Origin of the sequence: Microbacterium tenebrionis (assembly GCF_020682665.1) — a bacterium.
GTDB classification, from domain to species: domain Bacteria; phylum Actinomycetota; class Actinomycetes; order Actinomycetales; family Microbacteriaceae; genus Microbacterium; species Microbacterium tenebrionis.
The window spans coordinates 114,152-337,717 of sequence record NZ_JAGTTM010000002.1 but is presented as its reverse complement, the minus strand read 5'-3'; the positions used below and the strand labels follow the sequence as shown (position 1 = coordinate 337,717).

Annotated in this window: 221 protein-coding genes, 4 tRNA genes and 1 other RNA gene (2 of these 226 only partly in view); 152 read left to right on the top strand and 74 right to left on the bottom strand. The window is 68.8% G+C overall.

Annotated features, from left to right (window positions below; all coding sequences use genetic code 11):
• A protein-coding gene (locus KEC56_RS06950) for an LmeA family phospholipid-binding protein (RefSeq protein ID WP_227530354.1) crosses the window boundary here: on the top strand, positions 1-93 show its final stretch. It extends 741 nt beyond the left edge of the window; the window shows 93 of its 834 coding nt (coding positions 742-834); its start codon lies off the left edge, out of view; it ends in the stop codon at positions 91-93.
• Here KEC56_RS06950 and KEC56_RS06945 read toward each other — a convergent pair.
• Complete coding sequence (locus tag KEC56_RS06945) at positions 90-1,103, bottom strand: YhjD/YihY/BrkB family envelope integrity protein (RefSeq protein ID WP_227530353.1); 1,014 nt, start codon at positions 1,101-1,103, stop codon at positions 90-92. The two genes, KEC56_RS06950 and KEC56_RS06945, sit on opposite strands and share 4 nt — an antisense overlap.
• Positions 1,104-1,239: 136 nt before the next feature.
• Here KEC56_RS06945 and lysA point away from each other — a divergent pair, with 136 nt between their 5' ends.
• The 5 genes from lysA (at position 1,240) to prfA (ending at position 8,190) form a co-directional block, all read left to right on the top strand.
• Complete coding sequence (gene lysA, locus KEC56_RS06940) at positions 1,240-2,649, top strand: diaminopimelate decarboxylase (protein WP_227530352.1); 1,410 nt, start codon at positions 1,240-1,242, stop codon at positions 2,647-2,649.
• Positions 2,646-3,968 carry a homoserine dehydrogenase gene (locus KEC56_RS06935; protein ID WP_227530351.1) on the top strand — a complete coding sequence of 441 codons (1,323 nt, stop codon included), beginning with the start codon at positions 2,646-2,648 and terminating at the stop codon, positions 3,966-3,968. The genes lysA and KEC56_RS06935 overlap by 4 nt, the downstream gene beginning before the upstream one ends.
• Complete coding sequence (thrB, locus tag KEC56_RS06930; protein ID WP_227530350.1) at positions 3,968-4,897, top strand: homoserine kinase; 930 nt, start codon at positions 3,968-3,970, stop codon at positions 4,895-4,897. The genes KEC56_RS06935 and thrB overlap by 1 nt, the downstream gene beginning before the upstream one ends.
• Positions 4,898-5,064: 167 nt before the next feature.
• Positions 5,065-7,098, top strand: a complete 2,034-nt coding sequence (gene rho, locus KEC56_RS06925) for a transcription termination factor Rho (RefSeq protein WP_227530349.1) — start codon at positions 5,065-5,067, stop codon at positions 7,096-7,098.
• 12 nt (positions 7,099-7,110) lie between these two features.
• Positions 7,111-8,190 carry a peptide chain release factor 1 gene (prfA, locus tag KEC56_RS06920; RefSeq protein ID WP_175986009.1) on the top strand — a complete coding sequence of 360 codons (1,080 nt, stop codon included), beginning with the start codon at positions 7,111-7,113 and terminating at the stop codon, positions 8,188-8,190.
• A 124-nt stretch (positions 8,191-8,314) separates the two neighbouring features.
• Here the strand turns inward: prfA and epsC are convergent, their stop codons facing one another.
• Together epsC and cysK are read right to left on the bottom strand one after the other, a co-directional pair.
• Positions 8,315-8,887 (bottom strand): serine O-acetyltransferase EpsC, encoded by a 573-nt coding sequence (epsC, locus tag KEC56_RS06915; RefSeq protein ID WP_175986010.1) that lies wholly within the window; start codon positions 8,885-8,887, stop codon positions 8,315-8,317.
• Positions 8,888-8,895: 8 nt separating this feature from the next.
• Positions 8,896-9,834 carry a cysteine synthase A gene (cysK, locus tag KEC56_RS06910; RefSeq protein WP_175986011.1) on the bottom strand — a complete coding sequence of 313 codons (939 nt, stop codon included), beginning with the start codon at positions 9,832-9,834 and terminating at the stop codon, positions 8,896-8,898.
• A 106-nt stretch (positions 9,835-9,940) separates the two neighbouring features.
• On the opposite strand from cysK, the gene prmC reads away from it, so the two are divergent.
• The 16 genes from prmC to KEC56_RS06830 all read left to right on the top strand — a co-directional run bounded on the left by prmC (position 9,941) and on the right by KEC56_RS06830 (position 25,654).
• Positions 9,941-10,801: a peptide chain release factor N(5)-glutamine methyltransferase gene (gene prmC / locus KEC56_RS06905; protein ID WP_227530348.1), complete on the top strand. Its 861-nt coding sequence runs from the start codon at positions 9,941-9,943 to the stop codon at positions 10,799-10,801.
• A gap of 47 nt (positions 10,802-10,848) precedes the next feature.
• Positions 10,849-11,562, top strand: a complete 714-nt coding sequence (locus tag KEC56_RS06900; RefSeq protein ID WP_175986013.1) for an L-threonylcarbamoyladenylate synthase — start codon at positions 10,849-10,851, stop codon at positions 11,560-11,562.
• Positions 11,559-12,746 carry an MraY family glycosyltransferase gene (locus KEC56_RS06895; RefSeq protein ID WP_175986014.1) on the top strand — a complete coding sequence of 396 codons (1,188 nt, stop codon included), beginning with the start codon at positions 11,559-11,561 and terminating at the stop codon, positions 12,744-12,746. The genes KEC56_RS06900 and KEC56_RS06895 overlap by 4 nt, the downstream gene beginning before the upstream one ends.
• Positions 12,743-13,228 (top strand): Cg1360 family ATP-synthase-associated protein, encoded by a 486-nt coding sequence (locus KEC56_RS06890; protein ID WP_175986015.1) that lies wholly within the window; start codon positions 12,743-12,745, stop codon positions 13,226-13,228. The genes KEC56_RS06895 and KEC56_RS06890 overlap by 4 nt, the downstream gene beginning before the upstream one ends.
• A gap of 137 nt (positions 13,229-13,365) precedes the next feature.
• The gene (gene atpB, locus KEC56_RS06885; protein ID WP_175986016.1) at positions 13,366-14,166 is read left to right on the top strand and encodes a F0F1 ATP synthase subunit A; all 801 of its coding nucleotides are present in this window, start codon (positions 13,366-13,368) and stop codon (positions 14,164-14,166) included.
• A 49-nt stretch (positions 14,167-14,215) separates the two neighbouring features.
• Positions 14,216-14,464 (top strand): F0F1 ATP synthase subunit C, encoded by a 249-nt coding sequence (gene atpE, locus KEC56_RS06880; protein ID WP_147037730.1) that lies wholly within the window; start codon positions 14,216-14,218, stop codon positions 14,462-14,464.
• A gap of 28 nt (positions 14,465-14,492) precedes the next feature.
• Positions 14,493-15,044 (top strand): F0F1 ATP synthase subunit B, encoded by a 552-nt coding sequence (locus tag KEC56_RS06875; RefSeq protein ID WP_227530347.1) that lies wholly within the window; start codon positions 14,493-14,495, stop codon positions 15,042-15,044.
• Positions 15,044-15,832 (top strand): F0F1 ATP synthase subunit delta, encoded by a 789-nt coding sequence (locus KEC56_RS06870; protein WP_175986018.1) that lies wholly within the window; start codon positions 15,044-15,046, stop codon positions 15,830-15,832. Before KEC56_RS06875 ends, KEC56_RS06870 begins: the two co-directional genes overlap by 1 nt.
• Positions 15,833-15,879: 47 nt before the next feature.
• On the top strand, positions 15,880-17,520 hold the full coding sequence (atpA, locus tag KEC56_RS06865) for a F0F1 ATP synthase subunit alpha (protein ID WP_175986019.1): 1,641 nt from the start codon (positions 15,880-15,882) through the stop codon (positions 17,518-17,520).
• 19 nt (positions 17,521-17,539) lie between these two features.
• Positions 17,540-18,442, top strand: a complete 903-nt coding sequence (locus KEC56_RS06860) for a F0F1 ATP synthase subunit gamma (RefSeq protein ID WP_175986020.1) — start codon at positions 17,540-17,542, stop codon at positions 18,440-18,442.
• 23 nt (positions 18,443-18,465) lie between these two features.
• Complete coding sequence (gene atpD, locus KEC56_RS06855; RefSeq protein WP_175986021.1) at positions 18,466-19,917, top strand: F0F1 ATP synthase subunit beta; 1,452 nt, start codon at positions 18,466-18,468, stop codon at positions 19,915-19,917.
• A gap of 2 nt (positions 19,918-19,919) precedes the next feature.
• Complete coding sequence (locus KEC56_RS06850; RefSeq protein WP_175986022.1) at positions 19,920-20,180, top strand: F0F1 ATP synthase subunit epsilon; 261 nt, start codon at positions 19,920-19,922, stop codon at positions 20,178-20,180.
• Between the two features lie 67 nt (positions 20,181-20,247).
• A complete protein-coding gene (locus KEC56_RS06845; protein WP_227530346.1) occupies positions 20,248-20,994 on the top strand; it encodes a YaaA family protein in 747 nt (248 codons plus the stop codon).
• Between the two features lie 89 nt (positions 20,995-21,083).
• Positions 21,084-21,872 carry a DUF5684 domain-containing protein gene (locus KEC56_RS06840; protein WP_227530345.1) on the top strand — a complete coding sequence of 263 codons (789 nt, stop codon included), beginning with the start codon at positions 21,084-21,086 and terminating at the stop codon, positions 21,870-21,872.
• Positions 21,873-21,983: 111 nt separating this feature from the next.
• A complete protein-coding gene (locus tag KEC56_RS06835; protein WP_227530344.1) occupies positions 21,984-22,835 on the top strand; it encodes a PP2C family protein-serine/threonine phosphatase in 852 nt (283 codons plus the stop codon).
• A gap of 56 nt (positions 22,836-22,891) precedes the next feature.
• Positions 22,892-25,654, top strand: a complete 2,763-nt coding sequence (locus KEC56_RS06830) for an FtsK/SpoIIIE domain-containing protein (protein WP_227530343.1) — start codon at positions 22,892-22,894, stop codon at positions 25,652-25,654.
• A gap of 11 nt (positions 25,655-25,665) precedes the next feature.
• On the opposite strand, the gene ald is transcribed toward KEC56_RS06830, so the two are convergent.
• Both ald and KEC56_RS06820 read right to left on the bottom strand, forming a co-directional pair.
• Complete coding sequence (gene ald, locus KEC56_RS06825) at positions 25,666-26,778, bottom strand: alanine dehydrogenase (protein ID WP_227530342.1); 1,113 nt, start codon at positions 26,776-26,778, stop codon at positions 25,666-25,668.
• A gap of 59 nt (positions 26,779-26,837) precedes the next feature.
• Entirely contained in the window at positions 26,838-27,833 is a 996-nt protein-coding gene (locus KEC56_RS06820) for an asparaginase (protein WP_227530341.1), read from the bottom strand.
• Positions 27,834-27,892: 59 nt separating this feature from the next.
• Between KEC56_RS06820 and KEC56_RS06815 the strand changes: the two genes are divergently transcribed.
• A complete protein-coding gene (locus tag KEC56_RS06815; protein WP_227530340.1) occupies positions 27,893-28,366 on the top strand; it encodes an OsmC family protein in 474 nt (157 codons plus the stop codon).
• Between the two features lie 20 nt (positions 28,367-28,386).
• Here the strand turns inward: KEC56_RS06815 and KEC56_RS06810 are convergent, their stop codons facing one another.
• Complete coding sequence (locus tag KEC56_RS06810) at positions 28,387-29,190, bottom strand: lysophospholipid acyltransferase family protein (RefSeq protein WP_227530339.1); 804 nt, start codon at positions 29,188-29,190, stop codon at positions 28,387-28,389.
• A 124-nt stretch (positions 29,191-29,314) separates the two neighbouring features.
• Between KEC56_RS06810 and KEC56_RS06805 the strand changes: the two genes are divergently transcribed.
• Positions 29,315-30,262 (top strand): FKBP-type peptidyl-prolyl cis-trans isomerase, encoded by a 948-nt coding sequence (locus tag KEC56_RS06805; protein ID WP_175986158.1) that lies wholly within the window; start codon positions 29,315-29,317, stop codon positions 30,260-30,262.
• Positions 30,263-30,290: 28 nt separating this feature from the next.
• Positions 30,291-31,373, top strand: coding sequence for a 1-deoxy-D-xylulose-5-phosphate reductoisomerase (gene dxr / locus KEC56_RS06800; protein ID WP_227530338.1), 1,083 nt, complete (start codon positions 30,291-30,293; stop codon positions 31,371-31,373).
• Positions 31,374-31,389: 16 nt separating this feature from the next.
• Here the strand turns inward: dxr and KEC56_RS06795 are convergent, their stop codons facing one another.
• The 3 genes from KEC56_RS06795 to KEC56_RS06785 all read right to left on the bottom strand — a co-directional run bounded on the left by KEC56_RS06795 (position 31,390) and on the right by KEC56_RS06785 (position 34,499).
• Positions 31,390-33,003, bottom strand: a complete 1,614-nt coding sequence (locus KEC56_RS06795; RefSeq protein ID WP_227530337.1) for a Mur ligase family protein — start codon at positions 33,001-33,003, stop codon at positions 31,390-31,392.
• An 84-nt stretch (positions 33,004-33,087) separates the two neighbouring features.
• On the bottom strand, positions 33,088-33,801 hold the full coding sequence (locus tag KEC56_RS06790; protein ID WP_227530336.1) for a YcnI family copper-binding membrane protein: 714 nt from the start codon (positions 33,799-33,801) through the stop codon (positions 33,088-33,090).
• 113 nt (positions 33,802-33,914) lie between these two features.
• Positions 33,915-34,499 (bottom strand): hypothetical protein, encoded by a 585-nt coding sequence (locus KEC56_RS06785; RefSeq protein WP_227530335.1) that lies wholly within the window; start codon positions 34,497-34,499, stop codon positions 33,915-33,917.
• Positions 34,500-34,550: 51 nt separating this feature from the next.
• Between KEC56_RS06785 and KEC56_RS06780 the strand changes: the two genes are divergently transcribed.
• A complete protein-coding gene (locus KEC56_RS06780) occupies positions 34,551-35,861 on the top strand; it encodes a M50 family metallopeptidase (protein WP_227530334.1) in 1,311 nt (436 codons plus the stop codon).
• 90 nt (positions 35,862-35,951) lie between these two features.
• Here the strand turns inward: KEC56_RS06780 and KEC56_RS06775 are convergent, their stop codons facing one another.
• Positions 35,952-37,838, bottom strand: coding sequence for an anthranilate synthase family protein (locus KEC56_RS06775; RefSeq protein ID WP_227530333.1), 1,887 nt, complete (start codon positions 37,836-37,838; stop codon positions 35,952-35,954).
• Positions 37,839-38,016: 178 nt separating this feature from the next.
• Between KEC56_RS06775 and ispG the strand changes: the two genes are divergently transcribed.
• Both ispG and KEC56_RS06765 read left to right on the top strand, forming a co-directional pair.
• Positions 38,017-39,168 carry a flavodoxin-dependent (E)-4-hydroxy-3-methylbut-2-enyl-diphosphate synthase gene (gene ispG / locus KEC56_RS06770; RefSeq protein ID WP_227530332.1) on the top strand — a complete coding sequence of 384 codons (1,152 nt, stop codon included), beginning with the start codon at positions 38,017-38,019 and terminating at the stop codon, positions 39,166-39,168.
• Positions 39,168-40,028 carry an alanyl-tRNA editing protein gene (locus KEC56_RS06765; RefSeq protein ID WP_227530331.1) on the top strand — a complete coding sequence of 287 codons (861 nt, stop codon included), beginning with the start codon at positions 39,168-39,170 and terminating at the stop codon, positions 40,026-40,028. Before ispG ends, KEC56_RS06765 begins: the two co-directional genes overlap by 1 nt.
• A gap of 15 nt (positions 40,029-40,043) precedes the next feature.
• Here the strand turns inward: KEC56_RS06765 and KEC56_RS06760 are convergent, their stop codons facing one another.
• The gene (locus tag KEC56_RS06760) at positions 40,044-41,309 is read right to left on the bottom strand and encodes an HNH endonuclease signature motif containing protein (protein WP_227530330.1); all 1,266 of its coding nucleotides are present in this window, start codon (positions 41,307-41,309) and stop codon (positions 40,044-40,046) included.
• 108 nt (positions 41,310-41,417) lie between these two features.
• Between KEC56_RS06760 and KEC56_RS06755 the strand changes: the two genes are divergently transcribed.
• Positions 41,418-42,032 (top strand): HAD-IA family hydrolase, encoded by a 615-nt coding sequence (locus tag KEC56_RS06755; RefSeq protein ID WP_227530329.1) that lies wholly within the window; start codon positions 41,418-41,420, stop codon positions 42,030-42,032.
• A gap of 20 nt (positions 42,033-42,052) precedes the next feature.
• On the opposite strand, the gene KEC56_RS06750 is transcribed toward KEC56_RS06755, so the two are convergent.
• Both KEC56_RS06750 and KEC56_RS06745 read right to left on the bottom strand, forming a co-directional pair.
• Positions 42,053-42,817: an aminoglycoside phosphotransferase family protein gene (locus tag KEC56_RS06750; protein ID WP_227530705.1), complete on the bottom strand. Its 765-nt coding sequence runs from the start codon at positions 42,815-42,817 to the stop codon at positions 42,053-42,055.
• A 77-nt stretch (positions 42,818-42,894) separates the two neighbouring features.
• Complete coding sequence (locus KEC56_RS06745) at positions 42,895-44,316, bottom strand: RNB domain-containing ribonuclease (RefSeq protein WP_227530328.1); 1,422 nt, start codon at positions 44,314-44,316, stop codon at positions 42,895-42,897.
• Positions 44,317-44,369: 53 nt separating this feature from the next.
• Here KEC56_RS06745 and KEC56_RS06740 point away from each other — a divergent pair, with 53 nt between their 5' ends.
• From KEC56_RS06740 to KEC56_RS06705, 8 genes are all read left to right on the top strand, one after another.
• Positions 44,370-45,140: an isocitrate lyase/PEP mutase family protein gene (locus KEC56_RS06740; RefSeq protein WP_227530327.1), complete on the top strand. Its 771-nt coding sequence runs from the start codon at positions 44,370-44,372 to the stop codon at positions 45,138-45,140.
• A 40-nt stretch (positions 45,141-45,180) separates the two neighbouring features.
• Positions 45,181-46,935: a proline--tRNA ligase gene (locus KEC56_RS06735; RefSeq protein ID WP_227530326.1), complete on the top strand. Its 1,755-nt coding sequence runs from the start codon at positions 45,181-45,183 to the stop codon at positions 46,933-46,935.
• Between the two features lie 34 nt (positions 46,936-46,969).
• The gene (locus KEC56_RS06730; RefSeq protein WP_227530325.1) at positions 46,970-47,989 is read left to right on the top strand and encodes an LOG family protein; all 1,020 of its coding nucleotides are present in this window, start codon (positions 46,970-46,972) and stop codon (positions 47,987-47,989) included.
• A gap of 83 nt (positions 47,990-48,072) precedes the next feature.
• Positions 48,073-49,056, top strand: coding sequence for a transcription termination factor NusA (nusA, locus tag KEC56_RS06725; protein WP_175986044.1), 984 nt, complete (start codon positions 48,073-48,075; stop codon positions 49,054-49,056).
• 40 nt (positions 49,057-49,096) lie between these two features.
• Positions 49,097-49,369 (top strand): YlxR family protein, encoded by a 273-nt coding sequence (locus KEC56_RS06720; protein WP_175986045.1) that lies wholly within the window; start codon positions 49,097-49,099, stop codon positions 49,367-49,369.
• A gap of 94 nt (positions 49,370-49,463) precedes the next feature.
• Positions 49,464-52,178 (top strand): translation initiation factor IF-2, encoded by a 2,715-nt coding sequence (gene infB / locus KEC56_RS06715; RefSeq protein WP_227530324.1) that lies wholly within the window; start codon positions 49,464-49,466, stop codon positions 52,176-52,178.
• 60 nt (positions 52,179-52,238) lie between these two features.
• Entirely contained in the window at positions 52,239-52,670 is a 432-nt protein-coding gene (rbfA, locus tag KEC56_RS06710; protein WP_227530323.1) for a 30S ribosome-binding factor RbfA, read from the top strand.
• A 106-nt stretch (positions 52,671-52,776) separates the two neighbouring features.
• Positions 52,777-55,020 (top strand): helix-turn-helix domain-containing protein, encoded by a 2,244-nt coding sequence (locus KEC56_RS06705; protein WP_227530322.1) that lies wholly within the window; start codon positions 52,777-52,779, stop codon positions 55,018-55,020.
• A 2-nt stretch (positions 55,021-55,022) separates the two neighbouring features.
• Here the strand turns inward: KEC56_RS06705 and KEC56_RS06700 are convergent, their stop codons facing one another.
• Positions 55,023-55,922, bottom strand: a complete 900-nt coding sequence (locus tag KEC56_RS06700) for an iron-sulfur binding domain-containing protein (protein ID WP_227530321.1) — start codon at positions 55,920-55,922, stop codon at positions 55,023-55,025.
• Positions 55,923-55,979: 57 nt separating this feature from the next.
• On the opposite strand from KEC56_RS06700, the gene KEC56_RS06695 reads away from it, so the two are divergent.
• The 7 genes from KEC56_RS06695 (at position 55,980) to KEC56_RS06665 (ending at position 62,439) form a co-directional block, all read left to right on the top strand.
• Entirely contained in the window at positions 55,980-56,174 is a 195-nt protein-coding gene (locus tag KEC56_RS06695) for a hypothetical protein (RefSeq protein ID WP_227530320.1), read from the top strand.
• 45 nt (positions 56,175-56,219) lie between these two features.
• Positions 56,220-57,113 carry a tRNA pseudouridine(55) synthase TruB gene (truB, locus tag KEC56_RS06690; protein WP_227530319.1) on the top strand — a complete coding sequence of 298 codons (894 nt, stop codon included), beginning with the start codon at positions 56,220-56,222 and terminating at the stop codon, positions 57,111-57,113.
• Positions 57,110-57,478 carry a hypothetical protein gene (locus KEC56_RS06685; protein ID WP_227530318.1) on the top strand — a complete coding sequence of 123 codons (369 nt, stop codon included), beginning with the start codon at positions 57,110-57,112 and terminating at the stop codon, positions 57,476-57,478. Before truB ends, KEC56_RS06685 begins: the two co-directional genes overlap by 4 nt.
• Before the next feature lie 45 nt (positions 57,479-57,523).
• On the top strand, positions 57,524-57,961 hold the full coding sequence (locus tag KEC56_RS06680; RefSeq protein ID WP_372456247.1) for a hypothetical protein: 438 nt from the start codon (positions 57,524-57,526) through the stop codon (positions 57,959-57,961).
• Positions 57,958-58,914: a bifunctional riboflavin kinase/FAD synthetase gene (locus KEC56_RS06675; RefSeq protein WP_175986052.1), complete on the top strand. Its 957-nt coding sequence runs from the start codon at positions 57,958-57,960 to the stop codon at positions 58,912-58,914. Before KEC56_RS06680 ends, KEC56_RS06675 begins: the two co-directional genes overlap by 4 nt.
• Before the next feature lie 142 nt (positions 58,915-59,056).
• The gene (locus KEC56_RS06670; RefSeq protein ID WP_227530317.1) at positions 59,057-61,192 is read left to right on the top strand and encodes a DEAD/DEAH box helicase; all 2,136 of its coding nucleotides are present in this window, start codon (positions 59,057-59,059) and stop codon (positions 61,190-61,192) included.
• A gap of 218 nt (positions 61,193-61,410) precedes the next feature.
• The gene (locus KEC56_RS06665; protein ID WP_175986054.1) at positions 61,411-62,439 is read left to right on the top strand and encodes an ATP-dependent 6-phosphofructokinase; all 1,029 of its coding nucleotides are present in this window, start codon (positions 61,411-61,413) and stop codon (positions 62,437-62,439) included.
• A 108-nt stretch (positions 62,440-62,547) separates the two neighbouring features.
• Here KEC56_RS06665 and KEC56_RS06660 read toward each other — a convergent pair whose 3' ends face one another.
• Both KEC56_RS06660 and KEC56_RS06655 read right to left on the bottom strand, forming a co-directional pair.
• Positions 62,548-63,381 (bottom strand): type IV toxin-antitoxin system AbiEi family antitoxin domain-containing protein, encoded by an 834-nt coding sequence (locus KEC56_RS06660; protein ID WP_175986055.1) that lies wholly within the window; start codon positions 63,379-63,381, stop codon positions 62,548-62,550.
• 200 nt (positions 63,382-63,581) lie between these two features.
• Positions 63,582-65,675: a S9 family peptidase gene (locus KEC56_RS06655; protein ID WP_175986056.1), complete on the bottom strand. Its 2,094-nt coding sequence runs from the start codon at positions 65,673-65,675 to the stop codon at positions 63,582-63,584.
• A 154-nt stretch (positions 65,676-65,829) separates the two neighbouring features.
• On the opposite strand from KEC56_RS06655, the gene KEC56_RS06650 reads away from it, so the two are divergent.
• The 3 genes from KEC56_RS06650 (at position 65,830) to KEC56_RS06640 (ending at position 69,178) form a co-directional block, all read left to right on the top strand.
• Complete coding sequence (locus tag KEC56_RS06650; RefSeq protein WP_175986057.1) at positions 65,830-67,290, top strand: inorganic phosphate transporter; 1,461 nt, start codon at positions 65,830-65,832, stop codon at positions 67,288-67,290.
• Positions 67,287-67,622: a peptidase gene (locus KEC56_RS06645; RefSeq protein ID WP_175986058.1), complete on the top strand. Its 336-nt coding sequence runs from the start codon at positions 67,287-67,289 to the stop codon at positions 67,620-67,622. The genes KEC56_RS06650 and KEC56_RS06645 overlap by 4 nt, the downstream gene beginning before the upstream one ends.
• A gap of 95 nt (positions 67,623-67,717) precedes the next feature.
• Positions 67,718-69,178, top strand: a complete 1,461-nt coding sequence (locus KEC56_RS06640) for an aspartate ammonia-lyase (protein ID WP_227530316.1) — start codon at positions 67,718-67,720, stop codon at positions 69,176-69,178.
• A gap of 52 nt (positions 69,179-69,230) precedes the next feature.
• Here KEC56_RS06640 and KEC56_RS06635 read toward each other — a convergent pair whose 3' ends face one another.
• Positions 69,231-70,100, bottom strand: a complete 870-nt coding sequence (locus KEC56_RS06635; RefSeq protein ID WP_227530315.1) for a fumarylacetoacetate hydrolase family protein — start codon at positions 70,098-70,100, stop codon at positions 69,231-69,233.
• Between the two features lie 60 nt (positions 70,101-70,160).
• On the opposite strand from KEC56_RS06635, the gene KEC56_RS06630 reads away from it, so the two are divergent.
• The 3 genes from KEC56_RS06630 (at position 70,161) to KEC56_RS06620 (ending at position 72,615) form a co-directional block, all read left to right on the top strand.
• Positions 70,161-71,363, top strand: coding sequence for a PrsW family intramembrane metalloprotease (locus KEC56_RS06630; RefSeq protein ID WP_227530314.1), 1,203 nt, complete (start codon positions 70,161-70,163; stop codon positions 71,361-71,363).
• Between the two features lie 178 nt (positions 71,364-71,541).
• Complete coding sequence (locus KEC56_RS06625; RefSeq protein ID WP_175986063.1) at positions 71,542-71,910, top strand: FKBP-type peptidyl-prolyl cis-trans isomerase; 369 nt, start codon at positions 71,542-71,544, stop codon at positions 71,908-71,910.
• A gap of 153 nt (positions 71,911-72,063) precedes the next feature.
• A complete protein-coding gene (locus KEC56_RS06620) occupies positions 72,064-72,615 on the top strand; it encodes a YceI family protein (RefSeq protein ID WP_227530313.1) in 552 nt (183 codons plus the stop codon).
• Between the two features lie 30 nt (positions 72,616-72,645).
• Here the strand turns inward: KEC56_RS06620 and KEC56_RS06615 are convergent, their stop codons facing one another.
• Positions 72,646-73,929, bottom strand: coding sequence for an MFS transporter (locus KEC56_RS06615; protein ID WP_227530312.1), 1,284 nt, complete (start codon positions 73,927-73,929; stop codon positions 72,646-72,648).
• Between the two features lie 128 nt (positions 73,930-74,057).
• Between KEC56_RS06615 and rpsO the strand changes: the two genes are divergently transcribed.
• A complete protein-coding gene (rpsO, locus tag KEC56_RS06610) occupies positions 74,058-74,327 on the top strand; it encodes a 30S ribosomal protein S15 (RefSeq protein WP_144795440.1) in 270 nt (89 codons plus the stop codon).
• A gap of 146 nt (positions 74,328-74,473) precedes the next feature.
• On the opposite strand, the gene KEC56_RS06605 is transcribed toward rpsO, so the two are convergent.
• A complete protein-coding gene (locus KEC56_RS06605; RefSeq protein WP_227530311.1) occupies positions 74,474-75,478 on the bottom strand; it encodes an isopenicillin N synthase family dioxygenase in 1,005 nt (334 codons plus the stop codon).
• Between the two features lie 246 nt (positions 75,479-75,724).
• Positions 75,725-76,891, bottom strand: a complete 1,167-nt coding sequence (locus KEC56_RS06600; protein ID WP_227530310.1) for an acyltransferase family protein — start codon at positions 76,889-76,891, stop codon at positions 75,725-75,727.
• Between the two features lie 113 nt (positions 76,892-77,004).
• Here KEC56_RS06600 and KEC56_RS06595 point away from each other — a divergent pair, with 113 nt between their 5' ends.
• Positions 77,005-78,231 carry an LLM class flavin-dependent oxidoreductase gene (locus tag KEC56_RS06595; RefSeq protein ID WP_227530309.1) on the top strand — a complete coding sequence of 409 codons (1,227 nt, stop codon included), beginning with the start codon at positions 77,005-77,007 and terminating at the stop codon, positions 78,229-78,231.
• Positions 78,232-78,233: 2 nt separating this feature from the next.
• Positions 78,234-78,878: an FMN reductase gene (locus KEC56_RS06590; RefSeq protein WP_227530308.1), complete on the top strand. Its 645-nt coding sequence runs from the start codon at positions 78,234-78,236 to the stop codon at positions 78,876-78,878.
• A gap of 53 nt (positions 78,879-78,931) precedes the next feature.
• Here the strand turns inward: KEC56_RS06590 and KEC56_RS06585 are convergent, their stop codons facing one another.
• Both KEC56_RS06585 and KEC56_RS06580 read right to left on the bottom strand, forming a co-directional pair.
• Entirely contained in the window at positions 78,932-79,111 is a 180-nt protein-coding gene (locus KEC56_RS06585) for a DUF5302 domain-containing protein (protein ID WP_147037786.1), read from the bottom strand.
• Positions 79,112-79,120: 9 nt separating this feature from the next.
• The gene (locus KEC56_RS06580) at positions 79,121-79,741 is read right to left on the bottom strand and encodes a DedA family protein (RefSeq protein WP_227530307.1); all 621 of its coding nucleotides are present in this window, start codon (positions 79,739-79,741) and stop codon (positions 79,121-79,123) included.
• 154 nt (positions 79,742-79,895) lie between these two features.
• Here KEC56_RS06580 and KEC56_RS06575 point away from each other — a divergent pair, with 154 nt between their 5' ends.
• Positions 79,896-81,818: a GDSL-type esterase/lipase family protein gene (locus tag KEC56_RS06575; RefSeq protein ID WP_227530306.1), complete on the top strand. Its 1,923-nt coding sequence runs from the start codon at positions 79,896-79,898 to the stop codon at positions 81,816-81,818.
• 7 nt (positions 81,819-81,825) lie between these two features.
• On the opposite strand, the gene KEC56_RS06570 is transcribed toward KEC56_RS06575, so the two are convergent.
• Entirely contained in the window at positions 81,826-82,152 is a 327-nt protein-coding gene (locus KEC56_RS06570; RefSeq protein WP_227530305.1) for a hypothetical protein, read from the bottom strand.
• Between the two features lie 306 nt (positions 82,153-82,458).
• On the opposite strand from KEC56_RS06570, the gene KEC56_RS06565 reads away from it, so the two are divergent.
• The 5 genes from KEC56_RS06565 to KEC56_RS06545 all read left to right on the top strand — a co-directional run bounded on the left by KEC56_RS06565 (position 82,459) and on the right by KEC56_RS06545 (position 87,833).
• Positions 82,459-84,729 carry a polyribonucleotide nucleotidyltransferase gene (locus KEC56_RS06565; protein WP_175986072.1) on the top strand — a complete coding sequence of 757 codons (2,271 nt, stop codon included), beginning with the start codon at positions 82,459-82,461 and terminating at the stop codon, positions 84,727-84,729.
• 184 nt (positions 84,730-84,913) lie between these two features.
• Positions 84,914-85,942, top strand: coding sequence for an aldo/keto reductase (locus KEC56_RS06560; protein ID WP_227530304.1), 1,029 nt, complete (start codon positions 84,914-84,916; stop codon positions 85,940-85,942).
• 82 nt (positions 85,943-86,024) lie between these two features.
• A complete protein-coding gene (locus KEC56_RS06555) occupies positions 86,025-86,627 on the top strand; it encodes a histidine phosphatase family protein (protein WP_175986074.1) in 603 nt (200 codons plus the stop codon).
• Positions 86,628-86,646: 19 nt separating this feature from the next.
• Complete coding sequence (dapB, locus tag KEC56_RS06550) at positions 86,647-87,393, top strand: 4-hydroxy-tetrahydrodipicolinate reductase (RefSeq protein WP_175986075.1); 747 nt, start codon at positions 86,647-86,649, stop codon at positions 87,391-87,393.
• On the top strand, positions 87,390-87,833 hold the full coding sequence (locus KEC56_RS06545; protein ID WP_175986076.1) for a hypothetical protein: 444 nt from the start codon (positions 87,390-87,392) through the stop codon (positions 87,831-87,833). The genes dapB and KEC56_RS06545 overlap by 4 nt, the downstream gene beginning before the upstream one ends.
• 30 nt (positions 87,834-87,863) lie before the next feature.
• On the opposite strand, the gene KEC56_RS06540 is transcribed toward KEC56_RS06545, so the two are convergent.
• From KEC56_RS06540 to KEC56_RS06530, 3 genes are all read right to left on the bottom strand, one after another.
• Positions 87,864-88,289 carry an OsmC family peroxiredoxin gene (locus KEC56_RS06540; RefSeq protein ID WP_175986077.1) on the bottom strand — a complete coding sequence of 142 codons (426 nt, stop codon included), beginning with the start codon at positions 88,287-88,289 and terminating at the stop codon, positions 87,864-87,866.
• 71 nt (positions 88,290-88,360) lie between these two features.
• A complete protein-coding gene (locus KEC56_RS06535) occupies positions 88,361-88,942 on the bottom strand; it encodes a DUF4395 domain-containing protein (protein WP_227530303.1) in 582 nt (193 codons plus the stop codon).
• Positions 88,943-88,961: 19 nt separating this feature from the next.
• Positions 88,962-89,387, bottom strand: a complete 426-nt coding sequence (locus tag KEC56_RS06530; RefSeq protein ID WP_175986079.1) for a thioredoxin family protein — start codon at positions 89,385-89,387, stop codon at positions 88,962-88,964.
• Positions 89,388-89,480: 93 nt separating this feature from the next.
• Between KEC56_RS06530 and KEC56_RS06525 the strand changes: the two genes are divergently transcribed.
• Genes KEC56_RS06525 through KEC56_RS06515 form a run of 3 tightly spaced genes read left to right on the top strand, consistent with a single transcriptional unit; the run spans position 89,481 to position 91,545 of the window.
• Positions 89,481-90,290, top strand: coding sequence for a thymidylate synthase (locus KEC56_RS06525; protein WP_175986080.1), 810 nt, complete (start codon positions 89,481-89,483; stop codon positions 90,288-90,290).
• A gap of 23 nt (positions 90,291-90,313) precedes the next feature.
• Positions 90,314-90,784: a dihydrofolate reductase gene (locus tag KEC56_RS06520; RefSeq protein WP_175986081.1), complete on the top strand. Its 471-nt coding sequence runs from the start codon at positions 90,314-90,316 to the stop codon at positions 90,782-90,784.
• The gene (locus KEC56_RS06515) at positions 90,784-91,545 is read left to right on the top strand and encodes an SDR family NAD(P)-dependent oxidoreductase (RefSeq protein WP_175986082.1); all 762 of its coding nucleotides are present in this window, start codon (positions 90,784-90,786) and stop codon (positions 91,543-91,545) included. Before KEC56_RS06520 ends, KEC56_RS06515 begins: the two co-directional genes overlap by 1 nt.
• Positions 91,546-91,555: 10 nt before the next feature.
• Here KEC56_RS06515 and KEC56_RS06510 read toward each other — a convergent pair whose 3' ends face one another.
• Positions 91,556-92,092, bottom strand: a complete 537-nt coding sequence (locus tag KEC56_RS06510) for an NUDIX domain-containing protein (RefSeq protein ID WP_227530302.1) — start codon at positions 92,090-92,092, stop codon at positions 91,556-91,558.
• A gap of 55 nt (positions 92,093-92,147) precedes the next feature.
• Between KEC56_RS06510 and dapA the strand changes: the two genes are divergently transcribed.
• The 14 genes from dapA (at position 92,148) to KEC56_RS06440 (ending at position 106,714) form a co-directional block, all read left to right on the top strand.
• Positions 92,148-93,125: a 4-hydroxy-tetrahydrodipicolinate synthase gene (gene dapA / locus KEC56_RS06505; protein WP_175986084.1), complete on the top strand. Its 978-nt coding sequence runs from the start codon at positions 92,148-92,150 to the stop codon at positions 93,123-93,125.
• Between the two features lie 79 nt (positions 93,126-93,204).
• The gene (locus KEC56_RS06500) at positions 93,205-94,881 is read left to right on the top strand and encodes a ribonuclease J (protein ID WP_175986085.1); all 1,677 of its coding nucleotides are present in this window, start codon (positions 93,205-93,207) and stop codon (positions 94,879-94,881) included.
• Positions 94,882-94,940: 59 nt separating this feature from the next.
• Positions 94,941-97,658 (top strand): FtsK/SpoIIIE family DNA translocase, encoded by a 2,718-nt coding sequence (locus KEC56_RS06495; RefSeq protein ID WP_227530301.1) that lies wholly within the window; start codon positions 94,941-94,943, stop codon positions 97,656-97,658.
• Positions 97,658-98,236 (top strand): CDP-diacylglycerol--glycerol-3-phosphate 3-phosphatidyltransferase, encoded by a 579-nt coding sequence (gene pgsA, locus KEC56_RS06490; RefSeq protein WP_227530300.1) that lies wholly within the window; start codon positions 97,658-97,660, stop codon positions 98,234-98,236. The genes KEC56_RS06495 and pgsA overlap by 1 nt, the downstream gene beginning before the upstream one ends.
• Complete coding sequence (locus tag KEC56_RS06485; protein WP_227530299.1) at positions 98,233-98,715, top strand: CinA family protein; 483 nt, start codon at positions 98,233-98,235, stop codon at positions 98,713-98,715. Before pgsA ends, KEC56_RS06485 begins: the two co-directional genes overlap by 4 nt.
• Positions 98,716-98,859: 144 nt before the next feature.
• Complete coding sequence (locus tag KEC56_RS06480) at positions 98,860-99,168, top strand: helix-turn-helix domain-containing protein (protein WP_175986089.1); 309 nt, start codon at positions 98,860-98,862, stop codon at positions 99,166-99,168.
• A 24-nt stretch (positions 99,169-99,192) separates the two neighbouring features.
• Positions 99,193-99,417 carry a DUF3046 domain-containing protein gene (locus tag KEC56_RS06475; RefSeq protein WP_227530298.1) on the top strand — a complete coding sequence of 75 codons (225 nt, stop codon included), beginning with the start codon at positions 99,193-99,195 and terminating at the stop codon, positions 99,415-99,417.
• Positions 99,418-99,672: 255 nt separating this feature from the next.
• Positions 99,673-100,734 (top strand): recombinase RecA, encoded by a 1,062-nt coding sequence (gene recA / locus KEC56_RS06470; RefSeq protein WP_227530297.1) that lies wholly within the window; start codon positions 99,673-99,675, stop codon positions 100,732-100,734.
• Positions 100,734-101,429: a regulatory protein RecX gene (locus KEC56_RS06465; RefSeq protein ID WP_227530296.1), complete on the top strand. Its 696-nt coding sequence runs from the start codon at positions 100,734-100,736 to the stop codon at positions 101,427-101,429. Before recA ends, KEC56_RS06465 begins: the two co-directional genes overlap by 1 nt.
• 46 nt (positions 101,430-101,475) lie before the next feature.
• Positions 101,476-103,026 (top strand): tRNA (N6-isopentenyl adenosine(37)-C2)-methylthiotransferase MiaB, encoded by a 1,551-nt coding sequence (miaB, locus tag KEC56_RS06460; protein WP_227530295.1) that lies wholly within the window; start codon positions 101,476-101,478, stop codon positions 103,024-103,026.
• Positions 103,027-103,125: 99 nt separating this feature from the next.
• Positions 103,126-104,043, top strand: coding sequence for a tRNA (adenosine(37)-N6)-dimethylallyltransferase MiaA (miaA, locus tag KEC56_RS06455; RefSeq protein WP_227530294.1), 918 nt, complete (start codon positions 103,126-103,128; stop codon positions 104,041-104,043).
• 99 nt (positions 104,044-104,142) lie between these two features.
• Positions 104,143-104,370 (top strand): dihydrofolate reductase family protein, encoded by a 228-nt coding sequence (locus KEC56_RS06450; protein ID WP_227530293.1) that lies wholly within the window; start codon positions 104,143-104,145, stop codon positions 104,368-104,370.
• A gap of 9 nt (positions 104,371-104,379) precedes the next feature.
• Positions 104,380-105,252 carry a diaminopimelate epimerase gene (gene dapF, locus KEC56_RS06445; RefSeq protein ID WP_227530292.1) on the top strand — a complete coding sequence of 291 codons (873 nt, stop codon included), beginning with the start codon at positions 104,380-104,382 and terminating at the stop codon, positions 105,250-105,252.
• Between the two features lie 79 nt (positions 105,253-105,331).
• Positions 105,332-106,714: an LLM class flavin-dependent oxidoreductase gene (locus KEC56_RS06440; RefSeq protein ID WP_227530291.1), complete on the top strand. Its 1,383-nt coding sequence runs from the start codon at positions 105,332-105,334 to the stop codon at positions 106,712-106,714.
• On the opposite strand, the gene KEC56_RS06435 is transcribed toward KEC56_RS06440, so the two are convergent.
• Positions 106,715-107,356 (bottom strand): class I SAM-dependent methyltransferase, encoded by a 642-nt coding sequence (locus tag KEC56_RS06435; protein WP_227530290.1) that lies wholly within the window; start codon positions 107,354-107,356, stop codon positions 106,715-106,717.
• Positions 107,357-107,415: 59 nt separating this feature from the next.
• On the opposite strand from KEC56_RS06435, the gene hflX reads away from it, so the two are divergent.
• Positions 107,416-108,918, top strand: coding sequence for a GTPase HflX (hflX, locus tag KEC56_RS06430; protein ID WP_227530289.1), 1,503 nt, complete (start codon positions 107,416-107,418; stop codon positions 108,916-108,918).
• Between the two features lie 6 nt (positions 108,919-108,924).
• Here the strand turns inward: hflX and KEC56_RS06425 are convergent, their stop codons facing one another.
• Positions 108,925-109,590: an SIMPL domain-containing protein gene (locus tag KEC56_RS06425; protein WP_227530288.1), complete on the bottom strand. Its 666-nt coding sequence runs from the start codon at positions 109,588-109,590 to the stop codon at positions 108,925-108,927.
• Between the two features lie 85 nt (positions 109,591-109,675).
• Between KEC56_RS06425 and ssrA the strand changes: the two genes are divergently transcribed.
• Together ssrA and KEC56_RS06415 are read left to right on the top strand one after the other, a co-directional pair.
• Positions 109,676-110,045: a transfer-messenger RNA gene (ssrA, locus tag KEC56_RS06420) on the top strand.
• A gap of 355 nt (positions 110,046-110,400) precedes the next feature.
• Complete coding sequence (locus KEC56_RS06415; RefSeq protein WP_227530287.1) at positions 110,401-110,577, top strand: hypothetical protein; 177 nt, start codon at positions 110,401-110,403, stop codon at positions 110,575-110,577.
• A 254-nt stretch (positions 110,578-110,831) separates the two neighbouring features.
• On the opposite strand, the gene KEC56_RS06410 is transcribed toward KEC56_RS06415, so the two are convergent.
• The 6 genes from KEC56_RS06410 to KEC56_RS06385 form a co-directional block, all read right to left on the bottom strand.
• The gene (locus KEC56_RS06410; protein WP_227530286.1) at positions 110,832-111,404 is read right to left on the bottom strand and encodes an RAD23 family protein; all 573 of its coding nucleotides are present in this window, start codon (positions 111,402-111,404) and stop codon (positions 110,832-110,834) included.
• Position 111,405: 1 nt separating this feature from the next.
• On the bottom strand, positions 111,406-112,209 hold the full coding sequence (locus tag KEC56_RS06405) for an inositol monophosphatase family protein (protein ID WP_227530285.1): 804 nt from the start codon (positions 112,207-112,209) through the stop codon (positions 111,406-111,408).
• 82 nt (positions 112,210-112,291) lie between these two features.
• Positions 112,292-112,364, bottom strand: a tRNA-Lys gene (locus KEC56_RS06400).
• 75 nt (positions 112,365-112,439) lie between these two features.
• Positions 112,440-112,916, bottom strand: coding sequence for a YbaK/EbsC family protein (locus KEC56_RS06395; RefSeq protein WP_175986102.1), 477 nt, complete (start codon positions 112,914-112,916; stop codon positions 112,440-112,442).
• Between the two features lie 23 nt (positions 112,917-112,939).
• Positions 112,940-114,187 carry an MFS transporter gene (locus KEC56_RS06390; protein WP_217702951.1) on the bottom strand — a complete coding sequence of 416 codons (1,248 nt, stop codon included), beginning with the start codon at positions 114,185-114,187 and terminating at the stop codon, positions 112,940-112,942.
• A complete protein-coding gene (locus tag KEC56_RS06385; RefSeq protein WP_175986103.1) occupies positions 114,184-114,627 on the bottom strand; it encodes a MarR family winged helix-turn-helix transcriptional regulator in 444 nt (147 codons plus the stop codon). The genes KEC56_RS06390 and KEC56_RS06385 overlap by 4 nt, the downstream gene beginning before the upstream one ends.
• 19 nt (positions 114,628-114,646) lie before the next feature.
• Here KEC56_RS06385 and KEC56_RS06380 point away from each other — a divergent pair, with 19 nt between their 5' ends.
• Positions 114,647-114,988, top strand: coding sequence for a hypothetical protein (locus KEC56_RS06380; RefSeq protein WP_175986104.1), 342 nt, complete (start codon positions 114,647-114,649; stop codon positions 114,986-114,988).
• 10 nt (positions 114,989-114,998) lie between these two features.
• Here the strand turns inward: KEC56_RS06380 and KEC56_RS06375 are convergent, their stop codons facing one another.
• Positions 114,999-115,787, bottom strand: a complete 789-nt coding sequence (locus KEC56_RS06375) for an IclR family transcriptional regulator (RefSeq protein ID WP_175986105.1) — start codon at positions 115,785-115,787, stop codon at positions 114,999-115,001.
• 104 nt (positions 115,788-115,891) lie between these two features.
• Here KEC56_RS06375 and KEC56_RS06370 point away from each other — a divergent pair, with 104 nt between their 5' ends.
• From KEC56_RS06370 to KEC56_RS06360, 3 genes are read left to right on the top strand one after another with little or no spacing between them, the layout of a single operon-like run.
• The gene (locus KEC56_RS06370; RefSeq protein ID WP_175986106.1) at positions 115,892-116,695 is read left to right on the top strand and encodes a CoA transferase subunit A; all 804 of its coding nucleotides are present in this window, start codon (positions 115,892-115,894) and stop codon (positions 116,693-116,695) included.
• Between the two features lies 1 nt (position 116,696).
• Complete coding sequence (locus tag KEC56_RS06365) at positions 116,697-117,350, top strand: 3-oxoacid CoA-transferase subunit B (RefSeq protein WP_175986107.1); 654 nt, start codon at positions 116,697-116,699, stop codon at positions 117,348-117,350.
• Entirely contained in the window at positions 117,347-118,525 is a 1,179-nt protein-coding gene (locus KEC56_RS06360; protein WP_175986108.1) for an acetyl-CoA C-acetyltransferase, read from the top strand. Before KEC56_RS06365 ends, KEC56_RS06360 begins: the two co-directional genes overlap by 4 nt.
• Positions 118,526-118,534: 9 nt before the next feature.
• Here KEC56_RS06360 and KEC56_RS06355 read toward each other — a convergent pair whose 3' ends face one another.
• The gene (locus KEC56_RS06355) at positions 118,535-118,831 is read right to left on the bottom strand and encodes a hypothetical protein (RefSeq protein ID WP_175986109.1); all 297 of its coding nucleotides are present in this window, start codon (positions 118,829-118,831) and stop codon (positions 118,535-118,537) included.
• 175 nt (positions 118,832-119,006) lie between these two features.
• On the opposite strand from KEC56_RS06355, the gene KEC56_RS06350 reads away from it, so the two are divergent.
• The 7 genes from KEC56_RS06350 to ilvC all read left to right on the top strand — a co-directional run bounded on the left by KEC56_RS06350 (position 119,007) and on the right by ilvC (position 127,715).
• Positions 119,007-120,260, top strand: coding sequence for an MFS transporter (locus KEC56_RS06350; protein ID WP_175986110.1), 1,254 nt, complete (start codon positions 119,007-119,009; stop codon positions 120,258-120,260).
• A 32-nt stretch (positions 120,261-120,292) separates the two neighbouring features.
• Entirely contained in the window at positions 120,293-121,705 is a 1,413-nt protein-coding gene (locus KEC56_RS06345) for an alpha,alpha-trehalose-phosphate synthase (UDP-forming) (protein WP_227530284.1), read from the top strand.
• 77 nt (positions 121,706-121,782) lie between these two features.
• Positions 121,783-122,580, top strand: coding sequence for a trehalose-phosphatase (gene otsB, locus KEC56_RS06340; RefSeq protein ID WP_227530283.1), 798 nt, complete (start codon positions 121,783-121,785; stop codon positions 122,578-122,580).
• Between the two features lie 9 nt (positions 122,581-122,589).
• On the top strand, positions 122,590-124,308 hold the full coding sequence (gene ilvD, locus KEC56_RS06335; RefSeq protein ID WP_227530282.1) for a dihydroxy-acid dehydratase: 1,719 nt from the start codon (positions 122,590-122,592) through the stop codon (positions 124,306-124,308).
• A 24-nt stretch (positions 124,309-124,332) separates the two neighbouring features.
• Positions 124,333-126,135: an acetolactate synthase large subunit gene (locus tag KEC56_RS06330; protein ID WP_227530281.1), complete on the top strand. Its 1,803-nt coding sequence runs from the start codon at positions 124,333-124,335 to the stop codon at positions 126,133-126,135.
• A gap of 3 nt (positions 126,136-126,138) precedes the next feature.
• Entirely contained in the window at positions 126,139-126,648 is a 510-nt protein-coding gene (gene ilvN / locus KEC56_RS06325; RefSeq protein WP_175986115.1) for an acetolactate synthase small subunit, read from the top strand.
• The gene (gene ilvC, locus KEC56_RS06320) at positions 126,645-127,715 is read left to right on the top strand and encodes a ketol-acid reductoisomerase (RefSeq protein ID WP_264675159.1); all 1,071 of its coding nucleotides are present in this window, start codon (positions 126,645-126,647) and stop codon (positions 127,713-127,715) included. Before ilvN ends, ilvC begins: the two co-directional genes overlap by 4 nt.
• Positions 127,716-127,827: 112 nt before the next feature.
• On the opposite strand, the gene KEC56_RS06315 is transcribed toward ilvC, so the two are convergent.
• The gene (locus tag KEC56_RS06315) at positions 127,828-128,742 is read right to left on the bottom strand and encodes a hypothetical protein (protein ID WP_227530280.1); all 915 of its coding nucleotides are present in this window, start codon (positions 128,740-128,742) and stop codon (positions 127,828-127,830) included.
• A 73-nt stretch (positions 128,743-128,815) separates the two neighbouring features.
• Here KEC56_RS06315 and KEC56_RS06310 point away from each other — a divergent pair, with 73 nt between their 5' ends.
• The 3 genes from KEC56_RS06310 (at position 128,816) to serA (ending at position 131,370) form a co-directional block, all read left to right on the top strand.
• Positions 128,816-129,307: a hypothetical protein gene (locus KEC56_RS06310; protein WP_227530279.1), complete on the top strand. Its 492-nt coding sequence runs from the start codon at positions 128,816-128,818 to the stop codon at positions 129,305-129,307.
• Positions 129,304-129,639: a hypothetical protein gene (locus KEC56_RS06305; protein WP_227530278.1), complete on the top strand. Its 336-nt coding sequence runs from the start codon at positions 129,304-129,306 to the stop codon at positions 129,637-129,639. The genes KEC56_RS06310 and KEC56_RS06305 overlap by 4 nt, the downstream gene beginning before the upstream one ends.
• Before the next feature lie 126 nt (positions 129,640-129,765).
• Entirely contained in the window at positions 129,766-131,370 is a 1,605-nt protein-coding gene (gene serA, locus KEC56_RS06300) for a phosphoglycerate dehydrogenase (protein ID WP_227530277.1), read from the top strand.
• A gap of 45 nt (positions 131,371-131,415) precedes the next feature.
• On the opposite strand, the gene KEC56_RS06295 is transcribed toward serA, so the two are convergent.
• Entirely contained in the window at positions 131,416-131,973 is a 558-nt protein-coding gene (locus tag KEC56_RS06295; RefSeq protein ID WP_227530276.1) for a TetR/AcrR family transcriptional regulator, read from the bottom strand.
• Between the two features lie 57 nt (positions 131,974-132,030).
• Here KEC56_RS06295 and KEC56_RS06290 point away from each other — a divergent pair, with 57 nt between their 5' ends.
• The 9 genes from KEC56_RS06290 to KEC56_RS06250 all read left to right on the top strand — a co-directional run bounded on the left by KEC56_RS06290 (position 132,031) and on the right by KEC56_RS06250 (position 141,625).
• Positions 132,031-133,566 (top strand): MFS transporter, encoded by a 1,536-nt coding sequence (locus KEC56_RS06290; protein ID WP_227530275.1) that lies wholly within the window; start codon positions 132,031-132,033, stop codon positions 133,564-133,566.
• 64 nt (positions 133,567-133,630) lie between these two features.
• Positions 133,631-134,680, top strand: a complete 1,050-nt coding sequence (locus KEC56_RS06285; protein ID WP_227530274.1) for a 3-isopropylmalate dehydrogenase — start codon at positions 133,631-133,633, stop codon at positions 134,678-134,680.
• A gap of 43 nt (positions 134,681-134,723) precedes the next feature.
• On the top strand, positions 134,724-135,818 hold the full coding sequence (locus tag KEC56_RS06280) for a branched-chain amino acid aminotransferase (protein ID WP_227530273.1): 1,095 nt from the start codon (positions 134,724-134,726) through the stop codon (positions 135,816-135,818).
• A gap of 186 nt (positions 135,819-136,004) precedes the next feature.
• A complete protein-coding gene (locus KEC56_RS06275) occupies positions 136,005-136,979 on the top strand; it encodes a hypothetical protein (protein WP_227530272.1) in 975 nt (324 codons plus the stop codon).
• A gap of 146 nt (positions 136,980-137,125) precedes the next feature.
• The gene (locus tag KEC56_RS06270) at positions 137,126-137,902 is read left to right on the top strand and encodes a fumarylacetoacetate hydrolase family protein (RefSeq protein ID WP_175986562.1); all 777 of its coding nucleotides are present in this window, start codon (positions 137,126-137,128) and stop codon (positions 137,900-137,902) included.
• Positions 137,899-139,155 carry an MFS transporter gene (locus KEC56_RS06265; protein ID WP_227530271.1) on the top strand — a complete coding sequence of 419 codons (1,257 nt, stop codon included), beginning with the start codon at positions 137,899-137,901 and terminating at the stop codon, positions 139,153-139,155. Before KEC56_RS06270 ends, KEC56_RS06265 begins: the two co-directional genes overlap by 4 nt.
• Positions 139,152-139,922: a class I SAM-dependent methyltransferase gene (locus KEC56_RS06260; protein ID WP_227530270.1), complete on the top strand. Its 771-nt coding sequence runs from the start codon at positions 139,152-139,154 to the stop codon at positions 139,920-139,922. The genes KEC56_RS06265 and KEC56_RS06260 overlap by 4 nt, the downstream gene beginning before the upstream one ends.
• Positions 139,923-139,953: 31 nt before the next feature.
• Positions 139,954-141,459 (top strand): glutamate--tRNA ligase, encoded by a 1,506-nt coding sequence (gene gltX / locus KEC56_RS06255; protein ID WP_227530269.1) that lies wholly within the window; start codon positions 139,954-139,956, stop codon positions 141,457-141,459.
• Positions 141,460-141,553: 94 nt separating this feature from the next.
• A tRNA-Gln gene (locus KEC56_RS06250) sits at positions 141,554-141,625 on the top strand.
• A 210-nt stretch (positions 141,626-141,835) separates the two neighbouring features.
• Here KEC56_RS06250 and KEC56_RS06245 read toward each other — a convergent pair.
• Both KEC56_RS06245 and KEC56_RS06240 read right to left on the bottom strand, forming a co-directional pair.
• Positions 141,836-142,693, bottom strand: coding sequence for a 3-hydroxyacyl-CoA dehydrogenase (locus KEC56_RS06245; RefSeq protein WP_175986550.1), 858 nt, complete (start codon positions 142,691-142,693; stop codon positions 141,836-141,838).
• Positions 142,690-143,139 (bottom strand): MarR family winged helix-turn-helix transcriptional regulator, encoded by a 450-nt coding sequence (locus KEC56_RS06240; protein WP_175986548.1) that lies wholly within the window; start codon positions 143,137-143,139, stop codon positions 142,690-142,692. The genes KEC56_RS06245 and KEC56_RS06240 overlap by 4 nt, the downstream gene beginning before the upstream one ends.
• A gap of 96 nt (positions 143,140-143,235) precedes the next feature.
• Here KEC56_RS06240 and KEC56_RS06235 point away from each other — a divergent pair, with 96 nt between their 5' ends.
• Positions 143,236-144,219: a DNA topoisomerase IB gene (locus KEC56_RS06235; protein WP_227530268.1), complete on the top strand. Its 984-nt coding sequence runs from the start codon at positions 143,236-143,238 to the stop codon at positions 144,217-144,219.
• 3 nt (positions 144,220-144,222) lie between these two features.
• Here KEC56_RS06235 and KEC56_RS06230 read toward each other — a convergent pair whose 3' ends face one another.
• Entirely contained in the window at positions 144,223-145,224 is a 1,002-nt protein-coding gene (locus tag KEC56_RS06230) for a M23 family metallopeptidase (RefSeq protein WP_227530267.1), read from the bottom strand.
• 260 nt (positions 145,225-145,484) lie between these two features.
• Positions 145,485-145,688, bottom strand: a complete 204-nt coding sequence (locus KEC56_RS06225; protein ID WP_175986543.1) for a cold-shock protein — start codon at positions 145,686-145,688, stop codon at positions 145,485-145,487.
• A gap of 218 nt (positions 145,689-145,906) precedes the next feature.
• On the opposite strand from KEC56_RS06225, the gene pepN reads away from it, so the two are divergent.
• On the top strand, positions 145,907-148,390 hold the full coding sequence (gene pepN, locus KEC56_RS06220; RefSeq protein ID WP_227530266.1) for an aminopeptidase N: 2,484 nt from the start codon (positions 145,907-145,909) through the stop codon (positions 148,388-148,390).
• Here pepN and KEC56_RS06215 read toward each other — a convergent pair.
• The gene (locus KEC56_RS06215) at positions 148,378-148,905 is read right to left on the bottom strand and encodes a GNAT family N-acetyltransferase (protein WP_308013003.1); all 528 of its coding nucleotides are present in this window, start codon (positions 148,903-148,905) and stop codon (positions 148,378-148,380) included. The genes pepN and KEC56_RS06215 overlap by 13 nt on opposite strands.
• Entirely contained in the window at positions 148,902-149,540 is a 639-nt protein-coding gene (locus KEC56_RS06210; protein WP_227530265.1) for an MBL fold metallo-hydrolase, read from the bottom strand. Before KEC56_RS06210 ends, KEC56_RS06215 begins: the two co-directional genes overlap by 4 nt.
• 155 nt (positions 149,541-149,695) lie before the next feature.
• Here KEC56_RS06210 and KEC56_RS06205 point away from each other — a divergent pair.
• Positions 149,696-149,768: transfer RNA gene (locus tag KEC56_RS06205), tRNA-Glu, on the top strand.
• A 55-nt stretch (positions 149,769-149,823) separates the two neighbouring features.
• Here the strand turns inward: KEC56_RS06205 and KEC56_RS06200 are convergent.
• The 4 genes from KEC56_RS06200 to KEC56_RS06185 form a co-directional block, all read right to left on the bottom strand.
• Complete coding sequence (locus tag KEC56_RS06200) at positions 149,824-150,402, bottom strand: MFS transporter (protein ID WP_227530264.1); 579 nt, start codon at positions 150,400-150,402, stop codon at positions 149,824-149,826.
• Positions 150,403-150,462: 60 nt separating this feature from the next.
• A complete protein-coding gene (locus KEC56_RS06195) occupies positions 150,463-151,572 on the bottom strand; it encodes a DUF4349 domain-containing protein (RefSeq protein ID WP_227530263.1) in 1,110 nt (369 codons plus the stop codon).
• Positions 151,569-152,126: an RNA polymerase sigma factor gene (locus tag KEC56_RS06190; RefSeq protein WP_227530262.1), complete on the bottom strand. Its 558-nt coding sequence runs from the start codon at positions 152,124-152,126 to the stop codon at positions 151,569-151,571. The genes KEC56_RS06195 and KEC56_RS06190 overlap by 4 nt, the downstream gene beginning before the upstream one ends.
• Positions 152,127-152,241: 115 nt before the next feature.
• Complete coding sequence (locus KEC56_RS06185) at positions 152,242-153,231, bottom strand: TerC family protein (RefSeq protein ID WP_227530261.1); 990 nt, start codon at positions 153,229-153,231, stop codon at positions 152,242-152,244.
• Between the two features lie 340 nt (positions 153,232-153,571).
• Between KEC56_RS06185 and KEC56_RS06180 the strand changes: the two genes are divergently transcribed.
• From KEC56_RS06180 to KEC56_RS06150, 7 genes are all read left to right on the top strand, one after another.
• Positions 153,572-154,561: a TerC/Alx family metal homeostasis membrane protein gene (locus KEC56_RS06180; protein ID WP_227530260.1), complete on the top strand. Its 990-nt coding sequence runs from the start codon at positions 153,572-153,574 to the stop codon at positions 154,559-154,561.
• A gap of 148 nt (positions 154,562-154,709) precedes the next feature.
• Complete coding sequence (gene leuC / locus KEC56_RS06175) at positions 154,710-156,170, top strand: 3-isopropylmalate dehydratase large subunit (protein ID WP_227530259.1); 1,461 nt, start codon at positions 154,710-154,712, stop codon at positions 156,168-156,170.
• Between the two features lie 2 nt (positions 156,171-156,172).
• Positions 156,173-156,769 (top strand): 3-isopropylmalate dehydratase small subunit, encoded by a 597-nt coding sequence (leuD, locus tag KEC56_RS06170; protein ID WP_227530258.1) that lies wholly within the window; start codon positions 156,173-156,175, stop codon positions 156,767-156,769.
• Between the two features lie 94 nt (positions 156,770-156,863).
• Positions 156,864-158,231 carry a UDP-N-acetylglucosamine 1-carboxyvinyltransferase gene (murA, locus tag KEC56_RS06165; RefSeq protein ID WP_175986517.1) on the top strand — a complete coding sequence of 456 codons (1,368 nt, stop codon included), beginning with the start codon at positions 156,864-156,866 and terminating at the stop codon, positions 158,229-158,231.
• A 5-nt stretch (positions 158,232-158,236) separates the two neighbouring features.
• A complete protein-coding gene (locus tag KEC56_RS06160) occupies positions 158,237-158,992 on the top strand; it encodes a lysophospholipid acyltransferase family protein (RefSeq protein WP_227530257.1) in 756 nt (251 codons plus the stop codon).
• Complete coding sequence (locus KEC56_RS06155; protein WP_175986512.1) at positions 158,982-160,115, top strand: NAD(P)H-dependent glycerol-3-phosphate dehydrogenase; 1,134 nt, start codon at positions 158,982-158,984, stop codon at positions 160,113-160,115. The genes KEC56_RS06160 and KEC56_RS06155 overlap by 11 nt, the downstream gene beginning before the upstream one ends.
• Positions 160,021-161,103 (top strand): D-alanine--D-alanine ligase family protein, encoded by a 1,083-nt coding sequence (locus KEC56_RS06150; RefSeq protein ID WP_227530256.1) that lies wholly within the window; start codon positions 160,021-160,023, stop codon positions 161,101-161,103. The genes KEC56_RS06155 and KEC56_RS06150 overlap by 95 nt, the downstream gene beginning before the upstream one ends.
• A 7-nt stretch (positions 161,104-161,110) precedes the next feature.
• Here KEC56_RS06150 and KEC56_RS06145 read toward each other — a convergent pair whose 3' ends face one another.
• The gene (locus KEC56_RS06145) at positions 161,111-161,638 is read right to left on the bottom strand and encodes a DUF3515 family protein (protein WP_227530255.1); all 528 of its coding nucleotides are present in this window, start codon (positions 161,636-161,638) and stop codon (positions 161,111-161,113) included.
• Between the two features lie 23 nt (positions 161,639-161,661).
• Here KEC56_RS06145 and thiL point away from each other — a divergent pair, with 23 nt between their 5' ends.
• Complete coding sequence (gene thiL / locus KEC56_RS06140) at positions 161,662-162,657, top strand: thiamine-phosphate kinase (RefSeq protein WP_227530254.1); 996 nt, start codon at positions 161,662-161,664, stop codon at positions 162,655-162,657.
• Here thiL and rsmD read toward each other — a convergent pair.
• Positions 162,627-163,205, bottom strand: coding sequence for a 16S rRNA (guanine(966)-N(2))-methyltransferase RsmD (rsmD, locus tag KEC56_RS06135; protein WP_227530253.1), 579 nt, complete (start codon positions 163,203-163,205; stop codon positions 162,627-162,629). The genes thiL and rsmD overlap by 31 nt on opposite strands.
• Positions 163,206-163,249: 44 nt before the next feature.
• Between rsmD and KEC56_RS06130 the strand changes: the two genes are divergently transcribed.
• The 6 genes from KEC56_RS06130 to mutM all read left to right on the top strand — a co-directional run bounded on the left by KEC56_RS06130 (position 163,250) and on the right by mutM (position 168,386).
• Positions 163,250-165,433 carry an ATP-dependent DNA helicase RecG gene (locus KEC56_RS06130; protein WP_227530252.1) on the top strand — a complete coding sequence of 728 codons (2,184 nt, stop codon included), beginning with the start codon at positions 163,250-163,252 and terminating at the stop codon, positions 165,431-165,433.
• A gap of 59 nt (positions 165,434-165,492) precedes the next feature.
• Entirely contained in the window at positions 165,493-165,990 is a 498-nt protein-coding gene (coaD, locus tag KEC56_RS06125; RefSeq protein WP_227530251.1) for a pantetheine-phosphate adenylyltransferase, read from the top strand.
• A 105-nt stretch (positions 165,991-166,095) separates the two neighbouring features.
• A complete protein-coding gene (locus KEC56_RS06120) occupies positions 166,096-166,593 on the top strand; it encodes a YceD family protein (protein WP_227530702.1) in 498 nt (165 codons plus the stop codon).
• A gap of 2 nt (positions 166,594-166,595) precedes the next feature.
• Positions 166,596-166,805, top strand: coding sequence for a 50S ribosomal protein L32 (gene rpmF, locus KEC56_RS06115; protein ID WP_175986491.1), 210 nt, complete (start codon positions 166,596-166,598; stop codon positions 166,803-166,805).
• A 16-nt stretch (positions 166,806-166,821) separates the two neighbouring features.
• Positions 166,822-167,514 (top strand): ribonuclease III, encoded by a 693-nt coding sequence (rnc, locus tag KEC56_RS06110; protein WP_227530250.1) that lies wholly within the window; start codon positions 166,822-166,824, stop codon positions 167,512-167,514.
• A gap of 8 nt (positions 167,515-167,522) precedes the next feature.
• On the top strand, positions 167,523-168,386 hold the full coding sequence (gene mutM, locus KEC56_RS06105; RefSeq protein WP_227530249.1) for a bifunctional DNA-formamidopyrimidine glycosylase/DNA-(apurinic or apyrimidinic site) lyase: 864 nt from the start codon (positions 167,523-167,525) through the stop codon (positions 168,384-168,386).
• 6 nt (positions 168,387-168,392) lie between these two features.
• On the opposite strand, the gene KEC56_RS06100 is transcribed toward mutM, so the two are convergent.
• The 4 genes from KEC56_RS06100 to KEC56_RS06085 all read right to left on the bottom strand — a co-directional run bounded on the left by KEC56_RS06100 (position 168,393) and on the right by KEC56_RS06085 (position 171,503).
• Positions 168,393-168,914 carry an ATP-binding cassette domain-containing protein gene (locus KEC56_RS06100; RefSeq protein ID WP_308013002.1) on the bottom strand — a complete coding sequence of 174 codons (522 nt, stop codon included), beginning with the start codon at positions 168,912-168,914 and terminating at the stop codon, positions 168,393-168,395.
• 107 nt (positions 168,915-169,021) lie between these two features.
• Positions 169,022-170,101 carry a GNAT family N-acetyltransferase gene (locus KEC56_RS06095; RefSeq protein WP_227530248.1) on the bottom strand — a complete coding sequence of 360 codons (1,080 nt, stop codon included), beginning with the start codon at positions 170,099-170,101 and terminating at the stop codon, positions 169,022-169,024.
• The gene (locus KEC56_RS06090; RefSeq protein WP_227530247.1) at positions 170,098-171,186 is read right to left on the bottom strand and encodes a GNAT family N-acetyltransferase; all 1,089 of its coding nucleotides are present in this window, start codon (positions 171,184-171,186) and stop codon (positions 170,098-170,100) included. The genes KEC56_RS06095 and KEC56_RS06090 overlap by 4 nt, the downstream gene beginning before the upstream one ends.
• A 17-nt stretch (positions 171,187-171,203) precedes the next feature.
• The gene (locus tag KEC56_RS06085) at positions 171,204-171,503 is read right to left on the bottom strand and encodes a hypothetical protein (RefSeq protein WP_227530246.1); all 300 of its coding nucleotides are present in this window, start codon (positions 171,501-171,503) and stop codon (positions 171,204-171,206) included.
• Positions 171,504-172,003: 500 nt separating this feature from the next.
• On the opposite strand from KEC56_RS06085, the gene smc reads away from it, so the two are divergent.
• Genes smc through KEC56_RS06070 form a run of 3 tightly spaced genes read left to right on the top strand, consistent with a single transcriptional unit; the run spans position 172,004 to position 177,005 of the window.
• A complete protein-coding gene (gene smc / locus KEC56_RS06080) occupies positions 172,004-175,555 on the top strand; it encodes a chromosome segregation protein SMC (RefSeq protein ID WP_227530245.1) in 3,552 nt (1,183 codons plus the stop codon).
• Between the two features lie 52 nt (positions 175,556-175,607).
• Positions 175,608-176,483, top strand: coding sequence for a signal recognition particle-docking protein FtsY (gene ftsY, locus KEC56_RS06075; protein WP_175986474.1), 876 nt, complete (start codon positions 175,608-175,610; stop codon positions 176,481-176,483).
• A gap of 21 nt (positions 176,484-176,504) precedes the next feature.
• The gene (locus KEC56_RS06070; protein ID WP_227530244.1) at positions 176,505-177,005 is read left to right on the top strand and encodes a DUF2004 domain-containing protein; all 501 of its coding nucleotides are present in this window, start codon (positions 176,505-176,507) and stop codon (positions 177,003-177,005) included.
• Positions 177,006-177,081: 76 nt separating this feature from the next.
• Here KEC56_RS06070 and lipA read toward each other — a convergent pair whose 3' ends face one another.
• Positions 177,082-178,071, bottom strand: a complete 990-nt coding sequence (lipA, locus tag KEC56_RS06065) for a lipoyl synthase (RefSeq protein WP_227530243.1) — start codon at positions 178,069-178,071, stop codon at positions 177,082-177,084.
• Positions 178,068-178,721 (bottom strand): lipoyl(octanoyl) transferase LipB, encoded by a 654-nt coding sequence (gene lipB / locus KEC56_RS06060; protein WP_227530701.1) that lies wholly within the window; start codon positions 178,719-178,721, stop codon positions 178,068-178,070. Before lipB ends, lipA begins: the two co-directional genes overlap by 4 nt.
• Positions 178,722-178,798: 77 nt before the next feature.
• On the opposite strand from lipB, the gene KEC56_RS06055 reads away from it, so the two are divergent.
• Both KEC56_RS06055 and ffh read left to right on the top strand, forming a co-directional pair.
• The gene (locus KEC56_RS06055; RefSeq protein WP_227530242.1) at positions 178,799-179,398 is read left to right on the top strand and encodes a TetR/AcrR family transcriptional regulator; all 600 of its coding nucleotides are present in this window, start codon (positions 178,799-178,801) and stop codon (positions 179,396-179,398) included.
• Between the two features lie 36 nt (positions 179,399-179,434).
• Positions 179,435-180,991: a signal recognition particle protein gene (gene ffh / locus KEC56_RS06050; RefSeq protein ID WP_227530241.1), complete on the top strand. Its 1,557-nt coding sequence runs from the start codon at positions 179,435-179,437 to the stop codon at positions 180,989-180,991.
• A 70-nt stretch (positions 180,992-181,061) separates the two neighbouring features.
• Here ffh and KEC56_RS06045 read toward each other — a convergent pair whose 3' ends face one another.
• Both KEC56_RS06045 and KEC56_RS06040 read right to left on the bottom strand, forming a co-directional pair.
• Positions 181,062-182,903 (bottom strand): alpha/beta hydrolase, encoded by a 1,842-nt coding sequence (locus KEC56_RS06045; protein WP_227530240.1) that lies wholly within the window; start codon positions 182,901-182,903, stop codon positions 181,062-181,064.
• 150 nt (positions 182,904-183,053) lie between these two features.
• Positions 183,054-184,760, bottom strand: coding sequence for a glycerol-3-phosphate dehydrogenase/oxidase (locus KEC56_RS06040; RefSeq protein ID WP_227530239.1), 1,707 nt, complete (start codon positions 184,758-184,760; stop codon positions 183,054-183,056).
• Between the two features lie 90 nt (positions 184,761-184,850).
• On the opposite strand from KEC56_RS06040, the gene KEC56_RS06035 reads away from it, so the two are divergent.
• Entirely contained in the window at positions 184,851-185,816 is a 966-nt protein-coding gene (locus KEC56_RS06035) for a sugar-binding transcriptional regulator (RefSeq protein WP_175986448.1), read from the top strand.
• A 106-nt stretch (positions 185,817-185,922) separates the two neighbouring features.
• The gene (gene glpK, locus KEC56_RS06030) at positions 185,923-187,422 is read left to right on the top strand and encodes a glycerol kinase GlpK (RefSeq protein WP_227530238.1); all 1,500 of its coding nucleotides are present in this window, start codon (positions 185,923-185,925) and stop codon (positions 187,420-187,422) included.
• 7 nt (positions 187,423-187,429) lie between these two features.
• Here the strand turns inward: glpK and KEC56_RS06025 are convergent, their stop codons facing one another.
• Positions 187,430-188,575 carry a glutamate--cysteine ligase gene (locus tag KEC56_RS06025; protein WP_227530237.1) on the bottom strand — a complete coding sequence of 382 codons (1,146 nt, stop codon included), beginning with the start codon at positions 188,573-188,575 and terminating at the stop codon, positions 187,430-187,432.
• Positions 188,576-188,780: 205 nt separating this feature from the next.
• On the opposite strand from KEC56_RS06025, the gene rpsP reads away from it, so the two are divergent.
• From rpsP to trmD, 4 genes are read left to right on the top strand one after another with little or no spacing between them, the layout of a single operon-like run.
• Positions 188,781-189,212, top strand: coding sequence for a 30S ribosomal protein S16 (rpsP, locus tag KEC56_RS06020; protein ID WP_227530236.1), 432 nt, complete (start codon positions 188,781-188,783; stop codon positions 189,210-189,212).
• A gap of 5 nt (positions 189,213-189,217) precedes the next feature.
• Positions 189,218-189,448 carry an RNA-binding protein gene (locus tag KEC56_RS06015; protein WP_227530235.1) on the top strand — a complete coding sequence of 77 codons (231 nt, stop codon included), beginning with the start codon at positions 189,218-189,220 and terminating at the stop codon, positions 189,446-189,448.
• On the top strand, positions 189,411-190,052 hold the full coding sequence (gene rimM / locus KEC56_RS06010; protein ID WP_264675124.1) for a ribosome maturation factor RimM: 642 nt from the start codon (positions 189,411-189,413) through the stop codon (positions 190,050-190,052). The genes KEC56_RS06015 and rimM overlap by 38 nt, the downstream gene beginning before the upstream one ends.
• A gap of 20 nt (positions 190,053-190,072) precedes the next feature.
• A complete protein-coding gene (trmD, locus tag KEC56_RS06005; RefSeq protein ID WP_227530233.1) occupies positions 190,073-190,765 on the top strand; it encodes a tRNA (guanosine(37)-N1)-methyltransferase TrmD in 693 nt (230 codons plus the stop codon).
• A gap of 12 nt (positions 190,766-190,777) precedes the next feature.
• On the opposite strand, the gene KEC56_RS06000 is transcribed toward trmD, so the two are convergent.
• The 4 genes from KEC56_RS06000 to KEC56_RS05985 form a co-directional block, all read right to left on the bottom strand.
• Positions 190,778-191,602: an SURF1 family cytochrome oxidase biogenesis protein gene (locus tag KEC56_RS06000; RefSeq protein ID WP_227530232.1), complete on the bottom strand. Its 825-nt coding sequence runs from the start codon at positions 191,600-191,602 to the stop codon at positions 190,778-190,780.
• Positions 191,599-191,790 (bottom strand): hypothetical protein, encoded by a 192-nt coding sequence (locus tag KEC56_RS05995; RefSeq protein WP_227530231.1) that lies wholly within the window; start codon positions 191,788-191,790, stop codon positions 191,599-191,601. The genes KEC56_RS06000 and KEC56_RS05995 overlap by 4 nt, the downstream gene beginning before the upstream one ends.
• On the bottom strand, positions 191,787-192,152 hold the full coding sequence (locus KEC56_RS05990; RefSeq protein WP_227530230.1) for a DUF3099 domain-containing protein: 366 nt from the start codon (positions 192,150-192,152) through the stop codon (positions 191,787-191,789). The genes KEC56_RS05995 and KEC56_RS05990 overlap by 4 nt, the downstream gene beginning before the upstream one ends.
• A 61-nt stretch (positions 192,153-192,213) precedes the next feature.
• A complete protein-coding gene (locus KEC56_RS05985) occupies positions 192,214-192,795 on the bottom strand; it encodes a DUF4190 domain-containing protein (RefSeq protein ID WP_227530229.1) in 582 nt (193 codons plus the stop codon).
• Positions 192,796-192,918: 123 nt separating this feature from the next.
• Here KEC56_RS05985 and fabG point away from each other — a divergent pair, with 123 nt between their 5' ends.
• Positions 192,919-193,629 (top strand): 3-oxoacyl-ACP reductase FabG, encoded by a 711-nt coding sequence (gene fabG, locus KEC56_RS05980; RefSeq protein ID WP_227530228.1) that lies wholly within the window; start codon positions 192,919-192,921, stop codon positions 193,627-193,629.
• A gap of 210 nt (positions 193,630-193,839) precedes the next feature.
• On the opposite strand, the gene serB is transcribed toward fabG, so the two are convergent.
• Positions 193,840-194,475, bottom strand: coding sequence for a phosphoserine phosphatase SerB (gene serB / locus KEC56_RS05975; protein WP_227530227.1), 636 nt, complete (start codon positions 194,473-194,475; stop codon positions 193,840-193,842).
• Positions 194,476-194,505: 30 nt separating this feature from the next.
• Positions 194,506-195,750: a glucose-1-phosphate adenylyltransferase gene (locus tag KEC56_RS05970; RefSeq protein ID WP_175986421.1), complete on the bottom strand. Its 1,245-nt coding sequence runs from the start codon at positions 195,748-195,750 to the stop codon at positions 194,506-194,508.
• A gap of 46 nt (positions 195,751-195,796) precedes the next feature.
• Between KEC56_RS05970 and glgA the strand changes: the two genes are divergently transcribed.
• The 3 genes from glgA (at position 195,797) to KEC56_RS05955 (ending at position 198,132) form a co-directional block, all read left to right on the top strand.
• Positions 195,797-196,981: a glycogen synthase gene (gene glgA, locus KEC56_RS05965; RefSeq protein ID WP_227530226.1), complete on the top strand. Its 1,185-nt coding sequence runs from the start codon at positions 195,797-195,799 to the stop codon at positions 196,979-196,981.
• 18 nt (positions 196,982-196,999) lie between these two features.
• Complete coding sequence (locus tag KEC56_RS05960) at positions 197,000-197,785, top strand: ABC transporter ATP-binding protein (RefSeq protein WP_175986415.1); 786 nt, start codon at positions 197,000-197,002, stop codon at positions 197,783-197,785.
• 92 nt (positions 197,786-197,877) lie between these two features.
• On the top strand, positions 197,878-198,132 hold the full coding sequence (locus tag KEC56_RS05955; protein WP_147038595.1) for a type B 50S ribosomal protein L31: 255 nt from the start codon (positions 197,878-197,880) through the stop codon (positions 198,130-198,132).
• 64 nt (positions 198,133-198,196) lie between these two features.
• Here KEC56_RS05955 and KEC56_RS05950 read toward each other — a convergent pair whose 3' ends face one another.
• Complete coding sequence (locus KEC56_RS05950; RefSeq protein WP_227530225.1) at positions 198,197-198,907, bottom strand: 3'-5' exonuclease; 711 nt, start codon at positions 198,905-198,907, stop codon at positions 198,197-198,199.
• A gap of 76 nt (positions 198,908-198,983) precedes the next feature.
• Between KEC56_RS05950 and KEC56_RS05945 the strand changes: the two genes are divergently transcribed.
• Positions 198,984-199,901, top strand: a complete 918-nt coding sequence (locus KEC56_RS05945) for an alpha/beta fold hydrolase (RefSeq protein ID WP_175986407.1) — start codon at positions 198,984-198,986, stop codon at positions 199,899-199,901.
• On the opposite strand, the gene KEC56_RS05940 is transcribed toward KEC56_RS05945, so the two are convergent.
• Positions 199,873-200,346 (bottom strand): Lrp/AsnC family transcriptional regulator, encoded by a 474-nt coding sequence (locus KEC56_RS05940; RefSeq protein ID WP_227530224.1) that lies wholly within the window; start codon positions 200,344-200,346, stop codon positions 199,873-199,875. The genes KEC56_RS05945 and KEC56_RS05940 overlap by 29 nt on opposite strands.
• Before the next feature lie 169 nt (positions 200,347-200,515).
• Between KEC56_RS05940 and pdhA the strand changes: the two genes are divergently transcribed.
• Genes pdhA through KEC56_RS05925 form a run of 3 tightly spaced genes read left to right on the top strand, consistent with a single transcriptional unit; the run spans position 200,516 to position 204,013 of the window.
• On the top strand, positions 200,516-201,628 hold the full coding sequence (pdhA, locus tag KEC56_RS05935; protein WP_227530223.1) for a pyruvate dehydrogenase (acetyl-transferring) E1 component subunit alpha: 1,113 nt from the start codon (positions 200,516-200,518) through the stop codon (positions 201,626-201,628).
• 1 nt (position 201,629) lies between these two features.
• The gene (locus KEC56_RS05930) at positions 201,630-202,640 is read left to right on the top strand and encodes an alpha-ketoacid dehydrogenase subunit beta (protein ID WP_227530222.1); all 1,011 of its coding nucleotides are present in this window, start codon (positions 201,630-201,632) and stop codon (positions 202,638-202,640) included.
• Positions 202,637-204,013 (top strand): dihydrolipoamide acetyltransferase family protein, encoded by a 1,377-nt coding sequence (locus KEC56_RS05925; protein WP_227530221.1) that lies wholly within the window; start codon positions 202,637-202,639, stop codon positions 204,011-204,013. Before KEC56_RS05930 ends, KEC56_RS05925 begins: the two co-directional genes overlap by 4 nt.
• Positions 204,014-204,049: 36 nt before the next feature.
• Here KEC56_RS05925 and KEC56_RS05920 read toward each other — a convergent pair whose 3' ends face one another.
• Positions 204,050-204,637, bottom strand: coding sequence for a TetR/AcrR family transcriptional regulator (locus KEC56_RS05920; RefSeq protein WP_227530220.1), 588 nt, complete (start codon positions 204,635-204,637; stop codon positions 204,050-204,052).
• Between the two features lie 111 nt (positions 204,638-204,748).
• On the opposite strand from KEC56_RS05920, the gene KEC56_RS05915 reads away from it, so the two are divergent.
• The 5 genes from KEC56_RS05915 to KEC56_RS05895 are packed head-to-tail and all read left to right on the top strand — an operon-like array spanning position 204,749 to position 210,687.
• A complete protein-coding gene (locus KEC56_RS05915; RefSeq protein ID WP_227530219.1) occupies positions 204,749-206,302 on the top strand; it encodes a carboxyl transferase domain-containing protein in 1,554 nt (517 codons plus the stop codon).
• Positions 206,303-206,308: 6 nt separating this feature from the next.
• Positions 206,309-208,252 carry an acetyl/propionyl/methylcrotonyl-CoA carboxylase subunit alpha gene (locus tag KEC56_RS05910; RefSeq protein WP_227530218.1) on the top strand — a complete coding sequence of 648 codons (1,944 nt, stop codon included), beginning with the start codon at positions 206,309-206,311 and terminating at the stop codon, positions 208,250-208,252.
• A complete protein-coding gene (locus KEC56_RS05905; protein ID WP_227530217.1) occupies positions 208,249-209,397 on the top strand; it encodes an acyl-CoA dehydrogenase family protein in 1,149 nt (382 codons plus the stop codon). Before KEC56_RS05910 ends, KEC56_RS05905 begins: the two co-directional genes overlap by 4 nt.
• Entirely contained in the window at positions 209,394-209,882 is a 489-nt protein-coding gene (locus KEC56_RS05900) for a MaoC family dehydratase (protein ID WP_175986385.1), read from the top strand. Before KEC56_RS05905 ends, KEC56_RS05900 begins: the two co-directional genes overlap by 4 nt.
• Entirely contained in the window at positions 209,878-210,687 is an 810-nt protein-coding gene (locus tag KEC56_RS05895; RefSeq protein WP_175986634.1) for an HpcH/HpaI aldolase/citrate lyase family protein, read from the top strand. The genes KEC56_RS05900 and KEC56_RS05895 overlap by 5 nt, the downstream gene beginning before the upstream one ends.
• On the opposite strand, the gene KEC56_RS05890 is transcribed toward KEC56_RS05895, so the two are convergent.
• Entirely contained in the window at positions 210,684-211,268 is a 585-nt protein-coding gene (locus KEC56_RS05890) for a histidine phosphatase family protein (protein WP_175986380.1), read from the bottom strand. The two genes, KEC56_RS05895 and KEC56_RS05890, sit on opposite strands and share 4 nt — an antisense overlap.
• A complete protein-coding gene (locus KEC56_RS05885; protein ID WP_227530700.1) occupies positions 211,265-212,092 on the bottom strand; it encodes a Sir2 family NAD-dependent protein deacetylase in 828 nt (275 codons plus the stop codon). Before KEC56_RS05885 ends, KEC56_RS05890 begins: the two co-directional genes overlap by 4 nt.
• 43 nt (positions 212,093-212,135) lie before the next feature.
• Between KEC56_RS05885 and KEC56_RS05880 the strand changes: the two genes are divergently transcribed.
• Positions 212,136-212,945, top strand: coding sequence for a TrmH family RNA methyltransferase (locus KEC56_RS05880; protein ID WP_227530216.1), 810 nt, complete (start codon positions 212,136-212,138; stop codon positions 212,943-212,945).
• Between the two features lie 5 nt (positions 212,946-212,950).
• Here the strand turns inward: KEC56_RS05880 and KEC56_RS05875 are convergent, their stop codons facing one another.
• Positions 212,951-213,781: an SGNH/GDSL hydrolase family protein gene (locus tag KEC56_RS05875; protein ID WP_175986375.1), complete on the bottom strand. Its 831-nt coding sequence runs from the start codon at positions 213,779-213,781 to the stop codon at positions 212,951-212,953.
• 69 nt (positions 213,782-213,850) lie between these two features.
• Here KEC56_RS05875 and KEC56_RS05870 point away from each other — a divergent pair, with 69 nt between their 5' ends.
• Together KEC56_RS05870 and KEC56_RS05865 are read left to right on the top strand one after the other, a co-directional pair.
• Positions 213,851-215,593, top strand: a complete 1,743-nt coding sequence (locus KEC56_RS05870) for a DEAD/DEAH box helicase (protein WP_175986373.1) — start codon at positions 213,851-213,853, stop codon at positions 215,591-215,593.
• A 136-nt stretch (positions 215,594-215,729) separates the two neighbouring features.
• Positions 215,730-216,827: a VIT1/CCC1 transporter family protein gene (locus KEC56_RS05865; RefSeq protein ID WP_175986371.1), complete on the top strand. Its 1,098-nt coding sequence runs from the start codon at positions 215,730-215,732 to the stop codon at positions 216,825-216,827.
• A gap of 55 nt (positions 216,828-216,882) precedes the next feature.
• On the opposite strand, the gene KEC56_RS05860 is transcribed toward KEC56_RS05865, so the two are convergent.
• Positions 216,883-216,966 (bottom strand) — tRNA-Leu (locus tag KEC56_RS05860).
• Between the two features lie 110 nt (positions 216,967-217,076).
• Here KEC56_RS05860 and KEC56_RS05855 point away from each other — a divergent pair.
• Both KEC56_RS05855 and KEC56_RS05850 read left to right on the top strand, forming a co-directional pair.
• Complete coding sequence (locus tag KEC56_RS05855) at positions 217,077-218,372, top strand: M20/M25/M40 family metallo-hydrolase (protein WP_227530215.1); 1,296 nt, start codon at positions 217,077-217,079, stop codon at positions 218,370-218,372.
• A 45-nt stretch (positions 218,373-218,417) separates the two neighbouring features.
• A complete protein-coding gene (locus KEC56_RS05850) occupies positions 218,418-219,245 on the top strand; it encodes an undecaprenyl-diphosphate phosphatase (protein WP_175986366.1) in 828 nt (275 codons plus the stop codon).
• Positions 219,246-219,263: 18 nt separating this feature from the next.
• On the opposite strand, the gene KEC56_RS05845 is transcribed toward KEC56_RS05850, so the two are convergent.
• Positions 219,264-220,118: a PAC2 family protein gene (locus tag KEC56_RS05845; RefSeq protein WP_175986363.1), complete on the bottom strand. Its 855-nt coding sequence runs from the start codon at positions 220,116-220,118 to the stop codon at positions 219,264-219,266.
• A 118-nt stretch (positions 220,119-220,236) separates the two neighbouring features.
• Between KEC56_RS05845 and KEC56_RS05840 the strand changes: the two genes are divergently transcribed.
• The 4 genes in view from KEC56_RS05840 to KEC56_RS05825 are tightly spaced (at most 10 nt apart) and all read left to right on the top strand, a layout consistent with a single transcriptional unit that may run on beyond the window.
• Positions 220,237-220,917 carry an HAD family hydrolase gene (locus KEC56_RS05840; RefSeq protein WP_308013001.1) on the top strand — a complete coding sequence of 227 codons (681 nt, stop codon included), beginning with the start codon at positions 220,237-220,239 and terminating at the stop codon, positions 220,915-220,917.
• Entirely contained in the window at positions 220,914-221,927 is a 1,014-nt protein-coding gene (locus tag KEC56_RS05835; RefSeq protein ID WP_227530214.1) for a tRNA (adenine-N1)-methyltransferase, read from the top strand. Before KEC56_RS05840 ends, KEC56_RS05835 begins: the two co-directional genes overlap by 4 nt.
• Before the next feature lie 10 nt (positions 221,928-221,937).
• Positions 221,938-222,912, top strand: coding sequence for an FKBP-type peptidyl-prolyl cis-trans isomerase (locus KEC56_RS14015; RefSeq protein WP_227530213.1), 975 nt, complete (start codon positions 221,938-221,940; stop codon positions 222,910-222,912).
• Positions 222,912-223,566: the 5' portion of a helix-turn-helix transcriptional regulator gene (locus tag KEC56_RS05825; RefSeq protein ID WP_227530212.1), read on the top strand. Its footprint extends 332 nt past the window's final position; 655 of the gene's 987 nt are visible here — the first part of the coding sequence; the start codon lies at positions 222,912-222,914; its stop codon lies beyond the right edge, outside the window. Before KEC56_RS14015 ends, KEC56_RS05825 begins: the two co-directional genes overlap by 1 nt.

Below are 223,566 nucleotides of genomic sequence, written 5' to 3'. Positions count from 1 at the left end.
GAGATCGACGGCACCGAGGCGGTCATCGACCTCGACGTGGATGGCGCCATCGCGACGGACGAGAGCCTCCAGCAGAACGGTTCCTGCGACTAGGACTTCTGCGTCTCAGCGGCGTTCCGCTCCGCGGATTCCGCTTCCTCCGCTGCACGCAACGCCCGAGTCGCGATCATTACCTCCTGCTGGGCGCGCCGCACGCGGCGCTGGGCGAGCGTCTGCGCGCTCTCCGCTGATGAGACCCGGTCGTGCGCTTCCTCGGCCCCCGTGGTGATGTAGGCGCACGCGATGAGGATCACCTGCGTGGACAGGTTCATCCAGATCAGCAGCGCCACGAGAGAGGCGAACGTCGCCAGCAGCGGGTTCGAGGTCGCGCCGCCGACGAACAAGCTCGACAGCTCCTGGAGGATCAGCAGCCCGAGGCCGCCCAGCAGCGCTCCCGACCACACGGCCGGAGCGGGAGCACGCAGACCGGACAGCAGCAGGAAGACGCCCAGGATCAGAACGACGTCGAGGGCGTACACGACCAGCAGTGAGACGACGCGGATGCTCCACTCCGCGATGACCGAGTCGCCCGGCAGCCCGAACAGATCGGTGATGAAGCTCAGGCCGATGCGGGCGAGGAATGTCACGGCCGCCGCGGCGACGAAGGCGACGGCGATCCCTGCAGCCAGGGCGAGGTTGCGCAGGATCACCCAGATGAAGAGCACATCATCCTGGACGGTGCCTGCGATGCTGCGCACCGCCGTTCGCAGCGATCCGATCGCACCCAGCGCGGCGCCGACGAGCGCGACGAGCGAGAAGATCCCGGTGACCGTGAAGCCGACCGGTTCGATCGACGTCGGATCCTTCACGATGCCGTCCTCTCCGACGAGTCCCGGGATAGCGGAGTCGATCGCCGCGACGATCGGCTTCCACGCCTCCGGGTTCCCGGCGAGCCAGATCGAGGCGACGGAGAATCCCAGCAGCAGACCCGCGAACACGCTGAACAGGGCGCGGTAGGTGACACTGTCGGCGAGCATGGCGCCGCGCCGCTCCGAGTAGAGCAGATAGGCGCGTACGACCTTCAGACGCAGGACCCAGGCGATCACCGACTTCACGAATGTCATGTCCCCACCGTAATCAATCGTCTTCCCGGTCCGCAGGGGACGTGCCGAGTGCCGGACAGTCCGAGCCGGTGCCATAGAATCGGGGCAGCCTCGCGTGGCCCGTTCCGCTGAGGTCCCCTCCCACGATTGGTGCTGTGTGCTTTCCCCTGCAGACTCGCTCGCCCCGGACTGGCTCGTCATCCCCGACGACGCGAACGCTCTCGCCGACGGCGTGTGGCCGGCATCCGCTCGGCGCGATGAGCAGGGAGGCCTCGTCCTCGGTGGAATGACCGCCACCGACATCGTGCGGGAGCACGGCACGCCGGTGCTCGTGCTCGACGAGGACGAGGTGCGCGCCCGCGCCCGTGCGTTCCACGAGGCGTTCGCCGCGGCGACCGCCTCCCACGGCGGCACAGCGCGCGTGTACTACGCCGGCAAGGCCTTCCTCTCCACGACGGTCGCCGGGTGGGTGACCGAGGAGGGCCTCAACATCGACGTCTGCACGCGGGGCGAACTCGAGGTCGCGCTCGCGGCGGGCGTGGATGCCGCACGCATCGGGTTCCACGGCAACAACAAGCTGCCCGCCGAGATCGAGCGCGCGGTGTCCGTCGGCGTCGGCACGATCATCATCGACAGCGCCATCGAGGTCGAGCGCACGGCCGAGATCGCCGCGCGCGCGGGCGTCGTCCAGCGGGTGCTCGTCCGCGTCAACAGCGGCGTGCACGCCGAGACGCACGACTTCCTCGCCACCGCCCACGAGGACCAGAAGTTCGGCATGACCTTCGCGGATGCCGAGATCGCCGTCGCGCGCATCCGCGAGCTCCCGTCGCTCGAGTTCGTGGGCCTCCACTGCCACATCGGCTCCCAGATCTTCGGCGTCGCGGGGTTCCGCGAATCCGCCGCCCGCGTGCTCGAGCTGCACGAGAGGCTGCGGGCCGGCGGCGAGGTGCCGGTTCTCAACCTCGGCGGCGGCTTCGGCATCGCCTACACGAGCGTCGACGACCCGACGCCGATCGAGCAGCTGGCGACCGAGATCGTCGACGCGGTCGCCGCCGGATGCGCAGAGCGCGGCATCCCGTTGCCGATCCTGTCCTTCGAGCCCGGCCGTGCGATCGTCGGCACAGCCGGCGTCACGCTCTACGAGGTCGGCACGACGAAGCCGGTGCGCCTGGACTCCGGAGCGACCCGACTGTACGTCAGCGTCGACGGCGGCATGAGCGACAACGCGCGGCCGGCGCTGTACGGCGCCGAGTTCTCGGCCCGGATCGCGTCGAGGACGACCGATGCCGAGCCCGCCCTCGCCCGGGTGGTCGGTCGCCACTGCGAGTCCGGCGACATCGTCGTCGACCACGAGTATCTGCCCGGCGACGTCGCCCCCGGCGACCTGCTGGCGGTGCCGGCGACAGGGGCGTACTGCGCGTCGCTGGCCAGCAACTACAACCACGTACCCCGCCCCGCGGTCGTCGCGGTCTCCGCCGGCGCCTCCCGCGTGATCGTCCGGGGCGAGACCATCGAGGATCTTCTGGCGCGGGACGCCGGAATCGGCATGAACGAAGGAGCACGATGACCCAGCCCGAATCGAGCGATCAGTACCGACGACTCCGCGTGGCGCTTCTGGGCGCCGGCGCGGTGGGTTCGCAGGTCGCCGACCTCCTGCTGCGCCACGGCGACGAACTGGCCGACCGTGCCGGCGCATCGCTCGAGCTCGCCGGGATCGCCGTGCGGGACGTGGACGCTCCGCGCGACGTCGAGCTCCCGAAGGAGCTGTTCACCACGGACGCCGAGAGCCTCATCGTCGGCAGCGACATCGTGATCGAGCTCATGGGAGGCATCGAACCGGCTCGCGGCAACCTGCTGCTCGCTCTGAACTCGGGCGCGGATGTCGTCACCGCGAACAAGGCGCTGCTGGCGACGCACGGCACGGAGCTGTTCGAGGCGGCCGATCAGGTCGGCGCATCGGTGTACTACGAGGCTGCGGCCGCTGGCGCCATCCCGATCATCCGTCCGCTGCGCGACTCGCTCGCCGGCGACCGGGTGGTGCGCATCATGGGCATCGTCAACGGCACGACCAACTACATCCTCGACCGGATGGACTCCGAGGGTGCGGACTTCGCCGATGTGCTCGCGGATGCTCAGCGGCTCGGCTACGCCGAGGCGGATCCGACCGCTGATGTCGAGGGCCACGACGCCGCGCAGAAGGCCGCGATTCTCGCGTCCCTCGCCTTCCACACCACGGTTCCGCTGGATGCCGTCCACTGCGAGGGCATCACCGGCATCACCGCGTCGATGATCGACGAGGCGCGCGCCGCCGGGTTCGTCATCAAGCTGCTCGCGGTGTGCGAGCGCATCACGGTCGACGGCGCCGAGTCCATCTCGGTGCGCGTCTACCCGGCGCTGGTGGCCCGATCGCACCCGCTCGCCTCCGTGCACGGCGCGAACAACGCCGTCTTCGTCGAGGCGGAGGCCGCCGGCTCCCTGATGTTCTACGGCGCCGGCGCCGGCGGCGTTCAGACGGCATCGGCCGTGCTCGGCGACGTCGTCTCCGCCGCACGCCGGCACATCGCCGGTGGCGTCGGAGTGGGGGAGTCCACCAGAGCGAACCTGCCGATCGTGCCGATCGGCCACGTCATCACGCGCTATCAGATCACCCTCGAGGTGAACGACCAGCCCGGAGTCCTCGCGACGATCGCGGGCATCCTGTCGGAGGGCGGCGTCTCGGTCGCCACGGTCGTGCAGACCGTCGAGGGCGAGGACGACACGACCGCCCGGCTCGTGATCGGCACCCACCGGGCGGCCGAGCAGGCTCTCAGCGACACGGTCGAGAACCTCGCCGCGAGCGAAGTCGTCGAGCGGGTCGTGTCCGTGCTGCGCGTGGAAGGCGAGTGATGCCCGAGGTGCGCACGGTTCAGGTGCGGGTTCCGGCGACGAGCGCCAACCTCGGGCCAGGGTTCGACACGCTCGGGCTCGCGCTCAGCGTGTACGACGAGCTCACCGTCACCGCTCTCGACGACGATCGCCTCGAGATCGAGGTGGCAGGCTCCGGTGCGGCGGAGATCCCGCGGGACGAGTCGAATCTCGTCGTCCGCTCGATCGAGCACGTGTACGCCGACGCCGGGCGCGAGATGCCGGGTCTGCGCATCGAGGCGCGCAACGGCGTGCCGCACGGGCGGGGCCTCGGCTCCTCCGGCGCGGCCGTGACAGCCGGAGTCCTCGCCGCCAAGGGACTGCTCGCCGGTGACGTCGACTTCAGCGACGCCGAGCTGCTGCGCCTGGCGACCGAGCTCGAGGGCCACCCCGACAACGTCGCCCCGGCGCTGTTCGGCGGACTCACGATCGCCTGGACGGGGGAGAGCGGCCCGCAGCACAAGAAGCTTCTCGTGCACCGCGGTGTCGCACCGCTTGTGCTCGTGCCAGAGCGGACGATGTCGACGACCCTGGCGCGCTCCCTGCAGCCGCCGCAGGTCTCCCGCGAGGACGCCGTGTTCAACGTGTCGCGCACGGCGCTGCTGATCGCGGCGCTGATGCAGAGCCCGGAGCTGCTCCTGGACGCGACCGCCGACCGGCTGCACCAGGACTACCGCGCCGAAGCCATGCCCGAGACGAGCGCGCTTGTGCAGGCGCTGCGTGCCGCCGGATTCGCCGCCGTCGTCTCGGGTGCAGGACCCAGCGTCCTGGTGCTCTGCGACGGGCCCGGCGGACGCCAGGCCGCGAAGGAACTCGCCGATTCCGTGACGGACACTCCGTGGGAGGGCCTCATGCTGGCCGTCGACGTGCGTGGTGGTACAGTTAGGGATCGAGCGGAGGGCTCCACGTAATTTCGTGAATCTGGCCCCCATCGCAAATCTGCGAGACCCGCACGCAACCCCCAGTGCTTCATTTCCGGTACTGGCTGGCGGACGCCGAGCGTCTGTCCGTGCGATCGCGCACAGCACCCGTTGTGCGCGAGACATGCTCATTTCCCACGACATATAAGGGAGTACTCGTGGAGACATTCTCCGAGACCCAGAACGACCAGGCCGAGACCTCGGCCCCTGCCGCTGACGCAGCGGCGACCGAGACCGCGGCCCCCCGCAAGCGTGCTCCGCGACGTGCGACGACGGCGACCGCTGCGGCCAAGGCCGCAGAGCCTGTCGAGTCCGCTCCGGCCGAGTCCGCTCCGGTCACGTCCGCGCCGGCCGGGGGCGACGCTCCGGCGTCGGATGCGGCTCCTGCCGCAGACGCGCCGAAGGCGAAGGCTCCGCGCCGCAGCCGCGCCAAGAAGGCGGATGCCGAGACCGCGCCCGCCGAGGCCGCGCCCGCCGAGGCCGAGGCAGCCGCACCGGCTTCCGAGGGCGCGGCGTCCGATGCCGCCGAGGGCCGTGCCGAGACCGCTCCGAAGTCAGGACGCGGACGCCGCACGAAGAAGGCCGACGCCGCGCCCGCCGAGGCCGCCTCCAGTGAGGCGAAGCCCGACGGCGCGAACTCCGGCGACGCCGCGTCGGGTGACGCCAAGTCCGGCGACGCCAAGTCCGGCGCCAAGCAGGAGTCCGGCGCCAAGCAGGAGTCCGCCGCCCCCGCGAAGGGCGAGGGGGACCAGGCCCAGAACGACAAGCAGAACGCCAGGAACGACGCCGGTGACAACGGCTCCGAGGCGGGCGATGGCGAGGAGGGTGCCGGCCGCGGCCGCAGCCGGAACCGCAGCCGCAGCCGAGGCCGCGGCGGAAACGGGCAGAACGCTCAGGACGGCCAGCAGAACGCCTCCTCCGACGACGACGGCAACGGCAACGGCCGTGGCCGCCAGCGCAACAAGCGCCGCGGCGGCGGAGCATCCGACGAGTTCGAGACCGAGATCGGCGAGGACGACGTCCTCATCCCGATCGCCGGAATCCTCGACGTGCTCGACAACTACGCGTTCGTCCGCACCACCGGCTACCTCGCCGGCACCAGCGACGTCTACGTCTCGCTCGGACAGGTGAAGAAGTACAACCTGCGCAAGGGCGACGCGATCGTCGGCGCCATCAAGCAGCCCCGCGAGGGCGAGCAGCAGGGACGCCAGAAGTACAACGCCCTCGTCAAGGTCGACTCGATCAACGGACTCTCGGTCGAGGACGCGGCGACCCGCGTCGAATTCGGCAAGCTCACACCGCTCTACCCGCAGGAGCGCCTGCGCCTGGAGACCGCACCCGAGAAGCTCACCCAGCGCATCATCGACCTCGTCGCGCCGATCGGCAAGGGCCAGCGCGGCCTGATCGTCGCGCCCCCGAAGGCGGGCAAGACGATCGTGCTGCAGCAGATCGCGAACGCGATCGCGCAGAACAACCCCGAGGTCCACCTCATGGTCGTTCTCGTCGACGAGCGTCCCGAAGAGGTCACCGACATGGAGCGCACCGTCAAGGGAGAGGTCATCGCCTCGACGTTCGACCGTCCGGCGGAGGACCACACCACGGTCGCCGAGCTCGCCATCGAGCGCGCCAAGCGCCTCGTCGAGCTCGGCCGCGACGTCGTCGTGCTGCTCGACTCGATCACGCGCCTCGGCCGTGCGTACAACCTCGCGGCTCCCGCGTCTGGGCGCGTTCTGAGCGGTGGTGTCGACGCTTCGGCGCTGTACCCGCCCAAGCGCTTCTTCGGCGCTGCTCGCAACATCGAGAACGGTGGTTCGCTCACCATCCTCGCCACGGCGCTCGTGGAGACCGGATCCAAGATGGACGAGGTCATCTTCGAGGAGTTCAAGGGCACCGGCAACAGCGAGCTGCGTCTGTCTCGCGCCCTCGCCGACAAGCGGATCTTCCCGGCCGTCGACGTCAACGCGTCGTCCACCCGCCGCGAGGAGATGCTGCTGTCGCAGGACGAGGTCAAGATCACCTGGAAGCTGCGTCGCGCCCTTGCGGGTCTGGACCCCCAGCAGGCCCTCGAGGTCGTGCTCGGCAAGCTCAAGGAGACGCAGTCCAACGTCGAGTTCCTCGTGCAGATGCAGAAGTCGATGCCCGCTCCCGTCGCCGGTGGCCACAGCCACGGGCACGAGAACAGCATCCGCTGATCCGAGCACCGCGTGTTCGAGTCCGTCCAGGCGCTGATCGACGAACACCGCCGGGTGCAGGAGGAGCTCTCCGACCCGGCGGTGCACGCCGACGCAGCCCGCGCGAAGCGCGTCAACAGGCGCTACGCGGAGCTGAGCCGCATCGTTGCTGCGCATGACGCGTGGATCGCGGCTGTCGACGACCTCGACGCGGCGCGCGAGCTCGCCAAGGACGATGACGCGTTCGCCGAGGAGATCCCGTCCCTCGAGGAGAACGTGCAGCAGACGCAGGAGCGCCTGCGCCGCCTGCTCATCCCGCGCGACCCCGACGACGCCCGCGACGTGATCATGGAGATCAAGGCGGGCGAGGGCGGCGCGGAGTCCGCGCTGTTCGCCGCCGACCTGCTGCGCATGTACACGCAGTACGCCGCGCACAAGGGCTGGAAGACCGAGCTCCTCGAGCGCAACGAATCCGATCTCGGCGGGTACAAAGACGTCCAGGTCGCGATCAAGGGCTCCTCGTCCGACCCCGCGCAGGGCGTGTGGGCGCACCTGAAGTACGAGGGCGGTGTGCACCGTGTGCAACGAGTGCCGGCGACCGAGTCGCAGGGCCGCATCCACACCTCCACGACCGGTGTGCTCGTCTTCCCCGAGGTCGACGAGCCCGAAGAACTGCAGATCGACCAGAACGACCTGAAGATCGACGTGTACCGCTCGTCGGGGCCCGGCGGTCAGTCCGTCAACACGACCGATTCCGCGGTGCGCATCACGCATGTGCCGACGGGCATCGTCGTCTCGATGCAGAACGAGAAGTCCCAGCTGCAGAACCGCGAGGCCGCCATGCGCGTGCTGCGCGCGCGTCTGCTCGCCAAGCAGCAGGAGGAGCTGGACGCCGCGGCATCCGACGCGCGCAAGTCGCAGATCCGCGGTATGGACCGCTCAGAGCGCATCCGCACCTACAACTTCCCGGAGAACCGGATCGCCGATCACCGGACCGGTTTCAAGGCGTACAACCTCGATCAGGTGATGGACGGCGCGCTCGATCCGATCATCGACAGCGCCATCACGGCAGACGAAGAGGCACGCCTGGCAGCGCTCGGCCAGGAGGACTGAAACGCCACGTCGCAGGGTCTCGGCTCCGTGGTGTGACCGGCTTCCTCTTCCGAAGTTTCCGCTCTCCTGCTGCCGAAGATCTTCCTCAAGAGCGGATCGCGCGAGACGAAGCGCGCACGCCGAGTCAGATCGCGTAGTCCGAGGCCAGACGCAGGTCGCTGAAATCGTCGTGCCCGCGGCGCCTGCGGGCACGTGCCGGAACGCCGGTGAGGATGCTCTCCTCGGGTGCGTCCTTGGTCACCACGGCATTCGCGCCGACGACGGTGTTCCGTCCCACCGTGATGGGCCCGAGGATCTTCGCCCCCGCGCCCACGACGACGCCGTCCGCAAGGGTCGGATGCCGCTTGCCCGTGTCGTCGCTCGTGCGGCCGCCGAGAGTGACCCCGTGGTAGAGCATCACGTCGTCGCCGACCTCTGCGGTCTCGCCGATCACCACGCCGGAGCCGTGGTCGATGAAGAAGCGCCGCCCGATCTTCGCTCCGGGGTGGATCTCGATCCCCGTCATCGCGCGGGCGAGCTGCGAGTTCGCCCGCGCGAGCAGACGCAGCCCTCGACGCCACAACGCGTGCGATGCACGATGCGCCCAGATGGCGTGCAGGCCGGGGTAGAGCAGCGCGACTTCGAGGCCTGTGCGCGCGGCGGGGTCGCGCAGCCGCGCAGCGGCGATGTCCTCGCGCACCCGCGAGATGGCGTTCATCGAGCGGCTCAGCTCTCGCGCAGATCCTCGAACAGCGCGGTCGAGATGTAGCGCTCACCGGTGTCTGGCATCACCACGACGATCGTCTTGCCCGTGTTCTCCGGTCGGGCGGCGACCTGGAGCGCCGCAGACAGCGCGGCACCGGACGACATGCCGACCAGCAGCCCCTCCTTCGCCGCGAGCTCGCGCGCCAGGCGGAGCGACTCGTCGAACTCCACGGCGATGACCTCGTCGAGGACCTCGCGATCGAGGACTCCGGGAACGAAGTTCGGACCGATGCCCTGGATCTTGTGCGGGCCGGGGTGGCCCTCGGTGAGGACGGGGGAGTCCTTGGGCTCCACGGCGATGACCTTCACCTCGGGCTTGGCCGCCTTGAGCGCCTGACCCGTGCCGGTCACGGTGCCGCCGGTGCCGACGCCCGCGACGAGGATGTCGACGCTCCCATCGGTGTCGCGCAGGATCTCCTGGGCGGTGGTCTCGCGGTGGATCTGCGGGTTCGCCGCGTTCTCGAACTGCTTGATCCAGACGGCTCCCGGCGTCTCGGCGACGATCCTCTTGGTCTCGTCGATCGCCCCGCTCATACCCTTCGTCGGGTCGGTGAGGACGATCTCCGCGCCGAACGCCTTCAGCAGCACGCGCCGCTCCTTCGACATGGATGCCGGCATCGTGAGGATGACCTTGTAACCGCGCGCCGCGCCGACCATGGCCAGGGCGATGCCGGTGTTGCCGCTGGTGGACTCCACGATCGTGCCGCCGGGCTGGAGCGCTCCGGCGGCCTCGGCCGCGTTGATCATCGCGATTCCGATGCGGTCCTTGACGCTGGATGCCGGGTTGTAGAACTCGAGCTTGGCGAGAACGGTCGCGCCGACGCCCTCGGTCACGCGGTTCAGGCGCACCAGAGGGGTGTTGCCGAAGGCGGTCGTGATGTCGTTGTGGATGCCGGGCATGGCTGACCTTTCGTTCGCGGAACGGGTGCCCTCACAGCCTATGCGAGCGGATACAGCACTGGGCCAATGTGACGATCGCGGCGGCGCGACGACGTACGCTGAAAGGATGCCGCAGACCACTCTCGCCGCCGCCGTCCGAGCCGCCGCCGAGCGTCTGTCCACCGCCGGCGTCCCCGACCCGCTCGTCGACGCGGAACTGCTCGTCGGCCACGTGCGCGGGCTCAGCCGCGGAGAGATCCAGGCGGCGATGGTCCGCGGCGACTCGCTGGACGATGCGGATGCCTCGGCGCTCGACGCTCTCGTCGACCGCCGAGCCGCACGGGAACCACTGCAGCATCTGACCGGCGTCGCTCCGTTCCGGCATCTCGAGCTCGCGGTCGGGCCGGGTGTCTTCGTCCCGCGCCCCGAGACCGAGATCGTCGCGCAGTTCGCGATCGACGCATTGGCGGCGGACGCCTCGGCCGAACCCGTCGCCGTCGACCTGTGCACCGGGAGCGGTGCGATCGCCCTCGCGATGGCGAGCGAGGTGCCGCACGCGCGGGTCTTCGCCGTGGAGCTGTCCCCGGACGCGCACGCGTGGGCGGCCCGCAACACCGCAGCTGCCGACAACCTCACCCTCGTGCTCGGCGACCTCGCCGACACCCTCGTCGAGCTCGACGGCACCGCATCGGTCGTCATCTCGAACCCGCCGTATGTTCCGGACGATGAGATCCCGCGCGACCCTGAGGTGCGGCTGCACGATCCGGCGCTCGCCCTCTACGGCGGCGCGGACGGGCTCGACGTCGTCCGCGTGCTGAGCACGCGTGCGCTGCGGCTGCTTCGGCAGGGCGGGCTGCTGGTGATCGAGCACGGCGAGCTCCAGGGGGCGCAGATCCGCGAGCTGCTCGAACGCGACGGCTGGCGGGCCCCGACCACGCACCGCGACCTGACGCAGCGCGATCGGGCGACCACGGCGCTGCGCCCCTGATGCCGGCACGGGGGACGGGCAGACCGAACCCGTAGACTATGGGGGTCATGTCCTCACTCTTCGACTGCGGCGACGAGGCTCAGCTGCTCGCCGGAATGCGTCACGCGCGCCAGGCGATCGCGCGCGGCGAGCTCATCGTGATGCCCACAGACACCGTCTACGGAATCGCAGCCGATGCGTTCACGCCGGCCGCGGTGCAGCGCCTTCTCGACGCGAAGGGCCGCGGACGCGACCAGCCGCCGCCCGTTCTGGTGTCCGGACAGTCCGCGCTGGCGGCCCTCGTCGAAGAGGTCCCCGAGCCCGTTCAGCGCCTCGTCGATGAGCTCTGGCCGGGCGGGCTCACGATCGTGCTGCCGGCGCAGCCGTCCCTGTCCTGGGACCTCGGCGACACTCTGGGTACCGTGGCCGTTCGCATGCCCGATCAGCGCGTCGCCCTGGAGCTGCTCGCCGAGACGGGGCCGCTCGCGGTCTCGAGCGCCAACCTCACGGGCAAGAGCGCGGCGGTGTCCGCCGAACAGGCGCGCGCCATGCTCGGCGACAGCGTCTCGGTCTACCTCGACGGCGGCACCAGCGAGACGGGCATCCCGTCCACGATCATCGACGCCACCACCCTCGTGCACCGTCGTGCAGACGACGCGGGCGAGCCCCGGGTGCGCATCCTGCGCGAAGGCGCCGTGACCCGGCGCCGACTCGAGAGCATCCTCGGCGAACTGCTCGAACCGCGGCTGTCGTCTGCGGACGCGGCGGACGGCACGGCGTGAAGCAGTACGTCTTCACGATCATCCTCACCGCGACGATCACGTTCATCGCGACGTGGGCGGTCTGGCAGCTGAGCCTGCGCTTCAAGCTCTACCCCGGCATCCGTGAACGCGACGTCCACACCACACCGACCCCGCGACTCGGGGGAGTGGCGATGTTCATCGGAATCGCCGCGGCGATCGGCGTCTCGGCGGCGAACCCCTTCTTCGCCATCATGTGGGTGCCGCCGCAGACGATGTGGGCGATCCTCGCCGCGGCACTCCTCATCGCGGTGATCGGGGTCATCGACGACCTGTGGGATCTGGACTGGATGATCAAGCTCGGCGCGCAGTTCCTCGCGGCCGGGATCATCACGGTCGTGGGCGGTCTGCAGATCCTGTCGCTGCCGCTCGGCGAGATGGTCATCGTCTCCAGCTGGCTGAGCATCGCGGTGACGATGGTCGCGATCGTCGTCGTCATGAACGCCGTGAACTTCATCGACGGCCTCGACGGGCTGGTCGCCGGCGTCTGCCTCATCGCGAACGGCGTCTTCTTCGCCTACTCGTTCATCCTCACACGCGACTCCGGCGCGTCGAGCTACTTCAACCTCGCCTCGTTCATCGCAGCCGTCCTCATCGGCGCGTGCATCGGCTTCCTGCCGCTGAACTGGAGCCCGGCGAAGCTGTTCATGGGGGACTCGGGCGCGCTCGTGATGGGGTTGCTCATGGCGACGTCGGCGATCGCGCTGACCGGCCAGATGTCCTCCGCTGCGATGAACCCGCAGGAGTTCGGGCGCTCGCAGCTGCTCGGCGCCTTCATCCCGATCCTGCTCCCGGTCGTCGTCGTCATGCTGCCGCTGCTGGACTTCGGCCTGGCCGTGTTCCGGCGGATGCGCGCCGGGAGATCGCCGTTCGCACCCGATCGCAAGCATCTGCATCACCGGATGCTCGACCTCGGCCACCGCGACCGCGATGCCGTGATCATCTTCTACGCCTGGACGGCAGTGATCTCGCTCGCCGTGCTCCTCATGTACGTCGGATCCCGCGAGGACTGGCCGGGCCAGTACCTCCCCGGAGTCGCGTTCGGCGTGATCGGCGCCGCCGCCTGCCTCGTCGTGACCCTTCTTCCCACCCACCGTGCGCCCGCCGCGCACGCGCCAGCCCCCGACGAACCCGCGCCGCCCGCCGCATCCATGGAGACCCGATGAGCGACATCCCCGCACAGCCCACCGCCCCGGCCATCAACCCGGTCCTGCGCACCGTCCTGCTCTGGACGGGGATCGCCGCCGTCGTTCTCATCGTGCTGGGCGGAGGCATCGGGTTCCTCGTCGCCGGCACGGACGGCCTGTGGAGCGGGCTCGCAGGAGTGGGCCTCGCGGTCGTCTTCCTCGCACTCACGCCGGTCAGCGTCCTCATCGCGAACCGCTTCTACGGCCGCGAGATGTTCGCGACGGTGTTCTTCGGCATCGTGATGGGCGGGTGGCTGCTCAAGCTCGTCATCTTCATCGTCGCCATCGTCATCCTGCGCGGGCAGAGCTGGGTCGTCCCCGGCGTCATCTTCGGATCGCTCGTGGCCGGCATCATCGTGAGCCTCGTGATCGACGCCGTCGCGTTCAGCCGGCTGCGGGTGCCGCACGTATCGGACATCGAGCTGCCGACGCGTGACCCCGAGGCCCGCGAGGATTCGTGAGCCTGAAAAAATCTTGATAGTCTGAATCCGGGTTCGCTGAGCGACTTCCTGCGTCGTGCGAGAAATCCCGACTCAGCTCGAATCCCTCACCAAATCTTCGCGCCGATCCTGATCGGTGCCCAGAAGCTGGAGCAACGTTGACTCACGCCGGGAGCCTCCTCGTCCGATTCGCATCGGATGAATTCCATCCACCGTCCATCGCGGAGTTCTTCCCGGAGATCCTGTTCCAGATCGGCCCGCTCGCGGTCCACCGCATTCACCTGGTGCAGTTCCTCGCCACGATCGTCGTCGTGCTCATCCTCTGGCTCGGCACGCGCAGGCTCAAGCTCGTCCCCGGCCGCGGCCAGGCGCTGCTCGAGATGGGTTTCGATCTCGTCCGCGTGAACATCGCGCACGACATGATCGGCAAGAAGGACGGCGACCGGTTCCTGCCGTTGCTGACCACCATCTTCTTCATGGTGCTGTTCTTCAACATCACCGGTGTCATCCCGTTCCTGAACATCGCAGGTACCAGCATCATCGCCGTGCCGCTGCTGCTCGCTGTGATCTCCTACGTCACGTTCATCTACGCCGGTGTCCGAAAGAGCCCGTGGGGCTTCATCCGCAACTCGCTCTTCCCCCCTGGGGTTCCGCCGGCGCTGTACATCATCGTCGCCCCGCTCGAGTTCATCTCGACCTTCATCGTCCGCCCGGTCACTCTGACCCTGCGACTTCTGATGAACATGATGGTCGGCCACCTCATGCTGGTGCTCTTCTTCGCAGCGACCCAGTTCTTCATCTTCTCGATGGGCGGATTCTGGACGGTGCTGGGCGCGGGAACGCTCGCCTTCGGCTTCGCCTTCACGGCCTTCGAGATCCTGGTGGCCTTCCTCCAGGCGTACGTCTTCACCATCCTCACCGCGGTCTACATCCAGCTCGCAGTCGCGGACGAACACTAAACACAGCTAACGGGGAGCCCCGGCTCCCCAACAATGAAAGGAAGATCCAGTGGATCCCATCTCTGTTCTCGCCCAGATCAACGTCGACATCACCGGCTCGATCGCGAACGTCGGCTACGGCCTTGCAGCAATCGGCCCGGCCATCGGTGTGGGTATCGTCGTCGGCAAGACGATCGAGGGCATCGCTCGTCAGCCTGAGCTGTCCGGCAAGCTCCAGGGCACCATGTGGATCGGTATCGCCTTCACCGAGGCCCTCGCGTTCGTCGGCATCGGCGTCGCCTTCCTCTTCGGCTACTGATCCCTCCCACCACACGTAAGGAGACAGGATGCTGAACGCTCTTGTCACGCTCGCAGCCGAGGAGGCGGAGCACAATCCGCTTCTGCCGGCGATGTACGACATCGTCTGGTCAGCGGTCTGCTTCGTCATCATCCTGCTCGTGGCGTGGAAGGTCGCACTTCCGAACGTGGCGAAGATGCTCGACGAGCGCTCCGCCGCGATCGAGGGCAACATCGCCAAGGCCGATGAGGCGCAGAAGCAGGCTGAGGCGGCTCTCGAGGAGTACACCCGCCAGCTCGCCGAGGCGCGCGCCGAGGCCGGTCAGATCCGCGAGTCGGCCCGTGAGGACGGCAAGAAGATCATCGCCGAGGCCAAGGAGACCGCGACCGTCGAGGCCGCGCGCATCACCGCGGCGGCGCAGGCCCAGATCGAGGCCGAGCGTCAGTCGACGCTCGTCGCCCTGCGGTCCGAGGTCGGCACGCTGGCGATCGACCTCGCCGGTAGCGTCGTGGGGGAGACCCTCTCCGACGACGCTCGTGCCACCGCGGTCGTCGACCGTTTCCTCGCGGACCTCGAAGCGTCCGAGAAGGCGGCCAAGTAATGGGCAGCGCGACCACTCAGGCGCTTGCGGCTTCGACGGCGGCTCTCGCTCAGGCGAAGGGCGTCACCCTCGACACGGCCGGTGAACTGTTCACCGCGGCGCGCCTCGTGGGCGAATCCGGTCAGCTGAGCGGCGCGCTTGCCGACCCCGCTGCTCCGGAGGGACTGCGAGAGAAGCTCGTCGCGTCCGTGTTCGCCAGCATGTCGGACACCACGAGGCAGCTGCTCACGACCGCCGCAGGACAGCGCTGGTCCGATGCCGACGGCCTCGTCGACGGCATCGAGGAACTCGCCATCCGAGCAACAGCAATCGCCGCGCCGAGCGACGACATCGAGGGCGAGCTGTTCTCGTTCCTCCGCGTCATCGCCGGCAACGCCGAGCTCGAGCTCGCACTGGGCGGACGCCTCGGCGACAACGAGGCGAAGGGCGCTCTCGTCGAGAAGCTGCTCGGCGGCACGGCGAGTGCACCGACGGTTCTCATCGTGTCGTCGCTGGTTCGTCAGCCCCGCGGCCGGCGCGTGCGCCAGATCCTGAACCGTGCGATGAAGATCGTGTCGGCGCAGGGCGGCCGCATCGTCGCCACCGTGAACACGGCAGCCCCGCTGTCGGCAGCGCAGCGCACCCGACTCGGTGATGCACTGGCTGCACGTTATGACGGTCAGGTCTCGATCAACGAAGTGATCGACCCCACCGTCGTGGGCGGACTGCGTGTGCAGGTCGCCGACGACGTCATCGACGGCAGCATCTCCGCGCGGCTCGCCGATCTTCGACAGAAGCTCGCGGGCTAATACGACTTCGCGCGGGGAACCGCGCACCCAGATACAAAGGGAAGACAATGGCAGAACTTTCGATCAGCCCCGACGTCATCCGTGACGCGCTGAAGGACTTCGCCGCTGCGTACGAGCCCTCGGGCGCGGTAGCGACCGAGGTCGGCACCGTCGTGGACGCTGCGGACGGCATCGCCCACATCGAGGGCCTGCCCGGTGTCATGGCGAACGAGCTCCTCACGTTCGCCAATGGAACGCAGGGCCTCGCACTGAACCTCGACGAGCACGAGATCGGCACTGTCGTCCTCGGCGACTTCTCCGGTGTTCAAGCCGGTCAGGAAGTCCGCCGCACGGGCGAGGTCCTCTCGGTCGCCGTCGGCGACGGCTACCTCGGCCGCGTCGTCGACCCGCTCGGCAACCCGATCGACGGTCTCGGCGAGATCGCGTCGGAGGGCCGCCGCGAGCTCGAGCTGCAGGCGCCCGGCGTCATGCAGCGCAAGAGCGTGCACGAGCCGATGCAGACCGGTATCAAGGCCATCGACGCCATGATCCCCGTCGGCCGCGGCCAGCGCCAGCTCATCATCGGCGACCGCCAGACCGGCAAGACGGCCATCGCGATCGACACGATCATCAACCAGAAGGCCAACTGGGAGTCGGGCGACGTCAGCAAGCAGGTCCGCTGCATCTACGTCGCCATCGGTCAGAAGGGCTCGACGATCGCCTCCGTCAAGGGCGCGCTCGAAGAGGCCGGCGCGATGGAGTACACCACCATCGTCGCGGCTCCGGCATCCGACCCTGCCGGCTTCAAGTACATCGCCCCCTACACGGGCTCCGCGATCGGCCAGCACTGGATGTACGGCGGCAAGCACGTCCTGATCATCTTCGACGACCTGTCGAAGCAGGCCGAGGCGTACCGCGCCGTCTCCCTTCTCCTGCGCCGACCGCCGGGGCGCGAGGCCTACCCGGGCGACGTCTTCTACCTGCACTCGCGTCTGCTCGAGCGCTGCGCGAAGCTGTCCGACGAGCTCGGCGCCGGCTCGATGACGGGTCTGCCCATCATCGAGACCAAGGCGAACGACGTCTCGGCGTACATCCCGACCAACGTGATCTCGATCACCGATGGCCAGATCTTCCTGCAGTCCGACCTCTTCAACGCCAACCAGCGTCCCGCTGTCGACGTGGGAATCTCGGTCTCGCGAGTCGGTGGTGACGCTCAGGTGAAGAGCATCAAGAAGGTCTCCGGAACGTTGAAGCTCGAGCTCGCGCAGTACCGCTCGCTCGAGGCCTTCGCGATGTTCGCGAGCGACCTCGATGCGGCATCGCGTCGTCAGCTCGACCGCGGTGCTCGCCTGACCGAGCTGCTCAAGCAGCCGCAGTACTCGCCGTACCCGGTCGAGGACCAGGTCGTCTCGATCTGGGCCGGCACCAACGGCAAGCTCGACACGATCGAGGTCGCAGACGTCCTGCGCTTCGAGCGCGAGCTGCTCGACCACCTGCGTCGCAACACCAAGGTGCTCGACACGCTGCGTGAGACCAACGTCCTCGACGACGACACCGTCGCCGAGCTGGAGAAGCAGGTCGACGCCTTCATCCTCGAGTTCCAGGGCGGCAAGGGCCAGTCCATCGGTGCCCCTGGCAGTGAGGAGCACGCCGCTCAGGACGTCGACGACGTGAACCAGGAGAAGATCGTCAAGGGTCGTCGCGCGTAATCGCGTGAGGTACTGAACCATGGGCGCTCAACTCCGGGTCTACAAGCAGAAGATCTCTTCTGCTCAGACGACCAAGAAGATCACGAAGGCGATGGAACTCATCGCGGCTTCGCGCATCCAGAAGGCGATGGCGCGCGTGCGCGCGTCCTCGCCCTTCGCGCGGGCCGTGACGCAGGCCGTGTCCGCCGTCGCGACGTACTCGAACGTCGATCACCCGCTCACCCGTGAGCCCGAGACGATCCGCCGCTCCGCGGTCGTGATCTTCTCGTCGGACCGCGGTCTCGCCGGAGCCTTCAACTCGCAGATCCTCCGCGAGGCGATGGAGCTCGGCGAGCTCGTCCGTTCGCAGGGCTCGGAGCCGGTGTACTACCTGGTCGGCCGCAAGGCCGTCGGGTACTTCCAGTTCCGCGGCATCCAGGCGGCGGCCGAGTGGACCGGTGACACCGACACCCCGCAGTTCAAGACCGCGGAGGAGATCTCGGCCACGCTGCTCGAGGCCTTCAACCGCGGTGGTGCGGACGGCGGCGTCGACGAGCTTCACCTCGTCTACAACCGGTTCGTCAGCATGATGACGCAGTCGCCCGAGACGGTGCGCCTGCTTCCGCTCGAGATCGTCGAGAACGAGGCATCCGCCGAGAACACCGGAGCGGTCTACCCGCTCTACGAGTTCGAGCCGGACGCCGAGACCGTCCTCGATGCGATCCTGCCGGTCTACATCCAGAGCCGGGTCTTCAACGCCCTGCTGCAGTCGTCGGCCGCCAAGCAGGCCGCGACGCAGAAGGCGATGAAGTCCGCCAGCGACAACGCCGACAAGCTCATCACCGACTACACCCGTCTGCGCAACAACGCGCGTCAGGCGGAGATCACGCAGCAGATCGCAGAGATCGTCGGCGGCGCCGACGCCCTCGCGTCGAGCAAATAGACCCTCAAGAAAGAGACGAAGATATGACCCCCACCGCCACAGCTGAGGCTGGGACCGCGGTCGTCGGGCGCGTCGCACGCGTCACGGGCCCGGTCGTCGACATCGAGTTCCCGCACGACTCGATCCCCGACATCTACAACGCCCTGAAGACGACGATCACGATCGGCGAGGAGTCCACCGAGATCACGCTCGAGGTCGCGCAGCACCTCGGCGACGACCTCATCCGCGCCATCGCCCTCAAGCCCACCGACGGCATCGTCCGAGGCCAGGAGGTGCGCGACACCGGTGAGGCGATCTCCGTCCCCGTCGGCGACGTCACCAAGGGCAAGGTCTTCAACGTGATCGGCGAAGTCCTCAACGCCGAGCCCGGCGAGCAGATCGAGATCACCGAGCGCTGGCCGATCCACCGCTCAGCCCCCAATTTCGACCAGCTCGAGTCGAAGACCACGATGTTCGAGACCGGCATCAAGTCGATCGACCTCCTCACCCCGTACGTCCAGGGTGGAAAGATCGGCCTGTTCGGCGGCGCCGGCGTCGGCAAGACCGTCCTCATCCAGGAGATGATCCAGCGCGTGGCACAGGACCACGGCGGTGTCTCCGTGTTCGCCGGTGTCGGCGAGCGCACCCGTGAGGGCAACGACCTCATCGGCGAGATGGAGGAGGCGGGCGTCTTCGACAAGACCGCCCTCGTCTTCGGCCAGATGGACGAGCCCCCGGGGACGCGTCTGCGCGTCGCTCTGTCGGCTCTGACGATGGCGGAATACTTCCGCGACGTGCAGAAGCAGGACGTGCTGTTGTTCATCGACAACATCTTCCGCTTCACGCAGGCCGGTTCCGAGGTCTCCACGCTGCTGGGCCGCATGCCCTCGGCGGTGGGCTACCAGCCGAACCTCGCCGACGAGATGGGCCTCCTCCAGGAGCGCATCACCTCGACCCGCGGTCACTCGATCACCTCGCTGCAGGCGATCTACGTTCCCGCCGACGACTACACCGACCCGGCTCCGGCCACCACCTTCGCGCACCTCGACGCGACGACTGAGCTCAGCCGTGAGATCGCGTCGAAGGGTCTGTACCCGGCCATCGACCCGCTGACCTCGACGTCGCGCATCATGGACCCCCGCTACTTGGGCGAGGACCACTACCGCGTGGCCACCACGGTCAAGCAGATCCTCCAGAAGAACAAGGAGCTGCAGGAGATCATCGCGATCCTCGGTGTCGACGAGCTCTCCGAGGAGGACAAGATCGTCGTGTCGCGTGCACGTCGCATCCAGCAGTTCCTCTCGCAGAACACCTACATGGCGAAGAAGTTCACCGGTGTCGAGGGTTCGACGGTTCCGCTGAAGGAGACCATCGAGTCGTTCGACGCGATCGCCAAGGGCGAGTTCGACCACGTGGCCGAGCAGGCCTTCTTCAACGTCGGTGCGATCTCCGACGTCGAAGAGAAGTGGGCGCAGATCCAGAAGGAGAACGGCTGATCATGGCATTGCAGGTCAGCCTCGTCTCCGCGGATGCGGAGGTCTGGACGGGGGAGGCGACGCTCGTCGTCGCCAAGACCGTCGAGGGCGAGATCGGCATCATGGCCGGCCACGAGCCGATCCTCGCGATCCTCGCCGAGGGCGAGGTGCGCATCACCCGCGCCGACGGCAGCAAGGTCCTCGCCAATGCGCAGGACGGGTTCCTCTCCATGGAGGGCGACCAGCTGACGATCGTCGCCGGCAACGCGGCGCTCATCGCCTGAAAGACGCATCGAGAACGCGCCCGGCCGTCATCTGACGGCGGGCGCGTTCTGGCCTGTTCGCACATCCATGAAGATCCTTCTCCCTCCTTCTGAGACCAAGCGCCCAGGTGGGCGCTCGCGCCCGCTGCGCATCGAGGGCCTCGCGCTCCCCGCGCTCGCACCGCAGCGCGAGGCGGTCGTCGATGCTCTCACGGCCCTGTCCGCCGACCCGGCCCACGCGCAGCACGTGCTGAAGCTCAGCGACCGTCAGCTCGGCGACATCGAACACAACCGGATGCTGCGCGAGGCGGCGACCATGCCTGCGATCGACCGCTACACCGGAGTGCTCTACGACGCCCTGGACGCCGCGACCCTCGGGGCAGCGTCCAGGCGGTGGCTGGGATCGCACGTCTGGGTGCACGCAGCGGCCTTCGGACCAGTCGGTGCGCTGGACGGCATCCCCGCGTACCGGCTGGCTGCCGGGACATCCCTTCCCGGGGTTCCGCCGCTTCGCCGGCACTGGGCGGATGCGGTGACCGCTGCCATCGCGGATGAGGAGCCGTCGTTCGTGCTGGACCTGCGCAGCGAGGCGTACGTCGCGCTCGGACCCGTGCCCGCGTCGGTGTCCTCCGCGTATGTGCGCGTCGTCACCGACCAGGGCCGCGCGCTCAACCACTTCAACAAGAAGTCCAAGGGCGAGCTCGTCCGAGCGCTTGCCGAGGACCGCCCGCGCGTGCGCTCACTCGACGGTCTGCGCGCATGGGCATCCGGCCTCGGCATCGAGTTGCGTGATGCGGCCGAGCACGCAGTCGTGGAACTCGTCGTCGCATCCTGAGACGGGCAGCGTGTGTCTGTTGCTGCGGGCGCCGGTCACGCTAGTGTGTTTCACGCGATGCGGAATGCGTCGTTCACTACGGAGGGCTCATGAACTCTTACTACAACTACGACACTGCCGCGGGGCTTCTCTCGAGCCTCATCTTCTTCGTGTTCTCTGCAGCAGGTTACGTGCTCTACTCGTTCTTTTACATGAAGATCTTCGAGAAGGCTGGCGTGCAGGGAAAATGGCGGGCGTGGGTGCCCGTGTACCGAGAGCTGATCTTCCTGAAGCTGGGCGATCTCAGTCCTTGGTTGTACCTGTACTTGGTCGGCGCGTTCCTTCTGGGCGTCATCATTCCGTTCTTGGGATGGTTCCTGTTGCTTCCGCTGGCAGGTCTGGCGTATCGCGTCGTCACCGCGCTCGCTGCTTATCGCATCGGACAGAAGCTGCAGAAGGAGGGCGCGTGGGTAGTGCTCTATATCTTCGTGGACATCGTATGGCTCGGCATCATGGCGTTCGACAAGTCGCGCTGGAACGCCCAGATCGCGCCGGCTCCGTGGGCCGGGAACAGCTTCTTGGCCGACCGCACGGTGTGGGAGGGCGTCCCCGTCCAGCCGTCCGCGGCAGCCGCACCCGGCGCCGCACCCGGATACGGTGCTCCGCAGGGGTACCAGCAGCCCGGCGGCTACCCGCAGCAGCAGCCCGCACCGGGCTACCAGCAGCCGGGCTACCAGCCTCCTGCCGCTCCCGCCACGCCTCCCGCTGCGCCCGGCGCACCCACGCCGCCGCCGGCGGCGCCCAGTGCACCTCCGGCGGCGCCCACCACGCCTCCGACCACTCCGCCGCCTGCGGCACCCCCGGCTCCGCCCGCGGATCCGAACCAGCCGCCGGCCTGACCGGTTGACGAGGACCCTCGAGGAATCGGGGGTCCTTCGTCATGCGGGAGCCGCGGCTCCGATAACGTAGACATATGGCCAACGACGCCTCGATGAACCCGGAGGATCCTCTTGTCTGAGACGACCACGCACACGCACAGCGTCGCCGTCGCAGATGAAGACGAGATCACCCTGACCTGGGCGGGCGCGACCGACACCGGTCGGCGCCGTGACAACAACCAGGATGCGTTCCTCGCCGAGTTCCCGTTGTTCGTCGTCGCCGACGGCATGGGCGGCCACGCCGGTGGCGAGATCGCGAGTCAGAGCACGATCGCCCGGCTGCAGGACGTGGTCGACTCCGGCTCGGTGACGACGGATGCGATCGAGCGCGCCCTGAAGGACGCCGTGGACGACATCGCAGCCCACCCCGATACGACTGACGAGGGCACCGGGACGACGCTCACCGGAGTGTTCTTCGATCTCGCCGACGGCGATCCGCGCTGGGTGTCGCTCAACATCGGCGACTCCCGCGTCTACCTGTTCCGCGACCAGCGCCTGGTGCAGGTCACGACGGATCACTCGGTGGTGCAGGAGCTCATCTCCTCGGGCCGGCTCAGTCCCGAAGAGGCGGAGGGGCACCCGTACAGCAACGTGATCACCCGCGCGGTCGGTGCGAGCGAGCTGACCCCGCCCGACTACCTCGGCATCGAGGTCATCGACGGCGACCGGTTCGTCGTGTGCTCGGACGGACTCACCAAGGAGCTCACCGACTACGGCATCCAGCACTTCCTGCGCGAGAACGAGGACCCGGGGGCGGCGGTCGACGCGATGCTCGCGGCCGCGCTCGAGAACGGCGGTCGCGACAACGTCACGCTCATCGTCGTGAAGGTCGCGCGCACGGGGCACGACCCCGAGGCCGAGACGGCGACGTCCAAGATCGACACGATCGACTCGTCCTCCACATCGGACGAAGCCGCCGAATAGTCCGGATCGCTGTGGACAACGGCATCCGGTCGCCGCGGAACCTCTGAAATAGGGGGATGGATGTCGAACCCCTGACGCTCCCGGCCGCGGCCGAGGAGCCCCGTCGCCAACCGGTGCCGATCCTCGCTGCCGTGGTGCCGATCGCTGCGGGCATCGTCCTGTGGCTCGTCACAGGGTCGATCCTCTCGCTGTGCTTCGCGGCGCTCGGGCCGCTGATGATCGGCGCTTCGCTGCTGGACGGCGTCCGGACGCGCCGCCGCGGACGCGCGGCGGCCGCCGCGACGGAGCAGGAGGGCTGGGCGAAGGCCGAACAGGAGCTGCAGCGAAGGCATGCGCGAGAGCGGAGGGCCCTGCGACAGACCAACCCCGACGCTGCCGCGGCCGTTCAGGAGCCGCCGCTGCGCGACCTGGCGCCGATCGACGAGACGACGCCGATCGTGATCGGCTCCGGCGATCGGCGCAGCGCCCTGCGGGTGACCGGAGACGAGGACCGTGCGCGGGCATTCCGCGAGCGCGCCGCGGTGCTCGCCGACGCCCCGATCGTCGTCCCGATGGGCAGAGGCGTGTGCCTGCGCGGTCCGCTCCCGTCGACGGCGGCTGCGGCGCGTGCGCTCGTCGTGCAGCTGTGCCTGCAGCATGCGCCGTCGCAGCTCGCGATCTCCGGCGCCGGCCTCGAACGGCTGGGGCTCGCCGCGTTCCCGCATGCGCGTCCGCCGAAGAGAGGCGCGTGGCGACTCGCCGTCGTCGTCGGCGACGATCCGGCACCGGATGCCGCCGCGCAGATCCGTCTGCGTTCCGTCGGCGGCGACGTGCCGGAGGGGATCACGACGGTCGTCGACTGCATCGAGCCGTCGCGGTCGCGGCTGCGCACCGGCGAAGGGACGGATGACGTAGCCGTCGAATGCCTCTCGCGCCCGCAGGCGGAGGCGATTGCGCGAGCCAGCGCGGACCGCGAGGGCGATGCCGCTCAGCTGCCGGATCTCATCGGGCTCGGCGACCTCGCCCGTCGCCCGTCCGGGCCCGGTCTCGATGCGGTGATCGGTCAGTCCGAGGGCGGCGAGGTGAGCCTGGATCTCGTCGAGGACGGACCGCACGCGATCGTCACGGGAACGACCGGATCCGGGAAGAGCGAGCTTCTCGTCACGTGGATCACCGCGATCGCACAGAGCCACGCGCCGGAGCACGTCGCGTTCGTCCTCGCCGACTTCAAGGGCGGGACTGCGTTCGACCCGTTGCGCGAACTGCCGCACGTCACCGCTGTCATGACGGATCTCGACGATGACGGCGCACGGCGCGGCGTGCAGAGCCTGACCGCGGAGCTGCGGCGCCGTGAGACGGTGCTCGCCGGACTCGGCGCGCGCAGCATCGCCGAGTCCGAGGGGCGCCTGGGCCGGCTCGTGATCGTCGTCGATGAGTTCGCCGCCCTGCTGCAGGAGCATCCAGACCTCGCCGTGGTCTTCACCGACATCGCCGCGCGCGGTCGCGCACTGGGCATGCATCTCATCCTCGGCACGCAGCGCGCTTCGGGAGTGATCCGCGACGCGCTCGCTGCGAACTGCCCGCTGCGGGTGAGTCTGCGGGTGACGGATGCCGCGGACAGCAGGCTCGTCATCGGATCGGACGATGCGGCAGAGCTCCCCGGAGGAGCCGCGTCTCGCGGGCTCGCGCTGGTGCGCAGACCGCAGGATGCCGCGGCGACGACCATGCGCGTCGCGCTCACCGGCGTGGCGGACCTGCGTGGGGCGGCATCGCAGTGGGCGGGGTCCGTCGCCCCGGCCAGTCCGTGGCTGCCGCCGCTGCCGCACGCACTGGCGCTCGCCGAGCTCGCCGGGCGGTACCGGGATCAGACGGACCAGGGGAGTGTTGTTCTCGGACTCGGCGACGAGCCGGAGCGGCAGCGTCAGCAGCTGGTGACGCTGCAACCCGGAGCAGATCGGGGCATCGCCGTCGTCGGCGGGAGCGGGTCCGGGCGGACGACCGCCTTGCGCGTGCTCTCATCCCAGGTGGAACACGCCTTCTGGATTCCCGCCGACCCCGAACGCGCCTGGGACGCCGTGGACGAGCTGGCCTCGGGCAGGGTCGTCCCGCGACTCGTCCTGTGCGACGACCTCGATCAGCTGATCGCCGCTCTTCCCACAGACCATGCCATGGCTCTCGTCGCACGCCTCGAGGCGCTCATCCGATCCGGTGCGGCGCGCGGTTCGACGTTCGTGGTATCGGCCGGGCGCGTCTCCGGGCAGCTGTCGCGCGTCCTCGAGGCCCTCCCGCAGCGCATGCTGCTGCGGACGGGCACGAAGCTCGAGCACCTCGCCCTGGGCGGCGAGAACGACGGATATCTGCGCAATCGCCGGCCGGGACGCGCGCGGATCGGCGACATCGAGGTCCAGGTGGCATGGACGGATGCCGAGCTCTCGCAGAACACGTCGGAACCGCCGACATGGCGACCCTCCGAGCGGCCGGTCGGCGTCGTGGTCACCGGCGTGCGCCGTGCAGTCGAGGCTCTCCGCGCCGCCCACCCGGACCGGGAGATCGTCCCGGTCGGAGATCATGCACCGGACCCGACCGCAACGCGGATCCTGGTGGGCGACGCGGAGAGCTGGCAGCGGCAGTGGTCGCTGTGGCAGCGGATCCGCACGGACGGCGAGATGCTCGTCCTCGCGGAGTGTTCGGCCGAGCTGCGCTCACTGGCCGGATGCCGCGAACTGCCGCCCTACGCCCTCACACACCGCGGACGGGCGTGGAGCATCCGGGACGGCGGGGCTCCGGAGCGTGTCGTCATCCGCGACCTCGACCCGACTCGCGGCGGCCGGCTCGCGTGAGCGTCACCGCGTCAGAGCACGGAGCCCAGTGGCTGCGACGACAGACCGTGCGCCACGGCGACGCCCTCGTTCACCACGGCGCCGGCGGCCACGTTCAGACCGGCGGCGAGAGCCGCATCGGCGCCGAGCGCGTTGCGCCATCCCTGTGCGGCGATCCTGCGCACGTAGGGCATCGTCGCGTTCGTGAGCGCCGAGGTCGACGTGTTGGGCACGGCGCCCGGCATGTTCGCGACGCAGTAGAACACCGTGTCGTGCACCGCGAAGGTCGGGTCGGCATGCGTCGTCGGGTGCGTGTCCTCGAAGCATCCGCCCTGGTCGACCGCGATGTCCACGAGCACGCTGCCCGGACGCATCTGCGCGACCATCTCGTTCGTGACGAGCTTCGGGGCGCGGGCACCGGGGATCAGCACGGACCCGATGACAAGGTCGGAGCCCACAACGGCGCGGCGCAGATCGAGCGGGTTGGACGCCGCGGTCTTGACCCGCCCGGCGAAGTGATCGTCCAGCATGCGCAGACGGGGGATGTTCGTGTCGAAGACCGTCACGTCCGCACCCATCCCGCTGGCGATGACCGCCGCGTTCGCACCCGCGACGCCGCCGCCGATCACCGTGACGGTCGCAGGCCTGGTACCGGGCACGCCCGACATCAGCAGACCGAGCCCGCCGTTCGAGCGCATCAGCGTGTTCGCGCCGACCAGAGGAGCCAGGCGTCCGGCGACCTCGCTCATCGGTGCCAGCAGCGGCAGCGAGCCGTTCGGCAGCTGTACGGTCTCGTAGGCGATCGCGGTGATGCCGCTGGCGATGAGACGGTCGGTCAGCGGCCGGTCGGCTGCGAGATGAAGGTATGTGAAGAGCGTCAGATCGTCGCGGAAGTAGGCGTACTCGCTCTCGATCGGCTCCTTGACCTTGAGCAGCAGCTCGGCGCGGTCCCAGACCTCGGCGGCGTCGTCCAGCAGCGTGGCGCCGGCCTCGGCGTACTCCGCATCGGGCATGGAGGAGCCGATCCCGGCTCCTGACTGCACGAAGACCTCGTGGCCCTCGCTGACCAGGTCGTGCACTCCCGATGGGGTCAGCGCGACGCGGTACTCGTTGTTCTTGATCTCTGTGGGGACGCTGATCCTCATCGCGATCTCCTCTCCACCCCCTCCTCGTCGAGGGGATCGTACGGCCCAGGGTCAGGGCATCAGATTTCGGCGCCGGGACGGATCATCCCGACGTCGCTCCCACCGCCGAGCACGGCGAGGGGAAGTGCGTGAACGAGTCCTGCGACATCCGCGGGCTCGAGAGCGCCGGCACGCACGAGCAGCGTCGCCGCGACCACGGTCGACGCGCGCGCCGCGCCGTCGAGCATCTTGACCGCGACGGTCGCGCCGCCGGGAGCGACCATGACCATGACACCCTCGGCGCCGCCCTTGGCGAACACTCCGAGGCGTTCGATCGCGATCGTGTCAGGGCGACCAGGGCCCTCGATCGTCCACGGATGCTCCTTGACCGCTCGCACGAGCGAGCCGGCGACGCGGTGCAGCGCGAACGGGGAGCGCTCGGATGCGGTGCCGATGCGGTGGATGCCGCGGGCGAGGCCCGTCAACGTGATGGCGTGCACGGGCGCCCCGCATCCGTCGATCGCGGTGTGCGCGATCCGCTCTCCGGTGAGACGCTCGACGACCTCGCGGATGTGCCCCTGCAGCGGATGGGCGGGATCGAGGTACCCGTCGGTCGGCCAACCGGTCGCAACGCAGGCGCGCAGCATCGCAGCGTGCTTGCCCGAGCAGTTCATGCGGATCCGGCTGGGCGCTCCGTGCTCGCGGACGATCTCGTCGCGCGTCGCGGTGTCGCCGGGCCAGGACGGCGGGCACGCCAGATCGTCCTCGGTCAGGCCGCCGGCGGCGAGGATCTCGCGGATCGCGTCTGCGTGCCGGTCGGTGCCGTTGTGGCTCGCCGTGGCGAGCGCCAGCTGCTCGCCCTCGAGCTCGGCGCCGGCCGTGACGCAGGCCACCGCCTGCATCGGCTTCAGGCTCGAGCGGGGGAGGAACAGCGCGTCGGGGTTCCCGATCCGCCGGAGGACCTCGCCGTCGGGCGACAGCACGATCGCGGCCCCGGCGTGCCGGGACTCGACGAACCCGCTGCGTTCGACGACGGCGAGTTCAACGGCATCCGCAACGGTCAGAGTCTCCAGCACGCCCCCAGCCTATCCGCCCTGTCTGCGCGCCGCCGCGTGCGGCATGCGAGACTGGCGCCATGACTCTCGGTGAACACCGTTACGCGCTCACGGCGACATGGGAGGGCAATCTCGGGTCGGGCACCAGCGGGTACCGCGAGTACTCGCGGGATGTGACGCTCTCCGTCGAGGGCAAGCCCGATGTCCTGGCATCCGCCGACAAGCCGTTCCGCGGCGACCGCGCCCGCTGGAACCCCGAGGACCTGCTGCTGGCGGCCCTGTCGGAGTGCCACCTGCTGTCGTACCTGCACGCCTGCGTCACCGTGGGCGTCGTCGTCGTCTCATACCGTGATTCCGCCACCGGCGTCATGACGGAGGACGGTCGCAGCGGCGGGGCCTTCACGGACGTGCTTCTGCGACCCGAGGTCGTCGTGGCGGAGCCGTCGATGATCGAGCGCGCCGAGCACGCGCACGCCGAGGCGCATCGCATGTGCTTCATCGCGAACTCGGTGAACTTCCCCGTGCGTCACCAGGCGACCGTCACCTCGCTCTGAGGGGCCCGCCCGGCAGCGCGTCAGCGGCGCTCGTGAGGGAGCGCCTGCTTGATCTTCTCGATCGGGGTGTGCGCCGGCGGCTCGTTGTACACGCCCGCGAGCTCCTGCTCGCTGAGCGCGTGGATGCCGGCCATGATCTCGTCCGTCGCCAGACGCCGGGCCTTGCCGCTGCTGGCGGGGCCGTGCACCGAAACGTCGATCGGGTCGCCGAAGCGCACGGTCACCCGCTCCTTGATCGAGGGGAGTTTCGCGCCCTTGGGCATGACCTTGTCCGTTCCGATGAGGCCGACCGGAACGACCGGTGCACCCGTCTGGAGGGCGAGGAAGGCGACACCGGTGCGTCCCTTGTACAGGCGTCCGTCGGTCGATCGGGTGCCCTCGGGGTACAGGGCGACGGCGAGGCCCTCGTCGAGCAGCTGTCGCTGCTGGTCCAGGGCGTCCAGCGCGGCCTGCCCGGCTCCGCGCCGGACCGGGATGGCGCCGATGGCCTGGAAGAAGTTCTTCTTGGCCGCCCCCGCGACGCCGGGCCCCTCGAAGTACGACGACTTGGCAAGGAAGTGGACCGGGCGGGGAGCTGCGACGGGGATCGCGACCGAGTCGATGAAAGAGAGGTGGTTGCTGGCGAAGATCACCGGGCCGTCGGCGGGAACCTTCTCGCGGCCCTCGATGCGCGGGCGGTAGATCAGGCGTGCGAGCGGGCCGATGACGGCGCGGCCCAGCGCGTAGGTGAACCCTGCTCTGCGCGGTGCTGCGGCGTCGTCCGTCGTGTCTGCGGCGGGTGCCTCGGGTTTCGACGCGGGGATGCCGGACTGCGCAGAGGTCATCAGATCAGGCTACTCGGCGATGCATGCCGGTCCGGGAATGCCGACGCGGTGCATCCCGTACAGCGGGAGCAAAGGCGTGTGGGGCAAGATGGTCTGGTTCCCTTTCTCGATCCGAGGTATCACTGTGCGCACTCGCCCGCTCATCGCCCTGTCCACCATGGCCGCCGCAGCCGTCCTGCTCGTCGGGTGCACGGGAGTCGAGGGCTCGACGGGCGATGACGCCGAATCGACGTCGGGCGAGCTCTGCTCGGCGACGATCGCCTCCGGGCCGGCCTCCGAGAGCGTCACCGTCGACGGCGACTTCGGGACGGCATCGACGGCATCGTTCGAGCTCGAGCAGCAGGTCGACGAGGCGCAGCGCACGGTGCTCACGGAGGGCGATGGCGAGGAGATCGCCGACGGCGACTACGTGCAGTACGCGCTGAGCGCCTTCGACGGCGATTCGGGCGAACGGCTCGGCGACGCCGGGTACACCGAGGGCGAGCTCCTTCCCGTCGAGCTGACCGCCGACGTCCCGATGGGACAGCTGATCGGATGCGCGACCGTCGGGTCGCGACTGTCGATCGTGTTCCCGACGACGGATGACGCTGCGGCGCAGTACTACATCCTCGACGTCCTCGACGTCGTCCCCACCGCGGCGTGGGGCGAGCCGCAGGAGCCCACCGCAGGCATGCCTGCCGTCACGCTCGACGACGACGGTGCGCCGTCCGTCGAGATCCCCGATGCGGATGCCCCGACCGAGGTGCAGATCTCGGTGCTCAAGGAGGGCGACGGCATCGAGGTCGGCGAGGGCGACACCACCCTTCTGCAGTACCACGGCGTCAGCTGGAATTCGGGTGAGGTGTTCGACTCCTCGTGGGCGAACGGCGCGCCGATCAGCAGCGAGGGCAACGGCTACGTGCCCGGGTTCGTGCAGGCGCTGCAGGGTCAGAAGGTCGGTTCGCAGGTGCTCGTCGTGATTCCGCCCGCACAGGCGTACGGCGAGGGCGAGATCAACGACGACGACCTGGTCGGTCAGACGCTCGTCTTCGTGATCGACATCCTCGCCACGATGCACCCCGCCAGCTCGTGAGCCGCGCCGTACGGCATAGGCTGGCGGCATGCGTCGCATCCTCGTCCTCGGTTCAACCGGCTCCATAGGCACTCAGGCGCTGGATGTGATCCGCGCCAATCCGCGCCGTTTCGAGCTCGTCGGCATCTCAGCGGGCAGCAACGCCGAGATGCTCGCTCGGCAGGCCGAGCAGTTCCAGGTCGAGCACACGGCGCTGGGTGCTGCGGAATCGGAGCAGCTCGTCCGCGACGTCGAGGCCGATGTCGTGCTCAACGCCATCACCGGTTCCATCGGCCTGGGTTCCACGCTCGCGGCGCTGAAGGCGGGCCGCACACTCGCGCTCGCGAACAAAGAGTCGCTCATCGTCGGCGGCGAGCTGGTCACCTCGGCCGCCGCCGAGGGGCAGATCGTCCCCGTCGACTCCGAGCACTCCGCACTCGCGCAGGCACTCCGATCGGGGACGCACGATGAGATCCGGCGGCTCGTCGTGACGGCATCCGGCGGGCCGTTCCGCGGGCGTACGCGCGAGCAGCTCACCGAAGTCACTCCCGCCGAGGCGCTCGCCCACCCGACGTGGGACATGGGACGGGTGGTGACCACCAACTCCGCGACGCTCGTGAACAAGGGCCTCGAGGTCATCGAGGCGCACCTGCTGTTCGATGTCGACTACGACGACATCCAGGTCGTCGTGCATCCGCAGTCGATCGTGCACTCGATGGTCGAGTTCATCGACGGCTCGACCATCGCCCAGGCCTCGCCGCCCGACATGCGACTGCCGATCTCGCTCGCACTGGACTGGCCGCACCGTATCGGGGGAGTCGGAAAGCCGCTCGACTGGACGCAGGCGACCAGCTGGGATTTCGAGCCGCTCGACGACGAGGCCTTCCCGTCGGTCGCACTGGCGAAGAGCGTCGGCCGCGCCGGAGGAACGTTCCCCGCGGTGTTCAACGCTGCGAACGAGCAGGCCGTTGATGCCTTCCACGAGGGGCGGCTGTCGTTCCTCGGCATCGTGGACACCATTGCTCGCGTCGTCGACGCGCACGAGGCGCCCGACGCGCTGACTGTCGAGTCCCTGGCGGATGCCGAGGCGTGGGCCCGCGCGACGGCCGATCGCCTGATCGCCGCGCAGTAGCTCCGCGCGGAGCCGCTCAGTCTTCGTAAGGCACGGGCCAGTGCGGCTCCGGCACGGGCCATCCGGCATCCCGCACGGCGCGGCGCGCCAGTTCGCGCGCCGAATAGGGCGTGCGGACTCCGCGGATGTCGCGGTAGTCCTGGTGGCCGGGGCCGGCCCAGAGGATCGCGTCGCCGTCCGTGACCATTCCGACGGCCGCGCTGATCGCCGCTTCGGGCGGGGAGAACTCGTGGATCTCGGCGTCCGGCTGCGCGGATCGGGCGCCCTCGAGGAGTGTGGCGCGGATCGATGTCGGATCCTCGAATCGGGGGTGGTGGTCGGTGACGACGAGGATGTCGCTGCCTTCGACGGCCGTGCGCCCCATGTCGCGGCGCTTGGTGGCGTCGCGGTCGCCGTCGGCGCCGAACAGCATCAGGACCTTGCCCGGCGTCACGCGGCGGACGGCGGCGAGCGTCTTGACGAAGGCATCCGGCGTATGCCCGAAGTCGACGTACACGGCGGGGCCGCGCTCGCCCGAGACAAGCTCGGTGCGACCCGGCAGATACGCCTCGATGCGCCCGTCGCGGGTGAGGGCCTCGACGATGCGCTCCCAGGCGTAGCCGCCCTCGAACAGCATGACGATCGCGAGTGCGGCGTTGGCGGCCATGTGCGGCCCGATCACCGGGACGACCGTGGTCAGGGTGCGGCCCTCGGGCCCGGTCATGGTGAAGCGCGTGCCGCGCTGGCGCTCCTCGTCGATCGTGACGACCCAGTCGGCCCGTTCTGCGGCCTCGGCGTCGGCGGCGATCGCCGGCGTGCCGACCGTGACGACGGGAACCTCGGATGCGGCGACGACGTCGGCTCCGAAGGCGGAGTCCAGCGAGATCACGGCGCGACGCGACCGGTCGGGGCGGAACAGTGGCAGCTTCGCCTCGAAGTACTCCGTCATGTCGGCGTAGTCGTCGAGGTGGTCGTGCGAGAGATTCGTGAAACCGGCGACGTCGAACACGATCCCGTCGACGCGCCTGCGCGAGAGCGCCTGCGCGCTGACCTCGACCGCGACGGCCTCGACGTTCCGCTCGCGCATGAGGGCGAGCAGGGCATGGGTCTCGGAGGCCTCCGGCGTGGTGAGCCTGGAGATGATGACCTCGCCGGCGATGTGGCGCTCCGCGGTGGAGGACAGACCCGTCACGACGCCGAGCTGGCCGAGGATGCCCTCGAGCAGGTGGGTGACGCTGGTCTTGCCGTTCGTGCCCGTGGTGCCGAACAGCAGCGGCAGCCGGTCGTCGGCTCCCGTGCCGTACACCCAGGCGCTCAGGGCTCCGAGGATGCCGCGCGGGTCGTCGACGACGACGATCGGAAGCCCGGCATCCGCGGCGATCTCGGCGCCATCGGCGTCGGTGACGATCGCGACCGCGCCCTTCTCGGCGGCCGTGGCCGCGAAGACGGCACCGTGCTGGTTGACGCCGCGGATCGCGACGAACACCTCGCCGGTGCGCAGGTCCGCGGTCGCGAGGGTGATGCCGGTCAGGAAGACGCCGTCGATCTCACCGCGGGTGGCGGTGCCGAATCGGGCGGCGAGGTCCGCCAGGGCCCGCTGTGGCGGGGCTTCCGGACGGAGCACGGGGGGAAGGCTGGGCTGAGTAGACATAGCCTTCCCATGATCTCACGGGCGGTCCGGGGAGCGCGCCGGGCCGGTGCCCGGCGCGCCCTCGTTCATGTCAGACCGCTTGGGTCACCCCGCGTTCCGGCGGGAGGTGCGGATCGCGACCACGAGCGCGGCGACGCCGGCGAGCAGTCCCGCGGATCCGAGGATGATGCCTGCCACGGGTGCGACATCCTCGCTCTCCGCGCCGCCGGTCGCTTCTGCCGCGTCGCACTCTGCCGCGTCGGACTCTGCCTCGTCGGACCCTGCCGCGTCGTGGTCGCCGTGCCCGGCATCCGCCTCCGCATCGGCGGCGACCGTCACGACGGGAGCGGGGGAGTCGAGGTCGTGCGGATCCTGACCTTCCTCCGCGACCTCCGTCCACGCGTTCGCACCCGTCTCGCACTGCTGCTCGACGGGGAACACGAGCGACTCCGGCGCGTCCTCTCCGACGCTCACCGCCATGGTCACGGCGCCGCGCAGATCATGCGCGACGGGCGTCGTGGCGGTGTACGTGACGGCGGAGACGAGGCCGTTGTCGGCGCGTTCGACCTCGACGTCCCACATCGCGTCGACCGTCGGCGACACCGAGGTGAGTCCGTCCGGCATCGTGATCCGCATCGCCGTCGTGGGGGAGTTCTCGCATCCGTGCGTGAACGAGAACGTCAGGACTGCGGAGCCCTCGGGCGCCACGCTGTCCGGGCTGACCCCGACGTGGGCCTGTGCGGCAGCGGGTGCGGCGAGGATGAGGCCCGCTGCGAGTGCGGCGGCGATTGCGCCGCGGCGGGTGATGGATTTCGACATGGTTTCTCCTGTGCAGGTGCAGCGACGCGCCGGCGCGCTGCGTGCGGGCGCGCCGACGGCGTCGCTCGCGATGAATGGATGGCACGTGTGCGACCGACCTGCCGGACGGCGGGTCAGACGCGGGAGAAAGCGGGAGGGCCGCGAAGCGTGAGATCACCCGCGAGAATCGCGGAGACGAAGACACGGGCCGTGCGGGCGACCGATGCTGGGACCGGCCAGCGCGCATGCAGCAGGCGGGGTGCGCGGCGGTGCAGGACCGCCCTGACCCAGTGGAAGACCGCACGGATCAGATTCTCGCCGCGCCACAGCCATGCCACGGTGAGGACGGCGGCGATCATGTGCGCCGCGAGCATCCCCGTGTCCGGGGCGATGTCGGGCGAGGCGCCGGTGATCGCCGGGAGCACGAGCGTGTGGTGGTGTCCGGTGCCGATGGCCGACGGCGCCGCGGTCGCGTTCAAGGCGACGAAGAGGACGTGGAAGATGCTCTGCGCGACGAGTACCGCGCTGCTCAGCCGGCGAAGGCTCGCGCGCGGGCCGATCAGGAGTCCCGCGAGCGGGGTCAGGAAGACGAGGAGTGCGAGCACCAGCAGAGGATGGGGCGCCGCGCCGCCGCCGAGCGTGTGCGATACGGCCGCGATGATCGTCGAGGCCGCGGACGCGCCGGCACCGCGCACGAGTCGCAGCTGCCGGGAGGTCACGCCTCCAGCATATGCGGCGGATTCCTAAGCCTCGGGCAGTAGCTTTGGGGAGTGGAAATCCTCCTCTACCTCGTCGGCATCGTGTTCATGCTGATCGGTCTCGGGCTGTCGATCGGTCTGCATGAGATCGGGCACCTCGTTCCGGCGAAGCTGTTCGGCGTCCGCGTCGGGCAGTACATGATCGGCTTCGGGCCGCGTCTGTGGTCGAAGAGGATCGGTGAGACCGAGTACGGCTTCAAGGCGCTGCCGGTCGGCGGCTTCATCTCGATGTCCGGCATGTATCCGGCATCCGACGGCAAGCCCGTGCGCGGACTGTTCGCATCGCTGGTGCAGGATGCGCGGTCGGCGAACGACGAGACCATCGCCGACGGTGCGGAGGACCGGGTCTTCTACCGGCTGCCGGTGTGGAAGCGGATCATCGTCATGCTCGGCGGGCCCGTCATGAACCTCATCCTGGCCGTCGTGATCTTCACGGTCCTCGCATCCGGGATCGGCCTGCAGCAGGGCACCACCACGATCGCCGGGGTGACCGAGTGCGTCCTTCCGGCCGGCACCACACAGACCGAGTGCGCAGCGGGCGACCCCGCGTCTCCGGCTGCCGAGGCGGGTGTCCTGCCCGGAGACGTGCTGGTGTCGATCGACGGTCAGCGGGTCGCGGACTTCGCCGACGCCACAGAGATCGTCCAGGCTTCGCCGGGGAAGACCCTCGACATGGTCGTCTCCCGCGACGGCGAGGATGTGCACCTCTCGATCACGCCGATCACGGCCGAGCGCACGCTGACGGATGCCGGCGGGCAGCCGCGCCTGGACGAGGACGGCGAGCAGATCGTCGCCGAGGTCGGGTACGTCGGGATGAGCGCGCAGATGGGCTTCGTGCCGCAGCCGCTCGGCACCGGGGTGGAGATGGCCGGGCAGAACGTCGCCCGTGTGGGCGAGTTGATCGTGCAGCTGCCGGTGAAGCTGTGGGATGTCGGCGTGTCTCTCGTCACCGGGACCGAGCGCGACCCGGACGGCCCGCTCAGCGTTGTCGGCGTCGGCCGTCTCGCCGGCGAGGTGGCGGCAACGGATGCCCCCATCCTGAACCGGTTCGTGGTGCTGCTGAGCCTGCTCGGCTCGCTGAACATCGCCCTGTTCGTCTTCAATCTCATCCCGCTGCTGCCGCTGGACGGCGGTCACGTCGTCGTGGCGCTGTGGGACGGCATCCGCCGTGCGTGGGCGAAACTGTTCCGGCGGCCGCCGCCCGCTCCCGTGGACGCCACGCGGCTCGTGCCGCTCACCGTCGTCGTCGCCGTCGTGCTGATCGCGATGGGGGCGCTGCTGATGATCGCCGACGTCGTGAACCCGGTGAACCTGTTCCAGTGAGCCCGCCGGCGCGACCCCTGCGGGGCGTTGAGCGAGCAGCAGGCGAGACGGAACGGGTCGAGCGAGCCGAGCGAGTCGAACCTTCGGCCGTCAGCCCAGCGCGTGCTCGATCAGGCGCTCCAGGGTGCGGATGCCGTCGCGGGACAGGATGGACTCGAGGTGCCCCTGCACGCTCGCGAAATGCTCGCCGCGAAGCGCGTAGACGTCGCCGGTCGCCGGGTCGGCGGAGACCTCGGCTGCGCCCGCGCGCTCGGCTGCGGGGGAGACCCGAGCGGTGAAGGTGTTGTAGAAGCCGATCGAGGCGTCCTCCCCGAACACCGGCACCGTCTTCTGCAGCCCCTGATGCGGTGAGGCGAGCGGGGCGAGCTCGATGCCGAGGCTGTCGGCGAGGATCTGATGGCTCAGGCACACCGCGAGCAGCGGAGTGCCTTCCGCCAGGCGCCGCGCGACGACGTCGCGCATGCGTGCGATGCGCGCAGACTCCGTGTCGCGCGGATCTCCGGGGCCTGGCCCGGCGACGAGCAGCTCGGCGGCGTCGATGTCGGCGTCCGCGACCTCGCTCCACGGCACGATCCTGGCGTCGAGACCCAGGTGCCGCAGCTGGTGGGCGAGCATCGTGGTGAAGCGATCCTCCGCGTCGATCACCAATGCGCTCCGACCCGTGAACGGGCCGGTGGCGCCGTCACCCTGCGGGTTGATCCAGAACTCCGCCAGGCGCGAATTGCGCGAGGCGAGCAGCTGGGCGACCTCGGGGTCATCGGCGAGTGTCACCGGGGCGGCGTCCGGCTGATCGGCGTCCGCGGCGGCTTCCGCGACCGTGTCGCGGGGGATGGCGCCGATCGCGCCGAGAACGCCCGCAGCCTTGCCGTGCGTCTCGCTCACCTCGCCGTAGGGGTCGGAGTGACGCACGAGCGTCGCGCCGACCGGAACGCGCAGCTTGCCGCCTTTCAGATAGACGGTGCGGATGAGGATCGGCGCGTCCACGTCGTGTCCGCCGTCGGCGTTCGGGGTGAACAGGGCGGCGACGCCCGAATAGTAGCCGCGGGGGCTCGTCTCGTGGCGTCGGATCACCGCGCACGCGTTCTGCATGGGGGAGCCGGTGACGGTCGGGGCGAACATCGTCTCGCGCAGGATGTCGCGCGGGTCGAGGCGGCTGCGCCCGCGCAGCATGTACTCGGTGTGCGTGAGGCGCGACATCTGCTTCAGATGCGGGCCGGTGATGCGTCCGCCGTCGGAGCAGACGGCGCTCATCATCTTGAGCTCTTCGTCGACGACCATGAACAGCTCCTCGGTCTCCTTGGCGGAGGAGAGGAAGCCGACGAGCGTCTCCTTCGTCGCGCCGCCGGCAGGGTGGCGGAAGGTGCCCGAGATGGGGTTCATCGTGACGATGCCGTCACGGGCGACGACGTGCGCCTCGGGGCTGGCGCCGACGGCGATTTGGCCGGGGGTGACGACGGCGAACGTCCAGTAGGCGCCGCGCTCGTGCTCGAGGAGCGCACGGAACCAGGTGATCGCCGCCCGCCGCTCGTCCACGTCCACGGCTGCGGTGTAGTCGCGGCGGATCACGAAGTTCGCGCCTTCGCCGCGACCGATCTCATCGGAGATCACGCGGGAGACGACCTCGGCGTACTCCTCGTCGCTGATGTCGAACCCCCCGTCGCGCAGCGGCACGGGTTCGGTGGGGAGGGCTGCGAGAAGCTCGCCGCGGTCGAAGTGATGGTGCTGGTCGACGATGAGGCAGCGCAGTGGAGTGCCGTCATCCACCGCATCGAAGCCGCGTTCGCGCACCTGGCGGTAGGGGACCATGGCGAACACCTCGCGCGGGGTGCCGTCGGCGCTGAGCGGGATGTCCGCGAGCAGGTCGACGTCGAGGATGTCGCCGGTGAGCAGTTCGACGGTCTGCGCGCCGTCACGGGCGATCAGCACGAAAGACGCTTCGGCGTCCTGTACGAGGCCGTCGAGCAGGTTTTCGGTCATCGATGTCTCCTGTGGAGTGCTCCGGCTCGGACATACGAAAAGACCGCCCCGGAGGCGGTCTGGATTCGAGTATTGCGAACGCACCGCCTAGGAGGCGGGCCACCAGGTGATTGTTCGCATGCGGTGAAACTATCACAGCTGTCAGCCCCCGCCCGGCGGAGCCGCGTAACCTGGAGTCGTGCCTGCAGTCAACATTGGGATGCCGAGCGTCCCCGAAGTTCTGAGCCCCCGTCGCAAGTCGCGTCAGATCAGCGTCGGCAAGGTGCTGGTCGGCGGCAATGCTCCCGTGAGCGTGCAGTCGATGACCACGACGAAGACGACGGACATCAACGCCACGCTCCAGCAGATCGCCGAACTGACGGCATCCGGCTGCGAGATCGTGCGCGTGGCGGTGCCGCATCAGGACGACGCGGATGCCCTGAAGATCATCGCGATGAAGAGTCAGATCCCCGTGATCGCCGACATCCACTTCCAGCCGCGTTACATCTACACGGCGATCGACGCCGGGTGCGGTGCGGTTCGCGTGAACCCGGGCAACATCCGCGAGTTCGACGGAAACGTCGGCAAGATCGCCGAGGCGGCGAAGGCCGCCGGCGTCTCGATCCGTATCGGCGTGAACGCCGGGTCCCTGGACAAGCGGCTGCTCGCCAAGTACGGCAAGGCGACGGCGGAGGCGCTCGTGGAGAGCGCCGTGTGGGAGGCATCCCTGTTCGAGGAGCACGACTTCCACGATTTCAAGATCTCGGTCAAGCACAACGACCCGATCGTGATGGTGAAGGCATACCGTCAGCTGGCCGAGCGCGGTGATTGGCCGCTGCACCTCGGCGTCACCGAGGCTGGGCCCGCGTTCCAGGGCACGATCAAGTCGGCGACGGCTTTCGGCATCCTGCTGTCGGAGGGCATCGGTGACACGATCCGCGTCTCGCTGTCGGCTCCGCCGGCGGAAGAGGTCAAGGTCGGCCACCAGATCCTGCAGTCGCTGAATCTGCGCGAGCGCAAGCTCGAGATCGTCTCGTGCCCGTCCTGCGGCCGTGCCCAGGTGGATGTGTACACGCTGGCGGACAATGTCACCGAGGGGCTGAAGGACATGACGGTCCCTCTGCGCGTCGCCGTCATGGGATGCGTCGTGAACGGGCCCGGTGAGGCGCGCGACGCCGACCTGGGCGTGGCATCCGGCAACGGCAAGGGCCAGATCTTCGTCAAGGGCGAGGTCATCAAGACCGTGCCGGAGGCCGACATCGTCGCGACGCTCATCGAAGAGGCGAATCGCATCGCCGAGGAGATGGGCCCGGACGCGAAGCCCGGCACCGCTCAGGTGATCACGGCCTGATGTCGGCGACCGTCGTCACGTTCCCCGCCGGTTCGGTGGTCGGGGACAGCATCATCTCCTCGGTGCACGCGAGCGAGGCCGGGGCCGTTGTGATCGTGGATGCGACGCCGTTCCATCCCGTGGATCACACCTGGCCGGATCAGCCCGGGGATGCCGGTGCGATCCGTCTCGGTGGGGAATCCGTCGCGGTCGTCGAGGCCGTGATGGCGGCGGTGAGTGACGATGGCGCCTTCGCGGTCGGTGCGGACATCCCGGTCAAGCGCGGCATCGAAGGATGGACCTGGCTGGTCGGTCATGTGCTCGATGCGGAGGCGCCGGCCTGGCTGACACCTGGTGCGGAGGTCTCCCTCGAGGTCGACGCGGTGCTGCGAGCCGGCCTCAGCCGCGGTCACACCGCGTGCCATCTGGCATCGCTCGCGCTGGACCTCGCCGTGGCGGATCTCTGGCGGAAGGATGCCGGGGCAGATGCGCTGGGCAATCCCGACTTCGAGGGTCGCGCGAACCAGAGCAGCCGCATCCATGAGGACGGCGCGGTGGACGAATACCGCCTGGGCAAGAGCCTGCGCAAGGCCGGGTTCGACACCGAGACGTTCGCGGCGACGCTGGGGGAGCGGGAGGCCGCGATCAACGCGCAGCTGTCGGCATGGGTGGCTTCGGGTGCTTCGAGCCTGGTGGAGACCGACGGTCCCACGATCGTCGACCGCCGTCGCTGGCATTGCGCGCTGCCGGAGGGTGACGCCGTGATCCCGTGCGGGGGTACGCATGCCCGTTCGCTCGCGGAGTTCGCATCGATCTCGGTGACGCTCGAGCTGCCCGATCCGCAGACGCTCGTGATGACCACGACGGCTGTCGGCGCGTAGTCAAAGCGTGACGCGTCACGCCGCTGGTCGGAATCTCTTGGGTGGTGGTTCGATTCCTGCCCAGGCGTAGGCGAGTGCGAGGCGCGGTCTCAGCTCGCGTTCCTCACCGGAGCGATGTCTCAGGATGAACTCGCCCTTGCGGTCGCTCGTGATCCGCCACTGTCCGTGGTGCAACTGCATGTGGTGGAATCGGCAGAGGAGGATTCCGCGGTCGATGTCGGTTCTGCCGCCTTCGGAGTAGGGGTCGATATGGTGCGCTTCGCAGTACGAGGCGGGTCTGTCGCAGGCCTTCCATCGGCATCCGCCATCGCGGATCGCGAGGGCTATCCGCTGTTTCGGCGTGAAGAGCCGATGTTCGCGCCCCACATCGAGCGGGTTGCAGCAGTCGACGGTGACGCGGGTGCTCCCGCTGTCGCAGATGCGCTGCTCGGCGTACGAGTCGGGCATGGCCTGCAGGCCGTCTTCGGTGAGCACGGGGCCCGTGGCCTGTCCGCTCGCGTCGACCGGCTGCACGAGCCGGACCCCGGCTTGGCGGGTACCGAACACTGTTTCCGCGTCGGCGAGTGAGCCCGCTCGCAACAGGTCCATCACGAGGTCATAGGCGAGTTGATCGTTCGTCCGGGAGTCGTCGGCGAGCTCTTGCGCCCGTCGCTGCTCATCGGCATCCACGAACCGTGGGCCTCCGCGTCGCGGACGAAGCGCCGCGTCCCGGATCGTCGACAGCCACAGGTACCCGTCATCGTCCAGCACTGCGGGAGCGCGATGGCGACCGTCCGGCTCGGTCCACATGCGGAAGGAGCGAGCAGCGTGCCGTTCGAGGAAGCGCGCCTCCGCCCCGTCAGGGTCGAGCTGGTCGCGGATCGTTCGCGCGGCGGCGCGGAGCTCCTCCAGCGTGCGATGCGCGGCCGCCGCGACGAGCTGTTCGGCGGCGCCGCTCCATGCCTCGCGGAACCCGAGGAGCACGGCGTCCGATGCCCCTTCTGGCGTGGGCGGCTCGTCCAGGCCGCGCAGGATCGCGTCGTGCTGCTGTTGTGAGATGACGCGTCCGAACAAGGCGGTCCGCAACGGACCGTCCCAACGAGCAGAAGTGCGAGGTGCGTCGCTGGCGCACGTGTCAGAACCGTCCGCGAGGAGTTCGTCGTCTGCGAACGGCGCCTCCTCGGGTTCCAGCAGCGATTCGCCGACGCGGCTCTGGCGCGTGGCATCCGCTCGTGACGTGCCGGTGATGTCCTGGATGAGAGAGGCGGCACTGCGGTGCCCGTTCGACTGCGCGAAGGCCATACCCCATGCTCTCGTGGACCACTGACGTTCGAAGCTAGTTTCGATACCGATCAAGGTGATCTGAGGTAACGGATAGATAACATCGCTGTTCCGCGCTACCGTGCTCCGATGAAGTGGATCCTCTACGACATCGGCGGCGTCCTCGAACTCGTCGACGATCACAGCTGGCCGCAGCACCTCGAGCAGGCCTGGAGTGATCGCGTCGGCCTGCCCGTCGACGTGTTCCGTGCCCGGCTCGACGCCGCCGATCTCCCCGACACGACTCTGCAGGCGGACGTTGCCGCGGAGTACTGGCAGAAGTTCGGCGCTGCGCTTGAGATCGATGACGTGGAGGTCGCGGCGATGCGAGCACAGATGTGGGACGCGTACTGCGGAGAGGCGAACACAGAACTCCTCGATCACGCGCGCTCGCTGAGGGGCCGCGCAGGCCTCGCGGTCCTCTCCAACTCGGGTGACGGTGCACGTGAAGAGGAAGAGAGGCGCTTCCAACTCTCGTCGATCTTCGACCCGATCTGCTACAGCCACGAGCAGGGCGTGGCGAAGCCGGATGCCGGTGCCTATCTCGCCGCACTAGACCGCATGGGAGCCTCCGCCGCCGATGTGCTGTTCATCGACGACAACGAGGGCCCGAAGCACGGCGCCGAGAGGTGCGGCATCCGCGCCGTCCTGCACCGCGACAACAGCGCGACGATCGCAGCGATCGAGGCGTTCCTCGCCGAGTGACCGTCACGATGGGGCGGTTCTCAGAACTCGGCCAGGATCTCCGCCAGCATCCGATGACCCTGGGCCTCGAACTCCTCATCGCCGACCTGGAAAGCCCAGCACGCCGTTCCGATCGCTTCCTGCAGGCGTTCCAGTCTCCACTCGTCGGGATCGCGCGGATCGGCGCCATAACCCGCGAAGAACGCCGCTTCCAGGTCCGGCCGGCCGCGCCGCTGCTGCGCGGAGAGGCGGGTCAGATCCGTCGCGGCGGGACGGAATCCGAATCGGCCGAAATCGATGACGCGTACGGTGCCGTGATCGATGAGCCAGTTCCGCGGTTGCCAGTCCCCGTGCGTGGGGACGACCGTGGCCGAGCCGGCGGACGCACGGTGCAGGATGCGCCGGGCCTCGATCGCGGCGTCCGGAGCCACACGATTCGGCTTGTCGAGCCACGACAGCGCCCTCGCGATCGTTCTGCTCCCGTAGTCGGCGACGTCCTGCGCGTACTGACTGTGCAGCTCACGCAGAAGCCGGCCCGCCTGCTCGTGGGCGTCCGGGCTGTGCTCGGCATCGGTGCCTTCGAGCAGCCTCCCCGGAAGATGGTCGAGGATCATCACACGCAGCGCCTCGTCCGCGTCGCGCAGCCGCGCGGCATGCCCGGATGCGACGAGCCGAGCGGTGTACGTCGGATGCGCTCCGATCTCGCGGGCGATGTGATGATTGTCGGCGTCCCCCGCCTTCACGACGAGGTCTTCCGCGCCTGCTCGGACGTGGAGCACGATCGATCCGACAAGATTCCACGACATGTCGCTCACGACCTCCGCGTCGCCGATCCGTGAGCGAACCCAAGCCTGCTGGGAGGGCGCGAGGCGGACCCATCCGCTCACAGCGCGAACTCCACCTCGCCCTTGGCGATATCGGCCCGCTCCACGCGGAGCGTCACGGAGTCGCCGGGCCTCGTCCCCGCAGGCACGGGCGCGGATGCCGTGACGGCGGGCTCCGCGATCTGGATTCCGGCGCGCTCTCCGCCGTTTCGGATCTCGATCACCGTCGCCTCGACCGTCTGTCCGACGAGCGGCTGCAGCAGCGCGGCCTCCACACGATTGATGGTCTCGGCGTTGAGCCACGACGCCCGCTGGCTCGAGGCCTGCATGAGGTCAGGCAGCTCCGCCAGCGACTCCCTGGCCCACGCCGGGGCGCCGGAGCCGTCCGAGAGGCCGAGGCAGATGGCCAGAGACCACCGATCGACCAGACGCCGCAGCGGAGCGGTGGCATGCGCGTACGGTGCGGCGATCGCCGCCTGCTCGATGTCGGCGGGAACACTGCCGTCGAACGTGACGTACCCCGCGCCGCGGAACAACGATGCCGCGGCCTGCAGCACGGGCAGAGTCAGCGGGTCCGCCCGGTCCAGCGAACGCAGATACTCGCCGTAGTTCCCCGACGTCCAGGGCCGCCCGATCGCCTCAGTCTGCCGGCGGAACGCGTCGAACGCCGCAGCATCCGGTTCGGGCATCGTCCGCAGCACGCCCACCTTCGCATCGACCATGAGTGATGCTGCGGCCATCCCGGTCATGAGCGACAGCTGTGCGTTCCACTCCTCGACCGGCAGGGGGCTGCGCCGCTCGATCGAGTACGTGCCGTCCGGAAGCTGCACGACCTCCTCGTCGGGCATGTTCAGGCTCGCCCCTCCGCGTGCCGCCTCCTGCTGCAGGCGCAGCGCTCCGATCACGGGCAGCAGGGCGGCGGGTGATTCCTCACCCGCATCCAGACTCTTCTGCGTGCTCACGTAGTCGAGCTGCGCCCGTGAACGGATCAGCGCGCGCTCGAGCCGGAACTCCGTGATCTCGCCCGACGACGAGAGGGCGAAAGTCCACACCAGCGCCGGTCGGTCGACGTCTGGCAGCAGTGATGCGCGGTCCTCGCTGAGTTGCGCAGGATGCAGCGGAATCCGCCCGTCCGCCGCGTACAGGGTCTGTCCGCGCTCACGGGCAGCGGCATCCAGGGCGCCGCCGGGTTCCACGAACGCGGGCACATCGGCGATCGCGTAGCGTACCGCGAAGCCCGACCCTTCACGGGCGAGGTGGAAGGCCTGGTCGAGGTCCTTCGACCCTTCCGGGTCCAGAGTCACGAATTCGACGTCGCGCAGGTCGAGCTCCGGCGCAGGGGGAGTGACGGCCGATGCCTCGGCGACCGCCTCCGGTGAGAACTCCGTCGGCGCGTCCAGTGAGGATCTGAGCGCGACCAGCGCCTCGGCGAGCTCGCTCCGCGCGGCGGACGGGGCGACATGTGATCGACGCTGAGGCATGGAATCACCCTACTTCCGCCCCTGACGTCCGCGATGGGCGTTAGCGTGAGACCATGACCGCTGCAGAGAAGGCAAGTACGCTCCGTTCGCTCTACGAGTCACCCGAGATCCTCCGGGTCGTCAACATCTGGGACGTCGTCTCAGCCCAGGCCGTCGCCGCGCTTCCCGAGACGACTGCCATCGCCACCGCGGGGCACTCGATCGCCGCGACCTTCGGCTACGCCGACGGTCAGATCCCGCGCGAGATCATGATCGACATGGTCGGCCGCATCGCGGCATCCACCGACCTTCCGGTCAGCGCCGACCTCGACGACGCGTACGGGGACGCCGGCGAGACCACGCGCCTCGCGATCGGCGCCGGCGTCGTCGGCGCCAACGTCGAGGACCGCCTCAAGCCCCTCACCGAATCCGTGGCCGTCGTCGAGGCGATCGTGAAGGCCGGCGAGGCCGAGGGCGTCCCATTCGCCCTCAACGCCCGCACCGATGCGTTCGTCCGGGGCGGCGACCGCCCTCTCGAGGAGAGCATCAAGGACGCCATCGAGCGCGGCCGTGCCTTCCTCGACGCCGGCGCGACGTGCGTGTTCGTCCCCGGCATCCTGAACGCCGACGTCACGTCGCAGCTGGTCGACGGGATCGGCCGCGGCAAGATCAGCGTCATCGGCCTGCCCGGTGCGCTCGCAGCCGCCGAGTACGAAGCCCTCGGCGTTGCCCGGATCTCCTACGGTCCGATGATTCAGCGTGTCGGCCTCACTGCGGTGCAGGACGTCGCGAAGAGCCTGTACGCCGACGGGGTGATCCCCGAGGGCACGCGCGCACTGAACTGACCGTGCGGTTCGTGTGACCACGCGTCACTAGACTTGACGCGTGGTCACACGTCTTTCGAACTTCTTCCTCCGTACGCTCCGCGAAGACCCGGCCGGTGCCGAGGTCGCGAGCCACAAGCTGCTGATCCGCGCCGGCTACATCCGGCCGCAGGCCGCCGGCATCTTCGCCTGGCTGCCGCTGGGCTTGAAGGTCAAGGCGAAGATCGAGACGGTGATCCGCGAGGAGATGGCCGCCGCAGGCGCGCAGGAGGTGCACTTCCCTGCGCTCATGCCGCGCGAGGCGTACGCGGCGACGGGGCGCTGGGACGAGTACGGCGATCTGCTGTTCCGCCTCCAGGACCGCAAGGGCGGCGACTACCTGCTCGCCCCCACGCACGAAGAGGCGTTCACGCTGCTCGTGAAGGACCTGTACTCGTCGTACAAGGACCTGCCGCTGACGATCTTCCAGATCCAGGACAAGTACCGCGACGAGGCGCGCCCCCGCGCCGGACTCCTGCGCGGCCGCGAGTTCACGATGAAGGACGCCTATTCGTTCGACGCTTCGGATGCCGGCCTCGACACCAGCTACATGGCCCAGCGCGACGCCTACGAGCGCATCTTCCAGCGCCTGGGACTCGAGTACGCGATCGTGCAGGCGGATGCCGGTGCCATGGGCGGTTCCCGCTCGGAGGAGTTCCTGCACCCGACCCCGGTGGGCGAGGACACGTTCGTCCGCAGCGAGGGCGGATATGCGGCGAACGTCGAGGCGTTCACGACTGCGGTCCCGGATGCCGTCGCGTTCGACGACGCGCCCGAGGCGACGATCTTCGACTCCCCGGACACGCCCACGATCGAGACGCTCGTCGCGCACTCGAACGCCGTGCTCGACCGCGAGGTCACGGCAGCCGACACGCTGAAGAACGTCGTGCTGGCCCTGCGCCACCTGGACGGCACGCGCGAGCTCGTCGTCGTCGGCATCCCCGGCGATCGCGAGGTCGACCCCAAGCGCGCAGAGGTCGCGTTCGCGCCGGCCGAGGTGGAGACCGCGACTCCCGAGGACTTCGAGGCCAACCCGCTGCTCGTCAAGGGCTACATCGGCCCGTGGTCCCCGACCGGGGCCGTGCTCGGCGAGGAATCCGCCACCGGCATCCGCTACCTCGTCGACCCGCGCGTCTCCGAAGGGACGAGCTGGATCACCGGGGCGAACATCGATCAGAAGCACGCGTACTCGGTGATCGCCGGCCGCGACTTCGAAGCCGACGGCATCGTCGAGATCGCGAACGTGCGCGACGGCGACCCCGCTCCGGACGGCTCCGGCCCCGTGTCGCTCGCGCGCGGCATGGAGATCGGGCATGTCTTCCAGCTGGGCCGCAAGTACGCCGAGGCGCTCGGGCTCAAGGTCCTCGACGAAAACGGCAAGCTCGTCACCGTGACGATGGGCTCGTACGGCATCGGCGTCACCCGCATCCTCGCGATCATCGCCGAGCTGAACAACGACGACAAGGGCCTCATCTGGCCGGCATCCGTCGCGCCGTTCGACGTGCACGTCGTCGCAGCAGGGCGCGACCAGATCGCGTTCGAGGTCGCCGAGAAGGCCGCGGCCGATCTCGAGGCCGCCGGTCTCGACGTGCTCTACGACGACCGACCCAAGGTGTCGCCCGGGGTGAAGTTCGGCGACGCCGAGCTCGTCGGCGTGCCGCACGTCCTCGTCGTCGGCCGCGGCGCCGCCGATGGCCAGGTCGAGCTCTGGGATCGCCGCACAGGTGAGCGCGAGGCATTGTCTCTCGACGCGGCACTGGAGCGCCTGCGCGGCTGACCTGTTCGGCCGGCCGGCATGCGAGAGTAGAGGCATGGACGAGCTGCGCACCCGGATCGACGCACTGATGGACGAGGCGGGCGTGACCGCCAACCGCACCCTGATCTCCCGCATCCTCGAGACCGGCATCCGGCTCGGGCAGGACGGCACCGACCGGCTGAACCTGAAGATCGCCTCCGCGGCGCTGGCCGAGATGCGCGACGCGTTCCGGCTGTTCCAGCCGTTCGCCGACGTCCCCAAGGTCACCGTCTTCGGATCAGCGCGCACGAAGCAGGACGATCCGCTGTACGGCCAGGCGCGTTCCGTCGCCGAGCAGCTCGCCCGCCGCGGGTGGATGGTCGTGACCGGCGCCGGCCCCGGAATCATGCAGGCCGCGGCCGAAGGCGCGGGGGAGAAGATGGCGCTCGGCGTCTCGATCAGCCTGCCGTTCGAGGAGAAGCCCAGCGCCGTCATCGCCGACGAGACGCACTCGGTCGAGATGAAGTACTTCTTCACGCGCAAGCTCATGCTCGTCAAGGAGTCCACCGGCTTCATCTGCCTGCCCGGCGGCTTCGGCACCCTGGACGAGATGTTCGAGCTCCTGACGCTGCAGCAGACCGGCAAGGCGGAGCCCGTGCCGATCGTTCTCCTCGACGAGCCGGGCGGAACCTTCTGGCGCTCGCTCGAGCGCTTCGTGACCGAGGCGCTGATCCCCGCCGGAGTCATCTCGCCGGGCGACTTCGACCGCGTGCTCGTGACCGATTCCGCAGAGGAGGCCGTCGCCGAGATTACCGGCTTCTGGCGCAACTACCATTCGCTCCGCTGGGTCGGCGACCTGCTCGTGCTCCGACTGAAGCATCGGCCCGAGGACGCCGAGATCGACGATCTCAACGAGCGGTTCGCCTCGATCCTGGCGCGAGGTCGCATCGAACGCGTCGACGCGCAGCCGGTCGAGGTCTCCGACGGCGACGTCGTCGACCTCCCTCGCCTCGCACTCCACCTCGGGCAGCGCGAGGTCGGGGGCCTGTATCGCCTCATCGACGCGATCAACGCTCTGGGGTCGGCCGTCGACTGACAGCCCCTGCGCGGAGCGGGTATCGTAGTACGGATGCCGCGCGTGCAGGATGCCGCGGCGAAGAGCTGAATACGGAGGCCGTCATGGACATTGAACTCGGATTGCTGCGAGGGATCGAGAAGGAGAAGGGCATCCCCTTCGACGAACTCGTCCACATCATCCAGCAGGCCATCCTGACCGCCTACGGCAAGCACGTCTCGCCTGACGGCGCGATTCCGGCCGGCGTCCGTGTGGACCTCGACACCAAGACGGGCCACGTCGCGGTCCTCCAGCCCGTCACCGACGACGAGGGCGCCGTGATCGGCGAAGAGGATGCCACCCCCGACGACTTCGGCCGCATCGCCGCGTTCGCCGCCAAGCAGGTCATCAGTCAGCGGCTGCGCGAGATCGCCGATGATGCCGTGCTGGGGGAGTTCCGCGGCAAGGAGGGCGACATCGTCGCCGGCGTCATCCAGCAGGGCCCCAACCCGCGGATGATCCACGTCGACCTCGGCAGCGTCGAGGCGATCCTGCCGCCGGAGGAGCAGGTCCCCGGCGAGGAGTACGCCCACGGTTCCCGACTGCGCGTGTACGTGACCAGCGTCGCGAAGGGCTTGAAGGGCCCGCAGATCACCGTCTCGCGCACCCACCCGGGCCTCGTGCGCAAGCTGTTCGCACTCGAGGTGCCGGAGATCGCCGCCGGTCTCGTCGAGATCGTCTCGCTCGCCCGCGAGGCAGGGCACCGCACGAAGATCGCCGTGAAAGCGAACGATCCGTCCATCAACGCCAAGGGCGCCTGCATCGGCGAGCTCGGCCGGCGCGTCCGCGCCGTCACCGAGGAGCTCGCCGGCGAGAAGATCGACATCGTCGACCACGACGCCGATCTCGCGACGTTCGTGGCGCACGCCCTGTCGCCGGCGAAGGTGACGAGCTCGTTCGTGCTGGATGCCGGCACCAAGGCCGTCCGTGCACTGGTGCCCGACTACCAGCTCTCGCTCGCCATCGGCAAGGAGGGGCAGAACGCCCGTCTGGCCGCGAAGCTGACCGGCGCGAAGATCGACATCCAGCCCGACAGCATCCTGGACTGACTCCGCGTCGCGGAGTCGTCCCTCAGCCTCGCGGTGTAAGATGGAACCCGTACGGACATGCGTCGGTTGTCGCATGCGTGCTTCCCGATCCGCTCTTCTCAGAGTGGTGGCCTCCCAGGACGTCCTCATCTTCGATGAGCGCGCTGCGATGCCGGGGAGGGGCGCGTGGGTGCATCCGACGCAGGAATGCCTGGATGGCGCCGTGAGGCGCCGGGCTTTCGCCCGTGCACTACGCGTGTCGGCATCCATCGGGTTCCCCGAGGCCGCCCTCTCGCAGACCATCGAAAAGCATCGCCAGAGAAACAAAGGCTGAACGGCTATGGAAACAAAGTGAACGGCTCGAAATGAGACCCGTCCGCGACTAGTGGTCTGCCCTGTCTGGGCAGACCGACCCAGACAGGAGAATTGTGGCTGGTAAACCACGCGTACATGAGATCGCCGCTGAACTCGGCGTCGACAGCAAGGTCGCACTTGCAAAGCTGAAGGAGCTCGGCGAGTTCGTCAAGAGCCCGTCCTCGACGATCGAGCCGCCGGTGGCTCGCAAGCTCCGTGCCGCCATCGAGGCGGACGGGGCGATCAAGCCCAAGGTCGACGAGAAGCCGGCGGCGAAGCCCGCAGCGGCTTCGCAGCCGACCGCCAAGCCCGGACCCAAGGCGCCGACCCCCGGACCCAAACCCGGTCCGAAGCCGACCGCCGAGGAGAAGCCCGCCGCTGAGGCGCCCGCAGCACCCGCTGCGGAGACGCCCGCACCTGCGGCTCCCGCTCCCTCGGCCGACAAGAGCGCCCCGAAGCCGGGTGCGCCTCGTCCCGGCAACAACCCGTTCGCGTCCTCGCAGGGCATGGGCCAGCGTCCCGCGGGCCCCCGCCCCGGCAACAACCCGTTCGCGTCCTCGCAGGGCATGGGCCAGCGTCCGACTCCGGGCAACATCCCGCGTCCGCAGGCTCCGCGCCCCGGAGCGCCCCGTCCGGGCGCTCCGCGTCCCGGTTCCCCGCGTCCCGGCGCGCCTCGCGGCGGTCAGGGCGGTCGTCCCGGTGCTCCGTTCCAGCAGCGTTCCGGCGGCCCCGGTCGTCCGGGCGGCGGTCCCGGTGCCGGTGGTCCCGGCGCACGTCCGGGCGGCGGCTTCGCCGGTCGTCCCGGTGGCGGCGGTGGCCGCGGCCGTGGACCCGGCGGTGGTACCGCCGGCGCCTTCGGAAAGGGAGGCGGCAAGTCCAAGCAGCGCAAGTCGCGCAGGGCTAAGCGGCAAGAGTTCGAGATGCGGGATGCACCCGTCGTCGGTGGCGTCAACGTCACCCGCGGCAACGGGGAGACCATCCGCATGCGCCGCGGCGCCTCGATCGCCGATTTCGCTGACAAGATCGAGACGCTGACCGGGTACACGGTCCAGCCGGGAACCCTCGTCACGATCCTCTTCAACCTCGGCGAGATGGCCACGGCCACCGAGTCGCTGGACGAGGCGACCTTCGAGGTTCTCGGCGAGGAGCTCGGCTACAAGATCCAGATGGTCTCGCCCGAGGACGAGGACAAGGAGCTCCTCGAGGGCTTCGGTCTCGACCTCGAGAAGGAGTTGGCGGAGGAGAGCGAGGACGACCTCGAGATCCGTCCTCCGGTGGTCACCGTCATGGGCCACGTCGACCACGGTAAAACGCGACTGCTCGACGCGATCCGTCAGACCAACGTCATCGAGGGCGAGGCCGGCGGCATCACGCAGCACATCGGTGCCTACCAGGTGTGGACCGAGCACGAGGGCATCGAGCGCGCGATCACGTTCATCGACACCCCGGGTCACGAGGCGTTCACCGCCATGCGTGCCCGTGGTGCGCAGGTCACCGACCTCGCCATCCTCGTGGTCGCGGCCGACGACGGCATCATGCCGCAGACGGTCGAGGCGCTCAACCACGCCCAGGCCGCGAACGTGCCGATCGTCGTCGCGGTGAACAAGGTCGACAAGCCCGACGCCAACCCGGCCAAGGTGCGCCAGCAGCTCACCGAGTACGGTCTGGTCGCCGAAGAGTACGGCGGGGATGTCATGTTCGTCGACGTCTCGGCACGCCAGGGCACCGGCATCCAGGAGCTGCTGGACGCCGTCCTGCTGACCGCCGACGCCGGGCTCGACCTCACGGCCAACCCGAACAAGGCGGCACGCGGTGTGGCCATCGAAGCGAAGCTCGACAAGGGCCGCGGTTCGGTCGCCACGGTGCTCATCCAGTCCGGGACGCTGCGCGTCGGCGACCCGATCGTCGCGGGCACCGCCTACGGACGCGTCCGTGCGATGCTCGACGAGAACGGCGACGCCGTCGAAGAGGCAGCGCCCTCGCGTCCGGTGCAGGTGCAGGGTCTGAACTCCGTGCCGCGTGCCGGCGACGTCTTCATCGTCACCGAGGAAGACCGCATGGCGCGTCAGATCGCCGAGAAGCGTGAAGCCGTCGAGCGCAACGCCCTGCTGGCCAAGGCCCGCAAGCGTATCTCGCTCGAGGACTTCACCCGTGCTCTCGAAGAGGGCAAGGTCGAGACGCTCAACCTCATCATCAAGGGCGACGTTTCCGGTGCCGTCGAGGCGCTGGAGGAGTCGCTCCTGAAGATCGAGGTCGACGACTCCGTGCAGCTGCGCATCATTCACCGCGGCGTGGGTGCGATCACCGAGTCCGATGTGAACCTGGCGACGATCGACAACGCGATCATCGTGGGCTTCAACGTCCGCCCCGACACCAAGGCCCGTGAGGCCGCGGCCCGCGAGGGCGTGGACGTGCGGTTCTACTCGGTCATCTACGCGGCCATCGACGAGATCGAGAACTCCCTCAAGGGCATGCTCAAGCCGGAGTTCGAAGAGGTCCAGTCGGGCGTCGCCGAGATTCGCGAGGTGTTCCGCTCCTCGAAGTTCGGCAACATCGCCGGTGTCATCGTCCGCTCCGGAACGATCACGCGCAACGCGAAGGCCCGCGTCATCCGCGACGGCGTCGTCCTCGCCGATGGCCTGGCCATCGAGTCGCTGCGCCGGTTCAAGGATGACGTCACCGAGGTCCGCACGGACTTCGAGGCGGGTATCGGCCTCGGCAAGTACAACGACATCCAGGTCGGCGACGAGATCGAGACGACCGAGATGGTGGAGAAGCCGCGCGGCTGATCCGATCGATTCGTGAGGGGCGCCTGCGGGCGCCCCTCATTCGTCACAAAGGAGAAGGAAATGGCTGGAGAACGACAGGCCCGTCTGGCGGACCGCATCCGCGTCATCCTGGCCGAGCGCCTGGAGAAGGGGCTGCGCGACCCGCGCCTCGGGTTCGTCACGATCACCGACGTGCGCGTGTCCGGCGACCTCCAGCACGCCTCCGTCTTCTACACCGTGCTCGGCACGGAGGAGGAGCGCATCTCGAGCGGTGCCGCCCTGGCGTCTGCGACAGGGATGCTCCGCAGCGAGGTCGGGCGACAGCTCAGCACCCGTCTCGTGCCGACGCTGGAGTTCATCCCCGACGCGCTGCCCGAGAACGCCGACAACATCACGGCTCTGCTGCGCCAGGCGCAGGAGCGCGATGCCGAAGTCGCGAAGCTCGCGTCATCGGCCAAGCACGCCGGCGACGCCGACCCGTACCTGCGCGCGGACGCCCCCGACGAGGACTGAATCGCGAGAATCGATGGCCCTCCGGTCGAGCCCGGATGGGGACTTCTGCCCTGGTAGGGCGGTCCTCCCGTTGATAGCCTGACCCGCATTGTCGGCGACGCCGACCATGCGCGATCAGGATGTCGGGGGAATCGATCCGGTGACGACGACGTGGCAGGAGGGCCTGCGGCAGCAGCAGCCGCAGGTCGCCGACGAGCACGCGACGGTGTCGGACATCGCCGCCGAACTGAACTCGTCGGGGCTCCCGACCGCGCCGCATATCGTCGCTCGGTTGTTTCACGAGCTGGACGGCGACAGGGCGGCGGTCCACGAGGTCGCGGCGGCGCTGACGGCAGCGCAGCGCTCCGGGCAGAGGATGCTCCCGACGCTGCTGCCTCTGGTGCCGTCGGTCGAGGCGCTCAGCGTCGGTATCGACCCGGGCGACGAGGACCGGCTCACGCTCCTGACTGCCGCTCTCAGCATCGACGACGATCTCGAGCCACTGCTCATCGCCGCCTCGCGTTCCGCGGAGGACCTGCTCAGGCCCGGCATCGCCGAACACCTGCGCGCCTCCAACGGCCGGTTCGCGCTGACGCGACGGCGAACAGCGATCTGGCTGCAGCACGCCGCGACGCCGCAGGAGACAGCATCCGCGCACCGGAAACTGGAACGCGCCCACCGTGTGCGCGGTGACGAGGCGATCGCCGCCTGGCATGCGGCACGCGGTGCGGTCGAACGCCGCCCGGAGATCGCATCGCCGTTGACGAATGCGGCCGGTGAGCTGCGGGATCGTGGGGAGACGGATCGCGCCTTCGCCTTCGCGATCGAGGCGTCGGAGCACGCGGCGCCGCTATGGCGTGAGCACGCGCACCTGATCGCTGGCACGACAGCGGCGTCGGCGGGCTGCTTCGACGACGCGAACGACCTGCTCGCCGATCTCGCGTCGAGTTCGAACCACGCCGTGCGCGCGGGATCGTTGACGGCCCTGCTGATCGCACAGACCTGCGGGCGCGGCACGATCCCGACCCTCGACACCGAGGCGCGGCCTCCGCGTGCGGGGGACCCACGGCTGTGGCGGGCCTGGGCGCGCACGACAGGCCTCGCCGCCGTTCTGTGCGCCGAACGCGGAGCGACCTCTGCCATGCGCTCCTGGCTCGCCGAAGCACGTGAGGCCGACACGACGGCAGGCGCGGGCGGGGAGGTGCGCGATCCGGCCGTCGCCCTGTGCTGGATGCTGACCGGCGAAGCCGATGCCGACCCGATCGAGGCCAGCGGGACGTTCTCCGGTGCGCTGCTCGATGCCCTGCGCTCCGCCATGGACGGGGACGTCGTCGAGGGGCTGCGGGGCCTCGCGCGGAGCGCCCTGTCCGTACCGGAGGACGATCCGCTGATCCCGGGCTTCGAGCGCAGCCCGCTGACAGGCGCCTATCTCGCCGTGACGGAGGCGCTGCTGCGTTTCTGGAGTGGTGACATCGAAGATGCTCGGGCATGCCTCGCCGCTGCCGCGCTGCACCTTCCGGTCGGCATCCCGTTCGCCGGGCTCGGGGCCGTGCTCGCTCGGCGTATCGACATCGCGATCGACGGCGCATCCGGTCCCGTCGCCCGGGCGATCTCCGCGACGCTGCCCGACGGCATCCGCATCGACACGCTCGTCGACAGCGGGCTGAGCGCGTATCTCCTCGGAGAATCCGAGCAGGCCGCGACGGACATCGCGCTGTGGCGTGACCGCGGAGCGCCGGAACCCCCGCTCGCGCTGGCCGGACTGGAAGAGGTCGGGCCGTTCGTCGATCGGGAGCGGGTCGAACCGCCCGATGCGAGCGCCGCCCGGTCGCTGCTTCAGCGCATCCGCGGTCTGACCGAATCGTCGTGGCGGCACGAGCACGGCGAGATCGCCGAAGCCGGTAGAACGCTCACGTCATCGTTCGAGCGCGGCAGGGTCGAGGCGCTCCTGGGATCGACGTCGCTGGTGCACGGCGATCTGCCGGGCGGCCGTCGGCATCTGCGCGCTGCGCGCAGACTGTTCGAGGATGCGGGAGCGCACGCGTGGAAGGATGCGATGGATGCTCGGATCGCCGGTGTGCGCACGACGCAGGACGCGATGAGCGACCCGATGACAGACCCGATCGCGGTGATCCGCGACGACGACGCGCTGGCGGCGGGAAGAGCGGCGTGGGAGACGCTGCTGACGCAGCGTGAGCTCGAGGTCGCGATGCGCGTGGCCGCCGGCTCTGAGAACCGCGAGATCGCGACGGCGCTCGATGTCTCGGTTCGGACCGTCGAGGTGCACGTGCGGCACCTGTTCGACAAGCTCGGCGCCCGCAACCGGGTCGAGCTCGCGGTCATGGCGCACAGGGCCGGACGCGTCTTCTGATCTCAGCGCGGCAGACGGAGCATCCCGTCCGATGCCTCAGCCAGACCGTCGCCGATCAGCGAATGGATCGCACGATCGCGTTGCGGTGCATCGACCCAGTCGTGGATGACGGCGTCCAGCGCGACGCCGTCGGGCGCGGCATCCCGCAGAGCCTTCAGCACCGCCCCTCGCGCCTGGCGATCCGATCCCTCGTACCGGGCCTGGCGCGGGCGCGCGTCACCGGTGTCCGGCCGCCCGGCCGCGACCCACGCGCACGTGCCCTGAATGGGGCAGCGATCGCAGCGGGGGGACCGTGCGGTGCAGACGACAGCCCCCAGCTCCATCATGGCGGCGTTGAAAACGGCGGACTCGGCTGCGGACTCCGGCAGCAGTTCCGCCATCGCGAGGAGATCGCGACGCGAAGCGGCTCCCGGCTGCGATCTGCCCTCGACCGCCCGCGCGATCACTCGCCGCGTGTTGGTGTCGACGACCGGATGCCGATCACCGAAGGAGAACGTCGCGACGGCCCGCGCGGTGTAGTCCCCGATGCCGGACAGCGCCAGCAGAGCGTCGACGTCGCGGGGAACGTCGCCGCGGTGCCGTTCTGTGATCTCGATCGCGGCGCGGTGCAGCCAAAGCGCACGACGCGGGTACCCGAGGTTCGCCCACTGCTGCACGACGTCGGCGGGCGATGCCGTGGCCATGGCGGCAGGGTCGGGCCAGCGCTCCAGCCACGCCGCCAGGTGCGGAATTACCCGCGCGACGGGCGTCTGCTGCAGCATGAACTCGCTCACGAGCGTGCCCCATGCCCCGTAGCGGTCATGGAATTCGTCGCGCCGCCACGGGAGGTCGCGCGCCGAGGATCGATACCAACCGGACACCTCGTCAGCGATGCGCACAGGGGGTGTCGAACGAGCAGTCACCTCGTTAGCCTATGTGGAGCGCTGGGAACTCGCCGGGGGGAGAGTGAAGGAGCCTTCATGACTCGCAGACGCAGCATCGCACTGACCATGGTCGTCGGAGTCCTTGTGCTCTCCGGTTGCGCGACGGCAGCGCCAGGATTGAGCGTGCCATCCGGAGAGAGCACCGTGTTCTTCGAGTTCGATGGCGGCGACCAGGTGAACGCGGTCACCGTCACGACGCTCGATGAGCCGCCGTACGAGAGCTGCGGTTGACAGCGACGGGCACGGCGCTGGCGAGACCCTCGGTAGGCTGGAGGAATGGTCGCGCCCGGCATCCTCCTCGTCGACAAGCCTGCGGGCATCACCAGTCACGACGTCGTGGCGCGCACCCGACGGGCCGCCGGCACGCGCAAGATCGGGCACGCAGGCACGCTCGACCCGATGGCCACCGGACTCCTCGTCCTCGGCATCGAAGGCGCGACCAGGCTGCTGACGTACATCGTCGGCGCCGACAAGACCTACCTCGCCACCATCCGACTCGGGCAGGCGACCTCGACCGATGACGCCGACGGGGAGATCACGCGCCGAGCGCTCATCGCCGATGTGGATGCCGTGACCGCGGAGTGCGTCCGCGAGGGCATCGCCGCGCTGACCGGACAGATCTCCCAGGTACCGAGCTCGGTGTCAGCGATCAAAGTCGACGGCCGCCGGGCCTACGATCGCGTGCGGGCCGGCGAGGAGGTGGAGCTGGCGGCGCGCGAGGTCACCGTCTCGCGCTTCGACGTGCTCGACGAGCGGCGTGGAGAGGGCGTCATGGACCTCGACGTCGTCGTGGACTGCTCGTCCGGCACGTACATCCGCGCACTGGCCCGCGATCTGGGCGACGCGCTCGGGGTCGGCGGGCACCTGACGGCGCTGCGCCGCACGAGGATCGGACCGTTCGACGTCGCCGATGCCGTCGAACTCGACGACATCGACCCGGATGCCGTGCTCACGCCAGCCCGGGCCGCGGCGATGGTCATGCCGCGGCTCGACGTCACCGCCGAAGAGGCACGCGACCTCCGCCACGGCAAGCGGATCGTCGACGCGGCGGACCGGCTGGAGGGCCCGTACGCGGCCGCGGTCGACCCCGCCGGTGCTCTGGTCGGGATCGTCGAGCGGCGAGCTCGCGACCTCAAGAGCGCCATGAACATGCCGGAGGAGAAGCCGTGATCCTGTGGTTCACCACGCTGCAGATCGTCATCGCGGTCGCCGCCGGTCTCTTCGCCGTCATCGCGGGGCTCCTCGGCCGGCGCCCGAGCGACTACACGGTCGGTGCTCTCGCGCTCGTCGAGGCGCTGCTGATCGTCCAGGTCGTCATGGCGATCATCGCGCCCTTCGCGGGCAATCCGCCGAGCGGAGACCCGCTGGAGTTCTGGGTGTACCTGATCTCGGCGGCCCTGCTGCCCGTCGGGGGAGTCGTGTGGGCCCTGCTCGAACGCAGCAGGTGGAGCACGGTGATCCTCGGTGTCGTCGCATTCGCCGTCGCCATCATGCTGTGGCGCATGGAGGTCATCTGGACGATCCAGGTCGCCTGACCCCGGCATCCGACGCCGCCGTGCGCGCTTAGGATGGAAGGCGCTATGAGCACCACCCAGCCCCGCTCTCGGATGACCGGCATCGGCCGCGTTCTCGTCATCGTCTACGCCGTGATGGCGCTCGCCGCCACCGGCCGCAGCTTCGTGCAGATCGTGCGACGTTTCGACGAGGCGCCGCTGGCGTACTCGCTCTCCGCGCTCGCCGCGGTCGTGTACATCATCGCGACGCTGGGTCTCGTCTTCGCCGGACGCCGCGGCTGGTACACCATCGCCTGGGTGGCCATCGTCTTCGAACTCGTCGGCGTCCTCGTCGTCGGCACCCTCAGCCTCACCCACCCCGAGCTGTTCCAGCACGACTCCGTGTGGTCGGTGTTCGGCCGCGGGTATCTGTTCATCCCCCTGGTGCTGCCGATGTTCGGCATCTGGTGGCTGCGCACGCATCGTCCTGCGGTTCGCCCCGCAGGCGTCGAGGTCGTCGCGTGATCGTCTTCCGAGCGCCCGGCGACGTGCCGGGCGACTTCGGCCGCTCGGCCGTCGCGATCGGCAAGTTCGACGGCGTGCACGCCGGGCACCGCGCGGTGATCGAGCGGCTGAAGGCGGATGCCGCGGCGACGGGAGCCCGCTCGGTCGCGGTCACGTTCGACCGCAACCCGCTGGCGCTGCTGCGTCCGGAGATCTGCCCGGACAACGTCGTCTCCGTCGAGCGGAAGCTCGAGCTCCTGGGGGAGCTGGGGCTGGATGCGACCCTGCTCCTCACGTTCGACAGGGAGCTCGCATCACTCGCACCGGAGGCGTTCGTCGAGGAGATCCTCGTCGGCGCTCTGAACGTGTCGACCGTGCTCGTCGGCGGTGACTTCCGATTCGGGCACCGCGGCGCGGGTACTCCGGACCTGCTGTGCGAGCTCGGCCCCCGCTTCGGCTTCACGGTCGACGTCGTCGACGATGTGTACCTGGAGGACTCCGAGCGCCGGGTCTCGTCGAGCTGGATCCGCGACCTGCTCGCCCAGGGCGACGTGACGATGGCGGCGCGCGTGCTCGGGCGCCCCGTCGACGTGCGCGGCGAGGTCGTGCACGGCCTCAAGCGCGGGCGCGAGCTCGGCTTCCCCACGGCGAACCTGTCCGAGACCGTCGACGCCTTCGTCCCCGCGGACGGCGTGTACGCCGGGTGGCTTCACGACCACACCACGGGTGAGCGCTTCCCCGCGGCCGTGTCGGTGGGCACGAACCCCACCTTCGACGACGTGGTCGTCCGCCAGGTCGAGGCGCACGTGATCGATCACGACGGCCTCGACCTGTACGGTCACGACGTGACGATCGAGTTCACGCGGCGGTTGCGCGGGATGGTCGCATTCGACGGCATCGATGCGCTGATGGCCCAGATGTCGGCGGACGTCGACGCGGCCCGAGCCATTCTGGGCCCGGATGCCGTAGAATGACTCTCGTACTCGACGTTGCGGTGCGCTCGCACCGCTGAGGGCGAGAACAACGTCCGCACGGTCCTGGCTCACGCCACACGCGGATGACCCATACGGCAGGGCCGTCTCCGACGGCGGCCCGGTATTCACGCTCAGGAGGAGCATGCCGACTTCGGCACCCGCCGCGCCGCGGCGCAGGAAGACATCTCGTCGAGACGACGAGGCCCCGCTGATCCCGATCCTCGCGCGCAAGGTGCGCGAGATCGAGGCCAAGGCCCAGCGCGGCAAGCTCGGCCCGACCAACAGGGTCAAGTTCCAGGTGATCGCATTCCTGGTGCGCGAGGAGCGCGCCAGGGTGAAGGCGGATGACGCCCTTGCGGATGCCGCACGCGCCGAGCTGCTCAAGCGGCTCGATGGGGTCGCAACGATCCTCGCCAAGACGGCGGCCCGCGACACCTCGCTCATCCAGCTCCTCGAGGCAGACCAGGCGACCTCGCCCGTCGCGAAGCGGATGCGTCGCGACTGGCTGCTCGAATCCGGCGCCGAGCTCGCGCCGGAGGAGCTCATCATCGCCGACATCGCCCCCGTGCAGGCACCGGTCGTGCCGGCGGCTCTTGCCGAGAAGCAGGTGACACCGCCCTCGGTCGAGTCCCGGCAGCTCGCGAACCCGTTCCTCGCACCGGATCTCACACCGCGGCAGACGACGGCGCCGCGCCGCCGCTTGGACGGCTGGGAACTCATGGGCCCGCTGTACAAGGCCTTCGAGACCGGGGCCGGCGGAGCTTCGGCGACCATGGAGCTGCCGCCCGTCCCCGAGTACGACCACATCTCGCCCAAGGGCCTCGAGGTCATGGTGCACCAGTCGCGCTTGCTCGAGTCGGTGCGTGCCGGTCACCGCAGCTTCCTGCTCGCCGACGAGCCGGGCCTGGGCAAGACCGCCCAGTCGGTTCTCGCGGCATCCCTCGCCGACGCGTACCCGCTGCTGGTCGTCGTCCCCAACGTCGTCAAGATGAACTGGGCGCGTGAGGTGGAGCGGTGGACGCCGCAGCGCCGTGCGACCGTCATCCAGGGCGACGGCGCCGACATCGACGCGTTCGCGGACGTGTTCATCGTGAACTACGAGATCCTCGATCGGCACCTGTCGTGGCTGGGCTCGATCGGCCTGAAGGGCATGGTCGTCGACGAGGCGCACTTCATCAAGAACCTCACGTCGCAGCGCTCGCAGAACGTGCTCGCCCTCGCCTCTCGCATCCGCGAGCGCACCCGCGACCCGCTGATGATGGCTCTGACCGGAACCCCGCTGATCAACGACGTCGAGGACTTCGACGCGATCTGGCGGTTCCTCGGCTGGACCACGGGCGACAAGCCGGGCAACGAACTCATGGAGAAGCTGGACGCCACCGGCCTCACTCCCGCTGACAAGGCGTTCTACGGCGAGGCGCGGGATGCGGTGATCTCGATGGGCATCGTGCGGCGCAAGAAGAAGGACGTCGCCGCCGACCTGCCCGACAAGCTCATCGCCGACCTCCCCGTGCAGCTGGACGACGAGTTCGGCCGCAGCATCCGCCAGGCGGAGCGCGAGCTGGGGGAGCGGATGGCAGCCAAGTACCGGCGCATCATCGAGGCGCGCGGCGACCGCGGGCTCGCCGCCGGCGAGATCGACGACGACATCGTCCGCCTCGTCGCGACGGGGGAGCTCGAGGAGTCCAAGGCCGCGGGCACCGCAGGAGACAACGTCTTCACGATGGTGCGCAAGATCGGTCAGGCCAAGGCCGTGCTCGCCGCCGACTACGCGGCGCAGCTGCAGCGCTCGGTGGGCAAGGTCGTCTTCTTCGCCAAGCACATCGACGTGATGGATCAGGCCGAGGCGCACTTCGCGGCATCCGGCATCCGGTACGTCTCGATCCGCGGCGACCAGACGACTCCTGCTCGCCAGCAGGCGATCGACGACTTCAACGGCGATGAGGGCGTCGGCATCGCTGTCTGCTCGCTCACCGCGGCGGGCGTCGGACTCAACCTGCAGGCGGCGTCGAACGTCGTGCTCGCGGAGCTCAGCTGGACCGCGGCCGAGCAGACGCAGGCGATCGACCGCGTGCACCGCATCGGTCAGGACGAGCCGGTCACCGCGTGGCGGATCATCGCCGCGCACACGATCGACACGAAGATCGCCGAGCTCATCGACCAGAAGCAGGGCCTCGCAGCCCGCGCTCTCGACGGCGAGGCCGTCGACGAGGCGGCGAGCGAGTCGGTGCAGCTCGCTGCCCTCATGCACCTGCTGCGCGAGGCGCTGGGCGCCTGAGGCGCCCCTGTCGAAACCCCCGCAAGAAGGTCGATTCTTGCGGGGGTTTTCCGTGCGATCGTGCGGCTTCTGCGCAGGATTGAGGATTCGCCGCAGAATCGGTCGCAAGATCCGGTGTTCTCACGCCCTCCGAATGGCATCCGCCTGTGATGCCCACTAGGGTCGAGAGCAGGCAGCGTCGCCCGTCCCCCACTCCCGAATCATCCGAAGGCATCAGCATGAAGATCGGCATCCTCACCAGCGGCGGCGACTGCCCCGGCCTCAATGCGGTGATCCGCGGAGTCGTGCTCAAGGGCACCACATCGTACGACCTCGAGTTCGTCGGCATCCGCGACGGCTGGCGCGGTGTCGTCGAGGGCGACTTCATGCCGCTGACCCGCCACGAGGTCAAGGGACTCTCGAAGATCGGCGGCACGATCCTCGGAACCAGCCGCACCAACCCCTACGAGGGCGAGCGGGGCGGTGCTGACAACATCGCAAAGACTCTCTACGGCCACAAGATCGACGGCATCATCGCCATCGGCGGCGAGGGAACGCTGGCCGCGGCCGACCGGCTCTCGAAGGACGGCATCAAGGTCCTGGGCGTACCGAAGACGATCGACAACGACCTGCGCGCGACCGACTACTCGTTCGGCTTCGACACGGCCGTCAACATCGCCACCGACGCGATGGACCGCCTGCGCACCACCGGCGACTCGCACCAGCGCTGCATGGTCGCCGAGGTCATGGGGCGCCACGTCGGTTGGATCGCCCTGCACGCGGGCATGGCCGCGGGTGCTCACGCGATCTGCATCCCCGAGGTGCCGATGTCGATCGACGAGATCGCCGCTCAGGTGACGAGCGCTCACGACCGCGGCCGCGCGCCGCTGGTCGTCGTGTCGGAGGGCTTCAAGCTCAAGGGCATGGACGAGGCGTACAGCGACAAGGGCCTGGACGCGTTCAACCGCCCGCGTCTCGGCGGCATCGGAGACCAGCTCGCGCCGCTGATCGAGCAGATCACCGGTGTGGAGACGCGGGCGACGATCCTCGGGCACATCCAGCGCGGCGGATCGCCCTCCGCGTTCGACCGGGTGCTCGCCACCCGGCTCGGGCTGCACGCCGCGGATGCAATCGTCGACGGCGCGTGGGGGCAGATGGTGGCGATGAAGGGCACCGACATCGTGCGCGTGCCGTTCGAGGAGGCGCTGGGCGAGCTCAACACCGTCCCGCGCTACCGCTACGACGAGGCCGCGGCCCTCTTCGGCTGAGCCACCGCCGTCGGGCGGGCGTCCCGAGAACAGGAGCCTCGGCCCAGATCAGGAGCTTTCGGTGGGATTCGTCCTGAGCGGGGTGCTTTGTCCTGATCTCGGACACCGTCATGCGGAGAGATGCAGCCCCTGAGCGATCGCTGTCAGCACCGAATCCCGCACGAACTCCGGATCGAACAGCACCTGCTGGTAGTCGAAGCGGAGCACCGTGTACCCGAGCAGCCTCAATCGCACGTCCGCGGCGATGTCGCGTCTGCGCGCAGCCGCGTCGCTGTGAAAGGCGAATCCGTCCAGTTGCACGACGAGTCGGTCGCCGATGAGGGTGTCCACTGGATGCCCGTCGATCCACACCTGCTGGCGGGGCGTTACCCCGATCGCACGCATGAGATCGACGAAGTGGGTCTCCAGCCCGGAATCGGACAGGTGACATGCCAGCGCGGCCAATGCCGCGGCTCTCTCACTCCGCCAGGCCACGCGGCGCAACGCTTCGGCGCCGATCAGACCTTTGTTGAGCGCAGACTCCCAGATCGCGAGGGCATCGGGCTGAGGCTGGCATCGAGCGACGTGGAACAGCACGTTGATCAGCGGGTCGACGGCCGCCCGTGGCGCGAACGGGGCTGGGCCGTTCGACCAGTGGACGCGCAGCCCATGTGCATCGAAACGCGCTGACGTCGGCGACACGGCCACGTGCACGTGCTCGTGCACCGGAACCCACAGCTCCAGTGATCGGGCGGCGCTCACACAGGTGAGTCGTCCGCCGGCCCTCGCCGCGGCCGCTCTATCAGGGTGGCAGTCGCGGAGAACGAGCCAGGAGCGGCGTACACGCAGCATCCGTCCGCTCTGCACGGCGGCGGCCACAGTGCGCTTGCTGAAACCGGCAGCGTAGACCTGCGAGGTGTGCGCCACGCCGTCGTGTCGTCGCATCCATTCCTCGAGGAGCATGCGTTCACAATGCCGGATCCTCCACCGAGCAGGTGGCCGTCAGTCCACGAGCAGGGCAAAGCAGCCAAGTCAGGGCCAGTTGTGGACTGAGGACGCTCACCCCGAGATCAGGAGGAATGACCGAGGACAGGAGGAATCGGGTGGAATCATCCTGCGCTGGGTGATTCGTCCTGATCTCGGGGAACGACCGGGCGCCCGGGTCAGGCGAGGCCGAGGGCGTCCAGCATCCAGGCGAGCTCGAAGGAGCGCTCGCGCCACGCGTTGTACCGCCCGCTCACCCCGCCGTGACCTGCGGCCATCTCGCACTTGAGGAGCACGTCTTGCGCGCCGGCGTGCCGAAGGGCGGCGACCCACTTCGCCGGCTCCACGTACAGCACCCGGGTGTCGTTGATCGAGGTCATCGCGAGGATCTTCGGATATGCGGCATCCGATCGGATGTTCTCGTACGGCGTGTACGACTTCATGTAGAAGTACACCTCCGCATCGTGCAGCGGGTCGCCCCATTCATCCCACTCGATGACCGTCAGCGGCAGTGACGGATCGAGCATCGACGTCAGCGCGTCCACGAACGGAACGGATGCCAGGATGCCGGCGAACGTCGATGGAGCCAGGTTCGCGACCGCGCCCATCAGCAGGCCCCCGGCGCTCCCGCCCTCGGCCACCATGCGCTCGGCCGAGGTGACACCGGTCGCGATGAGGTGCTCGGCGCATGCGACGAAGTCGGTGAAGGTGTTCCGCTTGTGCTGGAGCTTGCCGTCCTCGTACCAGCCGCGACCCATCTCGCCGCCGCCCCGAACATGCGCGACCGCGAACACGACGCCGCGGTCGAGCTCCGAGAGCCGGGCGACGGAGAATCCGGGGTCGATCGAGTGCTCGTAGGAGCCGTAGCCGTACAGGTGCACGGGCCGCAGCCCCGCGCCCGGGTCGCCGAACGAGCGCTTCCAGACGAGAGAGATCGGCACCAGTGTGCCGTCCGCGGCCTCGGCCCAGCGCCGCTCCTGGCCGTACTCCGAGGGCTCGTAGCCGCCCAGCACCGGCTGCTGCTTGCGGAGTACGAGTTCGCTGGTCTCGAGATCGAGGTCGTAGACGGTCGCGGGGGTCACGAACGAGGTGTACGACAGCCGCAGGAAGGGGGAGTGCCACTCCGGGTTCCCGGCAGGGCCTGCGGAGAACAGCGGTTCGTCGAAACCGAGCTCCTCGACCGCGTCGGTTGTGTAGTCGAGGAGGCCGATCCGCTCGAGCCCCTCACTGCGATACCCGACGACCCCGAAGTCGCGGAAGCAGTCGACGCCGAGGATGCGTCTGCCCGGCTCATGCGCCATGATCACCCGACGCTCGCCCTGCGGGTCGGATGCCGCGACGGAGACGAGCTCGAAATCGAGGGCATCCTGATTGTGCAGGATCACAAGCCGATCCTCGCCGTCGACGACTGCATGGTCGACCTCGTATTCGACGCCCTCGACCCGCGGCCAGACCAGTTGCGGCTCGGCTGTGATGTCGCCGTGCAGATCGACGAGGTACTCCTCGCTGGTGATGCTCGAACCGACTCCGATGACGAGATAGCGGCGGCTGCGTGTGATCCCGGCTCCCAGCCAGAACCGCTCGTCCGGCTCGTGGAAGAGCTTCACGTCCTCGTCGACCGGCGTGCCCAGGCGGTGGAGCCACAGCGTGTCGGGGCGCCAGGCATCGTCGCGGGTCGTGTAGACGATCGCGGTGCCGTCCGGGGTGAAGAAGCCGCCGCCGGTGCGGGGGATCTCGTCGGCAAGCGTCTCTCCCGTCGTCAGATCGCGCACACGGATCGTGTACAGCTCGTCTCCGTCGTAGTCCGGCGCCCACAGCAGCCTGGTCGCGTCATCGGAGACGTCGAAGGAGCCGAGCGAGAAGAACTCGTGGCCCTCGGCTTCGACGTTGCCGTCCAGCAGGATCTCTTCGCCCGGGACGGGAACCCCCGGCTCGAGCGTCGGCGGCGTCCAGTCGTCGGGTGCGGCCGCTGCGCGGCAGTGGATGCCGTACTGGGAACCCTCCTCGCTGCGGCTGTAGTACCACCAGTCGCCGCGGCGCGACGGCACGGAGAGGTCGGTCTCCTGGACCCGTCCCTTGATCTCCTGGAAGATCGTCTCGCGGAGATCGGCGAGGTGCGCTGTCGCGGTGTCGGTGTAGGCGTTCTCCGCCTCGAGGTGCGCGACGACCTCGGGGGAATCCTTCTCGCGCAGCCATTCGTACGGGTCGTCGAACGAGTCGCCGTGGTGGGTGCGGATGTGCGAGCGGCGGGCTGCGGCGGGGGCGTTGGTCACCCTCTCAACGCTAGTCGCTGTCGAGTTGACCGGTGGTGACGACGGTGCGAGGATTGGGCGGGCCGGTTAACGGAAATCAAACCCACGATGAACTCTTCGTTCGTCACGCCGACGGCGTCGGCACCATCCTTTCTCGTCGACCTGAAAGCGAACGGTGGAAACCGCAGCCCTCATCGTTGTGCTGGTGATCGCACTGGCACTGTTCTTCGACTTCACCAACGGCTTCCATGACACCGCCAACGCGATGGCGACGCCCATCGCGACGGGAGCCCTCAAGCCCAAGACAGCCGTGCTGCTGGCGGCGCTGCTCAACCTCGTCGGCGCGTTCCTGTCGACCGAGGTCGCCAAGACCGTCTCGGGCGGCATCGTCAACGAGGGCGACATCTCGCACGCGCTGCTGCCGTCGCTGATCTTCGCCGGTCTCATCGGCGCGATCACCTGGAACATGCTCACCTGGCTGCTCGGGCTTCCGTCGAGTTCGTCCCATGCGCTGTTCGGCGGACTGATCGGCGCGACCTTGATCGGCGTCGGCACGGCCGGAATCAACTTCGGCGTCGTGCTGTCGAAGGTCGTGCTGCCTGCTCTGATCGCCCCGCTGACCGCCGGGATCATCGCCTTCGCCGCGACGAAGATCGCGTACGGCATCACCCGACGCTACGACGGCAAGCCCGACGGCCGCTCCGGCTTCCGCCTCGGCCAGATCTTCACGTCGTCGATGGTCGCGCTCGCCCACGGCACCAACGATGCGCAGAAGACCATGGGCGTCATCACCCTCGCCCTCATCACGGTCGGCTGGCAGTCGGGAGCGCACCACGAACCCCAGCTGTGGGTGATCGTCGCCTGCGCGTTCACGATCGCGCTGGGCACGTATCTCGGCGGATGGCGCATCATCCGCACACTCGGCAAGGGGCTCACCGACGTCAAGCCCGCCCAGGGCTTCTCGGCCGAGAGTTCGACCGCGGCCACGATCCTCGCATCCAGCGCTCTCGGGTTCGCCCTTTCGACCACGCAGGTCGCGTCGGGTTCGGTCATCGGCTCCGGCCTCGGGCGCCGCGGCTCGCAGGTCCGCTGGCGCACGGCCGGTCGCATCGCGCTCGGCTGGCTGCTGACACTCCCCGCCGCGGGCGGTGTCGGCGCCCTGGCCGCGCTGGTCGTGGTGTGGCTCGGAACGCCCGGCGTCATCATCGACGCGATCCTGGCCGTGGTGATCATCGTCGGCCTCTACCTGCGGTCGCGGCGCAACGAGGTCACTCACGCCAACGCGATGAGCGACGTCGCCGACTCCGGCCACGCCGTCGAGCATCCTGAGGTGCCGCCGCCCACGCGCAGGCAGACGCGCATCGAACTCGTCCGTGCGATGGCGCGCGCCGAGCGCAAGGCCGACGAGGCCGAGAAAGCCGGCCGTCGCGCCCGCAAACTCAAGAAGAACGGCGGTTCCGAAGCCGAGATCAAGGCCGCCCGCAAGGCTGCTGATCGCGCGAACCGCAAGCTCGCCGAGGCGCGGACGGCGGCGGAGGAGTGGGAGGCGCTCAGCGCGAGTCGCCGTGCACGTGCGCGGCTGGCCGAGTGGGACGTCTCCGACGAAGAGGCCGAGCGTCGGGAGGCACAGCGATGAGCGTCGAGATCGACTGGATGGCCTTCGTGAACGTGTTCGTCGCCGCGTTCGTCGGCGCCGTGCTCATCGTCGGCTTCTACGCGACGGGCCTCCGGCTGCTCGTGCGCGCAGGGCGCATTCCCGTCGTGACCCCTGCGGAGTTCACCGACGCGATCACGATCCTCTCCGAGAAGGAGATCGAACGCGCCGAGAAGCACGCGGCGAAGGTGGCGCTGAAGAGTCCGCTCTCGCAGGCGCAGAAGCAGCTCGCGTTCGTCGGCGCGTGCGCCTGTTTCGCCCTGTGCGGCTTGGCCGTACTCAGCGGTGTGCTGCTGATCGTCTTCAACCACTGACGAGGCCCGCGCCGCCACGGCGGAGGCGGCCAACCCGGCATAGGATGGATGCATCCCCCGGAGTACCCATCCGCCACCACCCACAAGGAAGTGACATGGAATCTGACGCGCCCGCACAGACCCGCACCGAGACCGACTCGCTCGGGAGCATGGAGATCCCCGCCGAGGCGTACTGGGGAATCCACACGGCCAGGGCCGACGCCAATTTCCCGATCTCGAAGCGTCCGATCTCCGTCTACCCGGACCTGATCCGCGGGCTCGCGATGGTCAAGCAGGCCAGCGCCCGCGCGAACAAGGAGATCGGCGTCCTCGATGCGAAGCGCGCCGACCTGATCGACGCGGCCGCTCAGCGCGTCATCGACGGCGAGTTCCACGACCAGTTCACGGTCGGCGTCATCCAGGGCGGCGCCGGGACCTCGACGAACATGAACGCGAACGAGGTCATCACCAATGTCGCGCTCGAGATGGCCGGACGCGAGAAGGGCGACTACGACTTCCTCTCGCCGATCGACCACACCAACCGCAGCCAGTCCACCAACGACGTGTACCCGACGGCGATCAAGATCGGGCTGTCGCTGAACCTGCGCTCGCTCCTGGACGAGCTCGACCTGCTGCGCCGTTCGTTCCTCGGCAAGGCCGTCGAGTTCCACGACGTGCTCAAGGTCGGCCGCACTCAGCTCCAGGATGCCGTGCCGATGACGCTCGGCCAGGAGTTCCACGGCTTCGCCACGACGCTCGGCGAGGACCACTCGCGTCTCACCGAGAACGCGTCGCTCATGTTCGAGATCAACATGGGCGCGACGGCGATCGGCACCGGGATCACCACGCACGTCGACTACGCCCCGGCCGTCCTCAAGCACCTGCGCGAGATCAGCGGACTCGACCTCGAGACCGCCAGCGACCTCGTGGAGTCCACCAGCGACACCGGTGCCTTCATGTCCTTCTCGTCGTCGCTCAAGCGCAACGCGATCAAGCTGTCGAAGATCTGCAACGACCTGCGGCTGCTCTCGTCCGGCCCGCAGGCCGGGCTCGGCGAGATCAACCTGCCCGCGAAGCAAGCGGGTTCGAGCATCATGCCCGGCAAGGTGAACCCGGTGATCCCCGAGGTCGTCAACCAGGTCGCGTTCTCGGTCGTGGGCGCCGACATGACCGTCACGATGGCCGTCGAGGCCGGTCAGCTGCAGCTGAACGCGTTCGAGCCCGTGATCGCGCACTCGATCTTCCAGTCCATCACCTGGATGCGCCAGGCGATGTGGACCCTGCGCGTGAACTGCGTCGACGGGATCACGGCCAATGAGGACCGCCTCGGCGCGATGGTCGGAGCATCCGTGGGTGTCATCACCGCGCTCACGCCGTTCATCGGCTACGCCGCCGCGGCCGCGCTCGCGAAGACCGCGCTGCTGACCAACCGGAACGTCGCGGACCTCGTGGTCGAGGCCGAGCTGATGACGCGCGAAGAGGTCACCAAGCAGCTCTCGCCTGCGCGTCTGTCGGGACTCGAGGCTGTCACCGCGGCGATCAACGTGGTCCCGCCGGAGGACATGATCCAGATCTGAGCGGAGCGCCCGCCCTGGTCCCCGCGTCGAGCTCGGGAGCGGGGCGGAGTGCTCAGTCGTGGATGCGGCAGTGCGTGGTCAGCTCGCCGATGCCGTCGATGCCGACCGTCACGATCGACTGATCGCGCAGGAAGATCTGCGGGTCGCGCGAGTAGCCGGCACCGCCCGGGCTTCCGGTGGAGATCAGCGTGCCCGGCTGGAGCGTGATCGACTGCGACAGGTGGGCGATGAGCGTCGCCACCGAGCGCACCATCTGTCCGGTGCTGGCGTCCTGCACGGTCTGCCCGTCGACGACGGCCCAGATGTGCAGGTCCTGCGGGTCGGGAACCTCGTCGGCGGTCACGACGAACGGTCCGGTCGGGGTGAAGCCGTCGAACGACTTGCAGCGCGACCACTGCGCTTCGGCGAACTGAATGTCGCGGGCGGTGATGTCGTTTACCACGGTGTAGCCCCAGACGGTGCCCAGGGCGTCTTCCGCGGTGACGTCCTTGGCCGGGCGGCCGATGAGGACGCCGAGCTCGGCCTCGTAGTCGACGGACTCGCTCAGCGCGCGCGGCCAGGCGGTGGTCTGCTCGTGGCCGGTCAGCGAGTTCGGCCAGAGCGTGAAGACGGTCGGTGCCGTGTCGGTCTTCAGGCCCAGCTCGCTGGAGTGCGCGGCGTAGTTCAAGCCGACGGCGAGCACGACGGGCGGGTCGATCACGGCCGACGCGAACCCGAAGTCACCCAGCGGATGCCGCGGCGCGCCGACGTTCGCGAGTGCGTCGCGCAGCGCCTCGAGCGCGTCGTCTCCGCCGGCGATGAGCTCCTGCAGGGTGCCGGGAGCGGGGGAGAGCAGGTCGGAGACGAGGATCGCAGTGGACTCTTCGATGACGGCGAGCCGGATGTCGGAGGAGTCGGGACCGCGGAGATGGGCGAAACGCATGCGTTCTAAGCTACCGGTCGCCTTCCCCGTCGTCGCTTCGCATGCCTCTAGGCTTTGGCTATGACCTTCGGAGGACCTGCCCAATACGACAACACCCGGCAGGTGTATGCATCGGCCCTTGCGCAGCCGACGGTGTATTCGCCGCCCGCCCCGACTGTGACGGCTCCGGGGCCCGCTCTCCCGGCGCTACCCGTGCCGGCGCGCCGCGGACGAACCGTCTCGATCTGGCTCTTCGGCATTCTGGGCTTCGTGCTGGTCGCCCTGATCGGGTACTTCGTGTGGGCGCTGGGGGCGGTGGCATCCGGCATCGGTCTGGTCATCGCCCTCGTCCCGTTGGCGATCGTGTTCGTCGGGGTGTACATCATCGATCGGTGGGAACCGGAGCCGAAGTCCCTGATCGCCTTCGCGATCGCGTGGGGCGCGATCGCCGCGATCGGGATCACGCTGCTCGTCGATCTCGCGATCACGCTGGCGATCGGTCTGCGCGCAGAGGTCCTCAGCACGGTGATCCAGGCGCCGATCGTCGAGGAGATCGCCAAAGGGCTGGGGATCTTCATCATCTTCCTGATCGGCAGACGCGCGTTCGACGGCCCGGTCGACGGCATCGTGTACGGCGCCCTGATCGGCGGCGGATTCGCGTTCACCGAGAACATCCAGTACTTCGCCATCAGTCTCATCGAGGGCGGGGGATCGCAGCTGACCGCCACGTTCGTGATGCGCGGGCTGCTCTCGCCGTTCGCCCACGCCATGTTCACGAGCCTCACGGGCTTCGCGATGGGCCTCGCGGCGCGACGGCACGCCTCCCGGAGCGCCGCGCTCGGCAGCGGATGCATCGGCCTCATCGGCGCGATGCTGCTGCACGGCTTCTGGAACGGCTCCGCCATGTTCGCCGACTTCTTCGCGCTCTACGTCACGCTGCAGGTCCCGCTGTTCATCGGTTTCATCCTGGTGATCGTCGCCCTGCGCCGGGAGGAGGCGCGGCTCACGCGCGAGCGGCTGGGGGAGTACGCCGCGGCTGGATGGTTCACCCCGGAGGAGGTCACGATGCTCGCGACCCCGGCCGGGCGCAAGGTGGCGATGCAATGGGCCGCGACCCTGAGCGGAGATCGTCGGGCACTGATGAAGCAGTTCATCCGGGATGCCGCCGCCCTCGCGGCCGTTCGCCAGCGGGCGATCACAGGGCGGGATCCGCTCGCAGCTGAGGATGAGCGAGCGCTGCTCACCCGCACGTCGGCGACCCGCACTGCGCTGCTCGCGTACTGACCCTTGACATGTTCGGCGACCGGGTGCACCCTGGTCTCAGATCAACTCAGCGCCCGGGAGACTCGCAGGCATCGCCGCAGCACCGGGCGCTGAGTCTTGCCACGGACCTTCCGTCTGTTCGCTGTCGGCTGTCGTCATCACGTTGACCGACGGTGACGACGCAGGGTTGTATGGAGGCATGACTGATCGCACAAAGCCCGAGTTCGACGCCCCCACCGGCCCTGCTCCCGCAGAGCTCGTCATCCGTGACCTCATCGAAGGCGACGGCGCCGAGGCCAAGCCCGGCGACACCGTCACCGTGCACTACGCCGGTGTCGAGTACGACTCGGGCGAGGAGTTCGACTCGTCCTGGGGCCGCGGCGAGACCATCCAGTTCCCGCTTCGCGGCCTGATCCAGGGGTGGCAGGACGGCATCCCGGGCATGAAGGTCGGGGGACGTCGCGAGCTGGTCATCCCGCCGCACCTGGCGTACGGGCCCGCTGGTGCCGGGCACTTCCTCTCCGGCAAGTCCCTCATCTTCATCATCGACCTCGTGGCCGTCGGCTGACCTGTCGCATCGATACGAAGGCCTCCGCCCGTGGATCGGGCGGAGGCCTTCGTGATGAGTATTCGGTTCGCACTCAGGGAATACATGCGAACGCATGTAGGTTGGATGACGTGAACGCCGCGACGCGGCCCTGATCTCGAGGAGAACCCCCATATGACCATCGACGTCCCCGGCTACCGCCCCGGCACCTGGACCCTGGACCCCGCGCACAGCGAGGTCACCTTCAGCGTGCGCCACATGATGATCTCGAAGGTGCGCGGCACGTTCGGTGTGAAGAGCGCGACTCTCATCGCCCCCGAGAACCCGCTCGACGCCAAGGTCGAGGCGTCCGTCGACGTCACGTCCGTCGACACCAAGGACGAAGGTCGCGACGCCCACTTGCGCTCGGCCGACTTCTTCGACGCTGAGAACTTCCCCACGATGGACTTCGTCTCCACGCGAACCCGCGTCGAGGACGGCGATTTCTTCGTCGACGGCGATCTCACGATCCGCGGTGTCACGAAGCCGGTGAGCTTCGCGTTCGACTTCGGCGGGTTCGGCTCCGACCCGTGGGGCAACTACAAGGCCGGCGCGTCGGCGACGACCACCATCAATCGCGAGGACTTCGGCCTCACCTGGAACGCCGCTCTCGAGACCGGTGGCGTCCTCGTCGGCAAAGACGTCACGATCAACCTCGACCTGCAGGGCTCGCTGCAGCAGGACTGACGCCGCGTCTCCCCGAGGACCCCGCGCCCATCAGGGTGCGGGGTCCTCGGCGTCATAGTCGCGGAAGGACGGCGCCGACCGCACGAGCAGCGCGACCAGCACGATGACGATGAACCCTCCGAGCAGGGGTGGGAACCACAACGCGGTGAGCGTTGCGAGCGTACCTGCGTAGAGCGCGCCGATGCGGGGTCCTCCGGTGACGACGATGATGAAGATCCCCTGGAGTCTGCCGCGGATGCTGTCCTGCACCGATGCCTGCATCATCGTGCTGCGATAGATCGAGCTGACGTTGTCGGCGGCGCCGGATGCCGCGAGCGCGATGCACGCGGCGATGATGAGTCCGAGATTGACGTGGGTCTCGTCGGCGGGCGGCATCCACACCCCGATGAGGAGGACGGCTCCGAACACGAGGATCGCCGCTCCATAGGCCTGGATCGCGCGCTGGATGCCACGACCGTGCCATCGGTAGCGCACGACCCGGCCCGAGAACAGGCTCGACAGGAACGTGCCCGCCGCGACGGCGGCTGTCAGTGCACCCGTGGTGACCGCGCCGCCTCCGAGCAGAACCGTGCCCAGCGCCGGGTACAGCGCGACAGGCTGGCCGAAGGTCATCGCGATGATGTCGAGGATGTACTGCATCCGGATGTTCTTCGCCCGCTGGAGGAAGCGCCACCCGTCGACGAGGGACTCGAGCCCTGGGCGGACGATCGTTCCCTCAGGGCGGAGCGACGGAAGAGTCCACAGACCCATGAACATCGCGAGCATGAGGACGACGTCGATCGTGTACGTCCAGCCGTAGCCGGTGGTCGCGACCAGCACGCCGGCGAGCGCGGGACCGACCATCACCATGATCCCGATCGTGATGCCGTTGAGTGCGGATGCCGAAGCCAGCAGGTCGCGGGGGAGAAGACGCGGGATGATCGCGCTGCGCGTCGCCATACCGACCGAGTTCGCCGCCGCGTTGATGATGCTCAGCGCGTAGAGCCACCAGATCGTCTCGAGGTGGGTCCAGGTCAGCGCCGCGAGCATGAGCGTGGAGGCGAACGTGATCACGGCCGCGATCAACCCGACGACGCGGCGGTCGAACGCGTCGGCGAGCATTCCGCCGTAGAGTCCGGCGAGGATCATCGGCACGAGGCCTGCGACGGCGACCATCGACACCGCGAACGTGCTCGAGGTCAGCTCGAACACGTGCAGCATGATCGTGACAAGTGTCAGCTGCCCGCCCATGCCCGCAAGGGTGGATCCGATCCACAGGCGGGTGAAGGCGGGGCTCGCCCGGAAGGGGCGGAGATCGATCAGGGCGCTGCTCACCGGACGAGGCTATCCGGTGTCCGCGGGGCTGGTAGACTCTACAGGTTGCCGTTTGATCGGCCGCGGATAAAGAGAGCCCACGCATCAGGCGTCGGGCGCCGCGCAACGACTGAAAGGGGATCGAATCTATGGCACTGGAAGCAGACGTCAAGAAGGCGATCATCGAAGAGTACGCGACGCACCCCGGTGACACCGGATCCCCCGAGGTGCAGGCCGCAATGCTGACGCAGCGCATCAAGGACCTCACCGAGCACCTCAAGGAGCACAAGCACGACCACCACTCGCGTCGTGGGCTGTTCCTGCTCGTCGGTCAGCGTCGTCGTCTGCTCGGCTACCTCCAGAGCGTGGACATCGAGCGCTACCGCTCGCTGATCCAGCGACTCGGACTGCGGCGATAAGCCTCAGGACGCAATCAGACGCAGTCTGGAGAGGATCGGCGCACGCCGATCCGAATCGCCGATAACGCGACCAGCGTTCAATCGCGCAGAACATTCTTGAGAAGGCCTCCCCACGGTGTGGGGAGGCCTTCACTGTTTCCGGGAGCTCAGCTGGGCGCGTTCGCCAGATCCGCGTGGTGGATCTCGACGACGTTCGGGTGCGCACGCAGCCGGTAGCGCAGCGCGTTCTCGCCGTAGACGCCGTCGATGGGGTTCTCGCCCTCGCCCGAGACGCCTCGTGACTGCGCGCGCAACTCGTCGGGCAGGTCGATGACCGGCACCTGCGAGTTCAGCGCCGGATTGAAGAAGAACGGCACCGAGACGCGGTCGTCGGGCGCCTTCGGCGAGATCACGCGGTGCTTGGTGGCCTTGAGATAGCCGCCCGTGGCGTACTCGAGCATCTCGCCGATGTTGACGATGAATGCGTCATCGACCGGCGGTGCATCCACCCACTCGCCGCCGCGCTCGACCTGCAGGCCGCCCTTGCCCGGTTCCACCCAGAGCAGCGTGAGAACTCCGCCGTCCTTGTGGATGCCGACGCCCTGCTGGGGCTCGACGGCATCCGTTCCCGGGTAGCGCACGATCTTGAGCAGGCTCTCGGCCTCCTCGAACGCGGCGTCGAAGTGCGTGGGAGCAGCGCCGAGGGCCTCTGCCCAGCTGCTCAGCAGCTTCCGCGAGATGGCGGTGAGGTGCCGCTGCCAGCTCTCGGCGACCTCGCGCAGCTCCGGCTGCACCGCGGGCCACAGGTTCGGGCCGATCAGCCGGTTGTATGCGGGGCCGCCCTGCACGCTCTCGCGCTCCGGGCCGATGTCGATCTGCTCGCGCCAGTCGATCTTGCCCTGGGTGAGCTCGCCGCCGATGCGGGTGTACCCGCGGAACTGCGGGCTGTGCACGTTCTCGATGGCGAGCTTGTCGTCCTCAGGCAGGGCGAAGAAGTCGCGCGCAGCCCGCTGGAGCCGCCGGAACAGATCGTGCTCGATGCCCGTTCCGACGAGGTAGAAGAATCCGACGTCATGGGCGGCCACGGCGAGGTCTTCGCGGAAGCGGGCGGCGTCCTCGGGGCTCTTGTCCAGGTCGGACAGGTCGAGGATGGGGAGGTTCAGATCAGCCATGACCCGAGAGTAAGTCCGTTTTCTGCGAGGGCGGGCGAGTGTTACGGACATCGCGCGCAGGGTGCTAATGTCAGCTCGCTAAGGACTGCCGTCGGCATCCTCGTCGCCTATCTCCGCCGCCTCGGCCGTCGCGATGTGCTTCCGCGCATGTGGGCTGGCATCGGTCTCGAGCGACCTCATGAACGAGTACATCCGGCACATCGGCACCGGTATCTGGGCGATCCCGCCCGGTGCGGCACCGGGGTCCTACGTCGGATCGGGACTGTTCGCCTGACGCTTCGCGCCCTCCCGAGGACGCCGCGATCCGGTGGGGTCGTCGCGCCTCGACGTCTCGACGAGCTGCGTGTCCGAGAACAGCCACCGCGCCCGCGGTTCGATCAGCGGGCGGAACACCCACCGCACCGGCCTCGTGGCCAGCACCACGGCGATCGCCACCGAGAGCACGATGACGGCGGGCAGCCACAACCAGGTCGGCTCCGCGTTGCGCAGAATCCCCGTCTCGCGGAACGGGTAAAGCACGAACGAGTGCAGCAGGTAGACGTACATCGTGTACTGACCGAACTTCGTCCACCAGTGCTCGCCGCGGGGGATCAGGGCGAAGAAGGCGACGCTGAGGACGACGCCGAGCACGATCAGCAGGAGCCGGATGCCGCCGGACCACCACACATGCGCGCCGAGATCGGAGTACGAGTCGTTGTAGAAGAACCAGGTGTCGAGGTCGACGCTCTTCCACAGATCCACCCAGTTCCACGCGATGAACCCCTCGACGGCGAAGATCGCGAGGGCGACCGCGCGCACCCACCACGGGCGGAAGTCGATCAGTCGCAGCCGGTTCACGAGATCGTGCTCGCGCACCCACCAGCCGAGCACGAAGAACGGCAGGAATCCCAGGGTGCGCGACAGCGAGAACGTGCTGTCGACGTTGGGCAGGTAGCCTGCGCCGATCGAGATCAGCAGGCTCCACACGAGCGGCCAGCGCAGCAGGGCGAGGTAGGGGAGGACGAGCCGGAAGATCCCCAGCGCCAGGAGGAACCACAGGGTCCACGACGGCTGTGTGATGTTCGGGTTCGCCTGTCCCTCGACGAGCCACTTGGTGAGGGTCCAGAGCAGTTCGAAGATGACGTACGGTACGAGGATGTCGGTGATGACGCGCGACATCTGCTTCCTCGTGGGCGGGGCCGCCTTCGAGAAGTAGCCCGAGATGATCGCGAACGCCGGCATGTGGAACGCGTACACCGCGAGATACAGGGCCATCGCGATGCTGGAGTCGTACGTCAACCGCTGGATGGCATGACCGAGCACGACGAGGACGATGCATGCGTAGCGGGCGTTGTCCCAGAACGGCACGCGTCGCTTCGCGCGGGCGATGCCGCCGGTCGGAGGGGCACTCGGGGTCTGCGGGGTGCTGCTCACCCTTGAAGGCTACCGGCCGGGAATAAAGTTGGCGGGGTGGCGTTGCATCAGATACATTCAAATGAATAGATGCGGATGCCACAGCATCCGCCGCGAGACCGGAGCATCAGACCATGAGCGAGCAGACCGAGACCTCGGGCATCCAGTTCGGACTCTTCACCGTCAGTGACATCACGCAGAACCCCGTCACCGGTGAGACCCCGAGCGAGCGGCAGAAGATCAAGGACGCGATCCGGATCGCCACGCACGCGGAAGAAGTGGGCCTCGACGTCTTCGCGATCGGCGAGCACCACAACCCGCCGTTCTGGTCCTCGTCGCCGACCACGACCCTTGCCGCGATCGCGGCGCAGACCGAGCGGCTGATCCTCTCCACCTCCACCACGCTCATCACGACGAACGACCCGGTGAAGATCGCCGAGGACTTCGCGATGCTGCAGCACATCTCCGACGGCCGCACCGACCTCATGCTCGGCCGGGGCAACACCGGCCCGGTCTACCCGTGGTTCGGGCAGGACATCCGTCAAGGGCTGCCGCTGGCGATCGAGAACTATGCGCTCCTGCGCAAGCTCTGGGACGAGGACGTCGTCGACTGGGAGGGCAAGTTCCGCACCCCGCTGCAGGGCTTCACCTCGACGCCCCGGCCGCTCGACGGCGTGGCGCCGTTCGTGTGGCATGGCTCGATCCGCACGCCGGAGATCGCCGAGCAGGCCGCGTACTACGGCGACGGCTTCTTCGCGAACAACATCTTCTGGCCCAAGGAGCACTACCAGCGCCTCATCGAGCTGTACCGCCAGCGCTACGCGCACTACGGCCACGGCACCCCCGAGCAGGCGATCGTCGGCATCGGCGGACAGGTGTTCATGCGCGCGAACTCACAGGACGCGGTGAACGAGTTCCGCCCGTTCTTCGACAACGCACCCGTCTACGGTCACGGCCCCAGCATGGAGGACTTCACCGAGATGACGCCGCTCACCGTCGGCTCGCCGCAGCAGGTCATCGACCGCTACGCCGCGATGCGCGACACGTTCGGCGACTACCAGCGCCAGCTGTTCCTCATCGACCACGCCGGACTCCCGCTGAAGGTCGTGCTCGAGCAGCTCGACATCCTCGGCGGCGAGGTCGTGCCCGTGCTGCGCAAGGAGCTGGCGAAGAACCGCCCGGCCGCGGTGCCGGATGCGCCCACGCATGCGGCCCGCGTCAAGGCGGTCTACGGCGACGGACCGGCGCGCGAGGCCCGTCCCGGCGCCAACCGCGGCGACAACCTCACCGCAGGATCGCCCTACCAGGACATGCCGGCGCCCGCCGGTGCCGCGTTCGGACTCGGCCGGAAGGGGGCCTGAGCATGACCGAGCGTCGCATCGCCGTGATCTCGGGTGGGCTCTCGAACCCGTCCTCGACGCGGATGCTGGCCGACAAGCTGGCCGCCGAGACCGTGAAGCAGCTCGCCGAGCGCGACATCGAGGCGTCGGTCGACGTGATCGAGTTGCGCGACTTCGCGCACGACATCACGAACAACATGCTGACCGGATTCGCACCGGCGAACCTCGAGACGGCGATCAACACGGTGTACTCGGCCGATGCGCTGATCGCCGTGACCCCGATCTTCTCGACCAGCTACTCGGGGCTGTTCAAGTCGTTCATCGACGTCCTCGACCCCGACGCGCTCACCGGCAAGCCTGTGCTCATCGGCGCGAACGCGGGAACGGCCAGGCACTCGCTGGCGATCGACTACGCGATCCGTCCCCTGTTCGCCTACCTGCACGCCGAGGCCGTATCGACGGGTGTGTTCGCAGCATCCAGCGACTGGGGCGGCGGAGCCGATGAGGTTGCCCCGCTCGGCAAGCGCGTCGAGAAGGGCGCGCGCGAGCTCGCCGAGGCGATCGCCCGCAAGGATGCCGCGACAGCATCCGACCCGTTCGATCCGGCGAACTACCTCGGCGAGGGGCGCTCGTTCGGCCACCTGCTCGGAGGGCTCGCAGGGGAGTGAGGCCAGCATGAGGAAGGCGCCGACCCGGATCCGGGTCGGCGCCTTCTGGACGGTCAACCGCTCTTGCGTCGGAACTCGCGCCGCGTCTGCGGGGCGTTCACCGCATGGACGGCGGAGTCGCCGTCCATGTGCGACTCGCCGTCGCGGTGGTGAGCGTTCTTCTTCTCGAGCGCTTCCTTGAACTTGCGCTTCATGTCGTCCGAGGGGGACGCAGCGCCTTCTTCGGTGCTCATGCGGTCAGCCTAGTCGCGCCGCGCGGGGGATCGATAGCCCGCGCGCGCACGATCGCGGCGGCGGATCAACAGGTCGATCAGCGCTCCGATGACGATCGCCGTGACGACGGACACGAGGATCGCGACGATGGGGCCGCCGGGCAGGATCGCCGCGAAGAGGGCGCCGACGGCGGCTTGATAGGCGGCCCAGCCGGTCGCGGCGACCGCGACCAGGGCGGCGTAGCGGGGGAGAGGGACGCGCGTCGCTCCGGCGACGAGATTCACGGCGAGCCGGGCGAACGGGATGAACCGCGCGGTGAACAGCACGACAGCGGTTCCCGACTGCAGACGGCCATGCGCCCACGTGCGCGCCCTGACCACTCGTGCCGACCGTATCCACCGCCAGCGTTCGATGCCCGCCCAGCGACCGATGCTGTAGCAGAGCAGGTCGCCGCAGGCGGCGGCCGCGGCAGCCACGGCGATGACCGCCCACAGCGGCGGTGCGCCGGACGAGATCGACAGGGCGCCGAGGGCCGTCACCGCGATCTCGCCCGGGACGACGACGAAGAAGGCGTCGCCGAGCACGAGGAGCGCCATGGCGATCAGGGCCCACGGGCCGTGCACGGCATCCAGAACCACGTCGGTGATCACGTCTCGACGATGCGCGCCCGAGATGAACGGAAACCGAATCGGGGACAGCCGGTGAAGGAAAGTCGTGCAACCGGTGAACTCTCGGTTCCGGCGGCTGTCCCCACGCTGCCGTGCCGCACCGGCGGGGCATCCTGGCATCGTGAGAGTCGCGATCGTGACCGAATCCTTCCTGCCGCACATGAACGGGGTGACCGGGTCCGTGCTGCAGATCCTGCGGCACCTCGAGCGCACGGGGAATGCTGCCCACGTGATCGCACCGGATGCCGTCGGCATCCCCACGGACATGCACGGGGCCGCTGTCGAAACCGTGACGAGCATGGCGCTTCCCGGATACCGCAACGTCCGGGTGGGCGCTGCGACCGTTCACCGCGTGGCCGGGTCGCTTGCGCGGTTCCGTCCGGACGTCGTCCACCTCGCATCGCCGTTCGCGCTCGGATGGCGCGGCGTGCTGGCCGCGGGCCGCCTCGGCGTGCCCTCCGTCGCGGCCTATCAGACCGACGTGGCCGCCTATACCGAGCGCTACCGGGTCGCCGCGACGGCGAGCTTCGCGCAGAACCACATCATGCGCCTGCACCGGCGTGCGACGCTGACCCTCGCTCCCTCCTCCGAGTCGGAGCAGCAGCTCGTCGGACTCGGCGTCGACCGGATCCGCCGCTGGGGCCGCGGGGTCGACGCCGAGCGCTTCCATCCCGGCGCTCGGGACGAGAACTGGCAGCGCCCGGCGGGCGAGGTCGTCGTCGGGTACGTCGGGCGCCTGGCGGCCGAGAAGCAGGTCGAGGATCTGCGGGTGCTGCACGGCCTGCCCGGCGTCCGTCTCGTCATCGTCGGCGAGGGACCTGCCCGTTCGCGCCTCGAGACGCTCATGCCCGGGGCCGTGTTCCTCGGACATCTCGACGGCGACCGCCTCGCCACGGCCATGGCCTCCTTCGACGTGTTCGTCCACCCCGGCGAGAGCGAGACGTTCGGGCAGACCCTGCAGGAGGCGCACGCCAGCGGCGTGCCGATCGTCGCGACCGGTCGGGGCGGGCCGCTCGATCTCGTCCGCATGGGCATCGACGGCTGGCTGTACCGTCCCGGAGACCTCGACGATCTGCGGATGCGGGTCCTGGATCTCGCCGGCGATGCGCGCAAGCGCCGGGCCTTCGGCGTCGCCGGCCGTGCCGCCGTCGAGGGCCGCAGCTGGCAGGCCGTGTGCGATCAGCTGCTGGACCACTTCGACGAGGCGCGAGAGCTCCACGTCGTCGATCGTGCGCTGCGGGCGCCTCGCCCGCGACGTCCTGAGCCGGCCGGGGCTGCACGGAACGGCCGGTGGCAGCGCTACGTCGCCCTGGGCGACTCGCTCACGGAGGGTCTGTGCGACCCAGGCCCGGATGGCGCGCTGCGCGGCTGGGCGGACCGGCTCGCGCTGCTGCTGTCGGCCCGGGGCGGCATCCACTACGCGAATCTCGCCGTGCGCTCCCGGCGTGTGCGCGACGTCCGCGGCGAGCAGCTGACCAGGGCGCGCGAGCTGCGACCCGATCTCGTCTCGATCCTCATCGGCGCGAACGACCTCGTGAAGTCCCATGCCGATGTCCCTGCCCTTGCGGCCGAGGTCGAGGAGACGGTGCGGCAGCTTCGCGCCGACGGCGCCGATGTGCTGCTCGTCACGCCGTTCCTGCCGGGCCGGAGGGCCGCAGCGGTGTTCGCCTCCAGGTTCGCGGCGTTCGCCGCACGACTGGCCGGCATCGCCGAGCGCCACGGCGCCATCCTGCTCGACACCGACCTGCATCCGACTCTCGGCGCCCGCCCGAACTGGGGAGAGGACCTCGTCCACCTCGGCAGCAGGGGGCACCGTTTCCTCGCGTACGTCGCGGGCGACCTGCTCGGGGTGCCGCACGCCGAGACGCTCGGAGCGCTGGATCAGGTGCTGCACGACGCGGATGCCACGACCAGGGCCGCGTGGTGGCGCGAGCACGCCCTGCCCTGGGTGTGGCGGCGCATGCGGGGGCGGGTGGCCGGCGACGGGAGGGTCGCCAAGCACGACGACTACGTCTACATCGGCCGGTCGTCGAGCATGCGAGGCGCCGAAGTTCGGTGACGCCGGTTCATCCCCACCACAGGGACGGCGGGAAGACGATCAAGGCGAGGGCGACGATCGTCGCGACCGTGATGCCCAGTCCCCAGATCGCGATCGTGCGCGGCCGGCAGAGGGACACCGCGACGATGCCGAGCACGAGCGACGCCGCGGCGATGATCGCGACGACGCCGAGCCCGAGGGCGGCGACACCCAGCGCGGCGGCTCCCGGCGTTGCGGCGGAGACAGCGACACCGATCACGGCGGCGAGCAGCGTGGCGACGCCGGTGACGAGCGACGCGGTGCCGAGCCTGCGGTATCGGGACGGTGCGGGCGACGGAGCGGTGAGTGCGGTCATGATTGAAGATACTGCGCGGAGCGGTCGCCGTGCTGTCGGCCATTCGGAGGACACGCGCCCGCATCGCGCCGTGCGTCCGCTGACAGGCGCAGCGGGCGCTGGTACGCTGATACGGAGTGGAATCGGCGAGAAGCTGGTCCCCTGTGGTGGGTTCCTCGGCACATGCCGGGTGGTCTTCTACTGGTGGCCAGCGCAGGCGAGATTCGCGGGAGTGCCCGCGCGCCCGAACTCTGAGGCTCCGCTCCGCGATGAATGAGCTCGCCCGTCACACGGACGGACGAGTCTAAACAAAGAAGGAGAGACCTCTTGGAAGGTCCTGAAATCACTGCCGCCGAGGCCGTTCTCGACAACGGCCGCTTCGGCACCCGCACCGTCCGCTTCGAAACCGGTCGCCTCGCTCAGCAGGCACAGGGTTCGGTTGCGGCTTACCTCGACGGAGAGACGATGATCCTCTCCGCGACCAGCGCCGGCAAGCACCCGCGCGAGGGCTTCGACTTCTTCCCGCTGACCGTCGACGTCGAAGAGCGTTCGTACGCAGCGGGCAAGATTCCCGGTTCGTTCTTCCGTCGCGAGGGCCGTCCCTCGACCGAGGCGATCCTCGTCTGCCGCCTGATCGACCGTCCGCTGCGCCCGTCGTTCGTCGACGGACTGCGCAACGAGGTTCAGATCGTCATCACGGTCCTCTCGATCGCTCCGGGCGAGTACTACGACGCTCTGGCGATCAACGCGGCATCCGCGTCGACCCAGATCTCGGGTCTGCCCTTCTCCGGTCCGATCGCCGGTGTCCGTCTCGCGCTCATCCCCGGCCACGGCGAGAACGCCGACCAGTGGGTCGCGTTCCCGAACCAGGCTCAGGTCGAGGAGGCCGTCTTCGACCTCATGGTCGCCGGCCGCGTGGTCAAGAAGGCCGACGGCTCCGAAGACGTCGCGATCATGATGGTCGAGGCCGAGGCCACCGAGAACAGCTGGAACCTCATCAAGGGCGGCGCCGTCAAGCCGAACGAGGACATCGTCGCCGGTGGTCTCGAGGCCGCAAAGCCGTTCCTGAAGCAGCTCGTCGAGGCGCAGGCCGAGATGGCTTCGCACTCCGCCAAGGAGCCGGGCGTCTACCCGGTCTTCCCGGCGTACGAGCAGGCGACCTACGACTTCATCGCCGCGTCCGCGACCGCGGACCTCGAGAAGGTCTACCAGATCGCCGACAAGATCGAGCGCCAGAAAGCCGATGACGAGGTCAAGGACCGCGTCAAGGCCGAGGTCGCCGCGGCCATCGAGGCAGGCACCCTGCCCGCGTCCGCCGCAGGCGAGGTCTCCGGCGCGTACAAGTCGGTCACCAAGGGCATCGTCCGCGGACGCATCCTCTCCGAGGGCGTGCGCATGGACGGCCGCGGCCTCGCCGACATCCGCCCGCTCGACGCCGAGGTGCAGGTCATCCCGCGCGTGCACGGTTCGGCGATCTTCCAGCGCGGCGAAACCCAGATCATGGGCGTCACCACGCTGAACATGCTCAAGATGGAGCAGCAGATCGACTCGCTCTCTCCCACGACGAGCAAGCGCTACATGCACCACTACAACTTCCCGCCCTACTCGACCGGTGAGACCGGCCGAGTCGGGTCGCCGAAGCGTCGCGAGATCGGGCACGGCTTCCTCGCCGAGCGCGCACTCGTGCCGGTGCTGCCCAGCCGCGAGGAGTTCCCGTACGCGATCCGTCAGGTGTCCGAGGCCCTCGGCTCCAACGGCTCGACGTCGATGGGTTCGGTCTGCGCATCGACCCTGTCACTGCTGAACGCCGGTGTGCCGCTGCGTGCGGCCGTGGCCGGCATCGCGATGGGCCTCGTCTCCGACGAGGTCGACGGCGAGACCCGCTACGCGGCCCTCACCGACATCCTCGGCGCCGAGGACGCCCTCGGCGACATGGACTTCAAGGTCGCGGGCACCAGTGAGTTCATCACGGCGATCCAGCTCGACACGAAGCTCGACGGCATCCCGTCCGACGTCCTCGCGGGCGCTCTGACGCAGGCCAAGGACGCGCGTCTGACGATCCTGAACGTCCTCAACGCCGCGATCGACGCTCCTGACGAGATGGCGCCGACCGCGCCGCGCGTCATCAGCGTGCAGATCCCGGTCGACAAGATCGGCGAGCTGATCGGCCCGAAGGGCAAGACGATCAACGCGATCCAGGACGAGACCGGCGCGCAGATCTCCATCGAGGAGGACGGCACCGTCTACATCGGCGCCGTCGACGGTCCGTCGGCCGAGGCCGCTCGTGCCCAGGTCAACGCGATCGCCAACCCGACCAACCCCGAGGTAGGCGAGCAGTTCCTCGGCACCGTCGTGAAGATCGCCTCGTTCGGCGCCTTCATCTCGCTGCTGCCCGGCAAGGACGGCCTGCTGCACGTCACCGAGGTGCGCAAGCTCGCCGGTGGCAAGCGCGTGGAGAACGTCGACGACGTCCTCTCGGTCGGCCAGAAGCTGCTCGTGAAGATCACCAAGATCGACGACCGCGGCAAGCTGTCGCTCGAGCCCGTGCTCGACGACGCTCCGGCCGAGGCCGCTGAGGCGGAGACCACCGAGGCGTAACACCTCCACACGACGGCCCGGGTTCGGCACTTCATGTGCGGAATCCGGGCCGTCGCGGCGTTGTGCGTGATCGAACCGTTATCGGAAGTTCCGCTCTCGTTACCGTCAATGGACGGCGATGTCGCCGTTCTCGCTTACCCTGTGAGTACGCACTCGGGGAGTGCGCACCCCGGGGGTGGTGAGAATGCGATTGTTCGGCACGGGGACTGCTGAGGAGCAGCCCGAGCGCGCCGAGCAGAACGCCGAGCATCCGTCGGCGCCGATCCCCGTCGTCGGTCCCGGTGTCGGAGAGGGCATCCGGGTCGCGCTCGGCGACAGCGGCATCCAGACCTTCCCGCTCATGCTCGGTGCAGCCGAGTTCGGCTGGAACGTCGACCTCGAGACGAGTCATGCGATCCTCGATCGCTATGTCGAGTTCGGCGGCAACGCGGTCCACACGGCCGACGGATTCTCCGGCGGTCGCAGTGAGCACATCATCGGGCAGTGGCTGCGTTCCCGCGGACTGCGCGATCGGACCGTGCTCAGCGTCCGCGTCGGCTCGCACGCCGACAATCCGGGTCTGGGTTCGACGAACCTCGTCCGCGCCGTGGAGGGCTCGCTCACCCGGCTGGGCGTCGAACGCATCGACGTGATCTACCTGGATGCCACACTCGATCGCACGGCCTCCGTGGAGGATGCCCTCGCCACGGTGGAATGGCTGCGCGACGCCGGCAAGGTCGGCACGATCGGCGCGTTCGGGCTCTCACCCGAGCAGCTCGTCGAGGCGCGCATCCTCGCCTCGGCCGGATACCCGCGCATCGAGGTCGTCGATGAGCCGTACAACCTCATCCGCCGCGAGGCCTTCGAAGGAGATCTGCGCCTCGTCGCCGGGGCGCAGGGGCTGGCCGTGACACCGTCCCATGCGCTCGAGCACGGGTTCCTCTCCGGCAGGCACCGCAGCAAAGCCCACGTCTCACGCGGTGTGCGCGGCGAGCAGCTGCGCGGGCATCTCAACCGCCGGGGCACGCGCATCCTCCGTGCCCTCGACCAGGTCGCAGCCGACGTGGGAGCACCCGTGGCGGCGGTGTCGATCGCCTGGCTGCTCGCACGGAGCAGCATCGTCGCGCCGATCGTCAACACGTTCGCCACCGAGCACGTCGACGAGCTGATGCAGGGCGCAGGGATCACCCTGACCCGCGCCCAGGTCGCCGAACTGACCCGCGTCGGCAACTGACCGATGCGCGCGTGGCCCGGCGCTCGAGTCCGGGTTAGGCTGGGAACGCCCCTGTGAAGGCTGGCGACGAAGCGAGCGGGTTGTGACGCACTACATATATCTGGTCAGACATGGTGAACATCAGGATGCCGAGCACGGCGTCGACGACGGACCCCTCTCGCCCCGGGGGCAGCGCCAGGCCGAGTTGATCGCGGACCGGCTCTCCGGTCTCCCTCTGGACGCCGTGTGGCACTCGCCGCTGCTGCGGGCGACCGAGACGGCCCGCGCGATCGCCGAGCGGCTGCCGTCGGTCACCCCGCAACCGTCCGCGCTGCTGTTCGACTGCGTTCCGACCGGCATGAACGAGGACACCCCCGCGGTGTACGAGTCGTTCTTCGGGTCGGTGACCGACGCCGAGATCGAGGCAGGGGGAGCGCAGATGGCGGATGCTGTGAACGAGTTCCTCGTCCGCAAGCAGGGCGACGTGCACGAGGTCCTCATCACGCACAACTTCGTCATCGCGTGGTTCGTGCGCGAGGTGCTCGGCGCGCCCGACTGGCGCTGGATGACGCTGAACCAGGCGCACTGCGGTCTCACGGTCATCGGGCAGAAGCAGGGGCGCCCGTGGACGCTGATCAACCACAACGAGCTGAGCCACCTGCCGATGGAGCTGCGTACCGGCCTGCCGGACGCGATGCCGGTGTGAGCGCAAATAGACTGGGTGCATGACGCTTCAGGTGGCACTCGTCGGCGGCTCGGGCAAGCTCGGCACGATCATCGCGCAGGTGATCGACGAGCTCGACGGCTTCGAGGTGTCGCGCAAGCTCACCTCCGCCAGCGGCCTGGACGAGCTCGACGGCGCGGACCTCGTGGTCGACGCGTCGACCCCGCAGGTCAGCGTCGACGTCGTCCGGGCGGCGGTCGAGCGCGGGATCAACGTGCTCGTCGGCACCTCCGGGTGGTCGGCGGAGCGCATCGCCCTTGTGCGTCCGCTGGTCGAAGAGGCGGGCACCGGTGCGGTGTTCATCCCCAACTTCTCGCTCGGCTCGGTCATCGGGTCGTCGCTGGCCGCTGCGGCCGCGCCGTTGTTCGCATCGGCCGAGATCGTCGAGGCCCACCGCGACACCAAGATCGATTCGCCCAGCGGCACGGCTGTGCGCACTGCGGAGCTCATCGCCGCCGCCAGGGCGGAGCAGGGGCCGGTGAGCGCCCCGCACGCCGATCAGCGCGCGAGAGGGCAGCAGGTCGCGAGCGTCCCCGTGCACTCGCTGCGCCGTCCCGGCGTCGTCGCCCGTCAGGACGTCATCCTCTCGGGCCCTGGCGAATCGCTCACGATCACGCATGACACCGTGGATCCCGCGCAGGCCTATGCCCCCGGCATCCGCCTCGCGGTGCCGTATGCGGCCACCGCGCGCGGGGTCGTCATCGGGCTGGAGAACATGATCGACATCGGCATCCGGCCGCGCGCATGATGGCCAGAGCCGGCGTCATCGTCATCGGACTGTGCCTGGTCCTGTACTTCGTGCTCACGGGGCAGTGGGCCTTCCTGTATCTGACCAGCGGCGACCCCGTGGGGATCGCCATGGGGGCCGCGCTGATCGTCCTTCCGCTGATCGGCGCCTGGGCGCTGGTGCGCGAGGTGCAGTTCGGCGTGCAGGCGGAGCGCCTCGGTTCGAAGCTGGATGCCGAGGGCGGGATGCCCGCGGCCGAGACCGAGCTGAGCCCGAACGGACGCATCGCGAGGGCGGATGCGGAGCCGCTCGTGCAGCGCTACGCGGCTGAAGCAGAGGCGGCATCCGACGACTGGCGCGCCCGGTACCGCCTGGGGGTGGTTCAGGATGCGGCGGGACGTCGCAAGGACGCCCGCGCCAGCATCCGCGAGGCGATCAGGCTCGCGAAGCTCACGAGCTGACGTTCTCCCAGACTTGCGGTTCGCTGGGCCTCAGGCGAGGGTCGCCTCGAGGGTGATGTCGATGCCGGCGAGCGCCTGAGAGACCGGGCATCCCGTCTTCGCTCCCTCGGCGATCTCCTGGAACTGCTCCGCGGTGAGTCCCGGCACCTTCGCGTTGACGTTGAGGTGGCTGCCGGTGATGCCCGTGCCGGGCTTGAAGGTGACCGAGGCGCTGGTGTCGACGCGCTCCGGCGGCGTGCCGTTCTCCGACAGCGCGTGCGCGAGCGCCATGCTGAAGCAGGACGCGTGCGCTGCGGCGATGAGCTCCTCGGGCGTCGTCGTCGTGTCTGACCCCTCGCTGCGCGCCTTCCAGTCGATGGGGAACGTGCCGAGGTTCGACGATGAGAACCGGACGGTGCCCGACCCCTCGGCGAGAGAACCGGTCCAGGTCGTTGCTGCTTCGCTGGTGACGGGCATGATTCCTCCAGGGATCGTGACAGGTGTTCCGTCAGCCTATCGAGCAGGGACGATCCGGGGAACCGGGGGGATCAGGCCGCGGCCGACCGCCTGACGAGACCGGCGCGCTGCAGCAGCAGATACAACTGGCAGCCGAGGCAGAATCCGAAGACCGCGTTGAGGAAGGCTGCGATGAATGCGGCCGCAGCCGCGATCGGCAGCGCCCACGGCACACCGAGCAGATGCAGGAGCAGACCGATCGAGACGACGACCAGACCGACGCCCTGGGCGAAGCGCGGGGGTCGCGGGTCCTCGAGCTCGGTCGTCGGCGCCAGTCGTGGTCGGATGACCCGGCGGAACAGCACCGCCCAGGGAGCGCTGCGTGGAAAGGCGGCGCCCCACAGGAACAGGAGTGCGATGACCGCGAGGAGGACGAATCCGGGGTCGAGTGCGCGCTGAGCGAGCGGGAGCGCGGGCAGGAGCCACGTCCCGGCGATGAAGGCGAAGTCGTCGCCGGAGAGCGGCTGATACGCGAACCAGCCGAACGCGGCGTCGAGCCGCCTCGCCGTGGATGCGCCGGCGAGACCGAGCACGACGGCGACGAGAAGCAGCGCGGTGGTGATGGCGGCGGTGAAGCGAGGGCCGCGAGGATCGATTCCGGCAGGCGTGCTCATGGGTGCTCCTGAAGGGTGGTCACGGTGCAGTCTTGGTCACGGCGCGCAGCGCCGAGACGACGGCGGTGCGCTCGGGCACGCCGCTCCAGCGGGACACGACGGCGCCGGTGCGGTCGACGAGGAAGATGGTGGGGGTCTGGAGCACGTGATAGCGCGCGGCCAGGTCGTTGCGGTGGGTGAGGTCGATGTCGAGGTGCGTCACGGCGGGGTCGGCTTCCGCGATCCCGGTGAGCATCCGGCGCACCTGCGGGCACCGGGCGCACAGCGCGGTGCTGAACTGCACGAGTGTCGCGCCGGTCGCGAGGGGAGCGGGGAGATCCTCCGCACGCACCGCGAGCCCGCGTCCTGCGCGCCGCCGTCCGTCTCCGGTGCGCAGCACGAGCCCGAGCACGGTGGCCACGACGAGCAGGGCGGCGGCGACGGCTATCGCGGTGGACACGGGCATGTTCCGAGCGTACGTCCGGTCTCGGCCGCGCAGGACGGATGTGACGGTGCGTGACGGGCCCGGTCGTCGGAGCGTCGCGGTAGTCTGGCTGGCATGAGCGATGCCGTTCCCACGCCGTACGAAGACCTGCTCCGCGACGTGCTGGATCATGGCACGCACAAGGACGACCGGACCGGGACGGGGACGACCAGCGTGTTCGGCCGGCAGATCCGGTTCGACCTCTCGCAGGGCTTCCCGCTGATCACGACCAAGCGCGTCCACTTCAAGTCGATCGCCTACGAGCTGCTCTGGTTCCTGCGCGGTGACTCGAACGTGGCCTGGCTGCAGGAGAACGGCGTCACCATCTGGGACGAGTGGGCGGATGCCGACGGCGATCTCGGCCCCGTGTACGGCGTGCAGTGGCGGTCGTGGCCGACGCCCGACGGCGGCACGGTCGACCAGCTCGCCCAGGTGATCGAGCAGATCAGGGCGACGCCGGACTCCCGTCGCATCATCGTCTCAGCCTGGAACCCGGCCGACATCCCCGACATGGCGCTGGCCCCGTGCCACGCACTGTTCCAGTTCTACGTCGCCGACGGACGGCTCTCCTGCCAGCTCTACCAGCGCAGCGCCGACATGTTCCTCGGCGTCCCGTTCAACATCGCCAGCTACGCACTGCTGACGATGATGATCGCGCAGCAGACCGGCCTCGAGCCCGGCGACTTCGTCTGGACGGGCGGCGACTGCCACGTGTACGACAACCACGTCGAGCAGGTGCGCGAACAGCTGAGCCGCGATGCGTACCCCTACCCGACGCTGCGCTTCGCCAGGAAGCCGGAGTCCATCTTCGACTACGCGTACGACGACTTCGTCGTCGAGGACTATCAGCACCACCCGGCGATCCGTGCGGCGGTGGCGGTGTGAGTGACTCCGTCTCCGCTGGTCCCATGGTCGGCCTGATCTGGGCCGAGGCGCGCGGCGGCGTGATCGGCGCGGAGGGCGGCATGCCCTGGCACGTGCCCGAAGACCTGGCGCACTTCAAGGAGATCACCTTGACCGCACCCGTCGTGATGGGGCGCAAGACCTGGGATTCGCTGCCCGAGCGCTTCCGGCCTCTGCCGGGGCGGGAGAACATCGTCATCACGCGTCAGCAGGACTGGAGCGCCGACGGCGCACGCCGCGCGGCGGATCTGCCCAGCGCCGTGCGGGGTCTGGAACGCGTGTGGATCATCGGCGGCGCCGAGATCTTCGCGCAGGTGATCGGCGACGCCGACCGTCTCGAGGTGACCGAGCTCGACCTCGAGGTCGCCGGTGACGCCTACGCCCCTTCCAAGCAGGGCTGGCGCCTCGTCGACGAGGGGGAGTGGCAGACGTCCCGCACCGGCATCCGCTACCGCTTCCTCGGATACGAGCGCTGATGCCCACCGCTGTCATCACCGGCGCGAGCGCCGGGCTCGGCGAGGAGTTCGCCCGCCAGCTCGCCGGTCGCGGCGCCGACCTGGTCCTCGTCGCGCGCTCAGCAGCGCCGCTCGAGCGCCTGGCGGCAGAGCTGCGCGACGAGCACGGCGTGGCGGTCGACGTGATCACCGCCGACCTGGTCGTCGCAGACGATCTGCAGCGGATCGTCGACAGAATCGCCGACCCGGAGCATCCGATCGACCTGCTCGTCAACAATGCGGGCTTCGGCTTGCCCCTGCACTTCGCCGACAACGACATCGACGACGAGGTGAGGCACCTGCGCATCCACGTCGAGGCGCCCATGCGGCTCATGCACGCGGCACTGCGCAGCATGCGCGGTCGGGGCGGGCGGATCATCAACGTCGCATCCGTCGCCGGATTCATCTCGCGTTCGACGTACTCGGCGTGCAAGCAGTGGCTGATCAGCTTCAGCCGGTGGGCGAACGCCGAGTACGCCGCCGACGGCGTGACCGTCACCGCCCTCTGCCCCGGATTCACGCACACGACCTTCCACGAGCGGATGGGCCTCGCCCCCGGGCACGAGGGGATCCCCGCGATCGGCTGGCTGAACGCGCCGGACGTCGTTCGCGAAGGCCTGCGGGATGCCGCACGCGGCAAGGCCGTGTCGGTCCCGTCGCTGCGCTACAAGGTCGTCGTCGCACTCACGAAGGTGCTCCCGGCACCCCTGACGGCACGCGCCGCCCGTCGCGGCCGCGTCTGAGGGCGAGCGCTCAGCGGAACCGTGCGAGGTGGATGCCCGCATAGGCGAGTGCGGCCACCGTCTCGCCGTCCGAGATGCGTCCGTCGGCGACCATCTCGAGCACCTCGGGGAACGGCACCCACGCGAGGTCGACGATGCCCTCCTCCTCCTGCGCCGACCCGGATGCCGCGGAGCTCAGGCCGCGGGCGAGGAAGACGTGCTCCGGGGCGACCGTGACGCCGTTCAGGGCGTTCATCGAACCGATCGGCGTCCACTGATCGGCCTGCAGACCGGTCTCCTCGAGAAGTTCGCGTCGGGCGGCGGTCAGCGGTTCCTCGCCGTCGGTTCCGCCCGCCGGCACCTCGATCGATCGCCCCACGGTGTACCGGTCGACGGTGACCAGGCACACGCGGTCCTCGTCATCCACGGCGACGACGAACACCGCGGCGTTGCGCAGCGTGACGACGCCGTAGATGCCCTCGCCGGACGGGCCGTCGACGACGTCCTCGCGGACCGAGATCCACGGGTTCTCGTACACGACGCGGGATGCGCGGGTCTGCCAGGTCATGCCGCTGAGCCTATCCGGCGCGGTCACGACAGGCCGAAACCGATACGCTGGGATCATGACGCACTCGGGCAACCCCTTCGGACAGGTTCTCGTCGCGCTCGTCACTCCGATGACGGCCGACGGCGAAGTCGACTGGGACGCCACTGAGAAGCACATGGACGACGTCATCGCGGGCGGTGCCGACGGCATCGTCGTGACCGGGACCACGGGTGAGACGTCGACCCTCACCGACGCCGAGAAGCTCAAGCTGGTCGAGGTCGGGCGGTCGGTCTCGGCCGGTCGCGCGAAGATCATCACCGGCGGCGGTTCGAACGAGACCGCGCACGCGATCGAGCTCTACAAGGCCAGTGAGAAGGCCGGAGCAGACGGCATCATGATCGTCACGCCCTACTACAACAAGCCGACCCAGGCCGGCATCCTGACGCACTTCCGCCTGGTCGCCGATGCGACCGATCTGCCGGTGATCCTGTACGACATCCCCGGCCGCACCGGCGTCCCGATCAAGTATGAGACGATCCTGCGTCTGGCCAAGCACCCGAACATCCTCGCGGTGAAGGACGCCAAGGGCGATTTCAGCGAGGTCAGCCGCGTGCTGAACCAGACCGACCTGATGTACTTCTCCGGCGACGACGCCAATGTGCTCCCGCACCTCTCGATCGGTGCATCCGGTCTGATCGGTGTGACGGCGAACATCACCTCGGCGCCGTACCGGACGATCGTCGACGCCGTGAACCGCGGCGACTTGGCCACGGCGACGGCCGAGCACAAGCGCCTCGAGCCGCTCGTGCGCGCCACGATGACGCACGTGCCGGGCACGGTGTCGGCGAAGTACATCCTGCACGGCCTCGGCCGCATCTCCAGCCCCCGCGTCCGCCTGCCCCTGGTCGGGCCGGAGGAGTGGGAGGCCGCACTCATCGAGGACGAGCTCGACCTGGTGAAGGACGTGCCCGGAGCCGATTTCTCGAACTTCCGCCCTGACCGCAATGCGGCCGCCGGCGGAGCACTGCCGAAGGTGCACGGCACAACCCGCTGACACCATGCGCACAAACGACGGGCGCAGAGCGCGCCCACAGCAATACGGGCACGAATCGTGACCGACTGAGGAGACATCAATGTCCATTCCCATCGCCGCCCCGGAACAGCTCGCGGAGGGAACACTCCGCATCATCCCGCTCGGCGGCCTCGGCGAGGTCGGCCGGAACATGACCACCTTCGAGTTCGACGGCAAGATCCTCATCGTCGACTGCGGCGTGCTCTTCCCCGAGGACCACCAGCCGGGCGTCGACCTGATCCTGCCCGACTTCGAGCCGATCAAGGACCGTCTCGACGACATCGTCGGCGTCGTGCTCACGCACGGCCACGAGGACCACATCGGCGCCGTGCCGTACCTGCTGCGGCTCAAGGGCGACATTCCCCTGATCGGATCCGGGCTCACCCTCGCGCTCGTCGAGGCGAAGCTCAAGGAGCACCGCATCAAGCCCTTCACCCTCACGGTGAAGGAGGGGCAGCAGGAGAAGGTCGGGCCGTTCGACCTCGAATTCGTCGCCGTGAACCACTCGATCCCCGATGCCCTGGCGGTCGCGATCCGCACGCCCGCGGGTCTCGTCCTGGCCACGGGCGACTTCAAGATGGACCAGCTGCCGCTGGACGGCCGCATCACCGACCTCCGGGCGTTCTCGCGTCTCGGCGAGGAAGGCGTCGACCTGTTCCTCGTCGACTCCACGAACGCCGACGTCCCCGGTTTCACGCCCACCGAGCGCTCAATCGGACCCGTGCTCGATCAGGTGATCGCGAAGGCGCAGCGCCGCGTGATCGTCGCGAGCTTCTCGAGCCATGTGCACCGTGTTCAGCAGGTGCTGGACGCGGCGCACGCGAACGGCCGCCGGGTCGCGCTGCTCGGACGCAGCATGGTCCGCAACATGGGCATCGCCGCAGACCTCGGCTACCTCAAGGTGCCCGAGAACGTGCTCATCGACTACAAGAAGGCCAAGGACCTCCCCGACGACCGGATCGTCTACATGTCGACCGGATCGCAGGGCGAGCCGATGGCGGTGCTCAGCCGCATGGCGAACCTCGACCACGCCATCGAGCCGGGTGAGGGCGACACCGTCATCCTCGCCTCGAGCCTCATCCCGGGCAACGAGAACGCCGTCTACCGCGTGATCGACGGCCTGACCAAGCTCGGCGCGAACGTCGTGCACAAGGCGAACGCTCGCGTGCACGTCTCCGGACACGCGGCTGCCGGTGAGCTGCTGTACTGCTACAACATCCTCAAGCCCAAGAACGTGCTCCCGGTGCACGGCGAGTACCGTCACCTCATGGCGAACGCCAAGCTCGCGCAGAAGACCGGCGTCCCGGTCGAGAACACGTTCCTGGCCTCCAACGGAACGATCATCGACCTCAAGGACGGTGAGGCGCGCGTCGCCGGCCAGCACGACATCGGTTTCGTCTACGTGGACGGCTCGACGGTGGGCGAGATCACGGATGCCGATCTCAAGGACCGCCGCATCCTCGGCGAGGAGGGGTTCGTGTCGATCATCGTCGTCGTGGACGCGACCACCGGCCGCATCATCTCCGGCCCCGAGATCCACGCCCGCGGCATCGCCGAGGACGACGCGGTCTTCGAGGACGTCGTCCCGAAGATCGTCGCGGCGCTCAAGGAGGCCGCGGGCAACGGCGTGCGCGACACGCACGCGCTGTCGCAGGTCGTGCGCCGAACGATCGGGCGCTGGGTGAACCAGAAGCTGCGTCGCCGGCCCATGATCGTGCCGCTGGTCATCGAAGCCTGAATCGGCGGAAAGCCGCGTCATTACGCGGCGTCGTCGGTGGCTGAACGTAGTCTGTGACCATGGCCAGGAGCACCACGAAGACCTCGCGCGCGTCTGAGAAGACGACCTCGCGCGCCAAGGCGCAGACGGCCCCGACGAAGAAGATCCCCGCGGCACCGAAGAAGTACATCGACGAGGACGACAAGCCCTCGGTCCTCGTCCGCGCGTGGGTCGGGCTCGCCCACGGCGTCGGCGGGCTGTTCCGCGCGTTCGGCCCCGAGGTCCTCGAGAAGGATCAGCGACGCGACGGATTCCCGTTCCTCCTCGTGATCCTCGCGTGCCTCGGCGCCGTCGACGAGTGGTTCTTCATCGGCAACGAGGTCGCGCAGAACATCAGCGCCTACACGGTCGGCGGGCTGATCGGGCGCACGGCGTTCCTCATGCCCGTCATGCTGCTGATCCTCGCCGGCTGGCTGTTCCGGCATCCGTCATCGGTGCACGACAACGGCCGCATCGGCATCGGATTCGGTCTGTTCGTGATCTCGATCGCCGGCATCTGCCACGTCGCGGGCGGCCAGCCCGAGCCGCGGCAGGGCATGCCCGCCCTGAGCGCAGCCGGCGGTCTGTTCGGATGGATGCTGGGCGAGCCGCTGTCATACCTGACGGACATCGTCGCCTACATCGTGCTGAGCCTGCTCGCTCTGCTGAGCATCCTCATCATCACCAAGACGCCGCCGAACAAGATCGGGCAGCGTCTCGGAGACCTGTACGCCTGGATGTTCGGGGCGGAGCGCCCGGAGCGGGTCGAGAAGGATTCGGACGGGTCATCCGGCGACCTCGTCGAGATCGCCGAAGAGGACTCGCTGCCGTGGTGGCGCCGCAACAAGAGCGGCCGAGAAGAGGACCCGGACGAGGGGATCGGCTCGCAGGATCTCACCGAACTGCTCTCGGGCGCAGACGATGCCCACGCGAACACGGCATACGACCAGGCCGTCATCCTCGACGACCCGTCGGATGCCGCCACCGAGGTGCTCAGCGACGTCGCCGGCGTCATGCAGGGGCTCCCGGGGCAGAGCGGCACGGCTCTGCTCGACGACTCGGGCGACACCGGTGAGCAGCCCGAGCTGCCCGGACTCTCCGGGTTCGGCACCGACGGGCCGGGGGAGCGGGGCCTGCAGGCGCCGAGCGCGCCCTATGTGCTGCCCTCGCCCGGCGTGCTCCGTGAGGGCCCGCCGCCGGTGGTGCGCTCGGACGCCACAGACAAGGTGATCCAGCAGCTCACCAGCGTGCTGGAGCAGTTCAAGGTCGACGCCAAGGTGACCGGTTTCTCCCGCGGACCGACGGTGACGCAGTACGAGGTCGAGGTCGGGCACGGCGTCAAGGTCGAGAAGATCACGCAGCTGTCGAACAACTTCGCCTACGCCGTGGCATCCAACGACGTCCGCATCCTCTCGCCGATCCCTGGCAAGAGCGCGATCGGCATCGAGATCCCGAACGCCGACAAGGAGATGGTCGCCCTCGGCGACGTGCTGCGCTCGCCCGCCGCGCAGAAGAGCACGCACCCGATGACGATCGGCGTCGGCAAGGACGTCGGCGGCAACATCGTCGTCGCGAACCTCGCCAAGATGCCCCACCTGCTCGTGGCCGGATCCACCGGATCCGGTAAGTCGAGCTTCGTGAACTCGATGATCACGAGCCTGTTGATGCGGGCACGGCCGGCCGATGTGCGCATGGTGCTCATCGACCCCAAGCGCGTGGAGCTCACCAGCTACGCAGGCGTCCCGCATCTGATCACGCCCATCATCACCAACCCGAAGAAGGCCGCTGAGGCGCTTCAGTGGGTGGTGAAGGAGATGGACATGCGGTACGACGACCTCGCGTCGTTCGGCTTCCGCCACATCGACGACTTCAACAAGGCCGTCCGCGCCGGCGAGGTCGAGGTGCCGGCCGGCAGCGAGCGGGTGCTCAAGCCGTACCCGTACCTGCTCGTCGTCGTCGACGAGCTCGCCGACCTCATGATGGTCGCCCCGCGCGACGTCGAGGACTCGATCGTCCGCATCACCCAGCTCGCCCGTGCCTCCGGCATCCACCTCGTGCTGGCGACGCAGCGCCCGAGCGTGGATGTCGTGACCGGTCTCATCAAGGCGAATGTTCCGTCCCGGCTCGCGTTCGCGGTGACGAGCGTCACCGATAGCCGCGTGATCCTGGATGCTCCCGGTGCCGACAAGCTCATCGGTCAGGGTGATGCTCTGTTCTCGCCCATGGGGTCGTCGAAGCCGTTCCGTCTGCAGGGCGCGTGGGTCGAGGAGACCGAGATCGATGCCGTCGTCAAGCACGTCACCGCACAGGCTCGGCCGGAGTACCGCGCCGATGTGCAGGAGGCCATGGACCCGGCCAAGAAGAAGGAGGTCGACGAAGACATCGGCGACGACCTCGAGGTGCTTCTCGCCGCGGCCGAGCTCGTGGTGTCGTCGCAGTTCGGATCGACCTCCATGCTGCAGCGCAAGCTGCGGGTGGGCTTCGCGAAGGCGGGTCGCCTCATGGATCTGCTCGAGTCGCGAGAGATCGTCGGTCCCTCCGAGGGCTCGAAGGCCCGCGACGTGCTCGTCACCGCCGAACAGCTGCCCGCCGTGATGGCCAAGCTGCGCGGCGAGGATGCACCGCCCGCGCCCACGGCTCCCGCCGCCGAGTCCGTCGACTACGGCCGCGACCCGATCGAATCGCAGTTCGAGGGGCTCCCGGTCGTCGACGAGGATCAGGGCGACGAAGACGCCTGGGGCCTGACGGGCCGCGACTGATGACGATTCCCCGGCAGCTGCCGAACGCGATCACGGTCGCCCGTATCCCGCTGGCCGTCGTCTTCTTCGTGCTGCTGCTGCTCGGCGGCATGTACGGTCACGGTGACATGGTGATGCGCTGGGTCGCCGGCGGACTCTTCGTGCTCGCGATCTCCACGGACTGGGTCGACGGGTATCTGGCCCGCAAGTACGACATCGTCAGCGACTTCGGCAAGCTCTGGGACCCGATCGCCGACAAGCTGCTCACCGGCGCCGGTTTCGTCGGGCTCGCCATCCTCGGCGAATGGCCCTGGTGGGTCGTCGTCGTCATCCTGATCCGCGAGTGGGGCATCACGATCCACCGCTTCCTGGTCGCGAACGATCACATCGTCGCGGCCGCCTGGATGGGTAAGCTCAAGACGGCGTTCCAGGGCGTGGCGCTGAGCTGGTGGCTGCTTCCGCTCCACCAGTGGATCGGCCTGGACTGGTGGACCGGCGTCGGCATGGTCCTCATGTACGCGACGCTCGTGCTGACCGTAGCCAGCGGTATCGACTACGTCGTCTCGCAGGTTCGCGGCTCACGCGCCGACCGGACATGAGCGACACGGCACGGCTCGTCGCCGCCCTCACGGCCCGCGGCTGGACCATCGGCGTCGCCGAATCGCTGACCGGGGGAGCGCTCAGCGCCGAGATCGTCTCGGTCCCCGGTGCGTCGGCGACGCTTCTCGGGGGAGTGGTGGCCTACGCGACGCCCGTCAAGGCTTCACTGCTCGGGGTGGATGCCGCACTGCTCGCAGAACACGGAGCGGTGCATCCCGAGGTCGCGATCCAGATGGCGAGAGGTGTCCGTGAGGCGGTGCAGGTCGACGGCCGCGGCGCCGACGTCGGCGTCTCCACGACCGGGATCGCAGGGCCCGACTCGCCGGACGGCCAGCCGGTCGGCACGGTGCACATCGGCGTCGCGACACCGGACGGTGCGCATGCGTACGGCTTCCGATTCGACGGAGGCCGCGCCGCCGTGCGCGCCGCGTCCGTGCAGGCGGCGGTCGCCGCGGTGCTGACAGCACTCGGGGAATAGCACCCGCGGGGCCCGCGTTGTGGAAGATGTGTCGTTCTCAACGAAACCACAGCGTGAAACGGTAGCGTTTTCAGCAGAAAGTCGGGTTAGACTGGCGATCCGTTCGGAGGCGACTCCGATCCGGGGAATGGAGAGGAGGTTCCGATGATTCTTGTCCGACAGGAGATCGGCGATGTGCTGAGGGACTTCCGCCTGCAGAAGGGGCGCACGCTCCGGCAGGTCGCGAGCAAGGCGTCGGTGGCGCTCGGATACCTGAGTGAGGTCGAACGCGGCCAGAAGGAGGCGTCCAGCGAGATCCTCGCATCGGTCGCCGAGGCGCTCGACGTTCCCATCTCGCGGATCATGCGCGAGGTCGGAGACCGGATCTCCGTGCTCGAGGGCATCCAGGTGTTCCCCGATGTGGTTCCCGACGACCTGGTGGCGTCGGTCGAGCCCGAGCTGTCCCTGCACTGACCCCGAGGCGAATCAGGACGACGGATGCGACGCAGCGAGTTCCACCGCGCGGTCGAAGATGAGTTCGGTGGACGCTCCGTCGCGCTCATGAGGGATCTCGTGCTCGGAGCGGTCGGAAACCGCACGGCCGCAGAGGCATTGGAGAGCGGCGTGCCTCCGCGGGAGATCTGGGCCGCGCTGTGCGCCGAGATGGATGTTCCGCCTGAGCGCCGCTACGGTGTCGGCCGACTGGAACCGCGCCGGCACTGAGTCTCCGCGTCGACGGTTCACTCCGACGAGCCCGGCGTGTCGTCGAAGATGTGTTCGAAGCGCGCGTATCGTTCTGCACAAGTGGTTACGAAGCACTGTCGTCCACCGTTCGTGGCGAATCCGACGCAATGTCGGATGCCCCTCCTACGGTGATCACAGGCCCAGGAGCCATACGCCTTGTCGGAGAGTCCACCCCAGCCGGGGTGGCCGCGACAGCCTACAGGCGGCACCACGCGAACATATGAGGAGCACGTCATGCCATCAACCGCAGACCGCGAGAAGTCCCTGGAATCGGCTCTCGCCCAGATCGACCGTCAGTTCGGAAAGGGCTCGGTCATGCGACTGGGCAGCGACGAGCGCGCACCTGTCGCCGTCGTCCCGACGGGCTCCATCGCCCTCGACGTCGCCCTCGGTGTGGGCGGCCTCCCGCGTGGACGCATCGTCGAGATCTACGGCCCGGAGTCGTCGGGTAAGACGACCCTGACGCTGCACGCCATCGCCAACGCGCAGCGCGCCGGCGGCATCGCGGCGTTCATCGACGCCGAGCACGCGCTCGACCCCGAGTACGCCAAGAAGCTCGGCGTCGACATCGACGCTCTGCTGGTGTCGCAGCCCGACACCGGTGAGCAGGCTCTCGAGATCGCCGACATGCTCGTGCGCTCCGGGGCGATCGACCTCATCGTCGTCGACTCCGTCGCAGCTCTCGTGCCGCGCGCCGAGATCGAGGGCGAGATGGGCGACTCGCACGTCGGCCTGCAGGCCCGCCTCATGTCGCAGGCGCTGCGCAAGCTGACCGGTGGTCTGAACCAGACCAACACGACCATGATCTTCATCAACCAGTTGCGCGAGAAGATCGGCGTGTTCTTCGGATCTCCCGAGACCACCGCCGGCGGCAAGGCGCTGAAGTTCTACGCGTCGGTCCGCATGGACATCCGTCGGATCGAGACGCTCAAGGACGGCACCGAGGCGGTCGGAAACCGCACGCGTGTCAAGGTCGTCAAGAACAAGATGGCGCCGCCGTTCAAGCAGGCCGAGTTCGACATCCTCTACGGCGTCGGCATCTCCCGCGAAGGCAGCCTGATCGACTTCGGCGTCGAGCACGGCATTGTGAAGAAGTCGGGCTCCTGGTACACCTACGACGGCGACCAGCTCGGCCAGGGCAAGGAGAACGCCCGCAACTTCCTGATCGCGAACCCCGACATCGCACTGACAATCGAGACGCAGATCAAGCAGAAGCTCGGAATCGGAGGACCGGCGGCCGACACGGCAGCTGCACCGGCCGGTGCAGACGAGCTGGCTCAGCGCCGCCCGGCCTGATGCCGCACACGCACGATGACGGGGGCGAGGACCGCCTCGCCCCCGTCATTCCGCTCTTCGGCGGACGAGTCGCACGAGCGTCCGATCTGCAGCCCGGGGAGGTCGACAGCCCGGCGGTCACGATCGACAGGGATGCGGCGCCGGGTCCTCGTCCGGATCGGACGGTCGAACACGGCGAACCCGATGCCGATGACTTCGCCCAACGGGCCGAGGAGGCTCTTGTGCGCAAACTGCGCGCGAGGTCGCTCTCGGTCTCAGAGGCGCGTCAGGTGCTCCGGGGCCACGACCTCGACCAGGGCCGTATCGACGACGTGATCGACCGCTTCTGCGAACGCGGCTACCTCGACGACTCCCTGCTCGCCGAGCATCTGGTGATCTCCGGGGTCGAGCGCAAGGGGCAGGGTCGTGTGGCGCTGTCGCGCGCGCTCGCCCAGCGCGGGATCCCGCGCGACGTCATCGACACCGCCCTCGGCGACCTTCCCGATGACGATGCCGAACGGGCTCTCGAGTTCGCCAGGACCAAGGCCCGGTCGTTGTCGAGGCTCGACTTCGACACGGCGCTGCGCCGACTGATTGGTCAACTCGCACGCCGAGGCTACGGCGGATCGGTCGCCGCCAATGCCGCCCGCACGGCGTTGGGCGAGGCATCCCTCGGGGCGCCGAGGACGGGCGTGAGGTTCGTCGACTCGGACTGACCCCCGAGTCCGTCCGCGGGCGCGCCCTCGTAGAATAGGGAGCACCATGACTATTCCCCGCAGCGAACCGACGATCATCTCGGCGTCCTCTGCGTCCGTCGATGCCGACGGCCGTCAGCGCACGTACGAGGTGCGCACCTTCGGGTGCCAGATGAACGTGCACGATTCCGAACGACTCTCCGGATCCCTGGAGAGCGCCGGGTATCTGCGCGCCGAGGTGGGCACCGAGGCCGACGTCGTCATCATCAACACGTGCGCCGTGCGCGACAACGCCGCAGGCAAGCTGTACGGCACACTCGGACACCTCGCTTCGGTCAAGCGCCGCAAGGAGGGCATGCAGATCGCGGTCGGCGGCTGCCTCGCCCAGATGGACAAGGATGCCGTGCTCGACAAGGCTCCGTGGGTGGACGTCGTCTTCGGCACCCACAACATGGGGTCGCTCCCCGGCCTGCTCGAGCGCGCCAAGCACAACGGCGATGCCGAGCTCGAGATCCTCGAGTCGCTCGAGGTCTTTCCGTCGACCCTCCCGACCAAGCGCGACTCGGCGCACAGCGGCTGGGTATCGATCTCGGTCGGCTGCAACAACACCTGCACGTTCTGCATCGTCCCGAGCCTGCGGGGCAAGGAGAAGGACCGCCGGCCCGGCGACATCCTGAACGAGATTCGCCTCCTCGTCGAGGACGGCGCGATCGAGGTCACCCTGCTCGGCCAGAACGTCAACTCCTACGGCGTGGAGTTCGGCGACCGGCAGGCCTTCGGCAAGCTGCTGCGCGCCACCGGTCAGATCGACGGACTCGAGCGGGTGCGCTTCACAAGTCCCCACCCCGCGGCGTTCACCGACGATGTCATCGATGCGATGGCGGAGACGCCCAATGTCATGCCCCAGCTGCACATGCCGTTGCAGTCCGGCAGCGACCGCATCCTCAAGGCGATGCGCCGCTCCTATCGGAGCGAGAAGTTCCTCGGCATCCTCGACCGCGTGCGCGAGCGCATTCCGCATGCGGCGATCTCCACCGACATCATCGTGGGGTTCCCCGGCGAGACCGACAAGGACTTCGAGGACACCATGCGCGTCGTAGAGCAGGCGCGGTTCGCCAACGCCTTCACGTTCCAGTACTCGATCCGTGAGGGGACGCCCGCCGCGACGATGGAGGATCAGGTTCCCAAGGCCGTCGTCCAGGAGCGCTACGAGCGGCTGATCGCCCTGCAGGAGCGCATCTCGCTCGAGGAGAACCAGAAGCAGGTCGGCCGCGAAGTCGAGGTTCTCGTCTCCGTCGGCGAGGGCAAGAAGGATGCCGAGACGCACCGTCTGACCGGCCGCGCGCAGGACAACCGGCTCGTGCACTTCGAAGTGACCCCCGGCTCCGACCTGCCGCGCCCCGGTGACGTGGTGACCGTGACGATCACCCACGGTGCGCCGTTCCACCTCCTGGCGGACGACCCGACGGGCGCGCCGCTGCGCATCCGGCGCACGCGCGGTGGCGATGCCTGGGATCGCGCACAGGCGGAGTCCTGCGGCGTCCCCGCCCCCTCGGGCGCATCCGGCGGCCCGCGCGCTGTCTCACTGGGCCTGCCCACGCTCCGCGTCGGTGTCTGATCCCGTCTCCTCCTGTTCCGCCGGGGCCCCCGCTGGTCGCCGAGGCCCCTCACCGACGCGTCGCCAGCCGGGGCATCGACGACAGGCGGGGGCGTCGCCATGAGTGATCGGGATCCGCGCATCTGGGCGATCGTCGGCGCCACGGGCACAGGCAAGAGCGACCTCGCACTCCGCCTCGCCGAGGCGCTGCGCGAGAGCGGCAACCCCGCCGAGATCGTCAACGCCGACGCCATGCAGCTCTACCGCGGCATGGACATCGGCACGGCCAAGCTCTCCGTCGACGAGCGCCGCGGCATCCCGCACCACCTGTTCGACGTCCGCGAGGTCACCCAGGACGCCGCCGTGGCCTGGTATCAACCGCTCGCGCGCGCGGCGATCGAGGCCATCCACGCACGCGGCGGCGACGCCGTCCTCGTGGGCGGGTCCGGTCTCTACGTCTCGAGCGTGATCTTCGACTTCCGCTTCCCGCCCCGCGACCCCGCAGTGCGCCAGCGGCTCGAACGAGAACTCGACGAGCAGGGCGCCGGTGCCCTCTTCGCACGGCTGCAGCAGGTGGATGCCGTCACCGCGGCCCGCGTCGACCCGAAGAACGGCCGGCGCATCGTGCGCGCGCTCGAGGTGATCGAGCAGGGCGCGCAGACCCACGGCGCGGCACTCCCCGACGAACCCCTGCTGTGGCACCCGCGGACAAGGATCCTCGGAGTCGAGGCGGACCGCGCGGAACTCGTCGCCCGGCTCGATGCCCGGGTGGAGCGCATGTGGGAGCAGGGCATGCTCGAGGAGGCCGCGCGCCTGCGCGCGGACGGGATCCAACGCGGCACCACCGCACCGCGCGCGATCGGCTACGCGCAGGCGCTCGCGCAGCTGGCGGGGGAGAAGACCGAAGCCGAGGCCATCGCCGAGACGCAGGCCCTCACCCGCCGGTACGCCCGGCGACAGGTGTCGTGGTTCAAGCGATACCCCGGCATCGAGTGGCTCTCGCCGATGTCCGACCCCCGTGACATCCTGGCGGGATGACGACCCACTTCTTCACGGCGACGAGTCTGGACGGATTCATCGCCACTGCGGACCATTCGCTCGACTGGCTGCTGAAGCAGGACTTCCGTCCACGCGGCCATGACCGCGGCGGCGGGCGACAAGGACATCTGGATCGTCGGCGGGGGAGACCTGGCCGGGCAGTTCGTCGACGCGGGGCTGCTCGACGAGGTCTGGCTGCAGTACGCGCCCGTCACGCTCGGCAGCGGTGCTCCGGTGCTGCCGCGATCTCTCGACCTCGAGCTCATCGACGTCGCCCGCAATCGGGCGTTCCTGTGCGGGCGATATCGCGTGCTCCGCGCTGAATAGACTGGATCCATGGTCGCATTCACCAAGGGTCACGGCACGGGCAACGATTTCGTGATCATCGCCGACCCCGACGGGGAGCTCGACCTCACGCCGGAGCAGGTCGCCGCTCTGTGCGACCGCCACTTCGGCATCGGAGCCGACGGCGTGCTGCGCGTCGTCCGCTCGACGGCGATTCCCGAAGGCGCGGCTGCTCTGGCCGAAGAGCCGGCGGCCGAGTGGTTCATGGACTACCGCAACGCCGACGGGTCGATCGCCGAGATGTGCGGCAACGGCGTCCGGGTGTTCGCGCACTACCTCCTCCGAGCGGGACTGGCCACGATCGAACAGGGCTCGACGCTGCCGATCGGCACACGGGCGGGCGTCCGCGACGTGACGACCAGTGCGAACGGATACCAGGTCGACCTCGGCCGGTGGAAGCTGTCGGGCGACAACCCCCTCGCCAAGGCCCGCGGGCTCGATGTGGCCCGCCCGGGCCTGGGCATCGACGTCGGCAATCCGCACGTCGTCGTCGCCCTGGCATCCGAGCAGGAGCTCGAAGGCCTCGAACTCGAATACATCCCCGAACTCGACCCGGCGCTGCCAAACGACGCGAACGTCGAGTTCGTCGTCCCCGGCGAACCGCTCGTCCGAGACGGCATCGGGCACGTCTCGATGCGCGTGTTCGAGCGCGGGGTCGGCGAGACCCTCAGTTGCGGAACCGGCGTGGCGGCCACGGCACTGGCGGTCCGCTACTGGGCGGGGGACCGCGCCCCCGACAACTGGCGCGTCGAGGTGCCGGGCGGCACGCTCGGCGTGCGGATGTTCCCCGCGGAGGACGGCGAGCACGTCGCGCTCTCCGGGCCCGCGCAGCTCGTCTTCAGCGGCACGGTCGACCTCGCCTGACACGTCGGCGGAGCGCAATGAGTCGTCGTGTGACGACTCGGAGTGACAGTGCAGCCGCCGTCCGGTGACGATGGTGCGCATGAGCAAACAGATCCGCTTCAACGCCTTCGACATGAACTGCGTCGCCCACCAGTCCTCCGGGATGTGGCGGCACCCGCAGGATCAGTCAGCGCGCTACAAGGAGCTCGGCTACTGGACCGAGCTCGCGCAGCTGCTCGAGCGCGGCCACTTCGACGGCCTCTTCATCGCGGATGTCCTCGGCACCTACGACGTCTACGGCTCCTCCAACGAGGCAGCCATCCGCCACGGCGCACAGGTGCCCGTGAACGACCCGATCCTGCTCGTGAGCGCGATGGCGGCGGTCACCGAGAACCTCGGCTTCGGCATCACCGCCGGCACCGCGTACGAGCATCCGTATCCCTTCGCGCGCCGCATGACGACGCTCGACCACCTGACGAACGGACGAGTCGGCTGGAACGTCGTCACAGGGTATCTGCCCTCCGCCGCGCGCAACATGGGGCACGACGACCAGCTTGAGCACGACCAGCGCTACGACGTCGCGGACGAGTACCTCGAGGTGACCTACAAGCTCTGGGAGGGCTCGTGGGAGGACGACGCGGTCGTCCGCGACCGCGAGGCCGGGGTTTTCACCGACCCGGCCAAGGTGCACGAGATCGGTCACAGCGGCGAGCACTTCACGGTTCCGGGCATCCACATCTCCGAGCCGTCGCCGCAGCGCACGCCGGTGATCTTCCAGGCCGGCGCCTCGCCGCGCGGGATCGCGTTCGCCGCGGGCAACGCCGAGGCGATCTTCGTCGCGGCCCCGACCAAGACGGTGCTCGCCGGCACCGTGAAGCGCATCCGCGACGCCCTAGAGGCGGCAGGACGCGACCGCTACTCGGCGAAGATCTATACGCTGCTCACGATCATCACCGACGAGACGAGCGAGAAGGCGCACGCGAAGCACGAGGAGTTCCTGCAGTACGCGAGCGACGAAGGTGCGCTGGTGTTCATGTCGGGATGGATGGGGATCGACCTGTCGCAGTTCGACCTCGACGAGCCCATCGGCAACGTCAAGAGCAACGCGATCCAGTCGACGGTGGCGAACTTCCAGCAGGCCGACGACTCCGGCAAGGAGTGGAAGGTGCGCGACATCGCCAAGCTCGGCAGCATCGGGGGCCTCGGGCCCCGCGTCGTCGGATCGCCGGAGGAGGTCGCCGACTTCCTGCAGGAATGGGTGGAGGAGACCGACGTCGACGGATTCAACCTCGCCTACGCGATCACACCGGGCACGTTCGAGGACGTCGTGACGCTCATCGTCCCGGAGCTGCAGCGCCGTGGTGTCTATCAGACCGAGTACGCCCCCGGCACGCTGCGCAACAAGCTGCACGGCCGCGGAGACCGGCTGCCGGACGAGCACCGCGGTGCCGGCTTCAGGATCGGGAACCGGGTCGGCGTCTGATCACGCCAGCGCGATCGGCTCCGTCGGGGGAGAGCCGTGCTTGCGCACCTTGATCACGCGGAATCCCTTGCCCGTGGCCGAGCGGAACACGCTGTAGCCGGGCGTGAAGGTCGCGGCGAGCCAGCGCTGCAGCGAATCCGCGCCGAGATTGCGCTGGACGACCAGCCACGCATCGCTGCGCTCGTCCAGCCGGGGGATCCAGCGCTCGAGCATGTCGTGCAGCACGTTCTTGCCCACGCGGATCGGCGGGTTCGATCGGATGGTGCGGAATCGGATGTCGTCGGGAACATCGTCCGGCCGTACGGCGTTGATATTCGTAACACCCAGCTCATCGGCATTCCGGCGGACGAGGTCCAGCGCGCGTTCATTGACGTCGACGGCCCAGACGGTCGCATGCGGCGAGGCGAGAGCCATCGTGAGACTGATGGGACCCCATCCGCAACCGAGGTCCAGGAAGTCGCCGCCGGGCGGCAGCGGCGGCATGTTGGCGAGGAGCACGGCCGTCCCGGCGTCCAGGCGGTCGGGACTGAACACGCCGCCAGCGGTGGTGACCTCGAGGTCGCGACCGGCGAGAGTCACCCGAATGGTCCGAAGATTCTCCGCACTTGCCGGGGTCGCAGAGAAGTAGTGATCGGACCCCATAGGGCGAGCGTACCGGACGGGCGGGTTAACATTAAGACGCCGAACGTAGAAGGCAGAGGATGACGAAGACCACACATGACACCCACGACGAGACCCTCGATCGTGTGATCGCGAGCGCAGAGAAGCGTACCGAGGCGAGAGTGTTCGGTGCGGCCCAGGCGCTGCAGGATGCCGGCACGGCCGCGTACGGCGACCGCGACGGAGACCAGTGGGATCTCGACGATCGCCATGCGCTGCGCCGCGTCGCCGGGCTCTCCACCGAGCTCGAGGACGTCACCGAGGTCGAGTACCGCCAGCTGCGGCTCGAGAACGTCGTGCTGGTCGGCGTCTACCCGCAGGGCGCGCAGACGGATGCCGAGAACTCGCTGCGCGAACTGGCCGCCCTCGCCGAGACGGCAGGCGCCGTCGTGCTCGACGGCGTGCTGCAGCGGCGCCCGCATCCCGACCCCGCCACGTACCTCGGCCGGGGCAAGGCGCAGGAGCTGAAGGACCTGGTCGCCGCGACCGGCGCCGACACGGTCATCGCCGACACCGAGCTCGCACCCAGCCAGCGCCGCGCGCTGGAGGACGTGGTGAAGGTCAAGGTGATCGATCGCACCACCGTGATCCTCGACATCTTCAGCCAACATGCCAAGAGCCGCGAGGGCAAGGCCCAGGTCGAACTCGCGCAGCTCGAGTACCTGCTGCCTCGTCTGCGCGGCTGGGGTGACTCTATGAGTCGCCAGGCCGGTGGCCAGGTTGGAGCAGGCGGTGCCGGTATGGGCTCCCGCGGTCCCGGTGAGACGAAGATCGAACTCGATCGTCGCCGCATCCGTACGCGCATGGCGCAGCTGCGTCGCCAGATCCGCGACTTCGCACCCGCGCGCGACGCCAAGCGCGCCGAGCGCAAGCGCAACACGATCCCGTCGGTCGCGATCGCCGGGTACACGAACGCCGGCAAGTCGAGTCTGCTCAATGCGCTCACCAGCGCCGGCGTCCTCGTCGAGAACGCGTTGTTCGCGACGCTGGATGCCACGGTGCGCCGCACCACGACCGATGACGGCCGCGTCTACACGTTCACCGACACCGTCGGTTTCGTGCGGAACCTGCCGCACCAGCTCGTCGAGGCGTTCCGCTCGACGCTCGAGGAGGTCGGCGACGCCGACATCGTCCTGCACATCGTGGACGGGTCCCACCCCGACCCCGCCGGTCAGCTGCAGACGGTGCGCGACGTCATGGGCGACGTGGGCGCCCGAGACCTGCCCGAGATCGTCGTGTTCAACAAGGCCGACATCATCCCCGAGGACGAACGGCTCGTGCTCCAGGGCCTCGAGCCGAAGGCGCACTTCGTCTCATCGCGCACCGGCGAGGGGATCGCGCAGCTGCGCGCCGCGATCGATGAGGCCCTGCCGATGCCGGCCGTCGAGGTGCACGCCCTCGTGCCGTACGACAGGGGAGACCTCGTCGCGGCCGTGCACGAGACGGGCATCCTCGTCTCGGCGGAGCACGGCGAGCACGGGACGCAGATCCACGCGCACGTCTCGGAGCGCCTCGCGGCGGAACTGGCTCCATTCCGCAGCTGACGCGCCTCAGCGAGCGGTGAAGCGGGCCTCGACGGTCGCCGAGACCACGATGTCCTCCGGCTCGTACTCCATCGCGGGCCCGGACTCCGCGGATGCCGCGAAGGCCGCGCCGCGCGCCTTCATCATCTGCGGGGCGGGCGACTGCTCGCGAGAGATGAGACCGGTGTCCGCGATCTCCAACGGCGTGACGGATTCGAGTCCGAGGGCGCCGGCGTACGCCTGGGCGCGCTGCACGGCGACGCCGACCGCCGCGGATGCGACTTCGCGCTCGACGTCGGCACGCGTCTGCGGTGTGAGGTGCCAGTTCACCCAGCCGACCTCGACACCGTCCCATGCAGAGATCTCGGACACCCAGACCGACAGCTCAGAGGCCTCGCCGAACGTCGCGGTGAAGTCGATGCTCGCGTGGTACACGAGCGCGAGGCGCTTGCCCTGGTTGTTCCACGGGCGCTCCGCGCGCACCGCGAGGCGCTTGCTGGTCCATTCGATGAGCGTTCCGGCAGCCTGCCGTTCGGAGAGCCCGGTGCGAACCGGTTCGGCCAGTCGCATGGCGTGATCCACGACGGCTGCGCGCGCGGCGCCCTCCGTGCGGACCGTGACGTGGATGGTGGCGCGCTCGGGAGCGATGCGCTCCTCGTGCTCGCCCCGGACGGTGATTGTGACGTCGCTCATGGTGTAGACTGTAATGCTCGGATGCTCCGGTTTCCGAGATGGTAATTCCACAGTGTGACAGCGGTCCTTTCGCAAGAAGGAACACGGGGCTGATCGGTTTCGACAGCGCCTGTGAATCCACGAGAAGCGGGCCGAGGATGCAGGGTTATCTCGTGAACGCTCCCTGCAAAAATATAGTTGCCGAATCCAAGCGCAACGACTTCGCCCTCGCTGCATAAGCGAGCCCGATAGTCCGTCAGACCGTATGTGATTCCGATACGGATCCTGGCGTCATCTAGGAATCTTGCTGCGTGACGGCGTCTGGACGTCACGTGGGACTCTTCCCAGGCTGGGCTTGTCGACTTAGGTGTCTGTGACAAAGGTCGGAGCCGAGCAGAACGTCTGCACAGACTGCGCCCGGAGAAGCCGTGGATACTCAGCGCTGGACGGGGGTTCGATTCCCCCCAGCTCCACCGAACCGCTGTCACTGTGGATAACCCCCCGCGATCCCTTACGAGAGTGAGGATCGCGGGGGTTTCTTTTTGCGCTCGCGGCCTGTGGATAACTCGCCCGTGACGAAGTCCACCGCGTCCGCGGTTGAACGGGCGACCTCCCCGCCGATCATCGTCCACGAGAACCGCTGACCCCCTCTCACGTACGAAAGCCCCGCATCTGACCATCCGATCGGGTGCGGGGCGCTTCGTCGTCGCTAATACCGTGGGCGTCGCCGTTCGAGACGGGGGCACCGCAAGGCACGAGCTCGAGATATAGAGCACGGCGAGGCCCTCCACGTGGGGGCCTCTCGCTCTGTCAGCCGATATTGTCACTGGTATGGACGCTGAGACCCAAGCCCTTCTCTACTGGACCGTGATCGTCGTCGGGAGTCTGCTCGCGACCCTCGTCACATGGCTGTTGCTGTACTCCGCGATCCGCATGGGCGTCTTCCACGGGCTCCGCGCGCACACACGGTGGATCGACGACGGCAAGGACTACGAGAAAGTCCGCTGAGCACGTTCCGTGCCCACATTTTGCCCACACTTGCCCCCCACGCACCTCGGAAACAGCACTCACTCACGCCCGCTTCTGCCGCGTGATTGCGGGGGAGGAGTACAACAGTATGCCGCGTGGCGTAGTTCGATTCCCCCCAAGCTCCACAAACGATCGAGCTGTAGAAGTGGCGAGCGAAGCACGTCACAATACAACCGCTGTCACATGACGAAGGCCCGTGGCGGAGAGATCCGCCACGGGCCTTCGTCGTGTTGTCACGGCCGCTGGATGAGCAGGAGGCCCTGCCGGGTGTCGGCGAGGGTCACCCACCCGTCGCCGAACTCGTAAGTCATTCCGTAGCCGTCCTCGTCCACGGCGAAGGCGTTGTCAGGATCCTCGGTGATGTACAGGTGCCCGTCCGCGTCCGCCCGGAGCCAACCCTGCGACAGGAGCTTCTGCTGAGCCGACGTGGACGCCCCGGCATCCATCGGCGCCCAGCCGAACACTTGGACGTGATCGGAGGGCACGGTGTAGTCGCCCCACACGCACTCGAAGCCGTCCTCGACGATGTCCTCGCCGATGCGGAACTCCCGCTGCTTGAACGTCCAGCCCTGCTCGGCGAACATCGCCGTCGTGCTCGGCTCGAGGATCGTCTCGCAGGTCGGCTCGGCGCCCGGAGTCTCCACCGGCTCGGTCTCGACAGGTTCGGGCGTGGAAGCCGGATCCGGTGCCGAAGCGGTGGGCGTCGGCGTACTGGTCGGGGCGACTTCGGGCTCGGCCGCGCATCCGGAGACACCGGCGAGCACAGCGATCGACGCGAGCGCCATGACGGGGATTCTGCGGTTCATCTCAGGCCTCCTCATGCACGAGATCGAGGAAGGCATCGTGCAGGATGCCGTTGGATGCGAGCACCGACCGCTCGGAGATGCTGTCGTTGCCGTCGAACGAGGTGAAGGAGCCGCCGGCCTCGCGCACGATCGGCACGGCAGCGGCGATGTCGTACTCCTTCACATCGAACTCGGCCACCATCTCGAGCCGGCCCTCGGCGAGCAGCATGTAGGCGTACACGTCGCCTAGAGCGCGATCACGCCAGACCCTGTCCGCGAGGCGGAGCAGGGCGGGAAGGTGCCCGGCATCGGCCCACTGGGTGATGCTCTGGAAGCTGACCGCGGCGTCGTCGAGGGACGATACCGCCGACGTGCGGATCTGCCGGGGCCGGGGATGCGCCGCGGTCCACGCGCCCGCTCCCGTGCTGGCCCACCAGCGTCGCCCCAGCGCTGGCATGCTCACGACGCCGACCTGGGGCACGCCGTCGACGGCGAGCGCGATCATCGTGCCCCACAGCGGCACCCCGCGCATGAAGTTCGCCGTGCCGTCGATCGGGTCGATTATCCACTGCCGCTGCGTGTCGCCGGACGAGCCGAACTCCTCGCCGAAGATGCCGTCGGCGGGACGCTCGTCGGCGAGCATCGCGCGGAGCGTGCGCTCGGTGGCAAGGTCCGCATCCGTCACGTGGGTGCGATCGGCCTTCGTCGAGATCTGCAGATCCGCGGCGTCGAAGCGGGGGAGCGACTCGGCATCCGCGGCGTCCGCCAGCCGCAGAGCGAGATCGAGATCGGCGGCGAGGCCTGCCGCGTCAGGGGAATCGGTCACGCTCTCAGACTAGTCGGCGCGATCGTCGCCGGAATGCAGAAAAGCCCCGGAGCACTGGCGAGAGTGCTCCGGGGCTGATCCGTGCGCCCCCAGGGACTTGAACCCTGAACCCATTGATTAAGAGTCAATTGCTCTGCCGATTGAGCTAGAGGCGCATGGCCTGGGATCTCTCCCGGCCGAGGAATTACATTACCAGCTTCGCAGCCTCATGCGAAATCGGCGCCGCATCCTCACTCGACCGTGATCGTGCGACCGCCTGTGAGCCGCTGCAAGGTCTCGAAAGTCAGGGGCATGACGGTGTGCGGATGCCCGGCGGCCGCCCAGATCTCATCGAAGTCGAGGAGCTTCTCGTCGAGGAACGTGCGCAACCGCGTCGGGTGTCCGATTGGCGCGACGCCGCCGATCGCCTGACCGGTCGCGGCCCGCACGACCGAGGCCGGCGCCATGTGCACGGCCTCCGCTCCCAGTTCGGAGGCGAGCACGGCGAGGTCGGCGCGGTGGCCGCCGCTGGTCATCACGAGCACGGGCTCGTCGTCGGCGAGGAACACGAGGCTGTTCGCGATCGCCGCGACCTCGCAGCCGATGGCCGCTGCCGCTTCCGCGGCGGTGCGGGCGGAATCGGGCAGCACCCGGATCGCAGGTACGATGCCGGCCGCTTCCAGGTGCTGGCTGACGATGCGACTGCGCTCGGGGAGGGTTTCACTCATGGGTGCCAACGTACCCGGGCGTGTCAGGCGGCGTCGCCGACCGTGATGGCCTCGGCGTCCTCGGCGACGCGATCCTTGGGCTCATCGTCGATCCGAGCGAGGATCCTCCGCCCGAGGAGAACGGTCAGCGCGGCGACGAGGACGGACGCCGCGGCGAACAGGTACGGCACGGTCGAGTTGAACGCGTGCCACAGCAGGGCGGCGATCGGTGGAGCCATCGCGCCGCCGATGAAGCGCACGGCCGAGTACGCCGACGAGGCGACCGATCGCGGGAGGTCGGTCGCCTCCATGACGGCTTCGGTGAGGACGGTGTTCATGACGCCGAGGAGCAGGCCGCCGATGATGATGCAGACGACGAGTGCGGATGCCGTCTCGGCGAGGATTCCCGCGGCGACAAGGTCGACCGCGAGCAGGGGCAGCATCGTGAGGATGATTGCCGTGCGCGACATGCGCCTCATCATCCACGGCGCCAGCCAGATGCTGGTGATCGCCAGTGCCGCGCCCCAGCCGAAGAACGTGAACCCGATGCCCATCGCGCCGAAGCCCAGCGGGAACGGCGAGAACGCGAGCAGCACGAAGAAGCCGATGTTGTAGAACAGCGCCGCCACGGCGAGGATCGCGAGGGCCGGGCGTCCGAGCGCCGTGAACGGCGCCGAGAACCGCACGGGTACCCGCTTCTCGCCGGAACCGCGCAGCAGCGTGAACACGGCGATGAAGGCGATGGCCATGAGGGCGACGACGCCGAAGAACGGACCGCGCCAGCTGACCTCGCCGAGCAGTCCGCCCAGCAGCGGCCCGATCGCGATGCCGAGGCCGAGCGCCGCCTCGTAGAGCACGATCGCCGCACCGCTGCCGCCGGACGCGGAGCCGACGATCGTCGCCAGTGCCGTCGAGATGAACAGGGCATTGCCCAGGCCCCACCCGGCCCGGAATCCGATGATCGCGTCGACGCTGCCGCTGAGCGCCGAGGCCAGGGCGAACGCCACGATCAGGCCCAATCCGATCATCAGCGTCGCCTTTGCTCCGATGCGGCTGGAGACCCAGCTCGTGATGAGCATCGCCACCCCCGTGACGAGCAGGTAACTGGTGAACAGCAGTTCGGTCTCGGTCGGGCTCGCCTGCAGCGACTCGGCGATCGCCGGGAGGATCGGGTCGACGAGGCCGATGCCCATGAATGCGACGACGCTCGCGAAGGCGACGGCCCAAACCTGGGCGGGCTGGCGCCAGATCGATCCGGTTGCTGTCGCGTCGCCTGAGACGGCCGTGTTCACGCGTTCTCTCCTGTCTGTTCGGATTCTTCGATGCTGTGCGCGGCGAGGATCTCGGCCGAGCGGCGCAGTGCGTCCCAGTCCGCGGTGTCGAGGTCGGCGAAGCGCGGTGCGAGCGCGGCGCGGAATGATTCGCGCCACTCCGCGAGTGCCCGCAGTCCCTCCGGTGTGATGTCGACGACGGTCGCGCGCGAATCGGAGGGATCGGGGGAGCGGGTAACGAGTCCGGCGCGCTCCAGGTCGCCCACCAGTCGCGTCATTCCCGGCTGGGTCGTGCGCGAGGCGCGGGCGAGCTCCCCGACACGTCTTCCTGGGGTCCGCTCGAGCAGAGTGAGCGCGCGCCACTGGGCTGCGGGTGCGTCGTTCTCGGCATCCTGCGCGGCGATGCGAGCCAGCGCGTGCGCGGAGACCACGATCGACGAGATGACGTCGGGGCTATTCATACCAAACAATATATATTAGTTGGCATGGACCCCGCGGGCATGCGAGCCGGAGCAGCTCGTGTCGATCATCCTGGGGCCGACGGCCGAGCGCCTCTCGACGCGCTGGACCGATGCGGCGCAGTACGGGGAGGGCTTCTGGCCGAACCACCCCGCGTGCGGGGGCGACTGGAGCCGCGGCCTGCAGAACGCGGAGCCCGGACTGTACCGGGCGGCTCACCGGGAGCGGCTGCTCGCGGACCACCCCGAGGTCGCCCATCGGCACCTGGAGGGGCTGAACCACTATACGGTCGTGATGAGCGAGCGGGGGGCGCGGCAGCTCGCACCGCTCGTGCAGTCCGCGATCGCGGCCGTGGACGCCTGAGCGGACGGAGTCAGCGCCTGGCGCCCGCGATGCGGGACGACAGCTGATGCGCGTGCGCCATGAGCGTGCGTCCCAGGTCGGCGATCCGGTCGGGGCCGAAGCGGAACTCGACGCCGGTGAGGCTCAGTGCCCACTCCGGGCGGCCCGTGCGGTCGAAGACAGCGGCACCCATGCCCCAGCTGCCGTTGACGATGAGTCCGGGGTTCACGGCGAAGCCCCGCTCCTTCGTCTCCGCCAGGCGGCGTCGCAGGGGAGCGCGCGCATGCGTCCTGCCCCAGCGCTCGCTGAGGTCGGGATGCCGGTCGAGATAGGCATCCACATCGTGGTCAGGCAGGAACGAGAGGATCGCGAGCCCGGCGCTCGCGACCCCGAGCGGGAAGCGCACCCCCTCGCTCAGGACGAACGAGCGGATGGGGAAAGACCCCTCCTCCCGCAGCAGGCACACGGTCTCATCCGCGCGGCGCACCGAGAGGAACGCGCTCTCCTCGGTCTTGACGGCCAGGGCGCGCACGATGTCGCGGGCGAGGGCGGTCACGTCGTACCGCGCTGCGGCCACGGATCCCATCAGGAACAGCTCAGGGCCCGGCATCCACAGCCCGCTCTCCTCATCGCGGTCGACGAGCCCCTCGGCCCGCAGGGCGGACAGGAGCCGGTGCGTCGTCGAACGCGAGAGGTCGGCGGTCCTGGCGAGGTCCTGCAGCGCCGCGCCGTCGCCGGCGGTCGACGTCACCAGGCGCAGGAGCCGCGCTGCTCTGGCGACCGCCTGCGCGCCCGGCACGGAACGATTCGAGGTGTCCACAATGTGGACGCTATCCGCAGATCCGACCACATCGCAAGAAGGCGCTTCGAGTACGGACTCGGAAGGCGGATGCTTGAGGAAGACCTGACCCGAAGGAGTGCTGCGTGATCGACAAGCAATGGTCCTCGGCCGCCGAAGCCGTCGCCGATATCCAGGACGGTGACTCCCTGGCCGTCGGCGGGTTCGGCCTCTCCGGAAACCCGATCGCCCTCATCGAGGCCGTGCTCGCACAGGGCACGACCGACCTCAGCATCGTCAGCAACAACTGCGGCGTCGACGACTGGGGCCTCGGCATCCTGCTGAACGCGCAGCGGATCCGCAAGATGACGTCGTCGTACGTCGGCGAGAACAAGGAGTTCGAGCGGCAGTTCCTCTCCGGTGAGCTCGAGCTCGAACTCACCCCACAGGGCACGCTCGCCGAGAAGCTGCGCGCAGGCGGATCCGGCGTCTCGGCGTTCTTCACGCAGACGGGCGTCGGCACCCAGGTCGCCGAAGGCGGCCTGCCGCGCCGCTACAACGCCGACGGCTCGATCGCCGTCGCCTCGCCCGTGAAGGAGGTGCGCCCCTTCGACGTCGGCGGCGTCCAGAAGGACTTCGTGCTCGAAGAGGCCATCACCACGGACTTCTCACTCGTGCACGCCGCCGTCGGCGACCGCCACGGCAACCTCGTGTTCAACAAGGCCGCCCGCAACTTCAACCCGCTCGCCGCAATGGCCGGCCGGGTGTGCATCGCCCAGGTCGAGAGGCTCGTCGAGCCCGGCGAGATCGACCCCGACAGCGTCCATCTCCCGGGCGTGTTCGTGCACCGCGTCGTCGAGGTCGGCACGGACATCGAGAAGCGCATCGAGCGGCGCACGGTTTCACAGCCGGCGGCCTCGCAGCCGGCGACCACCACGGAAGGAGCCTGACATGGCACTCACCCGCCAGCAGATGGCCGCGCGCGCTGCGGCAGAGCTCTCCGACGGCTCCTATGTGAACCTCGGCATCGGTCTGCCGACCCTCGTGCCCAACTACGTGCCCGACGGCGTCACGGTCGTACTGCAGTCGGAGAACGGCATCCTCGGCGTCGGCCCGTACCCGACGGAGGACGCGGTCGATCCCGACCTCATCAACGCCGGCAAGGAGACCGTCACCACGCTCCCCGGCGCGGCGTTCTTCGACTCGGCGACGAGTTTCGGGATGATCCGCGGGGGCAAGATCCACGCGGCGATCCTCGGTGCCATGCAGGTCTCCGCGACAGGGGATCTGGCGAACTGGATGATCCCCGGCAAGATGGTCAAGGGACCGGGCGGCGCGATGGACCTCGTCCACGGCGCCGGCCGCGTGATCATCCTCATGGAGCACGTCGCCAAGGACGGCTCGGCGAAGATCGTGAACGAGTGCTCCCTGCCCCTCACGGGTCGCGGGGTCGCGCACCGCATCATCACAGACCTCGCTGTGATCGATGTCACCGAAGCCGGACTCGTGCTCGTGGAGACCGCGCCGGGCGTGAGCGCCCAGCAGGTCATCGACGCGACCGAGCCTCCGCTCATCGTCACGGAAGCATTGAAGGAGAACTCATGACCGACATCGTCATCGTCGCAGCCGCCCGCACCCCGCAGGGGCGCCTGAAAGGGCAGCTGGCGTCCTTCACCGCGCCGCAACTGGGGTCGCTGGCGATCAAGGGCGCGCTCGAGCAGGCATCCGTCGACCCGGCAGCGATCGACGCCGTCATCGTGGGCCAGGTGCTCGCGGCCGGCTCCGGCCAGAACGCGGCCCGCCAGGCATCCATCGGGGCGGGCATCGGCTGGGACGTCCCGGCGCACTCGGTCAACAAGGTGTGCCTCTCGGGCCTGACCGCCGTCATCGACGCCGCGCGCATGATCCGCACCGGGGACGCCACGACCGTCGTCGCCGCCGGCATGGAGTCGATGACGCGTGCGCCGCATCTGCTCATGGGATCGCGCGACGGCTGGACCTACGGCAGCGTCGAGGTGCTCGACCACATGGCCTATGACGGACTCACCGACGCCTACGACCGCGAGAGCATGGGCGGATCGACCGAGCGCCACAACCCGCGGTTCGAGCTCACCCGTGAGGCGCAGGACGAGGTCGCGGCGCTGTCGCACCAGCGCGCCGCCGCTGCCGCCGACGCAGGCGTCTTCGATGACGAGCTCGTCACCGTCGAGGTCCCGCAGCGCCGCGGCGAGCCGGTCGTCCTCACCCGCGACGAGGGCGTGCGCCCCGACACGACCGTCGAGACGCTCGCGAAGCTTCGGGCCGCCTTCGCCGAGGGCGGAACGATCACCGCCGGCAACTCCTCGCAGATCTCCGATGGGGCATCCGCCGTCATCGTGACCACACGCGAGAACGCCGAGGCCCAGGGCTGGCCGGTGCTCGCCGTCGTCGGTGCGAGCGGCCAGACCGCAGGCCCGGACAACTCGCTCCAGGCCCAGCCGGCGCAGGCGATCGCCCGCGCGCTCGAGAAGCAGGGCATCACCGCAGCAGATCTCGACCTGGTCGAGATCAACGAGGCATTCGGCGCGGTCGTCGCGCGTTCGCAGACCGAGCTCGGGATCTCGAGCGACATCGTGAACATCCACGGCGGCGGCATCGCGATCGGGCATCCGATCGGCGCATCCGGCAACCGTCTGGTCGTGCACATGGCGCACGAGCTGAACCGACGGGGGAGGGGTACCGTCGCCGTCGGCCTGTGCGGCGGCGGAGGTCAGGGCGAGGCGCTCATCCTCACACGTTGACCCAGACTTTCAGCGGCGATCCTTGGCGTGGCGCTGGGCGTCGGCCAGGGCCTTCTGAGACTTGAACTGCAGGCGCTGCGCCTTCTTCGCCTTCTTGACCGACTGCGGCGAGTCGGCGTCGACCTGGTTGCCGGTGCGTTCTCTCCTCATGTCGACGACGGCGCCGATCGCGAGCGAGAGGGTGATGCCCCAGCTCAACCACGAGAGCACCAGCCGCCAGGTGATCGGTTCGTCTCGAGTTCCGCGCAGAAGCGACACTCCTGCAGAGATCGCTGCGACCAGACCGGTGCTGAAGAGGTAGCGCATGACGTCCACGCTACCCTCATGGCGCCCGGGCGCGCGCGGGGCTGGAAAACGCTCAGGTGCCCTCGCTATGATCAGTGCGGCGCGCGAGCGCCAGAAGCTGTGTATCTACCGGCCGTCGGCATCCCGGCGGAAAGCGGCGGCACCTGATCCCGCGCCGTCCGGGCGCGTGAGAGTCATGACACAGACACACGCATCAGTTCCATCCCCTCCAACCCGACCGGCGAGCCTGCTCCGCCAGGCGGGCCTGCCGTACTTCCTGATCGCCTTCGTCGCACGGCTGCCGTTCGCGATGATGGTCGTCGGCGTCCTCACCCTCGTCGTCTCGGCCCGCGGATCGCTCTCCCTGGGCGGACTCACCTCGGCGGCCGTCGGCATCGGCACCGCCTGCTTCGGGCCGCTGCTCGGCGCGGCGGCAGACCGGTTCGGCCAGCGACCGGTGCTCGTGCTGCTCGCCGTGACGAACAGCGTGGCGCTGATCGTCTTCACCCTCGTCGTATACGGCTCGGCCGCCGACCCGTATGTCCTGCTGGCGGCTGCGGGTATCGGCGCGACCGCCCCGCAGGTCGCGCCGATGTCCCGATCGCGCCTGGTGACGATCATCAACGAGCGGATGCCGGAACCGCACCGCGCGCGCACGCTGTCGGCAACCATGGCCTACGAGTCCGCTGCGGACGAGACGGTATTCGTGTTCGGGCCCTTCCTTGTCGGGATCGCGGCGTCCTGGATCGCCCCCTGGGCGCCCCTGGTGGGCGCCGCCGTGCTCACCATCGTGTTCGTCGGCGCCTTCGCGCTGCACCCGAGCGGTCGTCATGTCTCGGATGAGCGGGGAAGCGACGGTCGGGCGCCGTCGGCACCGGCCGAGCTGTTCCGACCGCAGCTGCTCGTCGTCGTCACCGGCATCTTCGGCGTCGGGCTGTTCTTCGGCGCGACTCTCACCGCGCTGACGGCCTTCATGGCCGATCGAGGGGAACCGGAGCAGGCCGGGCTCCTCTACGGCGTCATGGGAATCGGGTCCGCGCTGCTCGCGCTCGGAGTCGCCTGGCTCCCTCCGCGCTTCAGCCTTCACGCCCGCTGGCTGGTGTTCTCCGGCATCCTGCTGCTGGGATCTCTGCTTCTGGCGACGGTTTCGTCGGTGGCGGGGATGGTCGCGGTCCTCGCCGTCATGGGCATCGGGATCGGACCGACCCTCGTGACCCAGTACAGCTTCGGCGCCGCCCGAAGCCCGCTGGGCCGCTCTGCCACGGTGATGACCATGCTCGGCTCCGGCGTCATCGTCGGGCAGTCGATCGGCGCGGCCGTCACCGGCGAGATCGCGCAGTCGGTGGGCACATCCGCCGCACTGATGGTGCCGGCCGCCGCCGCCGCGATCGTGTTCGTGTGCGGTGCGCTGAACGGGGTCGCCTGCCGCGCACCGTGGCGGAGTCGATAGCCTGGGGTTCCACCGCTAGCGAGGAGCCAGCCATGACAGCCGCAGAATTCGTCGTCGTCGCGAACCGTCTTCCGGTGGATAGGGTCGTCGCCCCCGACGGCGAGGAGAGCTGGCGCACCTCTCCCGGCGGCCTGGTCGCGGCGCTCGAGCCTGTCATGAAGACGGTCGACGGAGCATGGGTCGGGTGGGCCGGGCAGGCCGACCTCGAGCTCGAGCCGTTCGAGGCGAACGGCATCCGACTGATCCCGATCGCGCTGAGCGAGCAGGAGGTCGAGGAGTACTACGAGGGCTTCGCGAACGACACGATCTGGCCGCTGTATCACGATGTGATCGCCCCGCCGCAGTTCCATCGCGAGTGGTGGGAGGCATACGTCGCCGTCAACCACCGCTTCGCCGAGGCCGCGGCCTCAGCCGTCGCGCAGGGCGGAACGGTCTGGGTGCACGACTACCAGCTTCAGCTCGTGCCCGAGATGGTTCGGACGCTCCGACCCGACGTCACGATCGGCTACTTCCACCACATCCCGTTCCCTGCGCACGGACTGTACGCGCAGCTGCCCTGGCGCGACCAGGTGCTGCGCGGACTGCTCGGCGCCGACGTCATCGGATTCCAGCGAGCGCAGGACGCCACCTACTTCCTCGCCGCCGTGCGCCGGCGCCTGCAGCACCCGGTGAAGGGATCTCTCGTGGAGGTCCCCGGTGAGGAGGGCTCGCGCCGCGTGCTCGCGAAGGCCTTCCCGATCTCGATCGACACCGCCCCGTACCTCGAGCTCATCCAGAAGCCCGAAGTGCGGGCGCGGGCGGCGGAGATCCGGAAGAGTCTCGGCGACCCCAAGCGGATCCTGCTCGGCGTCGACAGGCTCGACTACACCAAGGGCATCCGGCACCGCATCAAGGCCTACGGCGAGCTGCTCACCGAGGGCAGGCTCAGCGTCGAGGACGTCACGTTCATCCAGGTCGCGAGCCCCAGCCGCGAACGCGTCGACGCGTACGTGCACCTGCGCGATGAGATCGAGCTGGCGGTGAGCCGCATCAACGGCGACTTCGACACCATGGTGCACACCGCGATCCGCTATCTGCACCAGGGCTTCCCGCGCGAGGAGATGGTCGCGCTGTACCTGGCCGCCGACGTCATGCTCGTCACCGCGCTCCGGGACGGCATGAACCTCGTCGCGAAGGAGTACATCGCCACGCGCGCCGACAACCGCGGGGTGCTCGTGCTGAGCGAGTTCACCGGCGCGGCCGATGAGCTGCGTCAGGCCATCCGCGTCAACCCGCACGACATCGAGGGGCTGAAGGACGCGATCATGACCGCGGTCGAGATGGAGCCGGCCGAGCAGAGCCGCCGGATGCGGTCGTTGCGCAAGCGCGTGCTCGAGCACGATGTGAAGGTGTGGTCCTCGTCGTTCCTCGACGCCCTCGCGGACGTGCGCGCGCAACGCTCCTGATCGGCCGTCATGCGGCGGAGCCGGACACCGGCGCATGAGAGGCTGGTCGGGAATCGACCCCGATGAGGAGACCCGCAGTGACCCGCACCTGGACCCCCGGAACCGCAGACGACGCCCTCTCAGCGATCGCGAGGACACCACGACTCCTCGTCGCACTCGACTTCGACGGAACGGCGTCCCCGCTCGTGCCCGACCCGATGGCGGCACGGGCTCTTCCCGAGGTCGCCGCGCAGGTCGAGCGGCTCACATCCCTTCCCGACACGTTCGTCGCCTACGTGTCCGGTCGCAGCATGCACGATCTGAAGATCATCACCGAGCACGACGAGGATTCGGTGATCGCCCTGGCCGGCTCCCATGGCGCGCAGTACTGGTTCCCCGGCACGGGTGACGAGGATGCTCCGGGGGCTGCGACCGAGGACGGCGCGCGCGAAGGGCTCTGGGCGGCAGCGCAGCCGATCGTCGACCGCTACGAGGGCGTCGGGCTCGAGCCCAAGACGTTCGGGATGGGCATCCACACGCGCCGGGCGACGCGCGAGACGGAGCAGGCCGCGTTCGCCGAGATCGACGCGCTCGTCGCCGACCACTACCCGCACTGGCGGCGGCGCTCGGGGCACCGCGTGCTCGAGTTCTCGTCGCGGACCGAGGGGAAGGACACGGCGATGTCGGTTCTGCGCGAGCACTTCGGTGCCACCGGCATCCTGTTCGCCGGCGACGACGTCACAGACGAGGACGCGATGCGGGTCCTGCTCCCTGGCGACCTCGGCGTGCGCGTCGGTCCGGGGGAGAGCGCGGCTGCGCTGCGTGTGGACACTCCACAGCAGATGGCGGATCTTCTGGAGACGCTCGCGTCCGAGCGTGCGTCGGGACGGGAATAGACTGCCGTCATGCCCTCGCACGACCCTTCTTCGAATGCATCCACCGACATCAAGCCCCGAAGCCGCGTCGTCACCGACGGCATCGAGGCCACCACATCCCGAGGCATGCTCCGCGCCGTCGGGATGGGGGATGAGGACTGGGACAAGCCGCAGATCGGCATCGCGTCCAGCTGGAACGAGATCACCCCGTGCAACCTGAGCCTGGACCGCCTGGCCCAGGGCGCCAAGGAGGGCGTCCACTCCGGTGGCGGCTACCCGTTGCAGTTCGGGACCATCTCCGTCTCGGACGGCATCTCGATGGGCCACGAGGGCATGCACTTCTCGCTCGTCTCGCGCGAGGTCATCGCCGACTCGGTCGAGACGGTCATGATGGCGGAGCGCCTCGACGGCAGCGTGCTGCTCGCCGGATGCGACAAGTCCATCCCCGGCATGCTCATGGCCAGCGCCCGCCTCGACCTCTCCAGCGTGTTCCTCTACGCCGGTTCGATCGCCCCCGGCTGGGTCAAGCTGTCGGACGGCACCGAGAAGGACGTCACGATCATCGACTCGTTCGAGGCCGTCGGCGCCTGCCGTGCGGGGCTCATGAGCGAAGAGGACCTCAAGCGCATCGAGTGCGCGATCGCCCCCGGTGAGGGCGCGTGCGGCGGCATGTACACCGCCAACACGATGGCATCCGTCGCCGAGGCGCTGGGCCTCAGTCTCCCCGGATCCGCAGCGCCGCCTTCCGCCGACCGACGCCGCGACTACTTCGCGCACCGCTCCGGCGAGGCCGTGGTGAACCTGCTCCGTCAGGGCATCACCACCCGCGACATCCTCACGAAGGAGTCGTTCGAGAACGCGATCGCCCTCGCCATGGCGCTCGGTGGATCCACCAACGTCGTGCTCCACCTGCTCGCGATCGCCCGCGAGGCCGAGGTCGACCTCAGCCTGCACGACTTCAACCGCATCGGCGACAAGGTGCCGCACGTGGCCGACATGAAGCCGTTCGGCAAGTACGTCATGAACGATGTCGACCGGCACGGAGGCATCCCGGTCATCATGAAGGCGATGCTCGACGAGGGCCTGCTGCACGGCGACGCGCTCACCGTCACGGGCAAGACGCTCGCCGAGAACCTCGCGGAGCTGAACCCCGACCCCATCGACGGTGAGGTCATCCACACGTTCGACAACCCGATCCACGCCACCGGCGGCCTCACGATCCTGCACGGCTCGCTCGCCCCCGAGGGCGCCGTCGTCAAGACCGCCGGCTTCGACGCGACCGTGTTCGAGGGCCCTGCTCGCGTCTTCGAACGCGAGCGCGCGGCGATGGATGCCGTGGCGAACGGCGAGATCAACGCCGGCGAGGTCATCGTGATCCGCTACGAGGGCCCCAAGGGCGGACCGGGCATGCGCGAGATGCTCGCCATCACCGCCGCCATCAAGGGCGCTGGGCTCGGAAAAGATGTACTACTCTTGACGGACGGACGATTCTCAGGCGGCACAACCGGCCTGTGCATCGGCCACATAGCACCCGAAGCGGTGGACGCTGGTCCCATCGCCTTCGTGCGCGATGGTGATCTGATACGGGTCGATATCGCAGCTCGCTCTCTTGACCTACTCGTCGATGATGCAGAGCTCGCCTCCCGCCGCTCCGGCTGGGAGCCGCTTCCGCCCCGCTATACCCGTGGCGTTCTTGCCAAGTACTCCAAGCTCGTGCGCTCCGCCGCCGAAGGCGCGACCACGGGCTGACCCCGCAGATCACCAAGGAATCACATGACTGCTGACGCTGTTTCGGCCGTGCCACGGCCGCCCGCCCCGAAGACCTCCGCGCCGGAGATCACCGGCGCCGAGGCTGTCGTCCGCTCGCTCGAGCTGCTCGGCGTGACCGACGTGTTCGGTCTGCCCGGAGGAGCGATCCTCCCCGTCTACGACCCGCTGATGGATGCTTCGCAGCTCCGCCACATCCTCGTGCGCCACGAGCAGGGCGCCGGCCACGCCGCGGAGGGCTATGCCTCGGCGTCCGGCAAGGTCGGCGTGTGCATCGCTACCTCCGGGCCCGGTGCCACGAACCTTGTCACCGCGATCGCCGACGCCTACATGGACTCCGTGCCGCTGGTCGCGATCACCGGTCAGGTGTTCTCCACTCTCATGGGGACGGACGCCTTCCAGGAGGCCGACATCGTCGGCATCACGATGCCGGTCACCAAGCACTCCTTCCTCGTCAAGGACGCCCGCGACATCCCCGGCGCGATCGCCGCCGCCTTCGAGATCGCCTCGACGGGCCGTCCCGGTCCGGTTCTGGTCGACATCACGAAGGACGCTCAGCAGGACACCGTGCCGTTCGTCTGGCCGCCCAAGATCGAGCTGCCCGGTTACCGGCCCGTCACCAAGGCGCACGGCAAGCAGATCCAGGCAGCCGCGGCACTGCTGGCCGAGTCGAAGAAACCGGTGCTCTACGTCGGCGGCGGCGTCGTGCGCGGCCGGGCCGCTGCTGAGCTCAAGGAACTCGCCGAATCCACCGGAGCCCCTGTCGTCACGACCTTGATGGCCCGCGGTGCCTTCCCGGACTCGCACGAGCAGCACCTCGGCATGCCCGGCATGCACGGAACCGTGCCTGCCGTGCTGGCGCTTCAGGAGGCCGACCTCATCGTTTCGCTCGGTGCCCGGTTCGACGACCGCGTGACGGGCAAGGCATCGCTGTTCGCCCCGTATGCGAAGGTCGTGCACGTCGACATCGACCCGGCCGAGATCTCCAAGATCCGCACGGCGGATGTGCCGATCGTGGGCGACGTCCGCGATGTGCTCATCGACCTGGATGCCGCATACCGCGGCGTCGTCGGCAGCGCGAAGCCCGACATCTCGGACTGGTGGTCCTACCTCGACGGGCTCCGTGACGAGTTCCCGCTCGGGTACACCGAGCCCAGCGACGGCCTGCTCGCGCCGCAGTATGTGATCTCCCGCATCGGCGAGCTCACCGGGCCCGAGGGCATCTACGCCGCCGGCGTCGGCCAGCACCAGATGTGGGCCGCGCAGTTCATCAAGTACGAGCGTCCGAACGCATGGTTGAACTCCGGGGGAGCGGGCACGATGGGCTACTCGGTGCCCGCGGCGATGGGCGCGAAGGTCGCCGAGCCCGACCGGGTCGTCTGGTCGATCGACGGCGACGGCTGCTTCCAGATGACCAATCAGGAGCTCGCGACCTGCGCGATCAACAACATCCCGATCAAGGTAGCGATCATCAACAACTCCTCGCTCGGCATGGTGCGCCAGTGGCAGACGCTGTTCTACGACGGCCGGTACTCGAACACCGACCTGAACACCGGGCACGACACCGTCCGGATCCCGGACTTCGTCAAGCTCGCCGAGGCTTACGGGTGCCTGGCCATCCGCGTCGAGAAGGAGGACGAGGTGGATGCGGCGATCCAGCTGGCGCTGGAGACGAACGATCGCCCCGTCGTCATCGATTTCGTCGTCTCCGCCGACTCGATGGTGTGGCCGATGGTGCCGCAGGGCGTGAGCAACAACTACGTCCAATACGCGCGCGACCACGCTCCGGCATTCGATGAGGAGGTCTGAACCATGTCCAAGCACGTTCTGAGCCTCCTCGTCGAGGACACCCCAGGTCTCCTGACCCGCGTCGCCGGTCTCTTCGCCCGTCGCGGCTTCAACATCGAGTCGCTCGCCGTGGGCGTGACCGAGGTGCCGGGGATCTCGCGCATCACTGTCGTCGTCGACGTCGAGGAGCTTCCGCTCGAGCAGGTGACCAAGCAGCTGAACAAGCTCGTCAACGTCATCAAGATCGTCGAGCTCGATTTCGCCACCTCGGTGCAGCGCCAGCACGTGCTGGTGAAGGTGCGCACCGACAACACGACGCGGTCGAACGTGATCGAGGTCGTGAATCTCTTCCGCGCCTCCGTCGTCGACTACGCCGCCGATGCGCTCGTCGTCGAAGTGACGGGCGACCGCGGCAAGATCGACGCCCTGCTGCGCGCCCTGGAGCCCTTCGGGATCAAGGAGATCGCGCAGTCCGGGTTGCTGGCCATCGGGCGCGGCGGCAAGAGCATCACCGAGCGCGTCCTGCGCGGCTGACTACGAACTTTTCGAACCACAATCAAGGAGAAATACAAGTGAGCACTGAGATCTTCTACGACGACGACGCCGACCTGTCCCTGATCCAGGGCAAGAAGGTCGCGATCGTCGGCTACGGCTCGCAGGGCCACGCCCACGCGCAGAACCTGCGCGATTCGGGCGTCGAGGTCGCCATCGCCCTCAAGGACGGCTCGAAGTCGGCTGCCAAGGCAGAGGAGGCCGGCTTCCCGGTCAAGAACGTGGCGGATGCCACCGCGTGGGCGGACGTCATCATGATCCTCGCCCCCGACCAGCACCAGCGCACGATCTACTCCGAGTCGATCGCGCCGAACCTGACCCCGGGCAAGACCCTCGCCTTCGCGCACGGCTTCAACATCCGCTTCGGCTACATCGACGCACCCGAGGGCGTCGACGTCATCCTCGTCGCGCCGAAGGCGCCCGGCCACACCGTGCGCCGCGAGTTCGTCGCCGGTCGCGGCATCCCGGACATCATCGCCGTGGAGAAGGATGCATCCGGCAAGGCCTGGGACCTCGCGCTGTCGTACGCCAAGGCGATCGGCGGAACCCGCGCCGGCGTCATCAAGACGACGTTCACCGAAGAGACCGAGACCGACCTGTTCGGCGAGCAGGCCGTGCTCTGCGGTGGCGTGAGCCATCTCGTGCAGGCCGGCTTCGAGACGCTGACCGAGGCGGGCTACCAGCCGCAGATCGCGTACTTCGAGGTGCTGCACGAGCTCAAGCTCATCGTCGACCTCATGTGGGAGGGCGGCATCGCCAAGCAGCGCTGGTCGATCTCCGACACCGCTGAGTTCGGCGACTACGTCTCCGGCCCGCGCGTCATCGACTCGGCCGTCAAGGAGAGCATGAAGGGCGTGCTCGCCGACATCCAGTCGGGCGCGTTCGCGAAGCGCTTCATCGACGACCAGGACAACGGCGCGAAGGAGTTCCTGGAGCTGCGCGCCAAGGAGGAGCAGCACCCGATCGAGACGACCGGCAAGGAGCTGCGCTCGCTGTTCGCATGGAAGCAGCAGGACGAGGACTACGTGGACGGTTCGGCCGCGCGCTGACCTGAGTCCGACTGCGCGACACTGAGACCCCGTCTTATCGACGAGACCCCGTCGCATCCACGTGATTGCGACGGGGTCTCGTCGTTCAGACGGGGTCTCTCCGTGTTCGGACCTACTCCGACTCGTCGCCCTCCGGGGCGGCATCCGGGATCTCGATCGGAGCATCCGACGGAGACGCCCACACCGGTGCGGGCAGCAGCGTGTCCGTCGCGCCGTCGCGGATCGCGCGCAGCGCCTCGACGATCTCATCCGAGTTCTCGGGTACGGCCAGTCCGCACGTGCGCAGCTCGGATGCGAACTCCAGCGTGAGCCTTGTCTTGCCGGCCGCCACGGCCTCGGCGGTGGTGCCGACGCGCTTCTCGCTGCCGGTCTGGATGTCGGAGACCTCTTCGCAGACGTGGTAGACCGATCCGCCGTCGACCCAGACGACCTCGTCCTGGCCGAGCAGCTGGATGACGGTGGACTGGTCCGCGGTGTACTGCTCGACGGACGACGGGTTGTAGTCGATGCCCAGCGCGAATGCGGCGACCGCGAGCACGATGCCGATGATGCCGGCCGTGGTCTTCTGCCCCTTGTCCATGTCCTTGTTCAGGAAGATGAGGATGATCAGGGGCAGGAACGCGATGACCGCGATGATCGCGCCCAGCTGGTTCTGGACGAAGAACCGCAGTTTGTCGGACCTGCGCGCAGGGTCGAGGCGGTTCGCCTTCTTCCAGAGGAAGGAACCGGTGATCGACAGCGCAGCGATCACGACGAGCATCACGATGAGCGTGACGAACGCCCACTGCGGGAACTGGGCTGTGGCCTGCTGATCCTCGAGCAGGCCGGTGTCGGTGTTGCGGACGAGTCCGCCGTCCTCGCCGACGAACTCGCGCTGGCGCAGAAGCCAGAAGATGGCGACGGCCTCTGCGGCGATCGCGACGGCCCACAGGGCAGCGGCGATCCACCGGAAGGCGGTCGCCTTGCGCTTGGACTCCGGCGTGGGCTTCCAGTCGTGCGCAGCGACGTTCTTCTCCGGTTCAGTCACGGTCGATCTCCCTCAGGCTCCTGTGAACTCCCTGAGCATATCCGGCACCGATGGCGATGGCTACGCTGGACACATGACATCCGAAGCGGACGACGCGTTCTCCTGGGAGGGCGACGACGAGCATCCGGCAGCGCCTCGCCGTAAGCCATCGGCGGGGGAGACGGCGAAGCCGGCCCTGCCGGACGGCTGGAACGCGGTCGGCAAGGACAGTGAGTCGGTCGGCCGGGTCGAAGCGGACGGCACGGTCGTCGAGCCGGACGAGCCGGAGGGTCTCAGCACGCCCATGCTGCTGCTGGTCGGCGTCGTCGGCGGGGTGTACCTGTTGTACACGATCGGTTGGATCATCGGTGGTCTCAATCTGCAGGCGGGCGCCCTGTTCCTCGTGCCGACGGTCATGTACCAGGTCGCGGTCTGGGCAGCGGTGCTGGCCCCCGCGCTGTGGTTCGGCGCTGTCTGGACGCTCACGCGGCACTCCGCGGCCTGGATCCGCGTCGTCGGCTTCCTCGCCGGGATCGCACTCCTGGTGCCCTGGCCGTTCGTGATGACCGGGGCGGTGGGCGCATGACCGCGCGCGAGACGACGAAGGGGCAGGGCCTCGGGTTGATGAAGACGCTGATCCTCGGTCTTGCCGGGCTGTTCTACGCGTACGCCGTGTGGAACGCCGTGGCGTATCTCGTCAGCGTCGCCCAGTACGGACTCAACGCGTACGGGTGGTTCGTACTGCTCTTCTCCGTGCTCTTCCCGATCCTCATCTTCGCCCCGGCATACGCGCTCGGCCGACGGCGCCAGGCGGTCGAGTTCGCGCTCGTCCTCCTCGCCGGGCTCGCGCTGGTCGCCGTGTTCTGGATGAACGTCGTCGCGCTGAGCACGCTGAACTTCTCGTCGCTGACCGGCTGAGGCGGAGCGTCACACGGCGCGGAGCACCTGGCGTGCTCGGGTAAGGTGGGTCTCGATCGCGCCCCCGACGGTGTGCGGCGCATCGGTCCCCATCCGCGCTCTGCCGCCAACCCGAAGGATCCGTCTGTGCCGAAGCCCGTCGTGCTCATCGCCGAAGTCCTCTCGCCCGCCACGATCGAGGCCCTCGGCCCCGACTTCGATGTCCGTCAGGTCGACGGAACGGATCGCGAGGCGCTCTTCTCGGCGTTGACGGATGCGGATGCGGTGCTGGTCCGCTCGGCGACGAAGGTGGACGCCGAGGCTCTCGAGCACGCTCCGAAGCTCAAGGTGATCGCCCGCGCCGGAGTGGGCCTCGACAACGTCGACATCCCCGCTGCCACCAAGGCCGGTGTCATGGTCGTGAACGCCCCGACCTCCAACATCATCTCCGCCGCAGAGCTCACCTGCGCCCACATCATCAGCCTGGCCCGTCACGTCCCGGCCGCGCACGCCTCGCTGGCCGCAGGCCAGTGGAAGCGCAGCGCCTACACGGGGACCGAGCTGTTCGAGAAGACCCTCGGCATCGTCGGGCTCGGCCGCATCGGCGCGCTGGTGGCCGCGCGCATGCAGAGCTTCGGCATGAAGGTCGTCGCCTACGACCCCTACGTCACGACCGCCCGTGCACAGCAGCTGGGCGTCGAGCTGCGCACCCTCGACGAGCTCGTCGCCGAGGTCGACTTCCTCACGATCCACATGCCGAAGACGCCCGAGACCACGGGCATGATCGGCGCCGCCCAGTTCGCGGCCATGAAGCCGTCTGCATACGTCGTCAACGTCGCGCGCGGTGGCCTGATCGACGAGGTGGCGCTGCGCGAAGCACTCGTCGCCGGCGAGATCGCCGGAGCCGGCCTCGACGTGTTCACCTCCGAACCGCCAGCCGAGGGCGGATCGGCCCGCGAGCTCCTCGAGCTGCCGAACGTCATCGTCACCCCGCACCTCGGGGCCTCCACCGATGAGGCGCAGGAGAAGGCCGGCATCTCGGTCGCGCGCTCGGTCAAGCTCGCCCTCGAGGGCGATCTCGTGCCGGATGCCGTGAACGTCGCCGGTGGCGTCATCGACCCGTTCGTCCGCCCAGGCATCGCCCTGGTGGAGAAGCTGGGACAGGTCTTCAGCGGCCTCGCCGGCTCCGCGGTCACCACGCTCGACATCGAGGTCCGCGGCGAGCTCGCCGACTACGACGTCAGCGTCTACAAGCTCGCGGCGCTCAAGGGAATCCTCTCGAACGTGGTCAGTGAGAACGTCTCGTACGTCAACGCCCCGCTCTTCGCCGAGCAGCGCGGCATCGAGGCGCGGCTCATCGTCGAGAAGGACAGCCCCGAGTACCGCAACCTGACGACGCTGCGCGGTGCTCTCGCGGACGGCACCGTCCTCACTGTGGCGGGCACCCTCGCCGGAACGCGCATGGTGCAGAAGATCGTCGGCATCAACGGTCACGACATCGAGGTGCCGATCGAGACCAACCACATCGTGATGCAGTACCTCGATCGCCCCGGCATCGTCGCCGTGTACGGCCAGAAGTTCGGCGATGCCGGCATCAATATCGCTGGCATGCAGGTCGCCCGTCGTGCGGCAGGCGGCGAAGCGCTCACGGTCCTCACCGTCGACTCCCGGGTGCCCGATGAGCTGCTCGCCGAGGTCGGCGTCGCGATCGAGGCGAGCGTCGTCAAGCAGATCGAGGTCGCCGAGGTCTGAGCCGGCGCGCCCGTTCAGGGGGCGTCACGAAGGTTCAGAGGTCCGTCATGAGACGGCCCTCTGCACGAGAGCAATGAGCTTCTCCAGCTCCGCGCCTCTCGGCACGGGGCCTGCGAGGCCGCTTCCCTCGGCGCCCGCGGTGTCGAGCGCGTTGTTGTAATAGAGGCCGTCGCTGACGAGCATGACCAGATCGAGCGCGGTCTGGTCGCGCACGTGCGGGCGCAGGGCTTCAGCCCAGGACTCGCGCACCCGCCTGAGGGCGTCGGATGCGGCGGCCGCTCCGCCCTGCGCAATGCGCGATGCTGCGACGAGGACGCGGTCGAGCGCGGTGTCCTCCATGATCGACGTGCGGAGGAAGTACGCGACGGCGCCGCCCGGGGCCGTCGCCATGCGGTCGAGGTCTTCGCGGGCGGCGACTTCGAGGCGATCGAGGAGTCCGGCGACCAAGTCGTCCTTGGATGCGAAGTGGTAGAGCAGGCCGCCCTTGGAGACGCCTGCGGCCTTCGCCGTCGCATCCAGCGTCGCGGCTCGCTCGCCGTCATCGATCAGGAGCGTCTCGAATGCGTCGAGCACCCGTTCACGGGCGAGAGGAGGTCGCGGCATATCTGTTACTATACCAGCCGGACGGTTTAGTAACGGACACGGATGACAGGAACGAGCATGACGCAGACGGCGCCGATCGCGGTGACCACGACCGACGGCCCACGCGCGGGGGCCCGCGGCTGGTGGGCGCTGATCGTCCTGATGCTCCCCGTGCTGCTCGTGTCGGTGGACAACACGGTGCTGAGCTTCGCGCTGCCGGAGATCTCGCTCGCGCTCGCCCCGACTGGTGCGGAGCAGCTCTGGATCATCGACGCGTACCCGCTGGTCCTGGCGGGACTGCTGGTGACGATGGGCACGCTGGGCGACCGCTTCGGTCGCCGCCGGATGCTCCTGATCGGTGCCACCGGGTTCGCCGCAGTCTCCGCACTGGCGGCCTTCGCGCCCACGGCAGGGCTGCTGATCGCGGCGCGCGTCCTGCTCGGCTTCTTCGGGGCCATGCTCATGCCGTCGACCCTGTCGCTGCTGCGGTCGATCTTCCAGAACCGCGATCAGCGCCGGATGGCGATCGCGGTGTGGGCGTCCGCGTTCTCGGCAGGAGCGGCACTCGGCCCGATCGTCGGGGGCTTCCTCCTCGAGCACTTCTCCTGGGGGTCGGTCTTCCTCCTCGCCGTGCCCGTGCTGATCCCGCTCCTCATCGCGGCTCCGCTGCTCGTCCCGGAGAGCCGCGACCCGGCTCCGGGGCGCATCGACCCGATCAGCATCCTGCTTTCGATGGGTGCGATGGTGCCGATCGTGTACGCGATCAAGTCCGTCGCGGTCGACGGTGCGACGCTCATCGCCGCCGCGTGCGTCGCGCTCAGCGTCGTGCTCGGCTTCCTGTTCGTGCGGCGCCAGCTGCGCGCCACGACGCCGATGCTCGACATGGCACTGTTCCGGCGCGGCACGTTCTCGGGAGCCATTCTCGTGAACCTGCTCAGCGTCGTCGCGCTCGTCGGATTCCTGTACTTCGTGTCGCAGCATCTGCAGCTGGTCATCGGTCTCACTCCGATGATGGCGGGGCTCGCGCTGGTGCCGGGGATGCTCGCCATGATCGTCGCCGGTCTCGTCATCGTGCCGATCTCGCGCAGCGTCCGCCCATCGGTCGTCGTTCCCGCCGCCCTCGTGTTCTCGGTCGTGGGGTATCTGCTCGTCGCGTTCGCTTCCGACGAGCACGGCATCCTGGCGCTCGTGATCGCGTTCGTCGTGCTCGGCATCGGCATCGGCGCGGCGGAGACCATCTCGAACGAATTGATCCTCTCGAGCGCACCGCCTGCGAAGGCGGGAGCAGCGAGCGCCGTCTCCGAGACCGCATACGAGCTCGGAGCGGTGCTCGGCACCGCCGTGCTCGGCGGGATCATCACCGCGCTGTACCGCGGCGCGCTCGTGATCCCGCCGGGAGTCCCGGCGGAGATCGCGTCCGGAGCGCGGGAGACGCTCGCCGGCGCCTACGGTGCGGCGCACGAACTCGCGGAGCCGCTGCGCACGCAGCTCTGGGATGCCGCGGCATCCGCCTTCGAGTCCGGGATCACCCTCACCTCGCTGATCGGCGCCGGCCTCGTGATGGCGGCCGGGGTCATCGCTGCCGTCACACTGCGCACGCCCCGTTCGCACTGACCAGTACGCTGGGGGGTACCCGCGCCGTCGTCGTGCCGCGGGTTTCCCGAGGCAAGGAGTGCGCATGTCGCGTGTCGTGAAGCTGGCCGTCATCCCCGGTGACGGCATCGGTCCCGAGGTCGTCGCCGAGGCGGAGAAGGTGCTCGACGCCGTCACCGCGAACAGCGATGTCGCCTTCGACAAGACCCGCTTCTCGCTCGGAGCCGCGCGTTACCTGGAGACCGGCGACACGCTGACCGACGAGGACCTCGACGCGATCAAGGCGAACGATGCGATCATCCTCGGCGCCGTGGGCGGCACGCCGGGCGACCCGGCGTTGAAGGACGCGAACATCGAGCGAGGTCTGCTTCTGAGGCTCCGTTTCACGCTCGACCACTACGTGAACCTGCGTCCCTCCAAGCTCTATCCCGGTGCGGCCGGACCGCTCGCCGACCCGGGCGAGATCGACTTCGTCGTCGTCCGCGAGGGTACAGAGGGTCCGTACGTGGGCAATGGCGGCGCCATCCGTGTCGGAACCTCGAACGAGGTCGCCAACGAGACGAGCGTCAACACCGCCTACGGCGTCGAGCGCGTCGTCCGCTACGCGTTCGAGCTCGCCGAGCGTCGTCGTCAGCAGCTCACCCTGGTGCACAAGACGAACGTGCTCGTCCACGCAGGAGGCATGTGGCAGCGCATCGTGAACGAGGTGGCAGGGGAGCACCCCGGCGTGGCCGTAGACTACTTGCACGTGGATGCGGCGACGATCTTCATGGTCAGCAACCCCAGCCGCTTCGACGTTATCGTCACCGACAACCTCTTCGGCGACATCCTCACGGATCTGGCAGGCGCCGTCACCGGTGGCATCGGCCTCGCTGCATCGGGCAACATCAACCCCGACGGCACGTTCCCCTCGATGTTCGAGCCCGTTCACGGTTCGGCGCCCGACATCGCAGGCCAACAGAAAGCCGACCCCACCGCGGCGATCCTGTCCGTCGCCCTCCTGCTCGATCACCTCGGGCTCCGCGAGGAATCGGCCCGCGTGACCAGCGCGGTCGAGGCGGACATCGCCGAACGGCTCGGCTCTCGAACCACCACTGAGGTGGGCGACGCCATCATCGCCCGGCTCCGGGCGTAACCTGGACGCACGCGAGCGCCGCCCGCAACCCCGCAGGAGAGAGATGACAACGACCGAAACCGAACTCGCACCGCTCGAGTTCGCCGTGACCAAGAACCTCGCAGCGAAGTCCGCAGTCGAGCGCGAGGAGATCCTGAAGAACCCGGGCTTCGGCACAGCGTTCACCGACCACATGGTCGACGTGTGCTGGTCGGCCCGCGGCGGATGGCATCGTCCGCGCGTGCAGCCCTACGGCCCGATCGCACTCGACCCCGCCGCCGCCGTGCTGCACTACGGTCAGGAGATCTTCGAGGGCATCAAGGCCTACCGGCACGCAGACGGGTCGATCCACACGTTCCGTCCCGACCAGAACGCCGCCCGCCTGCAGCGCAGTGCGCGGCGCATGGCGCTGCCGGAGCTGCCCGCCGAGTACTTCCTGCAGTCGATCCGCGAACTGATCGCCGTCGACGGCGCCTGGGTGCCGTCCGGAGAGGACCAGAGCCTGTACCTGCGGCCGTTCATGTTCGCGAAGGAGGCGTTCCTCGGCGTGCGCCCCGCGCAGAAGGTCGCCTACTACGTGATCGCGAGCCCGGCGGGTTCGTACTTCAAGGGCGGCGTGCAGCCGGTGCGCATCTGGCTGTCCGAGAATTACGCCCGCGCGGGCAAGGGCGGCACGGGTGCGGCCAAGACCGGCGGCAACTACGCGTCGAGCCTTCTGCCGCAGGCCGAGGCGTACGAGAAGGGCTGCGACCAGGTGGTCTTCCTCGACCGGGACGGCAACGTCGAAGAGCTCGGCGGAATGAACGTCGTGTTCGTCTACAAGGACGGCCGCATCGTCACCCCCGACTCCGACAGCATCCTCGAGGGCATCACCCGCAACTCGCTGCTGCAGCTCGCGGAGGACCGCGGCCACACCATAGAGCGCCGGCCGGTGTCGCTCCAGGAATGGCGCGACGGCGTGGCGTCCGGCGACATCGTCGAGGTGTTCGCCTGCGGCACGGCCGCTGTCGTCACGCCGATCGGCGCCCTCGTGACCGCTGCGGGCGAGGAACCGCAGCCGTCCGGCGAGCTCGCGCTCTCGCTGCGCGAAGAGCTCACCGACATCCAGTACGGCCGCCGCGAGGACAAGCACGGCTGGCTCTACCGCCTGGACGCCTGACCCCACGCCCCACAGACCTCTCCTGGTCTACGAGACCCCGTCGTATTCACGTCGATACGACGGGGTCTCGTCATTCCCAAGAGGTCTGTGGTGGGACTTTCTCTGCACAGGCGGCCCGGAATGCCGGAACGCGGATCGACCTGTGGAGGAACCGCACGGGCACTCACGATCTGTGACGATCGCGGCATGAGGAAGAGGATCGAGTTCGCGGAGGCAGCCGCTCTGCTGCGCACGCGTTCGGAACTGCTGGATGCCGGTACCACGGAGCGGGGTCTCGAATCTCTCGTGAACGTGGGGATGCTCGTCCGGGTTCACCGTGGGCAGTACGTCGATGGCTCGACATGGGACGCGCTGTGGGAGGAAGGGCGCCATCTGCTGCGCGCCATCGCCTTCGCACGGGTGAGCCCGGACGCCGTGTTCGCGCACGCATCGGCAGCTGCGCTGTGGGGATTGCCGTTGTACGGCAGACGCGACGACTTCGTGCACGTTCTGATCGCAGGGACGCGGCATTCGCGCCGTTCAGGCGGGGTGATGAGGCACGCCCTCAAAGTGACGGCTGACGACATCGTGGTCAAGCACGGGTTGAGGTGCACATCGCTCGCACGAACGGTCTACGATCTGGCGCGGACGCTCTCGCCAGAGGCTGCGATCTCCGCCGGTGACGCGGCCCTCGGGCACGTCGCGGTGTCGCGACGCGTTCAAGACGAGGAGAAGGCAGCGGCATGGCGCGAGGAGCTGCGGATCATGGCCGCTTCACGGGCACGCGGAGCAAAGACTGCACGCTGGGTCGCCGCCTTCGCCGACGGGCGCGCGGAACTCCCGGGTGAGAGCGTCAGCCGGCTTCGGCTTCACACACTCGGATTCCAGAATGTGGCGCTGCAGGTCCACGTCGTCGGGTCGACCGGGCGCGATTACTATCTGGACTTCGGGTTCACCGGATGCCGCGTGTTCGGCGAGTTCGACGGTGATGCGAAGTACCTCGAACCCGAGCTGCGGGCGGCCTCCACGCCGCAGGACGCCGTGCTTGCCGAGAAGCAGCGTGAGGATGACGTGCGCGGCGTCACGGGGTGGGGTTTGGTTCGATGGGGCCACAGCCACATCGGCACCGCCAAGACGCTCGGTGCTCGGCTCGCCGCCTTCGGCATCCTCCCTCCCGGGTGACTAGCGAGCCCCTGCCTGCGTCTGAACTCCCGCTACAGACCTCTCGGGAACGACGAGACCCCGTCGTACTCACGTCGATACGACGGGGTCTCGTCGACCAGGAGAGGTCTGTGATGTGCGGGGGGAGAGGTCGATAGGCTGGGCGGGTGAAGATCGCCCGGTTCAGCCACAACGACGCCATCCAGTACGGGATCCTCGACGAGCAGGAGCTGGTGGTCCTCGCCGGCGATCCGATGTTCGCCGGATTCGAGACGACGGGGGAGCGCGTCCCGCTCGCGGATGCGGCGCTTCTGGCCCCGGTGATCCCGCGTTCCAAGGTCGTGTGCGTCGGCAAGAACTACCACGACCATGCGGCCGAGATGGGCGGCACCGCTCCCGAGGAGCCGCTCCTGTTCCTCAAGCCCAACACCGCGGTCATCGGCCCCGGTGACACGATCGTTCGTCCGGCCCTGTCGGAGCAGACCGACCACGAGGGCGAACTCGCCGTCGTGATCGGACGCATCGCCAAGAACGTCCGCGCGGCAGACGCGCTCGACTACGTCTTCGGCTACACCGTGGCGAACGACGTCACCGCGCGCGACTTGCAGCGCAAGGACGGTCAGTGGACGCGCGGCAAGGGCTTCGACACCTTCTGCCCGCTGGGCCCCGTCATCGAGACGGAGTTCGACGATGCGGATGCCACGATCCAGACCCGCGTGAACGGCGAGGTGCGTCAGAGCGCTCCGCTGAGCGAGATGATCCACTCGGCGGCGGACATCATCGAGTACGCCTCTGCCGTGTTCACCCTGCTCCCGGGCGACGTCATCCTCACCGGGACGCCGGCGGGCGTCGGGCCCTTCGTCGCCGGCGACACCGTCGAGGTCGAGGTCTCCGGCATCGGCATCCTGCGCAACGCCGTGCGCGACGCGCTGCCCGTCGCATGACGGTCCCCACAGCCGAGCAGCAGCAGGCGGTGCAGCGACGGACGGTCGCGATCCTCTCCGCCGGCCAGGTGCTCGGCGGCATCGCGTTCGGCGCGACGGTGTCGCTGGGCGCGCTGCTGGCCGCCGACATCTCCGGCGACGACGCGCTCTCGGGACTCGCCACGGCATCCGTCACGCTCGGTGCGGCGCTGTGCGCGATCCCACTGGCGCGCCTCGCGACGAAGCTGGGGCGCCGGCGCGCGCTGACCCTCGGCAACCTCTTCGCCCTGGTCGGCATCGGCATCGTGATCCTCGCCGCGGCGCTCCGGGTGTTCCCGCTGCTCCTGGTCGGCATCGTGCTCATCGGCGCAGGCAACGCCGGCAATCTGCAGTCGCGCTTCGCCGCGACCGACCTCGCCAGTCCGCGGCACCGCGGCCGCGACCTCTCGGTCGTCGTCTGGGCGACCGCCGTCGGGGGAGTGGCCGGCCCGCTGCTGCTGGGGCCGGGCGAGGTCGTCGGGCAGGCGATCGGGATGCCGCCGCAGACCGGCTCGTACCTGTTCTCGCTGATCGCGCAGACGGCGGCGTTCGTGCTCTACGTCGTGGCCCTCCGCCCCGATCCGCTGCTTCTCGCCCAGCGCATCATGGCGGCCGGCGCCGACCAGAACGCGGTGGAGGAGCGCCGCGATCACCCGGTCGCGGCGCGCTACGCGATGTTCGCGATCGCGGCCTCGCACGTGACGATGGCCTCGGTCATGGCCATGACGCCGATCCACCTCGCGCACATGGCGCACGGGGCGCATGGCGGGCACGCGACGCCGGCGGACATCTCGTCGCTGGTCGGCGTCACGATCGCCATGCACGTCGCCGGGATGTACGCCCTGTCACCGGTGTTCGGCATCCTTGCCGACCGATGGGGACGCCTGCAGGTCGTCCTGCTCGGGCAGGGGCTGCTCGCCGCATCCCTGCTGTTCGCGATGTTCGTGAACGATCAGGCATGGGGCGTCATGGTCGCGCTGATCCTGCTCGGGCTGGGCTGGAGCGCAGCCACGGTCTCGGGTGCTGCGCTGCTCACCGAGGCGACCGCCCCGGGGTTGCGCACGCGGAGGCAGGGCCGCAGCGACTCTCTCATGAGCTTCTCGGCCGCCGGTGGTGCCGTGCTCGCGGGGCTGATCCTGTCGAACTTCCAATTCGGCGGACTGGCTGTGGCGGCATCCGTCCTGGTCATCGCGATCGTCGTCACCTCGCCACTGGGCCGGATGCGCGCCGCATGAGGGCATGGAGCGGCGTCGGCGCGGCCTACGCCGCGTCCTACGCCGATCTGTGCGCTGGCACAGGGGACGCGATCATCCGGGCACTGGGGCCGGCGCGCTCCCGCCCGCTCCTCGATGTCGGGTCCGGGACAGGCGCACTCGGCGCTCTGCTCGCGGACGCCGGCTGGACCGTCACGGGATGCGAGCCCGAGCAGACGATGCGCGAGGTCTCGGCCCTGCAGCATCCGGAGCTCGACGTCCGTGACGGTGCCCTTCCGTCGTTGCGGTTCCCGGATGCCTCGTTCGACGCGGTGACCGCCAACTTCGTGCTCAATCACGTTCCCGATCCGCGCGCTTCGGCCGGCGAGATGGCCAGAGTCGCAAAGGCCGACGCGACCCTCGTCGCCACGATCTGGACGGTGTCGCCGTCGTGGTTCTGGGCGGCCGTCTGCGAACGCGCCGGCTTGACGCCGAGACCACGAGAGCGACTTCCGGCCGACAAGGACTTCGAGCGCTCCGCAACAGGATTCGGCAGGATGCTGTCGGAAGGCGGCTGGCACGCGGTCGAGGTGTCGGAGATCACCTGGGCATGGCACGCACCCGTCGCCGCGCTGTGGGCATCCGCCGAAGGCGGTGTCGCGTCCGCCGGTGCGTTCTACCTCGCACTCGGTGCAGGCGATCGAGAACTCTTCCGGCAGGCGTTCGACGCGTACTGCGGGGAGAACGCCGAAGACGGCGCCGTCATCCTCGAGCACACGGCGGCCGTGGCTGTCGGGCGGGCCCGTTGAGGAGCACGCGCACGCGTAGGATTGAAGGGCTATGGCTACCCCGCATCCCCTCACCACGACCGCATCCGGTTCCGACGTCCGTGTCCGCTTCTGCCCGTCCCCGACGGGGCTTCCGCACGTCGGCCTGATCCGCACCGCCCTGTTCAACTGGGCGTACGCGCGTCACAACGGCGGCAAGCTCGTGTTCCGCATCGAGGACACGGATGCCGCTCGCGACAGCGAGGAGAGCTTCCAGCAGCTGCTGGAAGCGCTGCGCTGGATGGAGATCGACTGGGACGAGGGCGTCGAGGTCGGCGGGCCGCACGCCCCGTACCGGCAGTCGCAGCGCCACGACATCTATCGCGAGGTCATCGACAAGCTGCTCGCCGCAGGGGCCATCTACGAGAGCTTCTCGAACGCGGAGGAGATCGACGCGCGCAATGAGGCGAACGGGCGCGCCAAGCAGCTCGGCTACGACAACTACGACCGCGATCTCACCGACGAGCAGAAGGAGGCGTTCCGCGCTGAGGGGCGCCAGCCGGCGCTGCGCCTGCGCGTTCCCGACGAGGACCTCACCTACGTCGACCTCATCCGTGGCGAGGTGACCTTCCCCGCCGGTTCCTTCCCGGACTTCGTCGTGGTGCGGCCCAACGGCATCCCGCTGTACACCTTCGTCAACCCCGTCGACGACGCGCTCATGGGCATCACCCACGTTCTGCGCGGCGAGGACCTCATGCCGTCCACGGCCCGTCAGCTGGCGCTCTACGCGGCACTGATCGACGCCGGGGTCACGACGTTCGTGCCGCGCTTCGCCCACATGCCGCTCGTGCTCGGCGAAACCGGCAACAAGAAGCTCTCCAAGCGCGATCCGCAGGCCGACCTGTTCCTGCACCGCGAGCGCGGCTTCATCCACGAGGGGCTGCTGAACTATCTCGCGCTTCTCGGCTGGTCGATCGGCTCTGATCGCGATGTGTTCTCGCTGGAGGAGTTCATCTCCGCGTTCGACATCGCCGATGTGAACCCGAACCCGGCCCGCTTCGATCAGAAGAAGGCCGAGTCGATCAACGGCGACCACATCCGGATGCTGGGGGAGAAGGACTTCGCCGAGCGCACGATCCCGTACCTCGCTGCGGCCGGCCTGTTCGACGAGCCCAGCCACGAGCAGCTCGTCCTGGCGTTCCGCGCGGCACCGCTCGTCCAGGAGCGGGTGCAGCTGCTGGGCGACGTGCCCGGCATGCTGGGCTTCCTGTTCGTGGACGAGGTCTCCTACGAGGCCGATGCGCTCAAGGGGCTGCCGGCCAACGCGGCCGAGGTGCTGGACGCCTGTGTGGCGGCCGTGGAGCCTGTCGACGAGTTCACGCCGGAGAAGATCCAGGATGCCCTCTCGAGCGCTCTCGTCGAGAAGCTCGAGCTCAAGCCGCGTGTCGCCTACGGCCCGCCGCGGGTCGCGATCACCGGCCGCCGTGTGTCGCCGCCGCTGTTCGAGTCGATGGAGCTGCTCGGCAAGGACGAGTCGCTGCGGCGGTTGCGCGCCCTCGCGGATCACCTGCGCGGCTGACCGGCACGACGCGCCCGAGCCGTCCCTGGCGTTTTGGCGGCCTCGCTGAAGTCGGGTAGAGTAGTACCTCGGTGCGAAGCTCCGGTTTCGCCCTTGGGGTATGGTGTAATTGGCAACACGGCTGATTCTGGTTCAGTTGTTCTTGGTTCGAGTCCAGGTACCCCAGCAAGACAGATAGCCCCGGGATTCCGCTTCAAACGGATCACCGGGGCTCTTGCGTTGGTGGGCGCGGATCGAACGATGTCCTCCGAAAACCTCCGGCGGCTGAGAGGGAGGCGCGCCGGTTGCTGCGAGGTGAGACGTCGGTCGATCGACGAAGCCCGGATCACTGAGGAAGGTCAGTGATCCGGGCATCGTCGTCAGTGCCGAGAGAGGATCAACTCTCCTTCGGGTATGTGTAGAACCCCTCGCCGGTGGCGACGCCGAGCTTGCCCTTGTCGATGTACTGCTCCTTCAGCAGCTTGGCGAACGCCTGCTGCTTCTCGCCGCCGACGCTCGAGATGTTGTAGGCGGTCGTGAGCCCGACGATGTCATAGATCTGGAACGGGCCGGCCGGCGCCCCCGTCCCGATACGCCAGGTGGCGTCGATCGCCTCGGGCTCGGCGATCCCGTCGACGAGGAGTTCGGCTGCGGCGTCGAGGAACGGCACGAGGAGGGAGTTCAGCAGGTAGCCGGACTTCTCCTTCTTGATGTCGATCGGAACCATGCCGATCTGCTCGGCGAAGGCGATGACGGCGGCGCGGACCTCCGGGGACGTCGCCGGCGTGCCCATCACCTCGGCCGTGTTGTGCGACCAGATCTCGTTCGCGAAGTGCAGAGCGAGGAAACGGTCCGGGCGTCCGGTCGAGTCGACGAGGTCGCTGGGCAGCAGGGTCGACGAGTTCGTCGCGAAGACGGTGGATTCCGGTGCCGCCTCGGCGAGCTTCCGATAGATGCCCTGCTTGAGCTCGAGGTTCTCCGGGACGGCTTCGATCACGAGATCCGCCGTCGAGGCCGCGTCCGCGAGGTCTGCGGTGAGTCGGATGCGTCCGACCGCGGCATCTGCCGCGCCGTCGGCAGCACCAGCCACGCCCTCGGCCACGTACCGCTTGGCCAGCCCGGCGAATCGTTCCGCGGCGCGCTCAAGAGCTGCGTCATCGATGTCGTATGCCACGACATCGAAGCCGTGGAACGCGGTCTGGAACGCGATCTGCGACCCGAGTACGCCCGTGCCGAGAACCGTGATGTTCTTCATGATCTCTCCTTCTTCGTCGCCCTTGTGAGGCTTTCCTTATTGAAACGCTCGAGATCGCGTGCGAAACGCGCGATCTCCGCATCGGACCATCCGGTCAGATGCTCGTCGATGACGCGCTGGAGCACTTTCAGCGTCTCGCGGTAGGCGTGCTCTCCGGCTTCGGTAAGCTCCAGGGGGCGACCGCGCCCGCCGGAGTCCGACCTTTCTCGCACCAGGCCGAGTCTCATGAGCCCTGCGAGCTGCCGTGACACCGTGGAACGGTTGAGGCGGAAGTCCTGTGCGATGTCCGTGGAGCGGACGCCTGGCCGTTCGGCGATGTACCCGACGATCGACTGGTCGGTGATCGACAGCGGTGTGCCGCCGCTACGGGCATCGGCCACTCCGCGCCGCGAGATCGTGACGAGTGAGCGAAGGATGTTGCTTCGATCGAGCTCCACGTCGTCCATCTCGCACCTCCTGCTGTATTGCCTAATGCAACGCTACGCTCTGCTGTTGCATTCCGCAACGGCAGGAATCCGGGCGGGAGCGTAAGCTTCGGCACTATGACCCGACGGCCCCGCCTCCCGATAACGCGCACCCATCGCGCGGGCGGCTTCGTCTACCGCGACGGACGGAAGACGATCAGCGCGAAGCGCGAGCTCGCGAGGATCGAGAAGCTTGCGATACCTCCGGCGTGGACGGACGTGGAGATCTCGCGGTCTTCGACCTCCAAGGTGCTCGCCAGAGGAATCGATGCCGCCGGCCGCACGCAGACGCTCTACGGGCCGGCCTTCCGCCGCAAGCAGGAGAGGGAGAAGTTCGCGCGGATCCTGCGCTTCGCCCAGCGTCTGCCGCGGCTGCGTAAACAGGTGGAGAAGGACCTGCGGCGCCGTCACCTTGGTGAGGACAAGGTCGTCGCCTGCGTGGTCAAGCTGATCGACCAGGAGTTCTTTCGCGTCGGCAACCCCGAGTACGCGAGAAAGAACGGGCACTACGGCGTCACGACGCTCAGACGCAAGCACATCGATGTCACCTCCCGCAGGGTCACGTTCGACTACGTGGGCAAGAGCGGCAAACGTCAGGTGAAGACCGTTCGCGATCCGCAGCTCGTCCGCCTGCTCGCCCAGCTCGAGCGGATGCCGGGGCACGAGATCTTCCGATTCTTCGACGAGGACGGCATCATCCGTGATGTCGATAGCAAGCGGGTGAACGCCTATGTCAAGCGCCACATGGGCGAGGAGTTCTCTGCGAAGGACTTCCGCACGTGGGGCGGTACGCTGCTGGCCACCTCTGCGCTCCTCGCGGTGGAGAGCGACGATGAGACCGCGGAAGCGACGATCATCCGCAATGTCGTTGCCGATGTCGCCGATCGGCTGGGCAATACCCCTGCGGTCACCAAGGACGCCTACATCGATCCCCGCGTGTTCGGCGCCTTCGAAGACGGAGTCACGATCCCCGAGGTGCGGGCGGCCATGTCGCGGATGCGCCCGCGCAAGCATCTCACGGTCGAGGAGCAGTGCGTGCTGCAGGTTCTCCGAAAGCGCTGAGCTCTACTTCACGTTGGCCGACAGCCACGGCATCGGGTCGATCGGCGTGCTGTCGACGTGCACCTCGAAGTGCAGGCATGAGCCGAACACGTAGCCGGTCGAACCGACATCGGCGAGGTAATCGCCGGCCTTGACGCAGTCTCCCACCTCGACGGCGCGGCTGCCGTTGACCATGTGCGAGTAGACGGTGCTCACTGAACGGCCGTCGAGGACGCTCTCGATCTGGATCGTCACGCCGTAGCCCTGGTAGCTCTCGGTCGAGCGCGACACGCAGCCGTCCATCGCGGCGCGGATCGGTGTCCCCACCGGGGCGGCGAAGTCCTGTCCGAGGTGCGAACGGCCCGGGCGCGAGGCGCCGAAACTGTCAGTGAACGAGTATGTGCCCGCGGCCATCGGCATGACGACCTCGTCGGCGATCGGGATGTCTACGGCGCTGGCGAGCGGCATGCCGGCGGAGATCGCGGCGGCGACCGCCTTGGAACGGGTCTCCTCGATCTCCTGAGGGGTCGTCGCGGAGAAGTTGCCGCGCGGCGCGATTTCGGCACGGATCTCGTCGGTCGAGCTGTACGACTGCGTTTCGACGGATGCGGCCGTCGTGACGCTCACGCCCTCGGCCGCGGAAACAGGATCCGCTCCAGGGTTGAGGGCGGGGAGGGCGACGCCGGTGATCATCGCGCCGACGGCCAGCGTCGCGCCCAGGGCCTTCGCCTTCGCCCACGGGCGGCGATGCCCGGCGGCGCGGCGGACGGCCCGTGGCGCGGCCGGGGGAGCGGGTGGCGTGCGGGGCGCCGTGCGAGGTGCGGTACGTCGTGCCGTGCGGGATGCGGTGGGGGACGGCTTCGCGGACGCGGCACCGTCCTGCGGGGCTGCGGGCTGCGCCTCCTGCCATGCGGCGATGGGCGCCGCCTCCTGCGGCGCGGAGACGGGCTGCGCCTGCGCCTCGGTTGCGGGCTGGGTCTGAGCCGCAACGGGCGCTTCCTCGCGGGGTGCGTCAGGGGTGGACAACCTACGGAGGTCGCGGCGCAATCGCGGTCGATGCGTGACGGGGGCGGGTTCCGAGGCGGATTCGGGCGCGCGCTCGGGCAGTGCAGAACTCGTGAGGGGATCCTTCCGGCGGAGCAGGTGTGCTCGTCGTCGATCCCTTCGGGTGGGACCGTTACCGTTCTGTAATGTACGTGTTGCCGGGGCGGTGAGTCAAGTCGGCGGGCACGCAGAGAGGCCCGGTCCCGCGGTCTCGCGAAGCCGGGCCTCTCGGAAAGCTCTTGTCAGAGCGGGCGAATGTTCGTCGCCTGGGGGCCCTTGGGGCCCTGCTCCGTGTCGAACTCGACCTTCTGCGCTTCCTCGAGGTTGCGGTAGCCGGACGACTGGATCGCGCTGAAGTGCGCGAAGACGTCGGCGGAGCCGTCATCGGGAGCGATGAAGCCGTAGCCCTTGTCGGAGTTGAACCATTTGACAGTGCCAGTGGCCATGCTGTGTTTCCTTCGGTGTTCGGTGGGCCGATCATCGACCCGTCAGCCGCGCGTTGAACCGGTGCGGCAGTGTCAGAATCTCCCGGAAAGCGGCGATGAAGCGGCGTGACAGGCCCGAGAGGGTAGGTAGATGAGGGCGGACGAACAGCTTCAGCCTAACCGATGGTCCCTCGATCGTCAGCCCCCGATTCGGAGGACCGTCATGAAACGATGGAACGATGAGCTCAGCGAACCTGACCAGGGAAGAGACTGCCGCCCGTTCGGCCGGCATCACCGTCCGCGACATCCGCGTCGAACTCGACATCCGGCAGGCTCCGGACCCGCAGGTCGGCGGCTTCGGCAGTACGACGACGCTCCGGTTCGATGCGACCACGGATGCGACCTGGATCGACTTCATCGGCGAGGTCCGCGCTGTCACAGTCAACGGAGACGACCGCCCCGTCGTGTATGACGGCGCTCGTATCGCCATCAGCGGCCTGCAGGCATCCAACACCGTCGTCATCGACGGCATCGGCCTCTATTCGCGATCTGGCGAAGGGCTGCATCGCTTCGTCGACCCCGTCGACGGTGAGACCTACCTCTACACGCAGTATGAGCCGGCCGACTCCCGTCGGGTGATGGCCTGCTTCGAGCAGCCCGACATGAAGGCCTCCTACACGTTCGTCGTCCACGCTCCGGCCGGCTGGCATGTGCTCTCGAACCAGAGCTCGATCCGCGTCGCCGAGCAGGGCGAAGCGCAGACCGTCGAGTTCGCTCCCACCCTGCCTCTATCCAGCTACATCACTGCGGTCGCGGCGGGCCCCTATCATCGCGTCGACGCCGAATGGACCCGCGGCGATCAGATGGTCGCTCTCGGGGTGCTGTGCCGCCCCTCGCTAGCGGAGTTCCTCGAGGCCGACGAGATCATTCAGGTGACCCGACAGGGACTGGATTTCTTCACCGATGCGTTCGCCTTCCCGTACCCGTGGGGCAAGTACGACCAGATCTTCGTCCCCGAGTACAACCTCGGCGCGATGGAGAATCCGGGCCTTGTGACCTTCACCGAGGCGTACCTCTCCCGCGGCGCCGCCACCGACGCGCAGCGCGGCTCCCGGGCGAATACGATCCTGCACGAGATGGCGCACATGTGGTTCGGCGACCTCGTCACGATGCGCTGGTGGGACGACCTGTGGCTCAAGGAGTCCTTCGCCGACTACATGGGCTCGCACGCGTCGTTCGCGGCGACGCGGTTCACGGATGCGTGGGAGCGCTTCGCCGCCAACCGCAAGGCGTGGGCGTACCAGCAGGATCAGCTACCGACGACGCATCCGATCGTCGCGGACATCACCGACCTCGAGGCCGCCAAGCTCAACTTCGACGGCATCACCTACGCCAAAGGCGCATCCGTGCTCAAGCAGCTCGTCGCCTTCGTGGGGGAGGAGCGCTTCTTCGAGGGCGCGCGCCGGTACTTCGCCGCGCACGCGTTCGGGAACACGACGCTCGACGACCTGCTCGTCCAGCTCGAGGACGTCTCGGGTCGTGACGTGCGCGCCTGGTCCCGCGCCTGGCTGGAGACGAGCGGCATGTCGACTCTGTGGATCGAGGATGCCGGCGACGAGCGCGTGCTCGTGCAGAGCGATCCCCGCCCGCACCGGTTGCGCGTTGGCCTCTACGACCTCGACGGAGGCGCGCTGGTGCGGCGCGAGAGCGTCGAGGTCGACATCGCCGACGAGCGCACACCCATCCGCGTCCAGGACGCCGATCTCGTGCTCATCAACGACGACGACCTCACCTACGCCAAGGCTCGTCTGGACGCCCGCTCCGTGGACGCCGTGGAGCAGGGACTGTCCACCCTCGATCCGCTTCCCCGTGCACTGGCCTGGTCGGCGCTGTGGAACGCTGCACGCGACGGCGAGCTGCCGATCAAGCGATACCTGGCGATCGTCGCAGCACATGCAGCGGCCGAGGAGAACATGGGGCTGCTGGCCGGGGTGATCGCGAATGCCGCGTACTCGATCGGCCACTACCTGCCCGAGCCGGAGCGCTCCGCGCAGCGCGCCGGCTGGCTCGAGACGACGTGGGCGGCGTTGAACGGCGCGGCCCCGGGGAGCGATGCGCAGCTCTCGTGGGCGCGGGCGTTCGCCGCGGCCTCCGCGTTCGACAGCTCCCGAGCGGGGGAGGCGCGGGGGGTCCTCGACGGGCGGGGCCCAGAGGGGCTGCGCATCGACCCCGATCTGCGCTGGACTCTGCTGACGGCGCTCGCGACGACCGGACAGGCGAGCGCCGCCGACATCGACGCCGAGCTCGAGCGGGATGCGACCGCCAGCGGGCGCACCGCCGCGGTCCGGGCACGCGCGGCGGCACCGAGCAGGTCGGCGCGAGCCGCGGCGTGGGATGCCGCCTGGGACGACGAATCGCTCACCAACGACCATCTGAGCACAACGATCGACGGCGTCCGCGCCGGTGGGCGGCGCGACCTCATCGAGGACCGGGACGCCGACTACTTCGCGCGCATCCTCGGGGCCTGGAGCACGCGCAGCATCGAGCTCGCCCGTCGCCTCGTCGTCGGCCTGTTCCCGGCATCCGACGATCTGACCATGGTCGACGCCTGGCTCGCCGAGAACACGGATGCTCCGGGCGCCCTGCGCCGCCTGGTGATCGAGCAGCGGGACCACCTGGCGCGCGAGCTCCGCGTCCGCGCGCTGCAGGCTCAGCTCGCCTGAGCCTCGACGGTCAGGCCCATGACCGTGCGCACGATCCACGGGTGCGCACGGTCATCGGCGATACGGGTCATCCCGAGATGCTCGGCCACGCGCCGCGATGCGTCGTTGCGCGGATGAATGATCGCGGTGAGCAGTCCCGGTGCGAACTCACGGCGGAACAGGTCGACGCACGCCGACGCCGCCTCCGTCGCGTATCCGCGTCCCTGCCGATCGGCTCGCACGTGGTAGCCGACCTCTCGGACGGCGATGCCGTTGTACGACTGCCAGGTGATGCCGCAGTCGCCGATGAACTCGCCGTCGTGGGTCTCGATGATCCAGAGGCCGTGTCCGTCACTCGTGTAGCGCTCCTGCATGCGCTCGATCCATTCGCGGCTCTCCGAGCGCGACTTCGGGGCAGGGTAAAAGCTCATCACGCCCGGGTCGCCGAGGAGATCCGCCAGATGATCGAGATCCGTGAGCGTCATCTCGCGGAAGCGCAGCCGCTCGGTCCGCTCCGGCAGCAGGCGGCGATTCACAGATCCAGGGCGTCGCCGGGATCGAGCTCGAAGAACTCCCCGCCGTTCTGCTCCGTCGCCCAGCGGAGGCGCTGGCGGTGCATCGTGCGCCCGATCACCGACAGGGTCATGTCGTGGACGCCGAACGCCCGCCGCGGCTTCACCGCGAGAACGAAGTCCATCGCCTCGCCGATCTTCAACCATGGAGCGCCGGCCGGGGCTGCGAGGGCATCGACCTCGACGCCCTCGGGCACGGCGTACGAGTCGCCGGGGTAGTAGAGCTCGTCGTCGACGAGGACGCCGACGTTCTGGACGAGCGGGATCGAGGAGTGGATGACGGCGTGCTCACCGCCGAAGAACCGCAGCGTGAAGCGCCCTGCCGTGACGGTGTCGCTGGGGGCGACCACCGTGATCTCGTAGTCGGGTGCCGCCGTGGCGACGCCCGCCGGAGCGAAGATCGGCGTGCCGGGAACGGCGCGCAGGATCCGGTCGAGGTGCTCCGGCGTCCAATGGTCGGGATGCTCATGCGTGATCACGACGGCGACCACGCCGGAGAGATCGTCCAGAGGAGTCGTGAACGAGCCGGGGTCGATGATGAGGCTGTCGCCGGACTCGTCGATGCGGAGGGCGGCATGTTCGTACTTCGTTACGCGCATACGCTGAGTCAACTCCTCTCCGGCGCCGTCGGCAAACGCTGCGCATAGCGGGACGCGCCCGGGATCCGCGCGGCATCGGCGCCGATTTGGCGGAGCGGAAAACCTCATGGCATACTTGAACGGTTGTCGCGGGACGGAAACGCTCCGCAAGACCTGGCCCCATCGTATAGCGGCCTAGTACGCCGCCCTCTCACGGCGGTAACGCGGGTTCGAATCCCGCTGGGGTCACAACACAGAAAACCCCCGGTTCAGCCGGGGGTTTTCGCGTATCCGGAGTGGCCCGTCACTCGGTCCGCAGCGCCATCGTGCGGAACCGCGGATTGCTCAGCGGGACGACCATCATCCCCAGGCCGAACACGAGGTAGGCGATCCAGGTAGCGGTCGCCGCTGCCAGTGCGCCGAACGCGGCCATCGCCAGCGGCATGAGCACGTCATCTCCGAGGCGTGTGATCGCGGTCATCCGTCCCAGGTACGCGGTGTCGATCGTCGCGACGAAGGTCGCGCTGAGCAGCACCGAGGCGAAACCGGCGGTCAGGCTGATGAGGAGGCTTCCCACCCCGGGCAGCCACAGCGGACCGACGCCGATGAGGATGATCCCGGCTCCCCGCACGACGAGGGCCCAGAAGCCGCCCAGCGCCTCGCGTCGGGGTATCCACCTGGAAACGCTCACGGCGCCGAGTGCGGATCCGAGCCCGATCAGCCCCTCGAAGACGCCGACGGCCTGTGCGCGCCAGCCCTCGCCGTGCGCGCGCAGTGCGATGCCGATCCCGGTTGCGGGCCCCACGGCGAGGTTCAGCCCGGACAGGGCGATGACGAGGGCGCAGATGGTGGCTGATGCTGCCGACCTGCTGCTCGAGGGCACGGGACAGCGTGCTAGGCGGACGGCAGGGTTCTCACAAGAGTCCTTGTATACCGCGGAAGATCAAGGAACCTTGGGGTTCGATCGCCGATTGCGTCGGCGGATGATCCACCAGACCACGAGGGCGACGACGCCGGCGACGGCGAGCCACGGGAGCAGGAAACCGACCGCGATCACCAGCGCGTTCAGCGAGACGATCAGCCCGTTCCAGCCGGCGAGCAGTCCGTCGCCGAACCCGGCCGGCTGAGCGGGCTCGACCGTGGCGGTCCTCGTCAGCTGCACCTGCAGCGACGACATGGCCACCTGATCCTCGAGTGCGGCGAGCTGCTGCGTGTACGACTCCAGCTCCGCCTGGCGATCGGTGAGCGCCACTTCGGCATCGATGAGCTCGGAGACCGAACCGGACTGCGACATGAGCTCCGTCAGGCGGTCGACCGACGCCTGAGTCGCCTTGACACGAGCGCGCAGATCGATGGCCGTCGAGGTGACGTCCTGCTTCGCCATGGATGACGACAGCACCGTGCCCGCGTCGGCCAGGGAGGCGATCACCTCGGTGAGATCCTCGGCGGGCACCCGGATGCTGACCCACCCGTACTCGCCCTCCGGTGCAGGCATGATCACATCATCCGACGTGCTCCCATCCGCCGACAGGCCGGAAGCCGAGAGGTTCGTGGCCTCGACGTAGCCGCCGTGTTCGTCCGCGAGGTCTGCGATCTCATCCGCTGCAGCCTCTATGTCCTTCACACGTACCGTCGCCTGGGCGCTGGCGATGATCTCCCGCCCGCTCTCCTCGGCGCTGGAGGCGGCATCCATCGAGGCGCCCTCCGGCACCGCCATGCCGGCGCTGTCGCCCGCCGATGTGTCGGCCGCCCCTCCGGCCGAGCCGTCGGAGACGAACGACGTGACATCGCCGGAACCCCCCGCCGTGGTGTTCGTGACGTTCAGAAGGGGCGGGGTGATCATGACGCCGACGACGAAGGCCGCGGCGATGCCGACAGCGGTCAGCCATCCGCGGCGTCGTGTGCGACGCCTCGCCGGCACGGCGGCAGCGGGGACCGCCGGCGACCGGTCGGCGGCGATCTCGGACAGCACGGCCTTCTCGATCCTGTCGATGCTCGCCCTGGGCAGCTCGGGCAGCTCGGCCGCGGCATCTGCGGGAATCCGATCGTTCATGCGTCTCTCACTTCCTCGACGGCGCCCCGAAGCTGGGAGCGCACCCGTGAGAGACGGTTCCGAACAGCGCCTGCCGTGACACCGAGCTCATCCGCCGCGGCCTGATAGGCGTAGCCCTCCGAGGCGCACAGGCGGAAGATCTCCCGATCGATCTCGCTGAGCGTGCCGATCTCGTCGGCGATGCGCTCTGCAAGTGCGGCGGTGATCACCTGATCCTCCACATCCACGGTGTCGGCGATGCTCTCGTCGGGAGCGTCTGCCGTGTGCGCCTGCTCGTGCCGGCGCCGGCGCACCCGATTGGCGGCCTGGAAACGGCAGATCGTCGCCAGCCACGGCAGCAACGACTCGCCGCTGAGCTCCAGGCCGGGCAGCTTCCGCCACGCTGTGACGAACGTCTCCTGGGTCACGTCCTCCGCATCCGCGGGGGAGCGCAGGATGCCGTGCGCGATCCAATACACCGGACGCACGTGCTCGCGGTACAGCGTGCGGAAGGCGCTCTCGTCGCCCGCCGCGGCTCGTGCCGCGAGATCCTGATCCTCAGAACGCTCCGACATCCGGTTCCCTTCGGTGTCTCTCACAGGAGAGTGTCGCGCGATGCCTCATCGTCTCAGAAAACCTCGCGGCGGAAGGGGCACCCGCGCAGAGCGATGTTCCCGAGCAGCCCGTCCGTCAGCGGACGGCGTCCACGGAGCGACGAGCGTCCGCGCGGGTCTTCAGCAGGCTGGCGGCGGTGGCGACGGCGATCGTCAGCCCGATGAACAGCAGCGAGAACCAGATGGGGATCTCGGGTGCCCAGAGCATCGGCTGGCCGCCGTTGATGAAGGGGACCTCGTTGACGTGCATCGCGTGGAACACCAGCTTGACGCCGATGAAGGCGAGGATGACTGCGAGTCCTTGAGCCAGGTAGACCAGGCGCTCGAGAAGGCCACCGATGAGGAAGTAGAGCTGGCGCAGCCCCATGAGCGCGAACGCATTGGCCGTGAAGACGATGTACGCCTCCTCGGTCAGGCCGTAGATGGCGGGTATCGAGTCGAACGCGAAGACGAGGTCGATGAACCCGATCGCGACGATGGTCAGCAGCATGGGGGTGACCCAGCGCTTGCCGTCCTTCTTCACCGTGAGCCTGTCGTCGTGGTACTCATCGGTCACCGGCAGAATGCGCTTGACCAGTCGTACGAACCTGTTGTCGGTCGGGTCGCTCTCACCATGACTGAACGCCTGACGATACGCGAGAACCAGCAGCAGGGCCCCGAAGAGGTAGAACACCCAGGCCCCGCTCTCGATCAGGGCCGCGCCGAGCGCGATGAAGGCACCGCGCATGATGAGGGCGATCACGATGCCGATCATCAGCACCTTCTGCTGGTACATCTTCGGCACCGCGAAACCGGTCATCACGATCAGGAAGACGAAGAGGTTGTCGATCGACAGCGCCTTCTCGGTGAGATACCCCGCGAAGTACTCGCCGCCGTACGTCCAGCCCGAGACCATGCCGATGCCGACACCGAACAGCAGCGCGAGGCTGATGTAGAAGACCGACCAGCGGGCCGACTCCGCGATCGTGGGCTCATGCGGCTTGCGCACGTGAGCGAAGAACTCGTAGACGAAGAAGGCGATCGTGACGAGGATCGTGATGCCCCAGACGAGGGGGGTGATGTTCAATAGAAGCTCCAAACCAGGCGTGACGGAATCACTGCCAAGGTCTTCTCCATTCCCGATCGGGAACCGGTGACCCGGGATGCGACCTGCATCCGTAATGACGAGCCGACCGTGTCGGAGTACTCCCCTTGCCAGCACGAGCATACACGACGACGCTCGGCGTCCGCTGCGCGCAGAAGAGCATGATTCCTCCGCTAGCATCTACGGAGCGAGAGGGAGTATCCCGGATCTCCGTGTTCGTCATCACGAGCAACGATGGTGTTGCTCCGGACGCGGGCCGCATATCGTGCGGGGGAGAGACTTTCGGACCGTCATCGACCCTCTCGAAAGGTGCCCCGCGCCCGTGAACATCCCCGTCTGGTTCGAGATCACGTCTCTCGTGGTCCTGACTGTCGTCCTCGTGGCCGACCTGCTTCTGATCCTGAAGCGGCCGCACATCCCGTCGACCAAGGAGTCCACGCTCTGGGTGGTCTTCTACGTGACGCTGGCGCTGATCTTCGCCGGAGTGCTGTTCTTCGTCGGCGACGCGAAGACGTCGCTGGACTTCCTCACCGGATGGGCGATGGAGTACAGCCTCTCGATCGACAACCTCTTCGTGTTCGTGCTGATCATGGCGCAGTTCTCGGTGCCGCGCAGGTACCAGCAGGAGGCGCTGATGGTGGGCATCATCATCGCGCTCGTCCTGCGCGCGATCTTCATCCTGATCGTCGGCGCCGCCGTTGAGCATCTGAGCCCGATCTTCTATCTGTTCGGCGCGTTCCTCGTCTTCACCGCGATCAGGCAGGCGATGCCCGAGAAGCATGAGGACGATGAGCAGACCGAGGGCTTCATCGTCCGGATGCTGCGCCGCGGCATCGACATCAGCGACGAGTACGACGGCTCGAAGATCCGCACCGTGGTGAACGGCAAGAAGATCTGGACGCCGATGCTCATCGTGTTCGTCGCGCTCGGCGTCACGGACCTCATGTTCGCCGTCGATTCGATCCCCGCGATCTTCGGCGTCACCCAGGATCCGTTCATCGTCTTCACGGCGAACCTCTTCGCGCTGATGGGCCTGCGGCAGCTGTACTTCCTGCTGGGGGATCTGCTCGAGAAGCTGAAGTACCTGCACTACGGCGTGGCCTTCATCCTCGGCTTCATCGGCGTCAAGCTGATCCTGCACGCCATGCATGAGAACGAGCTGCCGTTCATCAACGGCGGACACCCGATCGCATGGGCGCCGGACATCAACAACTGGGTGTCTCTCGGGGTGATCTTCGCATCGATGGCGGTTGCGACGATCGCAAGCCTGGTCTCCTCGTCGCGTGAGAAGCGCGCTGCTCTCAACCAGTGAGCGGACGGACCACCCGTCGCCGGCGTGTAAACTGACCGACATGCGGCAGGTGGTTCTTCTCCTTAGCGGCCGCGACGAGACCTTGATCTAGGCCCTCCTCGTCGCGGCGTCCAGCGTGGCCGAACCGCCGAATACTGGAGATACCGACATGACCGAAGCTGCTCCCGCTGTTTCCCCGAGCCGTCCGCGCACCCTGGCCGAGAAGGTCTGGGACGACCACCTCGTCGTCAAGGGCGAGAACGGCGAGCCGGACCTGATCTACATCGACCTGCACCTCGTGCACGAGGTCACCAGCCCGCAGGCGTTCGACGGGCTGCGTGCGGAGGGGCGCCCGCTCCGCCGTCTCGACCTGACGATCGCGACCGAGGATCACAACACGCCGACCCTCGAGATCGACAAGCCGATCGCCGATCTCACGAGCCGCACCCAGATCGACACTCTGCGCCGGAACGCCCAGGAGTTCGGCGTCCGGCTGCACTCGCTCGGTGACGCCGAGCAGGGCATCGTCCACGTCGTCGGCCCGCAGCTCGGCCTCACCATGCCGGGCATCACCGTGGTCTGCGGCGATTCGCACACCTCGACCCACGGCGCCTTCGGAGCCATGGCCTTCGGCATCGGCACGAGCGAGGTTGAGCACGTCATGGCGACGCAGACCCTGCCGCTGAAGCCCTTCAAGACGATGGCGATCACCGTCGAGGGCGAACTGCGCCCCGGCGTCACAGCCAAGGACATCATCCTCGCCGTCATCGCGAAGATCGGCACCGGCGGCGGGCAGGGGTACGTGCTCGAGTTCCGCGGCAGCGCGATCCGCGCTCTCTCCATGGAGGGGCGCATGACGATCTGCAACATGTCGATCGAGGCCGGTGCCCGCGCCGGAATGGTGGCTCCCGACGAGACGACGTTCGCATACGTGCAGGGCAAGCCGCACGCACCGCAGGGCCAGGACTGGGAGGATGCCGTCGCCTACTGGCGCACGCTTCCGACCGACGAGGGCGCCGTCTTCGACGCCGAGGTCTTCATCGACGCCAACGAGCTCGAGCCGTTCGTCACCTGGGGCACGAACCCGGGTCAGGGCAGCTCGCTGTCGGCCGCTGTCCCCGACCCCGCCGAGATCGACGACCCGAACGAGCGCGCCGCCGCGGAGCGCGCGCTGGAGTACATGGACCTCGCCCCGGGCACGCCGCTCAAGGACGTGCCGGTGGATGCCGTCTTCATGGGCTCCTGCACGAACAGCCGCATCGAGGACCTCCGGGCTTTCGCCTCGATCATCCAGGGGCGGAAGAAGGCCGATGGCGTGCGCGTCATGGTCGTCCCGGGTTCTGCCCGTGTGCGGCTGGAGGCGGAGGCCGAGGGCATCGATCAGGTCGTCAAGGACTTCGGCGCCGAGTGGCGCTTCGCCGGCTGCTCGATGTGCCTGGGCATGAACCCCGACCAGCTCGCGCCGGGGGAGCGCTGCGCCTCCACCTCGAACCGCAACTTCGAGGGCCGTCAGGGCAAGGGCGGTCGTACCCATCTCGTGTCGCCGCTGGTCGCCGCTGCCACCGCGGTGCGCGGCACGCTGTCGAGCCCGAGCGACCTGGTCGCAGCCGAGGAACTGGTGGGAGCCTGATCATGGAGAAGTTCACCACGCACACCGGCATCGCAGCGCCCCTCAAGCGCTCGAACGTCGACACCGATCAGATCATCCCCGCGGTCTTCCTCAAGCGCGTCACCAAGACGGGCTTCGACGACGCGCTGTTCCACGCCTGGCGTCAGGATCCCGAGTTCGTCCTCAACCAGGAAGCGTTCCAGGGGGCATCGGTGCTCGTGGCCGGGCCCGACTTCGGCACCGGATCCAGTCGGGAGCACGCCGTCTGGGCGCTGCGCGACTTCGGTTTCGCGGTCGTGCTGAGCCCCCGCTTCGCGGATATCTTCCGCGGGAACTCCGGCAAGCAGGGCCTGCTCGCGGCCACGATCTCCGAGGACGACCTCGAGAAGATCTGGGCGGCGATCGACGCGAACCCCGGCACGACCATCACGGTCGATCTCGAGGCGCGCACCGCCACGATCGCGGATTTCCAGGCCCCCATCGGTGTCGACGATTACACTAGATGGCGGCTCCTCGAAGGGCTCGATGACATCGGGCTCACGCTGCGCAACGAAGAGAAGATCGCGCAGTTCGAGGCCCGCCGCGAGTCGTGGCGGCCACGCACGCTCCCCGTCCGCTGACCAGGAATCCGCTGACACCGAGCACCGTGAGCCTGGGGCACTTCCGCCCTGGCGGCCACCGCCGCGACCGTGAAGACGAAGTGAGGCTCATCGAATGACCACAAGTGTGCGCGCTGACCTCCAGGATGGGGCGATTGCTTTGACCGGAGATGTGCTGGCGATCCGCGGCGGGCGTCCGCTGCGCGGACGTGTTGATGTGAAGGGCGCGAAGAACCTCGCGACCAAGGCGATGGTCGCCGCCCTCCTCGGAGAAGAGCCCAGCGTCCTGCGCGATGTGCCCGACCTCAGCGACGTCGCCGTCGTGCGTTCCCTGCTCGAGGTGCACGGCGTCCGCGTCACCGAGGGCGACGAAGAGGGCACGCTGCACCTCGACCCCAGCGACGTCGAGTCGGCGCACATGGAGGAGATCGACGCGCACGCCGGTGCATCCCGCATCCCGATCCTCTTCTGCGGTCCTCTTCTGCACCGCCTCGGTCAGGCGTTCATCCCCGACCTCGGCGGCTGCCGCATCGGCGACCGCCCGATCGACTTCCACCTCGACGCGCTGCGCAAGTTCGGCGCCGTCGTCGAAAAGCTGCCCAGCGGCATCCGGCTGTCCACGCGTGGAGGACGCCTGCACGGGGCGAAGATCCACTTGCCGTACCCGAGCGTCGGGGCCACCGAGCAAGTGCTGCTGACGGCCGTGCGCGCCGAGGGCACCACCGAGCTGCGCAACGCCGCGATCGAGCCGGAGATCATGGATCTCATCGCCGTGCTGCAGAAGATGGGCGCGATCATCTCCTACGAGCCCAACCGCGTCATCCTCATCGAGGGCGTCGAGAAGCTCCGCGGTTACGACCACCGCTCGATCTTCGATCGCAACGAGGCTGCTTCGTGGGCCTCGGCTGCACTCGCCACCGACGGCGAGATCTTCGTCGGCGGTGCGAAGCAACAGGAGATGCTCACATTCCTCAACGTCTTCCGCAAGGCGGGCGGATGGTTCGACATCCGCGAGGACGGCATCCTGTTCCGTCGTGAGGGCGAGATCCGGCCGGTCGTCGTCGAGACGGACGTGCACCCCGGCTTCATGACCGACTGGCAGCAGCCCCTCGTCGTCGCGCTGACCCAGGCGCAGGGCCGCTCAGTCGTGCACGAGACCGTGTACGAGAACCGGATGGGGTTCACGCAGGCGCTCGTCAAGATGGGTGCGGACATCGTCGTGCATCCTCACGGTCTGCAGGACGGTCCGCGCCGCGTCCCGCGCCGCGAGCTCGAGCAGGCCGCGGTCATCACGGGACCGACGCCGCTGCACGGGGCCGACATCGTCGTCCCCGACCTGCGCGGTGGATACAGCCACGTCATCGCCGCCCTCACGGCGACGGGCGAGTCGAAGGTCTCGGGGGTCGACATCCTCAGCCGCGGCTACGAGAAGTTCCTCGCCAAGCTCGACGCCCTCGGCGCCGACTTCGACGTCATCGGCTGATCCGCATGCCCCCCGCATCGCCGGAGAAGTCTCGGCCGAGCCTGTTCTGGGCGCTCGCTGTCCTCATCGTTCCTTTCGTGTCGTACCTGGCGAAGCTGCGCTTCATCGGTCGCGAGAAGCTGCCGATGAACGGTTCGTTCGTCCTCGCCCCCAACCACTACTCCGAGTTCGACCCGCTCATCGTCGCGGCGGCGGTGTGGCGGCTCGGCCGCGCCCCGCGCTTCATGGCGAAGGAGAGCCTGTTCCGGGTTCCCGTGGTCGGTGCGGCACTGCGCGCGACCGGTATGATCCCGGTGGCGCGGTCGTCGTCGCGCGCGGCTTCCGCGCAGACGATCGAGCAGTCCCGCCAGCTGGTCGATGCGGGCCGCGGCGTCATCGTCTATCCGGAGGGGACGCTGACCCGCGATCCCGACCTGTGGCCGATGCGGGGCAAGTCCGGCGCCGTGCGCCTGGCCATGGCCGGCGACATCCCCCTGATCCCCATGGCGCAGTGGGGAACGCAGAAGATCATGGGACGGTATCAGAAGGGCCTGAGCCTCTGGCCGCCGCGCAAGCCGATCGACATCATCATCGGCGATCCGGTCGACCTCAGCGATCTGAAGGGCCGCCAGAACGAACCGGCGGCGATCACCGAGGCCACCGAGCGGCTGATGGCGGCGATCACGGCACTGCTGGAGCAGGTCCGTCACGAGAAGGCACCCGCTCAGCGCTGGAACCCCGCCGACCACGGGCAGAAGGAGACCGGTCGCCTTGACTCGTAAGAATTCCGCCTCCCACGGCCCCCGGGTCGCGGTCATCGGCGCGGGAAGCTGGGGGACGACCTTCGGGAAGATCCTCGCCGACGGTGGTGCGCAGGTGACGATGTGGGCGCGCAGGCCGGAACAGGCGCTCGAGATCGCCGAGGGCAAGCGCAATTCGAAGTACCTCCCCGGCATCAACCTCCCGCGTACGATGACGGCCACGCACGAGCTGTCGACGGCGATCGAGGGCGCGGACCAGGTCTACCTGTCGGTGCCGAGCCAGTCCCTGCGCGAGAACCTCAAGGGCCTGCGCCCGCTCATCGAGAACAGCGACGTCCCGATCGTCAGCCTCATGAAGGGTGTCGAGCGCGCGAGCGGTCTGCGCATGAGTCAGGTCATCGAGCAGGAGCTCGCCTGCGACCCGGCGCGCATCGCCGTGGCGTCCGGGCCGAACCTCGCCCTCGAGATCGCGCGCGAGCAGCCGACCGCGGCGGTGATCGCCTCGCTCAGCCAGGAGACGGCCGAGACGATCGCACGCGCGGCGCGCAACCCGTACTTCCGCACCTTCGTGAACACCGATGTCATCGGCACCGAATTCGGCGGCGTCCTCAAGAACCTCATCGCCGTTGCGATCGGCATCGTCGACGGCGTCGGCTACGGCGAGAACACCAAGGCCTCGATCATCACGCGCGGTCTGGTCGAGATGACCGATTTCGCCGTCGCGAACGGCGCGCAGCCGGAGACGCTGCAGGGACTCGCGGGTCTCGGTGACCTGATCGCCACCTGCCAGTCGCCGCTGAGCCGCAATAACACCGCCGGCCGCCTGCTCGGGCAGGGGTACAGCTATCAGGACGTCGTGAAGCAGATGAACCAGACCGCTGAGGGTCTGGCCTCCGTGGCGCCGATCCTGCAGCTGGCCGGCGAATCCGATGTTCACATGCCCATCGTGGAGCAGGTGAAGATGGTGCTCGACGGCAGGATGAATCCCCACGACATCGCGCCTCACCTCACGACCGACGACGACACTCCCCAGGAGGAGAGACGAAATCATGGACAAGCAGACGGTGGTGGTGCTCTTCGGCGGGCGTTCCAGCGAGCATTCCATCAGTTCCGCAACGGCGGGCGGAGTCCTTCAGGCGATTGATCGCGATCGCTACGACGTGATCCCGGTCGGGATCACGCGGGAGGGTGCGTTCGTGCTCGAGGCCGACGACCCGGCGAAGTTCGCCCTGGACGCGGCGCACCTGCCCGAGGTCGTCGACAACGGCTCGCGCGTGCTCTGGCCCGAGCCCGGCGGCACCAGGACGCTGCGCGTCGTGCAGGCCGACGGCGCACTCGCCGACCTCGGCCCGATCGACGTCGTCCTGCCGATCCTGCACGGCACCCACGGCGAGGACGGCACGATCCAGGGGTACTTCGACACGCTGGAGGTTCCGTACGCCGGCGGCGGTGTCCTGGATTCGGCCGTGTGCATGGACAAGCACTTCATGAAGGTCGTCCTCGAGTCGGCCGGCATCGCCGTCTCGCCGTGGGTGACGATCCGCAGGGCCGCCTGGACACGGGATGCCGCCCCGCTGCGCGCGCAGATCGAGGCGCTCGGGCTCCCGGTGTTCGTCAAGCCCGCCCGCGCAGGGTCCAGCGTCGGCGTCTCCAAGGTCGACGCGCTCGACGAGCTGGACGCGGCACTGGAGATCGCGTTCGCCGAGGACGAGAAGGTGCTCGTGGAGACGGGGATCAGCGGCCGTGAGATCGAGGTCGCGATCCTGGAGTCCGCGGACGGCGTGCGAGCGTCGCTGCCCGGCGAGATCGTGCTCACGGAGCGCGGCTTCTACGACTTCGAGGGCAAGTACCTCGGCGGCGACGGCGTCGACGTGGTCTGCCCTGCCGAGCTGTCGGACTCGCAGATCGCGGCCATCCAGGATGTCGGGATCCGGGCGTTCGAGGCTGTCGACGGACGCGGGCTCGCCCGAGTCGACATGTTCCTTGCCGATACCGGCGACCTCGTCGTCAACGAGCTGAACACGATGCCGGGGTTCACGCCGATCTCGATGTTCCCCAAGTGCTGGGTGGCCTCAGGGCTCAGCTATGGCGACCTCATCAGCGAGCTCATCGAGGCGGGCCTGCGCCGCTGAGACCGCGCTAGCTCGACGGCTTCTGATCCAGCAGGTCCTGGACGTCGCCGTCGAGCTCGTCGGGGGTCGTGCACCGGCCGTCGGCCGGAATGCTCGTGATCGCTCCGACGAGACCGCGACTGCTGATGACATCGTTCGAGCTCACGGCCCCCGTGTCGATGAACAGCTGCACGGCGGGGTCGCGTCCGTAGGTCGTCAGGCGCACGAACGGGGTCTCGGACGCATCGACCAGCCAGTCGACGCCCTCGAGGGTCACGCACTGCAGATCGGCCGTGGGGCCGGGGACGGTCACGCCGCAGCGCAGGATGATCGCGGAGTCGCCGCCCTCGGCACCCCACGCCGCTGTCGCCTGCGCGTCGGTCCACCGCCGATCCAGATTCGCGATGCTTCCGGCGTTGTTCAGCCCGACCGTGACATCGGCGCAGAGCGGGTTGTTCGCATCCTCGGCCGGCTCGAGATGAACAGTCGAGGAGCATCCGGCCAGAAGCCCCGCTCCGAGAAGCAGGACGGCGGCTGCGGCAAGGCGGCGGGACATGATTCCAGGCTACCTTTGACAGCATGCCCTCTCGTTCCCCCGACGACGACCCGCGCCTCGGCGACGTCTCGGAAGGCACCGTTCTGCGCGCCATCCTGGCCCGAACGGCCCCTGCCTCGCACACGATCCTCGGCCCCGGCGACGATGCCGCCGTGCTCGCCGCTCCTTCCGGCTCGGTCGTCGCGACGACCGACACCCTCGTGCACGGACCCGACTTCCGGCTGGCATGGTCGAGCGGCTACGACCTGGGGTGGAAGTCGGCGGCGGTCAACCTCTCCGACATCGCGGCGATGGGTGCGCGGCCGACCGGGCTCCTCGTGGCGCTGGCCGTGCCGCGTGACATGCGGCTGTCGTTCGTCGAGCAGCTCGCCGACGGCTTCCGCGCGGCCTGCGAGGCGCTCGCGCCCGGCTGCTCGGTCGTCGGTGGCGATCTGACGGTGTCCGACGTGCTCACGATCGCCGTCACGGCGCTCGGCGATCTGGAGGGCCGCCGCGCCGTGACCCGCTCGGGTGCCCGGCCCGGTGATGCGGTCGCGATCGCGGGGGAGCTCGGACTCGCAGCGCACGGCCTCGCCGTGCTGTTCGGCCGATTCCGCGACGGCGAGACGCCGACGCCGGTGGATGCCGCACGGCTCGCCGAGGGCGAGGCGTCGGCTGTGGCCGCCCAGCTGCGCCCCGCACCGCCGATCGGCCTCGGCCCGGTCGCAGCCCTCGCCGGCGCGACGGCCATGATGGACGTCTCGGACGGCCTCGCCCTGGATGCCGGACGCATGGCGGCGGCATCCGGTGTCACGATCGATCTCGCGCGCTCGGCGCTCGGGGCGGAACCGGAGCGCGCGCTGGCCGGCGGTGAGGACCACGCGCTGCTGGCGACATTCCCGCCGGACGTCCTGCCTCCGGGGTTCCGGATCGTCGGCACCGTGCGGCGGGCGGGACAGACCGGCGTCCTCTGCGACGGCGAGCCGGTGGACGTCGCCGGCTGGGATCCCTATCGCGACTGGGATGCCGCGACGGGCTGAGCCCACCACACGGCCGTGTCGCCGTAGGCCTTCTCGCGGAAGACCTCGAGCCCGGCGGCGCACACGTCGGGCGGGGTCGACCTGCGGCCGCGTTCGATCACGACGACCGCGTCTTCCGACAGCAGCGGCGCGAGCGCGGTGAGATCCGCGGTCATCGCAGCGTCGTCGAGGTCGTACGGCGGGTCGGTGAAGACGAGGTCCCATGTGCCCGTCGCGCGCCGGAGGAACGGCAGCACGGCGCTCTCGTGCACGCGGACAGCCGCGCCGGAGAGAGCCTTCGCGACGGCTGCGGCGTTGCGTCGCACGATCGCCGCAGCAGGACGGGCGCGCTCGACGAGATCCACGCTCGCAGCGCCCCGGCTGAGAGATTCGAGGCCGAGGGCCCCGGATCCGGCGTACAGATCCAGCACGCGGGCGCCGTCGATGGCATCCGCGGATTCCAGGGCTCCGAACAGCGACTCGCGGACGCGGTCGCTCGTCGGGCGGGTTCCGGAGCCCGGAACGTCGAGGCGGAGCCCTCTCGCGTCGCCGGCGATGATCCTCGTCACCTCTCCAGCCTAGGAGAGTCCGTGGCGTTCTCTAGACTTCACCCATGGTCTTCTCGTTCGATACGCCGCTGGCGGAAGCCATCGGCGGCACCGCTGCGAAGAAGCTCGAGAGGGCGTTCGAGATGCACACCGTGGGCGACATGCTCGCGCACTATCCTCGTCGCTACGCCGACCCCGCCGAGCTCACGCCCATCCTCGATCTGCCGGTCGGCGAGACGGTGACGATCGTCGCCGAGGTGCTCTCGTCATCCGCGCGTCCGATGCGCAACCGCAACGGCGCGATGACGGACGTGATCATCGGCGACGGGCACGGACGCGTCTCGCTGACCTTCTTCGCCAAGGGGATCAAGCAGGCCGAGTGGCGCCGCGATCAGCTGCGCCCCGGACGCCGGGGCGTGTTCTCCGGAAAGGTGGGCTCGTTCAACGAGGTCACGCAGTTCTCTCATCCTCAGTACGAGCTTTTCGACGACGACGAGGACCGGAAGTCCCAGGTCGAGGAGCGCGCGCACCGGCCGATCCCGATCTACCCGGCGACGTCGGCCGTGGAGAGCGGGCAGTTCCGTGAGCTCGTCGAGAAGGTGCTTCCCGCGCTCGGCGATGTCCCCGATCCGCTGACGGAATCGGTGCGCTCTGCAGAGGGGCTGCTCGACGCACGCACCGCGCTGATCCAGGTGCACAGGCCAGAGACCAAGAGTGACGTCGCCCCCGCCGTGCGGACGCTTCGCATGCACGAGGCCCTGGTCCTTCAGACAGCGCTGCTGCAGCAGCGTGCGGCCGTCAGGGCACTGACGGCGACACCACGCGCGGCGAAGGCAGGGGGGCTCCTGGAACGGTTCGACGCGACGCTGCCCTACACGCTCACTCCCGATCAGCAGTCCGTCGGCGCGCAGGTCGCGACCGACCTCACCGGCGAGTGGCCGATGAACCGGCTCGTCCAGGGCGAGGTCGGCTCCGGCAAGACCCTCGTGGCGCTCCGGGCCATGCTGCAGGTCGCCGAGTCCGGCGGACAGTCGGCGCTCATCGCGCCCACCGAGGTGCTCGCCGCGCAGCACCTGCGCTCCATCACGAAGATGCTGGGTCCGCAGCTCGCGCCCGAGCTCATGCCCACGCTGCTCACCGGTCAGATGTCGGCTTCTGAGCGGCGCAAGGCCGCGCTGCGCGTCGCGGCAGGACAGGCGCTGATCGTCGTCGGCACCCATGCGCTGCTGGGGGAGAAGACGACGTTCGCCGAACTGGGACTCGTCGTCGTCGACGAGCAGCACCGGTTCGGCGTGGAGCAGCGTGAAGCCCTGCGGGCCAAGGGGTCGAGCCCGCACGCACTTGTGCTCACCGCGACCCCGATTCCGCGCACGGTTGCGATGACCGTCTTCGGCGACCTCGACACCTCCGTGATCCGTACGATGCCGGCCGGACGCGCCGGCATCGAGAGCTTCGTCGCACCGCTCGCCGAGCACCCGGACTGGTTCCGGCGGGTCTGGGACCGCGCCGCGGAAGAGGTCGCGAAGGGCCGCCAGGTGTTCGCCGTGTGCGCCGCGATCGACACGACGAAGAAGTCGGGCCCGGCCGAAGAGGACGAGGCGGCGCTGCTGCCGAGCGAAGAGGGAGCAGCCGGCCCTCGATGGGGCGTCGTGCAGCTCGACCAGGCGCTCGCGACCCACCCCACGGTCGGCCCGCTGCGCCGAGCCGTGCTGCACGGCAGGATGCCGTCCGATGAGAAGGACGCCGTGATGCAGGCGTTCGCCCGCGGTGAGATCGACGTGCTCATTGCGACGACCGTCATCGAGGTCGGTGTCGACGTGCCCAACGCGTCGACGATGATCGTGCTGGACGCCGATCGCTTCGGCGTCTCGCAGCTGCATCAGCTCCGCGGCCGGGTCGGTCGAGGCTCGGTTCCCGGGCTCTGCCTGCTCGTCACGGAAGCGGAGGAGGGGTCGCTCGCCCGGGAGCGCGTGGATGCGGTCGCGGCGACGCTCGACGGTTTCGCCCTCGCCGAGATCGATCTCGAGCTGCGCGGCGAGGGCGATGTGCTGGGAGCAACGCAGTCCGGTGTGCGCTCATCGCTGCGCCTGCTGAGAGTCGTCAAGGACTCGAAGCTGATCGCGCGTGCGCGCGAGCTCGCCGAGATCATCCTCGACGAGGACCCGACCCTCGCGGGGCATCCAGGGCTCCGGGACGTCATCGCCAGGCGCGTCAGCGAAGAGGATCGTGCAGCGCTCGCGAAGAACTAGCGGGACGCGTGCAATAGGGTGAAAAGCGTTCCCGTACCGAGCGAACGGAGTGAGTCGAAGTGAGCAGCAGGATCGCCGTCGTCCCCGGATCGTTCGACCCGCCGACTCTCGGACACCTGGATGTGATCCGTCGTGCCGCTCGGCTGTACGACGAGTTGCACGTGCTCGTCGTTCACAACCCGGGCAAGGAGGCGATGCTGCCGATCGCGCAGCGGCTGTCGCTGCTCGAGCAGTCGATCCACGAGGACGGCATCGACGGCAACGTCATCGTCGGTTCCTGGAGCATGGGCCTGCTCGTCGACTATGCACGCGATGTCCACGCCGGCGTGCTCGTCAAGGGCATCCGGTCGCAGATCGACGTCGCGTACGAGTCGCCCATGGCGATCGTCAACAGGCACCTCGCCGACATCGAGACCGTCTTCCTCCTGCCCGACCCTTCGCATGCGATGGTGTCCAGCTCGCTCGTCCGTCAGGTCGCCGGTCTCGGGGGCGACGTGTCGCCGTTCGTCCCGCCGGCGGTCGCCGCCTTCCTCGACACGGGCGCCCGCGACCTCTGACACTGCGCCTCCCGGCGCGTCCACGGGTACGATTGACCTGTGAAGACTCGACTCAACGGCCCCTTCGTGGTGCCCGTCCGCGACATCGCACGGCATCCGGGCGAGATGCGCGAGCATCGTTTCACCGTGACGCTCGCCGACCAGTGGGGGGAGGGGATCGTCTCGTATCCGACGGGCTCCGAGCTCGATCTCGACGTGCGCGTCGAGTCGGTGCACGAGGGCATTCTCGTGTCGGGATCGGTGGATGCCGAGTACATCGGCGTCTGCGGAAGATGCCTCACCGACATCTCCGAGCCTGTCGGAGTCGAGTTCCAGGAGCTTTTCGCGTATCCTGGAGAGGAAGAAACTGACTTCGAGGTTCAAGACGACCACGTGGATCTTGAAACTCTGGTCAGGGAGGCGACAGTTTTGGCGCTTCCGTTTCAGCCGGTGTGTCAACCGGATTGCCCCGGGCTCGACCCGATCACGGGTGAGCGGCGGACAGAAGGCACCAGGGCAGAGAAAGAGGCGCCCATCGATCCTCGATGGAGTGCGCTCCGACAGATCACAGACCAGGGGAGTGCGGCACAGAGCCGCGATCCCGAGAACACAGAAGAGAGTTAGCCATGGCTGGTAACCCCCCGAAGCGCAAGGTTTCCCGTTCCAACACCCGTTCGCGTCGCGCGAACTGGAAGGCCGAGCCCACCGCGCTCGTCAAGACCGTCGAGAACGGCAAGGTCGTCTACAGCCGTCCGCACCAGGCGAAGGTCGTCACCGACTCGCAGGGCACCGAGCTGTTTCTCGAGTACAAGGGCCGCAAGGTCGCCGACATCTGATCACGGTCTCACGATCGTGACAGACGTCCCCGGAGGGACGGCGTCGCTCGCAGCCAAGCTCAGGGTCGATATCGACCCTGAGCTGCTTGCGTTGGCGCTGACCCACCGCTCCTACGCGTACGAGCACGGCGGAATCCCGCACAACGAGCGCCTCGAGTTCCTCGGCGACTCCGTGCTCGGGCAGGCCGTGACGGTGATGCTCTTCACCACCAACCCCGATCTCGACGAGGGGCAGCTCGCCAAGCGGCGCGCCAGCGTCGTCTCTACCGTTGCGCTGGCCGAGGTCGCACGCGGGATCGGCCTCGGAGAGCACCTGCTGCTCGGTCGCGGTGAGGAGCAGACCGGTGGCCGCGACAAGGACTCGATCCTCGCGGACACCATGGAGGCCGTCTTCGGCGCGACCTATCTGTCCGCCGGTCCCGACGAGGCGACGGCCCTCGTGCTGCGTCTGACCGAGCCGCTGCTCGCCGACCCCGAGAGATACGGCGCGGCGATGGATCCGAAGACGAGCCTGCAGGAACTCGCCGCGCGGCTGGGCGCGGCAGCGCCCGTGTACGGGATCTCGGCGTCCGGGCCCGATCACGATCGGCGCTTCACGGCCACGGTCACGGTCGGCGATGTCACCATGAGCGGCGACGGCACGAGCAAGAAGACCGCCGAGATGGCTGGCGCCCTCGCCGTGTGGCGCGTGCTCAGCGAACGTGCCTGAGTTGCCTCGTGCCTGAACTTCCGGAGGTCGAGGTCGTCCGCCTCGGACTCGCACCTGCGGTCATCGGCGCAGAGATCACGAGCGTCAGCGTGCTCGACGAGCGTGCGCTCACGCGGCACCCGGCCGGCGCAGCAGACTTCGCCGGGCGACTCGAGGGCTCACGGATCACGGCCGCATCGCGTCGGGGCAAGTTCCTCTGGCTGCCGCTGTCGGGCGGGACCGAGGCCCTCACCGCCCACCTCGGGATGAGCGGGCAGCTGCTGCTGCGCACCCCGGATGCGCCGCACGAGAGGCACGAGCGCATCCGGCTCGGTGTGCGGCATCCGCAGCACGGCGATCTCGCCGTGGTCTTCGCGGACCAGCGCACCTTCGGCTCGCTCGCCGTCGACGCCCTGGTGCACGACGGAGCAGGCCTCACTCCGACGCAGGTGCTGCATATCGCCCGCGACCCGTTGGATGCCGCCTTCGACGATGCCGCGTTCGTGGCCGCCGTCCGCCGCCGATCGAGTGCGGTCAAGCGCATCCTCCTCGACCAGACGATCGTCAGCGGCATCGGCAACATCTACGCCGACGAATCGCTGTGGGCGGCACGCATCCACCCGGAGACGCCGGGCACGGCCCTGTCGGCGCGGGCCGTGCGACGACTCCTCGGTGAGGTCCGCCTCGTGCTCGAGAAGGCCCTCGCCGAAGGGGGAACAAGCTTCGACGCCCAGTACGTGAACGTCAACGGGCAGGCGGGGTACTTCGCGCACTCGCTCAACGCCTACGGCCGGGGCGGCCAGCCGTGCCCGCGGTGCGGAGGCGAGATCCGCCGCGCGGCGTTCATGAATCGCAGTTCGCACTACTGCCCGCGGTGCCAAAGGCGCCGCTGACTCTGCTCAGCCCGCGAACGCGCGGCCCAGCAGCGGGCGGGTGATCCGCATACTCGCCCACACGATCCCGACCCCTGACGCGAGCACGGCGACGATCGTGAGAATCGAGACGGGCTGGACGATCAGGGCGAGGCCATCCATCCCGCCGAATGCTCGATCGCGGCGCGACGCGGTGCGCCGGTGATCATCATGGCGAGAGCGACGTTCTCGATCGCGGTGAGCTCGGGGGATGAGGAGGCCCTGCTGGAACACGAATCCGAAGGACTCCCTGCGCAGACGCGATCGGTCGCGTTCGCCCAGCAGCGACACCTCGATCGGCGCACCGGCGGCAGGGGTGGATCGAACGCTGCCGGAGTCCGGTGCCGTGATCGCGGCGAGCACGTGCAGGAGCGTTGTCTTTCCCGCGCCGGAGGCGCCCATGATCGCGACCGACTCGCCGCGCTGGACGGTCAGATCGACGCCGGCGAGAGCCGTGGTGGCGCCGAAGGTCTTGGTCAGGGACTGCGCTTCGATGACAGGAGTGCTCATGCTCTCCACGATGTCGCGCCGGCGGCATCGTCGTCGTCAGCCTGCCGACGCGGATGGCCGGCCGGACGTACACCTCGATGATGATGTTAGGCCGGCCGCCCGGCGGCTCAGCTCAGACGCTTCTGCCACGCGCCGGCGCAGGACGCCGGGACGAAGCCGATCGCCTCGTTGATCTCGAGCATCGGCCGGTTCTCCTCGGCGTTGAACATCGAGATCTTCGGCGAGTCCGGCGCGACGTCCTGCCAGCGCAGCAGGTTCGCGCACTTCACGATCGTGCCCAGGCGCCTGCCCCGGTGCTCCTTCGTGACGAGCGTTCCCCCCTGGTGCGTGACGCCGGCCGGATCCGCGCCGATGACGAGTTCGTTGAAGGCGACCATGTCGCCGCTCGGCTCGTGGATCACTGCGGCGACCGAGACCGTGTGGCCGCCGGCGAGGAACTTCGCATCTCGCCTGGCGACGCGGCCCTCGTCCCAGATCTCCTCGTCGATCTGGAGATCGCCGCTGGGGACATCCGTGGCCATCCGCGCGATCACGCTGCCGTATCCGGCACGCAGGTGAGCCGGTGTCGGCAGGGTCCACGTGACCACCCGATAGTCGGGGCCTGCGAAGGCGGTCGCCTCGGCGAGGCGGCTCTCGGCGGCGTCGAGCGGCGCTTTGAGGGGGAGGATGCTGTTGCGTTCCACCTGCTCCAGCAGGTAGCCGTTGGCCGCCAGCAGGTCGCTCAGCGCGGTCGGCGACACTTCGCCCCAACCGGTCGCCGGCGTCAGCGCCCGCTCGCCCTCGGGCGTCGCAGGATGCAGCGTCCATGTCATCAGCGCCGTGCGCCCGATCTCGCGAGCCGCCTGCTCGAGGCGCTCGAGCAGCGCTTGACCGACGCCGCTCTGCGCCTGCGGCGGGAGCATCATGAACTCGAGCTCGGCGGAGGACGTGCCCTCCGCATTCGCGGTCGTGATCATGGCGACCCCGAGCACCTCGCCATCCTTGCGGGCGACGAAGCCGCGGCGGAGCCGGTCGGTCTGGTCGAGCCAGTTCGGCAGCACCTGTTCCGCGGTGTCGCTGAGGTCGTCGATGCCCGCGTCGATCTCAGCGGCGCGGTTGCCCAACTCGACCATGGCGCGGAAGTCCGCACCGTCCTCCGCGTCGGCGCGGGACGGAATCACCAGGTCGGTGATGGTCGCATCGCTCATGTCAGTTCCTTCTTCCAGGCGCCTTCGTACGAGATGGGCGCGAATCCGATGGCCTCGTTGATGTCGAGCATCGGACGGTTCTCTTCGGCGTTGTACGTGATGACTCCGGGGGAGTCCGGGTATGCCGTTCGCCAGGTCATGAGACCGGCGGTCTTCACGAGCATGCCCAGTCGGTGGCCGCGATGGGATGCGAGCACCAGGGTGTCCACCTGGTGCGAGACGACCGAGGTGTCGGCGTCGATCGCAAGCTCGTTGTAGGCGCACAGCTCACCGCTCGCGACGTGCTCGGCAGCCGTCACGAGCACGCTGATCCCGCGGCGGGCGTACCGATCGTCGTGGCGGGCGACGCGGTCCGCGCCCCACTTCTCCGCCGGCATCCCCAGAGCGGCATCGGGCACATCCGTCGACATGTGCTCCTTCATCCACGCGTATCCGGCGACGTGCTCGGGCGGTGTCGGCAGCCTCCACTGCACGACGCGGTATCCGTCAGCCGACCGCTCGGCCGCGGTGCGCGCGTCGCGGATGCGCCCCAGCACGGAGTCCGACCAGTGGAGCATGCTCACGCGCTCGACCTGCTCGAGCGAGAACCCATGCCGGAGCAGGAAGCGCGCGTGATGATCGCGCGGGATCTCGCCGAAGCCGGTCGGCGATGGCAGCGTTTCGGCGTCGGAAGCGGGGTGCTCGACCCAGGTGAGCAGACGGCTGACGCCGGCATCCCTCGCCGTGCTCTCGAGGTGCGCAAGCACGGCGGAACCGATGCCTCGCCCCCACGCCCGCCGCAGCAGGCTGATGATCGTGATGGCGGTGGTGCCGCCCGAGTCGGCCATGATGTTCAGCGTCGCGACCCCGACCATCTCATCGCCCTCGGTCACGTACCACTGGGTGCGCGTGAACTCGGGGTTCGATCGCAGCAGGGGTAGCAGCGACTCCGGTGAGACCGCGTCGTCGGTGCGACCGGTCACGTCGCGGATGGACCGGTTCCGCACATCGGCGTACGCGCGGATCGTCTCGGTGGGCGCCGCATCCGCCCGTGCCGGAAGCACGAGCGGATGCAGCGTGGCGGTGTCGTTCAGTCGAATGCTCATCGTGGACTCCTCGCGGATCACAGCATGTGCCGCTGCATGTCGTGGGTGAGCATCGCCAGCATCGCGCGCTCGGTGAAGCGCTCGTCACCGGCGCTGCGCCGTGCATCGAGCAGGCGTACGGTTTCCTCCCGGCTCATCGTGTGCCGGCTCCGGCCCGAACGCTGCGTGCGCAGCAGGAGCCAGAGACCGAGACGCAGCGACAGCCGGTCGGTGAGAGTCAGGTCGTTCCGGTCGCTCGGAACGGTCAGTTCGAGGACCTCCTGGTCCTCGGGACAGGGTGGATGGGTGGTGCTGCGCAGCAGCGTTTCAGTACTCACGAGAGTGCTCGTTCCTTGTCGATTTCGCGGAGGGATGGGTGCGCTGAGACCGGTGAAGCCGGGGCGCGGGCGGCGGTCGCGAAGGCGAGACGGCCCTGGATGCAGAGGTCGAACAGGTCGACCGATGCGTGGAAGCGGCGGGAACCGGCGGAGATCAGGCCGAAAGGGCGGGGATCTCAGGCTGCGGTTCTATGCGAGCGCGCTACGACGGACGCCGAAAGCCGAGGACGCATTGCCGGCAGCGCGCGCAGTATCGAAGCCTGCGATGGCCGGTGTGGTGATTGCGGTAATCATGAGCGTCCTCCTTTCGTGAGCGATTCGGGTTGCAAAGCTAGTACCTGCCGCCGCGGGACGTCAAGCATTTTCTCAGCCACCGGCGTGTCGGCCCGCGTGGCGATACGCACGACCGCCGCGCGGGATGCCGGAGAATCCGCGGGATTCCGATAGCGTTACGGCGTGATTCTCGCAGGCCGTCTTCTCACCCGTGGGGCGGTGCGCCCGTGCATCTGAAGAGCCTGACTCTCAAGGGCTTCAAGTCGTTCGCCCAACCGACATCGTTCGTCTTCGAGCCCGGTGTCACGTGCATCGTCGGCCCCAACGGCTCCGGCAAGTCGAACGTCGTCGATGCGCTCGCCTGGGTCATGGGCGAGCAGGGAGCCAAGACGCTGCGTGGCGGGAAGATGGAGGACGTCATCTTCGCGGGCACCTCGACCCGCGGGCCGCTCGGTCGTGCCGAGGTGCAGCTCACGATCGACAACAGCGACGGCGCGCTGCCGATCGAGTTCGCCGAGGTGACGATCAGCCGGACGCTGTTCCGCAACGGATCCAGCGAATACGCGATCAACGGATCCAGCTGCCGACTGCTCGATGTTCAGGAGCTGCTCAGCGACTCGGGCCTGGGCCGCGAGATGCACGTCATCGTCGGCCAGGGGCGGCTGGACACGGTGCTGCAGGCTTCGCCGGAGGACCGGCGCGGATTCATCGAAGAGGCCGCCGGCATCCTCAAGCACCGCAGGCGCAAGGAGAAGACCCTGCGCAAGCTCGACGCGATGGAGGCGAACCTCACGAGATTGAGCGATCTGGCCGGGGAGATCCGGCGTCAGCTGAAGCCGCTGGGTCGACAGGCCGAGATCGCGCGCGAGGCGCAGACCATCGCCGCGGTGGTGCGCGACGCCAAGGCTCGGATCTTCGCCGACGACGTCGTCGCGCTGCGGACCTCGCTGGCCGACCACGCCCGCACCGAACAGGAGCGTCACACCGAGCGACTCGTCCTCACGGAGCAGGCCGACACGGTGCGCGCCGGCATCGCGAAGCTTGAAGCCGACCAGAACTCGGCGGCCGTCGACGAGGCACGGCGGGTCGCCTTCGGTCTCGAGCAGGTGCAGGAGCGGATGCGCTCGCTGTACACCCTGGCCAATCAGCGGCTCGCACTGCTCGGCTCCGAGGAGGACGACGCGGCCGTCGCCTCGGTCACGGTGACCCAGGCCACGATCGACGACGCGAAGGACGAGATCGCGCAGATCTCGGCAGGGCTCGGCGATGCCCAGGATGCGGCGTCGGCCGCCAGTCGCGAGGTCGTGAACGCCCGTGCCGAGCTCGACACCCTCGATGTCGACATCGCCGAGCAGAGCGCTCTCGTCTCGGAGCACGACATGCGCCTGACGGCGTTGCGCGGAACCGCGGATGCCGCGGCATCCGCCCTCGCCGCCGTCCGCGGCGCGGTGCTCCGGCAGGAGAACGCGCTCGAGGCCGCGCACGAGCGTCGCCGCGAAGCCGCGGAAGCGCTCGAGCAGTTCCAGGATGCCGCAGCTCCCGAGGGCAGTGCGGCCGAGCACGCCGCCGCATACGAGACGGCCCAGCGCGACGCGACGACGGCTGAGACCGACCTCGAGGCGCTGCGCGAGCGCCTGCACTCCGCCGAGCGCGAGGCAGAGTCCTTGACGGCGAAGGCCTCGGCGCTGTCGAGTGCGCTCTCGCTGTCGGGTGGGGCGGCAGAGGTGGTGAAGTCCGGAGCGGCCGGCGTCCGCGGTCTCGTCGGCGACGCCGTGCAGGTCACCGCAGGCTACGAAGCGGCGATCGCCGCGGTCCTCGGACCCCTCGCCGAGGGGGTGCTCGTCGACGACGCCGACGCCGCCTACCGGCTGGCCGTGTCGTCCTCCGAGCAGAACCGCGGAGTCGTCGACTTCGTGATCGCCGACGCCCTGCGCGGTGCCGCCGTGCTGCCCGAGGTCGCCGGGGTGACGCCGGCGGACGCCGTCGTGACCGCGCCCGACGGCGTGCTCGGCATCCTCGCCCACGTGCTCGTCGCCGAGGACCTCGACGCCGCACGGCGTGCGCGTGCCGCACTCGACGCCCTCGGCGACACCGCGGCAACCATCGTGACGACGGGTGGCGACGTGATCACGGCTCAGACGCTGCGCACCGGGGCCGGTGGCGAGCGCTCCCGCCTGGAACTCACGGCCGAGCGCGATGCCGCACAGGAACGGCTGGCCGAGGTCCGCGTGATCGTGGACTCGTTGCGCGAGGCCCGCGAGGAGTCGGCCGAACGCGTCGAGACGACGCGCCGCCACGCGAGGGAGGCACTGCGTGCGCTCCGCGAGCACGATGCGGCGCTGGCGACCCACGCGGAGCAGGTGAACCGGGTGACCGTCCGGCATGAGTCCGCGGTGGCCGAGTGCGAACGCCTCGAGTCCGGCCTCGCCCAGGCGCAGGCCGCCGTGGCGGATGCCGAGACCGCGGCGACGGCTGCGAAGGCCGAGCTCGAGCAGGCCGAAGCCACTCCGCGTCCGGTGCTGGACGCATCGGCACGCGACGGACTCCTCGAGGCGCTCGAGACCGCGCGTGAGGGCGAGGTGCGCGCCCGGCTCGAGATCGAGACGCTTCGCGAGCGGATCCGTGCGGCGCAGGCGCGCGTCACCAGCCTGGAACGTCAGCGGGAGCAGGAACGCGATGCGGCGGCCGAGGCAGCACGCCGTGCGGTGGTCCGGCGGGCGCAGCGCGAAGCGGCATCCGGCGTCGCGGCCGAGCTTCCGCGCATCCTCGATTCGCTGGACCGGTCGGTGACTGAGGCGCGTGTCGCGCTCACCGAGGCGGAGAGCGCGCGGTCGGCGCAGAACGAGGAGCTCACCGCCCTGCGAGCCCAGGAGACCTCCCTGCGCGAACGCCTCGCAGGACTGACCGAGAGCGTTCACGGACTCGAGCTGCAGATCCACGAGAAGAAGCTGCACCTGACGAGTCTGCTCGAACGCGTGGCATCCGAGCTGGCGCTCGACGAAGATATTCTCATTGCGGAATATGGGCCGGACGAGCTCGTTCCCCGGGATCCGCTGGCCGAGCCGGATGCCGAGGCGATCGACGGTGTCGATGCCACCGCGATCCCGTACGACCGGCGCATGCAGGAGCGCAGGCTCGCCGAGGCCGAGCGCAAGCTCACGCAGCTCGGACGGGTCAACCCGCTGGCGCTGGAGGAGTTCGCCGCGCTCGAGCAACGTCACGCCTTCCTGACCGAGCAACTCGCCGATCTGACGCAGACCCGCCAGGACCTGCTCACGATCATCGCCGACCTCGACGAGCGCATGCAGACGATCTTCGCGAGCGCGTTCGAAGACACCAAGCAGGCGTTCGGCGAGGTGTTCCCGCTGCTGTTCCCCGGCGGATCGGGCAGCATCTCGCTCACCGATCCCGACAACATGCTCACGACGGGCATCGAGGTTTCGGTCAGGCCGGTCGGCAAGAAGATCGAGCGCCTGTCGCTGCTCTCGGGCGGCGAACGATCACTCGCCGCCGTGGCTCTCCTGGTGGCGATCTTCAAGGCACGGCCGAGCCCGTTCTACATCCTCGACGAGGTCGAGGCCGCACTCGACGATGCGAACCTCGGACGACTGCTCAGCGTCTTCGAACAGCTCCGGGAGAGCTCGCAGCTGCTGGTCATCACGCATCAGAAGCGCACAATGGAGATCGCCGACGCCCTGTACGGCGTCTCGATGCGTCAGGACGGCGTCTCGGCCGTGGTCGGCCAGCGCGTCGGCGACCGGGCCGCCGCCGCGAGCTGAGCATCCGGCATCCGCCGCAACTGCACAGGGCCTAACCGCATAGGCTGGTGTCATGGCGGAGAAGTCCTGGTCCCTCGGCCGCGCACTGCGCGGCATGTTCGTCAAGCCCACGATCGATGAGACGACGTGGGAGGATCTCGAGACCGCACTCATCACGGCCGACTTCGGTCCCGACATCACCGAGCGGATCGTCGACGAGCTGCGCGACAAGGTCGAGCGTTACCGTACGACGGACCCGAAGGACCTGCAGCGGATGCTGCGCGAGACGCTCGAAGAGCACTTCGCGAAGTTCGACACGACGCTCAAGCTCACCGAGCGCCCGGCTGTCGTGCTCGTCGTCGGCGTCAACGGCGTGGGCAAGACCACGACGATCGGCAAGTTCACGAAGTTCCTGCGCGGCTATCAGCGCAGCGTCGTCGTCGGTGCGGCGGACACGTTCCGTGCCGCCGCCGTCGACCAGCTCGCCACCTGGGCCCAGCGCGGGGGAGCGGCGATCATCCGGCCCCAGCAGGAAGGTCAGGATCCGGCATCCGTCGCCTATCAGACCATCGAGTTCGCGCAGCGCGAGGGCATCGAGATCGCGATCATCGACACCGCGGGGCGCCTGCACACCAAGGGCGGCCTGATGGACGAGCTGTCCAAGATCCGCCGTGTCATCGAGAAGCAGGCGCCGATCAGCGAGGTCCTGCTGGTGCTGGATGCGACCACCGGGCAGAACGGCGTGATGCAGGCCGAGGCGTTCCTGCAGCACGCCGGCGTCACCGGCCTCGTGATCACGAAGCTGGACGGTTCTGCTAAGGGCGGTTTCGTCCTCGCGGTGCAGGAGCGCACCGGCATCCCGGTGAAACTCCTCGGTCAGGGCGAGGGGATCGACGACCTCACCGGATTCACTCCGCACGTGTTCGTGGCATCCCTTGTCGGGCAGTGATCGGACTGGTTTCATAGCGTTATGGCGATCGAACACGACTACTTCGGGCTCCTGTCGTCGGGGCCGGACGGCTCGATCTTCTGGAGCGAGACGGTCGATCTCGGCGACCAGACGGTGACGGTCGACCTGACTGCGCCCGATCAGGACGACATCTCGCCCGACGCCCTCGACATCGCCGCGGCGCTCATCTCGGGCCTGGATAACGTCGATGCCGCAGCGCGACGCGGCATGCTCGCCGAGGTCGACGATCGCACGAGCGAGGTGACCGAGTTCATCCTGCAGCAGCAGGAGGCGTTCGGTGAGGACCTGTCCGACATGCTGATCGACGTCAGCGGTGATGACGCGGTCGACCTCATCCGGTCGCTGCGTCTCATGAGCATGACGATCCTCGCCGACGAGCACGGCGGCACCGAGCCGTTCGCCGTGCTCGAGTACGCCCTCGACGCCGACGACACCGACGAGGTGCTGCTCGTGAACCTCGCCTCCGACGGCTCCGTCCAGTCCGTCATGAGCGCCGACTGACCCTCGAAACCGCAAGGCCGCGCCGAAACTGCAACGATTCGGCGCGGTCTCGGTGTGGCCTTGCAAGCTCGGGAGTTCAGACGGCCTGGGCGAATCCCCGTTCCGCACCCTCGGCGATGTGCGCCAGGTGCGGGGGGATCTCCCGTCCCTTCGAGATCATCGACTGAGCCCACAGGCGCCCAGCCCGATACGACGAGCGCACCAGGGGGCCGGCGAGCACGCCGAGGAACCCGATCCGCTCGGCCTCCTCCTTGAACTCGACGAACTCGGCCGGCTTCACCCACCGGGCCACGGGCAGATGGCGCGGTGTCGGGCGCAGGTACTGCGTGATCGTGATGATGTCGCACCCGGCATCGTGCAGGTCGTTCAGTGCTTGCACGACCTCTTCGGGCTCCTCGCCCATGCCGAGGATGAGGTTCGACTTCGTGATGAGCCCGGCGTCGTGCCCCTGCGTGACGACGTTCAGCGACCGCTCGTACTTGAAGGCGGGGCGGATGCGCTTGAAGATGCGCGGCACCGTCTCGACGTTGTGGGCGAACACTTCGGGTCGCGCGTCGAAGATCTGGCCGAGGAAGGCGGGGTCGCCGTTGTGCTCGTTCGCGAGCAGCTCGACCCCGGTGTTCGGATTCTCGGCGTGGATGCGACGGACGGTCTCGGCGTTCAGCCATGCGCCGGTGTCTGGCAGATCGTCTCGCGCGACGCTGGTGACCGTCGCGTAGCGCAGCCCCATGCGCGTGACGCTCTCGGCGACGCGGCGCGGCTCATCGGTGTCGTACGCGTCGGGCTTGCCGGTGTCGATCTGGCAGAAGTCGCAGCGGCGGGTGCACTGCGAACCGCCGATGAGGAAGGTCGCCTCGCGGTCCTCCCAGCACTCGTAGATGTTGGGGCAACCGGCCTCCTGACACACTGTGTGCAGGTCTTCGGTCTTCACGAGCGAGTGCAGGGCCTGGTACTCCGGCCCCATCTTCGCCTTGGTCTTGATCCACTCGGGTTTGCGCTCGATCGGGGTCTCGGCGTTGCGGACCTCGAGGCGCAGCAGCTTGCGTCCCTCGGGTGCGGCGCTCATGCGGGCACCGCCTCGTGCTCGACGTCGGCGTATTCGCGTGCGAACGCCGTGCGCACGGCATCCACGATGTCGGCGGGGGAGACGATGCGGCCGGTCGCCTCGCTGACGGTGGTGACGCCGGCGTCCGTGATCCCGCATGGGATGATGCCGCCGAAGCCGGTGAGCGAGTTGTCGCAGTTGATCGCGAAGCCGTGCATGGTCACGCCGTTCTGCACGCGCACGCCGATGGCTGCGACCTTGTCCTCGCTCAGAGGCCGGCGCACCCAGACGCCGCTGCGGCCCTCGACCTGATAGCCGTCGACACCGAGAGGCCGGAGCAGGTCGATGAGCACGCGTTCGATGCGGCGCACGTGCGCGACGACGTCCATGGGCTCGGGAAGGCGGACGATCGGGTAGCCGACGAGCTGCCCAGGACCGTGCCAGGTGATCTTGCCGCCGCGGTCGACGTCGATGACCGGGGTGCCGTCCTGCGGCCGCTCGTGATCTTCCGTGCGCTTGCCCGCGGTGTACACCGCCTCGTGTTCGAGGAGGATGAGCGTGTCTGGCCGTGCGCCCGTCACGACGTCGTGGTGGACCTGGCGCTGCAGCTCCCAGCCGTCGAGGTAGGGGACCAGGTTCGGCGCGAGACCCGGGGTGAGGATGTCGAGCATGAGCACCTTCCGTATTCTTGGATGCCGTCTAACAATACATCCCGCGGTGATGGTCGGGTGCGCGATACGGTGATGAGGTGAACAACGAGCCGCGCCCAGGACGTCCGCGCGCCTCGTCGCGCGAGACGCTCGCCGAGGCGGCCTGCGAGCTGTTCCTCGAGCAGGGGTACGAGTCGACTTCGGTCGCCGACATCACCCAGCGGGCCGGGGTGAGCCGCTCCAGCTTCTTCAACTACTTCTCCTCGAAGAGCGACGTGCTGTGGTCGGGCCTGGACGCACGGATCGACGAGGCGCTCGTCGCGCTGGCCGCGCTGGGGCCGGATGCCGACGCCGAGGCGGTGCGCGGCATCCTGCTGGATGTGGTCCACGACTTCGCTCCCGACCCGCTGGCGCTGGCGCTGCGCAACGCGACGGCGATGGGGCTGGAGGACGAGCTGATCGCCGACACCGGTCTGCGCAGCGCCCGCCTGGCGGATGCCGTCGCCCAAGCTGCACGCCGAGCGGGGATCGCCGAGATCCCGGCTGCCATCCTGGGCGCGGCGCACGCCACCGCGGTGCTGTCGTCGTTGCGGGTGTGGGCCGAGCAGGGAGCAGGTCAGGGGTCTCCCGATGCGCTCGTGCGCGACGCGCTGGGGCTGATTCACGATCTGCCGTGGCGCGGGCCTCGCATGCGCTGAGCGTGGAGGCTCCGCTCGCGTAGAATCGGGAGCACCATGGCTACATTTGGCACGCTCTCCGATCGGCTGACCGAAACCTTCCGCAATCTGCGCACGAAGGGAAAGCTCACCGCCGCCGACGTCGACGGCACCGTCCGCGAGATCCGGCGCGCGCTCCTCGACGCCGACGTCGCGCTGCAGGTCGTCAAGGACTTCACCGCCAAGGTGCGCGAGCGCGCGCTCGGCGACGAGGTCAACAAGGCGCTCAACCCGGCGCAGCAGGTCGTGCAGATCGTCAACGAGGAGCTCATCGGCATCCTCGGCGGCGAGCAGCGCCGCCTCGAGTTCGCGAAGACCCCGCCCACCGTCATCATGCTCGCCGGCCTCCAGGGATCGGGTAAGACGACGTTCGCCGGAAAGCTCGCCAAACAGCTCGAGAAGGACGGCCACACCCCGCTTCTCGTCGCCGCCGACCTCCAGCGTCCGAACGCCGTGAACCAGCTGCAGGTCGTCGCCCAGCAGGCGGGCGCCACGATCTATGCCCCGGAGCCCGGCAACGGCGTCGGCGACCCGGTCAAGGTCTCGCGCGACGGCGTCGAGCACGCGCGTCGCCAGCAGCACGACGTCGTCATCATCGACACCGCGGGCCGCCTCGGCGTCGACGCCGAGCTCATGAAGCAGGCCGCCGACATCCGAAAGGCCGTCGACCCCGACGAGGTCCTGTTCGTCATCGACGCGATGATCGGTCAGGATGCCGTGAACACGGCCAAGGCCTTCCAGGACGGCGTCGACTTCACCGGCGTCGTGCTCTCGAAGCTCGACGGCGACGCCCGCGGCGGTGCCGCTCTCTCTGTGGCATCCGTCACCGGCCGCCCGATCATCTTCGCCTCCACGGGCGAGGGCCTGGACGACCTCGAGCCCTTCCACCCCGACCGCATGGCGAGTCGCATCCTCGACCTCGGCGACATCCTCACCCTCATCGAGCAGGCCCAGCAGGCCTTCGACGAGGAGGAGGCCAAGAAGGTCGCCGAGAAGCTCGCGAACGAGGCCTTCACCCTCGAGGACTTCCTCGACCAGCTTCAGCAGATGAAGAAGATGGGCTCGATGAAGAAGATGCTCGGGATGCTGCCGGGCATGGGTCAGATGAAGCAGCAGCTCGACGACTTCGACGAGCGCGAGATCGACCGCACCGAGGCGATCATCCGCTCGATGACGCCGGGGGAGCGGCGCAACCCCAAGGTTCTCAACGGCTCGCGCCGCCTCCGCATCGCCAAGGGTTCCGGCATGACCGTCACGGACGTCAACCAGCTCGTGCAGCGCTTCGACCAGGCCGCGAAGATGATGAAGACCGTCGCCCGCGGCGGCACGCCGAACATCCCGGGCATGGGACCGGTGCCCGGCATGGGGCGGCCCGGCGCGTCGAGCAAGCGCGGCAAGAAGGGCAAGTCCTCGGGTGGATCGCGCTCCGGGAACCCGGCCAAGCGCGCGGCCGAGAACGCCGGGCTTGCGACCGCCCAGCAGGGCACGGGCAGCGGCTTCGGCCTGGGAGGCGCTCAGCAGGCGCCGAGCGAAGCGGATCTCGCCGAGATCCAGAAGCTCTTCGGCAAGGGCTGAACGACCGGGTAAGACGCAGAAGCGCCCCGAACCGCGCGACGGCCGGTTCGGGGCGCTTCCGTCGGGTGACTCAGTAGGTCATCACCAGCGAGTTCGACACGGACATCACCGCGACCACGGCCGCGTTGAGGAACCCGGCGACGTACGGGTTGTTCGTCTCGCGGTAGATCTTGCGGGAGATGACCGCGGACACGGCGAGGATCACGATCACCGGGAACAGCCAGATGCTGTAGATCCCGCCGAACCCGGGGATCAGGTCACCCGAAACCGCGAAGGTGATGTACTGCGCTGCGACCAAAACGATCGGTCCGAGGGCGTTGAACAGGGCGAGCACCGCGGTGTTCAGCCATTCCTTGCCCGCCAGAGTGAAGCGATTGAACACGTTGAGCGCAACGGAGTTGGCCACGAAGTAGATCAGGAACAGCGGCAGCACGAAGAATGCGTACCAGATCTTGTCCTGCGGGAACCACTTCAGAGCGATCACCCACAAGCGGAAGTCGGTCTTGAAGAAGTAATCCGCAAGGAATACCAGGCCGAAAGCAGCAACCGTCACCACAAGAGCGAGCGCCGCGCTGTGCAGGAGCTTCACCCACCCGGGGAAGATCCCCAGGTCTCGCAGCCGCGCACCGTTCCTCCTGCCGAACAGGTAGTACGAGAGCACCATGATGACCACCGCGGCGACCCCGTTGAACGCCGCCCAGACGCCGATGAAGAAGACAGAACCGGTCGGCACCGGATTCGGCACGGCGTTGTGGGTGATCGCCGTGAGCCACGACTGCTGGCTGAGCCAGATGTACGACCACGCGGAGATCGCGGCCGAGACCACAAGCCCGCCCCAGAACCACCCGTGCCCCTTCCAGCCGGCCAGCCGAGCCGGAGCCACTCCTGTGGCTCGCAGGCCGGCGAAGGCTCGGCTCTGCAGAAGTGCCCGGGTGAAGGCGACCAGGAAGATGCCGAACCCGATCAGTCCGAGAGCGGTGAAGAACTCCTTCAGCTGCCAGACCTGTGCGGTCGGTTCGATCTCGTTCGGGGCCTCGAGCGTGGTGTCGAAGAACTCGACGAGGTCGGCGACCGCATACTTAGAGATCGGCGTCCACGGATGTGTCTGGGCAGGCGTGTGCAGGACGCGAATCGCCTCTACCCCGTCGATCGTCTCGGTGTAGACGGTATCGACGTCGCGCTGCTCGCCCGGCTCCGCCCCGAAGTTGAGGAACGACTGTGCATTGGGTGTCTCGGCGAAGTCACGAGGGGCGGTGAGCACATTGCCTTCCGCATCGTAGCTGCGGAAGAAGAACTCGTCGTACTGGTCGGCGATCAGACCGACGTCACGTGTGCCGTAGAGGTTGGCGAAAGCCCCGTCCTCGTCGCTGTACATGGCCTCGTTGTCGACGAGGAAGACCGCGGAGATCAGCTCCTCGTCCGCGGCGTTGTCGAGTGCGACCGAGAAGTTCGCCGCGCGAGCTCCGTTCGAGTGCCCGGTGACCCCGATGCGCTCGGGATCCACGTACGGAAGATCGGCGACGAGCTTCACTCCGTCGTACATGCCCGTGCCGCCCACGGCGAGCTCGTCTGCCGGGAGGGGCTCGGAGTTCCCGTGGCCGTACATGTCGATCGAGAGCACGACGAACCCACGACGGGCGAGCTCGACGTAGTTAGCGTCCTGCATTTCGCGGTTGTTCCACCAGCCATGACTGACCACCACGGCCGGCGCAGGGGCATCGGTGGTGGCGCCCTCCGGGACGAACAACAAAGCGTTCAGCATCCGTCCCGACGAGGTCTCCCACTGAAGGTCCTTGACCTTCACAGTTCCAGCAGCCGTCTGTACGGCGGAGGCACCGATCGCCGAGATCAGGCACAGCACGAGGGACAACGCAAGCCAGAACACGTTCCGGCGCAGAAGTCCGGTCTTCATACTTCACTCCTTCATGAAGGTGCCGGGGATTTCCCAGACGTTCGTTCGGGTCCGCGACGCGGACCCCGAGCCGAGCGTATTGGACGGTGGACGCAGCTACCGGCCGCATCCGCGCAATCTGCACAAACGTGCGCTGCGCGCCGTGCCCCGTCACATCGACGTTGCGACCCCCGCGTTTACACCATGAGCGTCGCGCAACTGTGTGAGCGTGTCTTCGACATCACGATCGGTTCGGTCGGCATCCCATCCCAGCAGCGGCGCAAGCCCGTCGGCGATCGCACGCACGACCTGCGCGTCCACGTCACCTGTGAAGGCGAGGCTCGTGCGGCGGAAGATGACGTCGGCCACATGCCGCACGTGCTCGTGCTCCACCATCCAGGCCAGCTCGCGGGTGGACAGCGCGTCGCCGACCACCGGAGAGTCGGAGCCTGCGGCGAGGTACGCGGCCACGTCGGCGGCGCGCGTGCCGTAGCGCTCGAAGAGGATCCGGCCGCGCTCGTCGTCGCCGACGTTCTCGCGCAGCCATTCGAGCTTGCGCCGCGGCGTCTTCGGGTAGCCGTTGCCTCCGCCGATGCGAACGCCCGCGGTCCCCGTGATGCGAGGACGGCCGAGTTCGGCGAGAACGTGGTCGGCGAGGTTCTCACCGAGCGCGCGGAACGTCGTCCACTTGCCGCCGACGAGGCTGAACACCGTGGGCTGTCCGTCGTCCTTGCGGCGCTCGATGCGGTAGTCGCGGGACACGAAGCCCGGTGCGGTGTCGTCGTGACGCGGCAGCGGCCGGATGCCCGAGTAGCGGTAGACGATCTGCGAGCGGTCGACGGCGATGCTCGGGAACACGTGCCCGATCAGATCGAAGAAGTAGTCGACCTCCTCCTCGGTGCAGCGTGCGGGCTCGCGCGGGTCGGCTTCGAGGTCGGTCGTGCCGACGAGCACGCGGCCCTTGAGGGGGTAGATGAGCACGATACGGCCGTCGGAGTGCTCGAAGAAGATCTCGCGGCCGCCGGTGGCATCGAGCAGTTCGGGGTGGTCGAGCACGATGTGCGATCCCTTGGTACCGCCCATGAACGAGGTCTTGGTGCCGAGGTGCTCGTTGGTGAGGTCGGTCCACGGGCCCGACGCGTTGACGACGACGTCGGCCTGCACCGAGAACTCGGTGCCTGTCTCGCGGTCGCGAAGGCGCAGGCCGTCGGCGTCGAGTCCGATGGCTTCGACGTAGTTCAGGGCGCGCCCGCCCTCGTGGGCGGCCAGGCCGTCGCGCAGGACGTCGAGGGCCAGACGTTCGGGGTCGTGAACCGATGCGTCGTAGTACGTCGCCGTGTACTTGATGTTCTCATCGAGGCTCGGGAGCTGCTGGAGGGACTTCCTGCGACCGTGGAAACGATGCCGCGGAACGCTGCCGCCGTCGCGCGAGAACGTGTCGTACAGGGTCAGGCCGACCTTGATGAGGACGGCGCCGCGCTCGCGCGGCTTGCCACTCCTGTGCGTGAGGAACCGCAGGGGAGCGGTGAGGATGCCGGAGAAGGTGGAGTAGATCGGGATCGTCGTCTGCAGCGGCTTGACGTAGTGGGGTGCGATCTTGAGCAGCCCGTTGCGCTCCCGCACGGACTCCTTCACGAGACGGAACTCGCCGTTCTCGAGGTAGCGGATGCCGCCGTGGATCATGTGGCTGGAGGCCGCCGTCGCGCCGGAGGCGAAGTCGTTCCGCTCGACGAGGAGGACGTCGACGCCCTGCATCGCGAGGTCGCGGAACGTGGAGATGCCGTTGATGCCCGCACCGATCACGGCGACGGTGGTCCGTCCGCTCGTGCGCGCTGCGGTGACGTCTTCTCGCTCGGCAGGGTTGCTGACGGGGCTCATCGTGTCGTGCCTCCTCGGTGGCTTCTCCTATATCCTGAGCCGGTCAGCACACCCGCGCAAGCCGGTTGCACGAACGTGCAAGGAGGTCGAATGCCCACCCGTACGCCCGACGATCCGAAGGCGGCATCCGCGCTGCGCGCAGCGCAGCTGTACTACCTGCAGGACATGACCATGGATGCCATCGCCGGCGAACTCGGGGTGTCCCGGTCGTCCGTTTCCCGACTGCTGAGCCATGCGCGCGACACCGGTCTCGTCGAGGTTCGCATCCATCCGCCGCAGGGGCAGGAGCTGCGCCTGGAAGAAGCGATCCGGGCGCGCTTCGGTATCGCCGCGCACGTCGTACCGTCTCCTCAGACGCTCTCGGACGTCGAGCGCTTCGAGCGCGTCGCGATGAGCGCCGCGCGCCAGCTGCCGCACTACGTCGACTCGAACATGACGCTCGGGATCGCCTGGGGCTCGACGCTCGACGCCATCAGTCGTCATCTGCCGAAGAAGGAGACGCACAACGCGACGATCGTCCAGCTCAACGGCGCCGGCAACACCTTCACGAGCGGTGTGGACTACGCCAGTGAGATCCTCCACCGGTTCGGCCAGGCGTTCGGCGCGGCGGTGCAGCAGTTCCCCGTCCCAGCGTTCTTCGACGACCCGAAGACCAAGGAGGCCATGTGGCGCGAGCGCAGCACGCGTCGGGTGCTCGATCTCCAGGCCCGAGCCGACGTCGTGCTGTTCGGACTGGGGTCGCCGTTCGCGGAAGTACCGAGTCGCGTGCACATCGGCGGCTATCTCGACCGCTCCGACTACCGGAGTCTGCGCGACGAACGGATCGTCGGAGATGTCGCGACGACCTTCTACCGCGAGGACGGCAGCTGGAAGGACGTCGAACTGAACCGTCGGGCGACCGGGCCGGGGTTCACCGTCCTCTCCCGTGTCGCGCGCCGGATCTGCGTGGTCTCCGGTGCGCAGCGGCTCACGAGCCTGCGAGGCGCCATCGCAGCCCGGCTCATCACCGACCTCATCCTCGACGAGCACCTCGCCGAGCAGCTCGTGGGCGGCTGAGCGCCGAACACCGGTGCACGTTCGTGCACGCGCACCGGCCGTCCGTGCCCTGTCGCCCTAGGCTGAAGGACAGTTCAGACAACGCCGTCACCGGCTGGAGAGACACATGCACATCGTCGCCATCGACCAGGGCACCTCGAGCACCCGCGCCATCGTCTTCGATGCAGACGGAGCGATCATCGCGACCGGACAGCGCGAGCACGAGCAGATCTTCCCGCGCGCCGGGTGGGTCGAGCACGATGCGGCCGAGATCTGGAGCAACACCGCCGCCGTCATCGACGAGGCGCTCGATGCGGCCGGGATCACGGCATCCGACGTCGCCGGCATCGGCATCACGAACCAGCGCGAGACCGCGATCGTGTGGGATCGGGCGACCGGCGAGCCGATCCACAACGCGATCGTCTGGCAGGACACGCGCACGCAGACGAAGATCGACGAGCTGGCAGCGGACGGCGGCATCCGGCGGTTCGCCGCGACCACGGGTCTTCCGCTCGCGACCTACTTCTCGGCATCCAAGATCGCGTGGATTCTCGACAACGTCGACGGTGCGCGCGAGCGCGCCGCGAACGGGGAGCTGCTCTTCGGGACGCCGGACACCTGGGTGCTGTGGAACCTTACCGGCGGACCGGACGGCGGAGTGCACGCGACCGACGTCACCAACGCCAGCCGGACGCTCCTCATGGACCTCCGCTCGCTCGACTGGGACGACGAACTGCTCGCGGCCTTCGACGTGCCGCGCTCCATGCTGCCGGAGATCCGGCCCTCGTCCGAGGTCTACGGCGAGGCGAAGGGGACCGCGCTCGACGGCACGCCGATCGCGGCGATCCTGGGCGATCAGCAGGCGGCCACCTTCGGCCAGGCCGCTTTCGAACGCGGAGAGTCCAAGAACACGTACGGGACCGGGAACTTCCTCATCGTGAACACGGGTGAGGAGATCGTCGACAGCGAGAACGGCCTCGTCACAACCGTCGCCTATCAGCTCGCGGGCGAGGCGCCGCGGTACGCGCTGGAGGGATCGATCGCCGTGACGGGTTCGCTCATCCAGTGGCTGCGCGACAACCTCGGCCTTTTCGACGAGGCCGCCGACGTCGAGAGGCTCGCGCTGAGCGTCGACGACAACGGCGGTGTCTTCATCGTCCCGGCGTTCTCGGGGCTGTTCGCACCGCACTGGCGCCCGGATGCGCGCGGCGCGATCCTCGGACTCACGCGGTTCGCGAACAAGGGCCACATCGCCCGCGCGGCGCTCGAGGCGGTCGCCTTCCAGACCAGGGAGGTCCTGGATGCCGTCGGCGCAGACACTCGCGTGGACCTCGACGAGCTGCGCGTCGACGGCGGTATGGTCGCCAATGACACCCTCATGCAGTTCCAGGCGGACATCCTCGGCATCCCCGTGGTGCGTCCCGCAGTCATCGAGACCACGGCGCTCGGTGCTGCGTACGCGGCGGGCCTCGCGGTCGGGTTGTGGGCGGACCGCGACGAACTGCGCGCCATGTGGTGCGAGGACACCCGGTGGACGCCGGGCACCTCGGATGCCGATCGCGAGAAGCTCATGGCGCGATGGGGCAAAGCCGTCTCGCGCACCCTCGACTGGGTGGACGAGGACTGAGCCCCGATCACACCACCGGCGCCCCCGGCCCGGAACGGAACTCGCGGATGAGGTGGTGCACGACCTCGCGGAGATCGCCCGCGGCGGCGTCGGCGATCTTCAGCTGTCGCTCGTACCCGGCGCCGGCGTCGAGGATCTCATGGACGGCCGCGAACTCCGCGGCGCAGTCCAAATCCACGGCCACCGGCGCCAGCTCGTCGACCAGCTCGGAGACGTGCTCGCGGATGAGGCGCTGCGTCCCGCCCTCGTCGGTGATCACGCGCGCGTCCAGGCCGTACCGGGCGGCGCGCCACTTGTTCTCGCGATGGAACCACGGCTGCAGCGTCGGCAGCGTCTCGCCGTCGTCGAGCCGGCGCGAGAGGTGCTCCACGAGAACCTGGACGAGGGCGGCGAGGGACGCCATCTCGGTCAGCGTCGACACGCCGTCGCACGCGCGGACCTCGATCGTGCCCCAGCGGGGAGCGGGGCGGATGTCCCAGCGGACCTCGGTGGCATCGGCCATGACCCCGGTGCGCACCATGTCGTCGAGATACCGCTCGAACTCGGACCAGGTGCGCAGCGGCCAGGGCAGGCCCGCGGTGGGGAGCTGCTGGAAGACGAGTGCACGATTGGAGGCGTAGCCCGTGCGCTCTCCGGCCCAGAACGGGCTCGACGAGGCGAGCGCCTGCAGATGAGGCAGGTATGCCGAGAGGGCGCCGATGATCGGCATCACCTTGTCGCGGTCCTCGACGCCGATGTGCACGTGGATGCCCCAGATCATCATGTTGCGGCCCCACCACTGGGTCCGCTCGATGAGCTTGTGATACCGGCTCTTGTCGGTGACGCTCTGGTCGTACCACTGCGCGAACGGATGGCTTCCGGCGGAGAGCAGCTCGATTCCCGCCGGATCCGTACGCGATCTGACCGCCGCGATCGCTGCGGCGATGTCGCCGATCGCATGCGCCACGGTGTCGCCGATGCCGCTGGTCACCTCGATCGTGTTCGTCAGCAGCTCACCGGTGACCGTGTGGCGCTCCGATTCGCTCTCGTCCTCGAGCGCCTGGACGAGATCCGGGGCACGACCGACCAGGTCCCCGGTGTCGGGATCGGCGAGCATGATCTCCCACTCGAGGCCAACGGTCGAGCGCCGGGAGTGCGCGAACTCCTGCTTCACGAGAACAGTCTGACACGCGCGCCGACGCATCCCGACATGCGTGTCGCACCGTTTCGCGCCGGGCTCCCGGATCTGGCAGAATAGAGGGTCGGACGGCGTTCTCGACCCTCTATCCAGATCGCGTCCTCCCATTTGAGCTTCCGCCGGGTGTGCACCCCACTCTCCAGGCGACCAGTTCGTTCCTTCCACACCATTCAGGAGAATCGTGGCTGTCAAGATCCGTCTCAAGCGCCTGGGCAAGATCCGTGCGCCCTACTACCGCATCGTCGTCGCCGACTCGCGCACCAAGCGCGACGGTCGTGTGATCGAGGAGATCGGCAAGTACCACCCCACCGAGCAGCCCTCGTTCATCGAGGTCGACTCCGAGCGCGCTCAGTACTGGCTGTCCGTCGGCGCTCAGCCGACCGAGCAGGTCGCAGCGCTGCTGAAGCTCACGGGCGACTGGGGCAAGTTCAAGGGCGACAAGGACGCGAAGTCCACCGTCCAGTTCGCAGAGCCCAAGGCTGCCTACGAGGTCGACTCCTCGAAGAAGTCCGTGGTCAAGCCCAAGGTCGAGAAGAAGCAGGAGGCCCCCGCTGCGGAGGCTCCTGCCGCTGACGCGGACGGCGCTGAGGCTCCCGCCGCCGACGCCGAGTAATCGCCGTGCTCGCCGCCGCGCTCGAACACATCGTGAAGGGGATCGTCGATCACCCTGACGATGTCCGCATCTCCGCTTCCACCTCGCCGCGAGGCGACCTGCTCGAGGTGCGCGTGCACCCCGACGACCGTGGACGGGTGATCGGGCGCGGCGGCCGCACAGCGAAGGCACTCCGCACGCTCATCTCCGCCCTGGCGGATGGGCAGCGCGTCCGCGTCGACGTCGCGGACGACTGACGTGGCCGGAAGCGACCGCGGCCAGGGCAAGAACCAGCTGAGGGTCGGACGCCTCGTCAAGGCGCACGGACTCAAGGGGGCCCTCAAGCTCGAGCTGTACACCGACAACCCGGAGCGTCGCTTCGTGCCGGGAGCCGAGTTCACGTTGCAGGTGCCCGAAGCATCTCCGTGGCACGGCAAGTCCATCACCGTCCGCGAGTACCGGGTGATGAACGGCAACTCCGTCGTCTTCTTCGAGGGCGTCGATGATCGCGACGGCGCTGAAGGCCTCGTGCGCGCCATCCTCTGGATCGACCAGGACTCCGACGAGCCGGAGGACAACGCCTGGTACGACCACCAGCTCGTCGGGCTCGACGTCGTCCGAGACGGCGCCGCCATCGGAACCGTCGTCCGCGTCGAGCATCTTCCCGCACAGGATCTCCTCATCGTGAAGTCGAACGAGCAGGAGATCATGGTCCCGTTCGTCGAGGCCATCGTTCCCTCCGTCGACCTCACAGCCGGTCGCGTGACCGTCACACCGCCCGCCGGCCTATTCGAGGACATCGCCGACGCCGAGGAGCCCGACGCCGAGGAGTCCGACGCCGCTGCCGACAGCGCGCAGTGACCGATCGATACGATCGACCCATGCGCGTAGACGTCGTCTCGATCTTCCCGTCGTACTTCGACGGCCTCGAGCTGTCGCTGCTCGGCAAGGCTCGCGCATCGGGCATCCTCGAACTCCGCGTCCACGATCTCCGGGACTGGACCAGCGACCGGCACCGCACCGTCGACGACACCCCGTACGGCGGGGGAGCGGGCATGGTCATGAAGCCCGAACCGTGGGGGCTCGCGCTCGATGAGCTGACCAGCGATGCGGGCGGCGACGCACCGACGATCATCTTCCCGTCGCCTGCCGGCGAGGTGTTCCGGCAGGCCACGGCCCGCCAGCTCGCCGTTCGCGAGCACCTCATCATCGGATGCGGCCGCTACGAGGGCATCGACGAGCGCGTTTTCGAGTACGCCGCGACTCTCGGCGAGGTGCGCCTGATGAGCCTGGGCGACTACGTGCTCAACGGCGGCGAGGTCGCCGCGATGGCCATGATCGAAGCCGTCGGCCGGCTCATCCCCGGCGTGGTCGGAAACCCCGAGAGCCTCGTCGAGGAGTCGCATGAGGACGGACTGCTCGAGTATCCGTCCTACACGAAGCCCTCGACCTGGCGCGAACGCGCCGTCCCGGACGTGCTTCTCAGCGGCAATCACGGTGCGATCGTGTCGTGGCGTCGGGAGCAGCAGATCGAGCGCACGCGGACGCGTCGACCGGATCTTCTGCCGGAGTGACCCGGGGCCGGGTCAGACTCTGCTGTCGACCTCGTCGAGGAGCTCGTCCTCCGCATCCGCGTCGCGATCGCGTCGCCGCGACGCCTTCACCGGAGCGGGGCGGCCTTCGGCCTCCTCATGGTGCTTCTGCACCTCCGTGCGGATCATGTAGAAGATGAAGACGAACCCCATGATCCCGAACAGGATCCACTGGATCGCGTACGAGAGGTGCGGGCCCGGGTCATCGGTGGGCGCATCGAAGCCGCCCGGCAGCGTCTCGGGCGCCGGGTGCTCGCTGACGAGCTGGCCGTAGGCGCTGATGATGACGTCGCCGTCCACGCCTGCCGCGATCGTCGGGAGATGGATGGTCGGAACCTGGCCCTCAGGAGCACTGCGCCCCGACGAGGGCAGCGGCTCCCCGGCGCGCAGCCGCACCACCACCTCGACCTCGCCCGAGGGAACCGCCGGCACAGCATCCGGCACCGATCCCTCGCCGGGCGCGACCCAGCCGCGGTCGACGACGAGGACGCGCCCGTCCTCGTCGAGGAACGGGACGAGCACCTCGAACGCGCTCGTCCCGCCGTGCGGACGGTTGCGGACCAGGAGCTGCTCATCGGCGAGGTACTTGCCGCGGAGGACCACGGGATGCCATTCGTCGTCGGCGTCGAGCGCTCCGTCTGCGCCGATGAGATCGGCCAGCGGCACGGGATCGGCGTCGTAGTTCTGATCGACGAGTTCGATCTCGGCGGCTCGGCTCTCGTTGCGATCGAACTGCCAGTTCGACAGGAAGACGCACCCGACGGCGAACGCGGCCGCGATGAGGAGATAGACGCCCCAGCGGGCGTAGCGGTTGCTCATGCGGGAAGTCCCTCGCGCGTGGTCACGGGGAAGTCCCTGGCTGCGAGATAGTCGTGCAGGAAGTCGGCGTGCTCGCCGCAGGCGAGCCAGATCTTCTCCCGATCGGCCGCGTGGATCCGAGGGTTGCGCCAGACGATGTGCTGCGTCGCTTCACGCCGGCATCCGGCCCGGGAGCATTCGTGGGTCACGTCCGGTCGTCTCCCGGCGCGTCGCTCACCGATCGGCGCTCCTGCACGGTGATGACGGTCGGTTCGCCGGGCACGGTCTCGGGAGCGGGCGCAGCGGCGCTGAGCTCCTGCACGGGCGACTCCGCCGGGGGCGTCCCCGTCGGGCTGACCGCGTTCGCGAAGACGACGGCGATGTAGGGCAGCACGGCTGCGGCTGCCGCGAACACCCACGTGTACCAGCCGTATGGCGTCACGAGCACTGTCAGCGCGAAGCACACCATGCGGATGCCCATGGTGATCCAGTACCGGCGCACGCGACCGGTCGCCTCGTCCTGCGGGGATTGCGGGAGCGAGGTCACCGGGGCGGCGTGGGACTGTTTCACGATGCCTCCAGCCTACGCCGCACGACGGCTGCCGGCGTCCGGCGCAGGCCCCGGTTGCAGGTCAGCTGCTGATGCCGTAGAGCAGGAACGGCAGCGAACCGAAGAAGATCGCGGACAGGATGCCGAACACGATCGACAACGCGAGGAAGGCCACGCCCGCGTACCCCAGAATGATGCCCGCGATGGCCATGCCGCGTCCGCCGAGAGCGGTGTTCTCGCGGGTATTCTTGAGCGCCATGTGCCCGGTGATCACCGCCGCGATCGAGGCGAGCAGCAAGACGAAGGTCCAACTGAAGACGATGCCGGCGATACCGGTGATGAGCGACGTGACGGCGAGACCGCTGGTCGGTCGTGTGGGCGCATAGGGGTAGGACTGTGCCTGCGGGTAGGGCTGCGCTCCCGGGTACTGCGGAGCGGCCGCATACGGCTGCGGCGCAGAGTACGGCGCCGGGGCCGCGTTCTGCTGCGGTGCGGGGTGCGGCTGCACGGCCGGGTACTGCTGCACGGCCGGGTACTGCTGCGTGGCCGGGTACTGCGGCACGGCAGGACTCTGCGGGGCCGGAGCGGCGGGGGGCGGCGGGGAGTAGGGCTGGTTCTGCGGAGAGGGCACCGGGTGCCCGCCCGGGTTCGTGTCGTCGCTCATCGCGATCCCTTCATGGTCCTGCTGCGGTCATCTCCATCTTGGCGTGATTCTCGCGGCCCGTGGCGGGGGAGAGCTCCCCGGCTAGGATGATTCGGGTCCTTCAAGCCCCCTGGGAGTGCACACATGACTACAGAACGCGTCGTCCTCGTCACCGGCGGCAACCGCGGCATCGGCCGCGCGATCGCGGAGCGCTTCGTGCGCGACGGGTACCGTGTGGCCGTCACGGCTCGCAGCGGCGAGGGCCCCGAGGGCACGCTCACCGTCCGCGCGGACGTCACCGATGCCGCATCCATCGACGCCGCATACAGCGAGGTCGAGGCCGCGCTCGGCACGGTCGAGGTGGTCGTCGCCAACGCCGGGATCACGAAGGACACGCTCCTCATGCGGATGAGTGAGGACGACTTCGACAGCGTCGTAGCCACCAACCTCGGTGGCGCCTTCAGAGTCGTCAAGCGCGCATCGAAGGGGATGCTGCGCGCCCGCTTCGGCCGGGTCATCCTCATCTCGAGCGTCGTGGGCCTGTACGGGTCCGCAGGCCAGGTCAACTATTCGGCGTCCAAGAGCGCCCTGGTCGGCTTCGCACGCTCGCTCACGCGCGAACTCGGAGCGCGCGGCATCACGGCGAACGTGGTCGCCCCGGGATTCATCGAGACGGACATGACCGCCGAGCTTCCCGAAGAGACGCAGAAGCAGTACAAGGCGAGTATCCCCGCAGCCCGCTTCGCCACAGCGGACGAGGTCGCAGGAGTGGTCGCCTGGCTCGCCGGCGACGACGCCGGCTACATCTCGGGCGCGGTCATCCCGGTCGACGGCGGCCTCGGCATGGGCCACTGACCGCTCGCTGCTTCACCACGCCGCCGCGTCACGTCATCGCGTCGTCGCGACGGCGGCGATGATGAGTTCGGCAGGCCGCCGCGGCTGCGAGAACTGCGGCCAGTGCCCGCTCCCGATCCTCACGACGCTCGCGTCGGCGATCGCACGCCGTCGACGATCTCGAACGCGGAGCCCCCGACATCGGCTAGCGGCCCCGGCGGGTCGGCCTGATCAGGGCAGGAGCGGGATGATCTCGCGCAGATCCTGCGGACCGACCACGAGGTTCGCCGACGCTCGGACAGCCGGCTTGGCGTTGAACGCGACACCGAGTCCGGCGGCCGACATCATCTCGAGGTCGTTCGCACCGTCGCCGATCGCGATGGTGGCCGCGGGCGGCACGTCGAGCTCGCCTGCCCATTCACGAAGGGATGAGGCCTTGGCGGCGGCGTCCACGATGGCGCCATCGACGCGACCGGACAACGCGCCGTCGACCACCGCCAGGCGGTTCGCCCGCCAGCGGTCGACCCCCAGATCGGGCGCGATGCTGTCGAGGATCTCATGGAAGCCGCCGGAGACGACGCCGACGACACCGCCGCGCTGGTGGACAGCGGCGGTCAGTTCGCGCACCCCCGGCGTCGGCCGGATCCGTACCCTGACCCGCTCGAAGGCGTCCGTCCCGACGCCGGCCAGCGCCTCCACTCGGGAGCGGAGGCTGGTCGCGAAGTCGACATCGCCGCGCATGGCGGCCTCGGTGGCGGCCTGCACCTCTGCTCGGCGGCCGGCTTCATCGGCGAGGAGCTCGATGACCTCGTCCTGGATGAGTGTGGAGTCGGCGTCGAGGACGACGAGGAATCGGGCTGCGGTCACACGATCGAGCGTAGCGCGAGCGCGAGCCGGTCAGCGTTCGATCAACTCGCCCTTGCCGACCACGGTGATGCCGGACTCGGTCACCGTGAAGCCGCGCTCGAGATCGCGTTCCCTATCCACGCCGACCGTCGCCCCGTCGAGCATCACGACGTTCTTGTCGAGGACGGCGCGGTGCACGCGGGCGCCCTGACCGATCACGACGCCGTCGAAGAGCACGGAGTCGGTGATGGTCGACCCCCCTGCTGCCAGCGTGCCGGGACCGATGACGCTGTGCTCGAGGTGCGTTCCTGACAGCACGGAACCCGGTGAGACGATCGAGTCGATGGCGTTGCCGATGCGTCCGACCGCGTCGCGGACGAACTTCGCGGGCGGCGCGTTGACGCTCTGCGTGCGGATCGGCCACAGCGTGTTGTACAGGTTGAAAACCGGCAGCGTCGCGATGAGATCCATGTGAGCATCGAAGAACGAGTCGATGGTCCCGACATCCCGCCAGTAGGCGCGGTCGCGCGGCGACGAACCCGGCACGTCGTTCTGCTTCATGTCGTAGTACGCCGCTTCACCGCGTTCGACGAAATACGGGACGATGTCGCCGCCCATGTCATGACTCGACGCGGCCACCTCGCCGTCGGCCTCGACGGCCTCGATGAGCGCGTCTGCGTCGAAGATGTAGTTGCCCATGGATGCGAGCACCTCGTGAGGCGAGTCAGCCAGACCCGTGGCGTCCGCCGGCTTCTCGAGGAACGCGCGGATCCGCCCCGATCCGTCCGGGTCCGCATCGATCACGCCGAACTGGTTCGCCAGGGCGAGCGGCTGGCGGATGCCTGCCACCGTCGCCCGCGCGCCCGATGCGATGTGCGCGTCGACCATCTGCTGGAAGTCCATCCGATACACGTGGTCGGCGCCGATGACCACGACGATGTCGGGCTTCTCGTCGTTGATGAGGTTCAGGCTCTGCAGGATGGCGTCGGCCGATCCGGAGAACCAGCGCTTTCCCAGGCGCTGCTGCGCCGGCACCGAGGTGATGTACGAGTCGAGCAGCGCCGACATCCGCCACGTCTGCGTGATGTGCCGATCGAGGCTGTGGGATTTGTACTGGGTGAGGACGACGATCTGCCGAAGGCCCGAGTTGATGAGGTTCGAGATGGCGAAGTCGATGAGGCGGTACTGCCCGGCGAAGGGCACCGCGGGCTTCGCCCGGTCTGTTGTCAGAGGCATGAGACGCTTGCCCTCGCCGCCGGCGAGGATGATGCCGAAAACCTTCTTTGGGGCTGCCATGGCTCCACCATAGAACCCGAACGCACCGCTGTACTAGCGTTCAAGCATGCGCATCGACATGATCACCAAGGAGTACCCGCCGGAGATCTATGGCGGGGCGGGTGTCCATGTCGCAGAACTCGTCGCCGCGCTGCGCGGATCGGTCGATGTGCAGGTGCGTGCGTTCGGCGCCGAGCGGTCCGAGGCGGGCACGCACTCGTACCGGACTCCGGCTGAACTGGCCGGTGCCAACGCGGCGCTGCAGACCCTCGGAACCGATCTCGTCATGGTCGGCGATGTGGCGGGCGCCGACGTCGTGCACAGCCACACCTGGTACGCCAACTTCGCCGGGCACCTCGCCTCGCAGCTGCACGGCATCCCGCATGTCCTGACAGCGCACAGCCTCGAGCCGCTGCGCCCATGGAAGGCGGAGCAGCTGGGCGGCGGTTACGCCGTGTCCGGAGGGATCGAGCGGCTCTCCTACGAGAACGCGGCCGCCATCATCGCAGTCTCCGCCGGCATGCGCGCCGACATCCTGCGCAGTTATCCGCAGGTCGATCCGGCGCGGGTGCGGGTGATCCACAACGGGATCGACGTCGAGCGCTGGCGTCCGGTGCAGGACGATGCGTTCCTCGCCGAGATCGGCATGGATCCATCGCGTCCGTCTGTCGTCTTCGTCGGCCGCATCACGCGCCAGAAGGGGCTCCCGTATCTGCTCCGGGCCGCCCGGCTGCTACCCCCGGACGTGCAGGTGATCCTGTGCGCCGGTGCGCCGGACACTCCCGAGATCATGGCGGAGGTGCAGGAGGGCGTGCGCCGGCTCCAGGCCACCCGGGAGGGCGTCATCTGGATCGAGCGGATGCTGCCCCGCGACGAGCTGAGCGCGATCCTCGCGGCGGCGACGACGTTCGTGTGCCCGTCCGTGTACGAGCCGCTCGGCATCGTCAACCTCGAGGCCATGGCCTGCGGTGCAGCCGTGGTCGGCACGGCGACGGGAGGCATCCCGGAGGTCGTCGACGACGGCGCCACGGGCCGGCTGGTGCCGATCGAGCAGGCGGACGACGGCACGGGAACCCCGCTCGATCCCGAGCGGTTCGTCGCAGACCTCGCCCGCGTGCTCACCGAAGTCGTCTCCGACACCGAGGCGGCAGCGGCCTACGGACGCGCCGGCCGCGAACGCGTCGCACGGGAGTTCAGCTGGTCCGCGATCGCCGATACCACGCGCGCCCTCTACGCGGAGCTCACCGGCTGATGCCGATAGGCTGGATGCATGCCGAGCGCTCTTGATTTCACCGATGTCGTCGTGCGCCGTGACGGGCGCAACATCGTCGATCGCGTGACCTGGCAGGTCGCCGACGATCAGCGATGGGTGGTGCTGGGGCCCAACGGCGCGGGCAAGACCACGCTGCTGCAGCTCGCCGACACGCTCATGCACCCGACCTCCGGAACGGTGACGATCCTCGGCGAGACGCTCGGGCGGACGGACGTGTTCGAGATCCGGCCCCGCATCGGCTTCGCCTCGACGGCCATGGCCCGGCGCATCCCGCGCGAGGAGACCGTGCTCAACGTCGTCCTCACCGCCGCGTACTCGGTCACGGGTCGCTGGAACGAGGTGTACGAGAACATCGACGAGCGTCGCGCGCTGCGGGTGCTGGGGGAGTGGAAGCTCGATCACCTCGCCGACCGCACCTTCGGGACGCTGAGCGACGGGGAGCAGAAGCGGGTGCAGATCGCCAGGGCGGTCATGACCGATCCCGAACTGCTCCTGCTCGACGAGCCGACGGCGTCCCTCGATCTCGGCGCGCGCGAGGAGCTGCTCGGGCTCCTCAGCGGGTACGCGTCGTCGCCGACCACCCCGGCCATGGTGATGGTGACCCACCACGTCGAGGAGATCCCCGTCGGGTTCACGCACGTCATGCTCCTGCGCGAGGGCGGTGTCGTCGCGGCGGGCCCGATCGAGCAGACGCTGACGGCGGATGCGCTCAGCGAGGCATTCGGAATGCCGATCACGCTGTCGGCGGAAGGCGGCCGCTACGCCGCCCGTGCGACGGCCTGAGTCGACGATCTGCTAAACTCGATCCTTGGTGCATTCGCGCCGCAGACTTCCCTCGATCCTGGCACAATCCAGGGCACCATATAAGGAATCCCATGAAGACTGACATTCACCCCGACTACAAGAACGTCGTGTTCCGCGACCTCGGCTCGGGCGAGACCTTCCTGACCCGCTCCACGGTCACCAGCGACAAGACCATCGAGCTCGACGGCGTCGAGTACCCGGTGATCGACGTCGAGATCTCCTCGGCCTCGCACCCGTTCTACACGGGCAAGCAGCGCATCATGGACTCGGCCGGTCGTGTCGAGAAGTTCAACCAGCGCTTCAAGGGCTTCGGCGGCAGCAAGTAAGCTTCCGATTCTTCGAAGAAGGCCCCGCTCCGGCGGGGCCTTCTTCGCGTTCGGGAAGCCGCGACTACGCCTCGCGCACCGGCCACGCTCCGTCGAGCGCGTCCTCCGCCTCGAGCCGGCCGATGCGGATGAAGTACTCGGTCAGGCTCTCGGCCTGAGAGCGCGCCCAGCCGATCTGCTGGGTGTGCAGCTCGCCCGCCGACGCTGCGAGCGGGAAGCTGCGTGCGATCGCCTGCGCGACCCGGCCGGCCGCGATGGCGTCGGCCGAAGCCTCGTGCGCCCCGTCGAGGACCACGCCGTAGTGCTCGGCGACGACCTCGAGCGTGCGCTTGCCCTTGCGGTAGCGATCGACGGCCTTGTCTATCACGAGCGGATCGATGATCGGTCCCGGGTTCTCGAGGACGGGCACGCCGTGACGCCCGCATTCGTGCGCCAGCAGAGAGAAGTCGTAGGACGCGTTGTACGCCACCACCGGCACACCCTGCGCGAACAGCGAGCGCAACGACCCGGCGATCTCGGCGACGACATCACGCGCCGGGCGCCCCTCGGCGCGTGCGTGCGTGGTCGTGATGCCGTGCACGGCCGCCGCACCGTCGGGGATCGGGATCCCGGGGTCGGCCAGCCACGATCGGGCTGCGATCTCGCGGCCCTTCGCGTCGAGCACGCCCACGTGGGCGGTCACGATCCGATCGGCGCCCACGTCGACGCCTGTGGTCTCGAGGTCGAAGACGCCGACGCGCCCGAGCCATGCCGGTAGTTCGAGATCGGGTGCCATGGATCCTCCTCCGTCCCGGACAACGCTAGGGACGGCCTCCGACGTCGCCGGTCAGGCGCGCCCGTAGACTGAATCCATGCCCGTGCATTCGCCCTACGCCGATCGCCTCGGTCGCATCCCGATCGAGCGGCGCGAGGTCGATGTGCGCGGCGGGCGCACCGCGTACTGGGTCTATGGGCCGCCCGAGGAATCGTCGAACGAAGGGCAGCCGACGACGGTCATCGCCGTGCACGGGTTCCGCGGCGAGCACCACGGTCTCGAGCCCGTGCTCGCCTTCCTGCCCGAGCTCCGGGTGATCGCGCCGGACCTTCCCGGCTTCGGTGAGAGCGCGCCTCTGCCCGGCCGCACGCACGATCTCGACGAGTATGCGCAGTGGCTGCGCGAGTTCGCAGCGGCCGCCGCCCCCGGGGCGGTGATCCTCGGGCACTCGTTCGGTTCCATCGTCGCCTCGGCCGCCGTCGCCGGCGGACTGGAGACGCCGCGACTCATCCTCATCAACCCCATCGGCGCTCCGGCGCTCGAGGGGCCGAAGGGCGTCCTGACCAAGCTCGCCGTGCTGTACTACGGCCTCGGCGCGAAGCTTCCGCCCGCGATCGGGACCGCTTTGCTGCGCAACGGGCTCATCGTCCGGGGGATGAGCATCGCGATGGCGAAGACCCGGGACCCGGCGCTGCGCCGGTTCATCCACGATCAGCACGACACCTACTTCTCCGATTTCGCGGACCGCGACGTGCTGCGTGACGCATTCGTCGCGAGCGTCTCGCACGATGTGCGCGCCTTCGCGCCGCGCATCGAAGCGCCGACGCTCCTGATCGCCGCTCAGCAGGACGACATAACGCCCATCGAGGCCGAGCGCCACTTGGCGACGCTGTTCCCTGATGCCGAACTCGTCGAGATCGCCGATGTCGGCCACCTCATCCATTACGAGACCCCGGCCGAGGCGGCCGGGGCGATCCGGCGATTCCTCAGGGTTCCCGTCGAGCGAGGCCGATGAGTCCGGCGACCCGGTAGGGGATCACCTCGCCCATCGCGAGCGAGGTCTCCGTCCGCTCCACTCCCTCGATCGACAGGATGCGCGCATCCGTGTCGAACAGGTGCCTGGCATCGCGGCAGGCGACACGCGCGAGCAGGTCGATCGATCCGCTGAGGCCGTGCACCTGCAGGACCTCGGGGATGCGGGCCAGCTCCGCGGTGATACGCGGCAGCTCGGTCTGCCGAAGGCCGATGCTGATGAAGGCCTGCAACGGGAAGCCGAGGACCTCGGGGGAGAAGGCCCGCTCGTAGGACAGGAACACCCCGGTCTGATCCAGCCGCGCCATCCGCGCCTGGATCGTGTTGCGCGACAGGCCGAGCCGTTCGGCGAGGGCGACGACGGTCGTGCGCGGGTCGTCGGAGAGGGCACTCAGCAGTTCGAGATCTACGCGGTCGAGAGCGGACATAGTGCCCAACAGTAGCAGGTCGACGAGCACCGAACTACGCAACATGCTCAAGCGCACCCCAGATGCTTGAGCGTGCTGACCAGCGGACGTACCCTCGAACCGACCGATGAAGACGTCGGTGCACGGCGTGCACGCCCCCACAAGGGACACACACGACAGGAGGACGACGATGTCACCGCAGACCACTCCGATCGCAGACACAGCGCAGGATCTCGAACTCGCCGAGCGGTTGCTCGCGCCCGACGGGACCCGTCTGAGCAATCCCGGACTCGACCCGTTCGTCGCCGACGTCGACGCGGCGCAGCTGCGTTCGCTGCACCGCGACATGGTCATCCTCCGGCGCATCGACGCCGAGGGCGTCGCCCTCCAGCGTCAGGGCCAACTGGGCCTCTGGGCGCCCTGCAACGGCCAGGAGGCCTCGCAGATCGGCACGGCGCGTGCCATCGACCCGATCGACTTCGTGTTCCCCAGTTACCGCGAGACCGGCGTCATCTATGCGCGCGGGGCGCAGCCCGGCGACTTCGTACGCGTCTGGCGCGGCGAGGAGGGTGCGCCGTACGACCCCATGCAGATGCGCGTCGCGCCGCTGCAGATCATCATCGGCGCCCAGTCGCTGCACGCGGTCGGCTACGCCATGGGCATCAAGCACGAGAAGGCCCCCCAGGTCGCAGTGACGTACTTCGGCGATGGCGCCACCAGCCAGGGCGACGTGAACGAGGCGATGGTCTTCGCCGCGTCGTACCGGGCTCCGGTCGTCTTCGTCTGCCAGAACAACCACTGGGCGATCTCCGAGCCGGTCGCGCTGCAGTCCCAGTATCCGATCTCCGGCCGTGCGCCCGGCTTCGGCATCCCGAGCATGCGCGTCGACGGCAACGACGTCCTCGCGTGCATGGCGGCGATGCGCTGGGCGCTCGCCCACGCGCGTTCCGGCAAGGGACCGGCCTTCATCGAGGCCGTCACCTACCGGATGGGACCGCACACCACCTCGGACGACCCCACCCGATACCGAGACCCGGCCGAGCTCGAGTCCTGGAAGGGCCGTGATCCGATCGCCCGCGTCGAGGCGTTCCTGCGCGGACTCGGAGAGATCGATGACGAGCAGATCGCCGCAGCGCTCGCCGATGCCGACAAGCTCGCTCGCGAGATGCGCGCCGAGTGCCTCGGCATGGTTACGCGCGAGCCGCTGGCCGTCTTCGACAACGTGTACGCCGAGCCGCACTGCGGCATCGACCGTCAGCGCGACGAGTACGCCGCGTACCTCTCGACCTTCGAGGAGGCCTGAGATGACCCAGCTCACTCTCGGAAAGGCGCTCAACGCGGGCTTGCGCAAGGCCATGCAGGACGACGACAAGGTCGTCCTCATGGGCGAGGACATCGGCAAGCTCGGCGGCGTCTTCCGCATCACCGACGGTCTGCTCGACGAGTTCGGCGCGGCCCGCGTCATCGATACGCCCCTGGCGGAGTCCGGCATTGTGGGCACCGCCGTCGGCCTCGCCTACCGCGGCTACCGCCCGGTCGTCGAGATCCAGTTCGACGGCTTCGTGTACCCGGCGTTCGACCAGATCGTCTCGCAGGTCGCCAAGCTCCACTACCGCACACAGGGACGTGTCAAGATGCCGATCACGATCCGCATCCCGTGGGCGGGCGGCATCGGCGCGGCCGAGCACCACTCGGAGTCACCCGAGGCGTACTTCGTGCACACAGCGGGTCTGCGCGTCATCGCCGTCTCGAACCCCGAGGACGCCTACCGGTGCCTGCGTCAGGCAATCGCCTCGGACGATCCCGTGATCTTTTTCGAGCCGAAGCGGATCTACCACCACAAGGGCGAGGTCGATCTGGACGCCTCGCTCGCAGACGCACCCCCGATGGGATTGGCGCGGGTGGTGCGCGAAGGGACGGATGCGACGATCATCACCTACGGTGCGATGCTCACCACCGCTCTGGATGCCGCATCCGCCGCCGAGGACGACGGGCTCTCGCTCGAGGTGATCGACCTGCGCTCGATCTCGCCGGTCGACTACGACACGGTCGCGGAGTCCGTCCGCCGCACCGGACGAGTCGTCGTCGCGCATGAGGCCTCCCGCGAAGCCGGCGTCGCCGCCGAGGTCATCGCGAGCATCACCGAGCGGTGCTTCGAGTATCTCGAGGCGGCCCCTGTGCGCGTCACCGGGCACGACGTGCCCTATCCGCCCGCGAAGCTCGAGAAGTTCCACCTGCCCGACCTCGACCGGATCCTGGACGCCGTCGATCGGGTCCTCGACCGGCCGAACAGCCTGACGGGAGCCGAGTCATGATCCAGGAGTTCCGCCTTCCCGACCTCGGCGAGGGACTCGCCGACGCCGAGATCGTCCAGTGGCTCGTCGCCCCCGGCGACACCGTCACCCTCAACCAGACCCTGGCCGAGGTCGAGACGGCGAAGGCCGTCGTCGAGCTGCCGTCACCGTACGACGGAACCGTCACGACGCTGCACGCGGAGGCGGGTGAGACGGTCGATGTCGGCGCTCCGCTCATCGCGTTCGATGTCGCGGGGGAGGATCCTGCAGGACCCGCCCCGACGGGCGAGGCCGCAGCGGATGCGACGGAGACGGAGGCCGCGGAGGAGAAGACCCCGCCCAATCTCGTCGGCTACGGCGCCGCTCCGTCGAGCAAGGCGCGCCCTGCCCGGCGCGCACGGCGTGCCGGGGCCGCGGCGCCGGCGGCCGATACCGCCGTGCTCGAGGCGGCGCCGCACGACGTGCTGCCCGAGGCTCCGGCATCCGTCCGGGTGGGGGAGCGCCCGCGCTCCACCCCTCCCGTCCGTGCATACGCCAAGCGCCTCGGTGTGGACATCGTCCTCGTCGCCGCGGAGGTCGGCGACCGGGTGATCACCCGCGATGACATCGACGCGTACACCGAGCGCGTCGGCGGGGGCACGGCGACCCCTGCTGCAGCCCCGGTGGTCCCCTCCGTGTTCGGCGACGCGCAGGCGCGCGAGACGCGCATCCCGATCCGCGGAGTCCGCAAACACACGGCTGCGGCGATGGTGCAGAGCGCTTTCACCGCACCGCACGTCACCACCTTCCACACCGTTGATGTGACCGCCACGATGGATCTCATCGCGAGGCTCAAGACCGACCGCTCGCTGTCCGAGCACCGGATCGGGCCGCTCGTGGTCGTCGCCAAGGCCGTGTGTCTGGCGCTCAGCCGCACACCCGGCCTGAACTCGCGGTGGGACGAGGCTGCGGGCGAGATCGTCCAGCCGCACTACGTCGACCTCGGTATCGCGGCGGCGACGGAGCGCGGGCTCATCGTCCCGAACATCCGCGATGCGGAGCGGATGACGCTGTCGCAGCTGGCGGATTCGATCGCGGCGCTGACGCAGACGGCGCGCTCGGGCAAGACTTCGCCCGCGGATCTCGCCGGAGGCACCTTCTCCATCACGAACATCGGCGTGTTCGGCATCGACGCCGGCACCCCGATCCTCCCACCGGGCCAGTCCGGGATCCTCGCCGTCGGCGCGGTGCGCCGGATGCCGTGGGAGCACCGGGGCGAGATCGCACTGCGTCAGGTGATGACGCTGAGCCTGTCGTTCGATCACCGCATCGTCGACGGGGCCGAGGGTGCTCGGTTCGTCAAGGACGTCGCAGACATCCTCGAGGAGCCGGGACGCGCGATGCTGATGGGGTGACGCGGTGCTCGCCGCCTGATGTCCGGCTCAGCCGCGTCAGGCTACGAGCGCAGCCAGCGCCATCGATGACAGCAGCGCAGCGGTCGACTGCTTCGACCGGGATGCCGCACGCGTGCTGTGCGGTGTCGAGTTGATGAGTCCGAAGCACGCCTGCACGCGCATCCGCAGCTCATCGGCGGGCGCCTCGTGCACCGGTGCGAGCGCCGCGATCCAGAGATCGATGTACTCGCGCTGCAGTCGCCGCACCTCGGCATGGTCCTCGCTCGAGAGATGGGCGAGATCACGATCGTGCACGCGGATGACGTCGGCTTTGCCCAGTGCGAAGTCGACGTGGAAGCGGATCAGCGCGCGGATGCGGTCATCCGTGGTCACCGCCTCCGAGCAGACGCGGGTTCCACCGCTGACGAGGTCCTCGCTGACCTTGACGAGCACGGCGCCGAGCAGCGCCTGCTTGCCCGCGAAATGGCGGTACACGGCGGGACCCGACACGCCGACGGCCGTGCCGATGTCTTCGAGGCTCACCCCGGAGTACCCGCGCTCCGCGAACAGCCGCGCGGCCTCGGTCAGGAGCGCGTCCGCGCGCTCGGCCTTGGCGCGGTCCCGTGCCGTGAGAGGGGTTGTCATTTCAGTTAACGCTCGCTAACCTAAATCATCGGGTTAGTGAACACTAACCGAAAACGTGCGCCGTACGCCACTGTGTGACGAGCTGCCGTGTGAGTCGAGGAGGACGCCAGGATGCCCGTGACACAGGAGTCACTCGCCGCCGAGCTGCGCGACAGGCTGAGCGCCGCCGCGGTCGGAGGACCGGAGGCGTCGCGGGCGCGGCACGTGGCACGCGGCAAGCTGCTGCCCCGGGACCGGGTGTCGCGACTGCTCGACGAGGGCAGCCCGTTCCTCGAGGTCGCCCCGCTCGCAGCGGACGGCCTGTACGGCGGGGAGGTGCCCGGCGCCGGCGTGATCGCCGGAATCGGCCTCGTCCATGGCCGCCATGTCATGGTGATCTGCAACGACGCCACGGTCAAGGGCGGCACCTACCTGCCCATGACCGTCAAGAAGCACCTGCGGGCCCAGGAGATCGCGCTGGAGAACCGGCTTCCCTGCCTGTACCTGGTGGACTCGGGCGGGGCCTTCCTGCCCAAGCAGGACGAGGTCTTCCCCGATCGCGACCACTTCGGCCGGATCTTCTTCAACCAGGCGCGGATGAGCGCTGCGGGGATCCCGCAGCTGGCCGCCGTCCTCGGATCGTGCACCGCCGGCGGCGCCTACGTGCCGGCCATGAGCGATGAGACGGTGATCGTCCGGAACCAGGGGACGATCTTCCTCGGCGGTCCGCCGCTCGTGAAGGCCGCGATCGGCGAGATCGTCACCGCCGAGGAACTGGGCGGGGGCGAGCTGCACGCACGCCGATCGGGTGTCGTCGACCACCTCGCCGAGGACGACGAGCATGCCCTCGAGATCCTGCGCGACATCGTCCGGACGCTCCCGGCTCCGGCCGAGCCGGCGTGGGAGGTCACGGCATCCAGGGCCCCCGATGAGACATCGAGCCTCTACGACGTCGTCCCGGTCGACGTGAACGCGGCCTACGACGTGCACGAGGTGATCGCACGTCTCGTGGACGGCGACTCCTTCCGCGAGTTCAAGTCCGAGTACGGCACGAGTGTCGTGACCGGATTCGCCCGGCTGCACGGGCATCCGATCGGCATCGTCGCGAACAACGGCGTCCTGTTCAGCGAGTCCGCGCTCAAGGGCGCGCACTTCATCGAACTGTGCGATCAGCGCGGCATCCCGCTGCTGTTCCTCCAGAACATCACCGGCTTCATGGTCGGATCCGATGCCGAGGCCGGGGGCATCGCGAAGGACGGCGCCAAGATGGTGACGGCCGTCGCGACCACGCGCGTGCCGAAGCTGACCGTGATCATCGGCGGATCGTTCGGTGCCGGCAACTACTCGATGTGCGGACGCGCGTACTCGCCGCGGTTCCTGTGGACCTGGCCCGCCAGCCGCATCTCGGTCATGGGCGGGAACCAGGCGGCATCCGTGCTCGCGACGGTCAAGCAGGACCAGCTCGCCGCACGCGGCGAGTCGTGGTCGCAGGACGAGCGCTCCGCCTTCGAGGAGCCGATCCGCGCCCAGTACGAGGCGCAGGGCGAGCCGTACTACGCGACGGCGCGCCTCTGGGACGACGGCATCATCGATCCCGATCAGACGCGCGATCGCCTCGGCCTCGCGCTCGACGTCATCGCACGCACCCCGCTGCCCGAACCGCGCTTCGGCGTCTTCCGGATGTGATCCCCCATGGCATTTGAGACCGTGCTCGTCGCCAACCGCGGCGAGATCGCCCGACGCATCATCCGCACGCTCCGCTCGAGCGGGCTGCGCAGCGTCGCCGTGTACAGCGACGCCGATGCGGACGCCCCGCACGTGCGGGAGGCGGACACCGCGATGCGGCTCGGACCGGCACCGGCGGCCGAGTCGTACCTCGACGTGGACGCGGTCATGCGAGCCGCGCGAGAGAGCGGAGCACAGGCACTCCATCCCGGCTACGGGTTCCTCTCCGAGAGCGTCGCGCTGGCTCAGGCCTGCGCAGAGGCCGGGATCGTGTTCATCGGTCCGTCGACCACGGCGCTCGAGATCATGGGCGACAAGGTCACGGCCCGCGAACAGGTCGCCGCCCGCGGCGTGCCGGTCGTGCCGGGGTTCGACGCGACGGGACTCTCCGACGACCAGATCGCGCTGCGCGCCGCCCAGGTCGGCTACCCGCTGCTCGTCAAGCCCAGCGCCGGCGGCGGCGGAAAGGGCATGGAGGTCGTCGTCGACGAGACCCACCTGGATGCCGCTCTCGCCTCGGCACGACGCGTCGCGAAGGCGGCGTTCGCGGACGACTCGCTGCTGCTCGAGCGGCTGATCGCCCGCCCCCGTCACATCGAGGTGCAGGTGTTCGGCGACGCGCACGGCACGGTCATCGCCCTCGGCGAGCGCGAGTGCACGCTGCAGCGACGGCACCAGAAGGTCATCGAGGAGGCGCCCTCGGCCGGACTCTCAGGCGAGGTGCGCGAGCGGCTCTTCGACGCGGCGGTCCGTGCCGCTGAGAGCGTGTCGTACGTCGGCGCCGGAACCGTCGAGTTCCTCGTCGACGCGGATGCTCCGGACGAGTTCTTCTTCATCGAGATGAACACGCGACTGCAGGTGGAGCATCCGGTCACCGAGGAAGTCATCGGGCTCGATCTCGTCGCGCTGCAGCTCGCGGTCGCAGCGGGGGAGCGGGTGCCGTCCGCACCGCCCGTGACCGGGCACGCCGTCGAGGCGCGCATCTACGCAGAGTCCCCCGAGCGGGGGTTCCTGCCGCAGGCGGGGAGCATCCTGCGCTTCGACGCGCCCTCCGACGTGCGTGTGGATGCCGCCATCGAGACGGGCAGCGAGGTCACCGGCTTCTACGACCCGATGATCGCCAAGGTCATCGCGCACGGAGCCGATCGTGCCTCCGCGCTGGCGCAGCTCGATGCTGCAATGGCGGAGACCGTGATCCTCGGCGTGGAGACGAACATCGCCTTCCTGCGAGCACTCGTGACGAACGAGCGCGTGGTCTCGGGAGACCTCGACACCGCGCTCATCGAGACGCTGCTGCCTGTTTCGCCCGCCGCGCCGTCGGCGGGCATGCTGGCGGCCGCCAAACAGGCCTTGCGCGACGAGGCAGGCCGTGCCACGGCCCGTTTCGACGGGCAGGACCCGTCTCGCAGAGCTGGCCGAGTGTGGGCGGCGCTGACGGACGCGGGGGCACGGGACGTGGCATTCCTCACGGATGCGGGTGACGTCGTGGATGCGGGCGACGCGGAGGCAACGGCATCCCTTCCCACCGCGATCGATGCCGACGGCGCCGTCTGGGTGAGCGAGGCGGGGCGCTCGGTGCGGTTGCGACCGCTCGACCGTCGCGCACGGATGCTGCAGCGCCTCGCCGCTCGAGAGTCCGCCGCCGCAGCGACCCATCCTGAGGCCCGCGCTCCGATGCCCGGCAATGTCGCGGCCGTGCACGTCGAGGACGGCCAGACGGTCGCGGCGGGCCAGCCGCTGGTCTCGATCGAGGCGATGAAGATGGAGCATCCCGTGCTCGCGCCGCACGACGGCACGGTGCACCTGTCCGTCGCCGTCGGCGACCAGGCGCGCCGGGACCAGGTCGTCGCCACCGTCAGCGCCCGTGAACCCGGAGCACCTGTACCAGGAACAACCGAAGGAGCAGCATGACCATCGACCTCGCCGAGGAGGAGCTCGAACTCAGCGCCATGGTGCGCGAGTTCGCCGACACCGTCGTCGCGCCGCAGGCATATGAAGCCGATCGCACGCACACCCTGTCCATGGAGGTGGTCGCCCAGATGGGCGATCTGGGGCTGTTCGGGCTGCCGTTCCCCGAAGACGTCGGCGGACAGGGCGGCGACTACATGGCGCTGTGCCTCGCGATCGAGGCACTCGGCCGCGTCGACCAGTCGATCGCCATCACCCTGGAGGCCGGGGTCAGCCTCGGCGCCATGCCGATCTTCCGATTCGGGAGCGATGAGCAGCGCAGCGAGCATCTGCCCGATCTGCTCGCCGGCCGGGCTCTCGCCGGCTTCGGTCTCACCGAACCGGAGGCGGGCAGCGATGCCGGCGCGACCCGCACGACCGCCCGACTCGACGGCGACGAGTGGGTGATCGACGGCTCGAAGCAGTTCATCACCAACTCGGGCACGCCCATCACGCGTTTCGTCACGGTCACGGCGGTGACCGGCAGCGCCGACGGGCGCAAGGAGATCTCGACGATCATGGTCCCCAACGGGACGCCGGGATTCACGGTCGAACCCGCCTACGACAAGGTCGGCTGGCACGCTTCCGACACGCATCCGTTGACGTTCGACGGCGTCCGCGTCCCGGCGGAGAATCTCGTCGGCGAGCGCGGATCGGGATTCAAGAACTTCCTCAGCATCCTCGACGAGGGCCGCATCGCGATCGCCGCACTGTCCGCCGGTGCCGCGGAAGGATGCCTGGAGGCGGCCGTCGACTATGCCAAGAGCCGCACGGTGTTCGGGGCCGCGCTCAGCACGCGCCAGAACGCGCAGTTCACTCTCGCCCGCATGCGCGCCCGCGTGCACACCGCCCGGCTCGCCTGGCACCACGCGGCCCGGCTCCGCGATGCGGGCAAGCCGTTCGCGGAGGCTGCGGCGATCGCGAAGCTCACGGCGGGGGACGCGGCGATGGACAACGCCCGGGATGCGACCCAGATCTTCGGCGGCAACGGGTTCATGAACGAGTTCGCGGTCGGCCGGCACTATCGTGACTCGAAGATCCTCGAGATCGGGGAGGGGACGACCGAGGTGCAGCTGCTGGTGATCGCGCGCGGATTGGGGCTCATGTGACCGACACGGGTGAAAGAGACATCCTCCAGCGCGGCCTGTACTACGAGGAGTTCGAGGTCGGGGCGCGCTATCTCCACCGGCCGGGTCGGACGGCCACCGAAGCCGACAACGTGCTGTTCACGACGCTGACCATGAACACCCAGGCGCTGCATCTGGACGCCGCCTTCGCCGGAGAGCAGGAGTTCGGTCAGCGGCTCATGAACTCGATGTGGACGCTGTCGACCATGGTCGGCGCATCCGTCGCCCAGCTCACGCAGGGCACCCTGGTCGCGCAGCTCGCGCTCGGCGAGATCGCCTTCCCGCATGCGCTGTTCGCGGGTGACACGCTGTACACCGAGAGCGTCATCACGGACAAGCGCCGCTCGAACTCGCGCCAGGGGCAGGGCGTCTGCACGATCGCGCACACCGGTCGCAATCAGGACGGCGTGGTCGTCGCCACGGCTGTCCGCACCGTCCTCGTCCATTGCGCACCCGAGGGGGATTGAGGTGTTCGAGCTCGGCCCCGCTCTGCTGTTCTGCCCCGGCGACCGCCCCGAACGCTTCCGGAAGGCCGCAGAGCGAGCGGATGCCGTCATCCTCGATCTCGAAGACGCCGTCGCGCCGGATGCGAAGGGGGCCGCGCGGGACCATATCGCGGCATCCGACCTCGATCCCGCCCGCGTGGTCGTGCGCGTCAACGCTCCCGACACCGCGGAGTTCGAGGACGACCTCGCCATGCTCGCAGGATCGCCGTTTCGCACGGTGATGGTCGCCAAGACGGAGGACCCCTCCGCCCTGGACGCGTTCGACGCCTCGTTCTCGCTCATCGCGCTCTGCGAGACGGCCAGGGGCGTCAGCGCGGCAGCGGCGATCGCCGCGCACGACCGCGTGGCCGCCCTCATGTGGGGCGCAGAAGACCTCATCGCCTCCCTCGGCGGCACATCGAGCCGTCATGCCGACGGCCGGTACCGTGATGCCGCGCGCTACGCCCGGTCCCGCGTGCTCGTGGCGGCCGGCGCGCACGGCAAGTCGGCGATCGACGCCGTGCACATCGACATCGAGGACGTCGACGGCCTGGCCGCCGAGGCGGCGGATGCTGCGGCATCCGGGTTCCGGGCGACGGCATGCATCCACCCCGGCCAGGTCGCGACGATCAGGGCGGCTTACGCGCCGGATGCGGACGCGCTGGCATGGGCCCGCGCGGTCCTGGCGGCCGCCGAGGGGGAGCGGGGCGTCTTCCGCTTCCGCGGACGCATGATCGACGAGCCGCTGCTGCGGCACGCCCGATCGGTCGCCGCGCGCGGGGCCTAGACGGTCAGCGGCTCCAGGAGCCGGAGCAGGCCCGGCGCCGCCTCGAAGCGGTGCAGGGAGCCGTTGCGGAGGATGTCGCCCTCGCGCGGGAGCGTGCCGCCCGAGGCATGATGCAGCAGCGACCGGATCACGCCGCCGTGCGTGACGACGATCACGGACTCCGCGCGCGGTGCCGAACGGCCCCGCGATGCCCTGGCGATGATGTCGAGTGCTCCGAGCGCTCGGTCGCGGACGACGCCGAGCGTCTCGGCGCCGGACGGCGCGACCTGCCAGTTCTCGAAGCGCTCGAGGTACTCGTCGACCAGCAAGCCCTCGCCCTCGCCGAACTCGCGCTCCCGCATGTCGTGCGACAGCTCGGGTTCTCCGAGCCCGAGGCGGACGGCGATGATGCGCGCGGTCTCCTGCGCACGCACGAGCGGGCTCGCATAGATCGCGTGGTGCTCGGTCGCGCCGAGTGCTTCGGCGGCCGCGGCGGCATCCGCCCGCCCTGTCTCGTTCAGAGCGATGTCGGTGGAGCCCTGGATGCGACGGGCGAGATTCCAGTCGGTCTGTCCGTGGCGGACGAGTGTGATGAGGGTCACCGGAGCAGCTCCTGCAGCTTGGGGATCACGTCACCCGTGCCGCCGGTGAGGACGACGTGAGCCCACGGGTCGGCGCGCGTGGGCTCGCGGTTGACGATGATGAGCGGGATGCCACGGCGACGGGCGCGCTCGACGAGCCGCACGCCCGAGTTCACGACGAGCGACGAACCGGCGACGATCAGCGCCTCGCTGCCGCGCAGCAGAGACTCAGCAGCGCGGAACCGGTCGGTGGGGACGAACTCGCCGAAGAAGACGACATCGGGCTTGAGTATCCCTCCGCAGACCGTGCACGCCGGCACGACGAAGCCGTCGCTGCTCTCGGGTGCGACGTCGCCGTCGGGGTTGAGGACGATGTTCTCCGGCACGGTGATCCAGGGATTGAGCTCCTCGATCTGCGTGGCGATGTCGCGGCGATCGAACACCTGGCCGCAGCGCAGGCACAGGACGCGGCGCATCGTGCCGTGCACCTCGACGACATGGGAGCTGCCGGCGCGCAGGTGCAGGCCGTCGACGTTCTGGGTGATGATCCCCGACACGAGATCGTCGCGCTCCATCTGGGCGAGGGCGAGATGCGCCCCGTTCGGCTGTGCGGACGCGAACGCCCGCCAGCCGAGGTGCCCTCCGACCCAGTACCTGCGCCGTGCGGCCTCGTCGGCGAGGTAGCGCTGACCGGTCATGGGATCGGCCCGCGTGCGCGCGCCCTCGCCGCGGTAGGCGGGGATGCCTGAATCAGTGGAGATGCCCGCTCCCGTGAGGACGGCGATGCGGCGACCGCGGAGGAGTTCGGCGGAGCGTTCGACGCCGTCTGCCAGCTCGGCACTCATCGTCACGCTCACGGAACCTCCACGTCGAGTCTACGGTGAGGAGATGCACATCGAGCACGTCCAGGACGCCGCAGACCCGCGTCTGGCCGATTACCGCGGTCTCACCGACACGGCGCTGCGCAGCGTCCAGGAGCCAGGCGGCGGCCTGTACATCGCCGAATCCGCGAAGGTCATCGAGCGCGCCGTCGCCGCAGGCCACGTTCCGCGCTCCGTCATGACGCAGCAGCGCTGGGTGCCCGGGCTCGAGGAGATGCTGGCCGAGCTCGATGTTCCCGTGTACGTCGTACCGGATGCCGTCGCGGAACAGGTCACCGGCTTCGCTGTGCACCGCGGGGCCCTGGCCTCGATGCATCGGCCGGCTCTCCGCCCGCTCGACGAGGTCGTGCGCGACGCCCGCCTCGTGCTCGTGCTCGACGATCTGATCGAGCACACCAACGTCGGCGCGGCGTTCCGCGCGGCAGCAGGCCTCGGCGCGGACGCCGTGATCGTCAGCGCACGCTGCGCCGACCCGCTGTATCGCCGCAGCGTCAAGGTGAGCATGGGCACCGTTTTCCAGGTGCCGTGGACCCGGCTGTCAGCCGGCGCGTCGCCGGCTGAGGAGCTGCGGAACCAGGGCTTCGACGTCGCGGCGCTGGCGCTGCGCGACGACGCCGTGCCGCTGGACGCCTACGCCGCGCAGCGCCCCGCGAAGGTCGCGCTCATGCTCGGCACCGAGGGCGACGGGCTCTCCGCGGCGGCGCTGGCGGCGGCGGATGCCGTGGTCACGATCCCGATGCATGGCGGTGTGGACTCGCTCAACGTCGCTTCTGCGGCTGCCGTCGCGATCTGGGAGCTCACGCGCCCGGAGCGCTGATCCGGCTAGTCGTTGTCGGCGACGAGGATCACCGGAGACGGCTCGGGCCGCTTGGCCGAGACGGCGTCGCCGGACGACTGATGACGCAGGCGCCTGAGCACCCACGGCACCAGATGCTCGCGCGCCCAGCCGAGGTCCTCGGCTCTCGCCTCGCGCCACGTCCGCACGGGGAGCGGGTCGGGCTGCATCGCCTGCAGGTCGTTGGGCACATTGAGGGCGCGCAGCACCATGCGGGCGACCTCGTGGTGGCCGAGCGCGTTGTAGTGCAGACGGTCGTCGTCGAAGAAGCGCGCGTCCTGCACCGTCTTGAGCGCCCACTGGTCGGCGACGATGCAGTCGCGCCGTTCGGCGATCGCACGGACGTTCTCGTTGTAGATCGCGACCTTGCCGCGGAACGGGCGGAACACCGGTGTGAAGCCGGTGTCGATGCCGGTGAACAGGATGACCGCAGCTCCTGTGGATGCCAGCCGCGACACGGCGTCGTCGAGCTGCGCCGCGATCTCGTCGGGGTCGGTGCCGGGGCGGATGACGTCGTTGCCGCCCGCGCAGATCGAGATGAGGTCCGGCCGCAGGGCGACGGCCGGCTCGATCTGATCGGCGACGATCTGCGCGATCAGCTTCCCTCGCACGGCGAGGTTCGCGTAGGCGAAGTCGTCGACCTGCGCGGCCAGGACCTCGGCGACGCGGTCGGCCCAGCCGCGGTGCCCGCCCGGCGCATTCGGATCGGGGTCGCCGATGCCCTCGGTGAACGAGTCGCCCACGGCCACGAATCGGTGCCAGGGGTGCGGCCCGTCGTTCGCGACGAACGGCGTCCTGGAGGATTCCGGGTCTGTCATCACTTGCTCCTTCGACAGGCATCGAGCCTAGTACGCCCCATGTCTGCGACAGCGATTACCCTTGATCCGATGCTCTCTCCGTCCTTCCCCCAGCGCGCCCCATGGGGGACGGCGGACAAGCTCCGTGCGTGGCAGCGGGAGGCCCTGGACCTCTATTTCACGCGGGATCAGCGCGATTTCCTCGTCGCTGCCACCCCCGGTGCAGGCAAGACAACCTTCGCGCTCACGCTCGCGGTGGAGCTCCTGCGCCTGGGCGAAGTCAATCGCGTGATCGTGGTGGCGCCGACCGAGCACCTGAAGACGCAGTGGGCCGACGCCGCAGCGCGCGTGCACATCCGCCTCGACCCCCGGTTCAAGAACAGCCACTGGGCACCGTCGCGGCAGTACCACGGCGTGGTCGTCACGTATGCGCAGGTCGCGGCCAAGCCGTCGGTGCACCGCCACCTCACCGAGGACGCGAACACCCTCGTGATCCTCGACGAGGTGCACCACGGCGGAGATGCCCTGAGCTGGGGCGACGGCATCCGCGATGCCTACGGCCCCGCCAAGCGCCGGCTGTCGCTGTCGGGTACGCCGTTCCGCAGCGACACGGCGCCCATCCCGTTCGTCACCTACGCGCCCGATGAGTCCGGTGCGCGCATCTCGACCACCGACTACGCCTACGGCTACGGCAGGGCCCTCGCCGACGGCGTGGTGCGGCCCGTGCTGTTCCACATGTACTCCGGCAAGATGCGCTGGCGCACCAGCGCCGGCGACGAGCTCGAGGCCAACCTCGGGCAGGACAACACCAAGGACGTCACATCCCAGGCGTGGCGCACGGCCCTCGACCCCGAGGGTGAGTGGATGCCGGCCGTCCTCTCGGCGGCGGATCGCCGACTGACCGAGATCCGCCATCACGTTCCGGATGCCGGCGGACTGGTGCTCGCGACGGATCAGACCGTCGCCCGCGCCTACGCGAAGATCCTGCACAGCATCACCGGTCAGCAGCCGACGATCGTGCTCTCCGACGACGCGACGGCCTCTGAGCGCATCGAGAAGTTCAGTCAGAACGACTCGCGGTGGATGGTCGCCGTGCGCATGGTTTCCGAAGGCGTCGACGTTCCTCGACTCGCGGTGGGCGTGTACGCCACCTCATCCTCGACGCCGCTGTTCTTCGCGCAGGCGATCGGCCGATTCGTGCGAGCCCGGCGCCGCGGCGAGGCTGCGAGCGTGTTCCTCCCGAACGTCCCGGTGCTCATGGGCCTCGCGAACGAGCTCGAGAAGCAGCGCGACCACGCTTTGGATCGTCAGAGCAAGGACGACGACGGCCTCGAGGACTCCCTGCTGGAGAGCGCCAACCGCGAGGAGGAGGCGTCGGACGCCCTCACTCAGGAGTTCAGCTATCAGGCGATCTCTTCGCTTGCGCATTTCGACCGGGTCGTCTTCGAGGGCAAGGAGTTCGGCCAGCTCGCAGAACCGGGCACGCCCGAAGAGGAGGAGTTCATCGGCATCCCCGGCCTCCTCGAGCCCGAGCACGTGCACGAGCTGCTCATGCACCGCCAGTCCCGGCAGTCCAAGCTCCGTGCCGCGCGCGAGGCCGCGGAGGGCCCGGAGCAGACGACGACACTGCCGCCGCCGCTGCACCGGACCCTCCGGGAGCAGCGTCAGCTCCTCAACAGCCTGGTCGGTCTCTACGCACGGCAGGCGGGAGAACCGCATGGCGCCGTGCACGCCGAGCTGCGCCGGTTGTGCGGGGGACCGGCGGTCGCGCAGGCCACGGTCGCCCAACTGCAGCAGCGCATCGATCTGCTGCGCAAGCGCGTTCGCTCCTGATCGGTCCCTGAGCCTGTCGAAGGGTTAGGAACCCCGAAATGCTGGCAATCCGGGGATTTCGGGGTGGTGCGCGACCACCCGCGGCTAGCGTTGAGAGTGCCGGAGGGCATCCTTTCCCACTCGACCTGGAGGACATATGAGCGCGCCCGCAAGCGCCCAGCCCACCGAGGCCGATCGACGCCGTTGGACGCGCTACCTCGTCGAGGAGCGCGCCGAGGGCCTGGTCTACCAGAAGCTCGCCGACCGCAAGACGGGGGAGGAGCAGGAGATCCTGCAGAGCCTCGCCGACGCCGAGCGGCGCCACGAGCAGCACTGGCTCGAACTGCTCGGCGGCGAACCATCCAGACTCCCCAAGGCCGGGATACGGACGAGACTGCTGGCCTGGATGGCCGGGCGGTTCGGTTCGATCTTCGTGCTCGCCTTGGCGCAGAACGCCGAGGCGCGCTCGCCCTACGACACCGAGACCTACGCGACACCGGCGATGCGTGCGGACGAGAAGATCCACTACGAGGTCGTGCGCGGTCTCGCCGCTCGTGGACGCCGACGTCTGTCCGGGTCGTTCCGGGCCGCGGTGTTCGGTGCGAACGACGGCCTCGTCAGCAACCTCGCCCTCGTGCTCGGCATCGGAGCCACGGGCGTCTCGTCGAGCTTCGTGCTGTTCAGCGGCATTGCGGGCCTCTTGGCCGGCGCCCTCTCGATGGGCGCAGGAGAGTTCGTGTCGGTCCGATCGCAGCGCGAGCTCCTCGCCTCGACCGAGGCCAACGAAGACGCCGCGCAGTCGGCCGGCGACCTCGACATCGACGAGAACGAGCTGGCGCTCGTCTACCGGGCGCGCGGGATGGATCAGGGCGAAGCGCTTGCCCGCTCCCGCAGGATCATCGCGGCCGCTCAGGAGGGCGTGCGCCGCACGACGACCGGACCGATCCGTGCGCACCTCGGTGCCGATCACGAGATCGTCGGCAGCGACTGGACCGCCGCCCTGTCGAGCTTCGCGCTGTTCGCCTCCGGTGCGATCATCCCCGTGCTGCCCTGGATCTTCGGCCTGCAGGGACTCACCGCGATCCTCGTCGCACTGCTTCTCGTCGGCGTCGCGCTGCTGGCGACCGGCGCCATGGTCGGGATCCTGTCCGGCGGACCGCCGCTGCGGCGGGCGCTGCGTCAGCTGGCGATCGGGTTCGGCGCCGCCGCGATCACCTACGTGCTCGGCCTCGTGTTCGGCGTCGGGGCGGTCTGACCCGGCTGCCGGCAGATACGAGAAAAGCCCCCGGTGAAGGGGGCTTTTCTGTCTGTGCGCGGAGCGGGACTTGAACCCGCACGCCCTATTCGGGCACTAGCACCTCAAGCTAGCGCGTCTACCATTCCGCCACCCGCGCAGGTGGTGAAGGCCGTTGCCGACCGAAGAGAAACATTACCAGGTTTCCCGAGCGCCGACGAACCGGGACGCGCCCCGGGCGCGCCGATGCGCCTTCGATAGCCTGGAGGCATGTCCGAACCGCAGCATCCGGAGGTCGCCCTCATCGCGCGCGACCTGATCCGCATCGACACCTCGAACTTCGGCGGCGGGCGGGCTGCGGGAGAGCGCGAGGCGGCCGAGTACGTCGGCGCGTACCTGGAGTCCGTGGGCCTGACGCCGGAGTACTACGAGCCCGTCCCGCGCCGCACCAACGTCATGGCGCGCGTGCCCGGCCGCGATCCGAGCAAGCCCGCGCTCGTCGTCCACGGTCACCTCGATGTCGTCCCCGCGATGGCGGAGGACTGGAGCGTCGACCCGTTCGCGGGCGAGATCCGCGACGGGCTGCTGTGGGGTCGCGGCGCCGTGGACATGAAGAACATGGACGCCATGATCCTCACCTCCGTCGCCGACATCCTGCGCGCAGGGGAGCAGCCGGAGCGCGACCTCGTCCTGGCGTTCTTCGCCGACGAGGAGAACGGCGGCGTGGAGGGCTCAGCGCTCGTCGTGAAGGACCGTCCCGAGTGGTTCGCAGGCGCCACCGAGGCGATCAGTGAGGTCGGCGGGTACTCCATCTCGGTCGACGACCGCCGTGCGTATCTGCTGCAGGTGGGGGAGAAGGCGCTCATCTGGATCCGGCTCGTCGCACAGGGCCGCGCCGGGCACGGCAGTCGTCTGCACGAGGACAACGCCATCGTGAAGCTCGCCGGCGCCGTGGCGGCGATCGGCGCGGCCCGCTGGCCGATCCGCCTGACGCCGACGACCGAGGCGCTGCTGCGCGGTCTCGCCGACCTCACCGGCGGTTCGCTCGATGACCCCGACGCCCTCGCGAGCGCCGCCGGTCCCGCCGAGGCGTTCCTGCGCTCGACGTTGCGCACGACGACGAACCCCACGGTGCTCACCGCCGGGTACAAGCACAACGTGATCCCGGAGCGCGCCGAGGCGCTCATCGACGTCCGGGTGATCCCCGGCACGGAGGACGACGTGCTCGCCGAACTGCAGCGCATCGTCGGCGACGACATCGTCATCGAGACGGTTGTCCGCGACATCGGCATGGAGACGCCGTTCGCCGGTCCCCTCGTCGACGCGATGGTCGGGGCGCTGGGCCGTCACGACCCCGGCGTCCCCGTCATCCCGTACCTGCTCGGGGCGGGGACGGACAACAAAGCGCTCACGACACTCGGCATCACCGGCTACGGCTTCGCGCCGCTCCGGCTGCCCGCGGATCTGGACTTCACGGGGATGTTCCACGGAGTGGACGAGCGCGTGCCCGTAGAATCGCTTGTCTTCGGTCAGCAGGTGCTGACCGACCTCCTGCGCACGTACTGACGCGCTCCGCAGACGTCACACCCCGCAACACCAGAAGGCCAACGCATGCATCTGCTCGAAGCGCTGTTCCTCGGCATCGTCCAGGGACTCACCGAGTTCCTCCCCATCTCGTCCAGCGCCCACCTGCGCATCGTCGGGACCTTCACCGGCTCCGGCGAGGATCCGGGAGCGGCGTTCACCGCGATCACCCAGATCGGCACGGAGGCCGCCGTCGTCGTCTTCTTCTGGCGCGACATCGTCCGCATCATCGGGCACTGGTTCCGGTCGCTGGTCGGCAAACTGCCGCGCAACGATCCTGACGCCCGAATGGGCTGGCTGATCATCATCGGCAGCATTCCGATCGTGCTCCTCGGGCTCCTGTTCCAGGACCAGATCGAGACGGTTCTGCGGTCGATGTGGATCGTGGCGATCATGCTCATCGCCTTCGGCATCCTCCTCGGCATCGCCGACCACGTCGGCGCCAAGCGACGCCGCCTCGACCAGATCACCTACCCGCACGGCATCCTGTACGGCTTCGCCCAGGCCCTCGCGCTGATCCCCGGCGTCTCGCGCTCGGGTGGAACCATCACGATGGGGCTGTTCCTCGGGTACGAGCGGGCTGCGGCGGCGCGCTACGCGTTCCTGCTCGCGATCCCCGCGGTGTTCGGCAGCGGCTTCTACCAGGTGTTCAAGAGCTGGGACGCGCCCGATCAGTACTTCACGATGGGCGAGACGATCGCCGCGACCGGCATCGCGTTCGTCGTGGCGCTGGGCGTGATCGCGTTCTTCATGAACTGGATCTCGAAGCGGAGCTTCCTGCCGTTCGTGATCTACCGGATCCTGCTCGGTGTCACGCTGCTCGTGCTGCTCAGCACCGGCGTGATCGCCGGCTGACCCTGCCGAAGCGGGAGGCTACTTCTTGCGGTCGCCGGGGCCGTCGTCGCGGCGGCGGAGGTAGCGCTCGAAGGCCTGGGCGATCGCGTCGCCCGACGCCTCGGGCGAATCCCACGTGTCGCGCGTGCGCTCGAGCTGGTGGATGTACTCGGTCATCTCCTCGTCGTCCGCCGCAGCGGCGTCGATCGAGGCCTCCCAGGTCGCGGCATCCGTCCGAAGGCCCTCGCGCGGCATGTCGACGCCGGTGAGCTCCTCGAGCCGGTCGAGCAGCGCCAGCGTCGCCTTGGGCGACGGCGCGGCCGACGCGACGTAGTGCGGCACACTCGCCCACAGGGTGGCGCTCGGGATGCCGGCGCCCTCGGCGAAGTGCTCGATCACGCTGAGGATGCCGACCGGGCCCTCGTACAGGGATCGCTCGAGTCCCAGCGACTCGCGCACCTGCTCGTTGGAGCTCGCGGCGAAGATCGAGATCGGCCTGGTGTGCGGCACGTCCGAGAGCATGGCGCCGAGGAGGATGAAGCCCGTGACGTCGTCGCGAAGCGCGATGTCGATGAACTCGTTCGCGAACGCCTGCCAGGTACGGGCGGGTTCGACGCCGGTCAGCAGCCAGAACTCCGGTGCGCCGGCGACAGGTTCCCCGCGCGGGCGCCAGAGCGCCGCCTCCGGCCAGCGCAGTTCGCGCCTGCCCGTGGCATCCATCTTCGATGACGGCCGGGTGTACTGGTAGTCGAAGTAGAGCTCGGGGTCGACGGAGTGGACGAGCTCGTAGTCGCCGCTCTCGCGCAGGGCCTCGACGGCGCCGCTGGCGGCCTCGCCGGCGTCGTTCCAGCCGTCGAAGGCCACCACGACGATGCGGTCTCCGAGTGCATCCATCCGGTCTCTCCCTTCGACGACGGAATGCGGTTATCCCTCCAGGCTAGTCCGCCCCCGGCGCTCCCGGCGGTGCACCCTGCCGGACAGCCGCGAAGGATCCCCCGGATAGCATGGTCGGGTGAGTCAGAAGCCGCAGGCAGTCCTCTGGGACATGGATGGAACGCTGGTCGACACCGAGCCGTACTGGATGGCGTCGGAGACCGCACTGGTCGAGTCGTTCGGCGGAACGTGGTCGCACGAGCAGGCGCTGCAGCTCGTCGGCAGCGGGCTGAACGAGAGTGCGGAGATCCTTCGAGCCGCGGGCGTCGACATGGCAGGCGACGCCATCGTCGACCACCTCACGGATGCTGTACGCCGGCTTCTCGAGACGCGCGGCGTGCCGTTCCGGCCGGGAGCGCGGGAACTGCTCCGCGATCTCCAGGACGCCGGCATCCCTTCTGCGCTCGTCACGATGTCCCTCGGCCGGATGGCTCGCAGCGTCGTCGACCTCATCGGCTTCCCCGCCTTCGACGTCGTCGTTCCCGGCGACGAGGTCGACCGCCCCAAACCGCACCCCGAGCCGTATCTGAAGGCGGCGCGGCTCCTCGACATCGACATTGCCGAGGCGCTCGTGATCGAGGACTCCCCGACCGGGCTGCGCGCAGGGCTCGCTTCCGGTGCCGTCACCCTCGGCGTGCCGCACATCGTCCCGCTCGACGGGCTCGGCGCCCACGCGCTGTGGCCGACGCTCGAGGGGCGCACGGCGTCCGACCTGATCGATCTGCACTCCACGGTCACGAGCGCGGGGGTGCGCGGATGACCGCCGCGTCGCGCCCCAGCGGTCCGTTCCGCGAAGGGGACCGGGTCCAGCTGACCGGGCCCAAGAACCGGCTGCACACGATCACGCTCACTGCCGGCGGCGAGATGCACACGCACCACGGCGTGCTCTTCCACCGCGACTTGATCGGCCTGCCCGACGGATCCGTGGTGACCAACAGCTCGGGTCACGAGTACCTGGCTCTGCGGCCGCTGCTGCGCGACTTCGCGATGTCGATGCCGCGGGGAGCTGCGATCGTGTACCCGAAGGATGCCGCGCAGATCGTCATGCAGGCCGACATCTTCCCCGGGGCGACGGTCGTCGAGGCCGGGGTCGGTTCCGGTGCGCTGTCGCTGTCGCTGCTCCGGGCGATCGGCCCGTCCGGGCGTCTGGTGTCGTTCGAGCGACGAGACGACTTCGCCGATGTCGCACGGTCGAACGTCGAGACGTTCTTCGGTGCCACCCCGGACACCTGGGACGTCGTCGTCGGCGACCTGCAGGCCGCCCTGCCCGAAGTCCTTGCGGCCGGGAGCGTCGATCGCGTCGTGCTCGACATGCTCGCGCCCTGGGAGGTCATGGATGTCGTGGCCGATGCTCTGACACCAGGGGGAGTGGTGCTCTGCTACGTCGCCACGGCGACGCAGCTCTCGCGGGTCGCGGAGTACATCCGCGGCACCGGATGCTTCACGGATCCCGACGCCTCGGAGACCATGGTGCGCGGCTGGCACGTGGAGGGCCTCGCCGTGCGCCCCGACCACCGGATGGTCGCCCACACCGGATTCCTCCTCACGGCGCGGCGCCTCGCACCGGGGACGATCGCGCCGGAGGTCAAGCGCCGAGCATCGAAGTCCAGCTACGGCGACGAGGACGTCGAGCTGTGGACGCCGGGGGCGGTCGGCGACCGCGACATCACCGACAAGAATCTGCGCAAACGCGCCCGGGAAGCGGCCAAGGCCGCCGAGGGCGCACGCCGGGCCGCCGCGTCGCGCGACGGAGACGGGTCTGCGCAATAGACTGGAGCGCGTGCGTAAAACCTCAGCCGCTCTGGCCACACTCGCCCTCGCCGTCGTCGCTCTGACGGGATGCACCGCCGGGCCCGCCTATCAGGGTGCGAGCTGCGACCGGGCTGCCGCGAGCAGCGGCGTCGAGGATCTCGCGAACATCTCGGGCGAGATCGGCACGAAGCCGGATGTGGAGCTGTTCACGCCGGTGGGCGGCGAGTCCAGCACGTTCGGCGACGTGGTGGTCGGCGACGGGCGCGCACTGACGAGCCCCAGCCAGAGCGCGGTGTTCGAGTTCTCGCTGTTCTCCGGCAAGACCGGTGAGCCGATCGCCGGCACCGCGTACGACGACGAGCAGGCGAGCCTGGCCAGCGTCGGATACTGGGAGCAGATCGTGCCCGCATTCGGTGCGGCTCTCGAATGCGCGACCGAGGGCACCCGCGTGCTCTCCGTCGTCACCCCGGATGACTTCGGCGCGGCCAACCTCCAGGGCTTCGGCCTTGACGCCGACGAGCCCGTCGTCGCGGTGTTCGATGTCGTGAAGGTGTTCCCCAGCCGCGCCGAGGGCTCGCTGCAGTACAACGATGCAGCCGGCATGCCGACCGTGGTCCGCGCCGCCGACGGGCGTCCCGGGGTCATCGTCCCCGACAGCGCGGCGCCGACCGATCTCACTGTCCAGACCCTCATCAAGGGCGACGGGCAGAAGGTCGCCGAGGACGACAGCATCCTCGTCAACTACACCGGAGTCCTGTGGGACGAGCGCACCGTGTTCGACTCGTCCTGGGACCGGGGCACGGCCGCCACGTTCGACCTGGCGGGTGTCATCCCCGGCTTCACCCAGGGGCTCGCCGGCCAGACCGTCGGCTCGCAGGTGCTGCTCGTGATCCCGGCCGAGCTCGGATACGGCGAGCAGGGCGGCGGCTCGGTGCCGCCGAACGCGACGCTGGTGTTCGTCGTCGACATCCTCGGCATCGATCCTCCCGCCTCGGCGCAGTGATGGCCGCCCGGATCCCGCCCGAAGAGCGTCAGACGAATCTCGTCGTGGCGCTCATGGCCACGGAGATCGGGCTGACCAAGCAGCAGATCCTCGACAGCGTGTCGGGCTATCGTCAGCGCGCCGAGACCGGCACGAGGACCGACGCCCTCGAGAAGATGTTCGAGCGCGACAAGGACGAGTTGCGCACGCTCGGCGTTCCGATCGAGACGATCGGCGACTCGAGCGACCCGAACGACCTGCGCGAAGCGCGGTACCGCATCCCGAAGGCCGAATACGACCTGCCGGCGGACATCTCGTTCAGCGCTGCCGAGCTCGCCGTGCTGCAGCTGGCCGGAAGCGTGTGGAGCGCGGAATCCGCCTCGGCAGACGCGCAGGCCGGCGTCCGCAAGATCCGCGCACTGGGGATCGACGGCGATGAACCGATCATCGGGTTCGCCCCGCGGATCACCACCCGGGAGAGCAGCTTCGCCCCGTTGCAGACGGCGATCGAGGAATGCCGGATCGTCGCTTTCGAGTATCTCAAGCCCGGGGAGAGCGCTCCGCGCAGGCGGACCGTCGCGCCGCTCGCCCTGCTCGATTTCGAGGCCCGCTGGCACGTGTACGGCATCGACCAGGATGCCGATGGAGAGCGCACGTTCCTCCTCAGCCGGATCG

Excerpts from the sequence above, each read along its gene's own strand:
- KEC56_RS06945 (WP_227530353.1), bottom strand. The coding sequence starts at position 1,103 with ATGACATTCGTGAAGTCGGTGATCGCCTGGGTCCTGCGTCTGAAGGTC.
- KEC56_RS06935 (WP_227530351.1), top strand. The coding sequence starts at position 2,646 with ATGACCCAGCCCGAATCGAGCGATCAGTACCGACGACTCCGCGTGGCG.
- thrB (WP_227530350.1), top strand. The coding sequence starts at position 3,968 with ATGCCCGAGGTGCGCACGGTTCAGGTGCGGGTTCCGGCGACGAGCGCC.
- epsC (WP_175986010.1), bottom strand. The coding sequence starts at position 8,887 with ATGAACGCCATCTCGCGGGTGCGCGAGGACATCGCCGCTGCGCGGCTG.
- cysK (WP_175986011.1), bottom strand. The coding sequence starts at position 9,834 with ATGCCCGGCATCCACAACGACATCACGACCGCCTTCGGCAACACCCCT.
- prmC (WP_227530348.1), top strand. The coding sequence starts at position 9,941 with ATGCCGCAGACCACTCTCGCCGCCGCCGTCCGAGCCGCCGCCGAGCGT.
- KEC56_RS06900 (WP_175986013.1), top strand. The coding sequence starts at position 10,849 with ATGTCCTCACTCTTCGACTGCGGCGACGAGGCTCAGCTGCTCGCCGGA.
- KEC56_RS06890 (WP_175986015.1), top strand. The coding sequence starts at position 12,743 with ATGAGCGACATCCCCGCACAGCCCACCGCCCCGGCCATCAACCCGGTC.
- KEC56_RS06875 (WP_227530347.1), top strand. The coding sequence starts at position 14,493 with ATGCTGAACGCTCTTGTCACGCTCGCAGCCGAGGAGGCGGAGCACAAT.
- KEC56_RS06870 (WP_175986018.1), top strand. The coding sequence starts at position 15,044 with ATGGGCAGCGCGACCACTCAGGCGCTTGCGGCTTCGACGGCGGCTCTC.
- atpA (WP_175986019.1), top strand. The coding sequence starts at position 15,880 with ATGGCAGAACTTTCGATCAGCCCCGACGTCATCCGTGACGCGCTGAAG.
- KEC56_RS06860 (WP_175986020.1), top strand. The coding sequence starts at position 17,540 with ATGGGCGCTCAACTCCGGGTCTACAAGCAGAAGATCTCTTCTGCTCAG.
- atpD (WP_175986021.1), top strand. The coding sequence starts at position 18,466 with ATGACCCCCACCGCCACAGCTGAGGCTGGGACCGCGGTCGTCGGGCGC.
- KEC56_RS06850 (WP_175986022.1), top strand. The coding sequence starts at position 19,920 with ATGGCATTGCAGGTCAGCCTCGTCTCCGCGGATGCGGAGGTCTGGACG.
- KEC56_RS06845 (WP_227530346.1), top strand. The coding sequence starts at position 20,248 with ATGAAGATCCTTCTCCCTCCTTCTGAGACCAAGCGCCCAGGTGGGCGC.
- KEC56_RS06840 (WP_227530345.1), top strand. The coding sequence starts at position 21,084 with ATGAACTCTTACTACAACTACGACACTGCCGCGGGGCTTCTCTCGAGC.
- KEC56_RS06830 (WP_227530343.1), top strand. The coding sequence starts at position 22,892 with ATGGATGTCGAACCCCTGACGCTCCCGGCCGCGGCCGAGGAGCCCCGT.
- ald (WP_227530342.1), bottom strand. The coding sequence starts at position 26,778 with ATGAGGATCAGCGTCCCCACAGAGATCAAGAACAACGAGTACCGCGTC.
- KEC56_RS06815 (WP_227530340.1), top strand. The coding sequence starts at position 27,893 with ATGACTCTCGGTGAACACCGTTACGCGCTCACGGCGACATGGGAGGGC.
- KEC56_RS06810 (WP_227530339.1), bottom strand. The coding sequence starts at position 29,190 with ATGACCTCTGCGCAGTCCGGCATCCCCGCGTCGAAACCCGAGGCACCC.
- dxr (WP_227530338.1), top strand. The coding sequence starts at position 30,291 with ATGCGTCGCATCCTCGTCCTCGGTTCAACCGGCTCCATAGGCACTCAG.
- KEC56_RS06795 (WP_227530337.1), bottom strand. The coding sequence starts at position 33,003 with ATGTCTACTCAGCCCAGCCTTCCCCCCGTGCTCCGTCCGGAAGCCCCG.
- KEC56_RS06790 (WP_227530336.1), bottom strand. The coding sequence starts at position 33,801 with ATGTCGAAATCCATCACCCGCCGCGGCGCAATCGCCGCCGCACTCGCA.
- KEC56_RS06775 (WP_227530333.1), bottom strand. The coding sequence starts at position 37,838 with ATGACCGAAAACCTGCTCGACGGCCTCGTACAGGACGCCGAAGCGTCT.
- KEC56_RS06765 (WP_227530331.1), top strand. The coding sequence starts at position 39,168 with ATGTCGGCGACCGTCGTCACGTTCCCCGCCGGTTCGGTGGTCGGGGAC.
- KEC56_RS06760 (WP_227530330.1), bottom strand. The coding sequence starts at position 41,309 with ATGGCCTTCGCGCAGTCGAACGGGCACCGCAGTGCCGCCTCTCTCATC.
- KEC56_RS06755 (WP_227530329.1), top strand. The coding sequence starts at position 41,418 with ATGAAGTGGATCCTCTACGACATCGGCGGCGTCCTCGAACTCGTCGAC.
- KEC56_RS06750 (WP_227530705.1), bottom strand. The coding sequence starts at position 42,817 with ATGTCGTGGAATCTTGTCGGATCGATCGTGCTCCACGTCCGAGCAGGC.
- KEC56_RS06745 (WP_227530328.1), bottom strand. The coding sequence starts at position 44,316 with ATGCCTCAGCGTCGATCACATGTCGCCCCGTCCGCCGCGCGGAGCGAG.
- KEC56_RS06740 (WP_227530327.1), top strand. The coding sequence starts at position 44,370 with ATGACCGCTGCAGAGAAGGCAAGTACGCTCCGTTCGCTCTACGAGTCA.
- KEC56_RS06730 (WP_227530325.1), top strand. The coding sequence starts at position 46,970 with ATGGACGAGCTGCGCACCCGGATCGACGCACTGATGGACGAGGCGGGC.
- nusA (WP_175986044.1), top strand. The coding sequence starts at position 48,073 with ATGGACATTGAACTCGGATTGCTGCGAGGGATCGAGAAGGAGAAGGGC.
- KEC56_RS06720 (WP_175986045.1), top strand. The coding sequence starts at position 49,097 with ATGGAACCCGTACGGACATGCGTCGGTTGTCGCATGCGTGCTTCCCGA.
- rbfA (WP_227530323.1), top strand. The coding sequence starts at position 52,239 with ATGGCTGGAGAACGACAGGCCCGTCTGGCGGACCGCATCCGCGTCATC.
- KEC56_RS06705 (WP_227530322.1), top strand. The coding sequence starts at position 52,777 with ATGCGCGATCAGGATGTCGGGGGAATCGATCCGGTGACGACGACGTGG.
- KEC56_RS06695 (WP_227530320.1), top strand. The coding sequence starts at position 55,980 with ATGACTCGCAGACGCAGCATCGCACTGACCATGGTCGTCGGAGTCCTT.
- truB (WP_227530319.1), top strand. The coding sequence starts at position 56,220 with ATGGTCGCGCCCGGCATCCTCCTCGTCGACAAGCCTGCGGGCATCACC.
- KEC56_RS06680 (WP_372456247.1), top strand. The coding sequence starts at position 57,524 with ATGAGCACCACCCAGCCCCGCTCTCGGATGACCGGCATCGGCCGCGTT.
- KEC56_RS06670 (WP_227530317.1), top strand. The coding sequence starts at position 59,057 with ATGCCGACTTCGGCACCCGCCGCGCCGCGGCGCAGGAAGACATCTCGT.
- KEC56_RS06665 (WP_175986054.1), top strand. The coding sequence starts at position 61,411 with ATGAAGATCGGCATCCTCACCAGCGGCGGCGACTGCCCCGGCCTCAAT.
- KEC56_RS06660 (WP_175986055.1), bottom strand. The coding sequence starts at position 63,381 with ATGCTCCTCGAGGAATGGATGCGACGACACGACGGCGTGGCGCACACC.
- KEC56_RS06645 (WP_175986058.1), top strand. The coding sequence starts at position 67,287 with ATGAGCGTCGAGATCGACTGGATGGCCTTCGTGAACGTGTTCGTCGCC.
- KEC56_RS06640 (WP_227530316.1), top strand. The coding sequence starts at position 67,718 with ATGGAATCTGACGCGCCCGCACAGACCCGCACCGAGACCGACTCGCTC.
- KEC56_RS06635 (WP_227530315.1), bottom strand. The coding sequence starts at position 70,100 with ATGCGTTTCGCCCATCTCCGCGGTCCCGACTCCTCCGACATCCGGCTC.
- KEC56_RS06630 (WP_227530314.1), top strand. The coding sequence starts at position 70,161 with ATGACCTTCGGAGGACCTGCCCAATACGACAACACCCGGCAGGTGTAT.
- KEC56_RS06625 (WP_175986063.1), top strand. The coding sequence starts at position 71,542 with ATGACTGATCGCACAAAGCCCGAGTTCGACGCCCCCACCGGCCCTGCT.
- KEC56_RS06620 (WP_227530313.1), top strand. The coding sequence starts at position 72,064 with ATGACCATCGACGTCCCCGGCTACCGCCCCGGCACCTGGACCCTGGAC.
- rpsO (WP_144795440.1), top strand. The coding sequence starts at position 74,058 with ATGGCACTGGAAGCAGACGTCAAGAAGGCGATCATCGAAGAGTACGCG.
- KEC56_RS06605 (WP_227530311.1), bottom strand. The coding sequence starts at position 75,478 with ATGGCTGATCTGAACCTCCCCATCCTCGACCTGTCCGACCTGGACAAG.
- KEC56_RS06595 (WP_227530309.1), top strand. The coding sequence starts at position 77,005 with ATGAGCGAGCAGACCGAGACCTCGGGCATCCAGTTCGGACTCTTCACC.
- KEC56_RS06590 (WP_227530308.1), top strand. The coding sequence starts at position 78,234 with ATGACCGAGCGTCGCATCGCCGTGATCTCGGGTGGGCTCTCGAACCCG.
- KEC56_RS06585 (WP_147037786.1), bottom strand. The coding sequence starts at position 79,111 with ATGAGCACCGAAGAAGGCGCTGCGTCCCCCTCGGACGACATGAAGCGC.
- KEC56_RS06570 (WP_227530305.1), bottom strand. The coding sequence starts at position 82,152 with ATGACCGCACTCACCGCTCCGTCGCCCGCACCGTCCCGATACCGCAGG.
- KEC56_RS06560 (WP_227530304.1), top strand. The coding sequence starts at position 84,914 with ATGCGATTGTTCGGCACGGGGACTGCTGAGGAGCAGCCCGAGCGCGCC.
- dapB (WP_175986075.1), top strand. The coding sequence starts at position 86,647 with ATGACGCTTCAGGTGGCACTCGTCGGCGGCTCGGGCAAGCTCGGCACG.
- KEC56_RS06545 (WP_175986076.1), top strand. The coding sequence starts at position 87,390 with ATGATGGCCAGAGCCGGCGTCATCGTCATCGGACTGTGCCTGGTCCTG.
- KEC56_RS06540 (WP_175986077.1), bottom strand. The coding sequence starts at position 88,289 with ATGCCCGTCACCAGCGAAGCAGCAACGACCTGGACCGGTTCTCTCGCC.
- KEC56_RS06535 (WP_227530303.1), bottom strand. The coding sequence starts at position 88,942 with ATGAGCACGCCTGCCGGAATCGATCCTCGCGGCCCTCGCTTCACCGCC.
- KEC56_RS06530 (WP_175986079.1), bottom strand. The coding sequence starts at position 89,387 with ATGCCCGTGTCCACCGCGATAGCCGTCGCCGCCGCCCTGCTCGTCGTG.
- KEC56_RS06525 (WP_175986080.1), top strand. The coding sequence starts at position 89,481 with ATGAGCGATGCCGTTCCCACGCCGTACGAAGACCTGCTCCGCGACGTG.
- KEC56_RS06520 (WP_175986081.1), top strand. The coding sequence starts at position 90,314 with ATGGTCGGCCTGATCTGGGCCGAGGCGCGCGGCGGCGTGATCGGCGCG.
- KEC56_RS06515 (WP_175986082.1), top strand. The coding sequence starts at position 90,784 with ATGCCCACCGCTGTCATCACCGGCGCGAGCGCCGGGCTCGGCGAGGAG.
- KEC56_RS06510 (WP_227530302.1), bottom strand. The coding sequence starts at position 92,092 with ATGACCTGGCAGACCCGCGCATCCCGCGTCGTGTACGAGAACCCGTGG.
- dapA (WP_175986084.1), top strand. The coding sequence starts at position 92,148 with ATGACGCACTCGGGCAACCCCTTCGGACAGGTTCTCGTCGCGCTCGTC.
- KEC56_RS06500 (WP_175986085.1), top strand. The coding sequence starts at position 93,205 with ATGTCCATTCCCATCGCCGCCCCGGAACAGCTCGCGGAGGGAACACTC.
- KEC56_RS06495 (WP_227530301.1), top strand. The coding sequence starts at position 94,941 with ATGGCCAGGAGCACCACGAAGACCTCGCGCGCGTCTGAGAAGACGACC.
- pgsA (WP_227530300.1), top strand. The coding sequence starts at position 97,658 with ATGACGATTCCCCGGCAGCTGCCGAACGCGATCACGGTCGCCCGTATC.
- KEC56_RS06485 (WP_227530299.1), top strand. The coding sequence starts at position 98,233 with ATGAGCGACACGGCACGGCTCGTCGCCGCCCTCACGGCCCGCGGCTGG.
- KEC56_RS06480 (WP_175986089.1), top strand. The coding sequence starts at position 98,860 with ATGATTCTTGTCCGACAGGAGATCGGCGATGTGCTGAGGGACTTCCGC.
- KEC56_RS06475 (WP_227530298.1), top strand. The coding sequence starts at position 99,193 with ATGCGACGCAGCGAGTTCCACCGCGCGGTCGAAGATGAGTTCGGTGGA.
- recA (WP_227530297.1), top strand. The coding sequence starts at position 99,673 with ATGCCATCAACCGCAGACCGCGAGAAGTCCCTGGAATCGGCTCTCGCC.
- KEC56_RS06465 (WP_227530296.1), top strand. The coding sequence starts at position 100,734 with ATGCCGCACACGCACGATGACGGGGGCGAGGACCGCCTCGCCCCCGTC.
- miaB (WP_227530295.1), top strand. The coding sequence starts at position 101,476 with ATGACTATTCCCCGCAGCGAACCGACGATCATCTCGGCGTCCTCTGCG.
- miaA (WP_227530294.1), top strand. The coding sequence starts at position 103,126 with ATGAGTGATCGGGATCCGCGCATCTGGGCGATCGTCGGCGCCACGGGC.
- KEC56_RS06450 (WP_227530293.1), top strand. The coding sequence starts at position 104,143 with ATGACCGCGGCGGCGGGCGACAAGGACATCTGGATCGTCGGCGGGGGA.
- dapF (WP_227530292.1), top strand. The coding sequence starts at position 104,380 with ATGGTCGCATTCACCAAGGGTCACGGCACGGGCAACGATTTCGTGATC.
- KEC56_RS06440 (WP_227530291.1), top strand. The coding sequence starts at position 105,332 with ATGAGCAAACAGATCCGCTTCAACGCCTTCGACATGAACTGCGTCGCC.
- KEC56_RS06435 (WP_227530290.1), bottom strand. The coding sequence starts at position 107,356 with ATGGGGTCCGATCACTACTTCTCTGCGACCCCGGCAAGTGCGGAGAAT.
- hflX (WP_227530289.1), top strand. The coding sequence starts at position 107,416 with ATGACGAAGACCACACATGACACCCACGACGAGACCCTCGATCGTGTG.
- KEC56_RS06425 (WP_227530288.1), bottom strand. The coding sequence starts at position 109,590 with ATGAGCGACGTCACAATCACCGTCCGGGGCGAGCACGAGGAGCGCATC.
- KEC56_RS06415 (WP_227530287.1), top strand. The coding sequence starts at position 110,401 with ATGGACGCTGAGACCCAAGCCCTTCTCTACTGGACCGTGATCGTCGTC.
- KEC56_RS06410 (WP_227530286.1), bottom strand. The coding sequence starts at position 111,404 with ATGAACCGCAGAATCCCCGTCATGGCGCTCGCGTCGATCGCTGTGCTC.
- KEC56_RS06395 (WP_175986102.1), bottom strand. The coding sequence starts at position 112,916 with ATGAGTGAAACCCTCCCCGAGCGCAGTCGCATCGTCAGCCAGCACCTG.
- KEC56_RS06385 (WP_175986103.1), bottom strand. The coding sequence starts at position 114,627 with ATGAATAGCCCCGACGTCATCTCGTCGATCGTGGTCTCCGCGCACGCG.
- KEC56_RS06365 (WP_175986107.1), top strand. The coding sequence starts at position 116,697 with ATGGCACTCACCCGCCAGCAGATGGCCGCGCGCGCTGCGGCAGAGCTC.
- KEC56_RS06360 (WP_175986108.1), top strand. The coding sequence starts at position 117,347 with ATGACCGACATCGTCATCGTCGCAGCCGCCCGCACCCCGCAGGGGCGC.
- KEC56_RS06355 (WP_175986109.1), bottom strand. The coding sequence starts at position 118,831 with ATGCGCTACCTCTTCAGCACCGGTCTGGTCGCAGCGATCTCTGCAGGA.
- KEC56_RS06350 (WP_175986110.1), top strand. The coding sequence starts at position 119,007 with ATGACACAGACACACGCATCAGTTCCATCCCCTCCAACCCGACCGGCG.
- KEC56_RS06345 (WP_227530284.1), top strand. The coding sequence starts at position 120,293 with ATGACAGCCGCAGAATTCGTCGTCGTCGCGAACCGTCTTCCGGTGGAT.
- ilvD (WP_227530282.1), top strand. The coding sequence starts at position 122,590 with ATGCCCTCGCACGACCCTTCTTCGAATGCATCCACCGACATCAAGCCC.
- KEC56_RS06330 (WP_227530281.1), top strand. The coding sequence starts at position 124,333 with ATGACTGCTGACGCTGTTTCGGCCGTGCCACGGCCGCCCGCCCCGAAG.
- ilvN (WP_175986115.1), top strand. The coding sequence starts at position 126,139 with ATGTCCAAGCACGTTCTGAGCCTCCTCGTCGAGGACACCCCAGGTCTC.
- KEC56_RS06310 (WP_227530279.1), top strand. The coding sequence starts at position 128,816 with ATGACATCCGAAGCGGACGACGCGTTCTCCTGGGAGGGCGACGACGAG.
- KEC56_RS06305 (WP_227530278.1), top strand. The coding sequence starts at position 129,304 with ATGACCGCGCGCGAGACGACGAAGGGGCAGGGCCTCGGGTTGATGAAG.
- KEC56_RS06295 (WP_227530276.1), bottom strand. The coding sequence starts at position 131,973 with ATGCCGCGACCTCCTCTCGCCCGTGAACGGGTGCTCGACGCATTCGAG.
- KEC56_RS06290 (WP_227530275.1), top strand. The coding sequence starts at position 132,031 with ATGACGCAGACGGCGCCGATCGCGGTGACCACGACCGACGGCCCACGC.
- KEC56_RS06285 (WP_227530274.1), top strand. The coding sequence starts at position 133,631 with ATGTCGCGTGTCGTGAAGCTGGCCGTCATCCCCGGTGACGGCATCGGT.
- KEC56_RS06280 (WP_227530273.1), top strand. The coding sequence starts at position 134,724 with ATGACAACGACCGAAACCGAACTCGCACCGCTCGAGTTCGCCGTGACC.
- KEC56_RS06275 (WP_227530272.1), top strand. The coding sequence starts at position 136,005 with ATGAGGAAGAGGATCGAGTTCGCGGAGGCAGCCGCTCTGCTGCGCACG.
- KEC56_RS06265 (WP_227530271.1), top strand. The coding sequence starts at position 137,899 with ATGACGGTCCCCACAGCCGAGCAGCAGCAGGCGGTGCAGCGACGGACG.
- KEC56_RS06260 (WP_227530270.1), top strand. The coding sequence starts at position 139,152 with ATGAGGGCATGGAGCGGCGTCGGCGCGGCCTACGCCGCGTCCTACGCC.
- gltX (WP_227530269.1), top strand. The coding sequence starts at position 139,954 with ATGGCTACCCCGCATCCCCTCACCACGACCGCATCCGGTTCCGACGTC.
- KEC56_RS06245 (WP_175986550.1), bottom strand. The coding sequence starts at position 142,693 with ATGAAGAACATCACGGTTCTCGGCACGGGCGTACTCGGGTCGCAGATC.
- KEC56_RS06240 (WP_175986548.1), bottom strand. The coding sequence starts at position 143,139 with ATGGACGACGTGGAGCTCGATCGAAGCAACATCCTTCGCTCACTCGTC.
- KEC56_RS06235 (WP_227530268.1), top strand. The coding sequence starts at position 143,236 with ATGACCCGACGGCCCCGCCTCCCGATAACGCGCACCCATCGCGCGGGC.
- KEC56_RS06225 (WP_175986543.1), bottom strand. The coding sequence starts at position 145,688 with ATGGCCACTGGCACTGTCAAATGGTTCAACTCCGACAAGGGCTACGGC.
- pepN (WP_227530266.1), top strand. The coding sequence starts at position 145,907 with ATGAGCTCAGCGAACCTGACCAGGGAAGAGACTGCCGCCCGTTCGGCC.
- KEC56_RS06210 (WP_227530265.1), bottom strand. The coding sequence starts at position 149,540 with ATGCGCGTAACGAAGTACGAACATGCCGCCCTCCGCATCGACGAGTCC.
- KEC56_RS06195 (WP_227530263.1), bottom strand. The coding sequence starts at position 151,572 with ATGAACGATCGGATTCCCGCAGATGCCGCGGCCGAGCTGCCCGAGCTG.
- KEC56_RS06190 (WP_227530262.1), bottom strand. The coding sequence starts at position 152,126 with ATGTCGGAGCGTTCTGAGGATCAGGATCTCGCGGCACGAGCCGCGGCG.
- leuC (WP_227530259.1), top strand. The coding sequence starts at position 154,710 with ATGACCGAAGCTGCTCCCGCTGTTTCCCCGAGCCGTCCGCGCACCCTG.
- leuD (WP_227530258.1), top strand. The coding sequence starts at position 156,173 with ATGGAGAAGTTCACCACGCACACCGGCATCGCAGCGCCCCTCAAGCGC.
- murA (WP_175986517.1), top strand. The coding sequence starts at position 156,864 with ATGACCACAAGTGTGCGCGCTGACCTCCAGGATGGGGCGATTGCTTTG.
- KEC56_RS06160 (WP_227530257.1), top strand. The coding sequence starts at position 158,237 with ATGCCCCCCGCATCGCCGGAGAAGTCTCGGCCGAGCCTGTTCTGGGCG.
- KEC56_RS06150 (WP_227530256.1), top strand. The coding sequence starts at position 160,021 with ATGGACAAGCAGACGGTGGTGGTGCTCTTCGGCGGGCGTTCCAGCGAG.
- KEC56_RS06145 (WP_227530255.1), bottom strand. The coding sequence starts at position 161,638 with ATGTCCCGCCGCCTTGCCGCAGCCGCCGTCCTGCTTCTCGGAGCGGGG.
- thiL (WP_227530254.1), top strand. The coding sequence starts at position 161,662 with ATGCCCTCTCGTTCCCCCGACGACGACCCGCGCCTCGGCGACGTCTCG.
- KEC56_RS06130 (WP_227530252.1), top strand. The coding sequence starts at position 163,250 with ATGGTCTTCTCGTTCGATACGCCGCTGGCGGAAGCCATCGGCGGCACC.
- KEC56_RS06120 (WP_227530702.1), top strand. The coding sequence starts at position 166,096 with ATGCGCGAGCATCGTTTCACCGTGACGCTCGCCGACCAGTGGGGGGAG.
- rpmF (WP_175986491.1), top strand. The coding sequence starts at position 166,596 with ATGGCTGGTAACCCCCCGAAGCGCAAGGTTTCCCGTTCCAACACCCGT.
- KEC56_RS06100 (WP_308013002.1), bottom strand. The coding sequence starts at position 168,914 with ATGAGCACTCCTGTCATCGAAGCGCAGTCCCTGACCAAGACCTTCGGC.
- KEC56_RS06095 (WP_227530248.1), bottom strand. The coding sequence starts at position 170,101 with ATGAGCGATGCGACCATCACCGACCTGGTGATTCCGTCCCGCGCCGAC.
- KEC56_RS06090 (WP_227530247.1), bottom strand. The coding sequence starts at position 171,186 with ATGAGCATTCGACTGAACGACACCGCCACGCTGCATCCGCTCGTGCTT.
- ftsY (WP_175986474.1), top strand. The coding sequence starts at position 175,608 with ATGGCGGAGAAGTCCTGGTCCCTCGGCCGCGCACTGCGCGGCATGTTC.
- KEC56_RS06070 (WP_227530244.1), top strand. The coding sequence starts at position 176,505 with ATGGCGATCGAACACGACTACTTCGGGCTCCTGTCGTCGGGGCCGGAC.
- lipA (WP_227530243.1), bottom strand. The coding sequence starts at position 178,071 with ATGAGCGCCGCACCCGAGGGACGCAAGCTGCTGCGCCTCGAGGTCCGC.
- lipB (WP_227530701.1), bottom strand. The coding sequence starts at position 178,721 with ATGCTCGACATCCTCACCCCGGGTCTCGCGCCGAACCTGGTCCCCTAC.
- ffh (WP_227530241.1), top strand. The coding sequence starts at position 179,435 with ATGGCTACATTTGGCACGCTCTCCGATCGGCTGACCGAAACCTTCCGC.
- KEC56_RS06045 (WP_227530240.1), bottom strand. The coding sequence starts at position 182,903 with ATGAAGACCGGACTTCTGCGCCGGAACGTGTTCTGGCTTGCGTTGTCC.
- KEC56_RS06040 (WP_227530239.1), bottom strand. The coding sequence starts at position 184,760 with ATGAGCCCCGTCAGCAACCCTGCCGAGCGAGAAGACGTCACCGCAGCG.
- KEC56_RS06035 (WP_175986448.1), top strand. The coding sequence starts at position 184,851 with ATGCCCACCCGTACGCCCGACGATCCGAAGGCGGCATCCGCGCTGCGC.
- glpK (WP_227530238.1), top strand. The coding sequence starts at position 185,923 with ATGCACATCGTCGCCATCGACCAGGGCACCTCGAGCACCCGCGCCATC.
- rimM (WP_264675124.1), top strand. The coding sequence starts at position 189,411 with ATGGGCAGCGCGTCCGCGTCGACGTCGCGGACGACTGACGTGGCCGGA.
- trmD (WP_227530233.1), top strand. The coding sequence starts at position 190,073 with ATGCGCGTAGACGTCGTCTCGATCTTCCCGTCGTACTTCGACGGCCTC.
- KEC56_RS06000 (WP_227530232.1), bottom strand. The coding sequence starts at position 191,602 with ATGAGCAACCGCTACGCCCGCTGGGGCGTCTATCTCCTCATCGCGGCC.
- KEC56_RS05985 (WP_227530229.1), bottom strand. The coding sequence starts at position 192,795 with ATGAGCGACGACACGAACCCGGGCGGGCACCCGGTGCCCTCTCCGCAG.
- fabG (WP_227530228.1), top strand. The coding sequence starts at position 192,919 with ATGACTACAGAACGCGTCGTCCTCGTCACCGGCGGCAACCGCGGCATC.
- KEC56_RS05970 (WP_175986421.1), bottom strand. The coding sequence starts at position 195,750 with ATGGCAGCCCCAAAGAAGGTTTTCGGCATCATCCTCGCCGGCGGCGAG.
- glgA (WP_227530226.1), top strand. The coding sequence starts at position 195,797 with ATGCGCATCGACATGATCACCAAGGAGTACCCGCCGGAGATCTATGGC.
- KEC56_RS05960 (WP_175986415.1), top strand. The coding sequence starts at position 197,000 with ATGCCGAGCGCTCTTGATTTCACCGATGTCGTCGTGCGCCGTGACGGG.
- KEC56_RS05955 (WP_147038595.1), top strand. The coding sequence starts at position 197,878 with ATGAAGACTGACATTCACCCCGACTACAAGAACGTCGTGTTCCGCGAC.
- KEC56_RS05950 (WP_227530225.1), bottom strand. The coding sequence starts at position 198,907 with ATGGCACCCGATCTCGAACTACCGGCATGGCTCGGGCGCGTCGGCGTC.
- KEC56_RS05945 (WP_175986407.1), top strand. The coding sequence starts at position 198,984 with ATGCCCGTGCATTCGCCCTACGCCGATCGCCTCGGTCGCATCCCGATC.
- KEC56_RS05940 (WP_227530224.1), bottom strand. The coding sequence starts at position 200,346 with ATGTCCGCTCTCGACCGCGTAGATCTCGAACTGCTGAGTGCCCTCTCC.
- pdhA (WP_227530223.1), top strand. The coding sequence starts at position 200,516 with ATGTCACCGCAGACCACTCCGATCGCAGACACAGCGCAGGATCTCGAA.
- KEC56_RS05930 (WP_227530222.1), top strand. The coding sequence starts at position 201,630 with ATGACCCAGCTCACTCTCGGAAAGGCGCTCAACGCGGGCTTGCGCAAG.
- KEC56_RS05925 (WP_227530221.1), top strand. The coding sequence starts at position 202,637 with ATGATCCAGGAGTTCCGCCTTCCCGACCTCGGCGAGGGACTCGCCGAC.
- KEC56_RS05920 (WP_227530220.1), bottom strand. The coding sequence starts at position 204,637 with ATGACAACCCCTCTCACGGCACGGGACCGCGCCAAGGCCGAGCGCGCG.
- KEC56_RS05915 (WP_227530219.1), top strand. The coding sequence starts at position 204,749 with ATGCCCGTGACACAGGAGTCACTCGCCGCCGAGCTGCGCGACAGGCTG.
- KEC56_RS05910 (WP_227530218.1), top strand. The coding sequence starts at position 206,309 with ATGGCATTTGAGACCGTGCTCGTCGCCAACCGCGGCGAGATCGCCCGA.
- KEC56_RS05905 (WP_227530217.1), top strand. The coding sequence starts at position 208,249 with ATGACCATCGACCTCGCCGAGGAGGAGCTCGAACTCAGCGCCATGGTG.
- KEC56_RS05885 (WP_227530700.1), bottom strand. The coding sequence starts at position 212,092 with ATGAGTGCCGAGCTGGCAGACGGCGTCGAACGCTCCGCCGAACTCCTC.
- KEC56_RS05880 (WP_227530216.1), top strand. The coding sequence starts at position 212,136 with ATGCACATCGAGCACGTCCAGGACGCCGCAGACCCGCGTCTGGCCGAT.
- KEC56_RS05875 (WP_175986375.1), bottom strand. The coding sequence starts at position 213,781 with ATGACAGACCCGGAATCCTCCAGGACGCCGTTCGTCGCGAACGACGGG.
- KEC56_RS05870 (WP_175986373.1), top strand. The coding sequence starts at position 213,851 with ATGCTCTCTCCGTCCTTCCCCCAGCGCGCCCCATGGGGGACGGCGGAC.
- KEC56_RS05865 (WP_175986371.1), top strand. The coding sequence starts at position 215,730 with ATGAGCGCGCCCGCAAGCGCCCAGCCCACCGAGGCCGATCGACGCCGT.
- KEC56_RS05855 (WP_227530215.1), top strand. The coding sequence starts at position 217,077 with ATGTCCGAACCGCAGCATCCGGAGGTCGCCCTCATCGCGCGCGACCTG.
- KEC56_RS05850 (WP_175986366.1), top strand. The coding sequence starts at position 218,418 with ATGCATCTGCTCGAAGCGCTGTTCCTCGGCATCGTCCAGGGACTCACC.
- KEC56_RS05845 (WP_175986363.1), bottom strand. The coding sequence starts at position 220,118 with ATGGATGCACTCGGAGACCGCATCGTCGTGGTGGCCTTCGACGGCTGG.
- KEC56_RS05835 (WP_227530214.1), top strand. The coding sequence starts at position 220,914 with ATGACCGCCGCGTCGCGCCCCAGCGGTCCGTTCCGCGAAGGGGACCGG.